Annotated in this window: 212 protein-coding genes, 1 other RNA gene and 15 pseudogenes (2 of these 228 only partly in view); 70 read left to right on the top strand and 158 right to left on the bottom strand. The window is 44.4% G+C overall.

Features of this window, described 5'->3' with window-relative positions; all coding sequences use genetic code 11:
- From ACUN2T_RS17835 to ACUN2T_RS17900, 14 genes are all read right to left on the bottom strand, one after another.
- A protein-coding gene (locus tag ACUN2T_RS17835; protein WP_041380252.1) for a gp436 family protein crosses the window boundary here: on the bottom strand, nt 1–101 show its 5' portion. 337 nt of this gene lie to the left of the window's left edge; the window shows 101 of its 438 coding nt (coding positions 1–101); its start codon is at nt 99–101; its stop codon lies beyond the left edge, outside the window.
- Nucleotide 102: 1 nt separating this feature from the next.
- On the bottom strand, nt 103–453 hold the full coding sequence (locus tag ACUN2T_RS17840) for a DUF2190 family protein (protein WP_040152995.1): 351 nt from the start codon (nt 451–453) through the stop codon (nt 103–105).
- Nucleotides 454–466: 13 nt separating this feature from the next.
- The gene (locus ACUN2T_RS17845; protein ID WP_214085401.1) at nt 467–1,402 is read right to left on the bottom strand and encodes a hypothetical protein; all 936 of its coding nucleotides are present in this window, start codon (nt 1,400–1,402) and stop codon (nt 467–469) included.
- 31 nt (nt 1,403–1,433) lie between these two features.
- Nucleotides 1,434–2,528 (bottom strand): peptidase, encoded by a 1,095-nt coding sequence (locus ACUN2T_RS17850; RefSeq protein WP_445494332.1) that lies wholly within the window; start codon nt 2,526–2,528, stop codon nt 1,434–1,436.
- 203 nt (nt 2,529–2,731) lie between these two features.
- Nucleotides 2,732–3,181: a phage virion morphogenesis protein gene (locus tag ACUN2T_RS17855; protein WP_445494333.1), complete on the bottom strand. Its 450-nt coding sequence runs from the start codon at nt 3,179–3,181 to the stop codon at nt 2,732–2,734.
- Nucleotides 3,174–4,004, bottom strand: a complete 831-nt coding sequence (locus ACUN2T_RS17860; protein WP_445494334.1) for a phage head morphogenesis protein — start codon at nt 4,002–4,004, stop codon at nt 3,174–3,176. The genes ACUN2T_RS17855 and ACUN2T_RS17860 overlap by 8 nt, the downstream gene beginning before the upstream one ends.
- Nucleotides 3,985–5,478, bottom strand: coding sequence for a DUF935 domain-containing protein (locus ACUN2T_RS17865; RefSeq protein WP_445494335.1), 1,494 nt, complete (start codon nt 5,476–5,478; stop codon nt 3,985–3,987). Before ACUN2T_RS17865 ends, ACUN2T_RS17860 begins: the two co-directional genes overlap by 20 nt.
- Nucleotides 5,478–6,794 (bottom strand): phage terminase large subunit family protein, encoded by a 1,317-nt coding sequence (locus ACUN2T_RS17870; RefSeq protein WP_445494336.1) that lies wholly within the window; start codon nt 6,792–6,794, stop codon nt 5,478–5,480. The genes ACUN2T_RS17865 and ACUN2T_RS17870 overlap by 1 nt, the downstream gene beginning before the upstream one ends.
- The gene (locus tag ACUN2T_RS17875; RefSeq protein WP_445494338.1) at nt 6,791–7,345 is read right to left on the bottom strand and encodes a DUF3486 family protein; all 555 of its coding nucleotides are present in this window, start codon (nt 7,343–7,345) and stop codon (nt 6,791–6,793) included. Before ACUN2T_RS17875 ends, ACUN2T_RS17870 begins: the two co-directional genes overlap by 4 nt.
- Nucleotides 7,345–7,656, bottom strand: a complete 312-nt coding sequence (locus tag ACUN2T_RS17880) for a hypothetical protein (RefSeq protein WP_445494340.1) — start codon at nt 7,654–7,656, stop codon at nt 7,345–7,347. The genes ACUN2T_RS17875 and ACUN2T_RS17880 overlap by 1 nt, the downstream gene beginning before the upstream one ends.
- Nucleotides 7,649–7,981 carry a hypothetical protein gene (locus tag ACUN2T_RS17885; RefSeq protein WP_011147627.1) on the bottom strand — a complete coding sequence of 111 codons (333 nt, stop codon included), beginning with the start codon at nt 7,979–7,981 and terminating at the stop codon, nt 7,649–7,651. The genes ACUN2T_RS17880 and ACUN2T_RS17885 overlap by 8 nt, the downstream gene beginning before the upstream one ends.
- Nucleotides 7,978–8,601, bottom strand: a complete 624-nt coding sequence (locus ACUN2T_RS17890; RefSeq protein WP_445494342.1) for a hypothetical protein — start codon at nt 8,599–8,601, stop codon at nt 7,978–7,980. The genes ACUN2T_RS17885 and ACUN2T_RS17890 overlap by 4 nt, the downstream gene beginning before the upstream one ends.
- Nucleotides 8,591–9,208, bottom strand: a complete 618-nt coding sequence (locus ACUN2T_RS17895) for a transglycosylase SLT domain-containing protein (protein ID WP_445494344.1) — start codon at nt 9,206–9,208, stop codon at nt 8,591–8,593. Before ACUN2T_RS17895 ends, ACUN2T_RS17890 begins: the two co-directional genes overlap by 11 nt.
- A 2-nt stretch (nt 9,209–9,210) precedes the next feature.
- On the bottom strand, nt 9,211–9,561 hold the full coding sequence (locus ACUN2T_RS17900) for a putative holin (RefSeq protein ID WP_445494346.1): 351 nt from the start codon (nt 9,559–9,561) through the stop codon (nt 9,211–9,213).
- Between the two features lie 250 nt (nt 9,562–9,811).
- Here ACUN2T_RS17900 and ACUN2T_RS17905 point away from each other — a divergent pair, with 250 nt between their 5' ends.
- Complete coding sequence (locus ACUN2T_RS17905; RefSeq protein ID WP_445494348.1) at nt 9,812–10,582, top strand: DNA adenine methylase; 771 nt, start codon at nt 9,812–9,814, stop codon at nt 10,580–10,582.
- A gap of 47 nt (nt 10,583–10,629) precedes the next feature.
- Here ACUN2T_RS17905 and ACUN2T_RS17910 read toward each other — a convergent pair whose 3' ends face one another.
- The 3 genes from ACUN2T_RS17910 to ACUN2T_RS17920 form a co-directional block, all read right to left on the bottom strand.
- Complete coding sequence (locus tag ACUN2T_RS17910; protein ID WP_445494350.1) at nt 10,630–11,067, bottom strand: hypothetical protein; 438 nt, start codon at nt 11,065–11,067, stop codon at nt 10,630–10,632.
- Nucleotides 11,068–11,306: 239 nt separating this feature from the next.
- Complete coding sequence (locus ACUN2T_RS17915) at nt 11,307–11,843, bottom strand: hypothetical protein (protein ID WP_445494352.1); 537 nt, start codon at nt 11,841–11,843, stop codon at nt 11,307–11,309.
- A 16-nt stretch (nt 11,844–11,859) separates the two neighbouring features.
- Entirely contained in the window at nt 11,860–12,276 is a 417-nt protein-coding gene (locus ACUN2T_RS17920; RefSeq protein WP_082303644.1) for a helix-turn-helix domain-containing protein, read from the bottom strand.
- Nucleotides 12,277–12,366: 90 nt separating this feature from the next.
- On the opposite strand from ACUN2T_RS17920, the gene ACUN2T_RS17925 reads away from it, so the two are divergent.
- The 9 genes and pseudogenes from ACUN2T_RS17925 to ACUN2T_RS17965 all read left to right on the top strand — a co-directional run.
- The gene (locus ACUN2T_RS17925; protein WP_036777229.1) at nt 12,367–12,555 is read left to right on the top strand and encodes a DNA-binding protein; all 189 of its coding nucleotides are present in this window, start codon (nt 12,367–12,369) and stop codon (nt 12,553–12,555) included.
- Nucleotides 12,556–12,621: 66 nt separating this feature from the next.
- A complete protein-coding gene (locus ACUN2T_RS17930; RefSeq protein ID WP_040153029.1) occupies nt 12,622–12,930 on the top strand; it encodes a helix-turn-helix domain-containing protein in 309 nt (102 codons plus the stop codon).
- A gap of 19 nt (nt 12,931–12,949) precedes the next feature.
- Entirely contained in the window at nt 12,950–13,906 is a 957-nt protein-coding gene (locus ACUN2T_RS17935; RefSeq protein WP_445494355.1) for a DUF3102 domain-containing protein, read from the top strand.
- 53 nt (nt 13,907–13,959) lie between these two features.
- A complete protein-coding gene (locus tag ACUN2T_RS17940) occupies nt 13,960–15,744 on the top strand; it encodes an integrase (RefSeq protein WP_445494357.1) in 1,785 nt (594 codons plus the stop codon).
- A gap of 238 nt (nt 15,745–15,982) precedes the next feature.
- Nucleotides 15,983–17,155: an ExeA family protein gene (locus ACUN2T_RS17945; protein ID WP_445494359.1), complete on the top strand. Its 1,173-nt coding sequence runs from the start codon at nt 15,983–15,985 to the stop codon at nt 17,153–17,155.
- A 459-nt stretch (nt 17,156–17,614) separates the two neighbouring features.
- A complete protein-coding gene (locus ACUN2T_RS17950; RefSeq protein ID WP_011147641.1) occupies nt 17,615–17,806 on the top strand; it encodes a hypothetical protein in 192 nt (63 codons plus the stop codon).
- Between the two features lie 86 nt (nt 17,807–17,892).
- Nucleotides 17,893–18,323: pseudogene (locus ACUN2T_RS17955) on the top strand (gp16 family protein).
- Nucleotides 18,316–18,684: a Mor transcription activator family protein gene (locus tag ACUN2T_RS17960; RefSeq protein WP_036843675.1), complete on the top strand. Its 369-nt coding sequence runs from the start codon at nt 18,316–18,318 to the stop codon at nt 18,682–18,684. The pseudogene ACUN2T_RS17955 and the gene ACUN2T_RS17960 overlap by 8 nt, the downstream one beginning before the upstream one ends.
- A gap of 180 nt (nt 18,685–18,864) precedes the next feature.
- Nucleotides 18,865–19,281 (top strand): annotated as a pseudogene (locus tag ACUN2T_RS17965) (Tn3 family transposase); the annotation flags it as partial.
- A 91-nt stretch (nt 19,282–19,372) separates the two neighbouring features.
- On the opposite strand, the gene ACUN2T_RS17970 reads toward ACUN2T_RS17965, so the two are convergent.
- A complete protein-coding gene (locus tag ACUN2T_RS17970) occupies nt 19,373–20,131 on the bottom strand; it encodes a hypothetical protein (protein WP_445494362.1) in 759 nt (252 codons plus the stop codon).
- Between the two features lie 806 nt (nt 20,132–20,937).
- Here ACUN2T_RS17970 and ACUN2T_RS17975 point away from each other — a divergent pair.
- Nucleotides 20,938–22,221, top strand: coding sequence for a phosphatidylinositol-specific phospholipase C domain-containing protein (locus ACUN2T_RS17975; RefSeq protein ID WP_445494364.1), 1,284 nt, complete (start codon nt 20,938–20,940; stop codon nt 22,219–22,221).
- A 99-nt stretch (nt 22,222–22,320) separates the two neighbouring features.
- Here ACUN2T_RS17975 and ACUN2T_RS17980 read toward each other — a convergent pair whose 3' ends face one another.
- Nucleotides 22,321–22,641 carry a DNA methyltransferase gene (locus ACUN2T_RS17980; RefSeq protein WP_445494366.1) on the bottom strand — a complete coding sequence of 107 codons (321 nt, stop codon included), beginning with the start codon at nt 22,639–22,641 and terminating at the stop codon, nt 22,321–22,323.
- Nucleotides 22,642–23,527: 886 nt separating this feature from the next.
- Between ACUN2T_RS17980 and ACUN2T_RS17985 the strand changes: the two genes are divergently transcribed.
- Together ACUN2T_RS17985 and ACUN2T_RS17990 are read left to right on the top strand one after the other, a co-directional pair.
- Nucleotides 23,528–24,625, top strand: a complete 1,098-nt coding sequence (locus ACUN2T_RS17985) for an ISAs1 family transposase (protein WP_445494368.1) — start codon at nt 23,528–23,530, stop codon at nt 24,623–24,625.
- Nucleotides 24,626–24,653: 28 nt separating this feature from the next.
- Nucleotides 24,654–24,794, top strand: a pseudogene (locus ACUN2T_RS17990) (ISKra4 family transposase); the annotation flags it as partial.
- Between the two features lie 764 nt (nt 24,795–25,558).
- Here the strand turns inward: ACUN2T_RS17990 and ACUN2T_RS17995 are convergent.
- Complete coding sequence (locus tag ACUN2T_RS17995; RefSeq protein WP_445497915.1) at nt 25,559–26,824, bottom strand: IS4 family transposase; 1,266 nt, start codon at nt 26,822–26,824, stop codon at nt 25,559–25,561.
- Nucleotides 26,825–27,017: 193 nt separating this feature from the next.
- On the opposite strand from ACUN2T_RS17995, the gene ACUN2T_RS18000 reads away from it, so the two are divergent.
- From ACUN2T_RS18000 to ACUN2T_RS18010, 3 genes are all read left to right on the top strand, one after another.
- The gene (locus ACUN2T_RS18000) at nt 27,018–28,472 is read left to right on the top strand and encodes a hypothetical protein (RefSeq protein WP_445494370.1); all 1,455 of its coding nucleotides are present in this window, start codon (nt 27,018–27,020) and stop codon (nt 28,470–28,472) included.
- Nucleotides 28,473–28,550: 78 nt separating this feature from the next.
- Complete coding sequence (locus tag ACUN2T_RS18005; RefSeq protein ID WP_445494372.1) at nt 28,551–29,312, top strand: IS5 family transposase; 762 nt, start codon at nt 28,551–28,553, stop codon at nt 29,310–29,312.
- Nucleotides 29,313–29,441: 129 nt separating this feature from the next.
- Nucleotides 29,442–30,572 (top strand): ISAs1 family transposase, encoded by a 1,131-nt coding sequence (locus ACUN2T_RS18010; RefSeq protein ID WP_445497916.1) that lies wholly within the window; start codon nt 29,442–29,444, stop codon nt 30,570–30,572.
- Nucleotides 30,573–30,617: 45 nt separating this feature from the next.
- Here the strand turns inward: ACUN2T_RS18010 and ACUN2T_RS18015 are convergent, their stop codons facing one another.
- Nucleotides 30,618–31,883, bottom strand: coding sequence for an IS4 family transposase (locus tag ACUN2T_RS18015; protein WP_323840803.1), 1,266 nt, complete (start codon nt 31,881–31,883; stop codon nt 30,618–30,620).
- 339 nt (nt 31,884–32,222) lie between these two features.
- On the opposite strand from ACUN2T_RS18015, the gene ACUN2T_RS18020 reads away from it, so the two are divergent.
- From ACUN2T_RS18020 to ACUN2T_RS18055, 8 genes and pseudogenes are all read left to right on the top strand, one after another.
- Nucleotides 32,223–32,549 (top strand): hypothetical protein, encoded by a 327-nt coding sequence (locus ACUN2T_RS18020; RefSeq protein ID WP_445494374.1) that lies wholly within the window; start codon nt 32,223–32,225, stop codon nt 32,547–32,549.
- Between the two features lie 323 nt (nt 32,550–32,872).
- Complete coding sequence (locus tag ACUN2T_RS18025; protein WP_445494376.1) at nt 32,873–34,039, top strand: ISAs1 family transposase; 1,167 nt, start codon at nt 32,873–32,875, stop codon at nt 34,037–34,039.
- Between the two features lie 815 nt (nt 34,040–34,854).
- Nucleotides 34,855–35,895: pseudogene (locus tag ACUN2T_RS18030) on the top strand (IS630-like element ISPlu16 family transposase).
- A 69-nt stretch (nt 35,896–35,964) separates the two neighbouring features.
- Nucleotides 35,965–36,354, top strand: a pseudogene (locus ACUN2T_RS18035) (helix-turn-helix domain-containing protein); the annotation flags it as partial.
- A gap of 383 nt (nt 36,355–36,737) precedes the next feature.
- Nucleotides 36,738–37,471 (top strand): annotated as a pseudogene (locus tag ACUN2T_RS18040) (IS982 family transposase); the annotation flags it as partial.
- Between the two features lie 475 nt (nt 37,472–37,946).
- Nucleotides 37,947–39,296, top strand: coding sequence for a group II intron reverse transcriptase/maturase (ltrA, locus tag ACUN2T_RS18045; RefSeq protein WP_445494378.1), 1,350 nt, complete (start codon nt 37,947–37,949; stop codon nt 39,294–39,296).
- Between the two features lie 25 nt (nt 39,297–39,321).
- On the top strand, nt 39,322–39,897 hold the full coding sequence (locus tag ACUN2T_RS18050) for a group II intron maturase-specific domain-containing protein (protein ID WP_323840595.1): 576 nt from the start codon (nt 39,322–39,324) through the stop codon (nt 39,895–39,897).
- Between the two features lie 79 nt (nt 39,898–39,976).
- Nucleotides 39,977–40,144: pseudogene (locus ACUN2T_RS18055) on the top strand (IS982 family transposase); the annotation flags it as partial.
- 104 nt (nt 40,145–40,248) lie between these two features.
- On the opposite strand, the gene ACUN2T_RS18060 reads toward ACUN2T_RS18055, so the two are convergent.
- The 29 genes and pseudogenes from ACUN2T_RS18060 to ACUN2T_RS18200 all read right to left on the bottom strand — a co-directional run bounded on the left by ACUN2T_RS18060 (nt 40,249) and on the right by ACUN2T_RS18200 (nt 62,802).
- Complete coding sequence (locus ACUN2T_RS18060; RefSeq protein ID WP_445494380.1) at nt 40,249–41,241, bottom strand: nucleotidyl transferase AbiEii/AbiGii toxin family protein; 993 nt, start codon at nt 41,239–41,241, stop codon at nt 40,249–40,251.
- Nucleotides 41,204–41,632, bottom strand: coding sequence for a DUF6088 family protein (locus ACUN2T_RS18065; protein ID WP_445494382.1), 429 nt, complete (start codon nt 41,630–41,632; stop codon nt 41,204–41,206). The genes ACUN2T_RS18060 and ACUN2T_RS18065 overlap by 38 nt, the downstream gene beginning before the upstream one ends.
- A 261-nt stretch (nt 41,633–41,893) precedes the next feature.
- Nucleotides 41,894–43,382: pseudogene (gene ltrA / locus ACUN2T_RS18070) on the bottom strand (group II intron reverse transcriptase/maturase).
- A 395-nt stretch (nt 43,383–43,777) separates the two neighbouring features.
- Nucleotides 43,778–44,071, bottom strand: coding sequence for a helix-turn-helix domain-containing protein (locus tag ACUN2T_RS18075; RefSeq protein ID WP_445494384.1), 294 nt, complete (start codon nt 44,069–44,071; stop codon nt 43,778–43,780).
- A 251-nt stretch (nt 44,072–44,322) separates the two neighbouring features.
- Nucleotides 44,323–45,105: pseudogene (locus tag ACUN2T_RS18080) on the bottom strand (DUF4158 domain-containing protein); the annotation flags it as partial.
- Between the two features lie 290 nt (nt 45,106–45,395).
- Nucleotides 45,396–45,581 carry a hypothetical protein gene (locus ACUN2T_RS18085; protein WP_149616212.1) on the bottom strand — a complete coding sequence of 62 codons (186 nt, stop codon included), beginning with the start codon at nt 45,579–45,581 and terminating at the stop codon, nt 45,396–45,398.
- A 61-nt stretch (nt 45,582–45,642) separates the two neighbouring features.
- Nucleotides 45,643–46,062, bottom strand: coding sequence for a type II toxin-antitoxin system YafO family toxin (locus tag ACUN2T_RS18090; protein WP_445494386.1), 420 nt, complete (start codon nt 46,060–46,062; stop codon nt 45,643–45,645).
- A 2-nt stretch (nt 46,063–46,064) separates the two neighbouring features.
- The gene (locus ACUN2T_RS18095; RefSeq protein WP_445494388.1) at nt 46,065–46,649 is read right to left on the bottom strand and encodes a hypothetical protein; all 585 of its coding nucleotides are present in this window, start codon (nt 46,647–46,649) and stop codon (nt 46,065–46,067) included.
- An 82-nt stretch (nt 46,650–46,731) separates the two neighbouring features.
- The gene (locus ACUN2T_RS18100; RefSeq protein ID WP_420849742.1) at nt 46,732–47,082 is read right to left on the bottom strand and encodes a hypothetical protein; all 351 of its coding nucleotides are present in this window, start codon (nt 47,080–47,082) and stop codon (nt 46,732–46,734) included.
- Between the two features lie 13 nt (nt 47,083–47,095).
- Entirely contained in the window at nt 47,096–48,199 is a 1,104-nt protein-coding gene (locus tag ACUN2T_RS18105) for a baseplate hub protein (protein ID WP_445494389.1), read from the bottom strand.
- Nucleotides 48,200–48,208: 9 nt separating this feature from the next.
- Nucleotides 48,209–48,514, bottom strand: coding sequence for a phage baseplate plug family protein (locus ACUN2T_RS18110; RefSeq protein WP_445494391.1), 306 nt, complete (start codon nt 48,512–48,514; stop codon nt 48,209–48,211).
- Nucleotides 48,514–49,128 carry a phage baseplate protein gene (locus ACUN2T_RS18115; protein WP_445494393.1) on the bottom strand — a complete coding sequence of 205 codons (615 nt, stop codon included), beginning with the start codon at nt 49,126–49,128 and terminating at the stop codon, nt 48,514–48,516. Before ACUN2T_RS18115 ends, ACUN2T_RS18110 begins: the two co-directional genes overlap by 1 nt.
- Entirely contained in the window at nt 49,128–51,128 is a 2,001-nt protein-coding gene (locus ACUN2T_RS18120) for a lytic transglycosylase catalytic (RefSeq protein WP_445494395.1), read from the bottom strand. Before ACUN2T_RS18120 ends, ACUN2T_RS18115 begins: the two co-directional genes overlap by 1 nt.
- Nucleotides 51,118–51,270 (bottom strand): DUF6889 family protein, encoded by a 153-nt coding sequence (locus tag ACUN2T_RS18125; RefSeq protein WP_149616278.1) that lies wholly within the window; start codon nt 51,268–51,270, stop codon nt 51,118–51,120. The genes ACUN2T_RS18120 and ACUN2T_RS18125 overlap by 11 nt, the downstream gene beginning before the upstream one ends.
- A 35-nt stretch (nt 51,271–51,305) precedes the next feature.
- Nucleotides 51,306–51,731 carry a phage tail assembly chaperone gene (locus tag ACUN2T_RS18130; protein WP_445494397.1) on the bottom strand — a complete coding sequence of 142 codons (426 nt, stop codon included), beginning with the start codon at nt 51,729–51,731 and terminating at the stop codon, nt 51,306–51,308.
- 2 nt (nt 51,732–51,733) lie between these two features.
- Nucleotides 51,734–52,174: a phage structural protein gene (locus ACUN2T_RS18135; protein ID WP_445494399.1), complete on the bottom strand. Its 441-nt coding sequence runs from the start codon at nt 52,172–52,174 to the stop codon at nt 51,734–51,736.
- 9 nt (nt 52,175–52,183) lie between these two features.
- Nucleotides 52,184–53,647 carry a DUF3383 domain-containing protein gene (locus ACUN2T_RS18140; protein ID WP_445494401.1) on the bottom strand — a complete coding sequence of 488 codons (1,464 nt, stop codon included), beginning with the start codon at nt 53,645–53,647 and terminating at the stop codon, nt 52,184–52,186.
- Nucleotides 53,648–53,650: 3 nt separating this feature from the next.
- The gene (locus tag ACUN2T_RS18145; RefSeq protein WP_445494403.1) at nt 53,651–54,196 is read right to left on the bottom strand and encodes a phage neck terminator protein; all 546 of its coding nucleotides are present in this window, start codon (nt 54,194–54,196) and stop codon (nt 53,651–53,653) included.
- Nucleotides 54,186–54,575: a head-tail adaptor gene (locus tag ACUN2T_RS18150; protein ID WP_445494405.1), complete on the bottom strand. Its 390-nt coding sequence runs from the start codon at nt 54,573–54,575 to the stop codon at nt 54,186–54,188. The genes ACUN2T_RS18145 and ACUN2T_RS18150 overlap by 11 nt, the downstream gene beginning before the upstream one ends.
- Nucleotides 54,562–55,080, bottom strand: a complete 519-nt coding sequence (locus ACUN2T_RS18155) for a hypothetical protein (protein ID WP_445494407.1) — start codon at nt 55,078–55,080, stop codon at nt 54,562–54,564. The genes ACUN2T_RS18150 and ACUN2T_RS18155 overlap by 14 nt, the downstream gene beginning before the upstream one ends.
- The gene (locus ACUN2T_RS18160; protein ID WP_445494409.1) at nt 55,077–55,487 is read right to left on the bottom strand and encodes a DUF4054 domain-containing protein; all 411 of its coding nucleotides are present in this window, start codon (nt 55,485–55,487) and stop codon (nt 55,077–55,079) included. Before ACUN2T_RS18160 ends, ACUN2T_RS18155 begins: the two co-directional genes overlap by 4 nt.
- A complete protein-coding gene (locus ACUN2T_RS18165; protein WP_445494411.1) occupies nt 55,456–55,851 on the bottom strand; it encodes an STY1053 family phage-associated protein in 396 nt (131 codons plus the stop codon). The genes ACUN2T_RS18160 and ACUN2T_RS18165 overlap by 32 nt, the downstream gene beginning before the upstream one ends.
- Before the next feature lie 38 nt (nt 55,852–55,889).
- Nucleotides 55,890–56,837 (bottom strand): DUF2184 domain-containing protein, encoded by a 948-nt coding sequence (locus ACUN2T_RS18170; protein ID WP_445494413.1) that lies wholly within the window; start codon nt 56,835–56,837, stop codon nt 55,890–55,892.
- Nucleotides 56,838–56,848: 11 nt separating this feature from the next.
- Nucleotides 56,849–57,355, bottom strand: a complete 507-nt coding sequence (locus tag ACUN2T_RS18175; protein ID WP_445494414.1) for a structural cement protein Gp24 — start codon at nt 57,353–57,355, stop codon at nt 56,849–56,851.
- Between the two features lie 10 nt (nt 57,356–57,365).
- A complete protein-coding gene (locus ACUN2T_RS18180) occupies nt 57,366–58,622 on the bottom strand; it encodes a DUF2213 domain-containing protein (RefSeq protein WP_445494416.1) in 1,257 nt (418 codons plus the stop codon).
- A 15-nt stretch (nt 58,623–58,637) separates the two neighbouring features.
- The gene (locus ACUN2T_RS18185) at nt 58,638–59,171 is read right to left on the bottom strand and encodes a phage head morphogenesis protein (RefSeq protein WP_445494418.1); all 534 of its coding nucleotides are present in this window, start codon (nt 59,169–59,171) and stop codon (nt 58,638–58,640) included.
- Nucleotides 59,172–59,241: 70 nt separating this feature from the next.
- Complete coding sequence (locus ACUN2T_RS18190) at nt 59,242–60,717, bottom strand: DUF1073 domain-containing protein (protein ID WP_445494420.1); 1,476 nt, start codon at nt 60,715–60,717, stop codon at nt 59,242–59,244.
- A 2-nt stretch (nt 60,718–60,719) separates the two neighbouring features.
- Nucleotides 60,720–62,243, bottom strand: coding sequence for a phage terminase large subunit (terL, locus tag ACUN2T_RS18195; protein ID WP_445494421.1), 1,524 nt, complete (start codon nt 62,241–62,243; stop codon nt 60,720–60,722).
- Nucleotides 62,197–62,802 (bottom strand): terminase small subunit, encoded by a 606-nt coding sequence (locus ACUN2T_RS18200; RefSeq protein WP_445494422.1) that lies wholly within the window; start codon nt 62,800–62,802, stop codon nt 62,197–62,199. The genes terL and ACUN2T_RS18200 overlap by 47 nt, the downstream gene beginning before the upstream one ends.
- A 254-nt stretch (nt 62,803–63,056) precedes the next feature.
- Between ACUN2T_RS18200 and ACUN2T_RS18205 the strand changes: the two are divergent.
- Both ACUN2T_RS18205 and ACUN2T_RS18210 read left to right on the top strand, forming a co-directional pair.
- A pseudogene (locus ACUN2T_RS18205) lies at nt 63,057–63,158 on the top strand (hypothetical protein); the annotation flags it as partial.
- Nucleotides 63,142–63,210: a KTSC domain-containing protein gene (locus ACUN2T_RS18210; protein ID WP_445497815.1), complete on the top strand. Its 69-nt coding sequence runs from the start codon at nt 63,142–63,144 to the stop codon at nt 63,208–63,210. The pseudogene ACUN2T_RS18205 and the gene ACUN2T_RS18210, both read left to right, overlap by 17 nt.
- A 50-nt stretch (nt 63,211–63,260) precedes the next feature.
- On the opposite strand, the gene ACUN2T_RS18215 is transcribed toward ACUN2T_RS18210, so the two are convergent.
- Genes ACUN2T_RS18215 through ACUN2T_RS18225 form a run of 3 tightly spaced genes read right to left on the bottom strand, consistent with a single transcriptional unit; the run spans nt 63,261 to nt 64,446 of the window.
- Nucleotides 63,261–63,713 carry a lysis protein gene (locus ACUN2T_RS18215; protein WP_445494423.1) on the bottom strand — a complete coding sequence of 151 codons (453 nt, stop codon included), beginning with the start codon at nt 63,711–63,713 and terminating at the stop codon, nt 63,261–63,263.
- 6 nt (nt 63,714–63,719) lie between these two features.
- On the bottom strand, nt 63,720–64,124 hold the full coding sequence (locus ACUN2T_RS18220; protein ID WP_445494424.1) for a structural protein: 405 nt from the start codon (nt 64,122–64,124) through the stop codon (nt 63,720–63,722).
- Nucleotides 64,114–64,446 carry a phage holin, lambda family gene (locus ACUN2T_RS18225; protein ID WP_445494425.1) on the bottom strand — a complete coding sequence of 111 codons (333 nt, stop codon included), beginning with the start codon at nt 64,444–64,446 and terminating at the stop codon, nt 64,114–64,116. Before ACUN2T_RS18225 ends, ACUN2T_RS18220 begins: the two co-directional genes overlap by 11 nt.
- A 149-nt stretch (nt 64,447–64,595) precedes the next feature.
- On the opposite strand from ACUN2T_RS18225, the gene ACUN2T_RS18230 reads away from it, so the two are divergent.
- On the top strand, nt 64,596–64,781 hold the full coding sequence (locus tag ACUN2T_RS18230; protein WP_445494426.1) for a YdiH family protein: 186 nt from the start codon (nt 64,596–64,598) through the stop codon (nt 64,779–64,781).
- Here the strand turns inward: ACUN2T_RS18230 and ACUN2T_RS18235 are convergent.
- From ACUN2T_RS18235 to ACUN2T_RS18255, 5 genes are all read right to left on the bottom strand, one after another.
- Nucleotides 64,771–64,980 (bottom strand): hypothetical protein, encoded by a 210-nt coding sequence (locus ACUN2T_RS18235; protein ID WP_445494427.1) that lies wholly within the window; start codon nt 64,978–64,980, stop codon nt 64,771–64,773. The two genes, ACUN2T_RS18230 and ACUN2T_RS18235, sit on opposite strands and share 11 nt — an antisense overlap.
- Before the next feature lie 25 nt (nt 64,981–65,005).
- Complete coding sequence (locus tag ACUN2T_RS18240) at nt 65,006–65,470, bottom strand: hypothetical protein (protein ID WP_445494428.1); 465 nt, start codon at nt 65,468–65,470, stop codon at nt 65,006–65,008.
- Nucleotides 65,471–65,867: 397 nt separating this feature from the next.
- Entirely contained in the window at nt 65,868–66,287 is a 420-nt protein-coding gene (locus ACUN2T_RS18245) for an antiterminator Q family protein (RefSeq protein ID WP_445494429.1), read from the bottom strand.
- A 373-nt stretch (nt 66,288–66,660) separates the two neighbouring features.
- Nucleotides 66,661–68,922 (bottom strand): VapE domain-containing protein, encoded by a 2,262-nt coding sequence (locus tag ACUN2T_RS18250; RefSeq protein WP_445494430.1) that lies wholly within the window; start codon nt 68,920–68,922, stop codon nt 66,661–66,663.
- Between the two features lie 2 nt (nt 68,923–68,924).
- Entirely contained in the window at nt 68,925–69,137 is a 213-nt protein-coding gene (locus ACUN2T_RS18255; protein WP_445494431.1) for a helix-turn-helix domain-containing protein, read from the bottom strand.
- A gap of 128 nt (nt 69,138–69,265) precedes the next feature.
- Here ACUN2T_RS18255 and ACUN2T_RS18260 point away from each other — a divergent pair, with 128 nt between their 5' ends.
- The 15 genes from ACUN2T_RS18260 (at nt 69,266) to ACUN2T_RS18330 (ending at nt 81,048) form a co-directional block, all read left to right on the top strand.
- Entirely contained in the window at nt 69,266–69,889 is a 624-nt protein-coding gene (locus ACUN2T_RS18260) for a LexA family protein (protein WP_445497917.1), read from the top strand.
- Between the two features lie 495 nt (nt 69,890–70,384).
- Complete coding sequence (locus tag ACUN2T_RS18265) at nt 70,385–71,008, top strand: Nmad5 family putative nucleotide modification protein (RefSeq protein WP_445494432.1); 624 nt, start codon at nt 70,385–70,387, stop codon at nt 71,006–71,008.
- Between the two features lie 3 nt (nt 71,009–71,011).
- Nucleotides 71,012–71,422, top strand: a complete 411-nt coding sequence (locus tag ACUN2T_RS18270; RefSeq protein WP_445494433.1) for a hypothetical protein — start codon at nt 71,012–71,014, stop codon at nt 71,420–71,422.
- A 160-nt stretch (nt 71,423–71,582) separates the two neighbouring features.
- Entirely contained in the window at nt 71,583–71,717 is a 135-nt protein-coding gene (locus ACUN2T_RS18275; protein ID WP_445494434.1) for a hypothetical protein, read from the top strand.
- Nucleotides 71,718–71,731: 14 nt separating this feature from the next.
- On the top strand, nt 71,732–72,457 hold the full coding sequence (locus tag ACUN2T_RS18280) for a hypothetical protein (protein WP_445494435.1): 726 nt from the start codon (nt 71,732–71,734) through the stop codon (nt 72,455–72,457).
- 2 nt (nt 72,458–72,459) lie between these two features.
- A complete protein-coding gene (locus tag ACUN2T_RS18285; protein ID WP_445494436.1) occupies nt 72,460–73,734 on the top strand; it encodes a DUF2800 domain-containing protein in 1,275 nt (424 codons plus the stop codon).
- A gap of 19 nt (nt 73,735–73,753) precedes the next feature.
- On the top strand, nt 73,754–74,305 hold the full coding sequence (locus tag ACUN2T_RS18290) for a DUF2815 family protein (RefSeq protein ID WP_445494437.1): 552 nt from the start codon (nt 73,754–73,756) through the stop codon (nt 74,303–74,305).
- 49 nt (nt 74,306–74,354) lie between these two features.
- Nucleotides 74,355–76,412, top strand: a complete 2,058-nt coding sequence (locus ACUN2T_RS18295; protein ID WP_445494438.1) for a DNA polymerase — start codon at nt 74,355–74,357, stop codon at nt 76,410–76,412.
- Nucleotides 76,413–76,527: 115 nt separating this feature from the next.
- Nucleotides 76,528–77,370 (top strand): phosphoadenosine phosphosulfate reductase domain-containing protein, encoded by an 843-nt coding sequence (locus tag ACUN2T_RS18300; protein WP_445494439.1) that lies wholly within the window; start codon nt 76,528–76,530, stop codon nt 77,368–77,370.
- 28 nt (nt 77,371–77,398) lie between these two features.
- Nucleotides 77,399–77,614: an ANR family transcriptional regulator gene (locus ACUN2T_RS18305; RefSeq protein ID WP_445494440.1), complete on the top strand. Its 216-nt coding sequence runs from the start codon at nt 77,399–77,401 to the stop codon at nt 77,612–77,614.
- 4 nt (nt 77,615–77,618) lie between these two features.
- Nucleotides 77,619–77,888, top strand: a complete 270-nt coding sequence (locus ACUN2T_RS18310; protein WP_445494441.1) for a VRR-NUC domain-containing protein — start codon at nt 77,619–77,621, stop codon at nt 77,886–77,888.
- Nucleotides 77,888–78,286 carry a dATP/dGTP diphosphohydrolase domain-containing protein gene (locus ACUN2T_RS18315; protein WP_445494442.1) on the top strand — a complete coding sequence of 133 codons (399 nt, stop codon included), beginning with the start codon at nt 77,888–77,890 and terminating at the stop codon, nt 78,284–78,286. Before ACUN2T_RS18310 ends, ACUN2T_RS18315 begins: the two co-directional genes overlap by 1 nt.
- Before the next feature lie 168 nt (nt 78,287–78,454).
- Nucleotides 78,455–79,825, top strand: a complete 1,371-nt coding sequence (locus ACUN2T_RS18320) for an SNF2-related protein (protein WP_445494443.1) — start codon at nt 78,455–78,457, stop codon at nt 79,823–79,825.
- Between the two features lie 86 nt (nt 79,826–79,911).
- Nucleotides 79,912–80,796 (top strand): IS982 family transposase, encoded by an 885-nt coding sequence (locus ACUN2T_RS18325; RefSeq protein WP_445494444.1) that lies wholly within the window; start codon nt 79,912–79,914, stop codon nt 80,794–80,796.
- A 42-nt stretch (nt 80,797–80,838) separates the two neighbouring features.
- Nucleotides 80,839–81,048: a hypothetical protein gene (locus ACUN2T_RS18330; protein ID WP_445494445.1), complete on the top strand. Its 210-nt coding sequence runs from the start codon at nt 80,839–80,841 to the stop codon at nt 81,046–81,048.
- On the opposite strand, the gene ACUN2T_RS18335 is transcribed toward ACUN2T_RS18330, so the two are convergent.
- The 12 genes from ACUN2T_RS18335 to ACUN2T_RS18390 all read right to left on the bottom strand — a co-directional run bounded on the left by ACUN2T_RS18335 (nt 81,045) and on the right by ACUN2T_RS18390 (nt 90,365).
- On the bottom strand, nt 81,045–82,442 hold the full coding sequence (locus ACUN2T_RS18335; protein WP_445494446.1) for a recombinase: 1,398 nt from the start codon (nt 82,440–82,442) through the stop codon (nt 81,045–81,047). The genes ACUN2T_RS18330 and ACUN2T_RS18335 overlap by 4 nt on opposite strands.
- Before the next feature lie 448 nt (nt 82,443–82,890).
- The gene (locus tag ACUN2T_RS18340) at nt 82,891–83,517 is read right to left on the bottom strand and encodes a tail fiber assembly protein (protein WP_445494447.1); all 627 of its coding nucleotides are present in this window, start codon (nt 83,515–83,517) and stop codon (nt 82,891–82,893) included.
- The gene (locus ACUN2T_RS18345; protein WP_445494448.1) at nt 83,517–84,824 is read right to left on the bottom strand and encodes a tail fiber protein; all 1,308 of its coding nucleotides are present in this window, start codon (nt 84,822–84,824) and stop codon (nt 83,517–83,519) included. Before ACUN2T_RS18345 ends, ACUN2T_RS18340 begins: the two co-directional genes overlap by 1 nt.
- Before the next feature lie 10 nt (nt 84,825–84,834).
- Nucleotides 84,835–85,491: a DUF2612 domain-containing protein gene (locus tag ACUN2T_RS18350; protein WP_445494449.1), complete on the bottom strand. Its 657-nt coding sequence runs from the start codon at nt 85,489–85,491 to the stop codon at nt 84,835–84,837.
- Between the two features lie 2 nt (nt 85,492–85,493).
- Nucleotides 85,494–86,522, bottom strand: a complete 1,029-nt coding sequence (locus ACUN2T_RS18355; RefSeq protein ID WP_445494450.1) for a baseplate J/gp47 family protein — start codon at nt 86,520–86,522, stop codon at nt 85,494–85,496.
- Nucleotides 86,523–86,658: 136 nt separating this feature from the next.
- Entirely contained in the window at nt 86,659–87,012 is a 354-nt protein-coding gene (locus tag ACUN2T_RS18360) for a hypothetical protein (protein WP_445494451.1), read from the bottom strand.
- Nucleotides 87,009–87,767: a phage baseplate assembly protein V gene (locus ACUN2T_RS18365; protein ID WP_445494452.1), complete on the bottom strand. Its 759-nt coding sequence runs from the start codon at nt 87,765–87,767 to the stop codon at nt 87,009–87,011. The genes ACUN2T_RS18360 and ACUN2T_RS18365 overlap by 4 nt, the downstream gene beginning before the upstream one ends.
- Before the next feature lie 60 nt (nt 87,768–87,827).
- Nucleotides 87,828–88,190, bottom strand: a complete 363-nt coding sequence (locus tag ACUN2T_RS18370; RefSeq protein ID WP_445494453.1) for a hypothetical protein — start codon at nt 88,188–88,190, stop codon at nt 87,828–87,830.
- Entirely contained in the window at nt 88,183–88,614 is a 432-nt protein-coding gene (locus tag ACUN2T_RS18375; protein ID WP_445494454.1) for a hypothetical protein, read from the bottom strand. The genes ACUN2T_RS18370 and ACUN2T_RS18375 overlap by 8 nt, the downstream gene beginning before the upstream one ends.
- Nucleotides 88,611–88,871, bottom strand: a complete 261-nt coding sequence (locus tag ACUN2T_RS18380) for a hypothetical protein (protein WP_445494455.1) — start codon at nt 88,869–88,871, stop codon at nt 88,611–88,613. Before ACUN2T_RS18380 ends, ACUN2T_RS18375 begins: the two co-directional genes overlap by 4 nt.
- 902 nt (nt 88,872–89,773) lie before the next feature.
- A complete protein-coding gene (locus ACUN2T_RS18385) occupies nt 89,774–90,022 on the bottom strand; it encodes a helix-turn-helix domain-containing protein (protein ID WP_445494456.1) in 249 nt (82 codons plus the stop codon).
- A gap of 88 nt (nt 90,023–90,110) precedes the next feature.
- Complete coding sequence (locus ACUN2T_RS18390) at nt 90,111–90,365, bottom strand: helix-turn-helix domain-containing protein (protein WP_041380249.1); 255 nt, start codon at nt 90,363–90,365, stop codon at nt 90,111–90,113.
- 104 nt (nt 90,366–90,469) lie between these two features.
- Between ACUN2T_RS18390 and ACUN2T_RS18395 the strand changes: the two genes are divergently transcribed.
- Nucleotides 90,470–90,721 carry a helix-turn-helix domain-containing protein gene (locus ACUN2T_RS18395; protein ID WP_445494457.1) on the top strand — a complete coding sequence of 84 codons (252 nt, stop codon included), beginning with the start codon at nt 90,470–90,472 and terminating at the stop codon, nt 90,719–90,721.
- 106 nt (nt 90,722–90,827) lie between these two features.
- Here the strand turns inward: ACUN2T_RS18395 and ACUN2T_RS18400 are convergent, their stop codons facing one another.
- The 11 genes and pseudogenes from ACUN2T_RS18400 to ACUN2T_RS18450 all read right to left on the bottom strand — a co-directional run bounded on the left by ACUN2T_RS18400 (nt 90,828) and on the right by ACUN2T_RS18450 (nt 101,207).
- A complete protein-coding gene (locus ACUN2T_RS18400) occupies nt 90,828–91,280 on the bottom strand; it encodes a tail fiber assembly protein (RefSeq protein ID WP_445494458.1) in 453 nt (150 codons plus the stop codon).
- Nucleotides 91,281–92,324 carry a gp53-like domain-containing protein gene (locus ACUN2T_RS18405; RefSeq protein ID WP_445494460.1) on the bottom strand — a complete coding sequence of 348 codons (1,044 nt, stop codon included), beginning with the start codon at nt 92,322–92,324 and terminating at the stop codon, nt 91,281–91,283.
- Nucleotides 92,260–92,835: a phage tail protein I gene (locus tag ACUN2T_RS18410; RefSeq protein ID WP_445494321.1), complete on the bottom strand. Its 576-nt coding sequence runs from the start codon at nt 92,833–92,835 to the stop codon at nt 92,260–92,262. Before ACUN2T_RS18410 ends, ACUN2T_RS18405 begins: the two co-directional genes overlap by 65 nt.
- Nucleotides 92,828–93,313 (bottom strand): annotated as a pseudogene (locus ACUN2T_RS18415) (baseplate J/gp47 family protein); the annotation flags it as partial. The pseudogene ACUN2T_RS18415 and the gene ACUN2T_RS18410, both read right to left, overlap by 8 nt.
- 263 nt (nt 93,314–93,576) lie before the next feature.
- On the bottom strand, nt 93,577–93,999 hold the full coding sequence (locus ACUN2T_RS18420) for a hypothetical protein (protein WP_445494461.1): 423 nt from the start codon (nt 93,997–93,999) through the stop codon (nt 93,577–93,579).
- A pseudogene (locus tag ACUN2T_RS18425) lies at nt 94,000–94,581 on the bottom strand (RHS repeat-associated core domain-containing protein); the annotation flags it as partial.
- Nucleotides 94,582–94,707: 126 nt separating this feature from the next.
- A complete protein-coding gene (locus ACUN2T_RS18430) occupies nt 94,708–94,989 on the bottom strand; it encodes a DUF6966 domain-containing protein (RefSeq protein ID WP_445494463.1) in 282 nt (93 codons plus the stop codon).
- Nucleotides 94,986–95,372, bottom strand: a complete 387-nt coding sequence (locus ACUN2T_RS18435) for a hypothetical protein (protein ID WP_445494464.1) — start codon at nt 95,370–95,372, stop codon at nt 94,986–94,988. Before ACUN2T_RS18435 ends, ACUN2T_RS18430 begins: the two co-directional genes overlap by 4 nt.
- A 70-nt stretch (nt 95,373–95,442) precedes the next feature.
- Nucleotides 95,443–95,622 carry a hypothetical protein gene (locus tag ACUN2T_RS18440; RefSeq protein WP_445494465.1) on the bottom strand — a complete coding sequence of 60 codons (180 nt, stop codon included), beginning with the start codon at nt 95,620–95,622 and terminating at the stop codon, nt 95,443–95,445.
- A gap of 927 nt (nt 95,623–96,549) precedes the next feature.
- Nucleotides 96,550–97,584 carry a site-specific tyrosine recombinase XerC gene (gene xerC / locus ACUN2T_RS18445; RefSeq protein ID WP_445497781.1) on the bottom strand — a complete coding sequence of 345 codons (1,035 nt, stop codon included), beginning with the start codon at nt 97,582–97,584 and terminating at the stop codon, nt 96,550–96,552.
- Nucleotides 97,585–98,429: 845 nt separating this feature from the next.
- On the bottom strand, nt 98,430–101,207 hold the full coding sequence (locus ACUN2T_RS18450) for a CHC2 zinc finger domain-containing protein (RefSeq protein ID WP_445494466.1): 2,778 nt from the start codon (nt 101,205–101,207) through the stop codon (nt 98,430–98,432).
- Nucleotides 101,208–101,328: 121 nt separating this feature from the next.
- Here ACUN2T_RS18450 and ACUN2T_RS18455 point away from each other — a divergent pair, with 121 nt between their 5' ends.
- The 3 genes from ACUN2T_RS18455 (at nt 101,329) to ACUN2T_RS18465 (ending at nt 102,339) form a co-directional block, all read left to right on the top strand.
- The gene (locus tag ACUN2T_RS18455) at nt 101,329–101,733 is read left to right on the top strand and encodes a helix-turn-helix domain-containing protein (protein ID WP_242685670.1); all 405 of its coding nucleotides are present in this window, start codon (nt 101,329–101,331) and stop codon (nt 101,731–101,733) included.
- A 73-nt stretch (nt 101,734–101,806) separates the two neighbouring features.
- A complete protein-coding gene (locus ACUN2T_RS18460) occupies nt 101,807–102,127 on the top strand; it encodes a SymE family type I addiction module toxin (RefSeq protein WP_445497782.1) in 321 nt (106 codons plus the stop codon).
- 14 nt (nt 102,128–102,141) lie between these two features.
- Nucleotides 102,142–102,339: a DUF7706 family protein gene (locus ACUN2T_RS18465; protein ID WP_166291727.1), complete on the top strand. Its 198-nt coding sequence runs from the start codon at nt 102,142–102,144 to the stop codon at nt 102,337–102,339.
- 54 nt (nt 102,340–102,393) lie between these two features.
- Here the strand turns inward: ACUN2T_RS18465 and ACUN2T_RS18470 are convergent, their stop codons facing one another.
- The 9 genes and pseudogenes from ACUN2T_RS18470 to ACUN2T_RS18510 all read right to left on the bottom strand — a co-directional run bounded on the left by ACUN2T_RS18470 (nt 102,394) and on the right by ACUN2T_RS18510 (nt 112,407).
- The gene (locus ACUN2T_RS18470; RefSeq protein ID WP_214086574.1) at nt 102,394–102,714 is read right to left on the bottom strand and encodes a DUF7716 domain-containing protein; all 321 of its coding nucleotides are present in this window, start codon (nt 102,712–102,714) and stop codon (nt 102,394–102,396) included.
- A gap of 15 nt (nt 102,715–102,729) precedes the next feature.
- On the bottom strand, nt 102,730–103,149 hold the full coding sequence (locus ACUN2T_RS18475; protein WP_214086575.1) for an HNH endonuclease: 420 nt from the start codon (nt 103,147–103,149) through the stop codon (nt 102,730–102,732).
- A pseudogene (locus ACUN2T_RS18480) lies at nt 103,123–103,893 on the bottom strand (RHS repeat domain-containing protein); the annotation flags it as partial. The gene ACUN2T_RS18475 and the pseudogene ACUN2T_RS18480, both read right to left, overlap by 27 nt.
- Nucleotides 103,894–104,003: 110 nt before the next feature.
- Entirely contained in the window at nt 104,004–104,321 is a 318-nt protein-coding gene (locus ACUN2T_RS18485; protein ID WP_445493707.1) for a hypothetical protein, read from the bottom strand.
- 5 nt (nt 104,322–104,326) lie between these two features.
- Nucleotides 104,327–106,774, bottom strand: a complete 2,448-nt coding sequence (locus tag ACUN2T_RS18490; protein WP_445494467.1) for an RHS repeat-associated core domain-containing protein — start codon at nt 106,772–106,774, stop codon at nt 104,327–104,329.
- Between the two features lie 1,926 nt (nt 106,775–108,700).
- Nucleotides 108,701–108,940, bottom strand: a complete 240-nt coding sequence (locus ACUN2T_RS18495; RefSeq protein WP_445494468.1) for a hypothetical protein — start codon at nt 108,938–108,940, stop codon at nt 108,701–108,703.
- Between the two features lie 13 nt (nt 108,941–108,953).
- Nucleotides 108,954–109,595 (bottom strand): annotated as a pseudogene (locus ACUN2T_RS18500) (IS630 family transposase); the annotation flags it as partial.
- Between the two features lie 13 nt (nt 109,596–109,608).
- Nucleotides 109,609–109,929 carry a hypothetical protein gene (locus ACUN2T_RS18505; RefSeq protein WP_445494469.1) on the bottom strand — a complete coding sequence of 107 codons (321 nt, stop codon included), beginning with the start codon at nt 109,927–109,929 and terminating at the stop codon, nt 109,609–109,611.
- Nucleotides 109,930–109,932: 3 nt separating this feature from the next.
- Nucleotides 109,933–112,407, bottom strand: a complete 2,475-nt coding sequence (locus ACUN2T_RS18510; protein WP_445494470.1) for an RHS repeat-associated core domain-containing protein — start codon at nt 112,405–112,407, stop codon at nt 109,933–109,935.
- Between the two features lie 2,281 nt (nt 112,408–114,688).
- On the opposite strand from ACUN2T_RS18510, the gene ACUN2T_RS18515 reads away from it, so the two are divergent.
- The gene (locus tag ACUN2T_RS18515; RefSeq protein WP_445494471.1) at nt 114,689–114,874 is read left to right on the top strand and encodes a DUF7706 family protein; all 186 of its coding nucleotides are present in this window, start codon (nt 114,689–114,691) and stop codon (nt 114,872–114,874) included.
- Between the two features lie 57 nt (nt 114,875–114,931).
- Here the strand turns inward: ACUN2T_RS18515 and ACUN2T_RS18520 are convergent, their stop codons facing one another.
- The gene (locus ACUN2T_RS18520) at nt 114,932–115,216 is read right to left on the bottom strand and encodes a hypothetical protein (RefSeq protein ID WP_445494472.1); all 285 of its coding nucleotides are present in this window, start codon (nt 115,214–115,216) and stop codon (nt 114,932–114,934) included.
- A 132-nt stretch (nt 115,217–115,348) separates the two neighbouring features.
- Here ACUN2T_RS18520 and ACUN2T_RS18525 point away from each other — a divergent pair, with 132 nt between their 5' ends.
- A complete protein-coding gene (locus ACUN2T_RS18525) occupies nt 115,349–116,614 on the top strand; it encodes an IS4 family transposase (protein WP_323840803.1) in 1,266 nt (421 codons plus the stop codon).
- Here the strand turns inward: ACUN2T_RS18525 and ACUN2T_RS18530 are convergent.
- The 15 genes from ACUN2T_RS18530 to ACUN2T_RS18600 all read right to left on the bottom strand — a co-directional run bounded on the left by ACUN2T_RS18530 (nt 116,611) and on the right by ACUN2T_RS18600 (nt 143,986).
- Nucleotides 116,611–121,206 carry an RHS repeat-associated core domain-containing protein gene (locus ACUN2T_RS18530; protein WP_445494473.1) on the bottom strand — a complete coding sequence of 1,532 codons (4,596 nt, stop codon included), beginning with the start codon at nt 121,204–121,206 and terminating at the stop codon, nt 116,611–116,613. The genes ACUN2T_RS18525 and ACUN2T_RS18530 overlap by 4 nt on opposite strands.
- A gap of 22 nt (nt 121,207–121,228) precedes the next feature.
- Nucleotides 121,229–121,675, bottom strand: a complete 447-nt coding sequence (locus ACUN2T_RS18535; RefSeq protein WP_445493691.1) for a DcrB-related protein — start codon at nt 121,673–121,675, stop codon at nt 121,229–121,231.
- A gap of 44 nt (nt 121,676–121,719) precedes the next feature.
- Nucleotides 121,720–123,642, bottom strand: coding sequence for a type VI secretion system Vgr family protein (locus ACUN2T_RS18540; protein ID WP_445494474.1), 1,923 nt, complete (start codon nt 123,640–123,642; stop codon nt 121,720–121,722).
- Between the two features lie 578 nt (nt 123,643–124,220).
- Nucleotides 124,221–126,692 (bottom strand): pentapeptide repeat-containing protein, encoded by a 2,472-nt coding sequence (locus ACUN2T_RS18545; protein WP_445494476.1) that lies wholly within the window; start codon nt 126,690–126,692, stop codon nt 124,221–124,223.
- Between the two features lie 4 nt (nt 126,693–126,696).
- Complete coding sequence (locus ACUN2T_RS18550) at nt 126,697–127,350, bottom strand: hypothetical protein (RefSeq protein ID WP_445494477.1); 654 nt, start codon at nt 127,348–127,350, stop codon at nt 126,697–126,699.
- A 15-nt stretch (nt 127,351–127,365) separates the two neighbouring features.
- On the bottom strand, nt 127,366–128,625 hold the full coding sequence (locus ACUN2T_RS18555; protein ID WP_445494478.1) for a hypothetical protein: 1,260 nt from the start codon (nt 128,623–128,625) through the stop codon (nt 127,366–127,368).
- Nucleotides 128,618–133,066, bottom strand: a complete 4,449-nt coding sequence (locus ACUN2T_RS18560; protein WP_445494479.1) for a hypothetical protein — start codon at nt 133,064–133,066, stop codon at nt 128,618–128,620. The genes ACUN2T_RS18555 and ACUN2T_RS18560 overlap by 8 nt, the downstream gene beginning before the upstream one ends.
- 671 nt (nt 133,067–133,737) lie before the next feature.
- On the bottom strand, nt 133,738–134,994 hold the full coding sequence (locus ACUN2T_RS18565; protein WP_445494480.1) for a hypothetical protein: 1,257 nt from the start codon (nt 134,992–134,994) through the stop codon (nt 133,738–133,740).
- A gap of 538 nt (nt 134,995–135,532) precedes the next feature.
- Entirely contained in the window at nt 135,533–137,065 is a 1,533-nt protein-coding gene (locus ACUN2T_RS18570) for an MFS transporter (protein WP_445494481.1), read from the bottom strand.
- Between the two features lie 22 nt (nt 137,066–137,087).
- Nucleotides 137,088–137,960: a prephenate dehydrogenase dimerization domain-containing protein gene (locus ACUN2T_RS18575; RefSeq protein ID WP_445494482.1), complete on the bottom strand. Its 873-nt coding sequence runs from the start codon at nt 137,958–137,960 to the stop codon at nt 137,088–137,090.
- Nucleotides 137,957–140,026 (bottom strand): aminodeoxychorismate synthase component I, encoded by a 2,070-nt coding sequence (pabB, locus tag ACUN2T_RS18580; protein WP_445494483.1) that lies wholly within the window; start codon nt 140,024–140,026, stop codon nt 137,957–137,959. The genes ACUN2T_RS18575 and pabB overlap by 4 nt, the downstream gene beginning before the upstream one ends.
- Nucleotides 140,026–140,349, bottom strand: coding sequence for a chorismate mutase (locus tag ACUN2T_RS18585; RefSeq protein ID WP_445494484.1), 324 nt, complete (start codon nt 140,347–140,349; stop codon nt 140,026–140,028). Before ACUN2T_RS18585 ends, pabB begins: the two co-directional genes overlap by 1 nt.
- A 56-nt stretch (nt 140,350–140,405) precedes the next feature.
- On the bottom strand, nt 140,406–141,680 hold the full coding sequence (locus ACUN2T_RS18590) for an aminotransferase class I/II-fold pyridoxal phosphate-dependent enzyme (protein ID WP_445494485.1): 1,275 nt from the start codon (nt 141,678–141,680) through the stop codon (nt 140,406–140,408).
- Nucleotides 141,681–141,704: 24 nt separating this feature from the next.
- Nucleotides 141,705–142,556, bottom strand: coding sequence for a HemK/PrmC family methyltransferase (locus tag ACUN2T_RS18595; RefSeq protein ID WP_445494486.1), 852 nt, complete (start codon nt 142,554–142,556; stop codon nt 141,705–141,707).
- On the bottom strand, nt 142,553–143,986 hold the full coding sequence (locus ACUN2T_RS18600; protein ID WP_445494487.1) for an NAD(P)/FAD-dependent oxidoreductase: 1,434 nt from the start codon (nt 143,984–143,986) through the stop codon (nt 142,553–142,555). Before ACUN2T_RS18600 ends, ACUN2T_RS18595 begins: the two co-directional genes overlap by 4 nt.
- Nucleotides 143,987–144,836: 850 nt before the next feature.
- Between ACUN2T_RS18600 and ACUN2T_RS18605 the strand changes: the two are divergent.
- Both ACUN2T_RS18605 and ACUN2T_RS18610 read left to right on the top strand, forming a co-directional pair.
- Nucleotides 144,837–144,938, top strand: a pseudogene (locus ACUN2T_RS18605) (IS30 family transposase); the annotation flags it as partial.
- A gap of 286 nt (nt 144,939–145,224) precedes the next feature.
- Nucleotides 145,225–146,160, top strand: coding sequence for a hypothetical protein (locus tag ACUN2T_RS18610; protein ID WP_445494488.1), 936 nt, complete (start codon nt 145,225–145,227; stop codon nt 146,158–146,160).
- A 368-nt stretch (nt 146,161–146,528) separates the two neighbouring features.
- Here the strand turns inward: ACUN2T_RS18610 and ACUN2T_RS18615 are convergent, their stop codons facing one another.
- The 8 genes from ACUN2T_RS18615 to ACUN2T_RS18650 form a co-directional block, all read right to left on the bottom strand.
- On the bottom strand, nt 146,529–147,467 hold the full coding sequence (locus ACUN2T_RS18615; protein ID WP_445494490.1) for an Rpn family recombination-promoting nuclease/putative transposase: 939 nt from the start codon (nt 147,465–147,467) through the stop codon (nt 146,529–146,531).
- A gap of 206 nt (nt 147,468–147,673) precedes the next feature.
- On the bottom strand, nt 147,674–150,550 hold the full coding sequence (gene gcvP, locus ACUN2T_RS18620; protein ID WP_445494491.1) for an aminomethyl-transferring glycine dehydrogenase: 2,877 nt from the start codon (nt 150,548–150,550) through the stop codon (nt 147,674–147,676).
- Nucleotides 150,551–150,637: 87 nt separating this feature from the next.
- Nucleotides 150,638–151,030: a glycine cleavage system protein GcvH gene (gcvH, locus tag ACUN2T_RS18625; protein ID WP_445494492.1), complete on the bottom strand. Its 393-nt coding sequence runs from the start codon at nt 151,028–151,030 to the stop codon at nt 150,638–150,640.
- A 108-nt stretch (nt 151,031–151,138) separates the two neighbouring features.
- Entirely contained in the window at nt 151,139–152,233 is a 1,095-nt protein-coding gene (gene gcvT / locus ACUN2T_RS18630; protein WP_445494493.1) for a glycine cleavage system aminomethyltransferase GcvT, read from the bottom strand.
- Between the two features lie 358 nt (nt 152,234–152,591).
- Nucleotides 152,592–153,824 carry an FAD-dependent 2-octaprenylphenol hydroxylase gene (gene ubiI / locus ACUN2T_RS18635; protein WP_445494494.1) on the bottom strand — a complete coding sequence of 411 codons (1,233 nt, stop codon included), beginning with the start codon at nt 153,822–153,824 and terminating at the stop codon, nt 152,592–152,594.
- Between the two features lie 38 nt (nt 153,825–153,862).
- Complete coding sequence (ubiH, locus tag ACUN2T_RS18640; protein WP_445494495.1) at nt 153,863–155,041, bottom strand: 2-octaprenyl-6-methoxyphenyl hydroxylase; 1,179 nt, start codon at nt 155,039–155,041, stop codon at nt 153,863–153,865.
- A gap of 8 nt (nt 155,042–155,049) precedes the next feature.
- Nucleotides 155,050–156,366 carry a Xaa-Pro aminopeptidase gene (pepP, locus tag ACUN2T_RS18645; RefSeq protein WP_445494497.1) on the bottom strand — a complete coding sequence of 439 codons (1,317 nt, stop codon included), beginning with the start codon at nt 156,364–156,366 and terminating at the stop codon, nt 155,050–155,052.
- A 48-nt stretch (nt 156,367–156,414) separates the two neighbouring features.
- The gene (locus ACUN2T_RS18650; RefSeq protein ID WP_445494498.1) at nt 156,415–156,990 is read right to left on the bottom strand and encodes a YecA/YgfB family protein; all 576 of its coding nucleotides are present in this window, start codon (nt 156,988–156,990) and stop codon (nt 156,415–156,417) included.
- A gap of 186 nt (nt 156,991–157,176) precedes the next feature.
- Here ACUN2T_RS18650 and zapA point away from each other — a divergent pair, with 186 nt between their 5' ends.
- The 3 genes from zapA to ACUN2T_RS18665 all read left to right on the top strand — a co-directional run bounded on the left by zapA (nt 157,177) and on the right by ACUN2T_RS18665 (nt 158,443).
- Nucleotides 157,177–157,506 carry a cell division protein ZapA gene (zapA, locus tag ACUN2T_RS18655; protein ID WP_445494499.1) on the top strand — a complete coding sequence of 110 codons (330 nt, stop codon included), beginning with the start codon at nt 157,177–157,179 and terminating at the stop codon, nt 157,504–157,506.
- Between the two features lie 116 nt (nt 157,507–157,622).
- A non-coding RNA gene (gene ssrS / locus ACUN2T_RS18660) (6S RNA) lies at nt 157,623–157,808 on the top strand.
- 38 nt (nt 157,809–157,846) lie between these two features.
- Nucleotides 157,847–158,443 carry a 5-formyltetrahydrofolate cyclo-ligase gene (locus ACUN2T_RS18665; RefSeq protein WP_445494500.1) on the top strand — a complete coding sequence of 199 codons (597 nt, stop codon included), beginning with the start codon at nt 157,847–157,849 and terminating at the stop codon, nt 158,441–158,443.
- Nucleotides 158,444–158,491: 48 nt separating this feature from the next.
- Here the strand turns inward: ACUN2T_RS18665 and serA are convergent, their stop codons facing one another.
- Together serA and rpiA are read right to left on the bottom strand one after the other, a co-directional pair.
- Nucleotides 158,492–159,733, bottom strand: coding sequence for a phosphoglycerate dehydrogenase (serA, locus tag ACUN2T_RS18670; protein ID WP_445494501.1), 1,242 nt, complete (start codon nt 159,731–159,733; stop codon nt 158,492–158,494).
- A gap of 277 nt (nt 159,734–160,010) precedes the next feature.
- Nucleotides 160,011–160,670 (bottom strand): ribose-5-phosphate isomerase RpiA, encoded by a 660-nt coding sequence (gene rpiA, locus ACUN2T_RS18675; protein ID WP_445494502.1) that lies wholly within the window; start codon nt 160,668–160,670, stop codon nt 160,011–160,013.
- A gap of 125 nt (nt 160,671–160,795) precedes the next feature.
- On the opposite strand from rpiA, the gene ACUN2T_RS18680 reads away from it, so the two are divergent.
- Entirely contained in the window at nt 160,796–161,698 is a 903-nt protein-coding gene (locus ACUN2T_RS18680; RefSeq protein ID WP_445494503.1) for a LysR family transcriptional regulator ArgP, read from the top strand.
- On the opposite strand, the gene ACUN2T_RS18685 is transcribed toward ACUN2T_RS18680, so the two are convergent.
- A complete protein-coding gene (locus tag ACUN2T_RS18685; protein ID WP_445494504.1) occupies nt 161,695–162,414 on the bottom strand; it encodes an oxidative stress defense protein in 720 nt (239 codons plus the stop codon). The two genes, ACUN2T_RS18680 and ACUN2T_RS18685, sit on opposite strands and share 4 nt — an antisense overlap.
- A gap of 114 nt (nt 162,415–162,528) precedes the next feature.
- On the bottom strand, nt 162,529–163,152 hold the full coding sequence (gene argO / locus ACUN2T_RS18690) for an arginine exporter ArgO (RefSeq protein ID WP_445494505.1): 624 nt from the start codon (nt 163,150–163,152) through the stop codon (nt 162,529–162,531).
- Between the two features lie 235 nt (nt 163,153–163,387).
- Between argO and ACUN2T_RS18695 the strand changes: the two genes are divergently transcribed.
- Nucleotides 163,388–163,768, top strand: a complete 381-nt coding sequence (locus ACUN2T_RS18695; RefSeq protein WP_445494506.1) for a hypothetical protein — start codon at nt 163,388–163,390, stop codon at nt 163,766–163,768.
- Between the two features lie 121 nt (nt 163,769–163,889).
- Here ACUN2T_RS18695 and mscS read toward each other — a convergent pair whose 3' ends face one another.
- The 12 genes from mscS to ampE form a co-directional block, all read right to left on the bottom strand.
- The gene (gene mscS, locus ACUN2T_RS18700; protein WP_445494507.1) at nt 163,890–164,762 is read right to left on the bottom strand and encodes a small-conductance mechanosensitive channel MscS; all 873 of its coding nucleotides are present in this window, start codon (nt 164,760–164,762) and stop codon (nt 163,890–163,892) included.
- A gap of 125 nt (nt 164,763–164,887) precedes the next feature.
- Nucleotides 164,888–165,259: a YacL family protein gene (locus tag ACUN2T_RS18705; RefSeq protein ID WP_445497918.1), complete on the bottom strand. Its 372-nt coding sequence runs from the start codon at nt 165,257–165,259 to the stop codon at nt 164,888–164,890.
- A gap of 1,671 nt (nt 165,260–166,930) precedes the next feature.
- Nucleotides 166,931–169,528, bottom strand: a complete 2,598-nt coding sequence (acnB, locus tag ACUN2T_RS18710; RefSeq protein WP_445494508.1) for a bifunctional aconitate hydratase 2/2-methylisocitrate dehydratase — start codon at nt 169,526–169,528, stop codon at nt 166,931–166,933.
- A gap of 451 nt (nt 169,529–169,979) precedes the next feature.
- Nucleotides 169,980–171,407 carry a dihydrolipoyl dehydrogenase gene (lpdA, locus tag ACUN2T_RS18715; RefSeq protein WP_445497919.1) on the bottom strand — a complete coding sequence of 476 codons (1,428 nt, stop codon included), beginning with the start codon at nt 171,405–171,407 and terminating at the stop codon, nt 169,980–169,982.
- Nucleotides 171,408–171,613: 206 nt separating this feature from the next.
- Complete coding sequence (gene aceF, locus ACUN2T_RS18720) at nt 171,614–173,206, bottom strand: pyruvate dehydrogenase complex dihydrolipoyllysine-residue acetyltransferase (protein WP_445494509.1); 1,593 nt, start codon at nt 173,204–173,206, stop codon at nt 171,614–171,616.
- Between the two features lie 13 nt (nt 173,207–173,219).
- A complete protein-coding gene (gene aceE / locus ACUN2T_RS18725; RefSeq protein WP_445494510.1) occupies nt 173,220–175,883 on the bottom strand; it encodes a pyruvate dehydrogenase (acetyl-transferring), homodimeric type in 2,664 nt (887 codons plus the stop codon).
- A gap of 188 nt (nt 175,884–176,071) precedes the next feature.
- Nucleotides 176,072–176,836 carry a pyruvate dehydrogenase complex transcriptional repressor PdhR gene (gene pdhR / locus ACUN2T_RS18730; protein WP_445494511.1) on the bottom strand — a complete coding sequence of 255 codons (765 nt, stop codon included), beginning with the start codon at nt 176,834–176,836 and terminating at the stop codon, nt 176,072–176,074.
- A gap of 490 nt (nt 176,837–177,326) precedes the next feature.
- A complete protein-coding gene (locus ACUN2T_RS18735) occupies nt 177,327–177,695 on the bottom strand; it encodes a hypothetical protein (RefSeq protein WP_445494512.1) in 369 nt (122 codons plus the stop codon).
- Nucleotides 177,696–177,742: 47 nt separating this feature from the next.
- Nucleotides 177,743–178,015: a hypothetical protein gene (locus tag ACUN2T_RS18740; protein ID WP_445494513.1), complete on the bottom strand. Its 273-nt coding sequence runs from the start codon at nt 178,013–178,015 to the stop codon at nt 177,743–177,745.
- Between the two features lie 330 nt (nt 178,016–178,345).
- Nucleotides 178,346–178,567 carry a helix-turn-helix domain-containing protein gene (locus ACUN2T_RS18745; protein ID WP_021323977.1) on the bottom strand — a complete coding sequence of 74 codons (222 nt, stop codon included), beginning with the start codon at nt 178,565–178,567 and terminating at the stop codon, nt 178,346–178,348.
- Nucleotides 178,568–178,575: 8 nt separating this feature from the next.
- A complete protein-coding gene (locus tag ACUN2T_RS18750) occupies nt 178,576–179,076 on the bottom strand; it encodes a hypothetical protein (RefSeq protein WP_445497920.1) in 501 nt (166 codons plus the stop codon).
- Between the two features lie 308 nt (nt 179,077–179,384).
- Nucleotides 179,385–180,239, bottom strand: a complete 855-nt coding sequence (gene ampE, locus ACUN2T_RS18755) for a beta-lactamase regulator AmpE (RefSeq protein WP_445494514.1) — start codon at nt 180,237–180,239, stop codon at nt 179,385–179,387.
- A 377-nt stretch (nt 180,240–180,616) separates the two neighbouring features.
- On the opposite strand from ampE, the gene nadC reads away from it, so the two are divergent.
- From nadC to yacG, 7 genes are all read left to right on the top strand, one after another.
- Nucleotides 180,617–181,507, top strand: a complete 891-nt coding sequence (nadC, locus tag ACUN2T_RS18760; RefSeq protein WP_445494515.1) for a carboxylating nicotinate-nucleotide diphosphorylase — start codon at nt 180,617–180,619, stop codon at nt 181,505–181,507.
- 200 nt (nt 181,508–181,707) lie between these two features.
- A complete protein-coding gene (gene ppdD, locus ACUN2T_RS18765; protein WP_445494516.1) occupies nt 181,708–182,133 on the top strand; it encodes a prepilin peptidase-dependent pilin in 426 nt (141 codons plus the stop codon).
- 41 nt (nt 182,134–182,174) lie between these two features.
- A complete protein-coding gene (gspE, locus tag ACUN2T_RS18770) occupies nt 182,175–183,620 on the top strand; it encodes a type II secretion system protein GspE (protein ID WP_445497921.1) in 1,446 nt (481 codons plus the stop codon).
- Nucleotides 183,620–184,819 (top strand): protein transport protein HofC, encoded by a 1,200-nt coding sequence (gene hofC, locus ACUN2T_RS18775; RefSeq protein WP_445494517.1) that lies wholly within the window; start codon nt 183,620–183,622, stop codon nt 184,817–184,819. Before gspE ends, hofC begins: the two co-directional genes overlap by 1 nt.
- Nucleotides 184,820–184,910: 91 nt before the next feature.
- A complete protein-coding gene (coaE, locus tag ACUN2T_RS18780; protein ID WP_445494518.1) occupies nt 184,911–185,534 on the top strand; it encodes a dephospho-CoA kinase in 624 nt (207 codons plus the stop codon).
- On the top strand, nt 185,527–186,279 hold the full coding sequence (zapD, locus tag ACUN2T_RS18785) for a cell division protein ZapD (RefSeq protein WP_445497922.1): 753 nt from the start codon (nt 185,527–185,529) through the stop codon (nt 186,277–186,279). The genes coaE and zapD overlap by 8 nt, the downstream gene beginning before the upstream one ends.
- Nucleotides 186,280–186,309: 30 nt before the next feature.
- Nucleotides 186,310–186,507, top strand: a complete 198-nt coding sequence (gene yacG, locus ACUN2T_RS18790) for a DNA gyrase inhibitor YacG (protein ID WP_445494519.1) — start codon at nt 186,310–186,312, stop codon at nt 186,505–186,507.
- 38 nt (nt 186,508–186,545) lie between these two features.
- Here yacG and mutT read toward each other — a convergent pair whose 3' ends face one another.
- The 3 genes from mutT to secM all read right to left on the bottom strand — a co-directional run bounded on the left by mutT (nt 186,546) and on the right by secM (nt 190,376).
- Nucleotides 186,546–186,938: an 8-oxo-dGTP diphosphatase MutT gene (gene mutT / locus ACUN2T_RS18795; RefSeq protein ID WP_445494520.1), complete on the bottom strand. Its 393-nt coding sequence runs from the start codon at nt 186,936–186,938 to the stop codon at nt 186,546–186,548.
- Between the two features lie 117 nt (nt 186,939–187,055).
- Nucleotides 187,056–189,767 (bottom strand): preprotein translocase subunit SecA, encoded by a 2,712-nt coding sequence (gene secA / locus ACUN2T_RS18800; protein WP_445494521.1) that lies wholly within the window; start codon nt 189,765–189,767, stop codon nt 187,056–187,058.
- A gap of 81 nt (nt 189,768–189,848) precedes the next feature.
- A complete protein-coding gene (secM, locus tag ACUN2T_RS18805) occupies nt 189,849–190,376 on the bottom strand; it encodes a secA translation cis-regulator SecM (protein WP_445494522.1) in 528 nt (175 codons plus the stop codon).
- A gap of 32 nt (nt 190,377–190,408) precedes the next feature.
- On the opposite strand from secM, the gene ACUN2T_RS18810 reads away from it, so the two are divergent.
- Complete coding sequence (locus ACUN2T_RS18810) at nt 190,409–190,933, top strand: DUF721 domain-containing protein (RefSeq protein ID WP_445494523.1); 525 nt, start codon at nt 190,409–190,411, stop codon at nt 190,931–190,933.
- A 94-nt stretch (nt 190,934–191,027) separates the two neighbouring features.
- On the opposite strand, the gene lpxC is transcribed toward ACUN2T_RS18810, so the two are convergent.
- From lpxC to leuO, 25 genes are all read right to left on the bottom strand, one after another.
- A complete protein-coding gene (gene lpxC, locus ACUN2T_RS18815; RefSeq protein WP_445497923.1) occupies nt 191,028–191,945 on the bottom strand; it encodes a UDP-3-O-acyl-N-acetylglucosamine deacetylase in 918 nt (305 codons plus the stop codon).
- A 98-nt stretch (nt 191,946–192,043) separates the two neighbouring features.
- Nucleotides 192,044–193,204 (bottom strand): cell division protein FtsZ, encoded by a 1,161-nt coding sequence (ftsZ, locus tag ACUN2T_RS18820; RefSeq protein ID WP_445494524.1) that lies wholly within the window; start codon nt 193,202–193,204, stop codon nt 192,044–192,046.
- 63 nt (nt 193,205–193,267) lie between these two features.
- Complete coding sequence (gene ftsA, locus ACUN2T_RS18825; RefSeq protein WP_012777290.1) at nt 193,268–194,524, bottom strand: cell division protein FtsA; 1,257 nt, start codon at nt 194,522–194,524, stop codon at nt 193,268–193,270.
- Between the two features lie 39 nt (nt 194,525–194,563).
- Nucleotides 194,564–195,370 carry a cell division protein FtsQ gene (ftsQ, locus tag ACUN2T_RS18830; protein WP_445494526.1) on the bottom strand — a complete coding sequence of 269 codons (807 nt, stop codon included), beginning with the start codon at nt 195,368–195,370 and terminating at the stop codon, nt 194,564–194,566.
- Nucleotide 195,371: 1 nt separating this feature from the next.
- The gene (locus ACUN2T_RS18835; protein ID WP_445494527.1) at nt 195,372–196,292 is read right to left on the bottom strand and encodes a D-alanine--D-alanine ligase; all 921 of its coding nucleotides are present in this window, start codon (nt 196,290–196,292) and stop codon (nt 195,372–195,374) included.
- The gene (murC, locus tag ACUN2T_RS18840) at nt 196,285–197,760 is read right to left on the bottom strand and encodes a UDP-N-acetylmuramate--L-alanine ligase (protein ID WP_445497924.1); all 1,476 of its coding nucleotides are present in this window, start codon (nt 197,758–197,760) and stop codon (nt 196,285–196,287) included. The genes ACUN2T_RS18835 and murC overlap by 8 nt, the downstream gene beginning before the upstream one ends.
- Before the next feature lie 55 nt (nt 197,761–197,815).
- Nucleotides 197,816–198,883 carry an undecaprenyldiphospho-muramoylpentapeptide beta-N-acetylglucosaminyltransferase gene (gene murG / locus ACUN2T_RS18845; RefSeq protein ID WP_445494528.1) on the bottom strand — a complete coding sequence of 356 codons (1,068 nt, stop codon included), beginning with the start codon at nt 198,881–198,883 and terminating at the stop codon, nt 197,816–197,818.
- Entirely contained in the window at nt 198,880–200,073 is a 1,194-nt protein-coding gene (gene ftsW, locus ACUN2T_RS18850) for a cell division protein FtsW (protein ID WP_445494529.1), read from the bottom strand. Before ftsW ends, murG begins: the two co-directional genes overlap by 4 nt.
- Entirely contained in the window at nt 200,073–201,383 is a 1,311-nt protein-coding gene (gene murD, locus ACUN2T_RS18855; protein WP_445494530.1) for a UDP-N-acetylmuramoyl-L-alanine--D-glutamate ligase, read from the bottom strand. The genes ftsW and murD overlap by 1 nt, the downstream gene beginning before the upstream one ends.
- A gap of 2 nt (nt 201,384–201,385) precedes the next feature.
- Nucleotides 201,386–202,468 (bottom strand): phospho-N-acetylmuramoyl-pentapeptide-transferase, encoded by a 1,083-nt coding sequence (gene mraY, locus ACUN2T_RS18860; RefSeq protein ID WP_445494531.1) that lies wholly within the window; start codon nt 202,466–202,468, stop codon nt 201,386–201,388.
- Nucleotides 202,462–203,841 carry a UDP-N-acetylmuramoyl-tripeptide--D-alanyl-D-alanine ligase gene (gene murF / locus ACUN2T_RS18865; protein ID WP_445494532.1) on the bottom strand — a complete coding sequence of 460 codons (1,380 nt, stop codon included), beginning with the start codon at nt 203,839–203,841 and terminating at the stop codon, nt 202,462–202,464. Before murF ends, mraY begins: the two co-directional genes overlap by 7 nt.
- The gene (gene murE / locus ACUN2T_RS18870) at nt 203,838–205,325 is read right to left on the bottom strand and encodes a UDP-N-acetylmuramoyl-L-alanyl-D-glutamate--2,6-diaminopimelate ligase (protein WP_445494533.1); all 1,488 of its coding nucleotides are present in this window, start codon (nt 205,323–205,325) and stop codon (nt 203,838–203,840) included. The genes murF and murE overlap by 4 nt, the downstream gene beginning before the upstream one ends.
- Nucleotides 205,312–207,078, bottom strand: coding sequence for a peptidoglycan glycosyltransferase FtsI (locus ACUN2T_RS18875; protein ID WP_445494534.1), 1,767 nt, complete (start codon nt 207,076–207,078; stop codon nt 205,312–205,314). Before ACUN2T_RS18875 ends, murE begins: the two co-directional genes overlap by 14 nt.
- Before the next feature lie 27 nt (nt 207,079–207,105).
- Nucleotides 207,106–207,426 (bottom strand): cell division protein FtsL, encoded by a 321-nt coding sequence (ftsL, locus tag ACUN2T_RS18880; RefSeq protein WP_445497925.1) that lies wholly within the window; start codon nt 207,424–207,426, stop codon nt 207,106–207,108.
- The gene (gene rsmH / locus ACUN2T_RS18885) at nt 207,423–208,367 is read right to left on the bottom strand and encodes a 16S rRNA (cytosine(1402)-N(4))-methyltransferase RsmH (protein WP_445494535.1); all 945 of its coding nucleotides are present in this window, start codon (nt 208,365–208,367) and stop codon (nt 207,423–207,425) included. The genes ftsL and rsmH overlap by 4 nt, the downstream gene beginning before the upstream one ends.
- A gap of 2 nt (nt 208,368–208,369) precedes the next feature.
- Nucleotides 208,370–208,828 (bottom strand): division/cell wall cluster transcriptional repressor MraZ, encoded by a 459-nt coding sequence (mraZ, locus tag ACUN2T_RS18890; protein ID WP_021323947.1) that lies wholly within the window; start codon nt 208,826–208,828, stop codon nt 208,370–208,372.
- Between the two features lie 486 nt (nt 208,829–209,314).
- Nucleotides 209,315–210,319, bottom strand: a complete 1,005-nt coding sequence (cra, locus tag ACUN2T_RS18895) for a catabolite repressor/activator (protein ID WP_445494536.1) — start codon at nt 210,317–210,319, stop codon at nt 209,315–209,317.
- Nucleotides 210,320–210,407: 88 nt separating this feature from the next.
- The gene (gene ilvN, locus ACUN2T_RS18900) at nt 210,408–210,899 is read right to left on the bottom strand and encodes an acetolactate synthase small subunit (RefSeq protein WP_445497926.1); all 492 of its coding nucleotides are present in this window, start codon (nt 210,897–210,899) and stop codon (nt 210,408–210,410) included.
- 2 nt (nt 210,900–210,901) lie between these two features.
- Nucleotides 210,902–212,629 (bottom strand): acetolactate synthase 3 large subunit, encoded by a 1,728-nt coding sequence (gene ilvI, locus ACUN2T_RS18905; RefSeq protein WP_445494537.1) that lies wholly within the window; start codon nt 212,627–212,629, stop codon nt 210,902–210,904.
- Between the two features lie 930 nt (nt 212,630–213,559).
- The gene (locus ACUN2T_RS18910) at nt 213,560–214,732 is read right to left on the bottom strand and encodes an MFS transporter (protein ID WP_445494538.1); all 1,173 of its coding nucleotides are present in this window, start codon (nt 214,730–214,732) and stop codon (nt 213,560–213,562) included.
- Between the two features lie 49 nt (nt 214,733–214,781).
- Nucleotides 214,782–215,453: a dTMP kinase gene (locus ACUN2T_RS18915; RefSeq protein WP_445494539.1), complete on the bottom strand. Its 672-nt coding sequence runs from the start codon at nt 215,451–215,453 to the stop codon at nt 214,782–214,784.
- Entirely contained in the window at nt 215,446–215,673 is a 228-nt protein-coding gene (locus ACUN2T_RS18920; protein WP_445494540.1) for a hypothetical protein, read from the bottom strand. Before ACUN2T_RS18920 ends, ACUN2T_RS18915 begins: the two co-directional genes overlap by 8 nt.
- Nucleotides 215,674–216,922: 1,249 nt before the next feature.
- Nucleotides 216,923–217,489 carry an RBBP9/YdeN family alpha/beta hydrolase gene (locus ACUN2T_RS18925; RefSeq protein ID WP_445494541.1) on the bottom strand — a complete coding sequence of 189 codons (567 nt, stop codon included), beginning with the start codon at nt 217,487–217,489 and terminating at the stop codon, nt 216,923–216,925.
- 301 nt (nt 217,490–217,790) lie between these two features.
- On the bottom strand, nt 217,791–219,590 hold the full coding sequence (locus tag ACUN2T_RS18930) for an AMP-dependent synthetase/ligase (protein WP_445497927.1): 1,800 nt from the start codon (nt 219,588–219,590) through the stop codon (nt 217,791–217,793).
- Nucleotides 219,591–219,828: 238 nt separating this feature from the next.
- Entirely contained in the window at nt 219,829–220,773 is a 945-nt protein-coding gene (gene leuO / locus ACUN2T_RS18935) for a transcriptional regulator LeuO (RefSeq protein WP_445494542.1), read from the bottom strand.
- Between the two features lie 961 nt (nt 220,774–221,734).
- Here leuO and leuA point away from each other — a divergent pair.
- The 7 genes from leuA to ACUN2T_RS18970 all read left to right on the top strand — a co-directional run.
- A complete protein-coding gene (leuA, locus tag ACUN2T_RS18940; protein ID WP_445494543.1) occupies nt 221,735–223,297 on the top strand; it encodes a 2-isopropylmalate synthase in 1,563 nt (520 codons plus the stop codon).
- A gap of 2 nt (nt 223,298–223,299) precedes the next feature.
- Nucleotides 223,300–224,391, top strand: coding sequence for a 3-isopropylmalate dehydrogenase (gene leuB, locus ACUN2T_RS18945; protein ID WP_445494544.1), 1,092 nt, complete (start codon nt 223,300–223,302; stop codon nt 224,389–224,391).
- Nucleotide 224,392: 1 nt separating this feature from the next.
- On the top strand, nt 224,393–225,802 hold the full coding sequence (gene leuC / locus ACUN2T_RS18950; RefSeq protein WP_445494545.1) for a 3-isopropylmalate dehydratase large subunit: 1,410 nt from the start codon (nt 224,393–224,395) through the stop codon (nt 225,800–225,802).
- Between the two features lie 7 nt (nt 225,803–225,809).
- A complete protein-coding gene (gene leuD, locus ACUN2T_RS18955; protein WP_445497928.1) occupies nt 225,810–226,415 on the top strand; it encodes a 3-isopropylmalate dehydratase small subunit in 606 nt (201 codons plus the stop codon).
- A 501-nt stretch (nt 226,416–226,916) separates the two neighbouring features.
- Nucleotides 226,917–228,587, top strand: coding sequence for an HTH-type transcriptional regulator SgrR (sgrR, locus tag ACUN2T_RS18960; RefSeq protein ID WP_445494546.1), 1,671 nt, complete (start codon nt 226,917–226,919; stop codon nt 228,585–228,587).
- A gap of 751 nt (nt 228,588–229,338) precedes the next feature.
- Nucleotides 229,339–230,025, top strand: a complete 687-nt coding sequence (gene mutH, locus ACUN2T_RS18965; RefSeq protein ID WP_445494547.1) for a DNA mismatch repair endonuclease MutH — start codon at nt 229,339–229,341, stop codon at nt 230,023–230,025.
- 92 nt (nt 230,026–230,117) lie between these two features.
- Nucleotides 230,118–230,686, top strand: the 5' portion of a protein-coding gene (locus ACUN2T_RS18970) for a TerC family protein (protein WP_445494548.1). It continues 154 nt past the right edge of the window; 569 of the gene's 723 nt are visible here — the first part of the coding sequence; it begins with the start codon at nt 230,118–230,120; the stop codon falls past the right edge of the window.

A 230,686-nucleotide genomic window follows, 5' to 3' on the forward strand; every position in this document is an offset into this window, starting at 1 on the left:
ACAGGCTCATTGATCGTTTGAGCATTAGGCTCTTCGTTAGACAGCCATATCAATGATTGCGTTGGTATCTGCTCTTGCAAGTCTTTCAATGAGCAATACATGTCATATGCCACGTAAGATACGAATGATATTACCTGCCGCTGTGGCATCATCCAGCGCAAACCCGACAGATGTGCCGGCAGCATTTTCAGCCGAACTCAGTGGTACTGCACAGGCATCCTTATCCGACTGTACGACTTGCCCACGGGTTATTGGCCCACCAGCTTCAACAGCAATAATGCCCAAAACATTAACTGGAACGACATCACCAGCCTTCGCATCCACCTCTGCTATACCAAGTGCAACGGCTCCAGCCTGACACGGTGCATTATCAGTACTAACTAAACGATGCTGGATGATGTTCGCACTGGCGATAATTGTTGTCGTCAATACGGATTGTTGTGTTACTGCCATGATGATGTCTCCCTTACTTCACAATATTGGTAATCAGATAGCCGGCATCACCGCCAACAACCGCAACTTTATAAATATCGGTATAACGACAGTAATTGACCTTACCGCCCACACCTTCATATTTATCCGCTACAGGCATCCCTTTGCGGCGAAATGTATAGCCAAAGGAGGGTTCATATTCATCAGCGCTTTCTGCTCCTGCCTGCGGAGGTGATACGTAATGCAACATCAAATTATCAGCCCAGATATCAACGGGATTTTCTTTAATACTTGGGGTAGAAACAGGTTCACCAACGACAACGTTTTGGATTTGGAAAAGGTCTTTGAGTATTTCTATTGTGATACGTTTACGTTCGTTGGCTCCAATAGCTGCCTGAATTTCAGGATGAAATTTTAACAGTGACATCACGCTAGCCCCCATTGTCATGAGGTTTGGACGTACACCAATGGCAGTACGAACGGCATCAATTCCAGCTTCAATGACTTTGATTGGATTACCTTTGCCACCAGCCCAACGTTCATTAGCTGTCAGACTCTTCACCGAGTCACTAAGATAAACTTCAGGGTCTTGTGCCAATCGAGCTGCATACAGTTCACGCTTGAGATTCACGCCATTGGTGGAACGACGGATTGCCTTTGCTTCTTCATTAAATAAAGATTCTGATTTCTCACGATAATCAACAGGTGCAGCTAGATCATGTTCGTTGAGCACGATATCTAACGAAGAGCCTTTCTCACGGATCAAAACGTTACTGTTGGCACCAACGGCACGCGTGGTGTCATATTCCACAAAAGCACTTTTGCCAAATGTCGGCACACTAGCACCTTCTTTCTCCATTTCGACAATGGGAAAAATATGTTCACCAATAAACACCGCATTTTTATAGCCACGCGCCACGCTGGTTAGCACAGGGTCAACAATACGTTTGCCTTTCAAATAATCAGACATTTATTTCTCCTCAATAGCTACGTCCGTAGTGTTACAGGCAGCGGGTAACGGCTACGTCGTAACTGATACCTTCTTTCTTCGCCAGAGAGATGGCTTTTTGATGCAACGCCAGACGTTCAGGATCTGCATCAGAAAACTCAGCAATATCTGATGATGTGTTTTGGTCAACCCGGTCTTTTGTTGCATGTTCACCAAAATCAATAATAGGCTGGGTAGAACTCAGCAGATCTTTAAACGCAGTAGCCAATGGTTTTTTCACATCACCTTCAGCAAACTCGACAGGGGAATCTCCTTGGGTTACAGCGTCCAGCAAGGCGACCACGACAGATTGAGCAGCTGGTGCCAATTTGCCGTCTGCGATCAGCTTTTCGGCAAATGCCATGTTTCCGGCATGTTGCTCAGTTTGTTTGCGCTTTGCGTCGGCAGCATCACGGGCAACAAGCTGTTCTTTCAGGCGAGTGTTTTCATCTTTGAGCGCCTTTTTTTCTTCATTTGTCACGATGTTTTCCTCATGTTGATGTGTGTTATTGGGTTCATGAAAGGCAGGAGCAGGCTGAGTCGTGCTATAAGCTTCTCCACGTAATGAATCTACCTGCCAAGAAGGAAGCGCTTTGTCTGCTTCGTCCATACCGAATTTACTAATCAAAAATTCTCGCAAACGCCCCCAAAGTGAAGCGTTGGTGATATCACTCCAATCAGAGAACTCGACGACACCATATTCTTGTTCACTGAATTCAACCTGTCTCAATCCTTTAATGGCGGGTGGCTTCGCCCCCAAAAAGCCGACATGACGCAAATAGAGCACGCCGGGTTTAGGGTTGTTTGGGGAATCAGGTAAATAGAAAGAAGCAGAAATTTTTTTATAGCGGCCTGCATCGACCAATTCAGCGAACTGAACATCAACCTGTTGAGGCTCCGCAATCAAGTCATCACCGGAAGATGTCAGCGATTTAACCCAACCATAGGCGGGCAAATTGTCTTTTGGATGCCCAATCACAATCGGTGCTTCATGCAATGATGAGTCATAAGCCTTTGCACAAGCTTGCAAATCTGCGGGGCTGAACGGCAATTGTTTGCCATTCATATCGGTATGTGTACCGGATTTGAAAATGTGAAGTGATTTCATTTCACTGCCTCTATTACGTTAATAGAGGCAGTTTCTCCATAATCAGAAAAAACTACTTTTAATCTGCTTTAGAAAAGACTTCGGAAGGAAATAAAAAAGTGGAGAACTGCATGCAATTAGATACCGAAAATTTGAGTCTGTAAACGCTTTATAAAGTTTTTTGCGGATGACAATGATAAATCACCCGCATAGCGAGGCAACGTTTAACGGTGTGCCGCTGATTCAAGATGTCGTTGAATGGTACTTAATACGGCTCTTTCTGCTTCTGGTGATAATTCGCCTTGTTCTGTTACGGGCAGATAAGGCCGGGCTGGTAACAATACAGATTGATCGCGGCCAGCTTTACCTCCCAATTGATGAATACGCCCGTAGACTAAGTTTGTACCGACAACTGCCGTGTGAGCATCATATCGGGTACTGACTGAACGCATCAAACGAGCAGTTTTTTGCAGTGTCTGACCACCACGTTCCTTTGCCGCCACAGAGGGTATCCATGCCGGGCGTCCTCCAGTTTCAAAGTTAAAAGCGGTTTCTGCTGACAATGTTCCAGCAATTTTACGCATGGCAAGTGTCAGATCATTAGTAGCCAATTCTAATGCCCGCAGTCCACGTCTTAGGTCTCCATCATTAATGGTGATAGTGATATTACTCATTCTGTCCTCTCAGTTCGCGGCGGGCCAGTCCAGATAGCTCCCCCTGATATCTGGCCAAATCGGGACGATATGCTGCCCCCGGCGAATATGACCAACCTACATCAGTCGCTACTTTTGTTATGCCGGTGTTGAATGTAGCAACAGGCTGCATCTCACCTGTTTTTTGTGAAACCAATTTCAACTCCCAGCCCATTGCTTTACCTGAATGCATAACTTTCACCCCTCTGGCACGAACATCATCATGACTGAGGGCAATCACACTGCAACGGCAACGCCAACCATTGGGAGGATAGAAGGCTTGCCAAAAAGGGTCGTCAGAGCGAAATACCAAACCATGCAATGCGAGATGGCTCTTGCGTGTATGGTTATCGTTGATCCCTGTATACATCCAGTACGGTCGGTCATCAATATTTTCCATTTGTTCGGCCCAACGGCCTGCACTGTACAGCACCGACATGTTGGTACGAAAGATAGTCTCAAGGCGCCACGGGCTACCTTGCTGAACAGTGATACGTTCCCCTGTAACGGGGTCATCGGTTTCTTTCGTTCCCCACCACCCCTTACGTTTTAATGTTGGCTCCAGCTCCTGACGAAACCAACGATCAGTCTTGCCTTCATCCAGTGCCTGTTGTAGCGCCTGGCGAATATCTTCCAGAATATCCAGACGCGTGACTTTCGCCACCGTGAATGCACGGGCATGAGTCTCTTGCCAAAGTTCTTCCCAATCCCACGTTATCTTGTAGCCCTTAGATTGCAGATAACCAATGGCTCGCTTGGGAGGTAATGTCATGCAATACGCCAGTTCAGGCGTGGTTATGCTCATGCAAGCGCCCCCAGATGTTAGACACAAACAAAACCCGTGCTAGTCGCTCTTGCAAACCCTCTGCGTCCATTTGTGGATAAAGCTCGGCTAACTCTCCTATTAGATCGCTGGGATTAACACCGTTTTGAACACGATGGAACAAAGGAAGCAGCAGAGACTCCAATGATTCATTCAATGATCCTTCAATTATCAAAATATCCAGTGCTTCATCTAAGGTGTCTTGTGCTGCTAAATCTGCGTGAACAGCTTCAGAGAACGCCAGTGGGAGGGATGGAATAGTCGTGGTTGACAAGGTTGTTTCATCAATATCCCCATCCTGCAATTGATATTCTCGTTTCCAGTATTGCGGAGTAAATCTGACACCAGCCTGACTCAACTTAACATCACGATTAGCCTGTGTTTCATCAACCGATTGCTGCTCCCAAAGACGATAGACCGGACATTCAACGTTACCGAAATTCAGTTCTACAACCCAGCGTATAGCCTGATTGATGGCACTGGTGATAACGTCAGCATCAGCATCACGAATATCATCCGTTACCTCTAATCCCGCTTGTGCAGAGGCTTTATTGCTGTTTGCTTCGGTTGTTTGGTTTTGTCCCAGTAACGCAATAGAGATCTCACTGCGAGCAACGGTAATTAAGTTCTGGTAAATATCACTGCTGTCTGATTTACCCGCTGCCTCTTTAATCTCAACGGAGGAATCGTCAGGAATGGCGGCAACTGCATCATCAATCATCGCTTCCATCGAATCCAATAACAGATCAATTTCACTTTGTGGCGTACCTCGTGGATGCTTTCCAATCACCCACGGTGAACCATACTTCTCAGCAAAGCGTACCCAAAACTTCATGCCGCCTTTCTTAAAGGTGACGGGCCAGAAGCACATTGATAAATCTGGAAATCCGTAAGGGTTGTCATAAGTGGCGTCTTGACGTGGCGTTACAAATTTATAGAGAGGAACCCGTTCTCCTTCAACGCCGACATCACGAGCACGAAAACGCAGTTGGTTATCACGGTCATAGTGGAACCAGTCAGACGGCTTGCTAACGATATCTGTCACTGACCATGATTGATGCTGACTCCACATCAATTCACAAGGCTGATAGCCGTACAGAACAGCGTCATGCATTTCGCCAATGATACGTGACATATCCAAGTCCGCGAGCATGTCGCGGATAAAGTTAAAGACTTGCACAGGGGCATTGCTGCGTTCTACACCACGCTCCAGTGCTTTCACTCCGGCTTTGCGGCGGCGAATACATCCACCAACTAAAGGATCAGTACGTAATTCACGATAGATACGAATATCCCGCCCTTGGGCTTTGAGAATAGGATCAGGATTAGGTAGATATGTGCCCAGACCGTAGAAGTCAATGGAACGGCTACGCGATGCAATTTGTTCAGTGAACGACTGCTTTGATTCGGAAAAGTTAATAAATTCTGTTGGTGAAACCCAGATACCACGAGCCATTAGTATCCTCCCAACAATTGAGCACTCAGACGTTGACGACGGGATGAAATGGTGACAGGGCCTGATGGGCCATCTGACGCATTCACAGCCAAAAATCCTGCCCATGCTCGGTCAGCATGACCTGCTGTATCACTGTCAGCGACAAAACGAGGTGCGCCTGTCGGCCCTAAAATTTTCTGTAATTTATGCAAGTCTGCCCGCAAGGGTTGATCGCCACGAGGAATGCGAATTTGTTTGTCTTCAAACACCTCTTTACCCCTAGTTGCCAGTGTCAGTTTGTTGTTACTGGTAAAAATAACGCCTTCTACACGGCTGTTACCATGCCGCCGTTTGGCATCTTCAACGGGCTTTTCGCCCATCCCAGTCTGATCCATACAGCAACGCAAGACGCGATAACGGAAGAAAACATCATCTAGCAGGGCATCCTGTTCAGCGAATGTTGCCCGTTTGCGAGTCATAATTTCACGAGTCCAGTAGACATCGCCAACTTGTTCCAATACCCAAATAACGAATAAGTCATTGCGGATACCAATATCAACGCCAACAAAACAGGGGCCTCCCAGATAATGTTCTGGCAGCCCAGCCAAGTCATTCTCTACACCATCAATCAGCTCATAAGAAAGCCATGCACTGGCTTCATCCAACCATTTCAGTTCAAATTCTTGTGCCCAGGCATCTTCATCATTAAGGGCTGTCCGCATTTCCTGAATGTTCCGTGGCAAACCGTCTTGTACAGCCTTATGTATATCGACAATGTGCCGTGACCAAATCTGTTCCAATGACTTGTCAGTCATTAGTTCATAGAATTTATTGCCTTTACCATTGGGGGTTGATGTCACTCGTAAATTGTAGCCGTTGGAAATGACAGGAAACAAAGCCGTCCAAATCTTGCGGCTGTCGAGATGAAAGGCGAACTCATCCAAAAAGACATTGGATGCGAATCCGCGAGCCGTGTCTGGATTGGCAGGCAAGGCCGTGATTCTGGAGCCGCCCGGCAATTCAGCTTCCAACATGGTATAGCGTTCTCCTGAAGCCCCTTTGAAATAGCCTTCAATCTCACGGGCCACCATGTTGTAGGCTTGGCAGTGTTTTTTCACGCCTGCTTCCATCGCTTCTCTGGCCTGACGCTCCCCTCTGGAGAGGATCACCCAACGTGTACGGCCACCTGTTGCCTCAACTTCGAAACAATCATCAGTCAGTTCCAGTGTTGTGGTAAATGTTTTCCCCGTCTGACGAGCAAACTTACCTATCTTGAAACGGGAACGATCTAGAAACCATGTGCGCTGGTACTTGTAAAGTTGAATGGCTGCACTCATTTGACAATCCCATAAATCTCTTCCCGGACACGGCGCAAAGTTTCAATACTCATGCGACCACCATTATTGGTATTGGCTTCTTTCTCCAGTGCTTCCATTTTGTCAGCGATTTTCTGGCGCAGGTCAGACTGATACTTCTTCAGGTTGATGCTGGCCCTACTTAAAGTAGCAACATTTTTGGCGACCTTAGATAGCAGGGTAACTCGTTCTGCTGGGTCTACTTCCTTCTCATCAGCTTCCTGCAATTTAACGATGTGCTCAAAGATTTCGGTTTGAATCAGAGCGATCACAGCTTCAGAACGTGTATCTTGATCATCAGAAGCACCTTCTGTCAGAAGACGGGCTGCCTCAGTCGCAGCGCGAATAGCAGCAAACCGGCGCTCAATCTTTTGTCCATAACGGTGGATGGCTGATTTACTTATCGTGTAGCCTTTATCTTTCAGTAGGTTTTCCAGTTCCTGATAACCACTAAACCCCGATTCAGTCAAAGCCCGTTCCAACCAGCGCCGGACATCTTCAGGGAGTTTATCGATTGTGCTTCGACGCGCCATTATTCACTCCAGTACTTTTCAGGGCGAGCAATACCAAGGCCGCATTCGACCGTATATTCAACAACATCAACACCAATACGAGTTAAGTCAGCAAACCAGCTACCCGATGGCTGTTTATTGAGGTCAATTAATTTACGGTCTGCCAGATAATCTAATTCCTTCCGTAATTCCAATGCAGTGACGTCAGGATAAATCGCGCGAGATATATCCAATAACAGCATTTCACTGGCGGTATATGGGCGGGTTTTATTCAGTGCGACCAACAGACTCCAGCGCAATGATTCACGACGAACACGAGCAACATCAATCATTTTTACCTCCGGCAATTCGGTGCTGCTGCACCATCTCTAATTTGCTGTAAAGCGCATCCAGCTTGGCTTCAATTACTGTTTGACCACGAATATAATCTTCACGGCGCACGTAATTCAGCGGCAAGTCAGCCTTAAACTGCATAAACTCACGTTCGAGCTGAGACCAATTGTCTACGGAATTTTTAAGCGCCTGCTCTAACGAGGCGTGTCTTTCCTCCTGTCGCTCTTCGGCTTTGCTGAATAACCACTTTGCGATACCAAAAACGAAACCAAGGAAAGAGAGCAGAAAACCTACGGCAGCCCAAAATTCAATCTGTAGTGTCATTGTTGTAATCCTTCGATGTAATCCAGCAGGCCATTGACCTGCGCTTTCAATGCAAGACACTGTTCTCCGTTATCGATGATATTGGCAAGGATATCTCGTTGTGTGATACCGGATGGCCGTAGTTGGGCATCAGAGCTTTCATTTCCACGGGACGCTTCATCAGCGCCGGAGGTAACGGAGGCAGAGCGAGTTTGTTCACCGGATAGGCCGAGGGCGGCGTTGTATTGCTGCATGAAGCCACGAGTAAACACACAATTAACAGGATGAAACTGTTGTTTTTCATCCATCCAACGCTGGGTAACATGGTCAATTTTCCTCTTCAGTTGTTGGTTCTGAGTGCGAAGTTGTTCAATATCGTTGAGATAATTGGCTTCTGCCTGATGCGCTGAGTTGACCTGCATTTGGTAACGTTGCTGCAAGGCATTGAGTGCTGCCAGTTCCTGTTCTGTCCGTCGCTTTTCCAGCAGAAGAAATTCGGTTTTCTGCTGTGCTAATGCGGTGTTTCCTGTCTCCGTTGCTTTCTGAAAGCCTATGGTATGGCCTCTCCAGTGAGCCAAAGCGAACATACCAATTAGCAACAAAATCAATACAACAGGTTTAGCCCATAATTTAATTGGCACAACCGGTACCTCCCCAAGCCAAATAACGGGGCGCGAGTTCCAGTAATATGCGTTTGGAATAATGTCGATTTTCTTTCCATGCTGACGCTCTACGTCCAGCATTCTGAGATTCAACATGGCCGAACCAGACCCACGGATTGAGACCAACTGCCTCGGTTTTCTTCTTATCCCGTAGTAACCAGCCTAAGCCCCCGTTATAGGAAGACAGCACCATCGCCATTCTTTGGCACTTATCGACAGCTTTAATGCGTTGCCATAGCCAATGATCATAGTGAACCATCGCCCGTATAGACCAGACTGGGTTGAAGGGATCTTTATTGGATAATTCAGGAATGCGTTGACTAATCCAATCCGCTGTTGCGGGCATAAACTGGGCCATACCCTGAGCACCAATAGGCGAAATAGCTCGTGATTTCCAGTCACTCTCTTGATGCAACTGAGCGGCAAAATCAGCTACAGGCGCATTCAATCCCCAGATCACACGAGAAGCACGTATTAAGTCATTGCGGTATTGCCGCGAACGGTGTGGCAGTTCGTCAGCCAATGCTGGGCTGACCATACCGCTACACCACAACAGAACAATTCCGATAATCTGCCGCCAATTCATAATCACAACCCTGTAGCTACGCTCAGACAGGTGGCGGCAACAATCAGTGCACGGCGTATCAGAACGGCTGCAAACACCATATGGTAGCCAGTCTGAACGGGATATTTTCCTTTTTTCATGAGTATTTCATCATATTTCAGATACTGACCGGGCCTTGCTTTCGGGAATAAACTGCGGTCTAGCCAGTACCCCAAGACAACAGCCAGAGCAATAAGCGACAATTTGTAGATCACGACAGGGATTTGTTGAGGGGAAACTAAACCGATAGTGATCAGCAATAGAACAGCTGTTAACAACCAGCCACTGAGGCGTAATTTTTTGATAAGTGATACAAACGATTTGAAAGTTTTCACTGAACTGTCTCCGTAGTTGTTGATGGAAACAGTTTTGCCAATTTATCGGGAAAAGGATTTTAAAGGGCGTTAAGAGCGCATCAGAAAAGTAAAAGACAGGATAAGAGCAACCTGCCTAACACTCGAATACTGGGTAGGCTATCAACTCACAGGTATGTACTGTGAGTCAACCGAGGCTCTTTCAGTTATTGATTATTGATGACCGGGAAAGCCGAACTCATTTTCAACTAATGGAAAAGGCTTACGGATAATGAAAGAACAATCTTTACCTATCGTTCCGTGGATTGGTGGTAAACGCCGATTAGCAAAACATATTTTACCGTTATTTCCTGAGCATACCTGTTATGTCGAACCGTTCTGTGGTGCTGCCGCGCTGTATTTCCTAAAAGTACCGAGCAAATGTGAAGTGATTAATGATCTTAATGGTGAGTTGGTGAATCTTTATCGCGTGATAAAGCATCACTTAGAAGAGTTTGTCCGGCAATTTAAATGGGCATTGGTCAGCCGCCAAATATATAAATGGTTGCAGATTACCCCCGAAGAAACGCTAACCGATATTCAGAGAGCAGCACGTTTCTACTATCTCCAAAAGCAGGCGTTTAGCGGTAAGGTTGCTGAACATACTTTCGGTACTTCCACCACCAGCCCACCACGATTTAATTTACTTAGAATAGAAGAAGAGCTATCAATGGCTCACCTGCGACTGGCAAGAACGATCATTGAAAATATGAATTGGGTACAATGTGTCCAACGGTACGACAGGCCACATACGCTGTTTTACTGTGATCCGCCGTATTGGGGTACCGAAGGATATGGCATAGATTTCGGACTTGAGAACTATGATCTATTAGCAGAACTAGCACATACCATCCGAGGGGAAATGGTAATTTCGGTGAACGATATTCCAGAAATGCGTAAGGCATTCAAAGGATTGAAAATGCAAGTAGTCAATATCGGTTACAACTTGAAAGTTACGGGGAAAGCTAAACAAAGTAAAGAGCTGATTATTTGTAATTTCTAATAACCGAGAATGGCAAGGCAATATATTTGCTTTGCCATTTTTTACCTTTAACCTAAGCCAATAGAACGGGATACAAACTGTAAACCTATTCCGAGAGTTTGGCTAATTAAAGACCTTAATGCTTCTTTACTTTCAGTCTTCAGTGTTTCCTTAATACGATCACCTAATGGGGTTTCTAAGCTGTCAGGGATTACTTTAAGAATTTCTAAACCTTCAGCCGTTAATACGGCTCTATGACAACCTTCGGAGCTCATAGTCCCTGCCAAATAACCATTCGTTATGAGCCAATCCACTGTATCCAGAAAAAATCTATGATCTTCTACTGTAGTACAAAGTTCGTTAGAGTATATTCCATCAGAATATTGAAGGGGTTCACCGATTATCTCTGTGGATAAAAGATCTATCTTTAAAGGAAATGACTCATATAATTTCCCAAATATAATACCTACAATTTCATTAAACTTTTCTATGTTTGTAGTAGACATAAATATCCTATTTGTTTCTAAAGTTTCAATTTCAATGTTCCACCAGGTACATTCTGTTGATCTAAACAAACAGATTGGCAAACTGATTTAGATATGGATAAAATTGTTTCGTTATCCCCTATATCAAGAAAACAATTATTCCCATTGGCTATATAATCATTGGGAAGTTTGGCATTTGTGGAAATTAATAAGTTACGCACAGTCTATACCCTTATATGAAATAGAAAATAACTATATTTTTAAGAATTTCTACGTTGTAAGATGACATCTATGGTATCAATAACATCCTGATTTTCATCTATTATCCTATTTTCTATCTTTCTGTGCTTGTCCATTTTTTTTCCACAAAGCGTTATCAACACGGCCCAAGAAATAAAGATTATCAATGTCTTATCATTAAGTACCAATACATTAGTAAATCCTTCACCGAAAAATATCATATAAGCGTTCCATAGGGCAAACGTGAATGCTATAAGCACGAGGCTAAGTAATAGCAGGCAAGGTGTATTGATGTAATAACGCCATTTAGCATCTTTATTTTTTATAAGTAATTCTCGTTTTATAGCAAGTAATTCCCGACTATTCCTTTCATGAAGCTCACGCGGGCGAGATGGCATGGGGTTAATATTGACGACTGAACCTACATGAATAGAGCCATGATTATTGCCACCAACGCTGATGGTTATTTGTCGTTCCTGCCCATCTTGGGGAAGTTGTTTAAGGCTATCAAAAACTTGCCCTGCTAATGTTTGTAATTCTTCATCTCTTCTGTCCATGCAAATCCTTTATTTTTTAATGATTAACAACCAGTTTTAATACTCTGTCAATTCTACTGTCATCGACAACCGACTCTTTAATTAAAAAGTTATATATTTTTGATGATTGCAGGACGAGTTCATCGGGCGTCCAGCGGCGATTAGCCTGTTGTGCCATCGAATCTAGTTTATGAACAATTTTTCCCAGTAATTCTGTATCTATCTCACTGTTTTTGTAAGCGGTAGAGGCTGACTGTTGAACTTGCCCTGTTATTAGGTACAACACATCAAGACCCGCTTTTGCCCAAAGGCTTATAGCGTCAGCCCCTGGTGCAGATTCGTCTTTTTCCCACCTTATCTGTGATTTTCTTGATGCGCCAACCATCTCCGCGAAATCAGACTGACTAAACCCCAATCGCTCACGCTCTTTTTTTAATCTCTCACCAAGAGACATTTTTGTCACCAAAACCCTTTACAAGTCCCATTAATGGGACAATAATGTCATGTATTGTACAAACATCATTGCATTACCGGAGGCCATAGCATGACACCCGAGAAAATTAAAAGCCGCTTTCATCAACACGGCATCACTATTACCCAATGGGCACAGGAGAACGGGTATTCCCGTGAAGCTGTATACCGAGTTCTTAATGGACAATCCAAAGCTAATTACGGAAAGGCCCATGAAATAGCTGTAAAGCTAGGTCTGAAAACGCCAAGTTTAGGCATTTAAATTTGGCCTAAGTATTTTATCACTTTATGTAACAGATTATCACATATTGAAAAGGGAGAATGTGACATGCGCAAAATTAACGTTTCCAGTTCTGGTACGCGCATATTACGGGTTCTTAAGGCTCTACGTGGTCATTCCTTGTCTGGGCTGAGTAATGGTGAATTAGCGGAATTACTGGGGGAATCTCCCGCAAATATTAATCGTGCACTAAATACATTAATAGAAGAAGGTCTGGCGCAAAAACTGAGTAGCGGCAGATATGCACCAGGTATGCAATTACTGCAAATAGCACAATCGTTTTCTAATGAAATGGCTAACACACAAGCCAGAATTACAGAAATGAATCAGCGCGTTCTAGCTGGTAGCAGAAATTAATTAACAGGGGATTTATATAATGGCACGCTCAAAAAATACAACATCAGTAGAACTGGCCGAAGATGTTCAACTTGCCGACGATCTACAGGTCAATCTCAATGCTATGACAACACACCGTCTACAAATCATGGAACAGTTTGGTGATGGTTTGCCATATGAACGTGATCGCATCGTCCACGAAGCCCGTTTCTACATGGCTCAGAGTGCTGAAGCGATGTTAGAAGCTGGGAAGCGTCTCATTATTCTTAAAGAGAATGAACCTCATGGCGAATTTGTTAACATCGTTAAGGATCAACTCGGTCTGGAACCCCGTATTGCCCAAAAAATGGCACAAGCTGCACTCAAATTTCTTTCACCTGGATTAGAAACAAAAGCGAAAACGTTTTCGCTTTTGGGACGTTCCAAACTGTATGAATTGATGCTTGAAGACGATGATGAACTGTCTGAATTGGCTGAAGGTGGCACTGTAGCTGGTCTGACATTAGATGATATTGATCGCATGTCTGTCCGCGAACTGCGTAAGGCCCTGCGTGATACACGCGCTGATCTGGATATTTCACGCCAGACGGTACAGGAAAAAAAGGAACTTGTTAGTAGTTTGATTGAGGAGAAATCTGAAATCCAGCACAAACTTCAGCGCCGAATCAATCATGAAAAACCTGAAGAAGAAGGTGCAGCTTTGACACAAGAGGTTAATTCATTGTCTTTTGCTATTGATGCCGCTATCACCAATCTTTTCAATGGATTTGAAACGCTTAATGACCATACCACACGCACCGATATTAGTCATGTTGGGTTTATGGCAGGCGTACTCGATGACCTTGAAGTCAAAATTCGTAACCTACGTAATCACTTTAATCTGCCTGAGTACAGAGAACACAGCATTGTTCCTGATTGGGCTAAAGAAGGTGCGGAAGTAGAAGAGGAAAGATTCGAACGACCAGAATGGATGGATAAGGAAGAGGCACATGAATAAATCTGAATTGAAAAAAATGCTTGAAAAGAAACTGAAGAAATAAGGGCAATAACATGAATACCACAATGACCGAACGATTAGTTTCTATTGCACAGGCAGCACATAAAGCCGGACATGGCAGTAAAGAAGCAATATATCGGGCGGCTTGTGAAGAGCTGTGTATGTCACGTTCAACATTGATTAAAAAACTTGGTGAAGTTTCTGGCAAAAAGCCACGCAAGAAACGTTCTGATGCAGGTAATAGCGCGCTGACACGTGAAGAAGCAACTTTGATCTCAGGGGTATTGATGGAGGCCACTCGTAATACAGGGAAACGGTTATATAGCCTCGAACAGGCCGTTAATGATCTGCGTTCAAATAGCCTGATTAATGCAGGCCATATTGATACCGAAACAGGCGAATTTTCTCCGTTATCCATTGACGCGATTAGTCGTGCATTGCGCCAGTACAAACTTCATCCTGAACAGTTGAAAGTGCCTGCGCCTAGCCTACAATTGGCTAGCCTGCATCCCAATCATGTCTGGGAATTAGACGCCTCAATTTGTGTGCTATATTACCTAAAAAACCCTAGTAAAAACAATGGGGTTGACAGTGGATTACGCATGATGCCTGTGGCTGAATTTAATAAAAATAAGCCGAAAAATCTGGCTCGTATCATTAATGATCGCGTCTGGTCGTTTGAATTAACAGATCACACAAGTGGCTGGATATATGTTGAATACTTATTTGGCGGTGAAACCAGTCAGAATTTTACTTCTGTGTTGATTAACGCAATGCAAGATCGTGGTGACGCAGATGTATTACACGGTGTACCCCAAATTTTATTTACTGACCCCGGTTCTGCTTTGACAGCACCTACACTACGTAACTTGTGTAAGGTCCTAGGCATTCAAATGATACAACACAAGGCCCGTAACGCCCGTGCTACGGGCTCTGTTGAAAAAGCACGTGACATCATCGAACGCAATTTCGAATCCGGTTTACGCTTTCGACAGGTTGATAATATTGATGAACTTAACCGTCTGGCACGGCTATGGCGTATGAAGTTTAACCGCAGTGCAATACATAGCCGACATGGACAAACCCGTACAGATTGCTGGCTAAAAATCACAGCAGAACAGTTAGTAAAAGCACCTGCCATTAACATTTGTCGTGAATTGGCAATTAGCACCCCAGAAAGCCGTAAAGTACAGGCAACCTTGCGAGTATCTTTCAGGGGACGTGAGTATGACGTCAGTACTGTTCCTAGCGTGAGTGTTGGTGATTCTATCATGATCACCCGCAATCCGTGGCGTGACGAAGAGGCACAGGTAGTCATTACTGGTGAAGATGGCTTTGAGGCTTTCCATCTTGTTAATGAAGTTACTAAAGATGAGTACGGCTTTGCCATCGGCGCACCTGTAATTGGTAGTGAATTCCAAGCCATTCCTCAAACAATTGCACAACGTAATTTAGCCGAAGTTGAACAGAAAATCATGGGGACAAACAACACGGCTGAAACTGAAATAGCACGTAAATTGAAAACACTTCCCCTCAATGGTCGGTTTGATCCATATTTGGATATTGAACGTAATGATGCACCAACGTATATGCCAAAACGTGGACAAGCCTCTACGGTACATAGTCCACGAATTGAACAGCTTATGAACCCCGTTGATGTTGTCAAAATTTTACGTGAACGGTTTCAATTACATGGTAAGACATGGCGTGGTGAATTTTATCAGCAAATAGTTAAACGCTTTCCTAATGGTGTTCCAACAGATCAAATTGATGAGTTGGTTGATGAATTCATGGGGAAATCAACAACTGTTGTATGCAATATTGTTAACGGTAATTAATTTTTCATGGTGTATATTAAGGAAAAGAAAAATGGCAATTAAAATTCATGATCCACTGCTTTCACTGACAACTCAAAATACAACTGAGGTTTATTTATAAAAGTGTTCCAATTTGTTTTCGTGGAACTCATTATAACGTAAGAAGTATACAGGATATTTTTCCAGGGAATGATGTTGCTATCTCTTATTATCAATAGCATATGCAGAAATAAAGATAGCCGCTTAACGGGGGATTATTATGCTGGTGTTTAAACAGCAGTTACAGGCACATCAGTTAACGCAAAGTGCAGCAGCAAGTGCGGCAGGAATTTCAGCGGCGGCGTTGGCTCAAATTGTTAATCACAATATATGGCCACGACAGAACGCAGATGCAATTCGTCAGCGTATTATTGATTTCTTGGCAAAAAGAGGTATCGATACCGCAAAAAGTTTTGAGGTGGTACAAACAACCAATAAATCAGATATCTATACCGATAATAAAAATACAACCCTCATTTCTGAGGAGGAAAACATGTTACTAAAAAAACAAGTGTTATTTCCAGCTACGAAAAAGCACTTTAGTTTATTTCGTGATCCATTTGAAGATAGTGCAATTCAAAGTGCTGAAGATGTTTTTGTGACTCCAGATAGCCGTTATGTACGGGAAACCATGTATCAAACAGCCCGCTATGGTGGTTTTCTGGCAGTATCAGGGGAATCAGGTTCAGGTAAAACGACACTGCGTCGTGATCTTATTGACCGTATTAACAGGGAAAATACCCCCGTTATTGTTATTGAACCCTATGTATTAGCAATGGAAGACAATGATATAAAAGGTAAAACCTTGAAAGCATCAAACATTGTTGAAGCTATTGTGAATACCTTAGCGCCATTGGAAAACTTGAAACGATCGCCTGAAGCACGCTTCCGCCAGTTGCACAAGATATTGAAAGACAGTTCACGGGCTGGCTATCAACATGTGTTAATAATAGAAGAAGCACACTCGTTGCCTTTACCAACATTAAAACACCTTAAACGATTCTTTGAACTGGAAGATGGATTTAAAAAACTGTTATCGATCATTTTGATTGGTCAGTCTGAGCTGGAATTGAAGCTATCTGAACGTAATCAAGAGGTTCGTGAAGTAGTGCAACGTTGTGAAGTTGTTAATTTGTTTCCTCTTAATGATTATCTGGAAACATTTCTGGATTTTAAATTTAGTCGCGTAGGCATGAAGACTAACAAGATTTTAGATAATAGCGTTATTGGTGCTATCCGTGACCGTTTATGTCTTAGTCGGCATAGTGGTAAAGAAACTGTTAGTTTATTATATCCATTAGCTATCGGAAACTTGATTATTGCAGCTATGAACATGGCTGCAATTAATGAGATACCTATGGTTGATGCCAATATTATTCGCAGTGTTAGCTAAAGATATCATTATGATAAAAAGTTCTATTTAGCAATTAATATTGAAAATATTCATATTAAAACTGACTTATTACAAGTTAAATATTCAAGGCGGATTAGATTAATTTCTGATTTTATTAATTTCAAGTTGGTTACAACAAGGCCGGAACATACCATAACCAAAGAAATGGAAGTCTTGTAAATATTAAGTTCGTAATTTCATTGTCGATCTACTTGAAAAAAATTTCTTTGTTGAGGAAAAGAAGAAAATATATTGGCATTAATAAAAACATTCATTAAGTAACAGGTAATTAAATATGGTAGAAAGAAAAGTTATGTTTAAAGCTACTGCGACTTCTTACACTCCGTAATTATTTAAATAAAGCTGTTATAAAAGATATTAATTAAATATCAATTAATTCATGTAAAGAAAATTTTTCAATTATCCATTTGAACAAAAAATTAAGTAAGGAACAAATTTATGAAAATAACATGTAATCACTGCAAACAACCTGTTGAAAAAATGAATCTAAAACAAGCCAATGTTATCCAAACTCCTGAATTTGGTGAGTGGGTTGTCGATTTAATCTTAGTTTGTCCACATTGTAGTCAGCAATACGGTGTATCTGTGGCAACATGGGATTTACAGCCACTGGAGACCACTCATGGATAAAACGGCAGCCAAGCTCAGTAGTATCAAGTTAATGCTGGCTATTCTAGTTTACTTAATTCAAGAGTACATAGCAGAGGATGAATAAGATGGCAAAACAGAAACTTATTCAGCTTACTTTCATATTGCACGTAGTGATCTAAAACTAGACGAGGATACGTATCGCCAGATGTTACTTGCAGAAACCGGAAAAGCCTCTACGCGGGAAATGGATATCCCGCAGTTAACTCGCGTTTTGGAAGCTATGAAAAAGCGCGGTTTTAAAATTCAATCCTTTAGGAAATCCAAAAAATCACGTCCATTAGATAGACATCCCCAATCAAAGAAGATACGTGCATTGTGGCTGGAAATGGCATCTATAGGTATTGTTCGTAATAGTTCTGAACAAGCCTTAGCTCACTGGGTTAAGCGTGAAACGAATATTGATGGTTTACAGTGGTTAGATTCAGACCAAGCCAGCAGCATTATTGAAAAACTGAAGAAGTGGCAGAACCGCGTCACGAGGAAAAAGTATGAATGATGTGAATAACTTTCGTAGCAAAGGTCCTGAGTTGCTAGTCGAACTGGCACAGCATACAGCTTGCACGGTCAGTGAAATAATCCATGTTGAGCCTGCGTTAGCCGAACAAATTGGTGAAGCTGTTGCGAACCATATGATGCAGGTTTGGGGCGGTCAGAATGTCTATTTTCCTATGGGCATGGTTTGGAAAGTCAGCCTCCGTGATCGTGAGATTTTCAACGAATTTAACGGTAAAAATCATCATGACCTGGCTCGCAAGTTTGGTGTTTCTATTCAATGGATTTACAGCGTAGTGAAACGTATTCGAAAGGAGGAACTGGATCGCCTGCAAGGTAAGTTATTCGATAACGAGTCTGAATAGGCAGGTCAAACTAATTGAGCTTAGTAAAATCAGATGGCAGACTAAACATGATTCTCGTTCGGTCTGCCTTTCAAATACTGAAAAGGATTTACAATTGAATCTCCATAACTTCCCATTTAGTCCAAGTTTTTCCCATAATTATCTTTCAATTCCCTGTCAAATATCTTACTTATGATCACGATATTTGAATATGACCGGTTGGTTCGCAGCATTTACACGCTGAAGTATCTGCGCAATCAACAACAGGAACGCAATATCCGTCGTTCCCAGAACCGGATTGAATCTTATCATCAACTGCGTGCCGCAGTGGCTAAAGTCGGAGGGAAGAAGGAATTAACCGGAAAAAATGATATTGAGACAGAAATCAGCAATCAGTGCGGGCGGTTGATTTCCAATGCGATCATTTATTACAACTCAGCGATCCTGTCACGGCTGCTGGAGCGGCTGGAGACAGAAGGTAACGCCAGAAGCATTGAGTCTCTGACCCGGATCTCGCCGGTGGCTTGGCAGCACATCTTGCTGAATGGGCATTATACTTTCCAAAACTGGAAACAGTTTATTATTGAGTTCGGTGGTCGTTTAAACGACCACCTTTAATTAAAGGGCAAATACACAGAAAATTATTTACAGGGTCTGTTTCATTGTCTAGATGCCACTTAATGAACCAACATAAAAAAGCTCATGTATATCACCCAAATTGATTATGAGCTTTGTTGTAATCATTTAGTAGATCATCAAGCTCCGTATAGGTGTTAGACCACGTCTTCAAAGCGATTAGTGTTTCATGATTTTTGGTCTTTCCTTTGTAGTCCTTAATAATTATTCTCCATTTCAATCCAATGAATCCAATTCCGCCAGCATTATGAGTGTCAGTATTGTAGTCCAATGCGATAAGAATAGCGTCTTCTTGCCAGTCACTATCCCAATTATCCCCATCACCCCCTGCATTCGCTAAAGTATTCGTTAGCTTTGACTCGGTTGATTTTGGATCTAAACCATTTACCAATTGCTGGCTAATTTGGTCCCCCGTCTTATAGAAAGCTTCTTTAACTCCCTCAACGGTCTTATAGCTTTTTTTTGAACTCGTCGAATAGATGTCTGACCCCTCAAAATCTGGGTCATTGGATTTTAGCCAATTATAATGTGTGGAGTTGCAGAGATATAACAATTTATTACGTTCCGGAGGGTCGTCCAATGGTTTCCAAACCCCAGTGGATGTTTCCTTATACTCTTGCAAATCCTGGTCAAGATTACCGAGAAAAAAAGCTTGTGCAGTGCCATTTCTAAACCGATACCGAACATCATTAATATAACCTTGCAATTTATCTCTACTAGCATCATTGCAAGTCAGTCCAAGCTCGGTTAATTGCGCGCTCAGCAAGTCTACAGTCATCTGGGTAGCATTTGCAGGAGCAAGCTTGATGTTTATTCCACCTTGAAAACTCATACTTTGCTTTTCCTTTGAGATTATTACTTGAGATGATAATTTAAAAATCTTAACTATGTTAATTCAAATAATTTTCATTAAACGCTCATTTTTTACTTAGATCTACTATGGAAATGAATTCATTTTCATGCTTATCCTTACACCTAAAGTGTTTTTAGTCATACCGCTTATGCTTTTTAAAGACTAGTTAATGAATTAAAGTTTGGCAAGGGGCTTTAATCGTTTTTTCCTCTACAACTTCACACTTATTTATGTTCTCCTATTTGCAGTGTCGCCGCGCTATTTGCAGTATGATGATACTGGAGAAGTGACGATTCTTAAATGGATTCGCTCTAGTCCAACTGACGATACTATCAGCTATCGGATATTTTTATAATGCCTTTATTTTTAGCTAATTATTAACTTTATAATGATTAGCGGCAACATAAATAAGCCGGTGAGGTTTTACTTGAACTTAGTGTTTTTATGGTGAAATTTTCATTAGCGGAGTTTGACTTAAATTATACCTGATTCTATCTTTTTAATTCCTCCTGCGATTCGCCCTTAACCGAACGCAGACGTTGAAAATGTATGGGCTGATTGCAAGTGATTAGAGTGATTGGTTGAGTCATGTTTCGCTCATGTTTAACTTTAAACTTAGTTTTAAGGCTTAAGCATGTTGAAGCGTCTGAATACTCAATGGGACGCAGCCATTCCCAAAGTTAAATTTTTGAGGTTTAAAATGGTGTATAGCAAGTAACGAGGAAACATCCGTTCATAGTGCTTTCGCAGTTTTTTGAAACAGCAATAAAAAGTAAGGAGTGATTATGTCGTCAAGAGAGGTACACGTTACATTCTATAATTCTACCCAAGCCATATTGACGTTGGACAGCTGCTCGTTGGCCCATGGAGAATGGATTGACAAACCGCCGAGCACGATAGGTCCGTGGGAAACAGTTCACTGGAGAAGCGATTCTGATGGGATTGCGACGGGAACGGAAGGCAAGGCAGTATACACGGCACTCAGCACAAAAGTTGAACTAGACTGGGATAATCCATACTTTGGCACGGACAAGAACCAAATAATGATCAATGGACAAACGTGGTTCAATGCGCCGGACTACACGTTCTATGGTGGTTACCAAACCGGAGAGGGTGAAAAAGAGTACATAACATTTACTTTGTGCAGGGCGGCTCCCGATTGGATGGGCCAATTCTGGAAGGATAATTCCAAATATAACAAAACCCCTTTACGGAACTTGATGATTCCCGGAACTCACGATTCTGGTACTTCTGATATATCATACGGTAACGTAAGATCGCCGGATATGGCGGGGGCGTTGAAGTGGCTAGACGAATTCTATCCCGATTTGGTAGCCCGCTGGGCAAAAACGCAGAATTTTGATATAACGCAGCAATTGTACGCGGGCATCAGATATTTCGATCTACGGGTCGCAATAAATAATGGTCCATGCATTTGCCATAGTTTGTTTTCAACCTCTGTTGCTGACGTACTGGATCAGGTTAAAAACTTTATTGATAAACATCAATCTGAAATCATCATTTTGGATTTTAACCATTTTTATGAGCTATCGGCTAACGATCACAATGACCTGGCCAATCTGATTGAAAATATATTAGGCAGCAAGTTAGCCCCCCCAAGTTTGGGGCCTGACGCGACGCCAGAAGGCATATGGGGACGCGGGGCGCAGATAATTGTGAATTACGATTATAATGGCGGTGATTTTTCCCAAAACCACCCGGCTTTTTGGTGTGGCAGCATACAATCAAATTGGCCAAACACTGACGACATCGACGTGCTAAAAGACTACCTTGGCAAGGAGCTGTCCCAAAAACCCGCTAACAAATTCTGGGTGATGCAGTGTATTCTCACCATACAAAGCGGAGACTATTTGTCGACATGGTGGGAAAACCTGATAGATGGACATCCATATTCAGTAATAGAATGGGAACAGACAACCAATGCTTCGATGCTCCCGGTTATTTTTTCTGATACTTGGAAGGACGGAAAAGTCAATATCGTAATGTTGGATTCTTTCGCAGACTCCCTGGGTTTTGTTCCAGCCATCATAAAAAGATACTGGAGTTAGAATGAAAGGTGGATTTGCCCCTATAAATCCAGATACCTAGACTATCGTCTACCGGGGTAGGGGCAGTTCACTTTTCAATAGGCGCTGCGTGCTGTTTCATCATTGAATCTCGCTATCGAATACTCGGATTTTTTCCCAGTTCGGATTGCTCATCGGAATGAATTTGTCCACATGCGCTTTGGATATCTGGTACTCATTATGCTTCTCGGCATTCGTGAACACGATGTGAAAGGCTACCGTGAAATCCGTATCGTTGAATAGATAGGAAACTTGCTTGTGGCGGGTAATGCCATGTGCGAGTACAGTAGCTGAAAATGACAGCTCTCCCGGATGTGGGTTGACATCACATCCTATAATACTTGCTCCAAGCTTCGCCGCTTCCCCCAATGTAGTTCCCGAACCAATAAAAGGATCAAGCACAACCTTTCCGGTATATTTTTGGTATTCGTAAAAGTCCTTCCATTAGCCTTCAGTAAGAGCACCGGAAACAATAGAACAGAATACGCTTCCTAAACGCTTCGCCCACCATTTATGAATGTGGTAGATAGGACGGTTAATTTCCTTTCTGTAACTTTCGATTTCCGCAATTAGAGCAATTTGCTCGAAAGGAAAATCATTTTCAATTATATACTTCATATTACTTTATTAACACTGGCATAGATATAGACGTACGTATTTTTGCTATACGTGCTTTGCAGTCAGCAAAAATATCTTCAATCAGACAGATTGAACAGGCTTTCCATTATCAATGATTTTATACAAAAAATTGTTTTCGTAAATGTTGTACCTTAATACTTTTTCTGTAACCAAGTGCGATATCTGAAGATTTTCACAATCAAAACTTTTCGCTACAAAACATTGGCTTTTTATATTCATTATGAATATCCGTAAGTACCATTATTATCTTCGTAAAACATAAATATATCATAGTCATTGATAGAATAACAGTTTTACATCCTTTGCAATTAAATATGGCTGTATTTGAATCTACATTTATTTTCCAATTATAATAATTGGTAGATTTACATAATGTGACTCAGCAATGAAGAATTCCTTCTATGTCCATTGCCAGGATAAATCGAGAAAAGCCTTTCTGTGTAAAAAATTCACCCGAGTCAAATCATTTTACTACAAGTGTTCTACGGTTTTTATGCTCCCAGTGCAGGCTAATCAGCAAGCAGGGTGAGATCTCATATTATTAGTAAGGTTATTAAGATTAAATAAAAACCCGTGATCACTTCTTATGGCCATCTCCCTCATTAAAACGCTAAGATCACTCTATTCTATTAAAATAGTGATTATAACAATGAGTATTTTCAGCTTTATCAGCAAGATAGACGACCCCCGTTCTGACATCAATAAAAAACATGAATTAATGGATGTGATTTTTTTGGCTTTTGCTGCCGTGTTATGTGGGGCTTCTGGCTGGAAATCCATTCAGGAATTTGGGGAGATACAAATTGAGTGGCTTAAACAATATACGCGCTTTACTCATGGCATTCCTCGTCGTCACTGTATTGCTAATATTATCAAAATGATAGAACAAGATGCACTGGTTGAAGCCTTTTATGGCTGGATCAACCAGCGCCGGACCAAGGCAGGAAAAAGTCTTATCGCTATTGATGGAAAAACAATGAGAGGGACTTGCAAAGGAACCCTATTTGAAGCTCTGCATGGGGTCAGTGCTTATGACGTGGAATCCGGTGTTGCCCTATATCACCGGGCAGCTGAAAGTAAAGGCAAAGAAGGTCCGATTGCAAGACAACTGATTGAATTATTGGCACTTGATGGAGCGATAGTCACAATGGATGCCCTGCATTGCCAGAAAGAAACCCTTGAGTTAATTACCCAACGGGGCGGCGATTTTATTGTGGGTGTCAAAAGTAATCAAAAAAAACTTTCTGAGTTTGTTAAATCACATTTTGCGGCGCATTATGAAAGTAATGAACTTTTTGAATTTACAGAGAAAACCAAAGGTCATGGGCGAGAAGAGTACCGCCACGTTATGCAAATTCGTGCCGGGTTGCCGGAAGAACTTCAGACAAAATGGCCTTCAATACAATCGATTATCGAAATAGTCAGTGAACGAAAATTGAAAGGTCAGCCCCCCCACCGTGATTCACGCTGGTATGTCAGTTCACTCCCTTTAGATGCAGAACTGGCAGCTACGGCAATAAGAAAACACGGGTCGGTGGAAAATGAGCTGCCCTGGGTTTTGGACGTGACTTTTAGGGAAGATGCTATCTCGCTTAAAGATCCTGATGGAGCAGCACAAATGGCTCTTTTTAATCGAATTGCATTAAATGTAATTAAACAAAATACCAGTATAAAGGATAGTCAGGCGGCTAAACGTCGAAGAGCAATATGGTCAGCGGAATTTCGTAGTCAACTTATCTTTGATTAAATTAAATACAAAGTGAAATCCCGCCCTGAATCAGCAAGTTACATGTCTATCTGATGGTGCAGGTAATCTTAGAGAGCTTCAATTTAACTTATAGCATGTGTTTGATTGGTTTCACATCACGATGCGTCTGATTGTACTCAAACAATACGCTAAAGGGTTATCAAAATCCCTAACTTTGTTGTTGAATTATATACAAGTTATCCAAATACATAAATTTATTTTCTATCATATTTGTATTTTGAAAATTGTAAGTTAATCTTAATAATTAAGTATCAATCTTAATTCTTCGTGGTCAACCGCTGATTTCTGGATTGATGAGAATGTTCCATTAATCAGTTTCTTAGATTCTATAAGTACTGGGTAACTGTCTAGGGGCGGTAGCGTGTCTAAATAATCTTTAGGGTTGATTGGATAGATACAAAGAGCATAAAAAAACCGGAGGGCAATATTGGAAGTATGTTATAGTCTAGGATACTAAATAACTTTCCAAAATAGTACTCCACTTTGTACAACTCCTTGTGTAGCAAGGGTAGTACGCTATGCATATACCCTATGGATTTCAAGATGCATCGCGACGGCAAGGGAGTGAATCCCCGGGAGCATAGATAACTATGTGACCGGGGTGAACGAGTGCAGCCAACAAAGAGGCAACTTGAAGGATAACGGGTATAGCAGAGCAATGAGTTAATGCGGTCTATCAGACATCAGATTTGTACTGCCCGGATATTAATTAAATAGACAAACTATATAGGAATTATGAAAATCTATTTAATCATGGAAAATCTAGATTAAGTTAAATGAGGATAAAAAATGATTACTCAATATATCCATAATTACGAATATCAAACTAAAGACATTAATGAATGAAGAGGAAGATATTAAGTATAATCCTCAAATATAGAAAACATTAATCATGCCTTCATATACAGGATCTTAAGAATTAAGTCGTTCAAAACACGCATCCAATGTTTTGTTTTTAGACGACTTTCTTTGCGGTGTTTTGAATGCATTCTGGGATAAATAGACTTTGGCTTTTTCCAGCCAAAAACACGTTTCCGACCATGCCCTTTGGAGGAGATTTTCTATTATGGGTTTTAACCAGATCTCCGTATTTTGGGCCGCTTTAAGCAGTGAAACCGCTGGGAATAATCGCCTTGCCAGCGAGCGTCTGAGCAACAACGCTAATAAGCTCAGCCAGATAAGCCCCGTGACCAACGTTTCTTTTCGTGTCGTAAACCGGTGCCAGTTCGTGTGTGATTTGAGTTCTTTAAACAACAGTTCTATTTGCCAGCGGCAACGATAAATATCCATGATGTCATTGGCTGTAAATTCCTCGACTGATAAGTTAGTCAGCCAGAGACAGAAACGTTTTTCTTCAGCAAACCAACGGCGGATCAGGCGAAACTCATAGCCATTACGCCGACAAATCAGCTCCAACACCTCAGAACGATTCGTTCTGCGTGTCACGGATTTCAGGGGCTTATCGGACAGCTTCGATAAGATTTTTCCCTGACCATTGCGTGCCCTGATTATTTGGGGATTAAGCGATTTACCGCCCCGCACAATAAACGAACCGCCTGAGCGTGAGAGTTGTTCAAAATACTCAAAATCGACATAACCGGCATCCGCTAATAATAATTGGTCATGCAATGTTGCCGGAATAGGCAGGTGAGTCCGCTCAGAGGCGGTATCTGCAGTAACAGCCATTTTCACGGGAGACTGGGTTAATAATGACAAGGTCATGTGACATTCCACTGCCGCTGCGGTTGCCTGAAATCGACAAGGAAAAACATCAGCCAGTGCCGAATGGACTTTAAATGAACTGCCATCCTGTAAAATAACATTTTGAAATTTGGCGAGTTTTTTGGGCAGGACGAGGTGCTTTTCAGCCCATTGTGCCATGGCAAACCTGACCAATATTTTGACAAATTCAACAAAAGCCGCTTTCCGTAGCTGATTATAAAAAGGACGGTAGCTAACGTGTTGTTTTTCATCGGGGCACAGGCCATTAAATTTTTGGTGTAGCTGAGCTATAGACGTCACTTTCCCCGAACTGAGCGCTGTGATAAGACTGAGAATAAGCGTATGAGGCTCGATATTTCTCACGCGCTGAATAAACCCGCAGCGAAGCGCCATTTTTTGCAAAGAAACGTCACTGAAGAATTGCATTAATTGGTGTTTTATAGCGATAATCGTCACAGGCTTCATCCGTGGTTTTGGTATTAGTTTGGCGACGATTATCAGATCATAAATGAAGCCTTTTTTCTATCTAAAATATACAGTTACTGCTTAAGAGCCTGTATATGATCATGCCTTAGCGTATTTTTATCTTCCCGATAAAGAAATTTTGTCTTGTCCAAAGTTTGGGCATCAAGGATCATAAGGAGGGTGCATGTACATCTACGCCGGAAAATTGAAATCAATCTGGTCTTCAGCAGACGGTGACTTGGTTGTAATCTTTCCATCTGAAATTGAAGTCAACCAGCCAGTAATTGTTTCGTGGGAGTCGTCGGTTATCATCAACGATAATCTCGATGAATCCAGAAGTTCAAGTGGTGTAATTAGTGAGCTTGAACCACAGGAATTTGGTTTTAACATTTCCATTGATTGGGGGCAGAATTTCCGATTGATTGGATTAATTGCTACAGACAAAGAGTCTCTAATTATCGCAATGAAGGATGAGAATGGTGGCACGTTGTTTACATCGACGTTAACTAACCTTCAGGAGCAGGAAGTGTCGCCGGTTGTTAGCCGACTTATAAAAAATACCCTTCAGGATGTCCCGAATGGGATTAAGTCTCTATGGGGGGAGATCAGTACAATACTTAACGATACCGACTCAATATGGTTTTGTGAGTTAGCCGATTCAGGCGATGATACTGTAATGAAAACCGTTGTCTACGGTGCGCTTAGTCTCGGAGTGACCGTTCTCGGTCTGGCGCTTCCAGGAGGAACGGCGGCGGCCATATCCTTTGCCATCACAAGTACAGCTATTACACTCATTTCGGGGGCTGATACGTTTTGGAGTGGCAAAGAGCCGGATAACGGAAAGTTGGCCCCTGGTCGCACTACTACCAGATCAAGTGGTTTTGGGAAAAATAACTGCGTTTATTTGACGCGTTTAACGGTTTTGCCAGAAAGCAATAATCATCTTGTTCTTCAGATGTATAAGAAAGACGGATTGGAAACCAGTAAATATGGCATAAAGGACATCATTAAGGAAGTTGAGCCCCAAAATATGCTTAACCTAGTGCTGGATTCGGCGAAGGAGGTTGTCAGTCGTTCGTATATTGAGATCGACTCGTTTAAAATAATTAACAAAGCCTACTCTCAATTTGATATGCGAAGCAATTTGATTAACGAGGATGCTGATGTGGGGTTTAGTTATAAGCCCTCTGGAAATCTTGAAGATCTTATTCAAGGTTCAAGGTTTGAATTTGATTCGTGGATGCCCGACATTGAATTCTCGTATGACCCCAAGTATGTTAGCGTCGTTACCGCTGTTCGGAAATATCACTGCGTGGACGAATCCCACAGCGCGATTCTCGAACTTCCGAAGAATCCATCGATGCAAGTATTAAGATTAAAGTCGCGTAGGGTTGAGGTTATAGACACCAATAATAAGAAGGTATTGGGATACGCGAATAGGGGGGATCAGGACAAAGTGTTGAACGTAATCAATGGTAATAAAAATTACGTTGCCTGGAGCTGGGAAGAGGAAGGTTATATATATGGATACGAGACACTGGATAAAATTGTTGCTCAAAGTGGTAATTCGTACACATCGTATGTATATCTCAGAGTGAGTTTTGAAAAACCGTTTACAAAAGTTAAACGGGGTTGTTGATGTTTTTCGGGGGATTATTAGACAGCATGATGATTTGATATAATTACTTTCGCCAAAAAACAACCAGACCTCACCATCATGCCGAGAACAATGTTAACAGATCTCTACTGGAATAAGCTATCCGCATTCATGCAACACACCGGTTGGATTTATGATAAACCTGAACACCGTTTGACCTTGGAAGGCATTATTTATCGGATGAGAACAAGCATCCCCTGGCGCGATTTACCCACAGAATTCGGCAAATGGAATACGGTCTTTTCGCGTTTCAACGCTTGGTCAAAGAGAGGTATTTTACAGATTATTTTCAAAGGGTTATCTGCGATTGCAGATACAGAGTGGTTGTTCATTGATGGGACTATCGTTCGGGCTCATCAACATAGTGCTGGAGCTGCTTCAGATAACGACGAGGCGATAGGCAAAAGTCGTGGTGGACGTTCAACCAAGATCCATTTAGCGGTAGACAGCGGAGGCTTGCCCGTTCATTTTGAACTTTCGGGGGGGCAGGTTCATGACAGTGTTCACGCAGAAAGCCTTATTTCCAAGTCTCCCACTTCCGAAGCAGTTATTGCTGATAAAGGATATGACAGTCAGCGTTTCAGGATGTTTATTAAACAACGGGATGCGACTCCAGTGCTCCCTTATCGTAAAAATAGTCGAAAAACAGACCAGGGTATTGATAAGTGCTTATACCGTTATCGCCATTTAGTCGAGAATGCTATTGCTCGAATTAAGCATTTTCGAGCAATAGCAACGAGATACGATAAACTTGAACGGAATTATACCAGTATGGTGGCACTCGCATTCATCATTGTCTGGTTGCCGATGTGGGTTGATTGAATAATGACTTTAAAACATCAACAGCCCCTAACAAACGCAGGGCAAGATCGTGAATATTTTGTTAAAAAAATCAGATTTGACCGACAGTAATAGTTATGATCTCATACTCTCTTTTTGAGAGCAAAAACCCTGTGCTTTGATATTTTTACTGAACATTTCTCAGACATTCAAGATCCCCGTCAAAGCGCCAAAGTCGCCTACCCTTTATTCGATATTTTATTTGCCTCATTGTGCGCTGTTCTGGGCGGCGCAGATGGTTGGAGTGAGATCCAAGAGTATATTGAAGGCCACCATGAATGGTTTCTTGAACATAATATGTTCAAGGAGGGGATCCCTGTTGATGACACGATTGCCCGACTTCTCTCACGGATTAATCCGGAACAATTTAATCTTTGTTTTATCAACTGGATGCGTTCGGTTCATCAGGTCACTCAGGGGGAATTGGTGGCGATTGATGGTAAAGTCTTACGGGGTGCCTATGCCCCGGGAGAACGCAGTTCGGCGCTCCACCTTGTGAGTGCTTATGCGACAGCCAATAAAATGGTCATCGGCCAGGTTAAAACTCAGAAAAAATCCAATGAAATTACCGCAATCCCGGAACTCATTAAGTTATTGGAACTGAAAGGCGCGCTGATTTCCATTGATGCGATGGGATGCCAAACGCAGATTGCTCAGGAGATTATTGATGCCGGCGCGGATTATTTATTAAGTGTGAAAGACAACCAAAAACGTCTCCATCGTGCCATTCAAAAAGCCCTGGAAGCCCAGCGCGTTTTGCCCTTAACAACCGAAAAAACGCGGATAGAACGGGGTCATGGGCGTCTGGAAATCAGAGAAAGCCATGTGCTGAATGCCGAGACATTCAAAACCGATTTTCCGGAATGGGCGGGATTAAAAACACTGGGCGTCACAGTCGGATGCAGGCAAGAAAACGGCAAATTGCCCAGTCTGGAGTACCGTTACTACATCAGTTCAGCCAGACTGACGGAAGAACAATTTTCTCAGGCAGTACGCAGCCATTGGCAAATAGAGAATAACCTTCACTGGGTGCTTGATGCGACGTTTAAGGAAGATAATTGTCAAATTTACCGTGAAAATGCGGCGGAAAATATCGCGATATTACGACGTATTTCGTTAAACATGCTGAAAAAAGAAACGAGTCAATTAAGCATCAAAGCGAAACGTAGACGAATATGGATGAAAACCCAATTTTTGGAGCGAGTATTACAGGCGGGTTTTGCTAATGTGAGTGATATTTAATCATTCATGCGGTTGCCCTGTTAACAAACGTTCATATACAGGATCTTAAGAATTAAGTCGTTCAAAACACGCATCCAATGTTTTGTTTTTAGACGACTTTCTTTGCGGTGTTTTGAATGCATTCTGGGATAAATAGGCTTTGGCTTTTTCCAGCCAAAAACACGTTTCCGACCATGCCCTTTGGAGGAGATTTTCTATTATGGGTTTTAACCAGATCTCCGTATTTTGGGCCGCTTTAAGCAGTGAAACCGCTGGGAATAATCGCCTTGCCAGCGAGCGTCTGAGCAACAACGCTAATAAGCTCAGCCAGATAAGCCCCGTGACCAACGTTTCTTTTCGTGTCGTAAACCGGTGCCAGTTCGTGTGTGATTTGAGTTCTTTAAACAACAGTTCTATTTGCCAGCGGCAACGATAAATATCCATGATGTCATTGGCTGTAAATTCCTCGACTGATAAGTTAGTCAGCCAGAGACAGAAACGTTTTTCTTCAGCAAACCAACGGCGGATCAGGCGAAACTCATAGCCATTACGCCGACAAATCAGATCCAACACCTCAGAACGATTCGTTCTGCGTGTCACGGATTTCAGGGGCTTATCGGACAGCTTCGATAAGATTTTTCCCTGACCATTGCGTGCCCTGATTATTTGGGGATTAAGCGATTTACCGCCCCGCACAATAAACGAACCGCCTGAGCGTGAGAGTTGTTCAAAATACTCAAAATCGACATAACCGGCATCCGCTAATAATAATTGGTCATGCAATGTTGCCGGAATAGGCAGGTGAGTCCGCTCAGAGGCGGTATCTGCAGTAACAGCCATTTTCACGGGAGACTGGGTTAATAATGACAAGGTCATGTGACATTCCACTGCCGCTGCGGTTGCCTGAAATCGACAAGGAAAAACATCAGCCAGTGCCGAATGGACTTTAAATGAACTGCCATCCTGTAAAATAACATTTTGAAATTTGGCGAGTTTTTTGGGCAGGACGAGGTGCTTTTCAGCCCATTGTGCCATGGCAAACCTGACCAATATTTTGACAAATTCAACAAAAGCCGCTTTCCGTAGCTGATTATAAAAAGGACGGTAGCTAACGTGTTGTTTTTCATCGGGGCACAGGCCATTAAATTTTTGGTGTAGCTGAGCTATAGACGTCACTTTCCCCGAACTGAGCGCTGTGATAAGACTGAGAATAAGCGTATGAGGCTCGATATTTCTCACGCGCTGAATAAACCCGCAGCGAAGCGCCATTTTTTGCAAAGAAACGTCACTGAAGAATTGCATTAATTGGTGTTTTATAGCGATAATCGTCACAGGCTTCATCCGTGGTTTTGGTATTAGTTTGGCGACGATTATCAGATCATAAATGAAGCCTTTTTTCTATCTAAAATATACAGTTACTGCTTAAGAGCCTGTATATGAACAAACGTTATTCAAACCGGTGGTAGATTGAGCATATAGGGATATACGTCCACGTTTGGATGATGGTGGGTTGGATAAACATAGCGCATACATCAGGAAATCTAGGTTTTCTTAAGAAGTTTGATGGTGATTTACAGTATGTTGTACTTCGATAAAGTCCATTGATTGCAATGTTGATATACAAGGGTGCAGTTTTCATAGGGGTCCAAACTTTTTTAAGAGGTGATATATATGGCGATTATTTTAGCGGTTTCGGTCAATGCAAATGGAACAATATACGAAAATCCAACTGGAGGAATAACTGTTAAAAAACTTGACACGGGGGGATATGAACTGGACTATTCGGGACAATTTACTCAACCTCCGGTGGTGGTGACAACGCTAAACTACCCTCGGTGGGATTGTGATTGGTCAGATCACGGTGGTATGAAAGACAATTCTGTGATTGTTTCTGTCACCGTGAATCGCGCCATTATCCTCACTGGACGCTCGGGATTGATTAGCCCGTTAGATCGCAACTTCACAGCAATCCTTGTGGGAAATGTTTCTAGCAATTAATCGTGTCACAGGATGTACAAAACCGGGGTTTGGGAAGTAAACGCTATAAGTGGTCAATTGCGTTAACCATCTTTATTGAATGGCCCTAGCTCCCCACTGCTGACAGCTTCCGGAACTGTGAAAGAGTAATGTCCCTTCTCCGCTATGGAGAGCGTAAAAAAATGTGGGGCATGGATTCAATGAAAGCTGGATAAAATAGTTTAACCACTCAGGTTACGGGGAATTGTGGCGATTGAGTGGTTCTCACCGCTATCTGATAAGCACGCAGGGGTTACGCATGAAAATATTTAGTGGATAATTCCTTCGTTTTTAGAGGAACGCTGATGAAAGAATTAGTGGATAATTCCTTCGTTTTTAGAGGAACGCTGATGAAAGAATTAGTGGATGTCTTTTCTGATTTTCCAGATCCACGTTGTCAGGGAAAGGTCAAACACCGTTTTATTGATATCTTAGTGATCGCGGTATGCGCTGTCATTGCTGGGGCTAACGCCTGGACCGATATTGAACAGTACGGCCAGCTAAAAAAGGATTGGCTGAGTTCATTTCTTCCGCTCAAAGGTGGTATTCCCTCACATGATACTTTCCGACGCTGTTTCAGTTTATTAAATCCCGACCTCTTTGAACGTTATTTTTATCAGTGGGTTTCTTGTGACATCTCTTCAGAAAAGCGGACGATCATTACGATTGATGGTAAAAGTTTACGCCATTCGTTTGATAAGAAAATTGAACAAAGCCCACTACATGTGGTGAGTGCATTCTCGGTTGAGAAAGGACTCAGCTTATGTCAGTGTGCAGTAGACGGAAAATCAAACGAAATTAAGGCCATCCCCACATTATTATCGATGCTTTCATTGAAAGGACATCTCGTGACGATGGATGCGATGGGTTGCCAACGCATGATTGCTCAGCAATTACGCGAGAGTGAAGCTGATTATATTTTGTCGCTTAAAGGCAATCAGGGGAAAACTTTTTCGGAAGCTGTTAACTATTTTCAACAACAACAGATAACCCAAAAACCTTATCTTAAACCTGACTATGATGAATTCGATGATAGTCACGGACGTACCGTCAGACGACGCGGGTGGGTTCTGCCGCTGACATCAGAAACAAAATACTTAAGTTCTTGGCCAGATATTCAGGCCCTTCTGGTAACGGAAACGATACGACAAGAACGCTATTCTGACACAGTGACCTCTTATTTTCGTTATTATTTAAGTAGTTGTCATGATTCTCCCGCCTTTCAACTCGGTGCCATAAGAAAACATTGGGCTATAGAAAATAGTTTACACTGGGTACTGGATGTCACTTTTCGAGAAGATGATTCACGGATGAGAGAGCGGATCGCCACAAGAATATTTGCCCAATTACGTAAAATGGCGCTCAATATCGTTAAACGAGATACCAACAGTAAACTGAGTTTAAGTGCCCGTAGGAAATCAGCCGGGTGGGATAATGGCTATATGGAAGCGCTGCTATTTAATCAATTTTAGCCTACCAAAATTTCATGCGTAACCCCTGATTTTCAGGTGCTAAAAACTGCATCTTGAAGTCTTTGCTCCTGGAACAGGCTTCTCGTCAATTTCTTATCCAGAATTCGGGTTAATTAGATAAAGTAATTATTCCTGATCAAATATTGCACTTAATTTTCCTATAAAAAACATATAAAATATTAGGATTTCATTATGAACTACGCCAGAAAAAATTCATAAATTACAAAAGGATTTTAAAAAAACATGAAGATCCGTCCTGGCCGTGATTCAGTTCCTTGAAAACCGTCTGTTCGCGGATATTGAACAATATCAGTTTATTGGCTCAATTCATGAAATTCTTGACGGATTTATTTGTATTCATCTATGGAAAACTAAATAAAACCGTCAAGATAGACTGATGACTAAATAACTCTTCATAATTCTGCTACACATGGACTTTCTCAACCCATTGTTATACATAGAATTATAAGTGGTATAAGATGTAGCACTATTTTGGAAACTTATTTAGACATGATCGGGCGTATATCCATGACTGTTCAAGTAAGACAAAATACCCTTATATAGTCCAAGAAATATATTTAATGTGCGGTGACATAAACATTCATCATCACTTTCTTTTAATATCCAGATATGAAAGATCTTTTCTTTAATTTCACTCCGAAGTGTTAAGCCGTCTGCATAATAATCAAATGTCCCATTTTCAATTTTATCTCTAAATAACTTTTCAAAATAATAGATCACTTGGAGGGAACTCAGTCCGATTTTTGCGATCTGATCAATTGCGAAAAATCCCAAACCCCAACACGGACTGAGTGATGCCTATCATAGCACCTATACCTCAAGATGAATGCCAGAAAATGAGAAAACTTATCCATAAAACCCGTGATAAGAACTATTCCCGTCGATTAACGGCGTTATTGATGCTCAATGAAGGATTGACAGTGACTTATGTCGCCAAGACCCTTCATGCCGCACGCTCTTCCGTCAATCGTTGGGTTCAGTGGTTTACATTATATGGGCTGGAAGGACTCGAAAGTTTACCCGTTGGCCGACCTGTTGTCTGGGATCTCTCCCCGCTCTATAACCTCTTACTTTTCTTATTACAGCAATCCCCCCAAAAGTTAGGCTATCTCCGCTCTCGCTGGAGCCTTGAACTCATGACTCATACCCTCAATGAATTACTCAACCTCTCTCTGACGCAAAATGTCCTTTATCGTTACTTTGCTCAGGTGGGGATTGTCTGGCGTAGAGCGGCACCCACAGTGAAACAACCTGATCCCGAATACGATGAGAAAATGGCAAAGATCGCGGAAGCCAAAGCGAACATTTCAGAAAAACATCCCGTTTTTTATGAAGATGAGGTGGATATTGATTTAAACCCGAAAATCGGCGCGGACTGGTGCTTCAAAGGACAACAAAAACGGGTTATCACCCCGGGAAAAAACGAAAAACATTACCTTGCGGGCTGCCTTAATGCCCAAACAGAGCAAATCACCTATGTTAAAGGAGTAAAAAAGAATTCTGATTTATTTATCAAAATGTTAGATGAACTGAATCATCAATATCCCCATGCGGAAACCCTCACATTAATCTTAGATAACTACTGTATTCATAAAAGTCAGAAGGTAAAGGACTGGCTGGCATGACATCCAAAATTTACCCTGTTGTTTTTACCGGTCTATTCACCGTGGCTAAATAAAATAGAACGGTTATGGCAATCGCTCCATGAGACAATAACGCGAAATCATTGTTGTCAATTTATGTGGCAGTTACTGAATTATGTTGATGCCTTTTTGGCATCGTTTTCATCACAGCAAAAGCCAGGAAGACAAAAAATGGGTGTAGCACAATTATGAAATCTTATTTATACCCGTAATCATTGAAGATGCTTGATTTTATCCGAAATGGAGATCATTATCCTCGCTATGAAAATATTCATTACCGATGAACAAAAAGCTGAATTTGAACATCTCCATCACACCTGCCGTGATAAGAGGGAGTGTGATCGCATCAAAGCGGTTCTGCTGGCCTCTGAGGGCTGGAGTTCAGTGATGATCGCTCAGGCCCTGCGTCTTCATGAAACGACCGTTAACCGTCATATCAGCGATTACCTTAATCACCGCAAACTGAAACCCGAAAATGGCGGCTCTCAAAGCCATCTCAGCGAAACACAGACTCAGGCACTTATCGCTTATCTGATCGCGAATCTTCTGCCCACCACACAGGCTGTTATCCGCCTTGTCAAAGAAGAGTGGGATATCCGTTACACCGTTCCCGGCATGAATAAATGGCTGCACCACAATGGCTTCAGCTATTATCAAATCATTAATTCAATGAAGCAAAATAGCGAATTTTGGTGAATAAAATATAAAAACTCATGATGGATTTTTGATAATTCAGCATTAAGTTCCACCCAAAATTCCTCACAATCATTTTATTATATTTGGCTTTATGATCACGCCTCCCTTTGGAACAGAGCTGAATTTTCTAAGGAATATACTCATCATGAGCAAAAAACATGTTCACTTGAAACACATGTATTTAGTGAAGAATAAATTCTATCATCTTATTTCTATGAAAAAATTCCTTCTTATCCTTTTACTATTCTAACCTGAGGTTTGCTTAAGAAGGGAACTAAGTGCCTGAGGCACGATCAAAGTTTTTGTCAAAGAAAACAAAATCGTGGAGATCCTCAGGCATGTTTAATTTAGAAGAACTTTACTGCTGCGTCGATGACTTTTGCCAAAAATTTATTCCTCTCTGGCATCAACAGTTAATTGAACATGGTTTGCTCAAACGTCGCCGCGAAGCTTCCCTTTCTCTCAGTGAAGTCATGACGATACTCATTTTATTCCACATAAGCCATTATCGTGATTTAAAACGTTTTATATTCAGCATGTTAAACACTATCTTCAGGCCGATTTTCCCCGGTTGGTCAGCTACACCCGGATGTTAACCTTGAAGCAAAGGGCGCTCATTCCCCTTTGTGCTTTTCTTTCGTCACGCAAGGCTGAAACCCAGGGGATCGCTTTTATTGATTCAACTAAAATTGCCGTGTGCCACAATCTCCGTATTCCCCGTCATCGCGTATTTCAGGGCGTCGCACAGCGAGGGAAAACGAGTACTGGCTGGTTTTATGGCTTTAAACTTCATCGGGTTATCAATGATTGTGGTGAACTTTTGGCGGTTAAGTTGACCTCAGGAAATAAAGATGATCGTCATCCCGTCAAAGCACTGGTACAAGGGTTAACAGGGTGTTTGTATGGCGATAAAGGGTATTTGTCACAGGCTTTGTGCGATGAACTGGAAGCAGAAGGAATAACGTTAATCACTCATGTCCGTAGTAACATGAAGGCAAAAGCGTTATCTCTCTGGGATAAACTGATGTTAAGAAGGCGATTTTTGATAGAAAGTGTGCCGCAGGCATACAAACTAGCAGCATAGGGAATGCAGCCAGTATGTAGCATAAGCTCAGGAGGAGATGGAGGTCGGCCCACCGAAGTCTGCTGTCGGAAGCTGGCTTCAAACCCCCTCAAGCGGCTGTCGTAAAGAGCGGTGGTTGTGAGCGTTGAGGTCAGTTCGGCAGGTAGGGTACAAAGAGACGCGTAAAACCGAACCTATGTGGACGCGTTGTAAAGAAGAGAAGTGACATCAAAACCGGGGGCGTTTCTATCTTCCGGGATAAATCTGTGAGTGGACTCCGAATGCTGCGCAGGTGGTGTCCGGCGTAGAGTAGGCGTGACTTTGTATCGGGCTCTTTCTGGGAACTGCGGGAACCTGTCATCACGATGTAAAGGAAGAAATACAAGTCACTGAATTGACAAGTATGAGAGTACCGAAGCGTGATACAGGGGCGGAGCAAGCCATAGTAGCGATGAAGGACCGTAATGGGTCCAGCGCAAAGGGCTTGCCCCATTGCGCTGATAGCGGGGCAGCAACCACCGGCGACGAAGCCGGTGGGAGGACTGCTGCAAAGTCGGCAAAGCCATTTCCTGTCAGTAAGCGGCAGGTATGGGAAGCGTATAAGCGAGTGAAAGCCAACCGCGGGGCAGCAGGCATTGACGGACAAACACTGACCGGGTTTGATGAGAATGTGACAGACAATCTCTACAAGCTGTGGAACAGACTGGCTTCCGGCAGTTATATGCCCCCGGCGGTCCGGCGTGTGGAAATTCCTAAAGTTGATGGTGGAGTGCGTCCGCTCGGTATTCCTGCCGTGTCGGACCGGATCGCCCAGACGGTTGTTAAGCAGGTTCTCGAACCTGTGCTGGAACCGCTGTTCCATACGGACTCGTATGGTTACCGACCGGGAAAATCTGCCCACCAGGCGATTGCGCAGGCGAGAAAACGTTGCTGGCAGTTTGACTGGGTGGTGGAAGTGGATATTAAAGGCTTCTTTGATAATATCGACCACGCACTATTACTGAAGGCGGTGCGGCATCATACTCAGGAGCGCTGGGTGGTGATGTACATCGAACGTTGGCTGAAAGCACCGGTGCAAATGCCGGATGGAACAATACTGTCACGGGAGCGTGGGACGCCGCAGGGCGGTGTGATTTCCCCCCTGATCTCGAATTTGTTCCTGCACTATGCCTTTGACATGTGGATGCAACGTCAGTTTCCCGGCGTCCTCTTCGAAAGATACGCGGATGATGTGGTATGCCACTGTCAAAGTCAGTTGCAGGCCGAAGCAGTAATAAGTGAACTAGGCCAGCGGTTTGCGCAATGTGGACTGGAGTTGCATCCTCAGAAGACCCGGGTAGTTTATTACAGGGATGCCGATAGACGGGGGAATTACGCAGAGACGCGCTTTGACTTTCTGGGCTATACATTTCGGCCCCGTTTGTCGAAGAATCGTTGGGGTAAGACCTTCGTTAACTTCAGTCCGGCGATAAGTGCCAGGGTAGGGAAAGCAATCCGTCAGGAGATAAGGAGCTGGAAGCTGCAAAATCGCAGTGACAAGTCACTTTACGATCTGGCGCATATGTTTAACGCCAAAATCAGAGGCTGGATAAATTATTACGGTGCATTTTATAAGTCGGCGCTGTACCCAACGCTGAGGCATATCGATCGCAAACTCGTGTTATGGCTGACCCGCAAACATAAGCGTCTCCGTGGCCATAGACGACGAGCCAGCCACTGGCTGGCGAGGGTGGCGCGGAAGGAAACGAAGTTGTTTGCCCACTGGCCGCTACTATGGGGGCGGCTTCAATGGGAAGAGCTGGATGAGCTGAGAGGTTCACGTCCGGTTCCGTGAGCACCTGAGGGGGAGGTTCCCTCGGGTGACTCGACGACTGGTTCACTGCCAGAGTGAAGCGCAGGCCAGAGAAATCTGGCAAATGCTGGAACACCGTTTCAGGGAATGTGGACTGTTACTGCATCCGGACAAAACCCGGATTGCTTACTGTAAGGACGTTGAACGAAAGGGAAAATATGAACAGACCAGTTTTGATTTTCTGGGATATACCTTCAGACCAAGGTTGGTCAAGAATCGTAAAAGAAACAGTTTGTTTGTGAGTTTTACACCGGCAGTCAGCAAAGCGGCCCAAAAAGCCATGAGATTCAAAATCCGTAAGTTGAAGATCCGAATGCGGACAGAACTGAACCTGATACAGATGGCAAACTGGCTAAACCCCATGATAAATGGCTGGTTGAACTATTATGGTCAATTTTGTCGATCGGAACTGTATAAGGTTTTCAGGCAACTCAACAAAGCGCTGGTGCGCTGGGTTAGACGAAAGTTCAAGGCATTGAGCAGACACAAAACCCAAGCCTCAAAACTTCTTCAAAGGATTGCAAAGGAGCATAAGGGGTTGTTTGCCCATTGGCGAGCAGGAATGACAGGCGTGTTTGCTTGATGGGAGCGGTATGAGTCGAGAGGCTCACGTACCGTTCTGCGAGAGGCTGCGGGGGCAGTTCCCGCGGCCTACTCACCCGATTAATGGGCAATTAAAATTAATTTCTCAGATAGAGCATTCGCGCCACCGAAGTATAAGAGGATTTATGTTGACCGTTTTAGGTGGACTGATTGCTTACTGCCTTAAATTGAAAAAACCATCACTGAAAGTTTTCTACTCAGAAGAAGATTTCTCAATGACGGCTTAAGCAGAATTCGGGTTAATTAAAAAACAAAATAACTGCCAGCTATTGTATTATACAATACAATAGCTAATATCAATCTTTTAAATATAATGTTGGTAATTCATTAATTAACGAAGATGGTCTCTATTTTTATCCATCAAACTGACTTTATCTAATATTTCAGTTGAAACTTTCTCAAAAGTAGTAAAACAGGTTTCGAAGTCGTGGGGCTGTTCATTGTAAACCATAGGATCTACATATGTTTCGAAACGTTGAGCATACTTTTCATGATTTTTTATCAATGACAACGCATATTTCATTTCATCAAATGGATTGTCAGTAAATTTCGGTTGTTTATTACCATATCTTGCAACATCCTCAGATATAACTCGATTAAAGATTGAATACACAATCTCTAAATCTAGCTCGTAATTGGATTTAATTAGATGTACATCGTAAATATGCCTTACCAACGTTTCATCATCCTGTTCTTCGGGGTTACGCTCAGCTAATGCTGTACGTCTAAGCATAGATACAATTTTTTCAACAAAGGTGGATTCAATATTAACGCATAAGAATTTTTTTACTTCTGAATCACGTCTATATTGCTCAGCAACCAGAGAAGCAATCGGGCGAGGTTCTGGTTTTTCAAACAGAGTCGTTTCCATTAACTCAAGCTTAATGATAGGTCTTAAACATGGTGCTATCTGATATTGTTGAGGGTATTTAATTTCAACCTCTATATATCTGTATTCATCACGTTTAATAATTTCACTAGCAATACTAAAAGCTCCGTCAGCAACAATAAGAGTAAGAAGCTGTTCATGAAAACGTTTTCGTATTCTTTTACGTTCAGAACGGCTAATAGACTGCCAGTCAATATCATTATAGGGTATGATTTTAAGATCAACATCTTCGGACATTCGCATGATTTCAATGTGCGATTTAGCTAGTGCTGAGCCTCCACTAAACACCATTACAAACACGTCAGATTCAGCATTTGCAATCAAATTTAATAGATGGACTACCCAGTAATCTTTTTCAATAATTGCCGGGTTATTTATTCCTAATGCAAATGCAACTTCAGTAAACTCTTTTTTCAGTTGATCTAACTTTTCCATTTATTATTTTTCTGCCTATTTGCAAGCGAGTGCTAAATCTCCGAGGATCAAATTTAAATCTAATTGATGCCGGGATTTGTGTAATTTCACCTTTCATAAATTTGAGAGTTAAATCATCAAAAGTAAAATCAACTTTTTTAAGTTTTAATACTTCTGAAACAATTGAATCTACACCGCCAGGTTTTGCTGGAATAGGCTCACCTGTTAATGTACTCACCCTAGCTTTTGTGTATAAACCATGACCAATTTTTATAAGTAAGCCGTTCTTTATCAACCGATTAAACCCTCGACCAACTTGATCATAGCTAGCTATATCGGAAAAATCTTTACGTTCAAAAACATAACGCCTTGATTTAAATAATCTCTGCTTCATCTTTTCATAAGAAGTCATAACCCCTCCTTTCTAGATACAGAATTGCTGCATCTAGAAATAGCATAATACGACATAAACTGACATTCAAGCAAAATAAAAATTGTTATAAATCATTTAATTAATAAATGTATCTAGCTAAGGAAACCATGCTGACCATAGAGCCAACATCTGGTAATGTGCAAGATGAAATGGAAAGCCATAAACTGGTCGCGGTAGGAATAGCCGTTACCGGCTACCCCCCGCACAGATCCGGACGTGCGCTACTAACGCATCCGGCTCCTACCTCGGGTGTTTGGCGTAAAAGCGCTGCAAAGGATAAGGATGCACAATTCGGGGGGGCGGTATCCATTTATTCACCCGCTGACTGTAACGGGCCCACGTCATTTTGTGCCGCTGGCTTCGCCGTCTCAGTGACTTCAGCCACATCCGCTTCACTTCTTCCACAAATTGACACAATGCTCTACTGTTGAAGGGGACGCCATAGTAATTGATGTGCCCTTCTACCACTCGTTTCAGCCACCGGCCCGTTTCTTCCGGGCGGTTGTGCAGCCGTTGCCGCAGCCCCTGTTTTATTCGCTTCAGTTGTGTTTGACGCCGTTTTCGTTGAGTTTTGCGCATCACCGCATCCTTGCCCGTGTGTAATCGTCCTATATAATGCGTAAATCCCAGAAAATCAAACTTCCCCGGCTTGCCCCTCTCTGGTCGCTCCTCATATTGCTTTAACGCAAAGCGGCCAAATCGTACCAGCCGGGTCTGGGTGTACCTTCAGCCCAAACTGCATCAGACGTCGTTGTAGCAGGGATTGGCACGCCCGAGCATCCTGATGTTTCTGGAAGCCCAGAACCGCATCATCGGCATATCGGATCATCACTACCTCTCCTTGCGCCTGCTTTCGCCATGCGTTGAGCCAGAGATCAAGGCTGTAGTGCAGATAGATATTCGCCAGCAGTGGCGATATGACAGCACCTTGCGGCGTGCCACAATGCGACTTCTGTCGGTGACCGATCCCCACCGTAACCCACTGCCTGATTAATCGCACCATCCGACCGTCCCTTATCCTGTGCTGAATAAACCGGATGAGCCAGTCATGTTCCACGGTATCGAAGAACCGACTGATGTCCAGATCCAGCACCCAGTTGACTTTCCTCTCCATAACGGCCACATTCAGCGCGTCCAGAGCATCGTGCTGCCCTCTGCCCGGTCTGAACCCATACGAGAAGCCGAGAAAATCGGTCTCGTAGATTTGATTTAAGACCGTGACAGCCGCTTGCTGCACGATTTTGTCTTCCAGACACAGGATACTCAATGGCCTTTCTGTCCCGTCTTCTTTCAGGATCATCACCCGCCTTGCCGGCTGGGGCCTGTATTGCCCCCGATGAAGTTTGCCGTGGAGCGCATGGAGGTTATTTTGCAGATTTTCTGCCTAGTTTTCCCATGTGATACCATCGCGGCCCGGAGCAGACTGACGTTTAAGTTGCTGAAAACTCTGACATAAAAGTTCTTCACTGATGTGATGAAAAAGGTGAGTAAACTGTTGTTTTCTATCCCTCTTTGCTGCTTTTCGCACAGCCAGCAGGCGTAACGTCGTATTTCCCCGGCTCTGTGTCCGGATACGGGCGCACTGTTGGCTGTTCCCCTTGGTCGGGAGCCTTCCCTCCATCAATTCCGCCACATTGTTCTCTGTTTTGTTCACTGATTTCTCCGGTACTATACTCCCGTCCAACTTCCTGAACTCCCTAAGGCTTCTGCTTTGACACTTAGACCTTATCGTCCCAACTGCTCACGATGGGAAACCGTTCAGGATCTCCCAGGTTCCGCGCGACGAACTTCCTCACATGCACAGGGTCTCCGACCCCGGGAGGTATGATCAGGTTTCGCCAATACAACCTGACCATTATAGGTTTCCGCCTCGCTTAACTGCGTCACCACCTCCGATTTACCGATTTCGTGGCTCAATACCTGGCCTGTGAGTGCCTTCGCTAACACTTCACGACAGGAGTTACCCACAGTCGCGCATAGCTAAAGGACCGGGCGAGTGGCTAGCTCTTACCCGGAAGGGACTTTCACCCTCTGTTCTATCGCCAACTTGCCTGGCGTACTAAGCATAGGTTTTCGCCCCACTGGCCCTCAAACCCGTAAGCCGTGGTTAAACTATTTGAGACATTAGAGGGTTTTTAGAGAATTAATAGTGCGTTTTATATCCTTTAATGCTTGTTCATATTCCTGATTTTTTTTTCTTAATGTAATAATTAGGTTATTTTCAAACCCATCAGAAAAGTTATTTTTGTATAAAATTAAAATTTGTTCGGCGAAAAAGTCATCGTCAGTGTAAAAATAACATTCCGGTACATCTAATATTTTAGCTATCTGACACGCTATTTCATACGGAGGAAATACAGTTCCTTTTTCATATCTGCTGATTTTTTTTCGTGCTTGTTCTGAATCAATGATTCCCAATGCCTCTCCGACTTCTCGTTGAGATAGGCTTCGCGCTTTCCTGGCCGCTATCAATCGCTGTGGCTTCATATGTAAAAATATAAGTAGTTTCCATTACTTCACCTTAATTGTTTTTTACCATTGTTCCAGAATGTGCGTAAGACCCACTAAATGACCCTTACAACCACATAATGAACCCATTCGGATTTATAGGTGACGCCGTAACATAAAACCAAGAGAATTTCTTACACAGGAACAGTGCAAATTCATTCATCTTTTACGGCAAAGGTGGTGCCTTCTCGCGCGAGTTTCAGCAACCGGTTCTGGTGAACGGTTCTCTCCACACCTTCCGGTAGCGCCAGAGCTTCAATGGCGTTAAGGCGATCTATATGTTGCAGTACATTCTTTCCATTGATCTTTCCCGGAGGCTGAAGCAACCACGTTAAACGGGAGATTTGTTTTTCAGTTGTCACCAGTAGCGCATCAAACGCTGATTTATGCGTGATACCAAGATGCGCATTCAACGTGGTATAAACCGCTTTATCACCCAGTGTCATTGCTTCAGCACAGGTACGTTCCACAACATCAATACCTGGAATAATAATTCGCTGTTGATGCAGATGCTTCAGTAATTCCTCGGCGATAAGTATGCCCCGATCGGTCCTGGTAGACAGAGGGAGCAGATGCTGGATGCATTCTTTCTGAAGTGCCCCATTAAAGGCCTTCAGTTCCAGATACCGATACAGTTCCCCCAAGTGCTCGCGCCGGGTTGTATCACGGCCGGAAATATATTCCTGCCAGAGTCCTGCTGAAAGTTTAAGTCGGGAACCGATAATTTTGAGCAATTCTGCGGATGGGGACGATTTTTTATCCGGGGCAAAGCCTACATTTTTCAGATAGCAAAGAAGGACGGCAAAACCAAACCGGCTGGCAGGTTTACGGTGAGCATTAATAAATGCCAGATCCTGCTCACTGAAATACGCCATTCGGGTCAGCGTTAACTCATCCTCTGGTAATGCCAGTATATTCGAAAGGAGGAACTGGATCGCCTGCAAGGTAAGTTATTCGATAACGAGTCTGAATAGGCAGGTCAAACTAATTGAGCTTAGTAAAATCAGATGGCAGACTAAACATGATTCTCGTTCGGTCTGCCTTTCAAATACTGAAAAGGATTTACAATTGAATCTCCATAACTTCCCATTTAGTCCAAGTTTTTCCCATAATTATCTTTCAATTCCCTGTCAAATATCTTACTTATGATCATGATGTATCAAAATGTTTCAGATTTGCCACCCTTGACCTGTGTGACCTCGCAATAAAAAACCGCACATAGCAGCATAGCTGATCAAATATCAGGATTTTCAAAAGAATTGACTGACGTATATTCATTATGCTTTACCAAAGTCCCTTCGATAGTCAGCGTAGCTTTTTCATTGAAAATAAGAATGCTGATAACTCTCAGCAAAGAAACAATCACTCTTAATTTACTGGCATAGGAGCCATTAAACGTTATGTCTAAACCGGTATTCACAATAAAACCCCATAAAAAAACCTGCCGAAGCAGGTCTATATTTTTTTTCTTGGTAAAAGGATTATGCGCTGACATGATTAAGCAATTTCAATTCTTGCTCACTTAGGCACTGGAAAGAATCTTCTACCATGCGAATAAGTCTACTCATGAGCTTATCAATACGTGCGTGAGCATCAGGTATCACCACGGCGATAACTTGATAATGATTTTCGTAATACCAATGTTGGGCATAAACCAGATAATTGTCACTTTTCCTGTTGTGTAACATAACTTTCGCCGGCCACGGTTTTTCATTTAAGGGGCGAATATGTAATTTCCATATCCCTGATTCCATAGCCTTCATGTTGAACTCAAAACGTCCCTGACACCCAAGCCAACCCGAAACCTCTTCTGCATCGCTCAGATATTTAGCTAACATGGACGCGTAATCATAAGCGGCTGCGTTGAAAAGCAGATCTTCTGCCACACTGACATAGACCATGCTTAACCCCATGTAGGTAATGTGATACCAAGCTTTTTATGCGAGAGATTCACCAATTCTCTATAGCTTTCCGCGTCAGCTTTCGGTGTGTACTCACTTGCATTAACTGGCAGGTACTGTTTTAACGTTACTGCAATACGCAATAAAACGTTTCTGTTGTTTGCAAAAACCCGCAACATTTCCTGAGAATGTGTTTGGAATAGCTTGACGTGCGGCCCCCATGCGGGTGAAGATTCCGCAAGAATACAGCTTAATTTCAAGAGATGAAGTTGACTCGTAACGATTTTTGCAGCAGATTCGTAACGCTCAACGACATCACGAATATTTATACCGGACTCGATCCCGTCACGGTCAATAGTATCAAGTAACTCAAGGCTAATTTGGGCATTCTCTTTCAGGTAGGCAAGCGCCATTTTAGACTCAGATAAATATGACATAACTTCTTGAGCTGTCAGTGTCTTTTGCCCTGATCTATCCTGTACCAGTTGCGTAATCGGCGCAGAAAGATATTCTGGCAATTTTGCTAACTGATTAGTATCAGGGAGCGGCGTTAGCAACATTACTAACGTTGTCATTCCTACGGCCATGTGAACCCCCTTATGAAACAAAATAGTACTAAAGAAGTACAGTATACTCACTTCCCGTATCACCGATAAGCTTATCTTTTATTTAATCCGCCACTTTCTTACAAGGAAACGAGCCGATGATCTTCGGTGCGTCCATCGCGTTTTGCAGTAACTGGACGTTCAGCCACGCTTTACCATTGCGCTTGATAAACTGAAAGCCGTACATGTTGCCGTCGCGTGCGGGCATGAGGCCCATGTCCATTTTTATCTGATCCCAATCATCTTTTTCTTTTAAAAACTTTACTTTCTGAGATGTTACCTTTTCACCATTGATATTGGACATGCCATCATCACCTACCGTAATTTTATAGCCACCACAAAGAGCGGCGGCATTAACGCCAGTGACAAACCCCATAACCAAAAAAGGTAGCATAATTAGTTTAAACAACTTCATTAATGACCTTCCCTTAAAATCCTCTATTGACTGCCGCTGGACTGGCAATATCAGCCGCCCCACGCGCTTCACACATCATTTCCTGGTACCACGCATTGCCGCGAGTGTCGCCAGTATACATAATGCCCCGGACGATATATACACCATCAGTAGCTATGCTTGCTGGAGGATTAGGCACGCCGCTGACGTAAAGGTTCCCGTTATCGTTTTTTTCTACGAGTTTACTTTCCCGTTGCTGTTTATGATCTTGTTGCTCTTGTTGCTCATCACCCGATTTATTTACAACATCATTAGGCAACGCCGTTCTATACACCGAACCCTCATCTAACTGAATTAAGCCATTTACCCGGATATTCGGATTGATCAAACATTTCACGTTAACACCTGCACCAATGGTCTGTTGCGGCATACCAATTAACCCGGTCCGGCTATTTAATACCACAACATTGTGTACGGCCATTTCATCATTGATCATCTCAACTTTACCATCCACAAATTGCCATTTGGCCTTACATTGCTGCGCGATATTGTCTAATACATATCGCGCCTTTTCGAAAAACATTTTTCCTCGCGGAAAGACGGTATCCGGCATTTTGGGTTTGGCCCCCGCGGTAATACCGTAAGGTTCAAGGCTGCGTAAAGCGAGGTTATAGACATCATTCAGGGTATACCCCGCCGCTAATGTTTGATTGACGAAAGCATTAATAAAAGCTTCGTTACCGTCACACGCCTGAATGAGCGTATACGTATCAGCGGGGTTATCCCTCCCGGTCATCGTATAGCGAATATCCCCGCTAAAGATCTCCCCGTAATTTTGGCCGTCACGCTGTCCCGTTGTACCCGGCTCAACCGGTCGGGCTTTGCCGACTTCACTCTCAGGAACGGTAGGCGTGATGCCGTCATAGCCCACGATAATTTTTATCTTCGAGAACTCACTACCTAATATGCGATTGCTGGTATTTTTGGAAAGATTGTAAATCTTTAACGTCGCAACACGTGGATTGCTAATATTGAACCACTCAATATTAAAGGTCACTCTAAAATCCGATAAAACGATCCCTTTACCCTGATCATCCAATAGCATTAATTCAAAGTGACGTAACCAATTCTGACTCATATTTTTACCTTATTGTTGTACAAAATAAAGATGGCTGGATAACCCAAGATTTGTGCTTGTTGGGTATTCAGCGCTGTCGGCATCACTGGCAATAACTAGCATTCCCTCTATGCCAAGATAAGGATATTGTTCCAACAGATTAATACCGGGTATGAGCGGTGCGCCCACCAGCAAGGGCACACCCGCATTATTTTGAATATCCATTACCCAACCCGCTATGTCCCGGTAAATCAGACGCATTTTCACATTCTGATCACCGAGTTTAATTGCAAACATTTGATTGCTTGCAGTTAGTGGAATTTCGGAGACTTGCATCAGCCGCCTCCTTTTACATAACTTTTAAACGCATTAACGGCACTCTCTTTTATTTCTGACAAAACAGATTCGTTAACAGGTTTCGGTGCTTTGGTACCTGAATTCTCAACAGCCGATGTGCTCACCCCGGTCTTCATTGATTCTTTTTCTGCCACTTGTACAACCTGTGTAGACGAAATAATCACTTCACGTAATGTCAACGTGCATAACAGCACATTCTCACTATGCCGGTCCGTCGTGACTTCAATCGCTTTGATTAGCATGTTTTCGTAAGTGCGTTTGCCAGTAATAACATTGAAGGGTTCTCGCAGCTCTTGAAGATCAAGGATTTTCTGATAGGTCTCTTTCGGGCTTAAGCCCATACTCAGGCCAATCTTTGACGTATCAACAAAATCGAGAAGCGAACCGCCACCTGCAAAACCTAACTCCATTGTAATTTCTGATGGCTTTTTGTAGGCATGGTCACTCACCGCAGCACCGATTTCGACCGGGTGCTCAGTGATTTCCAGTGCGTCTGTGTGCTTTTCAGCGATAACGACACTCGGCACAAGCAACATACTTTCAGTGCCAAACGACCGGGTTTGTTGCTGAAAAATCGCTGATAAGATATCCATTAGCTCACCTGTTGTATCAGACGGGAATTTACGGTGACTTGACGATCCGCGATTTCATCCGCCGTGGCTTTTGCATCGGTTGCCCCGTGCACGGTAATGTTGGTCGTTTGCTGAACGCCGCCACTGCCTGCTATCGCGGCTTTACCCATCAGTTCGCTGTTGTACGGGTTACGACCGTTTTCGCGCTGAATGATGCCGTTCATCATCGCTGTCAGGGTTTGCGGGTCCTGTAAATTTAACTGGGCGTTCGGATCAACGCCGAGCCGTTTTGCAAGGAAAGCAATATAGTCTTCGGTATCATTTTCCTCCGGTGGCGCATATTTCGTGATAATGTCGCGGACTGTGGTGAGACCACGACTTGCGTACAGCGTTAACTGCCGTGAGAGCGCCCGCAAACCGTCAAACGCGGTTTCAAATCGGGCAAATCGCCCCTCTCCATTTTCCCTTGTCGCCCCGCGTTGCCCCACAAAGTTCAGGTTGCCGGGATTATTGTTACGCAATCCTCTTTCGCTGTATTCGGGAGCGGGGGATGTAGGGGCACCGGGCATGCCGGGGATATCAGCCGTGACAGGGTTCGGCAAACCACCCTGGTGCTTATTGGCCCAATCGTTATCGATACCCAGCCATTGACCAAAGTCCCCGATCCCGCGTTTTATTTGCCGGGTATTGTAGTCCCATGACGTCGCGGCACTTTGTTTGATATTGTCCCAGTCACTGTATAAGTATCCACCATAGGCTACTAAACCCAAGAGTGGGGCGAGGCGAGCCAGTAAGGGGGTTAATGCCGCAGACACTTTCGCGAATCCCGCGAGCATTTTTCCCGCCCACGTAGTTGCAACAATCCCGCCGAGAATTAAGAACGCATTTTTCCAGCCGCCAATCGTTTTAACGCCTTTTTTAATCCACCTCCCGATTTCCTTAAACGCACTAATCGCGAGATCGATTTCTTTTTCCCATTGACCCCAGTCAATCAGACTTTTGCCACCCTCTTTCCATGTCTTGTAGTCGTCGTAGAGGAGGAGAAGGGCACCAATTAACACGGTGATCATGCCAATAGGCGACATCAGGAACGCACTATTGAGTAAACGCCACGCGACAACAATAGCCCCAAACATAGCAATGAGCATCTTGCTGCTTTCATCCAGTCGCTTCCACCAGTCTATAACATCTCCAATGCATTGAACTACACGGTAAACCATCCTGCTAAAGACCTCAGCAAACCCTAGAATGCCTTTGATAATCTTGGTGAGGGTGGCTTCAATTTTTGGGAAGTTATCCAGTATCTTCTGACGTAACGAGTCGAAGGAACTCGCTAAACCACCCGCAAGATTGGCGCCAATCTTATCCCGAAGAATACCCAGTAGTGCGTTAAAGCCGTGTAATGCGGTAGTGAATTTATTCGCCTGTTGCGCGGCTTTATCCGCATTGAACCCGGTTTTCTGCAACATCATTTGATAGTCAGCAGTAAACCCAGCCAACCCGCGCCGCATCGCCATCAGCGTATTTTCATCAATACCCAGCATCTGCGCATACTGATTGGCCCGATAGTAGGGCATGTTGCTAAGTTTCTCGCCAACCCCTGTTAATACACTTGCGGCATCTCGCATCTGGCCGGAGGAGTCACGAGTCTGAACACCGAGCCGATTAAGCCAGCCCTCCGCGCCGGGATTGTTACGCATAAACCGCGCCATGTTTTCAAGCGCACCCTGCGCAGCTTCTGCGCTGCCCCCCATTTGTGCAACGGCATAGCTCAACGCTTTGATGCCCTCAACCGTAGCGCCGGTACGCTGTGACTGCCAATAGAGCTTATCGAGGCCATTTGCAATTTTAGTAGTAAAACCGACGATGGTAAGTGCTGCCCCTTCAACGGCTGCCCCCACTTTCAGCACGTTGGCGGTAACGCCTTTTAATACGGCATCAAATTTACCCCGGCCTTTTTCGTCTACATCAAACCCCAGACTGATAAGGAAGTCTTTAATTGTGTCAACATTACCGCTCATGGGCATCTCTCCAGCGTGCTATACGGGCCTCGTTATCGGCTTTTAAATCTAACCAGTCGTTCATGCGGGCGATATCCGCCAGGTCAACAACGCCGCTTAAGAGATCGGGATATTGGATATAGCCGGCGTCAACGGGGCGCATCAGATAATCTTCCCCGTCAGGCAGGCAATCGAGCACTAAGCCGCTGGCGGGAGTGGCGTCTCGTTGTCGGGGAGTGCGTGCAAAAAATTTCCTAATGAATCCCCGATCACTCTCGCGACTAGCTGCAACAATGTTGGCAGGTCAATGTCATCGAAGTGCAATACCCCCTGCGAGAATACAGCAGTCCACCCTTTGCCATGTTGCCGCGATACAACTGATAAGCAGGGGTAGAGGATCGCATTACAATCTTCGTCGCTTAAGTCAGAAACGGCTTGTGCGATTTTAGGCAGCGCCTTCTCTAAAGCGCCCTCCATGTTTTTGTCTTGCGCCATTGTCTGTACGGCGCGAATATCAGACACTAACCCGGCCAGAACAGGCAGCAACTTACGGGATACTTTGAGTTGATCGAACACGCTCAGCTTTGCCGTACGATACTGAATACTGTTAATTTCAAATTCCATTATTAAAACTCCCCTAACACTTGATCGATTTTGATGCAGTCAAACGCCCACGCGACGGTACCGCCGTCTTTTGCGTTTGTATAATCGGGTTGTTTCTGGAAAGCACCGCCCCGCGCTGTCGTGATTTCCCCTGATACGTGGTTTCGAATAACAATCACGTTATTACCCCATGTACTTGAAGACAGTGATTGCGCGTTATACGCCAGTGACAACTTTTTATTGGTCGGTGAGGTTTTCAATAAAGTCACTGTGATGGTGCCGGATTTGCCCGCATGTAACGAGTGCATCCCTTCCCCGTCTGCGCCAATCGTCATGGTGTTCTTGGCTTCGGTCATCGTGATTGTGATCCCCTCTTCCGAAGTGGCTGAACCATACCCCATATCGATAACCCCGGTTGGGCCGGTCAAAGATGCCGAAACATCCATAAATGAATAGGTTGACATGTTTACCCCTTATCGAACGACATTAATCAGTACATCTGCATAGTGGACAGCACCCGCTAACTTGATAGCGCACTGGATAACCGGTGCTTTTCGGGCTTCCCTGTCTGCCTGCGCTTGTGTCGCAATTGCTGGTGCGTAGACGTAATACCCTTTAGTTAAGGTATCACCCGACTGGATTTGTCCAATGCTCCCGCCGTTCCAGATACCCGGTGCCACCAGCCCGTTGGTGACGGCCTGATCAAGGGATTGCTCAACGTTGGTCAGTAAACGCGTGACACCCGCATCCGTCTGGGGGATCTTGCCAGTACTGGTGTAAAGCAGGTTATAAAGATTGTTCTGCACGTAGTTCTGTAACCAGTCCAGCCCGTGGCGCTCATCAATGAAATCCCCGTTCGCCATGACGCCTTCCTGAATAATGGCCGTGTCGTTGTTGTATTTAACGAAAACATTGCCGTTTTTCGTCTTCAAGGCGTTAGCTTGGGTTGCTGTCAGGCTTTCCGCCGTCACAGCCGGTTCTTGTTTGAATTTCAGGGTAATGGTGGTGTTATTGCCATTGAAATTGACGGTAAACATCCGTCCCATCAGAGAAGCGGCGGTATACGGTTTACCCGATGAATATTGCCAGAGCGTGCGCTGATAGTTTCCGCCTTTCAGTTGTGTTCCGATATCAGTAGCAACGTCAGCATCCAATACCTCTGTTTTCTGTACTGTATGCCCATAGATACGAGAAACCGATGCAGATTCGATGTAGTCGGCAACAGACAAAACATCTTCATCCGTCAATGTACCCTCAGCAACCACCAGCCCATACCAGCCACTTGACGTAGCACCCAGTGTTGCCACCGCCTCAGCAAGGGTTTCTGCTTTGGCCGGTTCGATAGCGGTAGCGCCCGATCCCTGATTCAGCTTTAACAGGTCACCAATATAAGTCCCGGTAGTTGCCAGTGAGACATAACCCACCGTCCCTGATGCTTGCAACGAAATCACAAAACGGGAGGTATCCCACGTCACCGCGCAATCTTTCAGCTTTTCCGCAATTCGTTGGGCCACACCGTTCAGATTGGTCTCTTTGCTGAAATCAATGCCGCTGCATACCGCTTCTTTACCGTTAATCACTAACTTAAAAGAGCCATCCGTAATGGTAGTAAAAATGCTAATGGCTTGCTGTTGCTTCGTCAGTATTGCCCCTCTTAAGACAGCAAACGACTGATCTTTTACCCATCGGCCGATATATAAATCAACCGGGCGGGGTGACTGGGAATAATAAAGTGCCGCCGCCTGATACTCTGGGGTATCCAGACCAAAATCAGCTCCGACGCCATCAATATCGGAATACAGACGTAAACGTTCTTGAGTATCAATCACATTGCTTGCACCCACAATGAGTAGTGAGCCAAAGTTTCGGGATTGCGCGGCACGCGGGGCCATGTTTATCGTGACATTGACGATATTTGAAACAGGTAATCCCTGCATAATTTAATCTCCAAAGAATTTAACCGGCGCGTCCACCAGCGATTTAACACCGTATTCACGCTCGACTTTTCGCCGTAAGGTGACCGTCATGTCATAGCGACGCACCCACTGGTTATTGATAAGTTCGGGCGCTGAAAAAATACGGCTGTAGTTGCTGAGTGACAGACCGATTCGATTTAATTCTGCGTTGTTGGGGCTGAGCGTGATCCCATCCCGAAATTGCGTGCAATGATGTTGACCTGACGGACCATAAAACGAGATAAGGCATTCGATTTTCTCATGTCGCCACAATTCGGTACTTTCATCCGTTTGATTAACGAAAGCGGGCGTATCATCGGAAACTATCGATGAAATCCCGAACGCACACCAGTTAGTATCGTGACTGGGAAAAACTCGCGTTTCATCATTAGGTTGCCATTTTGGGAACATCATCTTCCCCATCAAGCCACTTACTGAACTTATCCAGCGTGACAGCTTTCGCTCTATCTCGCGGTCATAGTCTGGGCCTGACAAGGGTGTGAGCCAGCCCGGTTGGGTGCTATTGCTCAATGGGTACCCCTCCATCAAATGGCAATAGCTCACAATGCGCCTGCACGAACCCGGCCCCGTAAGCTGTATACGGATCAACGGATTTGACTAAGTAATCCCGGTTTTGATACGTGACCACATCGCCCGTTTTATCGGTTTCGCCTGCTATCAACCGTGTTGCTGTAATAATCAGAATATTACCGCTGACGACTTGCCCGGCTATTCTCATCTGAGCCTCGAGAGAGCAGTCAACGGTCACTACCCCGGCAAAACTTTTTGTAGTTTTTTCCGAAGTGGCAAACCCATCATCATCGACAATGACTTTGCGGCGTGTATATTTCAGCGACGTATCGCAGAAATCGGGATCAAATAAAACCTCAGTGACATCAAGAAGTGGCATTTTTATTCCTCACAACATAGTTGATAGAACGCAGCAAGTAACCGTGAGCGTATAGCGGTTTGTCGCCGGGTATCCCCTGCCTGCGCCGAGCCTCTTTCGTTGCGTCAGCAATTGGGGTCAGTCGATCACCATCACTGATGACTTTTTTTGCCCCGTCACGCGCAATCTGTCCCGCACGCTCAAGCTCACGAATAGCAGCATCTTGCTTTCCTTCCAATGCAAACTCTGCCGCCGCTTTTAAGTACAAGGCGGTGCGGTCCTTTGTGTCATCGATACCAAGCTCAAGGAAAGGTCGGGGATGGAGCGTGACAGTTTCGCCATCAAGCTCCACTGTTGCCCCCGTAGATTGCAGATAGCCAATTTCTGCGTTGTTCAGCGCTTCCCCTTCTTCACGCGTAGCATTTTCGGCCGGGATACCCACCAGCACGTCCATATCTGATAGCTTTTTGAGGGATTCCAGTATTGCCGCCGCATTGTCCGCCTTGATAGTCAGACCACTTTTCATAACAGTTGTCTCCCACCCGCGCCGAACATGGACCACCACCAAAAAAACTCTCTTCCGTATGCCGTGTTGTTCCAGAATCCCGCATCGGGATTGATAATGCCTGACACGTCATAGCTGACACTGACTTTATCGACCGATTTTGATGTTGCCACTCCACCCGCGGCCGTATTCACGCTGCCGCTGATAGAGGCACCCGCAATAGTTTTCCCTCTCAGCTCAACGTAATGCGCGGTGAACAACTCACAGAGATAGACGAACTGGTCACCGTGTACGTTTTGGTCAAGTAGCTTATCCGCCTGGCTGAGATAGAAATTGATTGCAGTGTCGGGATAGTGGGTGCTGTCGGAAAATTCAGGGAAGTCGGTGCGGAATTGATCAACTGTCGGCAGAAGACTGTTTTTTGCCATTGCCAGCCCCCGGTTTCTTTTCAGTATTGTTTTCTGTCAGGGTTTTGTCAGATTTAACGTCGACCTGAGCCTTCATTTCCTCTAAGACTTTATGCATTTCGGAAATGGTCACGTCTTTAACGGCTATCTGAGACTTAAGATCTTCATTCTCAGTAACCAATTTCTCAATCACCTCTTCCAGAAAGGCCGAAGAGTCATTTAAGTCCTTTTGTTTCAGCTCGTTTTCATCAATTGGCTGGGCATGAGCTGAGAATGCCCAATGGTTGATAACTTCATCGGGAAAGCTGCTAATGCCCGGTTGCAGTTCTATTTGAGTACCGTCTGCAAAACTCAGGATCGCTTTCTTTGATACGAGGTATTTCATGTCAGTCTCCATGAAGGCGGAGGCGTCCCCGCCATTAATTAAGATACCGGAACATCCAAATAGGCAATGGTATTCGCATACGGCGTTTCAACCTGCCCCAGTCGGCCATAATAGGTTGTCAGTTGCCATAGTCCGCGATATTCCAGCGGGGTATTCAACAGGGGTACCAACGGAAAACGGATATATCGCTCTTCTTGTGTATAAGCGACCATTCTGTGCGCACCCCGTGCGCCACGCTTAGAGGCCCATTTCATGGAAACGATTTCCAGCGGTTCGCCGTTCTCCTGGAATGCAATGCAGTTTATTTTCACGTATTCCAGTACGGAAATATTTCCGGCGTTAGATACTTTCTTGCTTGAAAGCAACCCAAACAATTCAGGCGCTAAGCCAACTTTGCCGGGACAAATCGCGTAGCCGGACGATACCCACGCGTCAGTGAGGAGAATATTAAAGTCCTGAACGATAACGTCCGGATCTGTCGTCGCCGTCCATGGAGCCGCTGCTGCACGCGGGATAACTTGCGGGATATTCAATAACCCGCACATCCCCTTTTCTGCATCACCGATGTATACCTGCTCGTCAACATCCATGTTGTATTTTAGCTTCATCGCGTCATGCTTCTGGCTGTCAATGGGACGCCCCACTTGCATAGCCGAAGCCAATTCGGTGACGGTATAACCCACTTCCATCCCCCACAGTTCGAGCGCTTGAGCCGTACGTTCAATATTTAGGATTGGCCCGGAATTCGCTGTTGATGTTGTGCTGATCCAGTTCTTACCGTTAGGGTTTGATCCCCCCGCCGCCGCAAGTGAGGTGTTTGTATAGGAAGACACTTCATCGGCGATAGAAACGTCAGTACGAAGTGGCATATCACGTGACCACTTGGTCGACACAAGCGGCATGTTCAGTGTCTGGTCCCTGCGCTCCAGCTCACCAATAAGAAACACGCCGGTTGAATCTCTTGTGGCTTTATCGATAGTAAACATAGCGTTCCTTATTAAATGTTGTATGCGATTTCAATGTTGCCGTTAGCATCACTCGGCCCCATCACTTCGGCGCCCGGCAACGCCGGTGTATTTTCCCCTGTAACATCCTGTATCAGCACAAATGACCCAACCGGGCTATCGGCTGTCGCCCCGGCGACGCGCACATAAACCGGATTGCCTTTGCTGGCGCTAACACTAGCAGCGGATACACCCACCGCCACGCAGATATAACCCCGTTTCAGATTGTCGGCGGCGGATCCTGCTTTAACCCCAAGATAAGCCAGATCTGTCTGTGACTGGGTAGGGTAGGGACGAACGAGAATACCTTTCACTTCGTCTACCGTATCACCCTCCTCAAGCGGGACAAATTTCCCGTTCGAATATTTCCCCACCAGCCCATATGCGCTGAACAGTTTCTTAGGATCGACGGTTTCGGGCTGAATAGTCAGGTCACGGGGACGAGTTACAGAACCCGGAATGCCCAGCGGCATCCGGTCAAGATAAGAAATTCCACCCATTGTATTTACCTTATTTGTTACGTTTCCAGAGGTTAGCGTACAACTCATTCAGTTGCGCCGGCGTAGCGTGCTTTGATCCCACTGCCGAACCAGCAGCATCAACAGTTTGAAAAGTGATAGGATTGAGTCGGTTCTTTTGCCGGTTAATTTCTACCGCAGCGTTAAATACCGCATCAACGGTTGCCTTTGGTGTTTTGGAAAAATCACTGATGCCAAAGGATTTCAGGCTATCACCGGTACGCATTGCATGACTGAGCACTTGCCGCTTGAGGGACTTATCCCCTGTGGGTTTAAAGCCGGGACAAATGATTTCCGCGTCAGCGATAATATTGCGGCGATAGGCAGCATCACCCGTCACTTTAGCGTCGTCCTCTTCATCTTCGGGGTTACCGTCCGCCGTTTTCCCCTCCAGCGTATCTAAACGCGTTGATATGGAATCCATAAACTTTTGAGCCCATTCCGGTACCGCGTTATCCTCTGTTTTGTTTTCAGTGTTGTTTGGCTTGTCATCAACCGTCGTGCGCTCCGCCGTCGGTAATGCTGTTGCTTGTGCTGGCGTATTCATGTTGATTGTCACTCCAGGAATGGAGGCCATCCCATCAGATGGAAGGTCCGGCGCTTCATCAATGAGTTTCGCTAGCGCGTCGTCGTCTCTTGTTTTAACGGCTTTCGCCAAATTTTTAAGCCATGACATAACCGGCTTCTCCTTCTTGAATTTTGGGGCTGAGTCCCCGATTGCACAACGGGAACCCGCCCGGCCATTTTTGACAATGGCAAGGTGATTTCCTGTGATTTGGTATTGCCTGCCCTTGCCGGGCGCTATCTGCTTGTATTGCGTGTCATAGCCGCAACTGACATCGGTTATTCCTGCGTTTATTGCATCAATGGCCTCTTGTCGCTTAACCAGCACGTCAGCCACCAGCAAATCCGACTTATCGCCAGTGCCGCGTCGGACGTTCTGGATATGTCCGTGAGCCAGTTCGGAGAAATTGGAAGGATTAACAAAAACGACATTCCCTTCTTCGTCCTCGGGGTGATCTAGTGTGACGGCCACCCCCTCGAATGACGCCATTGTCTCCGGTGAGAAAACCTCATCTTCGGTGCGATAGACTGTGACCAATCCACTGGCATCAGGTTGTAAGTCAATTTCTTCGGGCAGATAAGTTTGTGTGCCTGTACGAGCAATGGGTACGTCTTTACACAGCAATGAGCTATCGGCTTGCAGATAGCGAGTCTCCCCAAGCCTTGTAGTAAAAAAATATTTCATTTCCTAAGCTGCCTGTCATTCTCTCGGCGGGGGAATATGCACTTCCGGCCAGCACTTACAGTTCGGCAGACACCCCGCATGGCCTGTCATTCCGTCCAAAGTGGGCGGATCTTCCCAGCGCACAAATTTATCTTTCATCTTTCCGTGTGAGGGTCGCGTGCCAGCCCCTTCGATACGCCACCAATAGCCCTCTGAGCCGACTGATAACGCGCGAGCCTGTGTAAGCGCCGTTGTCGCTCTGCCAATCTCCGTACGGGCTATCATCCTCGCCCGGTTCGCCGCGACATTCCCAGACTCCATTATCATTTGATAAAGTTCATCTGGCCGTTCGCCATTGATAACGGCCTGTATTGCCCTATCCTGAATCTCTTTAACACGTTCGGCAGCTTCGAGCGGCAGTGATTTCATCAGTTGAATCTGACGATAAACGATATCTTGAGTGACTTGCCCAATCGGAGTATTTCCCACTACATCGCGCAAGCCCGCCGAAATCTCTTGCGACACAGAACGCCACTGGCGCCATTCTTCACCCTCCACTTGCATGAACATTTTATGCGCGACGGAAGTAATCCAATCGTCAAGAACCTGCGAGTAGTCGATAAGATGACCCGCGGCGGTATCAGCGCTGGCTTGAGAACCATCGTAAGAGCCCGTGATGATTTGATTTATTTGGCTGACTATCGCCTGTAGGCTTTTGTTGTATTGAATTTCCGAACGTCGGCGGAGGGCGGGTTTCAGATTCAGACTCCGCCCAGATCGCTTTTGCGCTTTCAATGTCTTCATCTGTAATTGAACCTCCAATACCGATGATGTCAGCCATGTTACGTAAATCCGTCATTGCCGCATGAATAGGCAGGATCTGCCTGTCCACCAGCGTCCCTATTGCAGAAGCCACATTGTTCGCCATTGTTGATCTATCCGTGTCTGACATTTCCCAAAGTTTGTTGAACTCGAAAGTGAAATCATTAGGAAGCGGCTCGCCGAATAGTGACCGATGCGAGATATCCAGCAACCATCTCAATGGGTGACGGAGACGTCTTTCTTGCAACGTGTTAACCCGACTGTAGTAGTTCTCTAAGTCACCGTCGCCGGTGCTAAACCCGGATGGCGATTGACCAAACAGACGCACTAGCGGGATACCGGTAGCCCCAGAGACTTGTTCAGCAAAGCGCAAGATGACATCAGCAATACCGGCGAACGAATAGCTATGAGTTTGGAATGCGTCCAACGCATCCATTAACGTCATGCCTTCAATTGTCTGGAATTCGCGGATCATGTCCATATGCTTCATCAGTGCGGCATATGCAGGACTTCCTTCGCCTGTCGCTAATATTTTCCTTAAGCCATCAATGCTATACGTCCGCAAGTGCGCTTTGTGAATGAGTTGCGTTGTCCCAACAGTGGCTGTATCAAACGCTTGGACACGCTCGAAAATGCGCTCTACCACCGACATCCCCCAGCCATTTTCTGTCTGTGCTTGCTGAAATGGCAATGTATCACCTTCCATCCTGATAACGCGCGAGTGATGAATCTTCCAGGGTGGAATTCCCTGCTGATTGATCACCACGTTATAGAATTGGGGTTTTCCGAAGTGCGGGCCGTACTCTTTGACTACGTCGCTGTCCGTCGGTTTGACCATCCACCGGTCAAGACACAAAGTGCCCTTGAACTGCCCCTCACCAATCGTTTCAAGGTTAAGAGGCGTTGACGGGTCTTGTCCGTCAATCAGTACCACCAGCAATGCCCCGCCATACAAACGAGACCATTTCAGGGTATTATTGAGTTCGTCCCAAATCCCGATATCTTCCCAAAACGTTTCCAGTCTTCCTTTAGCATCTGGCTTCATTCGTGAGCTGATCGATATGCCCTTGCGAGTCATATCATCAGCCATGGCGTCCACGCCCGCGCCAATTAAAAATGAACTGCGATAGCCAAACTCAATCTGTACTCTGTTACGTGAAATGTAGCCAGGTATGTACGTACCATTCGATTGAATGTTTGATGTATACCCGCCGAGTTTTGCAGTAAAGTTATTGTACCCGTCAGCAGTCCTAACGGGCTTTTTTGCGTCGTTACGACGATTTTTACGGGCCATTACTATTGTCTCCCTAATGCTTCCCATATACCTAGGTCGCCAGATTTCATGTCAGAAATAGCATCCATTAACGGATCGAGCTGGTCATCGTGCGTATTAAACTCTGGAGTGATAGCTTCCATTTCAGTGAGAAAATCATTTATCCATTCAGCCTCGGCGGGTAGATAAACGTAACCCGACTCAATATAGCCTTGAACATCCATCAGCCGCGTGAACTTATCCTTATCTCTCTGAATGGGTATCACCGGGCATAGGGCCTCTGTCTGGATTTCTTGGATTAGCCCGGTACCGGAAGCTTTATCTTCAATCTTCATCGAAATCAAAGAACCGCAATCTTTTCTGGCCTTACATTTCGTCCAAAAAGCGACTGCGCGACGTTTGAGTTCCTTGGATTCCCACTTTCCCCGGATCATGTCAATCAGGTACATCTTGCCGTCTTCACCCAGGCCCCACAGCTCAAAAACAGAGAAGTCATTGGCTTCTTTGATTTTTTGTGCTGTATCGCCATAGACCGTACTCCAGCGGATGGGCGGTAAGACCGTATACTCTTTGAACCACTCTGATTTGATTAAGCCGCCGCCTTTTGCCGTGGGTCTCTGTTGGTACAAAGCATTCCAGACCAGCGAGCCACGTTGCTTGCATTTATCAACAAAATCCTGTGGCATGCGTTCGGGGAACAGGATTTCACCCGGCTTTCTCAAGCGGTATGTTTTGCCGTTCAGAACGTGAATTTCTTCCTTTTCGGCTTCCATCGGAAAACTGACTACTCGCCATTGCTCTCCGCCTTCCTCTGCCAGCTTGAGTAGCTGGCCCGCTAAGTCATTCTGATGCCAGCGAGTGAGAATAATCACAATGCCATTCAGCTTCGGATCTGCGCGGGTGAAGAACGTGGTGTCATACCAGTCCATAACAGATTCTTGATAGACCGGGGATGAGGCTGTTTTGTAGTCCTTTGCCGGATCATCGATGATACCGATATTCATCCCCTGCCCAGTAATGCCCCCATTAACGCCCGCCGCACGATAAGAACCGCCGTGCAATTGACCTTTAGCGTCCAGTACTTCCCATAATTCCGCTGTACGAATTGCCCCACCCGCAAGCGTCCTAATGTTCGTTCCATTGAGCCGAGTGTTCGGAAACGCATCTTGATATTTTTTGGTATCAATAATGCGCTGCGTGTCGCGTGACATGCGATTAGCAAGATCAGACGAATATGAACAAGATATGATGTGCCAGTTTTGATGCTTGCCCAGCACGTAAGCGGGAAGCCGACGAGATGCCAATTCGCTCTTCCCTGAACGTGGAGGGGCAAATATCATTAGCCGGGGCATCTTGCCATTCTCAATATCACTCAGAAACTGATCGAGCTCTAAACAAAGTAACTCATTGAACCAACCCGTTTCATACCGTGAGTTTGTATAGAGCGTGAAATCCATCAGAGATGATCGGGCTTGTTCTATTGCTCTACACCGATAGGCTTCAAGAGTCTGTAAGTTTCTCATTGAGCTGACTTGAGCGACGGCCATAGCCAACCTCCTTTAGTCTCTCTTCAAGTTGCTCATCGGTTAAGTCAATTTGTACCGGCCCTCCATCTTTACCCGTTAATTCAGTCTTAACATTCTCACGGAACGCCTGCACGCCAACATGCTTACCCAGTAATTCAAGATTTTTAACCTTATCAGGCCATTTGATTTTTTTAAGAATGCCGACAATTTCTCTATCCTCGCCTCGCCCCTCGAACATCTCTGCCAAGTCAAAGCCGCTAAGATAACGTCGCCAGGTTGTCGGCCACTCCTGTACAGATTTTAGGCTCATATCTGCGTGAAGAATATCGGCTATGTCCATCCTGTCGATCTCAACGAGTCTCATCAGTACATAGCCTGCGTCCACACCCAGTTGCTGAACGCGTTCTTGTTTGAGCTGTCCAATGTATTGATTAACGAGTGGATTCTTCAACAAGCTGTAGCCCATTTCAGAGGCCCGCTTTGGACTGTACCCGGCGCGGATAGCGGCTTGTGTAGCATTAAGATCGACAATGTACTCATGGCTAAACATCCGCTGCTTAGTGGTGAGTTTTTTTGTCATATATTTACCTGTATATAAACGTAAAAAGCCCCGGATTAAACGAGGCTCATTGATTAGGTATTCTTATTTTGCGGATAGTTTCACAAGATCTATAAAATCTTGACATAGTTCTAACTTATGTCCGTGATCGTCAACAAAGTTATATCTGTTAAAATATTCTAATATTTCCTCGGGACTTTTCCCATATAGAGGAGATTTAGAAAGTGAATTGAGTTCCTGTTTCATCTTCAAACCTTCATTCTGTTGGTTATAACCAAGCGACAAAAACATTGGAAATAGCTTTCCGTGATGGTGCGTTCATCAATCCTTGGTGTTCCTCCACAGATACACCAAGGATTGATGAACGCACCTTCTAAGGGGCGATATTTCAATAAGCATATCAAGGATGTCTATTCCTATCGTAAGTAAGATAGGTTGATTAATTCAGCGGGGCTATGCCTCGCTTTTCTGGCTTTCTGTTACTGACACTGAGTTTTGATGTAGTCCTGCAAGCCTAATACCTGCTGATTGATTACTGCTATTCGCTCTCTGAGGGTCCAATAATGCCGGATAGCGGTGTCATCAGGTCGGGCGGCTGTTGCATCATCCAAGCGGGAGGAGGAACTGGCTTCACTCTTTGGACATGTGGCTTTGACGAGCAGCCGACGACGGCCAGCGGCAACATCACCACGAAGAGCATCAATTTCAGATTTGGCATGAGCAAGTTCCTTTGTATATTGATTATCCAGTTCAGACAGGCGTTTTATCCTCTCCTGCTGACTGGCGATTTCATTCTGTTGCTCCAGCAACTCGCTCTGTAGCTGGACTGTCGTATCAAGCTGTTTAGTGTACTTACCGTAATAGTGATGAGCCACCAACGAGACAAGAACCAGGGCAACGAAGGTGTAACCGTGTAAGTTAAACTTCATCATATCGCCCTACAAAAGTGAAAAGGCTTTATCAATGACCTCGTTGTCATAGGGCTGACTACCATTCTCTACGGTAATAATGGCCTTAATCAGTTTTGTCATAAGTGCCTGATTAAACACATCAACAACCTGATCACGAGTAACATCGGTGTCTTTACACACACGATTAACATAACCCTCGGTATTATTCTCATTGGGCGGGGCCCAGCGTGAAATGATCCCCTTCACTGTTTTGAGACCATATTTTCTATTGTAATTATGTAAAATTTTAATCATGGCCCGAATACCATATTCAGGGCTGACAAACTGACAGAACGATTTATCGGTACGCTGTGATTCAGACGCCAAACCCTGCCAGTCATCACCCCAACGGATATTGCCGGGGTTATTGTTTCGTATGCCTCTACTTTGCATCTGATACCCCCGCCTTATTACGTAAAGTCCCACGCATCAACTGGCCGAAAAAGTCAGTCCCCAGATAACCAATAATGACGCTGCCGATGTACGCTAAATCCGTGCTCAAATTTAAGAAGACGAGTAAGTCACGAATGAACCACGCGATCAAAGCGCACATCATTGCGTCAATCATTGTCTTCCAGAACTTACCGCCGTTATATCGGCCTCTGAGATAAGCCATTGTTGCAGCCAGCGCCGCACCTAAACCTTGTTCTTTGACTGATAACAGCCATAACCATAGCTGCATCCAGATGTCTGGTTGCTTGTCCATTATTTTCATGTTCCACCCCCGCTGGGGATTAAGTCCCCGCGATTACGGGCGTGAAAACAAAAAGGCCGCGCATTGCGCAGCCCTTGAAGTGTTGCCGGGTATTTCACGCCCGGCGCGTGGTATCATCTTTAGTCCCTACAACCAAAGAGGAATCTGTTATGACAGATGCGCAAACTCTTGCATTTGAATATTTACGCCGTTCTGACAAAAAACTTTCACCCGCTCAATATTTGCTTGAACTCAGAAAACTTGAAGCGGAATTTACCGAGCTATTACAGATTGATGATCTTGAGCAAAAATTGAAAGACGACTCCATGAAGACATGGAAAGCTCTTAGCTCTTAGTAAAAGTCAATGCGGAAACAATAGCTTCGGCTGTTGCTTTCGCATGTTTAGTCACTATCTCGATGTCTTCACCATTTTTTGAATGGTGAATGGCGACTTCACAGACTGCGGGTGCGATAACTTCGAGCAAATGGTATAGATGCTCTCGTTCTACCTCTTTTCCTGCAAAGATTACTGTTGAATTTTCTTTGTTTTCCATCCTGGTTTCTCCAGTTGTTTAAACGTTAGCGCACAGGCACGGAACCAGCCAGAAAAGCCATCAGCTTTTCATACCCTGTTAATTGAATGTCCGTTGGCCTGCCTAAAACCTGACTGGCCTGTAACATTGCCGGATACACTAGTGAGGCCCACGGTCTATTGTCATCCTCCTGAATGTCCACAAGCCTGTTTAGCAATTCTTCATCGGAGATGATCAGATGTGAAGTGTTGTAGAGCATCAAATAGCGTGCTGATTGCTTATTGGCGCGTTCTGATGTCACTTCGAATGAAAACATGATTTTCATTGTCGCAATGGCAGTGATTAACAACCCTGCAAATACCGTATAGTAATCCCCGATAATAGCGATTGTTGAACCGAGTAGTATCAGCAGGAAAGAAGATGTCCAATTAATCTTATCAGTAATGACACTCAACATATTCTCTAAGCAATATGAATAGTAAATCTGGTATAGCTGGTCTTCTCTGCTCATACATCCTCACTCAGTTAACATGAAAAAGTCCTACATCTTGGAGGTAATAGCTTAAGGCGATAATCACCCTATTCTCCTGAATAAAAGTGACATTTCTATTTTGGGGAATTAGGTGACATTTTAAACTTGCAATAACAGGGGTTCGGGTAAAAATCCGTGCCCGCTGAAATAGAACAGTTGAAACAACGTATTGCTGAACTAAGTTACAGGCTTGACCGGACGGAACCTGATCCTATGTTCGCAGATTTAGGCGTTCAAAGGGATGTGTACCCGTGTGCTAAATGCGGTTATGAAACTTTTAAGCAACACTCACTCAGCTAAGCGTTTTGTAAGGCGCAAAATGCAAAAAGCCTCGCGGAAAGAGCGAGGCTTTATTCAGGGTGCAAGAAACCATTTTTTACATAATAACACAGTTTTTGCGGGCCGCACAAGGCTTTTCCGTATTAACTTCATCGTCCATGTCAAGTTTAATATCGAGCATCTCAAGGCACCCGGCAATAAAGCTTTCAGCGACTTGCACCATGCGTCTGACTTCACGCTCGTGGCATTCCAAATGACGCGCAATGGAACGCTTTGACCAGCCATACATGTAGTACTGTTCGATACAATCCAGCTCGTCTGCGCAGTCAATCACGCGCAGTCGGGCGACGCACATGTCGATGATTAAACCGTCTGCGTCAGAGCACTGAGGCTCTCGTTGTGAATGCACAACACGTGGCAGACAGCTAAAGCCGGCAGCAACCGGCGACCAGTCTACGCCGGTGAAGTTATTCGCCCAGCATCCCCATCTTTCAAGTACTTGTTGAATATCTCGCATCGCCTTTCACCTGTAGTTTTATGTAGTTTTTCTCGATTTGCTGCGGTTTACATCGTCTCATATTCGTGCCTACAGAATCGGAATCACCTCTTTAATAATCTGGAACCACCTTAATTTATTGATTTTAAATGTAATTATCTCTTTGGAACCACCGGACCCGCTATTTTCATATTGTTATCCTTTAAGCTACCTATATATATAATGGGGTTCTTTACTAAAAGGTGGTTCCAGTAGTTCCGGTGGTTCCAAGCCTTACCGTAAGCGCCTTGTCGCGGAACCACCTCAAAAAAGCAGGTGGTTCCAGGTGGTTCCAGGTGGTTCCGCAAACGCCAACATTCTGCTCAAAAAATCGTCTCCATAACAAAAATCTTTATTAAAAGGTGGTTCCGGTGGTTCCAGCGGGTTCCACATTTTCCCAAACCTTACATTTTTTCCCATCAACCCGACGCTGAACGCGTTTGTAACTGCAATTTTGTAAAACGCTACTTATTCGCATCTCTTCGCGTTTACCGATTCGCGAAGTGTCAAAGTTCAGTGCTTCTCGCAAAACGTCACTTGCGCGTAAAAAATCCCGGTCACGAGGCTTTTCCCCTGTCATTGCATCGGGTTCATCTAGCCAGCGCACGACCGTTTCTAACCACACATCCTTGATCATGTGTTGCTCGTGGACTTCGGTAGCGAGGCATTCCGCGGTTTGAAAAGCAACGCCCGACTGGTTGAATAGTTCTCGTGCTTCAGCCCAAAGTTGCAATCGGTCTTCGCGTATGGCACCGACATTGACTTTCTTTACTCTAACGGGAAGCCAACGCCTGTTACCGGTGTCATCTGCTAAAAACTCATCCTGATTGGTTGTACCGATGAACACAATGCGGCGAGGGAACTGGGTGGCAAATTCCCGGTACTTAGGTATCCAGTTCTCATGCGTGCGAGAGATAAACGCTTTGATGGCTTCCAATTCCTTTGTATGAAGTCCGCGTAATTCACCGATTTCACCGACGAGCCGGCCGCGCATTTTCCGCGCCAGGTCATCTTCTTTTTCACCTAAAGCTATTTCGGTGAAAAATTCAGGATCTGGCGATAACGCTGCAACGCCGGTTGACTTACCGCAACCCTGAGCACCCACGAGAATCGGTACCATATCGGCTTTGCAACCGGGAGCCATCACACGCCCGGCTAATGCTGTCCACATATACATTGAAACTGCTCTGGTATACTTCGAATCTTCAGCGCCGAAATGTGTATGGTAAAACTGCTCCACGCGGGGCACGCCGTCCCACTCAAGCGTATTCAGCCATGTAACAGCGGAATCAAAAGGATGTTCATCTGCGGTTAACAGCACGACATCCCGGATCAACTCCCGGCCAACCGGCTTAAAACTTCGTTGTTCTAAGGTAATGCGTAACCGTGAATAATCGGCATCACTAAAAGTCTGCCATTGCTCAACCCCTCTTGGCGTAAACATGATCTCATCCCGGAACTGGTCAAAACGAATTTGTAAGCCGCAAAAATCGGGCCGTGCTACGGCTTTTGCGACGTTATCAATCGTTGATTCGATTTGGCCGTACTTATCACGCTTTAGCGCAGGCAAGGGTGCGGGTTCATCGTCGTCCGCTTCAATGACGTCGAAATCCTGATCACCAACGGCAACAGGCATCCCGCGTTCTGACGCCGGGTTTTTCCAGCCTGCTTTTTGAGCCAGTGCAAAGATGGAGGTGAATTCGGTACGCTCCGCGCGTAGTGCGTCTGAATCCCATTTAGTGGCGGCGGAATCCGGATCTGAATTAGCTGCCGTAGCGGACCATTCAAGCCACAAATCACGCGCATGGTCTTCGTATTCCGTAAATTTGAACCATGCCAGCCGGTTACCCATGTCTACCCAACTGGGATAAGTTTCGGCATGGGTAAGTACAGAGGGGTGCCACAGCGCACTACGCAAATCGTCAAAGACATGATCATTAAGCTGATGTAATTTGACCTCCCTGTCAAAACTATCCAGCTCAGTAGGTTGCATAACGCGATTTTCGTCATGCGGTACAGATGCCAGTAAAACATCGACATCAACGGGCGCGCCCCGAAACGTCACACTTTCAGCGCGTTCATCGGGCAGAAACAAAATTTGAGAGGGCTGGTAAACGCGGCTATCCCATTTAACAGGTGCATCACAAATCAAATCGTAGCTGTCCATTAGTAACGCTTCAAAAGCACTTCCAACGCGCAACAGCTCATCGGGTAAAACGGCGCGAGATGTAGCTAACACAATCCGCCAGCGCTGTTTACCCTCAGCCATGTGATGTAAATGACTGGCCGTCGTGTAAGCAAAGCCCCGGAAGTCTGTAAGAAAAGCTTTTACTACCTCCCATCCCTCTTCAGTAGTCCCGTCTAAGTCGAGAGAAAGGTAGCAACATTCAGCAACGTTGGTTGCCACTCTGCCAACCGCGCTATCAATGGGATAACGCCAGATATACGGCAAGCGTTTCTTTTTCTTAATCAGTATGGCTTTGTCGTCGCTATCGTTGATACCAATGACTGTTTTATCCGTCAAAATGGTACGTTCAAACGTATCAAAATCGGGTACAGATAGCGGAATGGGCTGTACATCAATCGCATTCAGGCCCCGTGAGTAGCGTATCTGCATGCCTAAGCCTCGTCTTTGATAGAAAGACCCTTTAATAACCACTCAGGTTCACACTTCAGTACTTGTGCTATTTCCAACAAAAATCTGGGACGAGACACAAAGCCTTTCTCAATTCTGTTGACAGCTTGTTGGGTCATTCCCGTACGTTCAGCAAGCTGTACTTGTGTTATTCCTAACTCTTTACGTCGCTGTTTTAATCGTATAGACAAACACATAAAAATCCCTCCTAGACATCCATTTTACAATTTTAGTGGTATTTAAATACACAAATATGTGTTTGTCAATTACAACAAAAATTGTATTTAATATATTAAATAAACATTCACCATTAAGAGACTTTATAATGTCGTTAGCTTGTAGATTTAAATCGCGTCGTATAGCACTAGATATGACACAAACAGAAGTAGCTGTAATCGCTGGTGTAAGTCAGCAATCAATAGAATCAATAGAAAGTGGTAGAACACGTAAACCGCGTAACTTGCTAGACCTTGCCAGAGCTTTAAAATGCAGCCCAGATTGGTTGCTGAATGGTGAAAATGTCATGCCATTAACGGAGATCAGCACGCGTCGAGTACCTATACTAAGTTATGTGCAAGCCGGAGCCTTAAAAGAATATGAAGACTTCATGAACGAAGCCGGAAACTTTGAATATGTATTGGCAGATGCCGATACCCCAGAGCGAGCGTTTGCATTACGCATCGATGGCGATAGCATGACACCTGAATTTAAGGCGGGAGATCTTGTCATCATCGATCCCGATGCATGCGCGGCACCGGGTGAGTTTGTTGTTGCAAAAAACTCTGGGCACGAAGCTACGTTCAAAAAGTACCGCCCATTAGGTATTGGCATAGACGCTTTTGAACTTGTTCCTCTTAACCCCGATTACCCAACATTACGGAGTGCAGACTTGGACTTAACTATTGTGGGTGTCATGATTGAGCACCGAATTTACCGTCGCAAACGTTAGCCCTTCTTACTTCACGCCCCATTCAAAAACTGGGCGCGTGACCTCCAATACTACGTAATATGTTATACATAACAAATTAAATTCACTTCAAAAGCAACATCTTAGTTTAATTATATGAAAAAATACCACATTAATTGTTTACAAAATACCACATTAATTGTAAATTCAATTTCAAGCAATACCGCTCTTTAACAATTTGGACCGCACGACAGGCAAGTCGGATAGTTTCATAGCTGAAAAGCGCCGGAATAGGAACGAAGGCAAACGGGTTCGCGTGGCGATCAAAGCTCGTATAGATGAAGCCCCGGTATAGCTGATAAGTCGTGCAAAAAAATTCAACCACAGGAGGAACATATCATGTAATCACAAAGCGAAGTGCATTTATAAAGCGCCTTATTTGAGACGCTTTATTAAGTTTATTTTGCCACACAGGGAAAACAACAGGGAATTACTGGCAGGGAAGCCCCCTATTAAATTAAATGAGAGGACTAAACAATGTCAAAGAAATTAACAAAAGATTTAAAGAAAGAAATAGTCAATAATGCGTTGTCATTAGCCGGGATTTCTGAATCCTATGTACAATTGGGGCAAGAAAAGTACCAACTCGCAAAAGACGTCCGAATTGCCGCGTTGGGCGGAGAAGAAAAATCCAAACATTACAATCTCATATATGATAAGGCACTTGAAGCTATTAAAGAGTTTCAAGTTAATATTGACAGCGATATTCATATTTATAAGGCAACAGATTACGGGATATGTGCGGCGTTTGGTGGGTTACAGTCGGAAAGATTACCTTACGGCAAAGATGAACTGGGAAAAGACATTAAGTTAATAACACCTGAGCGGAAACATTGTCGTTTTCCAGCGGACAATGAACTCTCTGTTCGATTTACGAAGATAGAAAAAAAAGTCAGTGAGCTAAACAATAAGAAAGAGGAAATAAAAAATAACGTTTACGCTATTTTAAATTCAGTCACTACAACAAAGCGACTTATTGAAGTCTGGCAGGAAGCGAAAGATTTAATTCCATCTGAGGAAATCAGAAGTATAAACACTTCACTGTCAGTAAAAGTTGAAGACTTAAACAAAATGATTGGTATATCTAAACATGAGGATTAAACAATGTCAGACAATAAAAGACACGTGCACGCTGATGCAATGCTTGAATATGCACTTGATGCTTCTAAGACTGATGAGCCGTGGAAATTGTGGGAGCAATTATGCGCTGATGAAAAATGGAGAACTTTGACTTCTAATCCGGCGTGGTACCCTGATTATGTATATCGCCGCAAGCCCGAGATGATAACAGTCGGTTCTGTGAGTTTTCCAAAGCCAATTAGCGAAGCCCCTGCCCTCGATACTTTATGTTATGTTGTTGCTATACGCACCGATACTGATATTCATAGTATCTTCTGGCATAACAGTTCACTGATGTTTAGAAGTTTCTTAAAGCAAGGGCTTCTTCATTTAACGGAAGATGCCGCTCAGCAGCATTTAGAAGCAATTGTTAAAATCAACAAGGGTGAGTTTTAAATCCCAATTTTACACTACTCAATTTCATTATTTTTCGTTCTGTGCGTTACTCCTTATTTGCCCCAATATTGGGGCACCTTTTTTCTTATTTTAAAGTACATCCAACTAACCGAATATACTGGCGAGTGCGCTTTAAAATACGAAAAGGAGGCATAAGCAAATGCAAAAAGTAAAACCTGTCCCACTAGAAAAAATGCCAACAAATAACGCCGTTCGTCGTTTACGTTGGTTACGTAAGCGTTATTTGTTGGAAAAAAACCCGAACGTTACTTTTCCACTTAATTTATATGTGTAGCGAGGTACCTTTCTATGAGTCTTGAATCAAACTTAGCGTTGAATAATGAACTGTTATCGCAACAGAACGTGTTGTTAACGCAATTATTAGCCGCACTCAGCAACAATAATACCCCCACCCCGAATACTCAACCAACACCAGCGAAATTTAAAAATACCAAAAACAAATCGGAACAACCGATTACTGATACGGAAATTACAATTAAAGATGTCAATATTGACACCTTGGATTTAGAGACGGTAGTCGCTCTTGCAGTGTTGTTTAAAGACGATGCGCATACCCTGACTAACGATAAATACCAAGCCGCCCGGAAAATCATAGACGCGGTGGGTGATACTCGGAACGGGCGGGCAGATGCACTGCATTCAGCATTAGCGGGTTTATCAGAACTCAAAGGGAAAAATAACTCGGTCATTCTCGACCTGTGTTTAGAAATACTTGCTAACTGGGCGGATATCCCCGGCATTACAGAACGCCGAGAGTTCGCTCTCGAACTGTTAAGTGAGGGAAAAATTCACACGGAAGCTGACGACGACGAAGCGCAGGAACCCGAACCTGTAATTGACACAAAAGCGCTTCTTAAAGAGGCTGAAACATTAATTTTACAGCTCGTTAAAAATGGGTATCGTAGTGAAGCCGTTGATATTTTAGCAAAATTTGACGCTAAAAAATTAGGCCAGGTTGCAGAAAAACATCTCCCGGAAGTCGTAGCCTTAGCTAAAGCTGCAATGGAGGGGTAACCATGCCTGAACTTCATGCGAAACTCTCTCCGTCCAGCGCACACCGCTGGCTTAATTGCTCCGCTGCATTGGCGATAGAACAGTTTGAACCTGATACAACAACGTCTAACGCACAAGAAGGTTCTGCGGCACACGCATTAGCGGAATGTGTACTTAGAAACCGTCTTCAAGCTGCAACTCACGGTCTGAGCACTGCCGACTACTTAGGTACCTATCCATTACTGAAAGCCGGAACGCCACAAGTCGATCAAACAATGGTTGAGTATGTTGGTGAGTATGTCGAAACTATCTGGAACTTAGCACAAGATGGCGATCTTTTCATCGAAGAGCGCGTTGATTTTTCAAACGTAACGGATGTTGAAAATTCATTCGGTACCGCCGACGCCATCATTATTAAGAATGACGAGCTGCAAATTCACGATCTTAAGTACGGCTATGAAAAAGTCGATGCATTTGAGAATCCGCAGTTGATGCTGTACGTGCTGGGGGCTATTAACCAATTCGGTTTATTGTACGATTTTAATAGCGTTCGAATGTTTATTCATCAGCCGCGAATTAATCACGTCAGTGAGTATGCATGCAGTATCGACAATCTGAATGAATTCGGGCAAAACGTGAAAAGCATTGCGGCGAATGTCCTTGCCATTGCAGAACAAGCTGCGGTATTTGGTCAAGACAGTATACCAACTACCGCGTTCCAACCCGGTGAAAAAACCTGTCGTTGGTGTAAGCGACGCGGTAAATGCCCGGCTCAAGCTGCATACGTCTCTGCATCACTGTTAAACGATTTCGATGTCATCGATGACCCCGTGCCTGTTGCTGATGCTTTACAAATCGCGCAACAGCAACTTGCAAAAGCCGACAGTCAGTATCTTGGTGAAATGCTGCACGTAGTTGATGAAGTTGAAGCCTGGTGCAAAGGGGTACGTGATGCCGCATTTACTACGCTACAGAACGGCCTGCATATTCCCGGTTTTAAACTTATTGTGGGTAAACCTGGTAACAGGACATGGAGCAATGAAGCGGATGCCGAAGCACTTTTTAAGAAACTGAAAATTAAAAAGGATGAGATGTATCAGCGTAAGCTGCTGACTCCACCTCAAGCCGAAAAACTCCTTAAAAAATCAAACCTTGCAAAGTGGGAAAAACTCGAAGGATTGATTATACGTCCCGATGGCAAACCCACAATAGCACCTGAATCTGACCCTAGAGAGTCTTTTTTCACGAACCTTTTCAACGATTTTGAAGATATCGAAGCCGCTGAATCCCTCATCTAAATAAAAAAGGTATTTCAACATGAAAGTGAAATTAACTAACGTTCGTTTAGCATTCCCCGATTTATTTGAAGCAACTCAGGTAAACGGCCAGGGCAACTTTAAGTTCCGCGCCACATTTTTAATCCCTAAAGCCGATAAAGCGCTAATCGCGAACATCGAAACCGCGATCAAAAAAGTTGCCGAAAATAAATGGGGCGCTAAAGCCGATACCGTTCTCAAAAGTATTCGCGGAAACTCAATGCGGTTTAACTTCCGCGACGGCGATGAAAAATCCGACTATGACGGGTATGAGGGCAGTATGTACATCAGCGCCAACAACAACGCACGCCCGCTCGTCATAGACAGAGACCGCACCCCGCTGACCGCACAAGATGGACGTCCTTATTCCGGCTGTTATGTAGACGCTTCGATTGAAATTTTTGCTTATGACAACCAGGGTAAAGGCATTTCGGCGTCGCTGGGCGGCATTCAGTTCAGAAAGGATGGGGACGCATTCGCTGGCGGTGGCGTTGCCTCAGTCGAGGATTTTGATGATATCAGCGCCGGAGCGGATGCCGAAGCCCTGATTTAAACCAACTGACCCCGGCCCCGTGCCGGGGGTGTTTTATCAGGGAACCACTATGACAACACTCTGGCTGGATTTGGAAACCTACAGCGAAACCCCCATTAAAAATGGCGTTCATGCCTACGCTGAACACGCAGAAATTATGCTCTTTGCCTGGGCAATTAATGATAGTCAAGTGCAAGTGTGGGATTTAACAAGTGATGTACAAATGCCTGATGCTCTTCGAGCGGCGTTAACAGATGAAAGCGTACTGATTTTTGCTCACAATTCGCACTTCGACAGAACTATCTTACGACATACAATGCCAGATATCGTACCAAAAATTTCGAGATGGCGGGACACAATGGCCCAAGCGCTGGCACACGGTTTACCCGGCGCGTTAGGCGCTTTATGTGAAGTGTTGAACGTTCCGCAGGATAAAGCCAAAGATAAAGAAGGCAAAACGTTTATCCAGCTATTCTGCAAGCCACGTCCGAAGAATTCTAAAGTGCGCCGGGCGACTCGCGAAACCCATCCCGATGAGTGGCAACGTTTTATTGAATACGCGGGCCTTGACATCGAAGCTATGCGCGAAATCCATAAAAAGTTACCCGTCTGGAATTACCAGGGCACTGAGTTAACACTGTGGCATCTTGATCAAATCATCAATGATCGCGGTGTTGAGATGGATGTTACACTTGCCAACGCTGCGATAACGGCCGTCAATCAGGAGCAAAAACAACTCGCAAAACGTACCCAGGCGTTAACAGATGACGCAGTGCACACGGCGACGCAGCGTGATGCCTTGTTGCGGCATATCACTGCGGGATATGGCATTGATCTGCCCGACATGCAGGCCAGTACATTGCAACGTCGGATAAACGACCCGGATTTACCGTTTGAACTTCGTGAGTTACTCTCAATTCGTTTACAAGCAAGTACAACAAGTACGAGTAAGTATAAGACCTTGATAAATGGGGTGAACTTGGATGGACGTTTGCGCGGTACGTTACAGTTTTGTGGAGCGTCACGTACAGGTCGCTGGGCCGGGCGCTTATTCCAGCCTCAAAACCTCCCACGGCCCGTACTAAAACAAGATGTCATCGATTTTGGTATCGACGCGCTAAAAGCCGGTGCCGCAGATTTGTTATTCGATAACGTTATGGAGCTGACAAGTTCCGCGTTGCGCGGTTGTATTATCACACCGAAGTATAAAAAACTGGTTGTGAGCGATTTGTCAAATATCGAGGGCCGCGTACTTGCCTGGCTTGCCGGTGAAGACTGGAAAATTCAGGCGTTTCGGGATTTCGACGACGGCAGCGGTCACGACCTTTACAAGCTGGCCTACGCACGTGCCTTCAATATCCAGCCGGATGAAGTCACGAAAGACCAGCGGCAAATCGGAAAAGTCATGGAATTGGGTTTGGGCTACGGTGGTGGGGTTGGTGCGTTTCTGACGTTTGCCGCTGCATATAGTTTAGACTTAGAAGCCCTCGCCGATGCTGCTTTAGCTAACATCCCGATTAACATCCAACGAGAGTCGTTGAGTTGGTATAAGAAATCGGTTGAACAAAAAAAGACCTACGGTTTAACTGAGCGTGTTTTTATCACTTGCGATTCGCTTAAGCGGATGTGGCGCAACGCGCACCCGGCTATTGCGTCCTTTTGGTATGAACTGGAAGAAACTGTAAAGCGTGCTATCGCAAATCCCAGCTTCACACTACTGTGTCGTAAGTTAAAAATCAGGCGGGACGGTAATTGGCTACGTATTCAGCTACCGTCTGGCCGGGCAGTTTGCTATCCCTCCCCCAACGATGACGGCAAGATCAGTTATATGGGGGTAAATGCCTATTCTCGTAAATGGCAACGACTCCACACTTACGGCGGGAAATTAGTAGAAAACGTGACGCAGGCTACGGCTCGTGATGTCCTTGCATCTAACATGCCGCGCATTGAAGACGCAGGGTACAATATAGTGTTGACTGTACATGATGAAGTATTAACAGAAGCACAAGATACCCCAGATTTTACACATAAGCATTTAAGTAGCCTGCTTTCAGCTAACCCAGATTGGGCTTTGGATTTACCATTTAATGCGGGGGGATTCGAAGCTTATCACTATCGTAAGGATTAATATAAATGAACGTCAAAGAAAGAACAAAATGATGTGATTTCCAAGTATACTTCTAACAATCAATTTCATCATTATTTCATTAAAGCCAAATAAAGCCAACATATAGGATAATATCATGTTTAATGTCGTCAGTCTGTCAGGCGGCAGAACGTCAGCTTATCTTGTTTATTTAATTGAGCAACACAGGAAAACCGGTGAGATTAAAAATGTCATCTATGTGTTTATGGACACTGGGTGCGAACACCCGCTGACCTATCGTTTTATCAGAGATATCGTAAAATTCTGGGATATTCCGCTAGTAATATTGCAAGCTGAAATGAACCCCGAACTTGGCACATCGAACAGTTATACTGTGTGGGAACCGAAAGATATTCAAACGCGAATGCCGATATTAAAACCATTTCAAGACATGGTGAAAAAATATGGAACTCCGTATATTGGCGGTGCGTTTTGTACTGACAGACTTAAATTGAGGCCGTTCAGAGATTATTGTAATGATAATTTCGGAAAAGGAAACTATCACACGTGGATCGGAATACGCGCTGATGAACCCCGACGATTAACTCGCAAGGATGGAGTTAGTTATTTGGCTGATATTAGTGATTTTGATAAACATGATGTTTTAGATTGGTGGAAGAAACAGTCATTTGACTTATTAATACCCGAACATTTGGGGAACTGTGTTTTTTGTATAAAAAAGAGCAGTAAGAAAATTGGCTTGGCATGTCAAGATGAACCGGGTTTGAAAATAATATTTGAGGAATGTTGCATTAATGATAAGCAAGTTCGCGATGGTCACAGGAAGACTTCTAAAGAAATAATGTATCGCGGCAATATGTCGTTAGATGGAATAGCTAAGATGTACTCAAATGCAGATTATGAAAATCTATATCAAGAGATGATAGCGGCTAAACGATTTGATACCGGTTCTTGCTCTGAATCATGTGAAATATTCTAGTTAGACTTACACAGCGGAGGATATAATTATGGCATTTAAACATCGTGACAGCCCGCTTTATTTACGGGCTGCGCATGAAGCTGCACAGCTTGAGCGAGGGGGTGAGTATAGACAGGCTGTTCAAGCCTGGTCTAAAGCTAATCGCTTTTCTCGCAACCCTATGAATCAAACATGGAGCGAACACCGCACCGACTTTTGTCTGATGCAAATTGAAAGGGAAAAACTCAAAAAGAAAAAGAGGTGATGTTATGGCATATATCCGTGAGGACCGTATTGAAAAGCATCTCATCAAAGCCGTTCAGCAAGCCGGGGGTATTGCTTATAAATTTGCGTCCCCCGGTCGGCGTTCCGTACCTGACCGACTTATTATACTTCCTGGTGGCCGCATCATATTTGTTGAATGCAAAGCCCCTGGTCAACAACCACGACCAGACCAGCTACGCGTACATGAAAAACTACGTGCGCTGGGTTGTGAGGTCTTTGTACTCGATTCTAAAAACTTAGAAGGAATTTGCTGATGATTAATGCAATATGCCCGATTTGTAAAAAGCGGGAACATAGTCAAATTCAACCAACCTCTCATGTTAAAGTTTGTAGCTTTTGCAGCACTCGAATTTTTAAGGCATACGATAAAAATGACGCAGGTAAATATCGGTTTAGTCTATTACCTTTACAACCGATAATAGAAACCCTACGCGTTTTGGAATTTGGAGCCAATAAATATTCACCTAACGGCTGGAAATATGTTCCCGATGGAATAACCCGATATTTCGACGCGTTAATGCGGCATCTTTTCGCGTATCGTTCAGGTGAAAAATTCGATCCCGAAAGCAATCTTTCCCATCTTGCACACGCGGCGTGTTGCATCCTATTTTTGATGGAATTAGACGACCTTATAACTGAGAAACAAAAATGAGTAAACCACTCACTGTTGACACGCTTATTTCTCAATTACAACAACTGAGTAAAAAAGGTAAAGATAATTAATCGAGCATTACGATCCCATTCTTAAAGTAATAAAAGCCTTATCCTTCCCCTTAGTACCTTTATTTAACTGCCACATGTATTTGTGAGACTTACATATATGCGAAAAGCATTTCACGCTCGACGGTACCAAGACCTCATAATGAATCATGAGATCGACATCCCGCGTTCAAATGTCTGGGCCGGGATGGGTATGGGGAAAACCGTAGCGACGTTAACGGCACTAGAAAATCTGTATATGGCGGGTTCAGAAACCCGCCCATCGTTAGTCTTAGCGCCACTTCGCGTGGCGCAATCAACATGGCCCGATGAAGTCGATAAGTGGGACCATTTTAGGAATATCGAAGTGCAAACAATTACAGGCATGGCTAAAACACGCGCTCTTGCTTTACAAAACACAAATGCCAGTGTCTTCACGACCAATTACGACAACCTAGTTTGGCTTGTACAGACCCTGGGAAACAAATGGCCGTTTGGTACCGTCATTGCTGATGAGAGTACAAGACTTAAGTCATTCCGCTTGCGGAATGGGGGTAAACGTGCGGCAGCGTTGGCAAGGGTCGCTCACAAATTTGTAAGCCGTTGGGTGAATCTGACAGGCACCCCATCCCCTAACGGCCTCGTAGACTTGTGGGGGCAAGCCTGGTTTTTAGACCAAGGGGAACGCTTAGGGCGTACGTTCGGTGCGTTTACTTCACGTTGGTTTAACAGTATTCCAATCGGTAGTACGGGTATTAACCGAATTGAAGCCCGGCCCTATGCGCAAGAACAAATGCAAGACGCATTGCGCGACCTGACTATCTCATTAAACGCGGCTGATTGGTTCGATATCAAAGAACCGATACATAACGTAATCCGTGTAGACATGCCTGATAAAGCCTTCAAGCAATACAAAGCAATGGAAAAGGAAATGTTTTTAGAAATCGGCGATACGGACATAGAAGCGCCGAACGTAGCGGCTAAGACCATGAAATGTTTACAAATCGCCAGCGGAGCAATATATACAGACGATACAGGTAATTGGTCCGAACTGCATGACGCTAAATTACAGGCGCTTGACAGTGTTATCAATGAATCTTGTGGAACGCCGGTATTAGTCGCATATCACTGGAAGCACGATTTAGCCCGGCTGCTCAAAGCATTTCCGCGTGGACGCCATCTTGATGACGATCCCAGAACTTTAAGAGACTGGAACGCCGGAAAGATCCCAGTTTTGTTTGCTCACCCGGCGAGCGCAGGGCATGGCTTAAATTTGCAAGATGGCGGCAACATTCTAGTGTTTTTTTCCCACTGGTGGGACCTTGAGCAATATCAGCAAATCATTGAACGCATCGGTCCCACAAGACAGGCACAAGCCGGATATAACCGGCCAGTATGGATACATCACATTATTGCAATCGGCACAACTGATGAAATGGTCATGGAACGGCGCAATTCAAAACGGGCAGTGCAGGATATCTTATTAACCTGAGCTTCGCTTAAGGGAAGGGAACTAAAGTGCCTGAGGCACGATCAAAGTTTTTGCTAAAGAAAACAAAATCGTGGAGACCCTCAGGCATGGTTAATTTAGAAGAACTTTACTGCTGCGTCGATGACTTTTGCCAAAAATTTATTCCTCTCTGGCATCAACAACTCATTGAACATGGATTACGTAAACGACACCGGGAGGCATCTCTTTCTCTCAGTGAAGTCATGATGATCCTCATTTTATTTCATATGAGTCATTATCGTGATTTTAAAACATTTTATATTGAACATGTAAAACAATATCTTACAGCCGATTTCCCCGGATTAGTCAGCTATACGCGTATCCTCACCCTGAAAAAAAGGGCGCTTATTCCTTTATGCGCTTTTCTTTCATCACGTAAGGCACAAACTCAAGGAATTGCTTTTATTGATTCCACCAAAATTGCTGTTTGTCACAATCGTCGTATTCCTCGTCATCGCGTATTTGAAGGGATGGCACAACGAGGTAAAACGAGCACAGGCTGGTTTTATGGCTTTAAACTTCATTTGGTTATCAATGATTGCGGTGAATTGTTAGCCGTGAAACTCACCGCAGGAAACCAGGATGATCGTCAGCCAGTCAGCGCGTTGACAAAAGGACTCACAGGCTGTTTGTATGGGGATAAAGGGTATTTGTCCCAGGCTTTATGCGATGAGTTAGAAGCGGAAGGTGTCACGTTAATCACCAATGTCCGGAGTAACATGAAAGCCAAAGCATTATCTCTCTGGGATAGGTTGATGTTAAGACGGCGATTTTTGATAGAAACGGTCGTCGACCAGCTCAAAAATATTTCTCAGATAGAACATTCAAGGCATCGCAGTCAGCTCGGTTTTTTGTTAGAAGTTGCTGCCGGTCTTATTGCTTATACATTCCAGCCTAAAAAACCGAGCTTGAATCTACGGGATAATGAGATCGCTATCTTTAAACGAAGCTGAGGTTTATTAGAAGCAATGAAGAAAAAGAGGTGAAAAATGGATATGGAAAAACAATATAAAGATGATGATTTATTAACCCCCGAACAAGTTTGTATCTTATTAGGGGGAATTGCTCAAAAAACGTTAGCAGATTGGAATAACCACCACAGGCATAAAAAGTTGTTAGCACCTATTAGGTTCACAAACAAAGTAGTTCGTTACGAATACAAGAATGTCGTTGCATTCAAAGAGAAATGCCGCAGCGTCTACTAACTTTTTCGCCTTAACAGTGTAACTTGAGTCATTATACTGTTTTCGTGCGCCTCAAATGCTTGTCGTTTTAATGATATTTCTTCTTGTAATATTTCATCAGAAAAATCATAGTGTTCACCCATAGGATCGGAATTTTTGTCAGAATGATGCAGGCATAAAATACTAATCTCTTTAGTGTCTGAACGGGAGTATCCCTTTGCTCTCATCTGAGCAATAATATTACTTTTCAAAAACTTTCTACACATTGTATTGAACGCCTTAGACTTTCCCTTTATAGTTCCGCCGTGGACAACTCCTTTCAGCGCATTATCAGGACTGTGGGTTTTTATCAGCTTATCTAAAGAACGTTTAGCGAAAGGTTTTTTTATGTTTCGCGGCTGTAAAAATACATAGTCCTTGTTGCATCTTTCTACAGAATCACACCACGCTTTTTGCTCATCAATTATAATTTTCAGCATTGGTGTGATTGGCAATCGAAACTCTTTTTGCGTTTTCATTGCACCACGCATCCCCGTTAACCCAGCCGGGTAGATAATTTCTCTGGCATCTTCGTTAATATATTCCCATCGCAAATTAGCGACATTGATTGGCCTGACACCAGTTAGAATCATATAACGAATCGCATTTTTTTGATGCACGAAGGTACATGCAGCGACATTAACCCATAGTTGCGCGATAGATTCTATATCTGTAAATCGACGGGTAGGAGTGGGACGTTGTACGCGGGAAGAAATATAGTCATCTGGAATACTAGCAGCAATATTTTTACCACCACAATGTAAAGGGGCCGCAAATTTCCAGAATCTCCGTAGTTCCGCGAATAATTCATAAGCTTGATTGTTAGATTTTGTCTCAATCCATAAATCAAGAGCTTCAATTAAACGCTGGTAAGTAACATCACTAAAGACCTCACGCGAACTGAATGATTCCTTTAATTGTTTTATCCGGCAGTTATATGTATAAAAACTGTTTTCACTAAGTTTCATTCTAGCGACTTTTGCTTGCAAGTCACTTTCATATGAAGCGAGGATCTGATGTACTGATTCCGCCGTTAGTCCTTCCATCGCAAGTTCCTGTGACTTTTCTCTTGCGATGGATAAAGTTAACTCAGGCCATTCCCCCAATTTCCGGCCTTTTAATCCCATATTTTTTGGGTATTCAGCGTCAATTGTGACCTTCCCCGCCTTGCTAAAATCTATCCTCAAATAGTTTTCTTTTTCATACTTAGATCGACGTGGCTTACCTAAATGCTTTAATATGGTTTTTGCAGCCGTAACACAGATTTTCATGTGTGAGCTCGCGTAGGGAGGCTTGCACGATTCCCAATTCGATAAGGCGCTTAGATATTCATCATTTTTAGGGGTTTTTGAGGTTTGTGTTGCTGCATTTTCCATTAAGAACTCCGTTATATCGCTACGTGGATATAATAGCTCACACATTGCCATGTTTTAGACAATCAAAACAGGTATGTGTTGCGGTTTTGTGTTACGGAACATCGTTTATCAATGTAAAACATACTGTACAAAAACACAATAACCGGACAAACGTAACGGATGCGGAATTAACTTAATTCACTGATTTAAAATGAAAAATAAACTAAGTTATTAAAATGTCGTTATTAATCAAAAAAAACTGTATCAATTGTGATATGTGTGAACCATGCAAATAAAATATTAAAAATCAATTTCTTATTTTTATGTGTTACTTTTTGTGTTGCTGAATTTTAGGCTACCAACTCTGAAGAATTGAGCTGCGTAACACAAAAATAGCCATGAGCGGATTAAGAAGCCGAGTGAAAAAAAAAGGGACAATAAAGTCTCAAAAATTCACCCGGCTTTCGCTTTACTTCGGCATCTCCGGCCACTCCACATCAGGCGCTTGATTCACATCTACACGAGTGAGTAACACACGATACTTTTTCCATTCGAGTAGAGCTTCTTTATCTGCATCGGTAGCAACCTCTAAGTCAACAGAGTCTTGTAGCAATGAGAGTGTGTTATTTGCTTGTTGTAACAGTGCTGCCTGCTGTTGTTTTGCTTCGTTGATTTGATGAGACTTGAGCAAGTCTTTATCAACTACCCACTCTTTGCCGTTCCATGTGTCAAAATCGGTGGGAGGTTTCTTGAAGGTCAGCGTGTCGGGCAGCTCACCGATTTCGGTTATCTCAGTCGATGCTCGTGTTAACGTGTCGTAAGCAATTTTTCCGCGATAGTCCGGGAGGATTTCCCAGCACTTACTGTCTATACTGCGGCAAACAGCTTCATCATGAGATTTAGGTAGCTCAGGAGCATCTGGATAAGCACCGGCTGATAAGCTGACACCGAGCATCACATATTCAATATCCGATGCTATGAATTCTCTCGTTATCTGATTCGAGTGATAAACCTTTATCCACCCTGCTTGAGTGGCTAATCCATCTTTACCCAATACGGCTGTTTCATGTTCTAAAGAGTATTTTTGTTCTGTCATTATGCTGCTCTCACTATATAGTTAAATGCGACGCTGCGGGGACGGGTTTCGTTGCCAACAGCACCGTTGTTTGTAAGCCCTTGATAATCACCGCCGTTATTCGTAAACGGTAAAGTTTGCTGGCTGTCATCATTATACGAGCCGGGATGGCCGGCTTGATTTGTTACACCGAATGCTCCTTGTGCTCGACCACCGTGACCACCAATGTGCTGGTGCCACTGAACTTGTTGTGGCTGCCAACTCAAAATCCCACGACCACTATCCACACCACGGCCATCATCCCACCCCCGAATAAACTCGCCCCTTAAATCAGGTACTCTGCCGGCAGGATAAGCTTCTGCTAACTTCGGATATAGAGATTTATCAAATGTCTGACCGTTGCACGTTAAGTAGCCGGGTGGCGTGTAACGATGGGGGTACGGAAGCGGGACGCCGACTGGGACAATATTATCAAGTGTTGCAAGTTCCGACCAATCTTCCTTAAAACCATAATGATTAAGGGCAGAGCGATAAAACAATCCGCTATTATCGTACTGAACTTTCAGTTGAAAAGCTGGGCAACTTCCAGTGTCATTATTGAAATGAGCAATGTGTGAAGAATACTTGATCCCTTGCACTGCATATAATCCCGTATTTGCGTTCCACGGGACATCATCACTATTGGGTACACTGCCTGTTAATCCAAGCTTAAAAGCCCCCACGTCCCCGGCACTCAAACTAATATCCCCAGTCAACACCTTGCCATTAATTCTCCTGCTATTAGGCACCGCATTATTGGCCTTACTCACCGTTTCCGCTAAACCGAGGTTTTTCACAAACGCGTTTTTGTCGGGGATGTCTGCGCCGTTTTGACTCTTTGAGAGCTTAGTGTTGGCGTTGTTGTTTGCGTTTGTGGCACTAGTGTTTGCAGTGCTCGCTAAGTCATAAGCATATTTTACGGCCCGTGGAGTAGCGGCAAGTCTCTCACTTGTGCTATCTGTAGCGTTACTTAACTGTATTATACCTTTTTCTGTGAGTGTAGCGTCCCGTACTTCCGGCAATGCATTTTTAATTGCTAATGCCATGTTACTTTTCAGTGCGTCGATATTCCCATCATCCAGAACATCATTACCCGATTCTTTTGCGATAAAATCAGCAAGAATATGGGTAATAATAGATGACTGACGCCACGCTTTATTTAATTCACGTGACTTGGCAACACCCGCACTAAAACCATTAACCCTTGCCGCCAATGCCGCATACTCTTCATTTGATAATACGTTAGCACCCTCGGCAATACCGAAAGTTAAAAATTCATTCTTCGCCATTATTTTACTCTTAATTTAATAGAATGGGCCAACCGCCTACATCGAATCCGGCGATATATTTACTGTCTGAATCGAAACCAAAAATAACTCCCTGATTTTCCGAATTAGTATAATTATTAACTCTGACTGCGCCGGGCTTAATATTTAAATACCCTTGTTGAATTACAGCTTTGACGACTTCGGGCACGACTCCCCCGGTGACATAAACGTCCATCGACATATCTTGATTATCGACGAAAAATATTAATACTGACTCGTCAGGAATAACGCCCTGATAAATTTCAGCCAACATTTCATTTGTACCGTCCCAGTGATTTGCACGAATTTTTGAACGTAATATTGTTCTGTAAGTTTCGTCGTCAAGTTCAGTAAAGCCAGAATCAGAGTCATGTTGTCGTTTCCAGCTGCCTTCATCTAATCCTACTCCTTCCATATCAAACGCAAAATACACACCGACAATCGGCGTTTTAACATAACGAGATATGCCAATCCATTCACCCACAGCATCTAATTGAACCCCTACAGCTTCATCAATTGAAAACTGACTGTTCAGGCGCTGTGCGGCGTTAATAATGTCAGATAGTGGACGGGTAATTAAATCGATGTGAGTAACAAATTTATTTGCGGTTCTGTGCTGAGAGGTAATCAGTGATAAATAATCTCTCATCTTCACCTCGCTATTAATTTAATATGCTCTGGTTTACAGGTAACCGCTTCATCAAATGTCACAATTAAATTACTTGGTGATATATCATCTTCGGACCTGCCTATTTGAATTTCGAAAATGTCATAAGTTAAGCCTTCTTCATCACGCAAGTTTGCGGGGGAAAATAAACGACTCAAATAAACATTATCACCAATTAATTGCGCATCGATATAACTCGCTATTGCTGACCGAATTCTGTCGCCCACCAGTGTTGTATATCCCTCGAATGCAGTCAAAGTTATTTCAACGAAGACAGGAACATCTTTCGGGCGTGAGAAATGAATCGGGTGAAGAATGCCATAGCTATCCGCAACTTTTATCTCAGTATCGCCAAACGTGCCTGCTCCCGGTCCTTTTTTCGTTTCGATAGTTTGAGCGATTAACTTAGCATCACCCCCATCGACTATCATTGCTATAGAATGAGGCGGAATGCCGTTGTTGTCCGTCACGTTTGTGTCGTTCTCAAACCCACGCCGACGAACAACACCGGGTATCAGGCTAATGGCGCCTTGGATCCCGTCCAGCACGGTTCTTGATGGCAGCGCTACAGATTTCCGTTGCCGTTCTCGCAGGACCACATCCGACTCAATCGGCTGACCTGATGTTGCAACTGACGGATTTGTTACGCTCTGCCAGCCCTGTGTTGGGGTGCCGATAATCGAAACATCCCCAACTAATGCCGTAACATTTCCCTTTGTTTGACACGTCGCAGTAGTGATAACAAAGCCGTGTATCCCAATAGCTACACTTGCGGGAAGGCTCCAGCTATAGCCGTTGATATCCCGCACTATGCCATTTTTTACAACCGTTCCAACAGTGCCAATGAGCTTAACATCAACTGTCGAATACGTGGATTTGTGCCGGGTTATCCCGTTAATTCTTACGTTGTTAGATAACGCTGCGCCGGTTGCTGATGCCGGGCTAAACGAATTGTAAGCAGCAATCACAGCATTGTTCGCGTCATGTATCGCTAGCGCATAAATTGCCAGCATCTGGCCGTCTTTACTGTCTGGCTCAAGGTATGCATCAGCACCGTATATCTGACGGGCAAACTCAGTGATTTTACTCAGGATTGCTTGGTAATCAGGCGCACTGAGGCCGCAAGCCCTAAAGTGTCAAGATTTAACATTATGCCTCGCTTGTTACCGTAATTTGTCCGTAAAGCGTGTCAATAGTGGCGGTGAAGGTGAGGCGGCGCGTCGTACCATCGTTGCGTGTATCAAATGAAAGGATCGACTTAACACCTTTAGTTTTCAGGATACGGTCACGAACGGCAAGGATATAAACGTCAGATCGCTGCTTTCCCAAAACTGACTGTACGTAAGGGGTGCCTTCTTTCATATCTAAGAACCAATCCCCACGCCATAGCGCCAGCCGGGTTTTGACTGCCAGCGCAACAGCTTCGGGCGAATTCGTCAGAAACGTATTATCCCCCTGGCCGAAACTGTAATCGCCATCGGGATCATCACGTCGGTATCTCACTGGGGACCTCCCGTTTTACTACCGCCCGATTGCACGCCACTATGCACATGATTTTTAAGGCTTATACCTGCTGCTGTCACATCGTTACTCACGGTGACCGGACCTTGCATCATTGCGGTTCCTCCACCCGCACCCATGCCCTGTGATAAGTTGCCGTTAATGGTGACGTTGCCGTTCAGGGTGATTTCAGGTGAAGTGATTTCAGTACCGCCATGTGCAGTTGCAATAAGTTTTGCAGGTGTGATAACCGTGACGTTATGGCTACCGGGATCGAGTTCGATATAAGCCGCGCCATCATCACTTCTCAGTTGCGCGGTGCTTGTGCTGATATTAGATATTTTTCGCTGTTGAGACTGAGGACCAACAATCGCAAAAGCATCAGACAAACTGTGCTGGCGGTCGTCTGCTGGTTCTTGTACGCCGCCAGATTGCCACCAGAAATCAATACAGCGATCAGCAAAGACGACTAAGCATTCATCACCGGCTCTTATCGGAAAGGTTAACGTCACGCCACCGCCCCTTGGGAAGATAACCGGCACGTCCACCAGCAGGGGCAAGGATACCGAGGTAGTTTTCCCCTCAGCATCAGCAACACTGCTCTTAATCGCGGGCTGAACAACACACGTTACCGCATCAGCGTTAAAGGACTGAATAATGCCGGGTACCGCTACTCTGAGCTGAGAAGAAAGAGAATGGTTTATGGCTTTCAATGTTTCGGATAAATCGCCGGTTCTTGATTCGGTTGATACGGGCATGGGGAAACTCCATAAAAAAAACCGCAGTTAAGCGGCTTAGTAAATAATAGGGTTGTTAAATTAAATCCAGTGAAATCCTTTAGCCATTAAACCCGCTAATCCAAGCGCCACGGCAATTATCGCACCAAATAACAAGCGGAAATCTGAACGTGCGTCTTTTCTCATTTCCTTAAAATCTGTGCGTGTATCTTTTTTCATTTCCCGTACGTCAGCTTTCACCTCGTCTATAGATTTTTTGATATGCTCAACGTCTGATTCGAGACGAGCTACACGGGCCTCCATATCTTCACCTCCACCGTTTCCGCCACCCTGTTTGAATGATGAACCATTATCATGTGAATGTCTACTTGGTGGCGTATCGGTAGACGACCACCGTCCATCAGAAAATCGCATACCATCAATGACAGAATCGTCACTACCCATTACGCGCCTCCGATAAAATCATTCTAAAGTGGGCTTCTGATTTATGAATAATCTCGTCAGGCGTATCAGCACGGGCTATAGAACATTTTATTACATAAATCCCAGCATTTATTACCTTAATCGAAAGCGAAGCACTCAAAAAACCCGGCACGTCTGTTGGTTCTGCTTCAAGATCATCAGCGGTTACTGATACCTTTGCGGGTATATCTTCTGTCCGACCGTGTAGAATTGTTGTGCCATTGCTGTCAGTAATATCGATAGAAATTAGATAGTCTTTAGATTGGTGAAGCCCAACAAAAGCGGCAGCAATAAGAATTTTCGTCTCAACAGGCCATGCTGGACATCGAAAACTGAGGATCGGTTCTTCCCTATCTCTGGCGTCTTTTGTAGCGGGAAAAATGAAAGCTATTTTCTCTGAACTCATTCAGACCTCTTGTGTGTTCTTGCTGCTGTTTCACAGCCGATACATCGGATTAATCCGCCACTTATCACTTTTACGTTTGCAAGAAAGGCTTCTTGAGCTTCTTTATTATTTGGATTTAACGATAAGTTTCCGTTCTCATCAACGATTATCTTTCCATTACCTGCCGTGGTTCCGTGAGCGGAGGTTTTTGTGATCCGCATTAGAATTTCATCAGGAGGCGCATTAAAGTAACGCAGCACTCTTGCTAATCTAGTCATAACTCCCTCCTAACTCGCTATGGTGATAATAGTTCGGTTGAACTGCTAGTTCAACGCATTTAACAATCAAAGTTGTATTCTTATTGTTCTGTGATGTTGACGCCGCGCGCGATAAATTTCGCTTATCCGCTCGATAAATAAAGCGACAATTGCGTTTCATCTATTGAAAATTTTTTACACAACTAGCGTCGTAAATATGACTGTAATTTATTCAATTTACCCATTTTTCCTTTAAATCTGTAGCACGGTAACCAATTCCGAACAGTTAGGCGGTATATTCTGCACTCATTAAAATGGGGTTAACACCCCTATCATAATGCACAGTACAGAATGAAATGCCTAACCAAATGAAAATGATTGGAATGCATTCAGCTATGATTTCAGCTGAACTTGAACCTACCTCTAATGTAAAGCTATCTTAGCCTTATAAACCTCTATCTTGAGACTAAGAAGTTATTAAGAAGCGCCTGACAAATTTACCTAACCGAACGAGAAGAATGAGCGTATAGACAGGAAAAACGTGAAGTCATTTTCGGAATTCAGCATATAAGTTAGCAATACGCAATGCGTAAAAATCGTTGGTCAAATTAAGGGAACCGAAGCTCCGAAAATTGGGGAAATCGCTATAGCTGAAAAGGCCGACCTCATGATCTCATAAACCAGCCCCCTCCAACCTGGAGCGGAACCGGTTTAGTTACATCTATCTGCGCAAAAAGAGCGCAGATAGCTCCAATTAAGTGTTAGCCGAGTAAAATGTGTATAGATACTGCATAACACGGAGTATAAAAAACAACTTTAGGGATATTAAACCCTAATTGTTCTACCACATAGTTAATATAGTTAACTATGTGAATCCCTCTTTAGCTACGCTATCTGATGAAACTAGCGTAGATAGAAAGTTATCAGCATATCGAGGAATATTTTCTTGGGATTCTTTTTATGAGAACACTTGGTTCTAATGATAACAAATGTGCTATATGAACAAATTCCACAACATCCAATCTTCTTTCACCATTCTCAACTTTCGCAATAAACGATTGAGGGCGATCTAGCGCTTGAGCTAAATTCTCTTGCGTGACCCCCTTTGCTATACGAACCTCACGGAGTGCTTTGATAACTATTTGATATTCATCAGAGTAAATTGAAACCATATATTTAATCCTACTAAGCATTTAGGATTAAATATCAATCGATTGTTGATTTATACCAAAATGGGATTTTTTATTTTATAAGCTCCGATCATTTTAACTTTTTAGGTTGTTTTTTGAACAAAATTTTTTCTAAAATTAGCACATAATCGACAGATAGCAAGTGTGCTATATGCACAAATTCAACCACATCCAACCTTCTTTCACCATTTTCAATTTTAGCAATAAATGATTGAGGTCGATCTAAGGCTTGAGCCAAGCTTTTTTGAGTAATACCTTTTTCTATCCTAGCTTTACGAAGAGTGTTTATAACCAATTGATATTCATATGAATAAATCGATGCCATTTCTTTAACCTTGATTAATATCCCAAAATCGAATATCAACCATTTACTTAAATATCCCAAAATAGGATAATTTATTGCGTTTGTTATATTGAGATATAAAGGAAATGAATAAAAAAGATTGGCATACCGCCGACATTATCGCTGCCTTACGTAAGCTCGGCACTACCTTAGCAGCGGTATCACGTAAGGAGGGACTTAGCTCATCTACATTAGCTAATGCTCTATCACGACCTTGGCCTAAAGGAGAGTGGATTATTGCGAACAATCTCGGAGTACATCCCTCAGAAATTTGGCCAAGCCGATATTTTGACGAGAATGGACAACCTATTGAACGAGTTATCCGAAGTAATTCCTAAAGGTGACTAATTCTCAACTAAATGGTCTAAGTTCGGTATAATATCGAACCTAGACCATATTAGCTGCTTAGACTGTCTAACTATTGGGGCCAGTTTATTGCAGCCCTTATTCTATTACTCTGGGTTTTTCGGGCCAATAAATATCTGTCGCTAAGCTAGCATCAACACGGTTCAGCAATACTCTATATTTTTTCAAAGCGGTCAACCGAGAATGTTCCTCATCACTCGCCATCCCCAAATCTACTGCATCTTGTAACGGAGCTATCTGTTTACTTACAGTGAACATAAGTTGCTGTTTCTTATGTTCTGCTTGTTGCTGCTGTTCCTGCCTGAGTTTTATCACACTGCTTTCTGATATTATCCATTTTTCACCATCGTATTTATGATAAATGGACGGAGCACGTTCAGTAAGCACTGGATAACCCTCTTTATTACTGACAATTGACAAACCGTGTGACTGCCCTGTAAGTAATTCATTGTGTTTCTCTGCGGTTATTTCAACGCATTCTTCATGAGCTGCACTATAAAAAGCGCCTTCTTTTCTGGAGAAATAAACCATTTATACCCCCCAAAATAATATATGAACAACTTTGCTTGGATTCTCATTGTTGTTGGGAGTGCCAGCTTGATATTCAAACGTCGATAATGTTGCATTACGTACTAATGTGTGACCTGTTGATGTATTTATACTCGACATGCTTGCGACATAGCCAATAAACTGATTTTTAAAAGAAATTGGATAATTGATTTTTACCCATGACTGTTGGCTTGATGCAACTTTAACCCATTGAATAATTATTCCCGTATCCCCGCATTGCCACCAGCCATTTTCAGATTTTATAGCTGCGTTTTGCAATGCGAGCGTACCGCTTCGCTCAGGTATTAATATATTATAACGTCGTTGATTGTTCGGATCGTTAGAATAAATATGTAACAATTTTCCTTCCGAACCATTAATTCCTACCATATACCCATCTTTCGATTTGAAACGTAGCTCAGGAAAAGAAGTTTTACTATCAATCAATAAACTACCAACGGTTGCAGTTTTATCGCTAGAAATACGCAAGAAAGTATTATCGCTCTCAGATTTAGCATAACTTCCCACATCCCCGGCATTCAATGAAATATCAGATGACAACGCTTTTCCATTCACTTTACGAATGGATGGTACTCGGCTATTAGCGTTGTTATTTGCAGCTACAGCACTTTGATTCGCCGTATTCGTCAGTGATTGCACAAATGCTGTTGTTGCAATCTGAGTATTATTAGCGTTTTTAGCCGGTGTGGGGGCGGTTGGCGTTCCTGTGAAAATGGGACTGGCTTTCGGTGCATACTGAGTATGCGGGTCTTTCGCTTCGGTGTCCTCTTTCAGCTCATTTCCATTTTGTTCTAGCTTCTGTTTAAGATAGCTTGTGCGGTTGGCCAACTGTTTAGCCTGCCGATTGGAAATACCATCAGGCCCGCCTAACACTGGGTCTGAGGTTTCTATCTGATACACTCCCTCTGACCACTGTGGGGTTTCCGGCAAATTAGCCATTTTAACTGCTCCCATAATTGTAACTACCGTCATAACTGACAGTATTGTTGTAACGAATTGATACAAACTGATATTCCAAGCTGGTAAGGTGGCAGCGTGCAGGCGCAAACGCTGCCAGTGTGGTACGCAGTAACGAGGCTTGATCATTAGTGACAGGTTGCTGAAGTATGACGCGATAAACTGCCCAGGATGTTGAATCTCCATGAACATAATTACCGTTATGGTTGGCATGTCCGTCATAATTGATTTGACCAGTGCCTTCAATTAAATCAACTTCACCAAACCCAAAGCGCCGAATAATTTCACGAATTGACCAAGGTGTACCTTTATACCGATGCAATTCTATGGCTGATTTGATTAACGTGCGGCGAGCATTGTCTGATTCGACAAGCTCCCAGCCATCACCAAATAGGGAGAATTGATTTGCAAGCCAATGCAGCGTGCTGCTATCGACAGTATCAATGAGATAAACCATTAATTGGGTTAAATCGATATCATCAAAACGGGAGGCTAACTGACCTAATGCACGCATACTGATATCAGCTTCCAGTGGAGGTGGTAGATGTAACTTAACCATCAGCGACTCCAGTGACCACAACAGTGATACCGATACAGTTCGCCCATTCATTTTCATCTACAATCTGAAACGTGGGAGACTCCAGAACGACTTGATAGACGCCAGAAACAGACAATGTTGAGATGATTTGACTGGGAACAATATCTTTTCCTAACGTTGTTGCTCGTTCAGCTACCCATGTTTGTATGGCTTGTTCTGCTGCCGATTGAATACCAGGTGTATTAACGCCACTGTACAAGGTCAGTTTCGCCTTGATGGTATAATCAACCTTCACGGGAGGTTTTGCATATACAGTGTCAGTCAACGGGCGGATTTTTTCATCAGAGCAAAAGCTTTTCACCAGCGTTAAAATGCTTTCATCAGGCAATCCCGTAGCTAATAGTGGAAACAGTTCAACAACGCCCGGAATGGGAGACATGACTGCGACATCAACACTAAATGGCAGTGTTGTATGTGCGGGCTGGGCGGGTAGCCGATATACTCCGACCAATTCCCCTAAGTAGTCCAAAATGTGTCCAGTATTTCTTGACCGCTACACTGTTGCCCTGGCCTGAGAATCCCTTCCGTTAACATCCCATTTTGTTGTTATCTGACAACGCAAGGTGAGTTCACCGGAACATTACGGTTAAATCCGCCACTAAGATTTAAAGGGTCAGGATGCTTGGTTCATACAGCCAGTGCATTCACCACGGTAGATCATCAGTAAGGCCGGAAGATCGTTAGAAGCTTCCGGTTTATTCATTAATACGATTGAATTAATTCTCCTAGAGAGCCTGATTCAATATCGAATGAAAATCTGAAATCTATTCCATTAATATGGATAAAAAAATACAATTCATTTTTTATATAATAAACATCTGAAAAAATCACATCTTTAGTATTTAAAATTTCCTTAATATCCCATTTAAGTGAGTTATCTGGATTTAGAATATATGCTTGATTCTTAGATTTATTAAAAGGAGCTACAATCAAAGCTATTCCAATAGAATCTTTCAAAATAAGAGGTATCAGTTTATTGTCATCGTATATTTCTTGTCTTTTTCCTGCATATACCCATGTAATGCTAGTAGGAAGTAATTCGAAAACACTTAATCCTTGAGGATTCCGTTTCTTATCATAGTCACCCAGAGTATCTATTACCTTAAAATCACTAATGATGTTCATTTAGCCTCCACATTTTTTAGAGTAAATTATTCTTGGTTCACCAATGGGTTTTAATTTTGCTCTATCTTCATAATTTAGGATTTGTATCTGGGTACCTCCGCCTGAATAAATTTTCCCTCCAGAAATCTGTGGACCAACCGGCCCTGTTTGTATACGAATTCTTTCTGGAATATGGAACTTCTGCACATGAGATATTTCAGGCTTGAATTCAGGAATTACCGCCAATTGATTTCTTACATACTCAACATTCGGAATATGATCTAAGGTTGCCCATCCTCCAGGTTTAATTTGCCCTGGAGACATAGCCATTTCAACAGTAATCCCACCTTTAGGGACTATTGTAGATTCTAATTTTGCACCGCTCCCCCAAGGATCTAGAGATGTTGGTGCTGGTAATCTCAATGGATTCAATCCTAAAGGATCAACAAAACTCACCGGATTATGCACGTAACTATAAGGATTTACTCCTCCGGCTAACCCCAAAGGGTCAGGCGAGAGGTACTGTCCCGTCTCTGGCGAATAATACCGGAACCGATTATAAAATAAACCGCTTTCTTCATCTTCATATTGCCCGCAGAACCGAAAGTAGATGCAAGCGTTAATTATCGGATGCTTACATTCCTGTGCTTCTTGATCAACTGTGGGTATACACCACGATAAAGTGTAAAAAAACCGGAAGATTTCGCTATCTTCCGGATTAATAATTATTTAATTTTTATATTTATATGATGAACATAAGATATATAATTCTTTTCTTAGCTCATCTAATTGATTGGTCTCATCTCGTAATGGAACTCCGTTTTTACTGAATACCAGATCACTCAGAGATCCCATACCACCATAAAGCCGTTTTATATTAGCAACAGCCTCGTCAGGGTCAGTATTTATTTGAGAACATAACTCATCAATACAATCAGCCCAATCACTTGCTGCATTTTGATACAGCAAAGCTGATATTTCTTTTAATATTTCTTTTATTTTGTTTATCATAGTAGTGGCCATTGTCCTATAATTTTGATACCGGGTACATCCCAAGCTTTAGGGATAACAATCTGCTTAGTACCACCTAGATAAAAACCATTTTGTGTACCGACTTCTCCAACATATACTTTTGTTCCTGTAGGGACTCTGATTTTGAATACAGAATCTAACGGTGATTCTCCCCCTTTCGGCCATTTTGGTAATACAGCTTTATCAATCCTTGTTTGAATAACACTGTGTGGTCTGTCTAAACTAAAGAATTGTCCGTATTCCTTATTAGAGACGCCTGCACGATAAAAATCAGTATCACGGCCAAGAATTACTTCCTTATATCTTCCTCCAGAGAAAGTCTCAGCTAAATCGTAACTCAGTGGCCCTAAATAACGCTTCATAATTCTGCTACACATGGACTTTCTCAACCCATTGTTATACATAGAATTATAAGTGGTGTAAGATGTAGCACTATTTTGGAAACTTATTTAGTTTGACAGCAGAATAATTACTTGTTATTACACCAAGCTCATTCCCCGATTTACTAATATTCGGATTAGTCCCCGGACACCCCACCAACCCCAGCGGATCAATCCACGACACCGGATTATGCACGTAACTGTAAAGATTTACTCCTCCGGCTAACCCCAATGGGTCTTAGGCACTATCCCGACGCCATCATACGGCTGAGCGGACCTTTCCCCCTGATTTAGCCGCCTTTTTCTTCGCCGGCTTTTCCCACCCTGTTAAAGAACATATCAACTCGCCCCGACGGGCACTTTCCCGATGTTAGCGCATTTTTCCCCCAACGTCAGCGCCGGGTTTCGGCCCGCTTTGCCTGCCAGAACCGGGTTTTATCAGGAACCCGTGGCGGCGGTGCAGCTTGTCTGCGCCGCTGACGCGGGTTGGCCGGGTGCGGGCTGGCGAAGCCCGCTTATCGACGGGGTTCAGCGGGGAGCCCCCGCCCGCGGGGGCGGACGGGGCGGAGATGGCGAGTACGGGAACGAGCAAGGAGCTTGCGACTGCGAGCCGGACGCAGCCAGTGCAGCAGGGTTGGGTGGGGGCAATAAACCGCGGCCAGCTTGCTGGCCTGCCTTCAGGGCCGTTGACCTTGACGGCCTGACCGGCAACGGCTTAAGGCAGATGTTAACACCGGAGCCGCCAGGGAGGGCGGCGACTGCGGCGGTGGGATTTTGCACTGCGGCTGACAGCGGAAGGCGTCCGCCTTGCGCGCCTTTGGGGCTGAGAGGCCCCACCCGGCGGCCAGCCGCGCACCGGGGCTGAGGTAACCGCGCAGCGCCCTTCGGTGGGCGGCGCCGACATAATGTACCATTAAGCGTTGTGGGCCGTTCAGGCCCATTTCGCTTAATGCCACATTATGTTGAATGGGGGTTGACCGGCAACTGTGTTGACAGAGAACACTTGAGTTGAGGGCCGGGCGGCCACCATTTACCGCCGGCACTCCGAAGGTGGGCAGGCAGTCTGTGCGCAGGGAGGCGCGCAGTCTGCCTTTCACTGCACCCCACGCGCTCACCGGGAACCGGCTAACCTTAAAGACGGTCCGGCAACGCAGCGCGTTCAGACCGGCTTCGGGCTGTCCGGCTGGTCGCTATTCGCCTGCTTGTCGTCTGGCAGCGTGGCCTGCTTTGACTGCCGTTCTGCCGGGTGGGTCTGCTCATGCACTTCCTTTAAGTGACCGATAGCCACCCGGGTATAGATTTGGGTGGTTTCCAGCTTCTCATGCCCCAGTATCGCCTGGATATGCCGGGTGTCCGCGCCGTTCTCCAGCATCTGGGTTGCCATTGAGTGGCGGAACAGATGACAGGCCCCCGGTTTAGCCAGTTGCGCCTGTTTACGGATGCTGTCGGCGGCTATCCAGGTTAACGTGCCTCTGGCCAGTCCCCGGCCTTTCCTGGTGATAAACAGGTGACCGCTGTCCTCCCGCCGCGTTAACTCGGGCCGGACGCTGAGCCAGCGACTTAACCAGTGCAGCGCCTGTTCGCCGATGGGCACCACCCGGTCTTTACCGCCTTTACCCTGTCTGACCAGCACCACCCCGCGCCCGAAGTCCACCTCGCTTAACAGCAGGTTGGCTACTTCCATCCGCCGGATACCGGTACTCCACAGTACTTCAAGGATAGCCCGGTTTCTCAGCCCGGTTGGGGTGTTGATATCCGTTGCGGCTAATACCGTGTGGGTTTCGTCTTCATTCATTACCTGTGCCGGCAGCCGTTTTTCTTCCTTCGGCAACACCAGACTGTCCACCGGGTTATACAGGATATGGTGACGTTGCAGCAGCCAGCGGAACCACTGGCGTAAGACACTCAGGCGGTCCCGCTGACTGCCCGGGGTGTAGGGCTGGCCGTCCGCTTTACGGTGGCTCCTCAGCCAGCGCTGGTAACTTTCCAGCAATGGCAGGCTGACCTGCGGTGCGGTCATCACCCCACGCGCTTCGCACCAGTTGATGAACGGCAACAGCCGTTCTTCATAGGACTCCTGAGTCCGTTCGCTTAACCCCTGTCCCTGCACGGCGTCCAGCCAGGCGGCCAGATGCTGGCGTAAGGTGGCGAAGCGGGCCGGTATGGCGTCGGGTTGACCGTGGGTCTCCGTCACCGAGGGACGTTTTTTTCTGTCTGGCGAGGCCAGTGTTGCCGCCGGGCTGGTTGGGATAGCGTGCTGTTGCTGCAACCAGTCGAACCACAGGCGTAAGGCGCGCAGGCGTCGGCGCTGACTGTCCGGCGGGTAGGGCTGACCGTTGGCTTTGCGGTACCGGGCCAGATGCTGCTGCCAGTTTTCCAGTAACGGTTCGGTGACCTGAGCCGCAGATATTACGCCCTGTTCCTCACACCAGTTGACGAACGGTGACAGCCGTTCATGACGGGCGGACTGGCTCTTTTGACTCGCCCCCTGCAACAGCAGGTTATCCAGATACGCGTCCAGATGCTGGCGCAGGGTCAGCGGGCGGGGGTTGGATTGATGTTTAACGGGTGATGACATGATGGGATTTCCTGTAGGGAACAGCGGTTAATGGTTATCGGTGTGTGATGCATCACTACGGTACGATGGCTTGATTGTTAAGTGGCCGGAACAGTCCTTTTCTGCCTGCCCCAACTTGCGGACCGTTCCACCCAGTATTGCTGCGGTCTGGCGTCCATTTCCCGGCCTCCAGCTTGGGCCCCACTTGACCCCAACTTGAGGGCAACTTGCGGTTCAGTCAGTCCAACTTACGTCGGTCGTATTCCGGGTTTTCGGGTTCGATGATGAGCTGGCAGTACGATACGACGACTTTTTCTTATTATTGCCGGAACAGTGTTTTTCAACCTTCTCCAACTTGCGAGCCATTCCGCCCAGTATTGTTGCGGCCTGAAGTCGGTTTTCCGACCTCCAACTTGGACCCAACTTGACCCCAACTTAGGGGCAACTTGCGGTTCAGTCAGTCCAACTTGCGTGAGTCATATTCAGGGTTTTACCGGTTTTTCCGGCGCTGTCAGGTCAATCAGGCCGCACAGGTGGGCTTCTTCTGCGTTGTCGCCGTTCCACAGCAGTTCATACTGCAACAGATGGCCGCGGCTGCCGCCGTGGACTAACAGGTATTCCATGTCGGCCAGTCGCTGACAATGGACTTTTAACTGGTTATCGCTCCATTGGGTGTAACTGCGGATATCCCGGCGGGTAAAGCGGACCGCGTTCATCGGGCGTTGCTGCGCTGTCGCCGTCTCTTTCACCATCGCTTGTATCAACAGTAACAGTTTTCGGGTCTGGGGTGACATTTCATCCAGCGTGCGGCCTAATATCTCGTGGGCCAGCCGGTTCGCCAGGCGGATATCTTCTTTGGTGACTTCGATATATTCAAGCCGTTTGCCCCGGTGTTCCGCGGTCTTCACCTCGCGCTGGTGCTGATGCAGCAGGGCGATACTTTGTATCAGGGTGAGATATTTCATGTGGTCGCGTCGGGTGCGGGTTTTATCGCTCATGAACGTTAACTGTGAGGCATAAGGGTTAACCACATTGAGCGGGCGTAGCAGCCGCTGGGCGTTCTGATGCAGCTCGGTGATATACGCCTTTTCATTCTCTGCCAGTAAGCCTTCGAGGGTCTGCTTATGGCGCTGCAAGGCGTGGATAGCTTCGGTCTGTTCCCGCGATTCGTTCACCGTCAGCACCAGACAGCGGTTTAACAGCTCTTCATCGACATCTATTGCGGTGGTGGTGAGCATCAGCATCACCGGCCCTTTCACCGTGTACTGTTTGGTGACCAGATTCCCGCTGGCATCGTCTTTACCGGTGCTGGCAATGGTCAGTTCGCCGTCGCTTTGCAACAGCTTAAGCGCATAGGCGGCCTGCCGCACCCCTTCTTCTTCGGCTATCGCCAGTATCTTGTGTTGCAGGTTGGTTTCCCCCAGATAGAACAGACTCTGGCCGGTCATGGCGCTGTATTGCAGCCGTTCTTCTTCCGGTATCAGATTGAGGACCGCATCCATCAGTGAGCTTTTCCCGGCAGCGCTGCTGCTCTGTATCAGCACGGCCAGCGGACGGTCCAGCTTGCGACTGACGGCGGCTAAGTAACCGGCCAGCAGGTTAGTGGATTCGCCCACCACGCCACAGGCGGCTAAATCAGCGGTGATGCGCTCACTCAGTTTCGGGTCTTGCAGCAGGGCCAGCGCCGCGGCCCGCTGGTCCCCGCTCAGTTCGGGAACCGGTGGGGTTTCGGTTTGCTCACCGACGCCGGCCTGTTGACACTGTTCCAGTACCAGCAACACCTGCCCCAGCGCCCGGCGCAGGTCACCTTCGGCCAGCCCGAGTTCGGTGGCGGCCAGTCGCGCATACCCGCCCCGGCTGCGGGCGCTCATCATGTCCACGCTGTCGGCGAACATCACGCCGCTGTCAGTATCAACGACCTGAACATTCACTTTCATCACCGCCGCCCCGGCTTTCACCTGTGACAGGCCCCGGATACCCCACTGTTGTGTGCCCAGCGTCAGGGATATCTCGCCGTTAGCGCCGGTTTCCCAGACCACATTCGGCATCGACGGCAACGCGGCTATACCGGCGGCTAATGCGCTGACCATTTCCGGCACCGGAACCGGCTGATGTTTAGCCAGTGCGGCCCGCTCTGTTGCGGTGGTGGCCTGTATCTCTGCCGCCTCCTGCATCGGCACGGCACTGTCCAGCAACAACCCGAAGGCCCGTTCTGGTTCGGCGACCTGACACAGATAGCCGTTGGCATCCATGCCCTCGGGGAACACCACCCGGAACACGGTGATACCGGTGGCAGTCAGTTCGGCGGCCAGTTTCACCGCGGCATCATTCCCGGCGGGGTCATTATCGAAGGCAATCAGCACCTGCCTGACCTGATGCTGTTTCAGGGCCTGCCAGTGGTCGGGAGTAAACCCGTTCACCCCGTAGGCGGCGGTGACATTACGGTAACCGGCTACCCAGAATGACATCGCATCGATTAATGATTCACACAGGATAAGCGAGGCTGACGCGGCTATGGCCGGTTCATTCCAGACCCCGCTATGCGCCCCGGGCAGATACAGATGCCACGGGGTGTTTTTGCGCAGGTCGTCACCGATTTTACGGCCATAGATTTCGCGTATCTGGCCGTGCATATCGATAACCGGTATCACTAATGACCCTCTGAAGTGTTCATGCCCGTTGTCCCGCAGGATACCCGCCGCCATTAACCGGACCCGGATAGCGGACCCGGCCTTGTATTTACTGGCGGGCAGCCGGTAACCCAGGGTGCGGTTGGCAAAGCCCGGTTTAAAACAGGCGACTAATTCCGGGTGATTTAACCGGCGTTTTGCCAGATAAGCCAGGGCTTCGGGGGCGTTCAGCAACGTGTGGTGGTAGAACTCAACCACCCGGTTGAGCAGCGCCTGCCGTCCGGCTTCGTTTTCGGCCAGCACGGCGGGTTCATCCGGCTGGACCAGCGGGGCCATTGCCGGATTTTCGCCCAGTTCCCCGCGCAGGCATTCCACGGCATGGCGCAGGCTTAAGCCTTCGGTTTTCATCACCCAGTCCAGTACTGAGCCGCCGGCATCACAGCCAAAACAGTGATAGAGATTTTTTGCCGGAGAGATAACCATTGACGGGGTTTTCTCCTGATGGAACGGGCACAGCAGTACGTAATCTTTGCCGCGTTTAAAGAGCTGTCGCCCCTGTTGCTCCACCACGGCGACTAAGGAGACGGCGGCTTTCAGGTGCTGTAATTCTGCGTCGGGTATCCGTGCCATGTTGTTGACTCCTAAATCCTGTCAAGATTTAAATTGACTCTTAATTGGATTTATTTATAATCCTTTTAGGAGTTACTTGCAACCCCTAATTCAGACAAGCCCTTACACTAACGGAGTCACTATGCAAACAGAGTTTTTGATTATGCAAAATGCTGAACTCCGCAAAGAGTTTGGGGTACGTCTCAAGGCGCTACGTAAGCAGAAGGGATGGCCTCAGAAAGAACTGGCTGGGAAAGTTGAGATCCGTTTTCAACAACTGAACAAGTACGAAAGCGGACTTAACATACCTCCCGCTGAGATGATGGTTAAGCTGGCTGATGTGTTAGGGGTCACGGTGGATTATCTGCTGACAGGCAATCCTGTTGAAGATTCACCGCTGGCTAACTCCCGGTTATTTCGACGCTTTCAGGTTCTGGAACGACTGGCACAGGAAGATCAGGAAACGGTTATCAAGATCATTGATGCCATGATCGCCAAGCAGCGCATGGAGTCTGCGTTACTGTCTGTTGATGAACCGGAGGGATAAAAATAGCGCGGCGCTGATGTGTTGAGACCACACCAACGCCGCTCACCACAAGCAACTAAGAAGGAGTTGAATGATGGCTAAGGCGCATTCTAAAGCAGAAGCGGCGATAAATAAAGCTGTGAAAACAGAACGTTATTACACGGTGGGCTATGTGCCGAACGGGAACAGGGTTAGCAACGCCACCCCGGCGATACATCTTAAGGGGCAGTGGCTGAGACAGGCGGGATTTAATACTGGCGGCCAGATTACGGTGAAGGTGATGGACGGTTGTCTGGTGCTGATCCCTGACAGTGAAGCCACGCAACAGCAGCATCAACAGTACCAGCGGCAGCAGAGCCAGCTCAATGAGATTAAGCAACAGATGCGGGCGCTGATAACTGGTTTTGTGGGTTAAGGGGAGAGCATGAGATGACGATAGCCATTGAACATTTACAGGACATTCAGTTAACCCACATTGAAGCGCTGGCCCTGGCCCAACTGGTTAAGCGGCTGTGCTGGGCGGAGATACGGGCCTGTGCGGTGAATGACGAGGAAGCGTATCAGATCAAAGATGCGATTTCTAAGCTTCAATCTGCGTTGGCTTACCGTGGGTATTCACCAAGATAGATCATCAGAAGGCCGGAAGATCTCAAGGATCTTTCCGGCTCATATCTCATATAATTAAAACTCCATAAAAGCATCATTTTCAAAATAAAAAATAAATGCCTTCAATAGATCATTAAGAGATGGATTGTCTAACTGGGCCTTAGTATTAGCTACTACTTCTTCAATTGTTCCTCCATCTAAAACTTCAATCCACCCGTTTTCTTTTACCTGTTTAGGTAAATAATCATCAGAATCAGGTGGAAAATCAGCACTACTCAGAGAAAAAATTCCTTCTGTTTCTAACGTCCAACTATTTTGATCTGGAGGTAAGCAAAACCACTCGCTGGAATTATTTTCTGGGGTCGATAATACATCAGCAATAGAAACTAACTTCATAAACTACCTCATTATTTATAGTCCACCACATTTTCCACTACCCAACTTTTTAAATCCTCCTTCCTGATTTGGATGAAGGCTTTTCTGTACAGCGCCAGGCGCTTGATGTTGAGATCTTGGAATAAGTTCTATCTTAGTTGGATTTTGAGCATTATGGTGCCATGAATGATTAGGCGGGCTAGTACGTTCAAATCCACCTTTTGGACCTGGCTGTACATGCGCTACAACTTCAGGCGGTAACGCTTTAGCTAAACGTGGATCTTTTTGTATTACTTCATACAGTTGTTTATTTGCATTATTAAAATGCTTAGGTCTGCTACTTGAATGTAAATCTGTGGGGATATCTGTTTGATACCACACACTATAATTTGGACTGGATAAAGGTCTACCAGAAGCATCAAAGCCAGTTAAGCCTAATGGGTCGATCCACGACACCGGGTTATGCACGTACGCATACAGGTTCAGACCCCCTGCTAATCCAATCGGATCAGGCGAGAGGTACTGCCCGGTCTCTGGCGAATAATACCGGAACCGATTATAAAATAAACCGCTTTCTTCATCTTCATATTGCCCACAAAACCGAAGATTGCAGCTGACCGTTTCCTCTTTCCGCACTGAAACAGTCCAGAACTCCGGTTCGCCCCAGGTGAACAGCCGCCCGGCCCAGGCCAGTTTTCCTGCTTCCGTTAATATTTCCCGCGGGGTTCCCTGATGGTCACTGACCACATAGTGCAGTTGCCCCTGTTCATAACGCGCCGAGGGGGTCAGTTTTCCCGGTTCATATAACCAGTGAATGCTGTGCTCATATCCCACGGTGCCGTCTGCATACACCGGCGTCTCTTCTATCAGCTGGTCACCACTCCACAGGTAATCGTATCCGATAATCGCCGTCGGTTTCAGTGTCAGGTCCGGCAGTCCGTCCAGCCACCGTTTCAGGTTGGCGGCCTCCAGTGCACTGTCCACTTCTTTGCGTCGGCCAAAGGCATCATAGCGATAACGCCAGCGGGTCCCTTCCGGCGTGATAAACCCGGTCAGCTGGTTATGGGCATCCCAGTGGTAACAGAATGTCCTTGACCGGTACTGATATTTATGGACGGTTTTTTCCACCATTCTGCCGTTTTCATCGTAGCGAAAGGCGTTATCTCCCCGGCAGGCCATCCGGGCCTCCTGATATTCCTGAAGGACCGGTTCACTTGTAGTTACTTGACAAACAGATAACATCTATGTGTAGGAAAATGGCAGATTGAATTCTGCCTTTTCCCTGCGTCATTCTTGCGAATAAGGAATTATTAATATTCGCTTATTTCAAATTCATTTGGATTTTTCCAAGAAATCACTTTATACCTAAAGTCTATCTTTCCCTGTCCTTTTAAGTATGCCATGACCTCAGATGGATACCATCCGTACCCAAAAGAAAAAAAAGCTCCCATGTCATTCAATTCTTTTAGAATTTTTATTTTTTCTTCTTCATTATTGAATTTAATTTCATAATATCCGTTTTCTTTCTTAAACCCAATGGACTCAAGAGATTTTATACACTCATTATGGGTAACTTTTGCCAATATACGATTGGCATCTATTACAGTAATTAATATCGTAAAAGACATATCATTTACCTAACATTTACAGTAAGAATGGTATTGATAATATTATTATCAACTGTTGGAATTGAATTGATAACCATTTCAGGAGCACCACTAGGAAGATGTTGCCCAGGGCCTTTAAAATAATCATTACCTGATAATGGGCTTCTTGGCATTAGTTCTCGAATATTAGACACTTTTCTTACCTTAAATCCTTCTAACAATGAGCCCTCATTTAACCCCATGTTTTTTTCAATAGCTATCGCCTTAGCTTTGGTTATGGTTATTTCATTTTTCCCTTTTGCATTGTAAAAATACTTCATGACTCCATGTTTATCACTAATAAATGTTCCATCACGTCCAATCGCAGGGTAAGCATCCCATGATTTAGGGCTAATATTATATCCTTCATTAATTTTTAACATTTCCAGCTGGCGTTTTTGTGGTGGAGTCAAACTGCTTGCTGCTAACCCCAGTGGATCAACAAAACTCACCGGATTATGCACGTAACTGTAAGGATTTACTCCTCCGGCTAACCCCAGAGGATCAGGCGAGAGGTACTGCCCGGTCTCTGGCGAATAATACCGGAACCGATTATAAAATAAACCGCTTTCTTCATCTTCATATTGTCCACAGAACCGAAGATTGCAGCTGACCGTTTCCTCTTTCCGCACTGAGACGGTCCAGAACTCCGGTTCGCCCCAGGTGAACAGCCGCCCGGCCCAGGCCAGTTTTCCTGCTTCCGTTAATATTTCCCGCGGGGTTCCCTGATGGTCACTGACCACATAGTGCAGTTGCCCCTGTTCATAACGCGCCGAGGGGGTCAGTTTTCCCGGTTCATATAACCAGTGAATGCTGTGCTCATATCCCACGGTGCCGTCTGCATACACCGGCGTCTCTTCTATCAGCTGGTCACCACTCCACAGGTAATCGTATCCGATAATCGCCGTCGGTTTCAGTGTCAGGTCCGGCAGTCCGTCCAGCCACCGTTTCAGGTTGGTGGCTTCCAGCGTGCTGTCCACTTCCTTGCGTTTACTGATACGCCGGCCAAAGGCATCATAGCGATAGCGCCAGCGGGTCCCTTCCGGCGTGATAAACCCGGTCAGCTGGTTATGCGCATCCCAGTGGTAACAGAATGTCCTTGACCGGTACTGATATTTATGGACGGTTTTTTCCACCATTCGGCCATTTTCATCATAGCGGAAGGCGTTATCTCCACGGCGTTCCATCCGGGCCGCCTGATACTCCTGATATTCCTGACGCACCGGTTCGTTCATATATTCCGGTATTCGCTGGTAGTGACCGATATTCTGGTTAGCGTCATAAATGAACTGCTCTTCACGCGCCCAGGGGGTGCCGCTAAAGATAGCCGCCACTATCTGGTCGTTGGCGTTGTACCCGTAACGGGTTTCCTGCCAGCGGTCGTCTTTTATGCACTCGACATGGTGCGCCTGCGTGTAATACCAGTGACGGTTCACTTCACTGCCAAACGGCGGATGATGCGGGTCGGCTTCCTGCAATGCCTGCCTGAATCGTGCGGAATTGCGGCCGGCCGCCTGATGCGCCAGCAACCCGGCAGGCGTGTGATATTGCGCCTGAATAAAGCCGGCGTCACTGCGGCGCACGGTTTCCTGTCCCAGGCCGTCATATTGAATATCCAGCGGCGCGTGGCCTTCCAACCCAAAACGGGTGACCTGACCTGGCGGGCCATAGTCCCAGTGCAGGGCCGGCAGGTTGTTCCCCTGCCGGCTGACCGGTAAACCGCTCAGGGTATCCCACTCATGGGTCACCGTCCGCCCGTTAATCGTCTCTGCCGTCAGGTTGCCCGATTTGTCATATTCAAATGCCACCACCGCATCCGGGTTGGTGGCGCGGATAAGCTGGCCGGTGTCGTTATAGTCGTATGTTGTGACCGAAACCCGCTGACACTGTTCATCTTCTTCCTGCCAGACTTCCTGCCGGGTAATGCGGTTTTCCGGGGTGTAGCACCAGCGTAAGAGTTGATTATTCGGGTAACGGGCGGTGATGCGGCGTCCGGCGTTATCGTACTGATATTGAATCGTGCGCCCGGTAAAATCAGTTTCACCGATAATCCGCCCGGCCCGGTCACGGGTGTAACGGTAGGTCTCGCCAGTGGCGTTAGTCACCGCGGTCAGGCGGGTCAGTCTGTCGTAGGCAAAGGTGAGGGCCGTCCCATCCGGGCGGGTGACGCGGCTCAACAGGTCAAAGGCGTCATAGGTATACCGGGTGGTGCGCCCGGCACCGTCGGTCACCGCTGATACGCGCCGCTCACTGTCGTAGTCAATCGTCTGGCGAACCCCGTCCGGTAAGTGGATTTCACTGACACTGCCCGCCGGGCTGGCATGAAAGGCACTGTGGTGATAGCGGGTCTGCTGGTTATGGGCATCGGTGACGCTCAGGAGCCGGCCCAGTCCGTCAGAGGCCAGTTGCGTGGCACAACCGTTCGGGGCAATCACTTCACTTAATTGCTGCTGTTCATAACTGTAATGCCAGTGGCGACCATCGGGCAGGATTTAAATGGTTATTAACAGTTATTTTTTTAACTGATGGTTTTAAGCAGTATAAATTTTTAATCGTTGTTTTTACCCTTTTTAATACTGATTTTTTGTTAAGTTTAATCATCATTGGATTATGTTTAATGAACGGGGATCATATTCGCTTTATCTTTACTGATGCTGTTAAATAATCGGTGAGAAAGTACTTTAATGCCTACCTATTCGGATAATATCTTTTTACGTGCGATTTCTTTTCAACTTGCGATTAATGGTTAATGATTTCCGATTGAATGCCATTAACTGTCCTTTTAGAAAGGTGCATTTATTGAGTTAAATCTGCCCTTGATATGAAACTTTAATACTTTGTTATTCACGTTTTTAAATGATTAGGCAGGTCAGGAGAATGTAAAATAAGTGGAATGTAGAATCGCGGATAAATGAATTAAACAGGGAAGGGTAAATGAAGTGAATCCCGCTATGAGTTTTATGATGGGCAGGGTTTAACCTGTTATTAAAATTCATTTCTTTAACTTGTGGTTTTAATTGGTATAAAGTTTTAATCGTTGTTTTTACCTTTTACCACCGGTTTTTATCAAGTTTAATCATCATTGGATTACGTTTAATGAACACGGATCATATTCACTTTATCTTTACTGACGCTGTTAAATAATCGGCTAGAAAGAGCTTTAATATCCACCTATTTGGATAATATCCTTTTACGTGTGTTTTCTTTTCAACTCACTATTAACGGTTAATGATTTTCGATTAAATACCATTAACTGGCCTTTTAAAAAGGTGTATTTATTAAGTTAAATCCGTCCTTGATATAAAAGCTTTAATACTTTGGCATTCGTTTTTTTAAATGATTAGGCAGGTCAGGAAAATATAAAATAAGTGGAGTATAGAATCGTGGATAAATGAATTAAACAGGACAGGGTAAAAAAGTGGGAACCAGTTCAGAGTTTTATAATGTGCAGGATTTAAACTTTTATTAAACGTTGTTTTTTAACGGATGGCTTTAATTGGTATAACTTTTTAACTGTTGTTTTTACCCCTTTTACCACCGGTTTTTTATTAAGTTTACTCATCATCGGATTATGTTTAATGGACGCGGATCATATTCATTTTATCTTTACTGACGCTGTTAAGTAGCTGGTGAGAAAGCACTTTAATACCTACCTATTCGGATAATATCCTTTTACATGTATTTTCTTTCCAACTCACTATTAACGGTTAATGATTTTCGATTAAATACCATTAACTGGCCTTTTAAAAAGGTGTATTTATTAAGTTAAATCCGTCCTTGATATAAAATATTTAATACTTTGGCATTCGTTTTTTTAAATGATTAGTCAGGTCAGGAAAATGTAAAATAAGTGGAATGTAGAATCGCGGATAAATGAATTAAACAGGACAGGGTAAAAAAGTGGGAACCAGTTCAGAGTTTTATAATGTGCAGGATTTAAACTGTTATTAAACGTTATTTTTTAACGGATGGCTTTAATTGGTATAGCTTTTTAACCGTTGTTTTTACTCCTTTTACCACCGGTTTTTTATTAAATTTACTCATCATAGGATTACGTTTAATGAACGCGGATCATATTCGCTTTATCTTTACTGATGCTGTTAAATAATCGGTGAGAAAGTACTTTAATGCCTACCTATTCGGATAATATCTTTTTACGTGCGATTTCTTTTCAACTTGCGATTAATGGTTAATGATTTTCGATTAAATGCCATTAACTATTCTTTTATAAAATAAATCACTTTCTTCATCCTCATACTGCCCACAGAATCGCAAATTGTAGGCCAGATTCCGCTTTTTATTGAGAGTCAAGCAGAACAAGGCCGGAAGAGCACAGGGGATCTTTCCGGCTATTTTATTCATTAACTTTCTTTAATTAAAAAAGATAAGCGGATTTCTTTCCAAAAATAATCACATGCATCTTCTTCTGTTTGAAATCTCATCAATCCAGAACGTATTCCTCTCTGTGAGTAAAAAACACACCATTCACTGTCAGAATAATCAAGACAAAGCCTTTCATCTGGCATTCCTCCATCCAGCCAGTATGCTAATTTTGGCACGTTATGTTTTTTTAAAAGATTTTTTAGTTCTTCTTTATTCATTTGATATACCCGCTTAACTTGAAGATGCAGGATTCATAACCTGGAAATTGTCATTAATACGGCACGACAGGTTCCCGGCAAGTTCCGGTAATATTTCCGTAAAAAAGCGATGTATTGCCTGCCTGAACAAGGTTGTCGAGGCGAAGTAATGGTTATTTCTGACCTGTTCATTCATCACCTTCCACAGCCTTTCTATCGGGTTCAGATTCGGGCTGTATGGCGGTAAATAATGAAGGTCGATATTCATCACGTAAGCCCAGTCTTTCACCAACTTACTCCGGTGGTAACCGGTTCCGTCAAGGATAATATGAACCTTCTGACTGACCGGATAGGTTTCACGCAGGGCAATGAAGAACTCGGCGATGTGATAACTGTCGATACGGTCATATTCGCGTACCCCTGTTTTACTGATATCGGCCAGATTCAGGGCACCCATCAGGTTCAGACGGGTACGGCTTCCCGTGGTTTTTACCGCGGTTTTCTGGCCTTTGCACATCCAGCCATAAGCGAGTTTCGTCCCCTGCGTGGGATGGACGCCATCAATGAACAGGATGGGCTCATGGTCTCCGGCTTCCTGCTTCAGTTTCCCGCAGGTTTCCATAAAGGCCCGTTGCTGTTCCGCATTGAACTTGTGTGGCACGCCGGTCGGTTTTTTAATAACAGAAAGGTTAGAGATTATCTAATATATGCCAAATTTCTTTTTTCACATCATCAAATTTTTCGTTGGCTTTCATCCTTTCTTCAAAATCCTCCCTCCAAATAAAATAATCTGAGAAACTACCATTGCCACGTCCCATCGTTTTATACGAATCACTAACTCTCTTAAGGGATACATTAGCATCTTCTATTCCTCCATAATATGGAGGGGTTAACATGGTGATAAAATCGTTAATGTTTATCAACCATTCATTATCTCTCTCATTTTTAATGACATCTTTTAATAAAAAAAATAGCTCTAATAATCTTTTACATTTTTCAGTCGAATTCATATCTCACCTCAAAGGCCAACTATCTAATACTGAAACACCTGTTATTTTCCAAGGCTCTTGTATAAATATCTGGTTTTTACTTTGCCCACCCAAATACACTCCACCTTGATATCCTACAGGGCCTTCAAAAATTGTAGTACCTTTAGGGACCTTAATTTTGTATACAGTATTCACAGGTGATGTGGCTCTTAATACACCTTGAGAATCAAGCCATTGAGGTTTAACAGCCAAATCGATTCTCACATGGGCAACAGAATTTACTGGTGACTCGGTAAACCATTGACCAAAAGCATTCCGTCCTCCACCACCGTTTCCTGCTCTATATAAAATGAGATCTTCATTTAAAACTCTAAAGTTATATTTTCCACTAGCAAAATTAGCGGCAGGTGTATTAGGTAAATTGGCTAGTAGTCCAGGATTATTGATCATATCATATTCATATTTAGGTGCAGTCCCCGAACACCCCACCAACCCCAAGGGATCAACAAAACTCACCGGATTATGCACGTAACTGTAAAGATTTACTCCTCCGGCTAACCCCAGAGGGTCAGGCGAGAGGTACTGCCCGGTCTCTGGCGAATAATACCGGAACCGATTATAAAATAAACCGCTTTCTTCATCTTCATATTGTCCACAGAACCGAAGATTGCAGCTGACCGTTTCCTCTTTCCGCACTGAGACGGTCCAGAACTCCGGTTCGCCCCAGGTGAACAGCCGCCCGGCCCAGGCCAGTTTTCCTGCTTCCGTTAATATTTCCCGCGGGGTTCCCTGATGGTCACTGACCACATAGTGCAGTTGCCCCTGTTCATAACGCGCCGAGGGGGTCAGTTTTCCCGGTTCATATAACCAGTGAATGCTGTGCTCATATCCCACGGTGCCGTCTGCATACACCGGCGTCTCTTCTATCAGCTGGTCACCACTCCACAGGTAATCGTATCCGATAATCGCCGTCGGTTTCAGTGTCAGGTCCGGCAGTCCGTCCAGCCACCGTTTCAGGTTGGTGGCTTCCAGCGTGCTGTCCACTTCCTTGCGTTTACTGATACGCCGGCCAAAGGCATCATAGCGATAGCGCCAGCGGGTCCCTTCCGGCGTGATAAACCCGGTCAGCTGGTTATGCGCATCCCAGTGGTAACAGAATGTCCTTGACCGGTACTGATATTTATGGACGGTTTTTTCCACCATTCGGCCATTTTCATCATAGCGGAAGGCGTTATCTCCACGGCGTTCCATCCGGGCCGCCTGATACTCCTGATATTCCTGACGCACCGGTTCGTTCATATATTCCGGTATTCGCTGGTAGTGACCGATATTCTGGTTAGCGTCATAAATGAACTGCTCTTCACGCGCCCAGGGGGTGCCGCTAAAGATAGCCGCCACTATCTGGTCGTTGGCGTTGTACCCGTAACGGGTTTCCTGCCAGCGGTCGTCTTTTATGCACTCGACATGGTGCGCCTGCGTGTAATACCAGTGACGGTTCACTTCACTGCCAAACGGCGGATGATGCGGGTCGGCTTCCTGCAATGCCTGCCTGAATCGTGCGGAATTGCGGCCGGCCGCCTGATGCGCCAGCAACCCGGCAGGCGTGTGATATTGCGCCTGAATAAAGCCGGCGTCACTGCGGCGCACGGTTTCCTGTCCCAGGCCGTCATATTGAATATCCAGCGGCGCGTGGCCTTCCAACCCAAAACGGGTGACCTGACCTGGCGGGCCATAGTCCCAGTGCAGGGCCGGCAGGTTGTTCCCCTGCCGGCTGACCGGTAAGCCGCTCAGGGTATCCCACTCGTGGGTCACCGTCCGCCCGTTAATCGTCTCTGCCGTCAGGTTGCCCGATTTGTCATATTCAAATGCCACCACCGCATCCGGGTTGGTGGCGCGGATAAGCTGGCCGGTGTCGTTATAGTCGTATGTTGTGACCGAAACCCGCTGACACTGTTCATCTTCTTCCTGCCAGACTTCCTGCCGGGTAATGCGGTTTTCCGGGGTGTAGCACCAGCGTAAGAGTTGATTATTCGGGTAACGGGCGGTGATGCGGCGTCCGGCGTTATCGTACTGATATTGAATCGTGCGCCCGGTAAAATCAGTTTCACCGATAATCCGCCCGGCCCGGTCACGGGTGTAACGGTAGGTCTCGCCAGTGGCGTTAGTCACCGCGGTCAGGCGGGTCAGTCTGTCGTAGGCAAAGGTGAGGGCCGTCCCATCCGGGCGGGTGACGCGGCTCAACAGGTCAAAGGCGTCATAGGTATACCGGGTGGTGCGCCCGGCACCGTCGGTCACCGCTGATACGCGCCGCTCACTGTCGTAGTCAATCGTCTGGCGAACCCCGTCCGGTAAGTGGATTTCACTGACACTGCCCGCCGGGCTGGCATGAAAGGCACTGTGGTGATAGCGGGTCTGCTGGTTATGGGCATCGGTGACGCTCAGGAGCCGGCCCAGTCCGTCAGAGGCCAGTTGCGTGGCACAACCGTTCGGGGCAATCACTTCACTTAATTGCTGCTGTTCATAACTGTAATGCCAGTGGCGACCATCGGGCAGGATTTAAATGGTTATTAACAGTTATTTTTTTAACTGATGGTTTTAAGCAGTATAAATTTTTAATCGTTGTTTTTACCCTTTTTAATACTGATTTTTTGTTAAGTTTAATCATCATTGGATTATGTTTAATGAACGGGGATCATATTCGCTTTATCTTTACTGATGCTGTTAAATAATCGGTGAGAAAGTACTTTAATGCCTACCTATTCGGATAATATCTTTTTACGTGCGATTTCTTTTCAACTTGCGATTAATGGTTAATGATTTCCGATTGAATGCCATTAACTGTCCTTTTAGAAAGGTGCATTTATTGAGTTAAATCTGCCCTTGATATGAAACTTTAATACTTTGTTATTCACGTTTTTAAATGATTAGGCAGGTCAGGAAAATGTAAAATAAGTGGAGTATAGAATCGCGGATAAATGAATTAAACAGGACAGGGTAAAAAAGTATGAACCAGTTCAGAGGCTTATAATGGGCAGGATTCAACCTGTTATTACACGTTGTTTTTTAACGGATGGCTTTAATCGGTATAACTTTTTAACTGTTGTTTTTGCCCCTTTTACTACCGGCTTTTTATTAAGTTTACTCATCATTGGATTATGTTTAATGAACGCAGATTATATTTATTTTATCTTTACTGACGCTGTTAAATAATCGGCGAGAAAGCGTTTTACTACCCATCTGTTTGGATAATATCCTTTTACATGCGATTTCTTTTTAACTTGCGATTAATGGATAATGATTTTCGATTGAATGTAATTAATTGTCCTTTTGATAAGTGGTATTTATTGAGTTAAATCCGTCCTTGATATAAAAGCTTTAATGCGTTGGCATTCGCATTTTTAAATGATTAGGTAGTTCAGGAAAATGTAAAATAAGTGGGGTATAGAATCGCGTATAAATGAACTAAACATAAAGTGAATCCCCCCTGAGTTTTATGATGGGCAGGGTTTAAGCTACTATTAAAAGTCATTTTTTTAACTTTTGGTTTTAATCGGTATAAAGTTTTAACTGTTGTTTCTACCCTTTTTAATACTGGTTTTTTGTTAAGTTTAATCATCATTGGATTATGTTTAATGAACGCAGATCATATTTATTTTATCTTTACTGACGCTGTTAAATAATCGGCGAGAAAGTACTTTAATATCCACCTATTTAGATAATATCTTTTTATGTATGACTTCTTTTCAACTTACGATTAATGGTTAATGATTTCCGATTGAATGCCATTAACTGTCCTTTTAGAAAGGTGCATTTATTGAGTTAAATCTGCCCTTGATATGAAACTTTAATACTTTGTTATTCACGTTTTTAAATGATTAGGCAGGTCAGGAAAATGTAAAATAAGTGGAGTATAGAATCGCGGATAAATGAATTAAACAGGACAGGGTAAAAAAGTGTGAACCAGTTCAGAGGCTTATAATGGGCAGGATTCAACCTGTTATTAAACGTTGTTTTTTAACGGATGGATTTAATCGGTATAACTTTTTAACTGTTGTTTTTGCCCCTTTTACTACCGGCTTTTTATTAAGTTTACTCATCATTGGATTATGTTTAATGAACGCAGATTATATTTATTTTATCTTTACTGACGCTGTTAAATAATCGGCGAGAAAGCGTTTTACTACCCATCTGTTTGGATAATATCCTTTTACATGCGATTTCTTTTTAACTTGCGATTAATGGATAATGATTTTCGATTGAATGTAATTAATTGTCCTTTTGATAAGTGGTATTTATTGAGTTAAATCCGTCCTTGATATAAAAGCTTTAATGCGTTGGCATTCGCATTTTTAAATGATTAGGTAGTTCAGGAAAATGTAAAATAAGTGGGGTATAGAATCGCGTATAAATGAACTAAACATAAAGTGAATCCCCCCTGAGTTTTATGATGGGCAGGGTTTAAGCTACTATTAAAAGTCATTTTTTTAACTTTTGGTTTTAATCGGCATAAAGTTTTAACTGTTGTTTCTACCCTTTTTAATACTGGTTTTTTGTTAAGTTTAATCATCATTGGATTATGTTTAATGAACGCAGATCATATTTATTTTATCTTTACTGACGCTGTTAAATAATCGGCGAGAAAGCGCTTTACTACCCATCTATTTGGATAATATCTTTTTACGTGTGTTTCCTTTTCAACTTGCGATTAATGGTTAATGATTTTCTATTAAATGCCATTAACTGTCCTTTTATAAAATAAACCACTTTCTTCATCTTCATATTGTCCACAAAAAAGGAAGTACATTTAACCCACATTGAAGCGCTGGCCTTGGCCCAACTGGTTAAGCGGCTGAACTGGGCGAAGATACGCGCCTGTACAGCGAATGACGAGGAAGCGTATCAGATCAAAGATGCGATTTCTAAGCTTCAATCCGCTCTGGCTTACCATGGGTATTCGCCAAGATAAATCACAAGAAGGCCGGAAGATCACAGGGATCTTTCCGGCTATTTTTAAATTAAAAATTTACATCTGGGAAAGCAGTTCTTTAGCTCTTTCAAACTCATATGCTAATAAATCATCATCTCTATTATAAGTCAGTGCTCTCTCCAATAATATTCTAGCTTCTGCTTTTGAATTAGACTCGTAAAGCAAATCGCCAAGACATATTAAAGATTGAATTAAAGTAATAATATCATTATCAATTTCAGACAAATTTATAGCTTCTCTAAGGACTTCAGCCCCACGTTCAAGCTGTCCTCTGTCCAATAATATTAGTGCCTTCTGGAAGATTTGTTGAGATCTCATCATATTCCTTATTTTACTAGCCACACTTCATATACAGGCTCTTAAGCAGTAACTGTATATTTTAGATAGAAAAAAGGCTTCATTTATGATCTGATAATCGTCGCCAAACTAATACCAAAACCACGGATGAAGCCTGTGACGATTATCGCTATAAAACACCAATTAATGCAATTCTTCAGTGACGTTTCTTTGCAAAAAATGGCGCTTCGCTGCGGGTTTATTCAGCGCGTGAGAAATATCGAGCCTCATACGCTTATTCTCAGTCTTATCACAGCGCTCAGTTCGGGGAAAGTGACGTCTATAGCTCAGCTACACCAAAAATTTAATGGCCTGTGCCCCGATGAAAAACAACACGTTAGCTACCGTCCTTTTTATAATCAGCTACGGAAAGCGGCTTTTGTTGAATTTGTCAAAATATTGGTCAGGTTTGCCATGGCACAATGGGCTGAAAAGCACCTCGTCCTGCCCAAAAAACTCGCCAAATTTCAAAATGTTATTTTACAGGATGGCAGTTCATTTAAAGTCCATTCGGCACTGGCTGATGTTTTTCCTTGTCGATTTCAGGCAACCGCAGCGGCAGTGGAATGTCACATGACCTTGTCATTATTAACCCAGTCTCCCGTGAAAATGGCTGTTACTGCAGATACCGCCTCTGAGCGGACTCACCTGCCTATTCCGGCAACATTGCATGACCAATTATTATTAGCGGATGCCGGTTATGTCGATTTTGAGTATTTTGAACAACTCTCACGCTCAGGCGGTTCGTTTATTGTGCGGGGCGGTAAATCGCTTAATCCCCAAATAATCAGGGCACGCAATGGTCAGGGAAAAATCTTATCGAAGCTGTCCGATAAGCCCCTGAAATCCGTGACACGCAGAACGAATCGTTCTGAGGTGTTGGATCTGATTTGTCGGCGTAATGGCTATGAGTTTCGCCTGATCCGCCGTTGGTTTGCTGAAGAAAAACGTTTCTGTCTCTGGCTGACTAACTTATCAGTCGAGGAATTTACAGCCAATGACATCATGGATATTTATCGTTGCCGCTGGCAAATAGAACTGTTGTTTAAAGAACTCAAATCACACACGAACTGGCACCGGTTTACGACACGAAAAGAAACGTTGGTCACGGGGCTTATCTGGCTGAGCTTATTAGCGTTGTTGCTCAGACGCTCGCTGGCAAGGCGATTATTCCCAGCGGTTTCACTGCTTAAAGCGGCCCAAAATACGGAGATCTGGTTAAAACCCATAATAGAAAATCTCCTCCAAAGGGCATGGTCGGAAACGTGTTTTTGGCTGGAAAAAGCCAAAGCCTATTTATCCCAGAATGCATTCAAAACACCGCAAAGAAAGTCGTCTAAAAACAAAACATTGGATGCGTGTTTTGAACGACTTAATTCTTAAGATCCTGTATATGAGCCACACTTACGCCCGTATCTTCTTGCATAATTTCTTGATGAGCCTGGGATTTTATGTTCTTTCATCATGTCTTTTATATTGCTCTGAAGATCCTTTTGGCTGAAGTTTGGATTTTGATCAAGCCATGATTTCCACTGATTATTCCATCCTGCATCATGAACATTAATATGTTGAGCATTTGGAATTCGTGAAATTTGACGATGAATGTAATCTGTTGGGTTTGAAATTCCGGCTACTTTCATTTGGAACATAAAAGCATCGTTTTTCATCATTGCTTGGGGTATTAGATGATGCTCTCTCATTGAAGCAGGGCCATAACGATTTCTCCAAGCAGAAGTCGTTCTGAACATTCCTCCCGCTGTAGAACCTGTTATTGTTGGGGTTAGCCCCAGAGGGTCAATCCACGACACCGGATTCGGCACGTACGCATACAGGTTCAGACCCCCTGCTAATCCAATCGGATCAGGCGAGAGGTACTGTCCCGTCTCTGGCGAATAATACCGGAACCGATTATAAAATAAACCGCTTTCTTCATCTTCATATTGTCCACAGAACCGAAGATTGCAGCTGACCGTTTCCTCTTTCCGCACTGAGACGGTCCAGAACTCCGGTTCGCCCCAGGTGAACAGCCGCCCGGCCCAGGCCAGTTTTCCTGCTTCCGTTAATATTTCCCGCGGGGTTCCCTGATGGTCACTGACCACATAGTGCAGTTGCCCCTGTTCATAACGCGCCGAGGGGGTCAGTTTTCCCGGTTCATATAACCAGTGAATGCTGTGCTCATATCCCACGGTGCCGTCTGCATACACCGGCGTCTCTTCTATCAGCTGGTCACCACTCCACAGGTAATCGTATCCGATAATCGCCGTCGGTTTCAGTGTCAGGTCCGGCAGTCCGTCCAGCCACCGTTTCAGGTTGGTGGCTTCCAGCGTGCTGTCCACTTCCTTGCGTTTACTGATACGCCGGCCAAAGGCATCATAGCGATAGCGCCAGCGGGTCCCTTCCGGCGTGATAAACCCGGTCAGCTGGTTATGCGCATCCCAGTGGTAACAGAATGTCCTTGACCGGTACTGATATTTATGGACGGTTTTTTCCACCATTCGGCCATTTTCATCATAGCGGAAGGCGTTATCTCCACGGCGTTCCATCCGGGCCGCCTGATACTCCTGATATTCCTGACGCACCGGTTCGTTCATATATTCCGGTATTCGCTGGTAGTGACCGATATTCTGGTTAGCGTCATAAATGAACTGCTCTTCACGCGCCCAGGGGGTGCCGCTAAAGATAGCCGCCACTATCTGGTCGTTGGCGTTGTACCCGTAACGGGTTTCCTGCCAGCGGTCGTCTTTTATGCACTCGACATGGTGCGCCTGCGTGTAATACCAGTGACGGTTCACTTCACTGCCAAACGGCGGATGATGCGGGTCGGCTTCCTGCAATGCCTGCCTGAATCGTGCGGAATTGCGGCCGGCCGCCTGATGCGCCAGCAACCCGGCAGGCGTGTGATATTGCGCCTGAATAAAGCCGGCGTCACTGCGGCGCACGGTTTCCTGTCCCAGGCCGTCATATTGAATATCCAGCGGCGCGTGGCCTTCCAACCCAAAACGGGTGACCTGACCTGGCGGGCCATAGTCCCAGTGCAGGGCCGGCAGGTTGTTCCCCTGCCGGCTGACCGGTAAACCGCTCAGGGTATCCCACTCATGGGTCACCGTCCGCCCGTTAATCGTTTCTGCCGTCAGGTTGCCCGATTCATCGTATTCAAATGCCACCACCGCATCCGGGTTGGTGGCGCGGATAAGCTGGCCGGCGTCGTTATAGTCGTATGTTGTGACCGAAACCCGCTGACACTGTTCATCTTCTTCCTGCCAGACTTCCTGCCGGGTAATGCGGTTTTCCGGGGTGTAGCACCAGCGTAAGAGTTGATTATTCGGGTAACGGGCGGTGATGCGGCGTCCGGCGTTATCGTACTGATATTGAATCGTGCGCCCGGTAAAATCAGTTTCACCGATAATCCGCCCGGCCCGGTCACGGGTGTAACGGTAGGTCTCGCCAGTGGCGTTAGTCACCGCGGTCAGGCGGGTCAGTCTGTCGTAGGCAAAGGTGAGGGCCGTCCCATCCGGGCGGGTGACGCGGCTCAACAGGTCAAAGGCGTCATAGGTATACCGGGTGGTGCGCCCGGCACCGTCGGTCACCGCTGATACGCGCCGCTCACTGTCGTAGTCAATCGTCTGGCGAACCCCGTCCGGTAAGTGGATTTCACTGACACTGCCCGCCGGGCTGGCATGAAAGGCACTGTGGTGATAGCGGGTCTGCTGGTTATGGGCATCGGTGACGCTCAGGAGCCGGCCCAGTCCGTCAGAGGCCAGTTGCGTGGCGCAACCGTTCGGGGCAATCACTTCACTTAATTGCTGCTGTTCATAACTGTAATGCCAGTGGCGACCATCGGGCAGGACATGGCGCAGGATTTCACCGTGCTCCCCGTGCCGGAACTCTTCCCGCCGGCCCTGCGGGTCGGTGACCGCGTCCAGATTACCCCGGTCGCTGTAGTGAAATCGCCAGCTTTCCCCGTCCGGTGGTGTGAGCCGGGTTAGCTGTCCGTATTCGTCGTAGTGGTAAGCGGTGCTGTCTCCCGCCGGCGTAGTGAACAGCATCAGTTCCCCGTACGGGCTGTATTCAAATGTGGCAGTCCGGCCCAGCGGGTCGGTTTCCGCGACTTTGTGACCAAAGTCCCACCGGGTCAGGGTTTCATGACCAAGCGGGTTTATTGCCCGGGTGACCAGCCCGTCCGCGTTATATTCGTACCGGGTACATCCGCCTTCGGCATCAAAATAGGTGGTCACCCGATGTTCGTCATCATAGTCAAAACGGTCCTGCCAGTAGCCTTGCGGGGTGGTAAGCGCGGTTATCCGGCCCCGGGTGTCATAATGCAGGGTCACGTCGGTTTTATCGGTGTCATGCCAGCGGGTCATGTAGCCGGGCGGGCTGTATTCATGCCACAAATGATTAAACTGAAACGACTCACATTCTGCCAGGTAACCCTGGCTGTCATAGCGACAGGTGACCAGTCGCTGGCGCTGCCCCTGATGCAGCCAGTCAATGGCGGTCAGTTGCCGGTGTTCATAGTGCAACACCAGTTCCGCGCTGTCGGCATGGACGATATCCGCCAGGCGGCCGGTCTCATCGTAACGAAACACGGTCCGGTTGCCGTTGCGGTCTTCTGTCGTTGACAGGCAACGTTTATCGCCCTGTCTCTGAGTAAAACTCAGGGTGTGCTGAGTGCGGCGGTTAAACAGGTGCAGTTCACCGCTCAGTTGCCCGTACAGCAGATAATGACCGGCATACAGGTTGACCGAGAAAACGTGTTCTGTCGGGGTGTGGAAGGTGTAAATCACGCCTTCCGCGTCGGTGAAATGGGTCTCCTCGCCGTCCCGTCTCAGGTGTTGTGACCAGTCATCCGCCCATTTGGGGCCGAACAGCCCGGAAAAGTTCGCCGTCGAGCGATACACCCGGTTCAGCGCCAGCGGCAACAGCCCCGGCAGGGCGAGCACCGGCCAGACCTGTAAGAAGTCGCCGGTCGCCACATCCACCGGGTCACTGGCACTGGGCGTTGTCTCGGTTGCTTTGCCGGTTTTTTTCACCGAGGGGGTGGGTTCTGCCCCCGATTTCGCTTTCTCGGCGTGGCCTTTTCGGCCAGGCGGTAGCGGCAGGGCGCCGGCAATGGCAACCAGCCAGCGCAGGTCTTTGTTGCTTTCGGTCAGGATAGTCAGGGCATTACCGGTTTCGCTGGTCACGGCAAGGGAGGCGGCACCACTGTTGATATTGGCGTCACAGGTGGTGCGGTGGCCTGAGCGGGCAATCGGTTTGCCGTTGGCAAATACGGTTTTTGCCCCTTCCGCAATCACTATCGGGCCGGGGTGGTCGCTGCACACAATTTCGTCACCCTGACGGGCCACCGGCTGGCCTTCAAAAAAGACATTCGGGGAGCCCCCGATAATCGTGCCCTTATTGGCACCATACTGTCCGAGTGCCGCCCCCGCACTGCTTATCACCCCGCCAACGTAGCCCCCGGCGAGTCCCGCAGCCGCACCGGCGACCACCGCTAACGCCAGTCCACCGGTTGCCACCGTTAATGTGGCAATCGTCACGGCGGCCAGGGCCCCCAGTAACACCCCACCCAGCGCCCCCCATAATGCGGCGCTTTTGTTCTGATGGGCAATCGCATCCCCTGTCCGGGCCGGCACCTGGCCTTCGGTGGCAATGGTGTGATGGCCGAATAAGGACATGACTCCGTGGGTCACCGTTGTGCCGACTTCATGGCCAATTTGAGCGCCCAGTTTTCCGGCGGCCACCCCCGCTGCCAGCGGGAGTAAGGCGGGCGGCCCCCCGACACCGGCGGTATACATGCCCGCTACCGCCAGCGAATGGTATTGAAAATCCTCACTTTCCAGATAGTTGAGCACCGTATCGGCGGGCGAAGTGCCTTCTGTTGGTGGCGGGGTATTGTCCTGCCGGTCGGTCCCGGTGGGGCGGGCGCGTTGCGCGGCCCCGGCCCCCAGCCAGGCCATCATCAATAAACTCATGGTAATTTACTCCCGGCGGTGATTAGCTGTCATGGCGACGGGGCTGAAATGAGGTCATCATGGCCTTCATCTGTTCATGCTGGGCCGGCGTCATGGTCCCGGCGCAGGTGCCGGTCAGGATGATTATCTGTTCCGGCAGATGAAGCAGCATCATCAGTTGATGAAGCGGGCCCTGTGGCGAGGTCCAGCTGAACTCGGCGGTGACGGTGGTCATGCCGTTCAGCTCCCCGGTTTCCTGAGCGATAACCTGATAGTTTTTCAGTTTCTGGCCGAGTGAGTGGATTTCCCGTTCAGCAAACTGGGTAAAATCAAGCCCCCAGGGCAGGGTATCGCGGGACAGGGTGAAACTGCTGCCGTGGGGGTCATCGGCGCTGCTGAGGACGAGCATGCTGACATCCTGCCAGTCGTGGGGCACGTTTACCGTGCCGGCATTGAAGTGGAACGGGATGAAGCGGGTTTCCTGAGTCATGATGGGGTCCTGATAATTATTTTAAGGTGTTGGGGGTATCCGGGTTACTTGTTCATATTGATGTTGCCGCCCAGCACCATGACGCCGCTTGCGTTGATTTCAATACTGTTGGCATCCCCGCCAAAGACGAGTTTGAGGCTCTCTTTGGTCATCACGATTTTTCCCGCGCCGACCGTCAGCGTAATATTGTCGCTGGCTTCATACAGCTGAGTGCCGTCTCCCGCTTTACCGGCGCTGGCCTTGACCTGTACCTGATTGGCTTCGGTGCTGCGCAGCTGGCAGATGGTTTCCATCAGGTTACCTTGTTGAATGGCTGTTTTTTCATCCCCGGCCTGAACCGTAATCTCCCGGTCGGCGGTTTCTACGGTCAGTATCTGGCGATGTTTCACCCGGGTATGCATATCCCGTTGCGCGTGCAGCGACAGCGCTTCACTGCCTTTGGCATCCTCAAAACGCAGTTCGTTATAGCCTTCGCCCTTGTGGGTTTTTGAGCGGAAGGCCATCTGGGTTTTGCTGCCCGGCAGGGTGCCCGGCGGGAGGTTGCTGGCATGATACGTTCGCCCGATGACAATCGGCTGGTCCGGGTCACCGTTGAGAAAGTCCACCACCACCTCCTGACCGATACGCGGGATGGCCAGCATGCCCCAGCCCTGACCGGCCCACGGTTGCGTCACCCGTATCCAGCAGGAGCTGTGGTCATCACTCTGGCCGTCACGGTCCCACAGGAATTGCAGCCGGATACGGCCGTATTTATCACAGAAGATTTCTTCGCCGGCCGGGCCAACGACTTTGGCTATCTGCGGGCCGTCCATTACCGGTTTGCGCGCCGGCATCGGACGCCAGTGCTGATGCGCCGGGATAAAGGTGAACTGGTTGCTCATGATGGTGCCTGACTCTCCGCCAGCCTGTTCCAGCGCCTGCGGCTGGCTGCCGTTGTGGGAGACGCTGACCAGCTGCCAGAGCTGGTTGAGGTCATCGCGGGGATGGTCAGTGAGGGTGAACAGCACGCCCGGCTGCATCGCGGCGTGGTTACTGTCCCCGTGGCCGGTCAGGGCGTCATTGCGCAGGGCTTCGAGCCGGTAGCGGGTGAAATCGGCACCGTGCTGCTCGTCTTTGAAGCGGCCGGGGAAATCGAAGTGTTCATAGCCGGTGTGCTGGAGGTTTTGTTCCCGCATATGGTGGCGAAACTCGGCGGCCCAGACCGGGTTTTTAAAGGTGTAGTCTTTGAGCTCGACAGAGGCCGGGCGGACCTGCGCCTGCCGGGTCAGGGTGGTGACGCACAGCTGCGACGCGTCGGTCGCTTCACCGGGGTGATAGGGCAGGACCGGGCCTGTGGCGAGGGCACCTGCCACGTCGGCGAACACCAGGGTGTTTTTATTCTCGTTGAATTCAAAGAAGTAAAACAGGCCTTCTTCGGCGGTCAGCCGGTGCAGAAAGTCAAAGTCGGTTTCCCGGTACTGGACGCAGAATTCCCGCTCCGGGTGCGGATGGCGCAGGCGGAACACCACATCGCGGACGCCGCTCTCTTTGAGCAGGGTGGTGAGGATGGTTTTGATATCCTGCCGCTGAAAAATCCGGGAATTCTGGCGCAGGGTGGTGCGCCACATATCGGGGCGGAGGGTCATCTCATAGCGGGTCTGATGTTTGCCGGTGTTGCCCTGAACAAAGCGGGCGACCATGCCGGTGACGGTGCGTTCGATGTTGCCGGCGCGCAGGATGGAGAGGGTGGCGCTGTTATCGAGGACCGCAGAGAAATCAATGGCCGGGTCGGCGCTGGCTAAACTGACGTTCAGGCTGAAAGGGGTGGAGAAGGCTTCATTGAGTGAAAAGCCGGCGACGACAAAGGTTTCAGGCGGTAATTCACCGGCCGTGAGGGTAAAGAGTAAGCCGCCGGCGCTTTGCGTCTTTAGCCGGTCGGCAAGGTGTTTAGCGCCCGATGGTCTGGGTGGATTTTTCTGGAATGACATCACGTCCCCTTAATTTTTCATGAGGATATTCAACGCACGGACCCTCGGTCCGGCGGTTTTTTGCGTGTAGTCATTAATAATCAAGGGGGTAAACAGACCGCCTTGGGAAAGCATATGAAGCCAATGAGGTGGCTAGCAGTCTGTTGCTGATAGTCTTGGTGATCACCTTCATTGAGTACATCAAGCAGGTAACCTGGGCTGTTATGCATTGGTTACCGAAGAGACAGTAACAATAAATAATACGCCAGTTTTATCTGTTTAATATCTGATCGGTAAAATATAACAAAAAATTTACGGTGTCTCGTTTGTTTGGCTGGCTAATATCCGATCAGTTTTAAAAGTGTGACGTAAATCACGAAATATCTTCCAATAATTTACCTAAATAACCGGAGCTTTACATAGCATCATTTGAACCACACAACAGATGTCAACATTCTTCTGGGGAGCTAACGCCCCCCGGAAAACGGCACCCCATACCGATAATAACAATCGACATATTCTCGCTTTTCATCATATTGATATCCATTGTGATATTCTTTACTCCGATCAGTCGATTACCAAATTATTGTGCTTATTTATCAACACCAAATCGTCGGACTGGGAATACATTTCGGCGGATGCGGAGGTAATCCCGGTGTCATCAATGATTGATAGCTGATACCACTATTCAGTAACTGATAACGCAAACCACTTGGGCAGGTGGTGGCACCATCCATCGCCTGAGTGATATCCATTGTCACCCCAAAAGCGATATTAACCGGTTGTAATGTATTGTCAGCCGCAGTGCGGATGATACGTAATGGCGATCCACCACAAACTTGCAGATGGTTATTGCCGACCTCACTAACCTGAATCACAATGAAGTTACAATATCCTCGGTAACTTAGATCAGTATCCGGCGGCTGGTTGGAGATAATCCAATATTGATCATTTTGTTTTTCGATGATTTTGGCATTAGACAACAGGCTATAGCCGTTATCGGTAAATACCTGACGCAATTCCTTTGATATCACGCCACTATCTAATGAACTCATCAGCTCAAGCGCCGCACTGAACAAGGGAACACCTGCCAACTTATTACCCGCTTCTTCAAACGGCAAAGCCACTGCACCATTAGTCAAATTAGCACCGGTTAGTTTAGCTTCAGTAAAGATAGTGCCCTGAATTGAAGCAAAGGCCAGAGATGCCGGTTTAAGACCTTGGGTGGGTTCCAGCATTGCCTTGCTAAAGTTAGTTCCCACCAGATTGGCATAGGATAAATTCGCCCCATATAACCGCGCCTGAGTGAAATTCATGGTGGCTAAGTTCGCATTCGACAAGTTGACCTGTTCCAGATTGGCGTTGTCGGCTCTGGCGTTGCTGCCGTACCAATGAACGCCGGACATATCAACCGCATAGAGATTAGCGCCAGTCAGGATAGCATTAGGCATAAACGTGTTGGCAAGAATCGCAGCATTGCCACCATTGTCTTGTGCAACATCTAATTGCCCATTCTGACGGTGGATAAATAGCGGTTTACCCTCATGTTCGACCAACCAGTTTTGGCCTGGCTGACGAACCAACACCTCCGTCCGGCCGTTAATCAGCGCCTTACCCTGATACAACCGCTGACGTAATTGTTTGGGTAGTTGCTGGTTATCCAGCGACTGAGTATCGGCTTCATCCAGATATGTCACTGTGGATAAGGCCCCAAATTGAGCACCGGTCAGATTAACATTCTCCAAACTCGCATTGGACAAATTCGCACCCACTAAAGAAACATTACCCAAGATAGTGGCACCAGCTAGATTAGCGCCTACCAAAACAGCTCCATTGAGTGATGTATTATCCAAATTCGCCTTCTTCATCGATGCCATCAGGAATATGACCTGATCCAACCTCTGCTTACTCAGATTGACCCCATCCATCTGTGCTTGAGTAAAATCAGTCTTAGCGGTAATCGTGGCATCAACCAGATCCATCTCTGTCAGTACCGCCGCTAATAAGGTACTGTCGCTGAGGTTTAGTTGGTTATAACCAGTGGTTAACGATAGACGGGCATTGGTCAAATTAGCGCCACTGAAATTAACATTATTGATATTCGCCCCGGTAAAATCAGTCCCCACTAACGTGGCTTGATTAAAATCCGAGGCCTGCAAGGTGGTATTTTGCAAATTCACCAACGTCATGATTGCCTTGGTAAAGTTGCAGGAAGCCAGACTGGATCCGCTGAGATCAACATTAACCAGATTTGCCTGAGATAAATCGGCATTCTCCATTATCACTGAAGGTAACACTGCACCAGAGAAATCCGCACCGGGCGCTTTTAGACGATTCAATACCGGTTGACCACCACTGCTCTTACAACCACGGAAAATGGCGTTCGGTAGCTCAGCGTCAGGCATATTGGTATTACCACCCACGATACACTTTTCAAAAAGCGTATTTTTACCATGAATACTCGTTAGATCAGTTTTGCTCAAATCACAACCACTAAAATTGCAACCATCAGCTTTGACATTAGTTAAATCAGTGTCAAGCAATGTCGAACCACGCAGGTCAGCATTGGACAAATCGACGGCCATCATCACCATATCATTCAAATTTTCTTCGGCAAGATAAGCTAAGCGCAGATCTGAGCCCATCGCTCCCCAATCTTTTAGAAATTCCAAGTCTTTTGTCACGATAGTACGAGTAAATTGGGCTGTCTGGGGCGGATTGTCACTGACCGCCTGCCAGACCAACCCAGATTGTTGCGCCACCAAATAGCTGTTGCCACTGCTACTGATACGACACAGGCGAAATCCAGATCCCATCTTTTCCAACCGGATCTCGGCAACCGCGCCATTGCGCGATTGATTAGCTTGAGGTGTATTACCGCTCGCGGCCAAGTATTGACCATTGCCCGCCTGTAACCAAAAGTGAGTAATGCCATAAGCATTAATCATTTGGTTTATCGCCCCTGATTGCTTGGCTGAAAGGCTGAGCGTACCATCCGCCTGAACAGTAATCAGTTGGCCAGAAGCCGCTGCAAATTGCCATTTACCGGCAAAAGATCTGGATTCACTCATGTCATTATCCTCTTGATTGAACTATAGAAACCTTTCCAGCTCTCCCGGCCTGACCACCACTGGCGCTAATACCGCCACTGCCATATCCCCCATCGGGTGCATGTGAACCATCACCATTTACACCACCGCGCCCAGCAATCCCCCCAGCGCCACCTGGCTGTCCGACGCCGCCATCCCCGCCATCAGAAGTGGCAGCTACCGGTTTCGGTAAGCTAGTCTGGACATATCTGACCCAAACATTACCGCCATCGCTGCCATCACCGCCATTGCCTCCATTTCCACCATTGCTACCGTTACCACCAGTACCCCCCGGCATCCCTGACGATGATGAACTACCACGGCCACCATTACCGCCATCACCACCATTGCCGCCATAACCCGCCGTACCACCATTACCGCCACTACCGCCACTATTGCTAATACGCACCACACTCTGTACGTCAAAAAGATGACAACGCAGGGCAAACCACCAGCCAGAACCAGATTGACCATCCAGGCCATTCTGACCGGGTTGACCATCACCACCTCGGCCACCGGCAGTGGGTGGCTTGTGGCGAGAACCATTCTGACCATCAACACCCCGTTGACCATCAGCGCCATTGGCTCCATCAGCACCATTCACGCCATTAGTACCCAAAATTTGAATATCTGCGTCCATAACTCCTCCTTGCCGTTATTGTTTTTTGCCGTTGACATAAACCGAGCCTACGGTACCTGCTTTTCCGGCAGTGCCTGTGCTCCCCGATGTACCATTTTTACCTGAGCTACCACTGGAATAACCACTACCGCCGCCGCCGCCGACACCACCAGAACCACCATTGCCACCATTACCGCCATTGCCGGCAATTGCCCTAGCTTTAAAGGATGCGCTCCCCCCTTCGTCGTAAGTAAAATAGATGTTACCGCCGTTACCCGCGTTACCACCATTACCGCTGGCACCACCATTGCCACCATTGCCGCCATTACCGCCATTTCCAGCCCTACATTCGCTGGTATAGCCACCGCCATTCCCTCCTTTCCCGCCATGACCACCATTACCACCACTACCGCCATGACCACCATTACCGCCTTGTGTCAGCATATTCACAAAGCCTGTAATGGTACCGGTTTTAAAATTGACATCCTCTGCATCCCCTCCTTTCTCACCGTCACTTCCTCTGGCTCCATCAGTACCACCGCCACCCGCAGTACCTGACGTAGCCTGCATTGCACAGGAGTTTTTATTATCTTTACCAGGATTACCATCACTACCGTCTCTCCCATTGGAGCCATTGTTTCCGCTCCCGCCATTGCCTCCATTCCCTCCAATATTTTCAATGTTCGGGCCATCATTATCTGTACCTAAGGTACTAACGATGATCACTTCGTTCGCCTGAACCGTGCCATTGGTGAGATAAATAATTTTACCGCCAGGTTGAATCGTTATCTTATTAAAATTCAAGTTAACAGGTTCTCCGTGACTCTCTTTACTGCCAACAATCAATGGATTACTGGCAGTGACAACAATATCTTCACCACTGTATAACGCGACTTTCATCGGGAAACGTTTAGCGTTCAGAATATCTTCATAATCTTTGACCAAAGGCGAATAACCATAGATATAAGCGCGGAAAGCTTTACATATATCAGCATGATTACCGGTGACATTCGCCAACCGTTCAGCAGAATAGGGTTCAGGTAATGGATGGTGTGGTTCCATTCCGCCTGGTCCATACTCACTGTCAGGCACTCCCCCAAGCTCCTTCAGTTCTTGTATGGTTTGTACGATAAAAAACGCGGGTGGCACAGTGGCTATTTTCGGATCGTTAGAAAATATGACTGGCCCGTCAAAGTCCGAAGTGTTCAATTGCTTTGGCTGCCGCTCGGTACCGGTCAAATAATAATGCTCACGCAATTCAGCCAAAGTTTCGTTAACCGTTTTCATTTTATTCATGGGTATTCTCCTGAGTTTGGGTATAAGTTTGTACGTTTAGGATCACATTTGCGTCACATATCAGTTGCCCACCCCGTTCAATCACCAAAATGTCTACCGCTACCACAATCGGCTGTGAATTGGGGCTGCTAATTTCCAAAATCTCGCCATTAGCAATGACCAGTTCTCCAATCGCAAAAACATCAACGGTTGCCGGAAATGCTATCGGCGCTTCAACCGGGGGGATACCAGAAAGGATCAACAGCTCCTCTGCCGACGATACGTTTGACTGATGAGCTGGAGCCAGTGACTGTGGATCGTCAGGTCGTAAAGCGCCTTGCAACGAAGATGGAATAACGACTTTCTCCGTTACATCGCTCTCCGAGAGATCTAATAATTGCAAAACCGCTTTGAATTCCGAACTGTAACTTTTTGATAACATATTTTTCTCCGAGAAACTGTAGACAGAAATAATCTGCAAATTATCGCTATCTACTGTGCATATGACCGGGTAACGGGTATTACCATCTGTAATGATGAAATAACCATTGTTATTGATAGTTTCGATAGTTGCTTGATGACTAAGAGGGTGTTTGTTCTCAGCAAAAACTTCATGGATTTTGTCCATATCGTGTTGCTGGAATATCGGTAATTGATCGATACCCAAATCAAATATCGGTGTGGTTGGTGTCCATTGGCTGATTTGTGGCTGGGTACGTTGATTTTCCCCCAGGAACTTGCCGTAATTCATCGCCACCAAGGTACGGAATGAATCTATCGCCAAATGCGCAGCAACAATATGCTGACGTTTAGTCGGATCAGGCGTTAATGTCGGATCAGGAACAGTCACCAGGAATTTACCGTTAGGCTCATAGATATCGAGAATATAATCCGTTGGATCACGCCCTTCATTACGGTATGACAGAATATAAATATATCCCTTAGATTCAACCGCAACATCCAGATAAGTTATTCCCTCTGGCTTATTTAGTGGCATGTAGGACAGATAATCAGCCACTATAATTTCAGCCGGATTCGTTGCATCAAGGGTTAACAGCCAAGAGCGGGCACCAGCAAGATCATCAATTTGCCATTTGACACCTTGACCGATAGCGATGACCCGTACATTACTTAAGTCGTTATATACAGATACCGTTTGTCCCTGAGCGGTCAACGTGTAAGTCGCAGGTTTTTGCGGGTCATGTATCAACCAGCTCTGTCCTTGCTGTATCACGTCAACCGTTGTGCTGCCAACTGGGTCAATATTACCGTCTGCGGTCTGGTTATAACTTAGATAGATCCCATCTTGCGCAAAGGTGGCAATAATCTGCTCATCCAGTACGCCAGTATTGAGTGAATGTATAAAGCTCGGATCACTGTTACTAAACAGGAGTGTCTGCCCTTGTTCACGGAATGCTTGTTGTAATGCTGGAGAGAACACCTGAGCATCCAGTGTTGTCTGATACTCAGCAGTAGCCAGTTTAAACAGTGTTGCCCCTGGAAAACTCGGAAATGGGTTCCCTTTAGTATCGAACGCCTGAATACGGGTATTGATTGTTTCCAGCAATAAGATGCGACCATCTGGCGTGACAGTCAGGGCAATTGGCCCATGCATTAGCCCTTGTCGAATACCTTCGCCAGAGACAATCTGGGCCGCTGGTGCCTGAGCATCCGGGTAACCCTGATCACCCAACGGCAGAATCTGCATCTTGCTGTATTGCCAACTGACCGCAATGACATATCCACTCGGATGAACCACCATTGCATCCAGATGAGGAATAGTGAAAGTTCCCCAAGACAGCAGGTTATCTGTCAAACTAAAATCATGTCTGCCGTCACGCAGATCCACTCGACGTAAGTGATATTCACCGAATCGAGAATCAATAATAAAGTTATAAGGCGTGATGGTTTTATCGTCCGGTCCTTCACCAAAACTGTTATAACTGATCAGTGGTTGTACTTTGAAACCCACCTCGGATAATTTCAGACGCTCATTCAGCGTGTCGTTGCTCAAAATGGAAATGTTTTGCAGCACATACAGTTGACCGCTATTGGGTGGACTAGATGGATCTTCCAATGGAATATTCTGACCAGAAGCTTGATAGCAATAACCAACCTGATAATCTGAATCCAGTATTGTCATATTGACCAGCTTGCAGATGTTATTGCCGACATTGCTACAATTGGCCGAAGACTGAGTTTCCAACGGTACGCTGCCTTCAATCCACTGATATTCTTTTTTATCGCTATCGTAAGACAACTGTTCCCAATATTCGTATTGAGTCACCTGAGTCAGAGGCACTAACATCTCTTTTATACTGCCAGTGACGCGCATAACGCCTTCATTGGGGTCGTTTGGTTGCGCATTTAACAGCTCACTGGTGTAGCTCCCCGCTAACCAACCAGTAGCCGAATAAACATTCGCCTTAATTTTCAGGGTTCCCCCCCAGCCAACCGAATAGAAATTAAAGGATAGCGGGGTATTGGAACCGGTTGTGGGTAATGGAATAGTCTGGGTGTAATAGGTACCGTTGGTATATTCGACCGTTACCTGACACTGTACTCCCACCGGCGGCCAAATCGCGGTTTCCGGGCGCCCCACTTCACCATGAGCAGGATCGGGATGCAGGGTAAAAGCCAAAGTCATCTGACGCTTGATATCCACTTCCAAGGTAGCTGGTGTGGAAAGCAATTCCCCCGTAGTCACTGCAATCTGCGCAACATCCAACGCAATTGAAGCGAGCCGGAATGCCCAACCCACCACTGGAACTGCCTGAACGGCTGCGCTGGCGGCTATCCTGGCCGTAACATAAGCGGCTAATGCCTCCATCCCTTTTTTGGCTAGAATACCAATAGCAATGTTAGCTAAACTGGTGAGCACTTTTTTGGTATTGAATAGCGCGGCTCCGACAACTGTTCCACCACCAATCAATGGGAAGGCAACAGCGGCTAATGCTGCAACGCTATCCTTATCGGAAATAAAATCTTTATACCACTGAGTATTGGTCACTGCGGCGCCAGCCAACATCATCAGAGAGGGAATACCGTACTGGAACATGCCAGTTAAAATCACACCCGGCCAGACAATCGGATCTTCCCAGCGGGAAGTTCCCAAGCCACCAAATAAGAATTTAGCCGCCTGAGCTTCTGCCGGCCAAGGCAAGCCAAATTTGGTAGGATCAGTAGGCATCGGAATCCCCATGATCGTATTGACATTAGCCAACACACCAAGGGCTTTTTGTGATGGCGTTTCAAATAATGCCGCCAGCTCTGGAGGGAAATAAAATGGCCAATTACCGTCAACCTCTGGATTATCGATCGGCTGTTTCATCTCAGTGTCTTTAAAGAATTGAATAAAAACACCAAGCTGACGTAAATATTTATTCTTAAAGTCAATGGAAAAATAATTTTGCCTGGGATCGTAACGGATGCTGTCGGCATATACATCCATTCCGTGATTGGGAGTACGGTTAGTGGCAGTCCAAATTTGGTTAGTATCGCGCTTACCCGCTAATGCTGCCGCCTGATCTTTGAATTCAGTAACATCCAGAGACTGACTTTGGCTGATACTCCAGTTATGATTTTGCAATCGATCATCATTATGCGAAGTTTTCAGTGCATTAGATGCCGGCGAGCCTGAATAATTCCCCGTATCATCCGATAGATTATATTGCATCACCGGCTCACCTTCGGCGAAAATCACCTGTCCGTCTTGATCCACCCAGTCAAACTCATAGAACATTTCGCTACCATCAGGGGCAACTAATTGACCATAAGTTGCAAAGCCATCGATTTCCGTTGCTGGCCCTTGACTTGATATTGATATAGCCAGTTCATAAACTCGGTTATATTGCTGTGGGTCTATTGCCTCCGGTGGGGCAATATGTGCATTCATGACAATTGATGCCGAATAAGCCTGACTGTTAGACAATTCCGGATGGGAAAACACAATAGAGCAGGCAACATCCCACGGTGTTTTCATTTCATTAGTCGCAACCCACAAATCGCCGCAATGAATAGAATTTCGCGCTAAATGTTGGCTTTTAACACCGAGAGCACTAAGTTTACTCGGTAAAGCCATCTCTATATTATTTACGGCCAGTTTTTCTATGTTACGTTTGGCATAACGATGTAAATGAGCATTAGGGACATGGTAAGAAAGGTGGTAAAGAACCGGTAATGAAGAACGATAAGGCCCAGATTTATCACCAACCACTTTAATTAGAGTAACGTGATGAGGTAAAAAATAGTGTTCAGGTACTTCTGCGAAATGACTAATACCGTGCGAGCCATAGCGTAGAACCATATCTATCGCAGGGTTATCAGCCGCCGCTCTGGCTAAACTTGATTCATCATGTTCTTGCAACGGTATATTATGTTCACCAACCCAAAGGCTTAATTGACTGGATTGAGTACGTAAATGGCCTTGAGCTAGGTCAAAATGTAGAATTTGCGTTTTCATTTAGATTTTATCTCTCTTAATGCTTATTTTTGTTATCACAATAAATACTCAACAACCGTATAATTAATTCGGCAGAAAACTCTGAAAAAATAATTATCATGAGAATTCCCCCTACAAACTTATTTTTCAAATGAGAAACACCTAGAATTAAGTAGGAAAATATTTATCTACTTTACGGAAAGCAATTGAATATGGCATTTAAATTTCACAATTAATAATATTAATGTGATTTCCAGTTTTTTCCATTAACTAATGGTGGGTATTTGTGTGGTACATAGCTAATTTTTAATGTTATCCAATGAGAACTTTTAATTTCAGAACTCTATTATTAGCAAATAAAAACAAAAGAACAGCAATAAGACATGATGACATTTTACAATAATTACAATAAGATAAAAAACACAGATGTTGTTTAATAATGAAATTATAAACATGAGTTAAATCAATGTTGCAAAATAATTACACAGAGTTATAAAAACTGAATTTCAACAATAAAACCCAACTCTCAAATAAATTAATCTCATAAATGAACTTTTAAATGACATACCAGAATATCATTCTATTACTAACCATAAGCCACTCTGTTTACAATATTTTCTAATTGATCATTACCCGCCTGCAACTACAGGCGAGCAATATCCCTAACTCTTCTATAAAAGTATCTCGTGTTATTACTGCTTTTTACCGTTAATATAGACAGAGCCCACGACTCCGGTTGCTCCGACCATTCCATCTTTACCTGATACACCATTTGGACCAGTGCTCCCACTGGGAGAACCACTACCACCATAACCGCCAATCCCTCTAGAACCCGCATAACCTCTAGCGCCACCAGAACCGCCTACGGACTTAGCGCTAATGGTTGGAGTGCCACTAGTATATTTAAAATAGATATTACCCCCATTTCCTCCTTTACCACCATTTCCCCCCTCTCCTCCATTGCCTCCACGCCCCCCGTTTCCTCCCCTTCCTGCACTACAATAATTGGTAGAATGCCCCCCATTACCGCCACTTCCACCTATTCCGCCATTACCCCCATTACCGCCATCACCACCATTACCCCCTATCGTTTCTAAGTTCACTGAGCCGGTAATGTGATTAACGTTAAGATTAATATCGTATGCATTGCTACCATTTTCACCATTGCTTCCGATACCACCATCTATACCGTTAGAGCCGTTAGTACCTGCTGTAGCTCCCGTTGCACAGGTGTTTTTATTATCCTGCCCAGCGTTACCATTACTGCCACTCTTCCCATCATATCCATTATTCCCATTACCGCCATTACTTCCATTACCTCCCTGATTAATGATATTGCTCTGTTCGTCATCTGAATCTGAAATGCTAACCTTTGTTATTATATTCGTTTGAACAGCACCATTAGTGCGATAAATAATTTGTCCGCCAGGCTCAATAGTTATCTGCTCATAAACCAATACAACAGGCTCACCGTGACCATCTTGACTTTGAACGATCAATGGATTATTTGCAGCAACAGTAATACTATCACCCCTGTATAGCGCCACTTTCATCGGAAAACGTTTAGCATTTATAATGTCTTCATAATCTTTGACCAAAGCAGAATTACCGTAAATATAGGCACGAAAGGCTTTGCACAAATCAATATGATTACCCATGACATTTGCCAGCCGTTCAGCAGAAAACGGTTCAGGTAATGGATGATGGGGTTCCATTTTTCCAGGACCATAATCGCTGTCAGGTACCCCGCCTAATTTCTTCAGTTCTTGTATAGTCTGTACGGTAAAAAACGCAGGTGGAATAGTGGCTATTTTCGGATCGTCGGAAAATATGACCGCTCCGTCAAAATCTGCGGTCTTCAATTTTTTTGGTTGCTGCTCTATCCCCATCAGACAATAATGTTCACGCAATTCAGCCAAAGTTTCAGCAACAATCTTTACTTTATTCATAAGAAATCTCCTGAGTATAAATGTGTAGTTTTAGAATCATCTTTCCGTTATATAACTCCCCACGATATTTTACTCTCACAGAATCCCTTTAAATCTAGAACATTAATCATTCAATGATATATTTATCTCCGTTTAGAGAAAAGGTTTATAGACAAAGATAATTTATTTTCTATCGTCGTTCACAATGTGTATGTTCACTCTTATCTTATTTTATTGCGTAATTATTTTATTGATTATTTCAATTTAAATCCTATAAATTAAATATTACCAGCACATAAAAATAAGATAATAAATTATTTTAAATTAAATTATAACCAAATAAAAAAATAATAAAGCAAATAAACCTTTGCATTGAATGAACAATAAATAATAGAGATAAAGCTCCTAAATTTAGGCTTATTATCACTTTATAATTATTAAAAATAGTATAAGGTGGGAAGGTTATTTTCAGAATACTTTATATTTAGTCTAGGAAGTAATACCAAATATAATCAGCATAACGCGGTGCAGCCATTACCAACGGCTGCACATAAGATTATCAATACCCAAGCACTTGTTGTTTCTGTGGCGCTTTCAGTAAACGCCAGGCGATCAATACCACGACGCCAGTCAATGCCGCTGTCATCCAGCTCATCATATGAATAGCGCTGGTGAAGGATCCCGCTGCCGCAGTCATCAGTTGTTGCCCTTCTGCCTCGGCTAATGAGTTCGCGACAACGTAAGCACCCGCCAGAGTTTCTAATGCCAACCCAGTTTGTTCGTGAGAGATCCCATCCGGCAATTGCAGAGTGACACGATAAAAAGCGGTCACCAATCCCCCGATAATGGTCGTGCCAAGTACCACACCCACTTCATAAGCAGTTTCGCTTATTGCCGATGCTGCCCCGGCTTTAGATGATGGCACTGACGAAAGCACCAGATCGTTAGACACCGACGCAATTGCACCTACACCAACATTTAATAATGCGAAAGCAACCACCAGCGTGGTCAAATCGCTGCCAAAACTGGCTACCAGAAGAAATGCAATACCTGCAAAAGCAAGCAGCATTGGCACAAGGTAATAAGCCGGCACCCGTTGAGCAACAGGCACTATCGCCATGCCAATCACAATCGCCATTATTTGCCCGGGAACCAGCGCTAAACTGGCCGAAATCGGCTTCATACCCAATACGATTTGCAAGACCTGAGTGGCAAAAAAGACAAAGCCAACCAGCAAGGCCAGACTCAATAAGTTGACCATTATCGAACCGGTGAACATACCATTACGGAACAATGAGAGATCCATTAACGGTACGGGCAAACGACGCTGCCGACGAACAAACAACACACCAGCAACCAAACCAACAGATAATTCCAGGATCACACTTATTTCAAACCCATCACTGGCAAGATGTTTAATCGCGTAAACAATACCAACCATGGCGATGATCGATAACACAACGCTATATCCATCAATAATACCCGTCTGTTTTTTATCGGACTCTGGCAATAACATCGGTCCGAAGATCAACAATGGCACCAATACCGGTACTGCCAATAGAAAAATGGAATTCCAGTCAAAGAATTGCAACAGAACACCACCAACGACAGGCCCCAACGCCGAACCGACAGTTAATGTTGTCGCCCAGATAGCAACAGCTAACCGACGCTGTTCACGATCCTCAAAAAGAGTGCTGATTAAAGCCAAAGTTGAAGGCATCAGCATCGCACCAAAAAACCCAAGTACAGCTCGCCCTCCAATCAATTGTTCGGGTGAAGTTGACAGCGCGGTTAACACCGAAATAACGGTGAATCCCAAAGATCCAAATAACAGCAATGAACGATGGCCGACACGATCACCAATACTCCCCATTGATACCAGCAAACCCGCCAACACCAGTGAATAAGCATCAATTACCCATAATTGCTGACTTGCACTGGGCCCCAGCGCTTCAGCAATTTTCGGTAAAGCAAAGCTTAAGATCGTATTGTCCACTGTCACCAACAATACTGGCAGCATCAATATCAGTAATCCCAGCCAATTTCTGAGTCCTGCCCGCCCGTTAGCCTCAGCAACTCTATTTAATGACATCCCCTCAACTCCTTTCCTATTATTATTCAAGCGTTGAAAAAATATGCTGGCAATCAGCAGCACTAATATTGAGCTGTTCCCCCAGTTGTTGTGCAATGTGGCTGAGGTTATTGCCAAATTCAGTTTGATCGCCAGCCTGTACTATTGAATCTAACTGTTGTATGGCATGCAGTAACTCCTGACGCGGTTCGGCAGCCATAGGGTTTTCATATTGAACATCCCAGTACACTTCTATTGGATTGCGTAGGATCCTTGATAATAACGCCAGCATGGTACGCATTGGCGGCGGTGCAACAGTCGCCAGAGTACCAATATCCAACGGGCTTTTTGCCAGAACCAGGCCAAAAATCAATATCGCGGCATGGGGTAAAGCCTGACAAAACGCCATCACCCGATCATGTTCCTCTGGCATCATTCTACTGATGCGCATACCCGCCTGCGTCAATACCTGCTCAATCCAATGCTCGTTAACATGACAGTTATCAAGAATGACTGCAACTGGCCTTTTTTGCTCCGACAAGGATGGTGAGAACATCGGGTTAACACCAATGAAAGGCTGCCCGGGGGCGGCAGCTCTTAAAGCGGAATGGAAAGGCACCTGAACCGAACAGGTTGATATTATCTGTACATCATCACCAACCGCCGATAGCACCCAAGGTAGAGCCTGTATTGCAACCGCTTCCGGTAAAGCAAAGACGACCGCTTTCGCCTCAGCAAAAATCGCCTCAGAACCAGCCGCAGGATTTAAGATATCAAGCTGGCGGCAGAGAGAGTGCTCTCCCTGCACCCGTTGGTCAACACGGTATACTGTGCAACCACGTTGAGTAAAAAGGCGCCCCAATAAAGAACCAATAGCACCTTGCCCACCAAGAATGACAACTTTATGGTTACTCACACTTCCTCCGAGACATGACTAAAACTGAAATAGGGCACACTGGCCTTCACCAATGTTTCTTCAAATTCACTATAAGGATCGGAGTGAGCGACAATGGCACCACCAATGCCGAACTCGGCACATTCTTGATGTAACACCGCCGTACGGATAACAATGCTCAATTCGACTTCACCACTGAAAGATAACCATCCAAGCGCACCAGAGTAGACACCGCGTGCCGATGACTCCAAAGCGTCAATGATCTCCATTGTGCGTTTCTTCGGCGCGCCAGTCATGGATCCGCCCGGGAAACATGCCCGGATGGCTTCCATTGATGAAGTACCTTCACGTAATTCACCCCGTATTGTCGAAACCAATTGATGTACAGAAGAGAAGCTCTCAACTTTAAATAATTCAGGCACATGAACACTGCCAGGACGACACACCTGATTAAGATCGTGGCGCACTAAATCCACTATCATCAGGTTTTCAGCTCTATCCTTAGCTGACTGACTCAATTCCACCTGAAAATGCTGATCATCAGCTTCCGTTCTTCCTCGTGGACGGGTTCCCTTAATCGGTCTGGATTCAATACCTCTGGTCTCATCAATGTGTAAAAACGTCTCCGGCGATGCACTGAGTACAGTAAAATCCCCACATGCCAGATAAGCGCCATAAGGCACGGGGCTGGCATGACGCATTCGTCGGTAAGCGTCCAATGGCAACCCTGAATAAGCCATCTTCGCTCTATTCGTCAGACAGATTTCATAAGACTCGCCATCGGTGATGTATTGAAGTGATTTATGGATCCCATCCATATACTTCTGCGCCCCATATTCCAGATGAATTTTGTTCTGATCGACAGCGCCAGGAATAAAGTCAGGTATCACCCCACCGGTATTTTTTATCATGGTCACGACAGGTTCCGACGGCCAATTTTGTGGCTGGCCTACTGGCGTGATAAGACACTCATAAAGCTTATGCTGCTGGTGATCGAAAACAAAAAAGTGCGGAGTAAAGATTAAACTGGCATCAGGATATTTTGAATGATATTTGCTGCTGCCAATTGTTAACGCCTTTAATTCATATCCCAAATAACCAACAAAACCACCTTTGAAGACAAATGGCATCTGTTTTGGTGTGGAAATTTTCACCAAGTTAAGCAGTTCAGACATCAATGAGAAAAAATCACCCTGAACAATCTTTTCACCATCAGGGCCGGTCAAACGCAAACTCTCCGTCTGTACACAATATTCAAGCCTGACAGCATCCGGTTCATTACCACTTCCCATGATTGAAAAGCGGGCATTGGGCCTATCCGATTTTTCGCTGTCCAGCCAGAAAGAGTGGGTATCATTGCCATAATATTGAATGAACAGAGATTCAGGATCGATGATGCCCTGACATTCACGGTAATTCAGATTGAGATACGACTTTCCACCCACCGCCAGATAAGCTTCATGGGCAGAATTACACTTATTCTGAGCGGTAAGATCCTGCCCGTTATTCTCTTTATACGTCTTTGCTATACGGACAAAATTACTCAGTAATTCACGCCCATATTCAGAATCAATCGACTCAGGATGAAACTGAACACCCCAAATCGGTTTTTGGGTGTGCTCAATTGCCATAATTAAGCCATCATCAGTCCAGGCAGTACATTTAAGATTGTCAGGCAGCCGGGTACAGACCAGCGAGTGATACCTGACCACTTCAAATTGCTCAGGCAAACCGAGAAATAACCCTTCCCCGGTATTCCTGATGCGACTGCGATAACCATGTACCGGACTAGGTGCATGTTCTACAAGACCACCAAATGCCAGGCTAATCCCCTGATGACCGAGACAAATACCCAATAATGGCATTTTGGCGCGTGCAATGACTTCAGCGCAGACACCAAAATCGCTGTATTCAGCCGGATGCCCTGGCCCTGGAGAAAGCACAACAGCATCATAATTGTCTATCACTAACTCTTCATAAGTCAGAGTGTTGGTTACAACGACCGGCACATTGCCAGTCACTTCAAACAGATATTGAGCAATGTTTTGCGTAAAAGAATCGTAATTATCAATGAGCAGTATTTTCATTATTCTTTAACTTTCTCATGTAGCAACTGATCAATCAGCTCTTCTTCTCGACGGCAAGTTTCTTCGATAACCAGCCGAAATATTGATTCAGTATATTCAGGCCGTAACCCAAAATCCGTTGATTTATCCCTCAACATATCCAATAACGAAGTAATACGTTGTGGCTGCATCATTGGAATATCCTGTTCCGCTTTTATCTCAGCGATTTTCATGCAGATTTTCATACGTTCTGAAAGCAGCGTCAAAATCTGCATATTAATAACATCCAGAGATTCCCTGTGAGGTTGCAATATATCCTGTTTATCTATTATTGATTGAGTCATATATTTGGTCTTCGTCACTGGTTTATTTCGATCCTTTATCAATAAATGGGTGTTACTTATACCTGTGGCGCGACAGCTTGTGGCTCAGTCCAATTCAACCCTTTTTCTCGTATTTCAAATAAGGTATTCACTAAATGCCTGATTTCACTCTCCTTATGCTCACTGGAGAAAGCAAAACGCAACATGGCATTGCCATCCGGAACCAGTGGATAAAATACCGGGAACAATAAGATGCCGTTGTCACGCAGCAGACGTGCAGCGTCAAGCCCTTCAGCTTCATTTTCGAATAAAGCACCACGAACAGGAGATTGCACACCGGCATTCATCAAGCTGTTACCCATCAAGGAATCAAACAGATTAACGTTCTTCCATAGCTGTTCCTGCCGTATTTCTATTTCAAGGCTAAGATGGAGTTTTGCTGCGGCGACGTTAGCGGCCAACATCGGCACCATAATTGAATGACCAAAAACCAAAGGATTCGCCAGGGTACTAATCACTTCAATATCATCGGCACCTGCAACCACCACAAAGCCCCCCGCGCCACCAAACGCTTTGGATAGCGAACCTGCCAGTATGAGGTTGGATGGTAAAATATGGTCAAGTGCCGCAAAGGCATAACCCGCACCATGACGCCCCACAATGGAAATACCATGAGCATCATCAACATAGACATAGCCTCTGGCAGCCGCCAATTTTCGGGTCAATTCTGCAACCGGAATCAAACCATTCATTGAACCAATACCATCAATCAGCAGGATAGGGGTACGCTGATTCTCTGTACAGTTCTGCAAAGCTTGCTGTACCGAATGTTCATCAGCACTATCGACCCGCGATACTGGCCCGAACTGTTCGAGAATACCGCGTAATACCTGCATAGACGCATGAGCAGTTTTATCCATCAACCAATGTACTGGCCGGGTAAGTGGATAGTTGGGTAAAGAACCACTGCCCAATAACGGCAATACCCCCAAGTGAACGTTACTGGTGGAAGTGAAAACAGCAACGGAGCCCCCTTGATAAATTTCTTCCAGCAACTCTTCCAGTTGCCCCAAATATTGCGGGCGCATCGCACCACGGGACGATGACAAATGTATTCCTGTCCGGGCCATTGCTTGATTTGCTGCCTCAATTAACACAGGATGATGTTCTAATCCCAAATAAGAGCAGGAAACAAATTCAGTAAAGACCTTACCTTCTTCTGTTGTAATTTGCTTACCATGACGTTCTACTACCGTGAAACTGGTCAGCCCTTCATCAATTGCTTGCGCTAAAGCGTCGGTTGTCCGTGACTTGCGAATCGTCATCCAATCCTGCTTCTGTTTTACATTCATTATCTAGACTCCTGCTGTCTGAGTTCAAATGAGCTGACAACCTACAGTGATTACCGAACTGCCTGTTGTGTCAGAAATATCTTCATCGATAATTGTTCGGACCAAAGAAAAACCAGCGGCTGAAAATAATGTTCTGACGTTCTCCTCCTGACTTTCACCATGTTCGATAACCAACCAGCCATTTGATTGTAGTAGATGTTTGGCTTGTTTGATAATCAACCGCGTTAAGTCGAGTCCATCATCCCCGGAATATACCGAAACATAAGGATGATGTTCCTCCCACTCCGGTAATATTGTCTGCTGCTCTGGAACGTAAGGTGGATTAGCGACAATTAACGCTACCGACCCGTTAAATTGAGAAAATGCCTGCCAATCCCGTAAATCGGCTTTTAATGCATCCGCTTTAACCGCCCAGCTAGCCAACCGGGAGATATTGCGCGTCAGATATTGAAAAGCGATGTCGTCATATTCAACACAAGTGACCTTTAAATCCGGGCGACGTTTAGCAATAGCTAAACCGATAGCACCACTCCCCGAACATAAATCCAGAACTACTGATCCCTGAGGTACTTCATGTTCATTCTCCAGCCATTTAGGGATAATCCGACTATGAGGACGCGGAATAAATACCCCCGTACCGACCACCAAAGGCAGTTCATCAAAATCCGCAATGCCAACAATATGCCCAAGTGGGATCCGGTTACAGCGCTCATGAACCGCAAGCATAAATTCATCACGGGCGCGATCCTGACAGCGCCTTTCCAGATAACGGTCAATCAGGCAATCAAGATCGGTTTCCACATCCCAAACGCCAGCTTCTGACAGTAATTCCCTGGCCTTATCAATAGCAGCCTGATCTTTCAGCGAAGCATTCATGACCATGCCTCGTAATAACGACGTAACCGTTCACGCATAGATTCATAAATATAAGAGAAAGCAACCAGTTCTGGCGGTGGTGTGAACTGAGGATGAAGCGATTCAATTAAATCCTGATAATTGCGTGTCATGCCTTCATTCAGCAGTGGCAACCAATAAGGTTTGATATCCCAGCGATATTCATAACCAGTGGCAAGCATTTGCTGGACGGTTTCTTTAGCCATCACTTCACGGGAGAAACCCACTAGCGGAGGACGAACCGGATTGAAGGAGTCCAGGTTAATTTGCGTATTTTCTATTCCAGTCAATGCATTAGCAACATAATCTGCCAGTAACGGTGACTGATGTAAGCCATCACGGTAAGTCCCGGTAGCCAGCCAAAGGCCATTCACGCCACATTCACCAATTAACGGGAACCCATCAGCAGGAATTGGTCTGTTACCGACCTGAATTGAAAGAATATCAGCATCATGTAAGTTAATATCCAACTGATCTAACGCACAACCCAGCAGGAACTGCACATCAGAAATCAGCGCCTGACTGCGTGGTTTTTCAGCCAGAATATTCGTCGCACCCAGATACAGAACACCATCACCACGTGGTACACAATGCAGCCCACAAGCAAACGCCCGGTTAGGAGTACGAATCACCGATGTCGGTAATTCTCTGCCTTTTGGCATCTTGACCAGCATGGATACCCCATAACCGGCAAATATCGGCGGGATCTGCTGAACAACAGAAGGGATATTGGATAACAGATCCAACGAGTGCACACCGGCAGCAACCACCACCTTATCTGCCATTAAACGCTCACCACTCAGCAATTCGACACCAATGGCTAAACCGTCTTCAATCAATACACGCTTGACATTCTCATCTTTGAGAACACCACCTTCTGCAACCAATGCCGCATCCAGTTTTTCCAGCAGTAAATGCGAATCTAGGGCATGTTCATCAGGAATATATAAAGCACGAAGCGGACGTACCAGATCGTTAGGCTTTAACCACTCAATTTCACGCGGATCAACGGTTTCATAAGGGGCCGCATATTCGTTCAGGGTTTGTTCAATAGCGTCATAATTGACACTGTCAATCTCTTCCATCCCGGCAGTATTCAGTATCACATGAGTTCCTTTAGCGGTGAACAGAGATCGCGTATCACCAGAAGAGTCAGCTAACCGCTGCGCCCAGGCAGGCCAAAGCGCTTTGGAAATACAATCCATATTCAATTTCAACTTACCGTGTTCACTTGCTAATAAGCCACTGGTAATTTCACCAAAACAACCATTCATCGCACCTGCTGCTTTGGAAGCGGCATGCGTTCGATCAGTACTTCCAACCCTACAAACCGAAAGATTTCTGCTTGCCAGCTCATAGGCGATTGAACCTGCAATTGCCCCTGAACCAACGACAATAAAGTCGTACTTCATTTATTTACTCCTGTATGGCCTATGACCAATTTATTTTAAATATTTTGAACAACAACAGACAAATAATTATTACCTTATTATGGACAAGGTATTTTTACTGCATTATATCAATTGCAAAAAAAGTAACCGCGTGGTCATCAATAATTAAAATCACGAATCACACCAAGACATCGGCCAAATTTAAAAATAAATATCCGATAATAAATTATCACATAAGAAATAATTTCAACTTATCATAAAATTAACATAATAACCTATGGGAATTAATTTAATTAAAGTCACACCTATAAAATAAATCAAATAAAAACAACAAATTAAATAGTTTCACATAAGTATCATTTCTGTCTAAAATAAATAGTGACAAAGGATATTATTAGATTAGCAATAACATTTTCTAACCAAGAGAGAACAATAATCATCAAACACAAAACTGTCAAATAAATTTAGTCTTATATTATAAATAAAAAAATTATATAAATGCTTTCAGTATGAAATAAAAATAATTTAGATTTAAATTGTTACGGGGAACAATATTCTAAATGTCTTTTATTCTTCAATAAAAAAACAAAAATTCTCAATAAAGGTGTTTTTTTAAATTTATATTTTCCATCAATTTTCACAAAAATATATAAGATAGAGACAAATGTTATTATACCGAAATTGACTATTATGGTTAGTGACCGAATAGCAGCGATAACCGCTAGATTTTCAAATTACTCTGTGACTGATTTTTCTTTTATTTTTCCACATTGAAGATATCGTTCTCTAGTCTCAAAAACGGCTGTTAATCATACTCGCTTTTTATCTTCACTGACGCTGTTTTACTGGCAATTCTGAGCAGTTTTTATCGCTCATAATTGCCAGTAAACTGTGTCGTAAACGCTATGGCTGTTATGAAAGAAGAGAAAAAATTAAAAATAGGGACAGTGTTAATGAGCACAAAAAAATCATTTATATTCAATAAATTTTACTTAATTTACTTGGGTTTATTATATCAATAAATTATTCAGATAATAATTAAAGCATATGGAAATAATATAATTACAGGTAATTAATCATAGTAAACTTGATAAGAAATACATTATTAAAAGCTTAGTGACACATTAAATAAATCCCATGAAATATATTTAAAACCTCATAATTTTAATTTATTTACAACCTCAATTTTACGTATAATATTTGTTTTACCGATGAGTAAAAAAATTATAGTCATTTAATTTCCAAATCGAGAGGTATATATGTCTACAGAAAATATGAATATAACTGATCAAACAGTTGGTAAAGATGCAGTTGTCGTTGGCAATGCAGAAGCACCAGCAATACATTCTATAGCAATTGGTGCTTCACCACTAAATTCTAAATCAATTAGTGAATCAGCTATTGCTATTGGGCAAAATCAACAGGCGGGTAGGAAAGAGGAAACTGGCGATTATAAAGTTATCTGGCCAATTGCGATTGGTGCTGATTCGGTATCCTCTGGCTTGGCTTCTATTGCTATTGGGCAAAAAGTTGTCGCCAGTGCGATTCAGGCAGTAGCAATTAGTCAAAACTCCTCTGCTACAGGCAATGCGAGCATTGCATTAGGTGCAAATTCTATATCCAGCGGTTCGGCTTCTATTGCTCTGGGGCAAAAGGTTAATGCCAGTGGGTACCAAGGCGTTGCCATTGGTCAAAACTCCTCATCCAGCGGTTCGTCTTCTATTGCTATTGGGCAAAATGTTATTGTCAGTGGGTCTCAGGGAATTACGATTGGTCAAAACTCCTCATCCAGAAGTTCGTCTTCTATTGCTATTGGGCAAAAGGTTAATATCAATGCGTCTCAGGGAATTGCGATTGGTCAAAACGCCTCTGTAACAGGAAGTGGGAGCATTGCATTAGGTGCAAATTCTGTTGCCAACAAACCAAATATTGTTTCTGTCGGAAAACCGAATAATCAACGTAAGATCGTGAATGTTGCTGCTGGGGATATTTCAAATAACAGTGCCGAGGCGGTGAATGGTCAGCAATTATATTCTGAATCAGTAAAAATTAGTGCATTGGATAAAAAAAATAAACAACTGGAAACGGATATTAAAACGTTGAAAAGCACGATAGACAATCTTATTCATTCTATTACTAATCTTACTCTGTTGAGTCAAAAAAATGCGGATGAAATCGCCTTGTTGAAGAAATAAATTCTTGATGTGTTGAATTATTAACAACCAGTTAATTCAATTAATGAGGTGAATTTTTCAGGGGAGGCGGTTAGCAAAAACCACCGTAAATCCTTGTCCAATGCGAATCGGGATAACGGCTGACTTCATAGTCAGCCTCCTCCCACACCACCGGAAATACGGTGAAGTAGTCACTTGCTATATTTTAGCCTTTTTCCCGCCAGAAAAAATGCACTAATGGCCTATAATCAACTGATTGAAACAGAAACAGTGATTTTCATCACCGTTTCACGGTCGATACTCAGACTTCGGTGACTGTTCTGACCGTCACCGTAAAATCCTCTTTTAACACGCATCGTTGAATTCTGATTAAAAACTCTTAGCACGAGTTAGTGGCGTATTTGCTCAAGTTCGTTCTGACTCAACCCGGTGGTTTTCATCACCGTTTCACGATCGATTCCGCTGTTCAGCAATGCATGAGCAATCTTTAAAGTTGCCTCTTGGCGTCCTTCCTGACGCCCTTCTTGTCGCCCTTCTTGTCGCCCTTCCTGACGCCCTCTTTGGCGTCCTTTCTGCTCCAGTTTCTGCGCTATTGTCATCAGTACCTCCTCATACTTCGGGGACTGTTCTGCCAGTCGCCGGATAAAACCCTCTGGATCGGCGGTATCTCCCGCCTGTAATAAGTAGTTTAGCACGCTTTTTAACTGCTCATCCGTATAGTAATCATACGTCAGCAGCATAACCAGTTCTTGCAGTAACTCCGCCATATCACGCTGCCGGATATGCTTTTGCACCATTTCCAGTAGCGCGATCCGTTTGTGCGTCAGGATTTCATCATCCGGGATGACCGTCACATCCACCAGCGGGAAGGGACCGGAATAGATCCCCTTCGCCAGGGCTGGATCATCAAAGCAGTCGAGCCAATTAGTACTCCAGGGATACGGCTGTATTTTTCCGTGATAGAACAACACCGGAATGACCAGCGGCAATTTTTCATGTCCCTGCGCCAGATGCCGTTGCATTGCGGAAATACCGTAACGCATCAGCCGGAATGCCATCATTTTGTCCGGGGAACTTTGGTGCTCGATCACGCAATACACATAACCGTCACCCCGCGCCGTTTTCAATGAATACAAAATGTCGGAATAATGTGCACGCAGATTGTCTTCAATAAACGACCCTGATTCCAACCGCAATGTATCCAGATCACAAACGGCCCGTAATTTAGCAGGCAAATGTATCTCCAGGAAGTCTCTGGCAGTATCAATATGACTTAAAAACTGTTTAAAAACAGCGTCATGGGGCGTTGGTGTTTTTTTTCTCTTCATCGGCGAATGGTAGCATAGTTTCTTTTATATTGAAGATATATTAAGCAAGAAACCGAGCAGACTGCGATGTCTTGACTTTTCTTTGACAAAAACGTTGATCGTACCTCAGTACTGCAAAACAATAGCAAAAACGTTGATCGTACCTCAGTACTGCAAAACAATAGCAACACCGGTAATTATACCGATGTTGCCACATTATTTAGTGATTATTGATAATCGCTGACAGGTGCGCAGGAACAATGCAGATTACGATCACCGTAAACATCATCCAGGCGTTTAACAGCAGGCCAATATTTATTGGCTTTGGTTTCTGCGGTTGGGAAAACGGCAATTTCACGACTGTAACTATGATCCCAGTCAGAAGCCAGCTCAGTTTGTACATGAGGCGCATTGACCAATGGGTTATCTTCCAATGACCATTCACCTTGTGCAACTTTGTTAATTTCAGCACGGATTGACAGCATTGCATCGATAAAGCGATCAATTTCCACTTTGCTTTCTGATTCTGTTGGTTCCACCATCAGTGTGCCAGCAACCGGGAATGACATCGTGGGCGCATGGAAACCATAGTCAACCAAACGCTTGGCAATATCCATTTCACTGATACCAAACTCTTCTTTCAGTGGCCGAATATCCAGAATACATTCATGCGCTACATGGCCGTTATGACCGGTATACAGCACGTCATAATCATTTTTCAGGCGGGCAGCAATATAGTTGGCATTCAAAATCGCCACCTGACTTGCCTGTTTCAGTCCTTGCGAACCCATCATACGGATATACATCCAGCTAATAGGCAGAATGGATGCGCTGCCAAACGGCGCAGCAGAGACCGCTCTCTGTTCAGTAAGACCCTCCATTTGAACCACAGAGTGCCCCGGTAAGAACGGTGCCAAATGTGCTTTTACACCAATCGGCCCCATACCCGGACCACCACCGCCATGTGGGATACAAAATGTTTTGTGCAGGTTGAGGTGCGAAACATCAGCGCCGATAAAGCCTGGTGCAGTGATTCCAACCTGTGCGTTCATATTCGCGCCATCAAGGTAAACCTGACCACCATACTGATGAATGATTTCACACACCTGACGGATAGTTTCTTCATATACGCCATGGGTTGATGGGTAGGTCACCATGATGCAGGAAAGCTCATTACCGTATTTTTCCGCTTTTTCGCGCAGGTCTGCCAGATCAATGTTGCCTTCTTTATCACAACTCACCACCACAACGGTCATACCCGCCATATGAGCAGAAGCCGGGTTGGTGCCATGAGCAGAACTTGGGATCAAACAGATATGACGATGCCCTTCTCCACGGCTTTCGTGGTAACGACGAATAGCAAGCAGACCCGCATATTCGCCCTGTGCACCAGAGTTTGGCTGCATACAAACGGCATCATAACCTGTCAATTGAACCAACCAGTGAGATAACTGGCTTATCATCTGCTGATAACCCTGCGCCTGCTCTGGCGGACAGAATGGATGCAGCTGATTAAATTCAGGCCAGGAGATCGGTAACATTTCTGCCGCAGCATTGAGTTTCATGGTGCAAGAACCCAGTGGGATCATGGCCTGATTCAGTGCCAGATCTTTGCGCTCAAGGCGATGCATATAGCGCATCATATCTGTTTCACTGTGATAGCGGTTGAAATTCGGATGCTGGAGGATGTCATCATTGCGCAACATTGATGCAGGTATGGATTGGTTTTTCGCTATTACACCCTCATCCAATGCCTCAACATCCAGCTTGCTATCTGTGCCTGTCAGTACAGAGAACAATTTGACCAAATCATCCCGGCTGGTGGTTTCACTCAATGTGATACCCACTGCGCCGTGAATATCGCTACGCAAGTTGATTTCTGCTTTGTCTGCCCGTGCCAGTACCGCGGCTTTATCAGCAACTTCAACCGTCAAGGTGTCAAACCAGGTTTTGTAGCGCAGAGTAAATCCGGCTTGCTGTAACCCAGCAGCCAGAATGTCAGTCAAACGATGAATACGGCCAGCAATGCGTTTCAGTCCTTTCGAGCCATGATATACCGCATACATACCCGCGATGTTTGCCAACAACACCTGCGAGGTACAGATGTTGGAGTTCGCTTTCTCACGGCGAATATGCTGCTCACGGGTCTGCATTGCCATACGCAGTGCGGTATTGCCCGCTGCATCACGGGAAACGCCGATAATACGTCCCGGCATAGAACGTTTGAATTCATCACGGCAGGCAAAAAATGCCGCATGGGGGCCGCCATAACCCATCGGTACACCAAAGCGTTGAGCAGAACCAAACACCACATCCGCCCCTTGTTTGCCCGGTGCAGTCAACAGCAGCAGCGCCATCAAATCAGCAGCAACGCTGATAATGATTTTGCGTTGTTTTAGTTGCGCGATCAGGTCGGTGTAATCATGAATTTCACCTTTTGTCCCCACCTGTTGCAACAACACACCAAATACACCTTCCAGCTCCAGGACTTTTTCTGCTTTATCCACAATCACATCAAAACCAAAGGTTTCAGCGCGGGTACGAACAACATCCAATGTTTGAGGGTGTATATCATCAGCAACAAAGAAACGATCAGCGTTTTTCAGTTTGCTGGCACGTTTTGCCATTGCCATTGCTTCAGCCGCCGCAGTAGCTTCATCCAGCAAAGAAGCAGAGGCAAGATCCAAACCTGTCAGGTCGATCGTCACTTGCTGGAAATTCAGCAGTGATTCAAGACGCCCTTGAGAAACCTCCGGTTGATAAGGTGTATAAGCGGTATACCAGCCAGGATTTTCTAATAAATTGCGTAAAATAACCGGTGGCAGAACCGAAGGCACATACCCCATACCAATATAGGATTGGTAACGCTTATTCTGGCTGGCAATGGCTTTCAGTTCAGCCAGTGCCTGCTGTTCAGTTGCACCACCACCCACATCGGGTGGCGCGGGTAACGCGATATCGCAGGGAACAATTTTCTGTGTTAATTCATTGAGGGAACTTGCCCCCACTGTCGCCAGCATCTCTTTCTGCTGTTCGGTGGAAGAGCCAATATGACGGCGGATAAACTCGCCCTGGTTCTCGAGTTGGCTTAATGTTTGGGTCATTTGTTACTGATTCCTGAAGCTGGCCAGAAATGGCATACAAATAAAAACGCCCTGCTCACGATGTGAAACAGGGCGGCAGTGGGCATATTATTCTTCTTCGTCCAGAAGTGCCTGATATCCTGCGGCATCCAGCAGATTAGCAAATTCACTCTCATCAGAGGCTTTAATGCGGAACAGCCAACCTTCGCTATAAGGCTCGCTGTTAACCAACTCAGGCGCTTCACCCAGCGCTTCATTAACAGCAATCACTTCACCACTCAGTGGCGCGTAAATATCAGAAGCGGCTTTTACCGATTCAACAACGGCACATTCATCACCAAAATTGATTTCATCACCGACTTCTGGCAAATCAACAAAAACCATATCGCCTAATAGTTCCTGCGCATGTTCGGTAATACCTACCGTGTATTCACCATTGCCTTCTGCGCGAACCCACTCATGTGATTCAACATATTTTAACTCTGCGGGTACATTACTCATCACCATTGTCTCCTTCAATCTCAGAACTTATCTCATTAGGCTATTTTGTTTTCCTGCACCAATCATGCCTAATGAGATAGGGTACTATTTAATCATCAAGTTATTAGACTATACGAGAGGTTTACCCGCCCGCACAAAATTGGGTTTGACTACCTGAACCGGCATCTCACGATTGCGGATTTGTACAATTGCCTGCTCACCAATCCCTTGTGGCACACGGGCAAGGGCAATACTGAATCCTAATGTTGGGGAGAATGTACCGCTGGTAATAACGCCAGAGTGTAAAGTGCCCGCTTCATCGGTAAAACTGACCGTTAAACCACCACGTAATACACCTTTTTCTCTCATCACCAAGCCAACCAACTGTTCAGTGCCATCTTCACGCTGTTTTTCCAGCGCATCACGGCCTATAAACTGGCGATCTTCTGGTTCCCAGGCGATTGTCCAGCCCATATTGGCTGCCAGTGGAGAAAGGGTTTCATCCATTTCCTGTCCATAGAGGTTCATACCCGCTTCAAGCCGCAAAGTATCACGGGCACCTAACCCTGCGGGCTTAACGCCGACATTAAGCAATTTTTGCCAGAAATCTGCTGATTGCTCTTTTGGCATCGCCACTTCATAGCCCGCTTCGCCGGTATAACCCGTTGTTGCGATAAACAGATCACCCGCCTGAACACCAAAGAAGGGTTTCATTCCAGCAATAGCCTGTTTTTGTTGATCATCCAGCAGAGACTGTACTTTTACCTGAGCTTCCGGCCCCTGAACAGCAATCAATGCCAGATCATCACGTACTTGAATATCAACCGGGTAATTGGCAGCATGTTCATTGATCCAAGCCAGATCTTTCTCTCGGGTCGCAGAATTGACCACCATCCGATAAAAATCATTGCTAAAGTAATAAACAATCAGGTCATCAATGACACCGCCAGAGGCATTAAGCATCCCGGTGTATAAGGCTTTACCCTTTACTGTCAGTTTAGCAATGTCATTCGCCAGCAAATAACGCAGGAAATCACGGCAGTCAGTACCATGCAGATCCACGATCGTCATGTGGGAAACATCAAACATACCCGCATCAGTGCGGACAGTGTGGTGCTCATCCATTTGTGAACCATAATGCAAAGGCATCATCCAACCATGAAAATCTACCATGCGTGCACCGCAAGCCAGATGCTGGTCATACAATGGAGTGTGTTTTGCCATTATTTCCCTCTTTTCATTTCCTACATGAAAACATACCGCGTATTAACCGACAGTTACTGTGAATCATGAACAAAAAGCGGCTAAAAAACGCGACGCAAACGATGTCTTAACATAAAAGTTATCACTGAAAACAAAAATGAACCATAAGTAAAAATAGGGTCCAATTCAGTAACAACAAAAAAACAGGCTATGAGTATGCAGAATTTTTAACTATTAAAATGAGCCATAATACTCAAAATTAACAATTAACTTTAGAAAACACACATTTTCCATTAAGAGAGCACTGAAATATGAATAAAATCACCTATCCATATTTCAGCGATACATGAGAAAAAATAATCGATAAGAAGAAGCTAAATTAGATTTTTTCAGCTGAAGAGGAAGACAAAGAGAGCCAGCCCGGTAAGTCATTCAATCCCATTGCCTGACGAAGCAATGGAGGTTTAATTCCGGGTAAATTGTCTGCTAATGATAACCCGACATCCCGCAAAAACTTTTTCACTGGATTATTGCCGTCGAACAACTGACGAAACCCTTGCATTCCAGCCAACATGACAGCAGCACTGTGTTTACGCCGGCGTTCATAACAACGTAAATAGAAGTGCTGACCAATATCTTTCCCTTGGCAATGCAGACGACGCAATTCACCGATGAGTTCAGCCACATCCATAAAGCCCAGATTCACGCCCTGTCCTGCCAATGGATGAATGGTATGAGCCGCGTCTCCCACTAAGGCCAGACGATGAGCGGCAAAATTACGGGCATAACGACCAGTCAGTGGAATTGTCTGGCGTTCACTGATCAGCTCACACTGACCAAGACACATATCAAAATCCACCGCCAGTTGCTGGTTGAAAAGCGTGTTATCAAGCTGCTTGTACTGATCTGCGGCGTCACCCGGCAGTGACCAGACGATAGAACACAAATGTGGATCAGCAAGAGGCAGAAACGCCAGAATACCATCACCATAAAAGACCTGACGGGCAACGCTGCCATGAGGTTCTTCAGTGCGAATAGTCGCCACCAACGCATGATGTTCATAATCCCAAAATGTCAGGGGGATATCAGCATGCTGACGCAACCATGAATGAGCACCATCAGCACCAACCACTAAACGGGCAGTTAACATGCGACCATCGGATAATGTGATGAAAGCTTCATTTTCTCCCCAAGCAATCTGTTGTAAAGCCGCAGGTGTCAGCATGGTCACATCCGGCAGGCTTTCCGCTTTTTTCCATAACATCTCACGGATAACCCGGTTTTCAATGATATGACCAAGATATTCCAGACCATATTCAGCCGCGTTGAAGCGAATGCGGCCAAAGCTATCCCGGTCCCAGACTTCTATTCCCTGATAAGGGCTGGTACGCACACCCAGAATCTGTTGCCACACGCCAAGATGCTGTAACAAGCGCTCACTGGCAGCATTAATTGCAGAAACCCGCAAAGCATACTCTTCTCCGGCACTAACCGGTTGAGCAGGCGGATAGCTTTCTACCACCGCCACTCGCAAACCACTGCCCTGTAAGCCACAGGCAAGTGCCAGGCCGACCATACCGCCACCAGCGATAACCACATCAAATGATTGCATAATATAACGTCCTCTTATTTTGTCTGCTTTATCTGCAATTATCTTTGGACGACCCAGCCCAGAGTCTGACGGGCCAGCATATCCCGCACAGGAGAGAATTTTTCCATCGCCATCAAGCCAAGATTACGCCCAATTCTTAATGGAAAATAACGATTGGCAAATATCCGTATCAATCCATCAGTAATACCAATGGTATTTTCCTGATCTAAAACCCGTTGCTGCTGATAATTAGCCAAAACCGGGTAAGCACCAATATCCTGACCAGCCGCAAAAGCCTCAGAAACAATCTGAGCCAGTGTCATCACATCGCGCATACCAAGATTAAAACCCTGACCGGCGATCGGATGTAATGTTTGTGCAGCATTACCCACCAGCGCTAATCGGTGGCTGACTTGTTGATTTGCAGTGGATAGTGTGAGTGGATAACTGTGGCGCCAGCCAGTTTCCAACATTTTGCCCAGTCGCCAGCCAAATGCCCGCTGTAACTGCCTCAGAAACTGCTCATTATTCCAGCCAGCTATTTCTTTTCGCCGATCCAAATGATGGCACCATACCAGCGAACTCCGCCCCCCAGACATTGGCAGCAAAGCCAGTGGGCCATATTCTGTGAAACGTTCAAATGCCCTGCCCTGTGGATGCTCTGACGTCAACACATTAGTAATCACGGCACTCTGTTCATAAAGGTGCTGTTGCCACTGAATATTACAAGCTTGACCAATCGCGGAATGACTGCCATCTGCGGCTACCAGCAATTCACCTTGCAGTTGATCGCCACTGTCCAGAGTAACGGTTACTGATGATATCGTTCTTTCAACGGTCAGAACCTTGGATGGACAATACAGTGTCACACCAGGAGCATTTTTCAGTAAGCCGAACAAACACTTGCCTGCATCATACAGTTCGACAACATTGCCTAAAGCCGGAATGTGATATTCTTTTGCATAAAGGTTCACAAACCCTGCATGACCACGATCACTAACATGAACGTGAGTTATTGGTATCACATAATCTTCCAGAGCAGACCAAACCCCGATCTGTTGTAAACGCTGACACGTACCGTAAGCCAGCGCTATCGCTCTGGCATCAAAGCCGGGATGTTTCTGCTCCGGCTCTGCTGCTTCAATCAGGGAAACATGAATCCGCCCCTTACTCAGGGAAGATATCGCCAGCGCTAGTGTCGCGCCGGTCATGCCCCCTCCAACGATAATCACGTTCATATCTTAGCTTAACCCTGTTTTGCTTTCGCCATCAGAGCTTCAATCTCATCAGCTTCTTTAATCACACTGGCTGTCAGGTTTTCGTTACCGGTTTCCGTGATCAAAATGTCATCTTCAATACGGATTCCGATACCACGATACTCCAGCGCCACATCGGCATCCGGTGCAATATAAAGCCCGGGTTCAACCGTTAATACCATTCCCGGTGCCAGAATACGGTCACGTTCTGCGCCATAGTGTCCAACATCATGCACATCCAGTCCCAGCCAATGACTGAGACCATGCATAAAGAACTGGCGATAGGCTTTGGTTTCGATTAAATGTTCAACCTCACCGTGCATAATGCCTAGTTTCACCAGCTCTTCCACCATAATCCGTACAACATGTTCTGTTACTTTGTTGATGCTGGTACCCGGCTTATACAGCTCCAATGAAACTTTCAGCGTTTTCAGTACGATATCGTAAATTTCACGCTGAGCACGGGTAAACTTGCCATTCACCGGGAAAGTACGAGTGATATCTCCGGCATACCCCAGATATTCACAACCTGCATCAATCAACACCAGGTCACCCTCTTTCATCCTGCTTTCGTTCTCGGTGTAGTGCAGAATACAACCGTTTTCACCACTCCCGACAATCGTGTTGTAAGAAGGGTAACGCGCACCCTGATAGGTAAATTCATGATGAATTTCAGCTTCCAGTTGATATTCAAACATGCCTGGACGGCAAATTTTCATCGCACGCATATGCGCCAGTGCGCTAATTTCACCGGCCCGACGCATAATTTCAATTTCTGCCTTGGATTTGAATAACCGCATTTCATGTACCCAAGGACGCCAGTCAGTTATCGTTAAAGGTGCTGAAAGATTACGGCGGCCACCTTTTCTTAGTGTATCCAGCGCATGGAAGACAATGTCATCCGCATAGGCAAATTCACCCTGTGCGTGATAAACCACATTCAGGCCATTTAACAACTGATAAAGCTCTTCCTGGATATCATCAAAAGGCAAAGCCCGGTCAATACCCAGTTTTTCCGGTGCCGCTTCTTGCCCAAGACGGCGGCCAAACCAAATTTCCGCCGTCAAGTCACGCGTTCGATTAAAAAGAACACTATGATTATGCGTATCATCACTTTTGATTAATATCAGCGCAGCTTCTGGTTCATTAAATCCAGTCAAATAAAGAAAATCGCTGTGCTGGCGATAGGGATATTCATTATCCGAATTTCGTGGCGCAGGTGGGGCAGAAAAAATAATCGCTGCGCTGGCCGGAGCCATTTTTGCCAGTAAAGCCTGACGGCGGGATAAATATTCTTGTTTGATCATACCCTCTCCTGCGACTTAGTTAATTATTTTGAGTTCCATAAACAGCAATTAATGCAATGTTGGCTTATCATTTTTTGCAATTGAAACAACTTTAGGCTGAGTAAAAGCGATATAGCAAAGCTGCGCGGCAACCCGTACATACTCAAGAACCTCTTCCAGTGCCTGAGCCAGCTCTTCTTGATCCTCACCTTCTTCATAGCCAAGCAGACCAATATTACGCAAGTCACCCACAATCTCACTGACCTCTTTTTTATCTGTGAATTTTGGTTGCGCAACTCCCAATCCCAGCAAAAAATGGTTTACCCATCCAGCCAGGGCATCTGCTCGTTCAAACACATTACCTTCCTCATCGGGTAACAATAAATGGAATGAAAAATGACTGTCATCCAATGATTCAAATGTAATTTCACGTAATTCACGCAATTGTTGAGCCAATGGATGGGAAAAAGCCAGTCCATCATTGGCTAAATCATGAACTAAAGCTTGCCAACTACTATCACGGTTACCACCGCACAGCAAGCCACTAATCAACCCATGCATCTCAGCCGCTGTCAACGCTACTGACTGCTGATGCAATATTTCGTTAAAAGATTGATAATCTGGTAATGAATTCTGTATAGACATGTGTATTGGTCATCGTTGACGGTGTAAGTTCATGCTATGCTACCACCAAGGGGAGTCGCTATACCAGACAGCAGCCATCGCTAATCGTGAGTTGTCTGTCGGTATCGCACTGTAATGATTGGCGTCTTGCTTTATCCTGTCATCAAGAATGAAAGCCAGGACGCAGTAATAAGTCAGGAAGGGGTCATGTCTGCACAACCAGTAGATATCCAGATTTTTGGGCGGTCATTACGTGTCAATTGTCCATCAGAGCAGAAAGAAGCATTGCTGGCTGCCGCGGTGGAACTTGAACAACGTTTAGAAGATTTAAAAGAACGCACCAGAGTAACCAATACTGAACAACTGGTTTTTATTGTGGCACTGAATATCTGTCATGAGCTGGCACAAGAAAAAGTGAAAACCCGTGACTATGCCTACAATATGGAACAAAAAATAAAGATGCTTCAACAGACTATAGAACAAGCATTAGTGGAGCAAGGTCGTATTACTGAGCGTACTATTGCATCAAATGGATGAATTCTATTGATAAATCATACATTAGTGAGTAGATCACTCTATAATTTAGTTGCTTTCTGTATTTAGTTTCATACAATAGGTTATAAGGTTGCTTAGTAAGCGTAAGCGCTGAATAAATTTCTCTGAGATGTTCGTGAACGGGGAAAGTCCCCTGAGCCGATATTTCATACATGATAGAATGTAGTGCTCCGCAGTCGGTGTGCATGCTCGGTCCGTCCGAGAAGCCTTATGGATGCGACGCTGCGTTCACCTTGAACCAAGGGTTCAAGGGTTACTACCTGTAACGGCATCTTGGAGAACCCCAATTTTAATCACTGCTCGCATTAACCGGCCAGGTTCCATGCCATCAGATCACTTGTTATCACTCAGACAAAACATCAGAAAGAAAATACGCCAGCAACGTCGTGAGCTCACTCCTGAACAACAAGCCCTTTTTGCAAACCAAGCCGCAGAGAAAGTTGTCAACCACCCCAGAATTTACCAAGCCAATAAAATCGCACTGTTTCTTTCATTTGATGGTGAACTTGATACCCGTCCACTTATTAACCAGCTCTGGCAACAAAACAAACAGATCTATTTACCTGTATTGCACCCTTTCAGTCGCCACCATCTGCTGTTTTTAAACTATCAGCTAAATACACAACTGGTCAGAAATCGTTTCAATATAGAAGAGCCCCCACTGGATGTTCAGCAGCTCTTACCCTTATCTGAGCTGGATATCATGATGATCCCGCTGGTTGCTTTCGACCACACAGGACAGCGACTTGGAATGGGAGGTGGCTTTTACGATCGTACATTGAGCCAATGGCAACAAAAAAATTTCTATCCAATTGGCTTGGCTCATAACTGCCAATTAGTCGATACATTACCTTCAGACAAGTGGGATATCCCATTACCGGAAATCATCACTCCCGAAAAAATCTGGCAATGGCAGTAAAAAATGGGCACCTTACACAATGCGCCCATTTACGGCATAGCAAAATAATCAGTAAAGCAGGCGAGAACGAATAGTACCCGGCAAAGCTTTCAGTTCCTGCAATACCATTTCAGCCTGAGCAGGGTTCTCAGTCACAATATCAATCACCACATATCCCATATCCCCGCTGGTACGCAGGTACTGAGCAGCGATATTAATATCCTGTTCAGCAAACACCTGGTTAATACTATTCAATATACCCGGACGATTTTCATGAATATGTAAAAACCGGTTGGTATCATCAGCATGAGCAGGAAGAGAAACTTCCGGGAAGTTGACGGCTGATAAGGTAGAACCATTATCAGAATATTTCGCTAGCTTTCCTGCCACTTCATAACCAATGTTTTCCTGCGCTTCCTGTGTAGAACCACCGATATGTGGAGTCAGCAATACGTTATCAAATTTAAGCAAAGGCGACTCAAACGGATCATTATTGGTCGCGGGTTCAACCGGGAATACATCTATAGCCGCCCCTGACAGGTGTTCACTTTCCAGAGCATCACACAATGCCGGAATATCCACCACCGTTCCGCGTGAAGCATTGATCAGGATAGAACCCGGTTTCATCAATGCCAGTTCCTGCGTACCCATCATATTCTTCGTTGATGGCGTTTCTGGTACGTGTAAACTGACCACATCACTCATATTCAGTAATTCGGACAAATGACGAATCTGATGAGTGTTACCTAATGGCAGTTTGTTCTCAATATCGTAGAAGTAGACATCCATACCGATACTTTCAGCCAAAATACCAAGCTGAGTACCAATATGACCGTAACCGATAATACCCAGTTTTTTACCACGCACTTCATAACAGCCCTTAGCCTGTTTATCCCATACGCCACGATGCGCTTTAGCATTCGCTAAAGGAATACGGCGCAGTAGTAACAACAGCTCACCAAGTACCATTTCTGCAACAGAGCGGGTATTAGAAAATGGCGCGTTAAAGACGGGGATACCCCGTTTGGCCGCTGCTTTCAGATCAACCTGGTTGGTGCCGATACAGAAGCAACCCACAGCAACCAATTTTTCGGCTGCCTGGAAAATGTCTTCTGTCAATTGTGTGCGAGAACGGATCCCAACAAAATGGGCATCACGAATTGCCTCTTTTAATACCTGGGAATCTAACGCCCCTTTATGATATTCGATATTGCTATAGCCCGCTCCCCGCAGGTTTTCCACCGTGCTCTGATGCACGCCTTCCAATAGCAAAAATTTAATCTTATCTTTTTCCAGAGATACCTTAACCATTTACCCTGCCTATTGTTACGTCAATTTTCATTACATTTAAGATTCATTCTCTCAACATAACAAAAAAAACAGACACGGCAATACAAACGATTGCTATTCCTGCCAAATCAGTCTTAATAAAATAGTTATTGTGCGGAATAAAATGATATGGAGAAGAATAAAGTCAGAATTTAGATTATCTAATAATCAGATAAATGAGATATATCACTAAATTTCCACTGATTATTAAAAGTAAAAAATTTTTAAGGGCGAAAGATTCCGCCCTCTGTGAGCAATATTATTGGGTGATGGTTTTCACACCATCTAATGTTCCCATCAATACAACATCCGCACCACGGTTAGCAAACAGACCGACAGTGACGACACCGGCGATACGATTAATTTTATTCTCTAACTCAACAGGATCGAGAATTGCTAAATTATGCACATCCAAGATCACATTACCGTTATCAGTCACAACATTCTGGCGATATTCTGGTAAGCCACCCAATTTAACCAATTCACGGGCAACATATGAACGAGCCATCGGGATCACTTCAACCGGTAGAGGGAATTTACCCAAGACATCAACTTTCTTCGAAGAATCAACAATACAAACGAATTTCTTCGCGATTGCAGAAATAATTTTTTCGCGAGTCAATGCGGCACCACCGCCTTTAATCATCTGCATATTGCCATTGATTTCATCCGCGCCATCAACATAAATATCAAGAGAATCCACTTCATTACAATCGAATACAGGAATTCCCAAGCTTTTTAACTTTTCGGTAGAAGCCTCAGAGCTGGATACCGCCCCTTTAATCTGGTCTTTAATTGAGCCAAGAGCATCAATAAAATGCGAAGCCGTTGAACCCGTTCCCACACCGACAACCGTTCCGGGAGTGACAAATTCGAGCGCTGCCCAACCTACTGCTTTTTTCAGTTCGTCCTGAGTCATATCAATTCACAACCTATATCAGTTACAAGGAAAGCCTGTCAGCTAGTATAAACAATAATTTACCTCATCCACCGGAAAAATATGGCATAGTGCTATGCAAACAATCAATGGAGAATCTTTCTGTAATGAAACGCCCTGATTACCGAACACTGCAAGCCTTGGACGCTGTGATCCGTGAGCGTGGTTTCGAACGTGCAGCCCAGAAACTCTGTATCACTCAGTCCGCAGTTTCTCAACGTATCAAGCAGTTGGAAAATCTGTTCGGTCAGCCTCTGTTAGTGCGCACCGTTCCTCCACGCCCCACCGAACAAGGGCAAAAGCTGCTGGCGCTACTGCATCAAGTAGAATTACTGGAAGAACAATGGCTAGGTGATGAATCGGGTACAGATACTCCGCTGCTGCTTTCACTGGCAGTTAACGCCGATAGCCTGGCAACCTGGCTGTTACCGGCATTGCACCCTGTGCTCGATGATTTACCGATTCGGCTGAATATTCAGGTTGAAGATGAAACCCGTACTCAAGAGCAATTAAGAAGAGGTGAAGTCGTTGGTGCAGTCAGTATTCAACCGCAACCATTACCTGGTTGTCTGGTGGATAAACTAGGAGCACTGGATTACCTGTTTGTTGCGTCACCAGAATTTGCTACCCGATATTTTCCAAATGGGGTTACCCGTTCAGCATTACTGAAAGCACCCGCAGTAGCATTCGACCATCTGGATGATATGCATCAAGCATTTTTACAACAGAACTTCGATTTATCGCCGGGCAGTGTTCCATGCCATATCGTCAACTCATCTGAAGCTTTTGTGCAACTGGCAAAACAGGGTTCTACTTGTTGTATGATCCCTCATTTACAAATTGATCAGGAACTGAAAAAGGGCAAACTGCTCGACCTGACACCAGGTTTATATCAGCGCCGGATGCTCTATTGGCATCGCTTCGCACCGGAAAGCAGAACAATGAAAAAAGTGACTGACGCCCTGTTGAAAATTGGGCGTCAGATGTTAAGACAAGATGACACGGATTAAGGTTTTAGCTCAAACACAACATCAACCTGATCACTAAAACTGATGGTGTCCTGTTGGTAAGTTTCATTCACACCAGCAGCACTTCCCGCCAGCACGACATCATTATTGTGGTATTTCATATAGGAAATATCTGGTGCTCGATAATTGATGCTGTATATCGGGCCCAATTTACTGTTAAAGCCTTTCGCTAATACATCAGCCTGCTCAATCGCATTCTGAATGGCTTTCTGTCGGGCTTCCTCACGATATTTTTGTGGATCGTCCACACCAAACTGAACGGATGAGATCTCATTCAAGCCAGCTTTTAATGCACCATCAAGCAGAATATTAAGATGATCCAACTGATGGACCTTCACTTCCACCGAACGGATTGCACGATAACCTTTCAGCACAGACTTGTCAGATTCTCTATCATAGTCATAGTCAGGTTGAGTACGCAGATTTGCCGCATTAATATCTTTCTTTTCAATACCATTCTCTTTTAGAAAATCAAAATACTTAGCAACAAGCTCATCAACCTGTTTTTTAGCACCAGAAGCATCTTTGGCAGAAATATTGACGTTAATCATCAACGTTGCCATATCCGGTTCTGCTTTAATTACCGCATTACCAGAAGTCACAATATGAGGGACCACGGGTAAATCAGCTGCCTGCGCAGAGAGAGGTACACCTCCTGCACTTAACATTGCAGCCAGCCCTAAAGATTTTAATTTCACCACAACCTCCGTAGAAAATCTGTTACAAAAAGAGTTTATCCCCGGAAAAACCGAAATATTCATGGGATAAATAAAACACTAACACACACACTGTATGCAAAAGAAGTGTCCAGGTTAACCAGAAATTATCAATCCCTGTTTAGCAAGTTGCCAGGCGATATACCACATGACAATACAGATAAATCCATTAATAATTCGTTGAGAACGTGGCTTACTCAGTATGGGTGAAAACCAGGCAGCGAGGAATGCCAGAGCAAAAAACCAGCTAATGGAAGCGCTTGCCGCACCAAAAGTAAACCAGGGCCTGAGTTCTGAAGATAATTGACCACCAATACTGCCCAATATAACCAGGGTATCCAGATAAACATGTGGATTTAACCAAGTGACAGCAAAGATAATTGCAATTACCCGCCAGCGACCCCTCACGATATTGTCAGTCTGTGTGAGTGCCGCATTCGCAAGCAGGGCCACACGAAAAGCTCTCCAGCCATACCACAATAAAAAAGCAACCCCTCCCCAAGTGACAAATTGCAGTAGTAAAGTTGACTGCCCAAGCAATGCACTCCCGCCAAATACGCCGGCACCAATCAGAAAACCATCGCTGATAGCACACAAAGTTGCACTCATCAGATGGAATTGTCTTCGGCTCCCTTGCTGCATAACAAAGGCATTTTGTGGACCAAGAGGCAAAATCATTGCAGCACTGAGAAAAAAACCCTGCACAAATGTCGATAACATAAAAAAACTCCTCAATAATTATTCACTTTGCCCTTCCAATGTTCAGAATATTAAGAAGAATAGCGCATTAGAGGAAATAAATGCTTCTAATCGATCATAAGAAATTTTAATAGTCAGCTAAAAAACCGGCTGTGACAGGAAAAATATTTAGTTAACTCAAAGGAAATTAGGCAAATACACACTTAAGACATTAATTAATCGATTAATTCTGTAAGAATAAGAGGAAGAGGTTATTTTGAAAAAAATTACTGGTTTCATGTTGTTCGCGGTCATTATTATTACTGCACTCACTATCAGAAGCTACTATTTACTTCGGAATGATGTTGAAAAAATATTAAACCAATCTGAAATAATTGAATACTATATTGGTACAGCAAATATTACCGATGTAGAGCTCAGTAATTATCAACCTTTCTTATGTAAAAAAGGCTGTGAACGCTTTATCCTTAAAATACAAGGTGAAAAAGGCTATGGGTCCGTTGCTGCCGATATTAATTTACACGATTCAAGTGTTTTAGCTGCTGTACTTTGTTTACCCGACAACAAGAAAATAACGCTGACAGAAGATATCAACGATGATTTTGTTAAAAACAATTTTGATACCTTATGTCAATAAAATAAATCTGGTGGAATAGGCTTGGATCGTCCGCGCCATTCACGGCGCGGTACGAATTTACAGGCAAAAGCTTATAACTTCTTCACACAATCGGGTGATTATCACCAAATCTATCATTTGACTAACCACTCATTTTATTTTGAGCCGCAGCCTGATTCTGATGCAAATAAACATCCATTTGCGGATAAGGAATACCGATATTGTGTTTATCCAATGTACGTTTAAAGTTTTCCATCAAGTCCCAATAAACATCCCAAGCATCACCATTGATCGTCCATACACGCACAACAAAATTCAGCGAAGAAGGTGCCATTTCATGCAAACGGATTGTTACACCGCGATCATGCTGAATACGGCTGTCTGCCGCAATAACATCACCCAGTACTTTTTTGACTTCATCAATATCCGCATTATAGGCAACACCGACCATTATTTGCGTCCGGCGGTTCGGTTCACGGCTGGTATTAATAACATTATCTGCAATAATTTTCCCATTCGGGATAACAACAATTTTGTCATCGGCTGTACGCAATGTTGTAGAGAAAATCTGCACCTGAACCACAGTGCCCTCAACTGCGCCCAAGATAACATATTCACCGGCCCGGATTGGCCGGAAAGCAACCAACAATACACCAGCAGCAAAGTTGGACAAAGAGCCCTGTAAAGCCAAACCAACGGCTAAACCCGCAGCACCGATAACCGCAATCACCGACGCTGTCTGAACCCCTAATTTGCCCAAAACAGCGATAATCGTAAACGCAATTACCGAATAACGGACAATCGCAGCCAGGAAATCTGACACAGTGACATCAATGCCACGCAACGACATAACTCTTTTCACACCCTTGCTGATTAATTTCGCTGCCATCAACCCCAAAACAAGGATCAGAACAGCAGCAACCATATTGACCAGATACTGAATGATTAAATCCTGATGATTAATAAACCAGCTTGTAGCCTCATTAATACCACCAGACAGACTGATATCTTCCATTAAAACCACCTTGATTATTTAGCTATAATTAACAAAATTACCTAATTGCTATTCTTCATAGCAAGTATCGATAGTAAGAAAAAAACCTATCGCGCCAGAAAATTATTCTGTCTATATACAAATGCTTACCAGTAGTTTTTTCGCAAAATAAAATCCCGATAATCGGACAACATATCAATAAAATCCTTCGTACCACAAAAAGCCAGACTCTCATTATCGTAATAACTCATGCCTTCTTCCATCTCATCAGTTTCAAACTCAAGCTGATTAGCACGAACCATAACTTCTTCGTCATCCATTAGCAGCGTATATTCATGACCCACAAGTTGCCATTGACGTTCACTGCCCTTAATTTCAGCCAGTGCTGTGGTGATCTTATCCAGCACAGTCAAGTCACCTTTAACTTCTTCATTCAACCACTGACCAATAGCTTCGTGATCCATTGAGAACCGGCTAGTCACCTGCCCAGTGACGCCCAGCAAAAATTCGTAGTCCATCATTATCTCCGGTGCGTTCTTCTTCATTTTAATATTTCCCCAGCAATTCCGCCCCAAATCAGCCTACAAACTGGCTAGAATAGGAGATTTCCATACTGACACAACAGTGTGGCTCTGCACTTGGATGACCGAAATGTGTATCCCCGATATGATGTCCTCTATAACTTTCATTCATTAGAAGAGAATTCAGCCTCAAAGCCTTGTATGTTTATGGCAGTTTGTGCAAAGCAGGAAAATGGTACTATCATTAATAATATCTCAGGGAAACAAAAACAGCAAAATCGAACGTTTTGCCTCTGATTGATGAGATACATTCAAGAATATTGCAATACAGCGACTTATTTTCTATTTTGTCTGGGAAAAGAAGATGCTTTCAGGTGCCATTATGATACGACATACCTTTTCGTTGAAGAAAGTGTTTGTATTGCAGAAACAACTCTCTGCTAATCAGTCACCAACATAACGAGTATTATCGGCATGCCTCAAAACACTTAGGCGTGCCGATTATCGGTTATAAACTCTGAATAGCAGGTCAATAAAGTGATAACAGTTAGGCGGGTTAAAGCCGTGTAAAGCAAGTTTAATCTGGCGTATTTAAGGTATTGTGGTTTTTTATCATCGATTATTTAATTAGTTTATAAAAAACTTTATTTCCGGTTGAAAACGTTATTAAAACCGATTCCTTTTGAAAAGTATATCTTCTGATTAACCGATTGATATTGATATTCATATTTATCCTTCCCCAGAGACATAAACATTAACCGAGTTAATTTTTTTCTCATTTTTCACTGATAGTTTTATCATAAAACAGGCTTTAAACTGCTATTAAAAATCACTGTTTTAACTTATGGCTTTAATCGGTATAAAGTTTTAACGATTTTTTACCACTTTTAGCATCGATTTTTTATTAAGTTTAATCATCATGGTATATCGTGTTTTAAGTTCAACGGATGTTAATCATACACGCTTCTTATCTTTACTGACGCTGTTTTACTGGCAATCCTGAGAGGTTTCATAAATCACGCCCCTTTATTTTGTCTTCATAAATCAACCAGTAAATAGCCTGATGATATAAAGATGTCCCTTTATGTCTTTTCGAATAACCCCCCCCCCCCTTTTTTCAGCGTTTAAACTCTGTCAAATTAACCATTTTATCTTTTTTTTATTATGCTATTTTTATGGCTTTCTCGTTTTTCCATTTACTGTATTCTATTTTTTTAGATTTAAGACCAGAAACAGTAATAGACATGTTAATGGCATTAAGATTAGCGCCTATTTATTTAATAATTTTTAATTCCGATAAACGCTTTATTCTTTTTTCTACTAATTTTCTTAATACAGTTAATCTTGATAAACGTTCCAATATCATATTCTTGTTATTGGATTAACACTGTTATTTTGTCATCTTTTTATCAATTTAAAACCCATTTTCTCTGCTGTTTTCTCTTCCAACACCAGTATAGTATCGAATTTTTCACTCGACTTTAAAAACCCCTAATCACTTATTTTTACCTTTAATGATTAAAGTTTTTACCTGTTTTTTCATGATACGCTTGCCATTTTTTCCAGACTTTAAAACCACACTGACAGACAAAAAAATTTTTTCTTAAAAGCTGTATTTGAAATGGGAGGTTTTTACCTCCCATTTATTCGTATTACAATATATCAAAATTACACAGCAGTTTGGAAAATCACATCATTCGCTTTTTCAGTGTATTGATTCAGTTGGTCAAAGTTGAGATAACGGTAGGTATCTTCTGCTGTCTCATCAACTTTATCCATAAATTGCTGATATTCTTCCGGTGTAGGCAGACGTCCCAACAGAGAAGCCACCGCAGCCAGTTCAGCCGATGCCAGATAGACGTTCGCCCCCGTTCCTAAACGGTTTGGGAAGTTACGGGTTGAAGTAGAAACCACCGTTACACCATCAGCAACACGTGCCTGGTTGCCCATACACAGGGAACAACCCGGTATTTCAATCCGCGCCCCACTCTTACCAAAGATACTGTAATAACCCTCTTCAGTGAGCTGAGCCGCATCCATCTTGGTTGGTGGAGCAACCCACAAGCGAGTTGGCAATTGGCCTTTATGCTGATCCAATAATTTACCGGCAGCACGAAAATGACCAATGTTAGTCATGCAAGAACCGATAAAGACCTCATCGATTTTGCTGTTAGCTACGTCAGACAGCAAACGCGCATCATCCGGATCATTCGGCGCACACAGAATTGGCTCTTTGATTTCAGCCAGATCAATCTCGATAATTGCGGCGTATTCCGCATCAGCATCGGCTTCCAGCAGTTGAGGATCTTTCAGCCAGCTTTCCATACCGGCTACACGACGCTCCAGTGTACGGCGGTCACCATAACCTTCCGCCATCATCCATTTCAGCAATACAATATTGGATTGCAGGTATTCGATAATCGGCGCTTTATCCAGTTTAATCGTACAACCTGCCGCAGAGCGTTCCGCAGAAGCATCCGCCAGTTCAAATGCCTGCTCAACTTTCAGCTCTGGCAAACCTTCGATTTCAAGAATACGACCAGAGAAAATATTTTTCTTACCTTTCTTCTCAACGGTCAGAAGACCTTGCTGAATCGCATAGTAAGGAATTGCATGTACCAAATCACGTAAAGTGATACCGGGCTGCATCTGCCCTTTAAAACGAATCAACACAGATTCAGGCATATCCAGAGGCATCACGCCAGTCGCAGCCGCAAACGCCACCAAACCAGAACCTGCCGGGAAGGAAATACCTATCGGGAAACGGGTATGAGAATCCCCCCCCGTACCGACGGTATCAGGCAACAACATACGGTTTAGCCATGAGTGAATGATACCGTCACCCGGACGCAGGGAAACACCACCACGGTTCATGATGAAATCCGGCAGAGTATGGTGGGTAGTGACGTCAACCGGCTTAGGATAAGCAGCCGTATGGCAGAATGACTGCATCACCAAATCCGCAGAGAAGCCCAGACATGCCAGGTCTTTCAGCTCATCACGGGTCATTGGACCCGTAGTATCCTGAGAACCAACGGAGGTCATTTTAGGTTCACAATATTCACCCGGACGAATACCCACAGTGCCACATGCCCGGCCAACCATTTTCTGAGCTAAGGAGAAACCACGGTTACTTTTCTCAACCGCTTTCGCCTGACGGAATACATCACTTTGCGGTAAGCCAAGCGACTCCCGCGCCTTACTGGTTAAACCACGACCAATAATCAGTGGAATACGACCACCCGCGCGAACTTCATCCAGCAACACATCGGTTTTCAGTTCAAATTCAGCCAGCAGCTCATTGGTCTCGTGATTGCGTACTTCGCCTTTATACGGGTAAATATCAATCACATCACCCATATTCAGCTTGGTAACCTCTATTTCGATTGGCAATGCACCGGCATCTTCCATCGTATTGAAGAAGATTGGCGCAATTTTACCGCCCAAAACAACGCCACCACCGCGCTTGTTTGGCACAAATGGGATATCTTCGCCCATAAACCACAGCACTGAATTAGTGGCTGATTTACGGGAAGAACCTGTACCAACCACATCGCCGACATAAGCCAACGGGTGGCCTTTCTTATTCAGCTTTTCAATCTGTTTGATTGGGCCAACCATGCCAGCTTGATCAGGTTCTATACCTTCACGGGCGTTTTTCAGCATAGCCAGAGCATGCAATGGAATATCAGGACGTGACCATGCATCCTGTGCAGGCGATAAGTCGTCAGTGTTTGTTTCACCAGTCACTTTAAATACAGTAACTGTGATTTTTTCTGCCAATTCAGGGCGTTCCAGATACCACTGTGCATCCGCCCAAGAGTGCATAATTTGTTTGGCTTGTGGATTACCGGCTTTCGCTTTTTCTTCTACATCATAGAAGTTATCAAACATCAACAAAGTATGAGAGAGCGCTTCAGCGGCAATAGGAGCCAGCTTTTCATTATCCAGAGCATCAATCAAGGGATGAATATTATAACCACCCTGCATAGTTCCAAGCAGTTCAATCGCTTTTTCTGGCGCGATTAGCGGTGAAATAGTTTCACCTTTTACAACGGCGGCAAGAAAACCGGCTTTTACATATGCTGCTTCATCAACACCAGGGGGAATACGGTTAATCAATAGATCTAATAGGAAATCTTCTTCACCTTTGGGTGGGCTCTTCAGTAACTCAACCAGCGCCGCCGCTTGCGCCGCGTCCAGTGGCTTAGGGACGACGCCGTGGACTGCACGCTCGGCCACGTGCTTGCGGTATTCTTCTAGCACGACTTTCTCCTCGCTCTCATTGTCATTTATCTACCCGGCTGTCTGCACCCGCCTTAGAACCTGTATCATCAGGCTATTGTGTTTTCGCAACAATAACGCAACGCCCACTGGGACAGGCTGTTAGTTATGGTTCCGGGTGCCAGGTCAGAGGATTGCCAGCATAACCTAATCAGTTCAAGTTAAGTTACGCCGAGCTTCGGGCACCCAGCATACCAAAATTTGAATGCGATGTTAATTCGTTCACATAAAAGTAACATTAACTGATAGTAAAATTCTGAATACATAGTAGATAAAGCGGTTAAAACAGATTATTCCGCTGATTTTCACCAGCCGCATCCACAAGAACCATACTTTTTATGGATAAATTTTTTGAACAGGTAATACCAGATATAAAAAACGGCTTCCATAAATGAAAGCCGCTTCGTCAAATTACATCAGGCGATTTAAGAAATTATTTCTTTTTCTTTGCCTTAGCATTTGGCAAGTCAGTAATGCTACCTTCAAAGATTTCAGCCGCCAGACCGACAGATTCATGCAGCGTTGGGTGTGCATGGATAGTCAATGCGATATCCTCTGCATCACAACCCATTTCAATTGCCAGACCGATTTCACCCAGCAGTTCACCACCGTTAGTACCTACAATGGCGCCACCGATAATACGGTTACTTTCTTTATCAAAAATCAGTTTGGTCATACCGTCAGCACAATCAGAAGCGATCGCGCGGCCAGAAGCTGCCCATGGGAAGGTTGCCGTTTCATAGCTGATACCTTGCTCTTTCGCTTCTTTCTCAGTCAGGCCAACCCATGCAACTTCTGGTTCAGTATAAGCAATGGATGGAATCACTTTTGGATCGAAGTAGTGTTTCTTACCGGAGATAACTTCGGCAGCAACATGACCTTCGTGAACACCTTTATGCGCCAACATTGGTTGACCAACGATGTCACCGATAGCAAAAATGTGCGGTACATTGGTACGCATTTGCTTATCAACATGGATAAAACCACGGTCATCAACTTCAACTCCCGCTTTACCCGCATCCATCATTTTACCGTTAGGTACACGACCGATAGCAACCAGAACGGCGTCATAACGCTGTGGTTCTGCCGGTGCGTTTTTACCTTCCATCGTGACGTAGATACCATCTTCTTTGGCTTCGACTACGGTCACTTTCGTTTCCAGCATCAGGTTAAATTGCTTACTAATGCGCTTGGTGAATACTTTCACGACATCTTTGTCAGCCGCAGGAATCACCTGATCCAACATTTCAACGACATCAATCTGAGAACCCAGAGCGTGGTAAACCGTTCCCATTTCCAGACCGATAATACCGCCGCCCATCACCAGCAGACGCCCTGGAACCGTTGTCAGCGCCAGTGCATCTGTAGAATCCCATACACGAGGGTCATCATGAGGGATGAATGGTAATTGGATAGGACGGGAACCCGCGGCAATAATAGCATTATCAAAATTAATCGTTGTTGCGCCACCTTCACCTTCAACAACTAGCGTATTAGCACCGGTAAATTTACCAACACCATTAACAACTTTAACTTTGCGGCCTTTAGCCATACCAGCCAGACCACCGGTCAGCTGATTGATAACTTTTTCTTTCCAGACACGGACTTTTTCGATGTCAGTTTTTGGTTCACCAAAAACGATGCCGTGAGCGGCCAGAGCTTTAGCTTCTTCAATAACTTTTGCTACATGAAGTAATGCTTTAGAAGGGATACAACCAACGTTAAGACAAACACCACCTAAGGTAGAGTAACGTTCCACCAGGACAGTTTCCAAGCCTAAATCCGCGCAACGAAAAGCAGCAGAATACCCTGCTGGACCTGCCCCAAGTACCACAACCTGGGTTTTAATTTCAGTACTCATCATGACCTCTTAATTGTTTGTCCGGCGGGTCAGACGCCAAAAACGATATATTCCACCGGGACTTACACACCGCGAGCAGTTTACAGAATTGTTAATAACCTGAAAAGTGCGTTAACGTGACAGAACTCGCAACAAACCAACCAGATGCAAGCGGTTTCCCTGCCACAGCAATAACAATCAGGCTGGCACATGGCCAGCCTTTGAGATTACATCACCAGACGGCGGATATCGCTCATTGCATGATTAATAAATGTAATGAAACGTGCACCATCAGCACCATCGATCACACGGTGATCGAAGGAGAGTGACATAGGCAACATCAGGCGTGGTACAAACTCTTTACCATTCCAGACCGGCTTCATGGATGAACGGGATACGCCCAAAATAGCCACTTCCGGTGCGTTAACGATTGGCGTAAATGCTGTGCCACCGATACCGCCCAGGCTTGAAATAGTAAAGCATCCACCCTGCATATCAGATGCAGTCAGTTTACCAGCGCGGGCTTTCTTAGACATCGCTGTCAGCTCGCGGGATAAGTCGATGATACCTTTCTTATTGACGTCACGGAACACCGGAACCACCAAACCATTAGGAGTGTCAACTGCCACACCAATGTTGATGTATTTTTTCAGCGTCAGTTTCTGACCATCTGCCGAGATAGAGCTGTTAAAACGCGGCATCTCTTCCATCGCTTTTGCAACCGCTTTCATGATGAACACCAGTGGGGTGATCTTCACGCCAAGCTGTTTCTTCTCAGCTTCCTGATTCTGCTGTTTACGGAAGTTTTCAACTTCAGTGATATCCGTTTCATCGAACTGTGTAACATGCGGGATCATCATCCAGTTACGGCTCAGGTTAGCACCCGAAATTTTCTGGATACGACCCAGTTCAACTTCTTCAATTTCACCAAATTTACTGAAATCCACTTTCGGCCAAGGCAACATCCCCGGCAGACCGCCACCTGCTGACGCAGGTGCAGATTCAGCACGTTTAATCGCGTCTTTCACGTAAGACTGAATATCTTCACGCAGAATACGGCTTTTACGACCAGAACCTTTCACTTTAGCCAGGTTAACACCGAATTCACGTGCCAGACGACGGATCACCGGTGTTGCATGAACATAAGCACTATTTTCAATGAAATCGTTTTTATCTTCTTCTACGAAGCTTCTGCTCTCCAGAACAGGAACCGCTTTCTCAGATTCAACCGCTGGAGCTGGAGCAGAGGCCGCAGGAGTAGGCACAGCCCCCACGACTTCGAATACCATGATCATAGAGCCGGTTTTCACTTTATCACCGGCTTTAATTTTAATCTCTTTAACCGTACCGGCAAACGGTGCCGGTACTTCCATAGAGGCTTTATCGCCTTCTACGGTGATCAGTGACTGTTCTGCTGTAACCGCATCGCCTTCTTTGACCATCACTTCGGTAACTTCAACTTCATCACCGCCGATATCGGGTACATGAACATCTTTGGCTACGGAAACCACCGGTTCTGGTTCTGCCATACGAGAAGATAATGGTATCGCCGCTGATCCTTCAGCAGGTGCGGCTTCTACAGCACCCTCTGCGGAAGCAAAAATCATCATCAACTTGCCGGTTTCAACTTTATCGCCAACCGCAACGATGATTTCTTTAACAACACCCGCCTGAGGGGATGGAACTTCCATCGAAGCCTTATCACCTTCTACCGTGATCAGCGATTGTTCAGCTTCCACTGTATCGCCAACTTTCACCATGATTTCGGTGACTTCAACTTCATCTGCACCGATATCTGGTACGTTGATTTTGATAGTCATTGATCTTTACCTCTTATGCCAAACGCGGGTTAACTTTCGCTGGATTAATGTTGTATTTCTTGATTGCTTCTTCCACAACATTCACATCAATTTCACCACGTTTAGCCAGCTCACCCAGAGCAGCAATGACCACGTAGGAAGCATCAACTTCAAAATGATGACGTAGGTTTTCACGGCTATCGGAACGACCAAAACCGTCAGTACCCAATACACGGAATTCGCTTGCAGGGATGAAGTTACGAATTTGTTCTGCGAACAGTTTCATGTAATCAGTAGAAGCCACTGCTGGTGCTTCATGCATAATCTGAGCAACATAAGGTACGCGTGGCGTTTCTGTTGGATGCAACATATTCCAACGTTCACAATCCTGACCATCACGCGCCAGTTCAGTGAATGAAGTGACGCTATATACGTCAGAACCCACACCATAATCGTTAGCCAGAATCTGCGCCGCTTCACGAACATGACGCAGGATAGAACCAGAACCTAACAACTGAACTCTACCTTTGCTACCTTCCAGGCTTTCCAGTTTATAGATACCTTTACGGATACCCTCTTCTGCACCTTGTGGCATTGCCGGCATGTGGTAGTTTTCGTTCAGCGTGGTGATGTAGTAGTAAATGTTCTCTTGTTTCTCACCATACATACGCTCCAAACCATCATGCATAATCACAGCAACTTCATAAGCAAATGCCGGATCGTAAGAGATACAGTTAGGGATAGTCAGAGACTGAATGTGGCTGTGGCCATCTTCATGTTGCAGACCTTCACCGTTCAAGGTTGTACGGCCTGAAGTACCGCCGATCAGGAAGCCACGAGCCTGTTGGTCACCTGCTGCCCAGCATAGGTCGCCAATACGCTGGAACCCGAACATAGAGTAGTAGATGTAGAACGGAATCATTGGCAGGTTGTTGGTGCTGTAAGAAGTCGCCGCCGCCAACCATGATGAACCGGCACCCAGCTCATTAATCCCTTCTTGCAGGATCTGACCTTTCGCGTCTTCTTTATAGTAAGCAACCTGCTCACGGTCCTGAGGAGTATACTGCTGACCATTAGCGCTGTAGATACCAATCTGACGGAACAGACCTTCCATACCGAAAGTACGCGCTTCGTCGGCAATGATTGGAACCAGACGATCTTTGATTGACTTATTCTTCAACATCACATTCAGTGCACGAACAAAAGCGATAGTGGTAGAAATCTCTTTGTTTTGTTCTTCCAGCAATGCACCAAAATCTGCCAGCGTTGGCAGTTCCAGCTTTTCTTCAAAATGAGTACGACGGCTTGGCAAATAACCACCAAGCGCTGCACGACGTTCATGCAGGTATTTGTACTCTTCAGAGTCTTTATCGAAAGTCACATATGGCAGATTTTCGATTTGCTCATCAGCAACAGGAACATTGAAACGATCACGGAAATGGCGAACGCCTTCCATATTCATCTTCTTAACCTGATGAGCAATGTTTTTGCCTTCAGCCGTATCACCCATACCGTAACCTTTGATGGTCTGAGACAGGATAACGGTTGGTTTTCCAGTGGTTTCCTGCGCTTTTTTCAAGGCAGCAAATACTTTCTTAGGATCATGACCACCACGGTTCAGCGCCCAAATCTGATCATCAGTCATGTCTTTGACTAATTCTGTCGTTTCTGGGTAACGGCCGAAGAAATGCTCACGGACATAAGCGCCATCTTTGGATTTGAACGTCTGGTAATCGCCGTCCAGAGTTTCGTTCATCAGTTGGATCAGTTTGCCGCTGGTATCTTTACGCAGCAATTCGTCCCAACGTTCACCCCAAAGAACTTTAAGAACCTGCCAGCCCGCGCCGTTGAAGATACCTTCCAGCTCGTTAACAATTTTGCCATTACCCGTAACCGGGCCATCCAAGCGTTGCAGGTTACAGTTGATAACAAATACCAAGTTATCCAGTTTCTCGCGGGTTGCGATAGTAATCGCACCTTTGGATTCCGGCTCATCCATTTCACCGTCACCCAGAAATGCGTAAACGGTTTGCTTGGAGGTGTCTTTCAAACCACGGTGTTCCAGATATTTCAGGAACTTAGCCTGATAGATAGCGCCAATTGGCCCCAATCCCATTGAAACCGTTGGGAATTGCCAGAATTCAGGCATCAATTTCGGATGCGGATAAGAAGACAAACCGTTACCATGAATTTCCTGACGGAAATTATTCATCTGCTCTTCAGTCAGACGGCCTTCAAGGAAAGCACGCGCGTAGACGCCAGGAGAGATGTGGCCTTGGAAATAAACCAAATCACCGCCGTCATTTTCATTGCGGGCACGGAAGAAGTGGTTGAAACAAACTTCGTACATGGTTGCCGAAGACTGGAATGAAGCCATATGGCCACCTAATTCCAGATCTTTTTTAGATGCCCGCAAAACAGCCATCACAGCATTCCAGCGAATAGCAGAGCGAATACGGCGCTCCAGCTCCAGGTTGCCAGGGTAAGCAGGCTCATCCTCAACAGCAATGGTGTTGATATAATCGCGATTAGCAGCACTTGCTGCAACATTCACGCCACCTTTACGTGCTTCGTTTAATACCTGATCAATCAGGAACTGGGCACGCTCAACACCCTCTTCACGGATGACCGATTCGATCGCCTGTAACCAGTCGCGAGTTTCGATCGGATCCACGTCATTTTTCAAAATGTCTGACATGGTGTATTCCTTATCTGTTATCTGTTTCTAATGATTGTCTTGGAGCCTATCTTCCCGTCATACCTTTTGACGTTCAGCCGGTCATGACTGGAAGATAGGCCCTCACTGTTGTTGCCGCTAGCGCCCTCAGTAAAGGGACTCGACTAGCTATGCAGACGCAGCAAATTTCAGGATCTGCACAGCTAATTTTATTCTGGATGTTGTTGGAGATGCCGCAATGATCGCTCTCGGCGGGTATGCTCACGGCTGAGATCCAATAAAACATCTTCAATAAAGGCTAAATGGCGGTGGGAAGCCTCACGGGCTTTCTCTGGTTGCCTTGCCATAATAGCTTCAAAAATTTTCGCTCGATGATCGCTGACGGCTGTCAGCGTTTCCCGACGGGTATACAGAAACTCAAAATTCTGCCGGATATTGTGTTCCAGCATAGGTGCCATGCAGCGCAATAAGTGAAGGAGAACCATATTATGTGCCGCTTCGGTAACAACGAGCTGATATTGCAGAACCGCATCGGACTCAGCATTAACATCACCACTTTGCTGTGCTTGTTGAATAATCAGGTGATGTTCCCGAATGCGTTCAAAATCTTCGTCAGTTCCACGCAATGCCGCGTAATAGGCTGCGATGCCTTCCAAAGCATGGCGGGTTTCAAGGAGATCAAACTGAGATTCAGGATGACCAGCCAGCAGTTGTGCCAAGGGATCACTGAAACTTTGCCATAGGTTACTCTGGACAAATGTTCCCCCACCCTGACGGCGAAAGAGAAAACCTTTGGATTCTAACCGTTGAATAGCTTCGCGCAGTGAAGGGCGTGACACATCAAACTGTTTCGCCAACTCACGTTCAGGCAGCAATTTCTCCCCCGGACGTAAAGATCCTTCAAGGATGAGATGCTCGAGACGCTGCTCAATAACATCTGATAATTTTGATTGGCGGATTTTGCTATAAGCCATATTTACTGTAAGCCAGTTAATGGATAAACATTGCTTCGGTCTCTACCAGAGTCAATTGGTAATACCAATTTAAACTACAGGGCCATAAAAGTAACAAAGTATTCACCAGCTGTCCATAAAGACCTTGAGCTAAATCATAAAAACTTGCAAATTTTAACAATTTTTTTTAAAAATTAGCAAAAATTGATAACTAATAGGCTAATAAATCTTCTACAATGATATTTTAACCTAACCTTTTGAAACGTATAAATAGATATAATGAATCGTTACAGCCAGGAGATAATTGAATATTTATTTAAAAAATATAGATACAAAATCATCACTTGTTGATTTTAAACACAACGACTATTCCATTAGACTATAAATGTAGCTCAAATCAGCAAAACAGAATGGTTAAAAGCTGTGATTAGAAAGGAATATTTGCAAAATATGTGAGGAACCACCAGCAATAGTCCTAGATAACTCCTGCTGATGGGAAAAGCGTACAATATTAAAACCAGTAACGTGTTTCTTCATGCCACCCTTTTTTATGCATACAGGAAGAAATTACCCAACGCCTTGCAGATTCATTCTTATCCCAACGCTCAACTTCAGCTTTTGGCACAGTAATGTAATGCCCACAGGATTTGTCTTTTTTCTTGTCACTGTCTTCGCAGGGAAAATATTTTGTCTCATAAGAATGAACAACTTTACTGGTCCAATCCGGTGCAAAACGAGCATAACCCAGTTCCTTACATTCTGCGTAGTCCCTGTCCCTCTCAAACTGAGTTGCTCCTGGTTTTTCCCAAGATGTACAACCGGTTAATAAAGTAAATAATATAATTAAAGGAATAATGGTTATTTTTTTTATAGAATTCATAAAAAACGCCTTAAATAAAACTAAAGAAAATAATCAGAGAAATTAAATTAGAAGTTAAAAGTTCCCCCAATACTGTAACTCTCTTTTTCAAAAGATGGCTTTCCACCAGACTGTATAATTTGCCTATCTTGGATTGATGTGTTTTTATCAAAATTAGGCGTAGAATGCCTAGTATTTACTTTGACTTCAGTACCCGAAGTTATATCTTTAACATTACATTCAAAATAACCACAGGTTGAAATATAGCCGCCATTAAACTGTGGAGTGGAACATCCCGTAGTCACAAATATTGATAATAAAGTAATGAGAAATTTATTCACTCTTAACACCCTTAAATTGCCATATATATTATAAGAATTTAACTCAAATAAAACCATATAAAAAGAGAGATCATTTCTTACGATCGAGTAAGTAATATCTACATATGCATTTTATCTTTCTAGCATTCCAAGGGATATCAGAACAATATTTTTCCATAGAGTAAAATATCCCTTCATTATTGGAAGAAATTATCTTTATTGGTGTTCCATGAACACTTAGGAATAACAATCCAGATAATAAACATGAAATAAGTGATATTTTCATGCATTTAAAATTAATTAATGTTAAGTTCCATCTTACAAGATACAAAAAGACCCACAGTGAGTTAATTAGCTGTTATCCTCTTCATCTTCCACATACTCCAATATATCCCCAGGCTGGCATTGTAAATATTTACAAATTTTTTCCAGCGTATCAATACGGATACCTTTTATCTTCCCATTTTTCAGCAATGATAAATTTTGCTCAGTAATACCGATAATTGCCGCCAGCTCTTTAGACTTCACTTTCCTTTTAGCTAAGAGCACATCCAATCTTATTATAATACTCATGGAGATTCTCAGATAAAATAACGCTGTTCATCGCTTATTTTCTTTGATTCACGCATAATTAAGCTAAATATCAGAAGGAATACACCAAACATAATAATAAACAAAGACTCTGAATTAACGCCAAGCGAGAAACTAAATACGCGTTGCCCTTTTCCTAAATCCACAGATAAAGCCATTCCTTGTAATGTATTAATCACTGGATAAAGAAACTGCTCCAGAATCATCAAGAAACCAATAATAAATGAACCGGAAATATTACGGTCACTCCATATTTCACCTTTAGCAAATCGAAAAAACAAAATTCCGATTAAGACATAGGAAGCAGTTGATATGACACGAGGTATTGTATCCAACGATATGTAAAGCACCTGACTTAACAAAGATTGCTTAAATCCCTTTTCAGTCAATGCGGGCATAAGATCACTGTACGCCTGAAGAACAGCCTGACGAGTGGTATCACCCCATAATGACCAGGAAACAATATGGAAGCCTATATCAGCAACCGCCATCACAGAAGCAATAATAATAGCCAGAAAGCTAAGAAGCCTGATTCTGGGGTTAGTCACAAACTCCTGTTTACCGCACATAATGTGTCATTCCATTTACATGTTTAACTAAACTTTTGGTAAAGTACTTGAAAACTTATCGTATTACAATAAGTTTTTATCATTAAATAAACAGAACGGGGCCTGTAATGATGTATAAATCACCGTAGTTATAGTTGCCAGGTATAATTAATTTATTGATAGAAAAGAAAAAAGGAGCTATTTACACCGCTCCTTTTATAGATAATTCAGCGATTAAGACTACAAACAAATCAAACCAATGCGCCATAAATTGTCAGAAAGGCAACAACGACAATGATAGAAAAAGTCACCTTTTTCGCCAGTGTTACCGCTGCAACAGGCGTTAAAATTGAGTCAAGATGGGGTTCGCGGCTTAATGAAAACTGAGCAAGTTGGCATACCACCTTATATTGTGACGTTCTCAAATCGCTAAGAGAGGCAACCCACGCCGGTAAAGCCCGCTCACCATGCCCTAATAAGGCATAAGCAATTCCAGCCAGACGAGCAGGGATCCAGTCCAGCCAGTTCAACAGACTATCAACACCAGATTGCGCACGCTGAAGTGGCGTACCATATTGCGCCAACCACCCCTGATAAGATCTTAAGAAACAATATCCCATCAAAGCAACCAGCCCTAATTGACCCGCCACAATCAACCAAAAAATCGGGGCCAGGTAATAACGAAAATTTATCCATAAAAGCGCATTTTGCATCTCCCGTAACTCATTTTCTTTACTGGCATCAGAGGGTAAACCATGAACGATGGCGAGACGAGCGAGATGTTCTCTTAACTGCTCCCTGTCCCCCTGATGAACAATACGAAAATATTCACGATAATCATGCCGTAAGCGCCCCGCACCTATGCACAGCAAACAAATCAACACCCATAAAATCAGCTCAAAGATCCCAAAGATAAAATCATCAAGCATTTCAACCAGTAGCCAGGTAATTAGCATGACTATTAACGTCATCAATAGGCTTTTGCGTAGTGAAAAAGACTGCATATTGATAAAAAATGGCTCAAGGCGATGATCCAATTGCCAATGTTCACCCATTTTAAACACTCGTTCCCACGCCAACACTAACAACAGTATAAAGAGGGTCATTCTTTACTACTCCTGCAACAATTGCTGATAATGTGTCCAATCGAAATAAGGCCCCGGATCTGTTTTTCTCCCTAGAACAATATCATTATGACCCGTGATGTGCCCTTTTATATCCGGATATTTCTGCATAAACCATTATGTCAATACACCAAGGTTTTCATATTGCTTATCAGTAAATGGTTGACTATCTGCCCCTCCAGTTTTATCCCAATGGAGAAGTCATTGCATTTTTCCGTACCCCATACAGAACACGCCAGTATGCCACCACGTTTTTTACTCCTTCAATCTGATGACAAAACCAAGATAGTAGTTGTTCACTGCACAACAGGGTAGCATGTTAATGCTACCAATATTGTTATCACTTCCGGAGCTTTTTAATGACAAAACAAAATTACAGTGCAGATCAGCGTCGTGCTGTTTTGATGGAACGCTTACAGAACGACATTCCCGCCAGTGTAACCCTCGCACTAAAAGAAGATCTGGGTGGCAGCACAGATTTCACTTCTGATATTACCGGTCAGTTAATTCCGGCAGATAAACAAGCTACAGCAATAATTATTACCCGGGAAGAGGGTATTTTCTGTGGGCAACAATGGCTGAATGAAGTTTTCACGCAATTAGGTGACCAAACTTCCATTGAATGGTTGGTAAAAGACAGTGATGCAATGACAGCCAACCAAAAACTCTGTGTATTACGAGGCCCTGCACCTGTATTGCTGACCGGTGAACGCACCGCCCTTAACTTTATTCAAACTCTCTCTGGTGTTGCAACAGAAGTCAGTCATTATGTCCGCCTTCTTGCCGGTTTAAAAACCCAGTTACTTGATACCCGCAAGACACTGCCTGGATTACGCACAGCCCTAAAGTATGCGGTACTTTGCGGCGGAGGCAATAATCACCGTCTTGGGTTATTTGATGCTTTCCTTATTAAAGAGAACCACATTATTGCCAACGGTTCGATTAAACAGGCAGTAGATAAAGCCCGTTATTCTCACCCTAATGTCCTTGTTGAAGTCGAAGTCGAAACCTTAGATGAGCTGATTCTGGCACTGAAAGCCAATGTTGATATTATTATGTTAGATAATTTTACTATTCCAATGATGAAAGAAGCCGTCGCCATCACATCAGGTAAAGCCGCTTTAGAAGTATCAGGTAATATAACCTTGGATACCCTGCGCAGCTATGCCGAAACAGGCATTAACTTCATTTCCGTTGGAGCATTAACCAAACATATCAAAGCATTAGATCTATCCATGCGCTTTCAGTAAACATCAACAATAATATTGATGGTGGTGTAAATCAGCAATTCATAGCTAACAAATTTGCGAACACCACCGTAAATATTTCTGAAAACATTGCAATCTAAAAATCTTCTTTCGAGCCAATTCCATAACCTCTACATATCCTATTTTATTTTTTTCCTTTTCCTTCATTATTTATGTCGTAATACAACAACATGGAGAAAAATATGAGCCAACAACAAGGATTCACATTAATGGAAATTATGGTTGCTATTGCCATTATTTCCATATTAAGTGCTATTGGTATTCCCAGTTATCAGGGATATATTCAGAAAGCCGCCTTAACAGATATGTTACAAGCCATTGTACCTTACAAATCAGGTATAGAACTTTGCAGTTTTGAAACTGAAGATTTTAAAGGCTGCAATTCAGGATCAGTATCAATTCCCAGTAACCATAATAGCAGATATATCGGAAGCATTTCAGTTAAAGATGGAGAAATCACCATTAATGGTCAGCAAAGCCTAAAAGACCTCAGGGTTATTTTGAGTCCGACACAAAATATACAAATAGGTACGATCAAATGGATTAATAAATGTGAGTCAGCAAGTGTATCATTAAAGAATAGGTGTCAGGAAGTATTCAAGTTTTAATTCATCATCCTTATGAACATATATTTACGCAGGAAACAATAATGAACTCACCTTCGGAAACAGAAAATACATTGATGGAAAGAGAAATTCATGATATTTGTCAACGTCATCAAACTGTTGTGATAAAAAAAGATGATAATACGATAACAATTGCCAGCAGCGAATTACCTAATGATGATTTATTATCAGCATTACGCTTTATTTCCGGACGTATCGTCAATGTAGAAATTTGGCCGCTGGCAAGGATCGAATCAGTATTACATCAAAATATTTCACTCAGTCATTTACCCAAGGAAGAAGCATCTTTATTGCCCCTCACAACTGATATCAATGCAGATGAGAATGATGCACCCGTCATTCAACTTATTAATCAAACCTTATTAACCGCAATTCAGCGGCGTGCATCTGATATTCATTTTGAACCATTCCAGCAAGGTTATCGGATTCGTATCCGGGTTGATGGCGCATTACATCCCTTGTCCTCTCCATCCCCTCAAATGAATGCAAGTATTGCCGCACGTCTTAAAATAATGGCAAAATTGAATATTGCTGAAAAACGACTACCTCAGGATGGACAATTTGATTGGTATGACGCACGGCACAACTACGCTATCCGTATGGCTACTCTGCCAACAATACACGGAGAAAAAGTTGTGCTCAGGATATTAAATACCATGCAGCAACTGTCACTGGATCAATTAGATATTCCTGATCAATTATTAAATCAGCTCCGACAAAAATTAGCATTACCACAAGGAATGATTTTAGTTACCGGCCCAACAGGCAGTGGAAAAACAGTGACTTTATATAGCTGCTTACAATATCTGAATCAGAATAAAAAGAATATTTGCAGTGTAGAGGACCCAGTTGAAATCCCACTTAACGGCATTAATCAGACACAAACGAACAGTAAAATTGAACTCGATTTTGCCAAAGTATTACGGGCATTATTACGACAAGATCCAGATATCATTATGGTAGGAGAAATACGTGACAGCGAAACAGCCGAAATTTCAGTAAAAGCAGCACAAACAGGCCATTTAGTGCTTTCTACACTACATACTAATTCTACTGTAGATACATTATCCCGCCTACAAAATCTGGGTATTTCAGGTTATATGGCAGCGTCTTGTATCAAATTAATTATTGCCCAACGGCTTGTCAGAAAATTATGTCTTCATTGCCGCAATCAACAAAGAGAAGAAACGATCATTAACATCGGAAATAATTCTTTATTTATCAAGCAATGGCTAGCCGTCGGTTGCGAATATTGTTTTTCTGGCTACTATGGCCGAACGGCTATTTATGAATTTTTGGAAATAACACATGAAATTCAACAAGCATTATCAGAAAACAATCCAAAAAATATACAAAAGATTATTATGGCTCAAAGAAAAGACACCTTACTTTCATCCGGTATTTTATTAGTAGAACAAGGGATTACTACACTGGAAGAAATTTATCAGGTCACAGGGCAGGAAGCGTAATGAAAATTCATTATCTTTATAATTGGCAAGCAGTTAACAACAAAGGCGAAATATCAAAAGGTAAATCACTATGTGATAACCGGAAAGTTTTATATCAGCAACTTATCCATGCTGGATTGCAACCTTATAATATAAAATGTGATAAATGGATATTTTATCACCAACAACAGATTGCCTACCGTCTGAACTTTATTCGTCAATTGTCAACACTATTATCATCAGGAATGCCATTGCTGAATTGCCTGAATATTCTTATTCGTGAATGTGACAATCCATTATGGCATTGTGTATTGTCAGATATTAGTAAGAAAATTACCCGCGGAGAATCGCTCTCCGCCTCATTAAAAAATTACCCATTTCTCTTTCCACCTTTATTTTGCCAACTCATTGCTGTTGGAGAATTAACAGGGCAATTAGAAATCTGCTGTCAATTATTGGTTAAACAACAGGAACAACAAGACACATTACAGAAAAAAATAACAAAAGCACTACGCTATCCTCTGATTATTACTGTTGTTGCCATCAACATTATTTTATTAATGCTGATTTTTGTCTTACCTGAATTTGAACATATTTATCATTCATTTGACGCACAGCTTCCTCTGTTAACCCGCACTTTACTAATGGTTTCCAATTGGCTGATCCAATATGGTGTCTATAGCGCTATTGGGTTAATATCACTATTCCTATTTTATCTGCAATTACGCCAACGCTATACAATATGGATTGTCCGTGAGAAAAATCTGATATTACATTTACCCGTTATTGCAAAATTAATTAGTTGTCAGCAACTAGGGCAACTTTTTCATATTTTATTTATGACACAAAAAGCCGGCCTGACACTCACCGCAGGGTTAGACAGTGCTATTGCATCAATAAATCACCCGGTCTTTTTAAAAGCAACTAAATTCTTGCGAGTCCAAATTAATCAAGGGATACCAATGAGCGAAACACTGAAGCAACAATCTTGTTTTCCTGCACTGTGTCAACAATTTGTCAGTGTTGGCGAAGAGTCTGGTAATCTGGAACTGTTATTGGGAAATCTCGCCAACTGGTACCAACAACAAGCATTGGAAATTTCTGATAATATGACTCAGTTACTAGAACCAATACTTATAGTCATAATAGCCGCTATTGTCGGCATACTATTGCTCGCAATGTATTTACCTATTTTTCAGCTGGGTACGGTACTCACTTGAAATAAAAACGATTCTCTGGTTTTGCCTCTAGGTCATCTGCCCCCTTTCGGTTACAATCCTGAAATACTATCAAGTAATATGAAGGGATAGGATGACTTATATTATTGCACTCACAGGTGGGATTGGCAGCGGTAAGACTACTATCGCCAACGCTTTCGCCGCTCTCGGTGTTCCTCTTGTTGATGCAGATATTATTGCCAGAGAAGTCGTTGCTCCTGGAACACCTGCTTTACAAGCCATTACAGAACACTTTGGTCATGACATATTGATGCCAGATGGTAGCCTTAACCGGGCACTGTTGCGCCAGAAAGTTTTCGCGAATGAACAAGAAAAACAGTGGGTTAATCAACTTCTCCATCCTCTGATACATCAAGAAACCAGACATCAATTAGAACAGATAATTGCACCTTATGTTATTTGGGTTATTCCATTATTAGTCGAAAATAATGCAGGGCATCTGGCAGATCGGATCCTGGTCGTTGACGTTTCACCTGAAGTACAAATCAGCCGGGTAGCTACTCGTGATGGTATTAGCTACCAACAAGTCGAAAATATTTTGGCCGCACAAGTATCCCGTAGTGAAAGACTGGCTTATGCCGATGACGTTATCCAAAATCATGATAACGTACAGGTAATTGCTCCTCGTGTTGCCGAACTACATCAACAATATTTAAGATTAGCTGAATCAGCCAGACAGGATAATCATGATGAGTGACACAACTTCTACAATCATTTTTGAACACCCACTAAATGAAAAAATGCGATCATGGTTGCGAATTGAATCTTCCCTACACCAACTCACCAGCCAACGCCACTTAAACTCACTGGCAAGCAGCCTCGCCTTTTTCCGCACAGTTGCTGAACTACTTGAAGTTCTGGAACGAGGGGAAGTCCGTTCAGAATTGCTAAAAGAATTAGAACGCCAACAGGCAAAATTAAAACAATGGGCTGAAATACCTGATGTTGATGTTAATATCGTCAATAGTTTCAGATTAAAATTGAAAGATCGGGCTGCTGCATTAAGTAAAGCGCCACGGCTAGGACAATCCCTTAAAGAAGATAAAATTATCAGTATGGTGCGCCAGCGCCTCAGCATTCCAAGTGGCTGTTGTGGTTTTGATCTACCCACTTTGCATTTATGGCTCCACTTACCACAATCAGAAAGAGATAAAATGGTTTCCTTCTGGATTGATAGCTTGCTACCACTCCAACAAGCACTGGAAAGTATTTTAGAACTTATTCGCCAATCTGCTATTTTCCGTTCTGAGGTCAGTAAAAACGGTTTTCATCAGGATACGGCAGAAGGTACAGATTTACTGAGATTACGTTTACCATTAAAACCTTTATTATTTCCTCAAATTTCCGGTCACAAAACCCGCTTTGCTATCCGCTTTTTACCATTGGATAGTGAACAAGGATCCGTGCCCATTCATTTACCATTTGAACTAGCATGCTGCTAACATAACAAACGAGTTATCAGGAGAGTGATTATGTCTGAATTATTGACGATTGAGTGCCCAACATGCGGTAAAAGTGTGGTTTGGGGAGAAGTAAATCCATACCGCCCATTTTGTAGTAAACGCTGCCAATTAATTGATTTAGGCGAGTGGGCAAATGAAGATAAACGGATACCGAACCAAAGTGAAGACTCCGATAGTGACGATTGGAGTGAACAACCGGAACAATAATAAATAGCCGCGTTAATCATAATGCGGCTATTTGCAATTTAAGCAGTAAGTAATGCCACAATGCTGCGATTAGCGGGTGGGAATTCGTCAGCAATTAAATCTGTCTGTAATACCCACCGAGAACGTTGTCCTTCTTTGCCGAAAGGTTCATTGTCCCATCCATCCACCAAGAAGAAATACAAGGTAATCAGCCTGTCAGGAAAATCATGTTCAACCGTTTTTACCAATTCATAATGAGTAGCGGTAATACCAACTTCTTCCTGTAACTCACGCACTAAAGCCTGTTCAGATGTTTCCTCTTTTTCGACTTTCCCACCAGGAAATTCCCAAAAACCGCCCATATGAGTATCGGCATGACGCTGAGTAATAAAAATTTCATGTCGTGAGTTTCTAATAATCCCAGCGGCTATATACAGGTGTTTCTTTTCCATATTACTACCATCTTCATTTATTCGTTTCAGTTATTAAGCAACTAACAATCAAAGTTCATATCCAAAGTCACCCGCTTAAAGCTAACAGTAAAAAGGCGGTTTCCCGCCTTTTCATCATTACTGCAAACGCCCGTGACAATGTTTATACTTTTTACCCGACTCACAAGGACAAGGATCATTACGACCCACTTTACGGATACCACTGGCAATCAGAGCTTCTGTTTCAGACATCAAAGCACCTTTTTCCACTTCGTGGCTTAATTGCTGTTGTCTTGCCAAACGTTCAGCTTCCGCACGACGTTGCTGCTCCAGAACCTCAACTTCTTCCGGTAATCTCACCTGAACTTTACTCAATGTGCTAATCACTTCATATTTCAGCGACTCCAGCATGTTTGCAAACATGGCGAAAGATTCTCGTTTATATTCCTGTTTTGGATCTTTCTGAGCATAGCCACGCAGGTGGATACCTTGACGCAAGTAATCCATTGCTGCCAGATGCTCTTTCCACAACATATCCAGCGTCTGCAACATAATACCTTTTTCGAAGTTACGCATCATTTCAGTGCTGACAATCTCTTCTTTACGTTTATAGATTTCAACAGCCTGTTCAAGGATACGCTCACGTAAAGTTTCTTCGTGTAGATCAGGCTCTTTATCCAGCCACTCTTTGATCGGTAGCTCCAAATCAAAATCAGCTATTAAACGCTGCTGCAAACCTTCTACGTCCCACATCTCTTCCAAAGATTGAGGCGGAATATAAGCATCAATAGTTGCTTTAAATACATCTTCACGAATACTGCTAATAGTTTCACTAACATCACTGACATCCAGCAAATCGTTGCGTTGAGCATAAATAGCACGACGCTGATCGTTAGCAACATCATCGTATTCCAGCAATTGCTTGCGTATATCGAAGTTACGGCTTTCTACTTTACGTTGAGCATTGGCGATAGCTTTGGTTACCCACGGATGCTCAATCGCCTCGCCGGGTTTCATACCAAGTTTACGCATCATGCCAGTGACACGATCAGATGCAAAAATACGCATCAGTGAATCTTCCATTGACAAATAGAAACGGGATGAGCCAGCATCTCCCTGACGGCCAGAACGCCCACGTAACTGATTATCGATACGACGGGATTCATGACGCTCGGTACCAATGATGTGCAAACCACCCGCCGCCAGCACGATATCATGGCGCTCCTGCCATGCAGCTTTAATCTCTTCAATCTGAACTTCTGTTGGTTCCGGCAATTTAGCAATTTCTGCCTGCCAACTCCCACCCAGCACAATATCTGTACCACGACCAGCCATGTTAGTCGCAATAGTTACCGCACTCGCCTGACCTGCCTGAGCAATGATATCTGCTTCCATTGCGTGGAATTTAGCATTAAGCACGTTGTGCTCAATACCGGCTTTAGTCAACTCACGGGAAACCAGCTCAGATTTTTCAATAGAAATCGTTCCCACCAATACTGGCTGTCCCTTACTGGTACATTCGCGAATATCTTCAATGATAGCTTCAATTTTTTCTGCTTCAGTCATATAAACCAGATCCGGCAAATCACTGCGGATCATTGGGCGGTTTGTCGGCACCACAATGGTATCGAGCTTATAAATGGAGCTGAATTCAAATGCTTCTGTATCTGCCGTACCAGTCATACCGGCCAGTTTTTCATACAGGCGGAAATAGTTTTGAAAAGTAATTGAAGCCAAGGTTTGGTTTTCATTCTGAATTTCTACACCTTCTTTAGCTTCAACAGCCTGATGCAACCCATCAGACCAGCGACGCCCCTGCATAGTACGGCCAGTATGCTCATCGACAATAATAACCTCACCCTCTTTCACAATGTAGTCAACATCACGGGTAAACAGAACATGGGCACGCAGGGCAGCAGTAACATGGTGCATCAACATGATGTTAGTTGGGGAATACAGAGATTCACCTTCCTCCATCAATTTCGCTTCCACCAACAATTGCTCAACCAGAACCAGACCGCGTTCCGTTAAGTTAACCTGACGGGACTTCTCATCAACAGAAAAGTGACCTTCTCCCTGGAAAGTCTCTGAATCTTCTTTTTCCTGGCGAATCAGTTTAGGGATCAGCTTATTGACCTTGATATAAAGCTCAGAACTGTCTTCAGCCGGGCCGGAAATAATCAATGGAGTACGCGCTTCGTCAATCAGAATGGAGTCAACCTCATCCACCAGCGCATAATGCAGTTTACGCTGAACACGCTCTTCCGGGCTAAATGCCATATTGTCACGAAGATAGTCAAAGCCATATTCGTTGTTTGTGCCGTAGGTAATATCCGCTGCATATGCTTCGCGTTTAGCCGGTGCGGGCATACCTGGCAGGTTGATACCCACGCTCAACCCCAGAAATTCAAACAATGGACGGTTATTTTCAGCGTCACGCTGTGCCAGATAATCATTCACAGTGACTACGTGAACACCACGTCCAGTAAGTGCATTCAAATAAGCAGGCAAAGTCGCTGTGAGTGTTTTACCTTCACCGGTACGCATTTCAGCAATACAACGCTCATTCAGAACCATACCACCCAGTAGCTGAACATCAAAATGACGCATAGCAAACACACGCTTACTCGCTTCACGTACTGTTGCAAATGCTTCAGGCAACAAATTTTCCAGCGATTCACCTTTTTCCAAACGAGCACGGAATTCGACTGTTTTACCCTTCAATTCTTCATCAGACAATTTTTCAAGTTCGGGTTCCATGCGATTGATGACATCAACAATTTTACGCATGCGACGCAGTGTACGATCATTACGACTACCAAAAACCTTAGTTAATAATTTAATCAGCATAGTTAATTACATCTCAGATAAGGCCGTTATCTCGCAGCCAGCAAATAGTTATTTATTTAGGAATTTGTAAAAAAAGAAGATTCAGAGGTCAGCAGCAGGGCCTGCACGAATACCTTGAGCTTTGGCAATCCAAAACACTTGGGTATGAGAAGATTGTGGTGCAACAGTCAGAAACTGTATATCTGAAACTGGCTCAGGTGGCTCAGGTTCCCTAATTAACAATGAATTCAGCGTTTCCAGCACAAGCTGCTGAATACTGGAAGAACTTAACCGGGTACTTTGTTTTGCTGTTTCATTGCTCATCATAGGTTGGGAAACAGAAAAAGCAAAAGAAAGCTGCCGGATAACATTGCGCACAGCATGTTGTTGCCAGTAATTAACACCATTAGCAGGCTGACGTTGAACATTTTGCAATGAAAACAGGTTATCAAAAGCCGATAGAGCCTGATTTTGCCAACTCTGGCTGGATGACGTATTAGCTTGTGGAATATTATCCGTCACACCCGCAAAAACGGTGGGAACGCCAATACTTGCCGCAACCACTCCTAATAATAGATGTGACCAGAAATAACGTCTGCCAAATTGTCGCCAAAGATTTAGAATACCCATTAATCCTTCATCATATCGGAGCTATTTTTATTATGCGCGATAGCCGCCCACAATCACTAGATGTTCTTTTCGAAGACGCCGCTGCCGTTGAGAAAAACCCGCTACATGTTATCCAGCAACGTGCCGTCGCTTTGTTAAAACTTAACCGTGCCGTTACCAGCCTGCTTCCCGCACAGTTGCATCCGTGGTGCCGGGTCGCCAATTATCGCAAACAAATTCTAGTACTGGAAGCAGGAAACGCCAGTTGGATGACCAGATTACGTTACGAGCTGCCAACGTTACTCTCTGCGTTAAGAAGCGAAATTCTACCATCATTGTCTTCCATCGACATCAGGATTAATCCATCACTAATGGTTAAGCATAACAATAGTGCGCAGAGCTTCGCAAAAACAACGAGTGATAATCACAAAACCTTACCGGTACGTCAGTTAAGTCAGGAAAGCGCTAATGAACTAATTATATTAGCGAATCGTAGTCCTAAGAAGCTGAAGGAAAGATTAGAACGATTAGCTGCACTGGCCGGAGAGAGTGCCAGCACAGCTAAGAAGAAATGCTAACGCTGAGTAAAAGAGATATCCGCGAGAACCAAATCTACCGATAGCATAACCCACTGAGATGCATCATTGAGTTATTCTCTGGCACACTAAAGCGTTATGCCATTACAGTCGATGGAGCACGAAAAGCCAGCGGCATTTCAGCTTCATCTTCGAAAGTGATCAGTTCCCATGCACTTTCTTGAACCAAAACTGCTTGCAGCAGTTTATTGTTCATCGCGTGACCAGATTTAAACGCAGTAAATGCGCCAATGATGTTATAGCCACACATAAACAGATCACCGATTGCATCCAGCATTTTATGACGGACAAATTCGTCTTCAAAACGCAAGCCATCTTCATTAAGTACCCGATAGTCATCAACAACAATCGCACAATCAAAGCTGCCGCCTAAACATAAGCCTTTAGATTGTAAGTACTCAATATCACGCATAAAGCCGAAAGTACGCGCACGACTGATTTGGCGAACAAACGCTTCCGCTGAAAAATCCAGACAGTAACGTTGAGAACTTGAATCAATCGCAGGGTGATTAAAGTCAATAGTGAAATCCAGACTGAAACCATTATAAGGTGTCATCTCTGCCCACTTATCACCCTCTTGCACACGTACAGCTTCTTTAATACGCAGGAATTTTTTAGATGTGTTCAGCTCTTCAATACCCGCATCCAACAGCAGGAAGACAAACGGGCTGGCACTGCCATCCATAATAGGAATTTCTGGCGCGTCAACTTCGATAATAATATTATCAATACCCAGCCCTGCCAGCGCTGCATTCAGGTGCTCGACCGTTGAGATTCGCACGTCATGCTCATTTACCAGACAAGTACAGAGCATAGTATCACGCACGGATTTTGCATCTGCCGGAAAATCAACCGGTGGATTCAAGTCAGTGCGACGATAGATGACCCCGGTGTTAGCCGGTGCTGGGCGCATTGTCAGCGTGACTTTCTTACCGGTGTGCAAACCGACGCCAATCGCCTGAACAATACGTTTAAGTGTCCTTTGTTTGATCATCATTTTATCTCGCAATGTTATCCATCCTGCCAACCACTATACACTATGGCTGGCGGGGAAGTTTAGCACAAAAAGCGGAGAATCCAATTTTTTAGCTACTAATCGGCCTGTTTACGCAAAAATGCAGGAATATCCAAATAATCGGGTTCCTTGCTAGTTTGTGCGCTTTGGTCATTCACCACTTTTGCTGCGGGTTTATTTTCTTCTAACAGCGAAGACATACCGCCAGATATTTGCTGATGACGGTGTTCCATGACGCTTGACTGAGATGCTTTATTGGTAACCAGCGTAATTTCAGGACGCTTATCCATACCAATACCAGTGGCAACCACAGTCACACGCAACTCATCATTCATGTCTGGATCCAAAGAGGTACCGATAACGACAGTTGCATTATCAGATGCAAATGCCCGAATAGTGTTACCCACCGTTTCGAACTCATCCAAACGCAGATCAAAGCCAGCCGTAATGTTAACCAAAACACCACGAGCACCTGACAAGTCGATATCTTCCAGCAGTGGGCTGGAAATCGCCATTTCAGCCGCTTCTTCCGCACGGTCTTCACCCTGCGCAATACCAGAACCCATCATCGCGTAGCCCATTTCAGACATCACCGTACGCACGTCAGCAAAGTCAACGTTCATCAGACCTGGACGCGTGATCAGTTCAGCGATACCCTGAACCGCCCCTTTCAAGACATCATTAGCTGCCCCGAAAGCATCCAGTAGTGAAATGCCGCGGCCAAGAACTTTCAGCAGTTTGTCATTAGGAATGGTAATCAATGAATCCACATGTTTGGACAGTTCAGTGATCCCTTGTTCAGCAAAGGCCATACGTTTCTTACCTTCAAAATTGAAAGGTTTGGTAACGACGGCAACAGTCAAAATCCCAAGTTCTTTTGCGATTTCAGCTACCACAGGTGCTGCACCAGTGCCAGTACCACCGCCCATGCCCGCAGCGATAAATACCATATCCGCACCATCAAGAGCAGTGCGCAATGCCTCACGATCCTCTTGCGCAGCAGTACGACCAACTTCCGGGTTTGCACCAGCCCCCAGACCTTTAGTAATACCATTACCAATCTGGATAGTCTGGCCGACAGCAGTTTTACGCAATGCCTGAGCATCCGTATTTACTGCAAAGAATTCAACACCTTCGATGCGCTCACGCACCATGTGCTCAACAGCGTTACCGCCGCCACCGCCGACGCCGATGACCTTAATCACCGCGTCATTGGTTAATTCTATTGGTTCAAACATAGTTTCTCTCCGCTTTGTGCCTTTATATTGAGACCAAAAAACAGATGCAGTCTCTGTATAAAATTAAAACTCTTTTTTCAGCCAGCTACTGACTTTTTTAAACCAGCGACTCACTGAAGCATGTTTTTCAATATCCGCATCACCATTAAGGTGAGAGGCTTTTCCGTAATGCAGCAACCCTACCGCTGTTGAATAATAGGGTTCCTGCGCATAGTCCGTCAGACCAGTAATATTAAGAGGTTGACCAATACGCACCTGAGCGTGGAATACACGCTGGGCACATTCAGCCAAACCATCAATCTGAGCACCACCACCGGTCAGGACAATACCCGCCGCCAGATGGTGTTTAACACCCTGCTGGCGTAACTGTTCCTGCAATCGCAGGATTTCATCATTCACTAAATTCAGTAATTCGATGTAACGCGGTTCAATGACCTCAGCTAGCGTCTGGCGCTGTAAGCTACGCGGTGGGCGCCCACCGACACTGGGTACCTCCACACTTTCATCTTTGCTGACCAACGAACCTAGCGCACAACCGTGGCGTACTTTTATCGTTTCTGCATCGCTTGGTGGAGTACCAAAGGCATAAGCAATATCACTGGTGACGACGTTACCTGCATAAGGGATGACTTTGGTATGACGCAGTGCTCCGCCGGTATACACGGCAATATCCATCGTCCCGCCGCCAATATCTACCACACAAACGCCCAGTTCACGCTCGTCTTCAGTCAAAACAGCATAGCTGGCAGCCAGCCCGGAAAAAATAAGCTGGTCAACTTTCAAACCACAGCGTTCAACGGCTTTTGCAATATTTTTCGCCATATCGTTATGGCAGGTAATTAAGTGAACTTTCGCCTGCATACGCACGCCGGAAAGTCCCACCGGATTTTTAATGCCTTCCTGATAATCGATAGCATATTCTTGAGGAATAACATGCAGTATCCGGTATTCATCACGTACACGAACGGATTTGGCAGTGTGAACAACATTGTCTACATCTTCCTGGGTGACTTCCTCTTCAGAAATAGGAACCATCCCGATTTCATTCTGACAACTGATATGTTTTCCAGATAACGCCAGATAAACAGAAGAAATTTGACAATCTGCCATTAATTCAGCCTGATCGATAGCCCTCTGTACACATTTGACAACCGATTCCAGGTCGTTTACACCGCCTTTATCCATACCACGGGATGGACAGCTTCCCACCCCGATAATATTAACCATACCATCGGGCAGAATTTCACCAACAAGGGCAGATACCTTTGCTGTGCCAATCTCAAGGCCAACTACTAATTTTCTGTCCGTCGATTTGATCATTGTTGTTCTGCCTGCCTCTATATTATTGCCAGTAACTGTTTATTGCCCATTGACCCGGGCATTAGGAGCATCAATTAGTAACGGTGCCCAACCTACCGCCGCACCACTGTTATAACGCAAATCCACATAATCTACTCTTTTCTCTGTGTTCTGCTGTAGCAGCGGATAAAGCTCGATAAAACGTTTAATACGGCCTGTTGTATCCATTCTTCCCAGCTTCAGCCGGATATCATTATCCAGTGTCAGTTGCCAAGAGCGACGCGCAGTCATTACCGCCACTTTCAATTTCAATTTATTGGCAGCAAGAAGTTTAGCCATAGCCCGATAGCCATCCAGTACCTCTTTCTCGCTGCCTTGTGGACCATAAAGCATCGGAAAACTACCTTTAGCTTTCCATTCAACCGGTATACTGAATACCAGCCCTTCTGCATCCAGCATCTGTGAGTCATTCCAACGCGCATAAGGAACATATTCTACCAGATGAATTCTCAGTTCATCAGGCCACTGTTTACGAACAGTGACTTGTCTGATCCACGGCATCCGTTCAATATGTTGCTGAATAATATTCACATCCTGCGTCATGAAAGTTCCCGGTTGCCCTAATGACAAAATTGCCTGCCGGATAGCATCATTGGTAGTGTAGTGACGCTCACCCGTTACCACCAGTTTTGAAATAGGCAATCTATTAGCATCTTTCATCCAGTTCAGGACGGCCCAGCCCCCCCAAACAATAGTCCCAAGCACCATCAGGAAGAAAATAAGCCCTGCCAAATAAGAGCCGTTACTGGGGCGGGAACTGTTATTTTCGTTATCCCGTTCCCTTACTTTCAGGGCCGCTTGAGACATATCAATCAGCCAACTCCAGAATCTTTGCCACCAACTGTGAAAAACTTAACCCGGCCTGACGTGCCGCTATCGGCACCAGACTATGGCTGGTCATGCCTGGAGAAGTATTCACTTCCAGCAGATAGAAACCGCCATCAGTATCCATCATGACATCCACCCGGCCCCAGCCGCTACATCCAACTGATTTATAAGCTTTAAGTGCCAGTTCTGTCAGTTGTTGCTCTTTTTCATCACTTAAGCCACTTGGACAAAAATACTTTGTTTCCTCAGACAGATATTTTGCATCATAGTCATAAAAAACAGCAGCGGGTTGAATACGAATGGAAGGCAAAGCCGTATCATCGAGGATAGCTACCGTGTATTCCGGGCCGTACAGCCATTTTTCTACCAGCAAGTCAGTGTCATAATGAAATGCCGTTTCCAGCGCACCACGCAACTCTGAAATTTCATTCACCTTAGTCATTCCAACACTAGAACCCTCCAGGCTTGGCTTAACAATTAATGGCAAACCTAGATCGGCTACATACTCTTTGAGTTGCAAATCAGTAAATTGTTCAAATTGCTTAGAATTAATTGGAACATAAGGTGAAACAGTTAGCCCGATCCCCTGCCATAACTGTTTTGTCCGTAATTTATCCATCGACAATGCAGAAGCCATCACGCCACTACCAGTATAAGGCAGTTGCAAAAATTCTAAGACACCTTGCAAGGTACCATCTTCCCCACCACGCCCATGAAGCACGATAAAGACTTTCTCAAATCCCGCTTCTTTCAACTGAGTGACCGGAAAATCCTTTGTATCAACCGGATGTGCATTAATACCTGCTTCTTTCAATCCAGCTAGCACGGCTTGCCCCGATAACAGTGAAACTTCACGTTCAGCGGAAGTTCCTCCCAGCAGTACCGCGACTTTCTCAGCCATTGTGTTTTTCCTCATTCAACGATGGCTGTAATTTTGTTTCAGCCAGATTACGCGCTATTTTGCCTATACTTCCGGCACCTTGAACCAGAACTAAATCATTACCGTCCAGTACCTGTGCCAACACCGCAGCGACCTTTTCCGGATCAGATACCAGAATTGGATCCAACTTACCGCGGCTACGGATTGTACGGCACAACGAGCGGCTATCCGCCCCTGGAATAACGGCTTCGCCAGCAGAGTAAACATCCAGCATCAGTAATACATCTACCTGATTTAATACATTGGCAAAGTCATCGTACAGATCACGGGTCCGGGTATAACGATGAGGCTGAAATACCATCACAATACGTTTATCCGGCCAGCCAGCACGGGCAGCTTTAACGGTTGCATCCACTTCCGTTGGATGATGACCATAATCATCAACCAACATTGCACTGCCCTCTTTGCCGTTAACATGTTCCAGAGAAAAATTCCCCAGAAAATCAAAACGACGCCCGGTTCCTTGAAAACCCGCCAACGCAGCCAGAATATGACTGCCAGAAATGCCTTCCTCCGTCGCAACAGCAACTGCTGCCGCTGCATTCAGCGCATTATGGCGGCCCGGTGCATTCAATACGACCTTCAGATCAGCCATATCTTGACGACTGACAGTAAAATACCCCTGTGCACCTTTTTGCTCATAATGAGTGATACGTACGTCTGCTTCCTCACTAAAGCCATAAGTCGTGATATAGCGTCCCACACGGGGGATTAACGCTTTGACAACGGGATCATCAATGCACATTACCGCACGCCCGTAGAAAGGTAAGTTGTGCAGGAAGTTGATAAATGTCTGTTTCAGGTTTTCAAAATCACCATGATAAGTATCCATATGGTCCGCTTCAATATTTGTAATTACCGCCACCATTGGCTGTAAATGCAGAAAAGAAGCATCACTTTCATCAGCTTCCGCGATTAAATAACGGCTGCTGCCAAGACGGGCATGTGTTCCTGCGGCTTTAACTAAACCACCATTAACAAAAGTGGGATCTAAACCAGCCTGTGCATAAATGCTAGAAATCATCGCTGTTGTTGTTGTTTTACCGTGAGTACCAGCAATAGCAATACCATGACGGTAACGCATCAGTTCTGCCAGCATCTCTGCTCTGCGAATGACCGGGATTCGGGCTTCACGCGCAGCGATAATTTCTGGGTTATCTGCCTGTATTGCGGTTGAAGCCACAACAACACTGGCATCCAGTACATTTTCAGGGCGATGGTTAAAATAAATCTGAGCACCCAGTTTAGTGAGTTGTCGAGTTACCGGATTTGGCGCTAAATCAGATCCACTAATCTGATAACCTTCATTAGCCAACACTTCGGCGATCCCCCCCATGCCAGCACCACCAATGCCGACAAAGTGGATATGCCTGACTTTTCTCATCTCAGGCACGAAAGCTCTTAATTTCGCCAATTGCTGTGTATTCACGTTTTTTTCTTCACTATATAGGTTTACTTCACCGTCCTGTTTAAGACGATCTGAATCACTTATTCGCTGCATTGATCAATGCAGCCGATACTCGCTCAGTAGCATCAACAATTGCCGCTGAACGGGCTTTCTCTGCCATTTTCAACAATTGTGGACGTTGCCACTGAATTAATAATTCGATTACTGCATCAACCGTAAATTGGGGTTGCTCCAGTATTTTTGCCGCGCCAACCCTTTCCAGTGGTAACGCATTCCAGTATTGCTGGCGATCTTTATGCTGAAATGGGACAAAAATCCCAGGTAATCCAGCCGCTGCCATTTCGCTGACCGTCAACGCGCCAGAACGGCAAATCACCAGATCAGCCCAAGCATAAGCTTGCGCCATATCATCAATAAATTCAGTAATCTTATGTTCGCATTGAACTGAATTGTTATAAGCATTCCGGACACTTTCTTTAGCCCCTTTACCTGTCTGATGCCAAACAGTAATTTTATCTCCCATACGGGCAGCAACTTCAGGCATTATTTGGTTCAGAATTCTCGCCCCTTGACTGCCACCAACAACCAAAATCCGAATTGGGCCTTCACGCCCTGTCAAACGTTGCTCAGGTGTGGGTAATGCCAGCACATCTTCGCGAACAGGGTTCCCAACAATAGACGCTTTTGGAAATGCGCCGGGAAATGCCTGTAAAACCGTTGTGGCAATTTTTGCCAACCACCGGTTTGTCAGCCCGGCAATGCCATTCTGTTCATGCAGGACAACCGGAACACCACTCATCCACGCAGCAATACCACCCGGACCAGAAACATACCCCCCCATTCCGAGCACAACATCTGGCTGATAACGACGTATAATCGCCTTTGCCTGACGAATTGCTTTGAAAATTCGTGCCGGAGCGACTAACAGTGCCTTGAACCCTTTACCACGCAGGCCAGAAATCTGAATAAATTCAATCTCAATACCATGTTTTGGCACTAAATTAGCTTCCATACGATCTGCCGTTCCCAGCCAGCGAACTTCCCAGCCCTGATCTTTTAAATGATGAGCCACAGCCAGGCCCGGAAAGACATGCCCGCCGGTTCCACCTGCCATCACCATCAAACGTCGGGTTTTGCCACTCATCGTGGACTCCTTACAAATGCCTGCGCTTTTGCCAAGCGTGTTTCAAAATCAATTCTTAATAGCAATACGATAGCTGTCGACATAATCAGCAAACTTGAACCACCGTAACTAATCAGAGGTAAAGTCAGCCCTTTAGTCGGCAGCATACCTGCGGCGGCCCCAACGTTAACCAGAGCCTGAAAACTGAACCAGATACCGATCGAACAAGCCAGAAAACCGGAAAAACGCTGATCCATCTGTAATGCGCGACGACCAATAGTCATTGCGCGAAAAGCGACGAAGAATATCATTAACAACACAAAAACCACACCTACGTAACCTAATTCTTCTGCCAAAACAGAGAAAATAAAGTCAGTATGTGCTTCCGGCAGGTAGGCCAGCTTCTGTACTGAATTTCCTAACCCTTGCCCTAAAAACTCCCCTCGACCAAAAGCCATCAAAGATTGCGTTAACTGATAACCTTTGCCATACGGATCTTCCCAGGGATCCAGAAAGGAAGTGACACGACGTATACGGTAAGGTTCAGCAATAATTAACAAAACTACCGCGAATACCCCTGAACCAATAATCGCCAGAAACTGCCATAGTTTTGCTCCCGCCAGAAATAACATGGCTAATGTTGTTACAAACAGCACGACCACCGTTCCCAGGTCAGGCTGGGCCAAAAGTAATACAGCCAACACAACCATCACGCCCATTGGCTTACAGAATCCCCAGAAGTTATTCCGTACTTCTTCTACTTTGCGTACCAAATAACTGGCGAGATAGCAAAACAAAGAAAGTTTCGATAATTCAGCAGGCTGAATTCTCAAAGGCCCAAGGGCAATCCAACGCGATGCACCGTTTACTGAGCTTCCTACCACCAGCACAACCAGTAGCAGAATAACGGAAATAAGCAGCATCAGGTTGCTATAGCGCTGCCAGAAATCCATTGGAATACGCAGTGTGATTAATGACAACCCGAAAGCCAGCAACAGATAAATCGCATCACGTTTGGCAAACAAAAAAGGATCTTCTGCAAGACGCTGTCCAACCGGCATTGATGCCGAAGTCACCATGACAAAGCCGATAATCCCCAACCCGAGTGTCAGCCAAACCAGTGTGCGGTCATACAACACCATATTAGTAGCATCGTTTTCACGGCCACCAATAATCCAGTCTTTTAATCTACTGAACCCGGAAATAGACATCAGCCCAACTCCTCAGCCAGACGAGCAAATTCATGACCACGCTGTTCAAAATTACGAAACTGATCAAGGCTGGCACAAGCAGGAGATAACAGCACCATGTCGCCAGCAACCAATCGCGGTACAATATCACGTATCGCCTGTTCCATCGTTTCAGTCAATGTCGCTATTTCTGGACGGAGTTGCGCCAATCGTTTCCCATCACGGCCAAAACAGTAAAGCCGAACTTTATTTCCACTAAGGAAAGGCTTGAGCGGAGAAAAGTCTGCCGATTTACCATCACCGCCCAACAACAAATAAAGAGTGCCATCCAGCTTCAGACCATTAAGCGCCGCTTCTGTACTGCCAACATTGGTCGCTTTAGAATCGTTAATCCAGTGCACCCCTTTATTCAGATGGACAAGTTGGAAACGATGGTCAAGCCCCGGATAAACTTTCAATGCCGCCAAACTGGCTTTACGGGGAATCCCAACCGCATCGGCTAACGCCAGTGCAGCCAATCCATTGATGTAGTTATGCCGCCCAGTCAGTTTGATTGCATCTGTCGCCAGCAATGATTGGTTGTGGACTTTCAAAAGTACACTTTCACTATCAAGCTGGTAGTCACCACAATCGACACCAACGCTAACGCAACGGCTGTCCATGCCCGTTTCAGGCAATGTCAGAGCATCCTGAGCATTCACTACGCATCTCTTCGCCTGATGATAAACTCTCAATTTAGCTGCCCGGTACTGAGATACCCCCTGCGGATAACGGTCCATATGGTCTTCTGTCACATTAAGCACAGTGGCTGCCGCGGCTTTCAGGCTATATGTCGTTTCCAACTGGAAGCTGGAAAGTTCTAAGACATAGAGCTGACAGGATTTCTTCAATAATTCTAATGCAGGAAGACCAATATTACCGCCCACCCCCACCTGCCAATTAGCCGCTTTCGCCATTTCACCAACCAAGCTGGTGACAGTACTTTTGCCATTAGAACCTGTAATTGCGACTATCGGTGCTGTTGCTTCACGACAAAACAACTCGATATCGCCAACAATTTCAATGCCTGCATTAGCCGCAGCCTGCAACTCGACTGTTGTCAGAGCAACCCCTGGGCTTGCAACAATCAAATCAGCATCCACCAACCAGCCAGCATTCAGGCTTCCACTATGACACTCAACATCATCAGGCAATTTATCTCCGCCTGGCGGTGCTGAACGGGTATCCATCACACGGGGGATCACACCTCGCGCCATAAAAAAGTCAACACAGGAGAGGCCGGTCAGCCCCAACCCGATAATGACGACTTTTTTACCCAAATAATCTGCCATAATTAACGTACCTTCAATGTTGCCAGGCCAATCAGTACTAACATCAGAGAAATAATCCAAAAACGCACGATAACGCGCGGTTCCGGCCAGCCTTTCAATTCATAATGATGGTGAATAGGTGCCATACGGAATATACGCTGTCCACGCAGTTTAAAAGAGCCCACCTGCAAGATAACTGACAGGGTTTCTACCACGAATACCCCCCCCATAATTACCAGCAAGAATTCCTGACGCAGCAACACAGCAATGGTCCCAAGAGCACCACCTAATGCCAAAGAACCCACATCACCCATGAAAACTTGAGCCGGATAAGTGTTGAACCACAGGAAACCTAATCCAGCGCCAACAATCGCAGTACAGACGATAACCAGTTCACCAGCATAGTTCAGGTAAGGAATATGCAGATAGTTGGCAAAATTGACGTTACCTGTTGCCCATGCCACTAAGGCAAAACCAGCCGCAACAAAAACGGTTGGCATAATTGCCAAACCATCCAACCCATCAGTCAGATTCACCGCGTTGCTGGTTCCGACAATCACAAAGTAGGTCAACAGAATGTAAAGCACACCCAGTTGTGGCATCACATCTTTAAAGAATGGCACAACTAATTGTGTTGCCGGGGTATCTTTCCCGACGCTGTACATCGCAAATGCCACACCCAATGCCAGAGCGGACTGCCAAAAATACTTCCAACGGGCAATCAACCCCTTAGTATCTTTGCGCACAACTTTGCGGTAATCATCTACGAAACCAACAATGCCGTAACCAATCAGAACAATCAGCACACACCAAACATAGGGGTTATCCAAGCGTGCCCACAACAGTACAGAAATCGTGATTGAAAACAGGATCAGCAAACCACCCATGGTCGGTGTACCACGTTTGCTAAAATGAGATTCCGGCCCATCATTGCGAACAACCTGCCCAATTTGTAATTTTTGCAGGAAAGCGATTAAGCGCGGCCCCATCCACAATGCGATAGCCAGTGCAGTCAGCAGGCTGACGATAGCCCTAAACGTCAGGTAAGAAAAGACGTTAAAGCCGGTATGATACTTGATCAGATATTCGGCCAGCCAAACTAACATGTGAAGCTCTCCTGTAATGCGCTGACGACATCTTCCATTGCGGTACTGCGCGAACCTTTAACTAAAACTGAAATCACTTTGGATTGTTGTAATAGTGGAGCCAATGCTGCAACCAACGTGGCTTTATCCGCAAAATGCTGACCACAACCACTCGCTTCACTAATGTAAGCACTTGATGTACCCACACTAAATACTCTGTCGATACCACCAGAAGCTACAACTTCACCAACCTGGCGATGGTAATCTTCTGATTGTTCACCCAACGCGCCCATATCGCCAACGACCATCACCCGGTAACCCGGCATCTGTGATAACACGTGAACCGCAACGGTCATCGAACCGACATTGGCGTTATAAGTGTCATCAAGCAGCAATTTTCCCTCTGCCAGATTGATTGGAAACAACCGACCTGGTACAGGTTTCAGCCCGGACAAGCCAAGACGGATATCTTTTAGCGTTGCGCCAACAGAAATTGCCAACGCACTGGCAGCTAATGCATTGGCAACATTGTGTTTTCCAGGTAATGGTAAAGTGATTTCTGTGTTGCCAGCGGGGGTATGCAGACAAAAATCAGTCGTCAGCTGTTTGACCTGAATATCTGTAGCGTAAAAATCAGTGTCTGATGCCTGTTGTATGGAAAAACGCTGTACTGTTTTGTCACCGATAACCTGTTGCCAGTGCACCCAGTCATTACTTTCCATATTGATGATGGCAGTACCATTTTCTGGAAGACCGACAAAAATTTCGCCTTTCGCTTTTGCAATACCAGACAGAGAACCAAAATCTTCCAGGTGTGCAGTAGACAGGTTATTTACCAATGCCGTTTCTGGTCGGGTCATCTCCGTGGTATAGGCAATCTCACCAATATGGCTTGCGCCTAATTCAATCACCGCAAACTCATGTTGTTCTGTCAGTCTGAACAATGTCAGCGGCACACCGATATCATTATTCAAATTACCTTCTGTATAGAGCGTATTACCACACTGATGCAGAATTGCTGCTGTCATCTCTTTCACCGATGTTTTACCCGATGACCCCGTCAGCGCAACGATACGAGCGTTACTCTGTTGGCGAACCCAGCCAGCTAATTTACCCATAGCCAAACGAGTATCTTTGACCACAACTTGCGGACAATTAACATCCAGCACACGACTGACCAGCAAAGCACTGGCACCCGCGTTTACTGCATCAACAGAAAAATCATGGGCATCAAAACGTTCACCTTTCAATGCAATAAACAGACTATCATTTCCAACTTTACGGCTGTCAGTAGTCACATCACTGATACAGATATCTGCGGCCTGCTGCTCCGTAACCTGTTTCAGTGTGCCATCAGTGATTTGCGCCAGTTGTTGCAGTGTGAGGGAAATCATGCGATCACCCCCAGTAACCGGGCAGCAGTCAATCGATCTGAGTAATCAAGGCGACGATGACCTACCAATTGATAATCTTCGTGGCCTTTACCCGCAATCAATACAACATCATCTGCTCTTGCCTGCATAATGGCACTGGTTACCGCTTCAACACGGCCATGAATTGCTATCGCGCGGCCCGGATCAATAAAACCCGTCAGAATGTCAGCAACAATTGTCTGAGGTTCTTCACTGCGCGGGTTATCATCAGTAACAATCACATAATCAGCCCACTGTTCTGCCACGCCGCCCATCAGAGGACGTTTGCCTTTATCGCGATCGCCACCACAACCAAAAACGCACCAAAGCTTACCTTTACAATGCAAGCGTACAGCCACCAAAGCTTTCTCTAGCGCATCAGGTGTATGAGCATAATCAACAACAACAACCGGTTTACCCGGTGCAGTGAATACTTCCATCCGCCCACAGACCGGCGACAAGCAGGAAGCAGTTTCAAGCAGCTTTTCCAGTGGATAGTCCAAAGCTAATAAGGTGGAAAGTGCCAACAACAAGTTGCTGACGTTAAATGCTCCCATCAAGGCGCTATCAATTGTACCGCCCCCCCAACTAGACTCGAAAGTAATAGAAACACCTTTATCGTAATATTTTATTTCACGAGCCGCCAACCAACGCCCCTGCCAGTTTTCCGGCAGACGGTTTTCCATCGTCACAGCAACTGCTTGTGGTAAACGGGATAACCACTTCAGGCCAATATCATCATCAGCATTAATGATTTGCTGCTTCACATTGTGAGTAGAAAATAACAACCATTTAGCTGCTTCGTAGTGCTCCATATCACCGTGGTAATCAAGATGATCACGGCTCAAATTGGTAAATACCGCCGCCTCAAATGGCAACGCGGCCACCCGCCTCTGAATCAGCCCGTGAGAAGAAACCTCCATTGCCGCAAAGGTCGCCCCTTGCCGAACAAGTTGTTGCAGATCCAGTTGAATATCAACGGCTGAACCGGTGGTATTTTCACTCGGTGCCACTCGCCCCAGTAATCCATTACCAACAGTTCCCATTACTGCACTGGTTTCACCCAATCCGTGACTCCACTGAGCAAGCAATTGAGTAGTGGTTGTTTTTCCATTGGTTCCAGTGACACCCAGCAGGCGCAATTTATTACCAGGATGGCGATAAAACTCACCGGCTAATTGTGATAGCTTATTATTCAAATCATTCACATAAACAACCGGAACACCGTGCATAACCTGCACAGTCCCGTTATCAGCCTCGCCTTGGGCTTCTGCAATAACCGCCGCAACACCTTGTGCGATGGCCTGAGGAATGTAGTGTCGACCATCTGCCTGATGCCCTTTAATGGCAACAAACAGATCGCCGGCAGCCGATTTACGGCTATCCAATGTCATTTCGCGTAACGCGCACTCTGGGGCATCAATACCCAATGGCGCGAGTAAATCGCGTAGATTACGATCTGCCACCTGTATCCTCTTTCTTATTAACCACAAATTCATTTTTATCACCTGCTGCCAAAGCATCCGGTTCCACATTCATAATGCGTAGAACACCGCCCATAATGGCACCAAATACCGGCGCAGAAATCGCACCACCGTAATACTTACCTGCTTGTGGATCATTAATGATCACAACCAATGCAAATCTTGGATTACTTGCTGGAGCAACGCCTGCGGTGTAAGCAATATACCGATTAACATATTTGCCATCCGGCCCAATTTTCTTGGCTGTACCGGTTTTGATGGCAATTCGATAACCTTTTATCGCAGCTCGTGTTCCGCCACCGCCGGGCAGAGCCACACTTTCCATCATATGAACGACAGTACGCATAACTGGTTCTGGAAATACTCTTGTACCTGGCACAGGTGGATCAACTTTAGTAATTGACAGGGGGCGATAAATGCCCAAGCTACCAATCGTTGCATAAACCCGCGCTAACTGTAACGGTGTTACCATCAGCCCGTAGCCGTAAGAAAAGGTGGCTCTATCAAGATCTGACCACCGTTGTCTCTTTGTTGGATATAAGCCACTGCTTTCTCCGACCAATCCCAGATTGGTCGCTTTTCCCAATCCAAAGCGTGAATAGACATCCACTAATTCTGTCGCGGGCATTGCTAACGCCAGCTTAGAAACACCAACGTTACTTGATTTCTGTAAGATACCGGTGATGGATAATTCAGAATAACGGGCCACATCTTTAATTTCCTTGCCGCTGATTCTATAAGGTACTGTATTAATAACTGTATTTTCTTTGATAATACCATCATTCAGCGCAGCCATTACCACCATCGGTTTCACTGTGGAACCCGGTTCGAAAATATCGGTGATAGCACGGTTACGCATTGCTTCTTTTGGCGTATTAATGCGATTATTCGGGTTATAAGATGGACTATTTGCCATTGCCAGCACTTCACCAGTATTAACATCTATCAGTACGGCTGTACCGGATTCTGCTTTATTAAAAGCCACCGCATTGGTCAGTTCGCGGTAAACCAGTGCCTGCAAACGTTCATCAATGCTCAATACCAGATTGTGTGCTGCCAGACTATCAACAGAGGAAATATCTTCGATGACACGACCAAAGCGGTCTTTGCGTACCGTCCGCTCACCTGGCTGACCAGTCAGCCAGTGATCAAAACTTTTTTCGACACCTTCAATACCCTGACCATCAACGTTAGTCACACCAATAATATGAGCAGTGACCTGACCTGACGGGTAATAACGCCGGGATTCCTGACGCAAATAAATTCCCGGCAATTTCAGTTTATGAATATAATCACCAACCGATGGGTTAACCTGACGCGCCAGATATACAAAGCGACCTTTAGGATTAGCATTAACTTTGCTGATAAGTTGTTCAACCGGCAGATTAATCGCATCCGACAAGGCTTTCCATCGGGTATCCTCAGTAATTCCCCCTTTGTCAAATACCTCTTTCGGATCTGCCCAAACAGCATTTACCGGAACGCTGACAGCCAGAGGTCGCCCCATACGATCGCTAATCATTCCGCGTGCAGTTGGAATTGACTGCACACGCAGGGAACGCAAATCCCCTTCTTTAACCAATTGCTCCGGATTGATCACTTGCAGGTAAGCCACTCTCAGCAGCAAGCAAATTAAAGCAAGGGCAATACCTCCACACAGCAAGGCAAAACGCCAGCTAATAAAGCTGGCTTTATCTTCTTGCTGTTTCAACTTCGCGAAGCGTGCTGCTTTCATTGCTTACCTTATAATCATCAAATTGACTCACTGTGAAACAACAATGTTTTCCTGTGCAGGATTAACATGCTGCATATGCATTTTTTCAACGGCTATCCGCTCAACTCGGCTGTGATCACCAAGGGCGTTTTCTTCAAGGATCAGATTACGCCACTCGATATCCAACGCATCACATTCCAATACCAGATGTTCTCTTTCAGCCGTCAACAAACGGGTTTCATGTGTCGTAGTGACAACACTTATGGCTGAAACCATAACAGCCACTAGAAGGATCAACGGTATTTTGGCATTTCTAAGCAAATCACTGCCGATAATACCGGTTAACCCGTGACGTTCACCTGCCATTATTCACTAACTTTCTCAGCAAAACGCAGAACAGAGCTACGAGCCCGTGGGTTATCAACGACCTCTTCCTCTGAGGGTTTCATCTTGCCAACAGATTTCAGACTACGTCCACCTTGCGCTTTCAGTTGCTCTTCTGTCAGTGGCAATCCTGCCGGCACCTGTGGCCCACGACTGTTATGACGAATGAATCGCTTAACAATGCGATCTTCCAGTGAATGAAAACTGATAACTGAAAGCCGCCCTTGTGGTGCAAGCGCCAACAATGCACCATCCAGCGCCTGTTCAATCTCTTCGAGTTCACTGTTGATATAAATTCTGATAGCCTGAAAGCTCCTTGTCGCAGGATGCTTATGCTTCTCTTTCACCGGACTGGCCTGAGCAATCAAATCGGCCAGCGCTTTTGTCCGGGTAATGGGCTCTTCCTGATTACGTGTAACAATTGCTCTGGCAATACGTTTAGCGAAACGTTCTTCGCCAAACGTTTTTAACACCCATGCAATATCATCCGCTTCGGCTTTCATTAGCCATTCTGCCGCTGACTGCCCGCGAGTCGGATCCATCCGCATATCCAGTGGCCCATCACGCATAAAAGAAAAACCACGCTCCGGGTCATCCAACTGAGGTGAAGAAACACCTAAATCCAGTAATACACCATCGATTTTGCCAGTCAGCCCGGCGTCTTCTACATGGTGAGCCAATGCAGAAAACGGCCCATGTATTATTGAAAAACGCGGATCCGTGATCGCTTTTGCCGCTTCAATTGCCTGCGGATCACGATCAATTGCAATTAAACGACCTGCTGTTCCCAGTTGCGACAAAATCAGACGCGAATGCCCACCCCGGCCAAATGTGCCATCAATATAGATTCCATCTTCACGAATATTCAGTCCATTGACTGCTTCATCCAGCAATACACTGGTATGTTTAAAATGACTGTTTGCCATGTTTATAGTGATAAGTCCTGTAGCCGTACTGATAAAGGTTCCTGAGTAGATCGCTCAGCCGCAATGTCATCCTTAACCTGTTGATACCAAGTCTGCTCATTCCACAGTTCAAATTTGTTGAACTGACCAACCAGCATGACCTCTTTGGCTAGCCCTGCGTGCTGGCGCAGTGTATTCGCTAACAAAAGACGTCCTGCGCTATCCATTTGGCATTCACTGGCATGACCTAAGAGCAAACGTTGTACCCGGCGCTCCGCCGGATTCATGCTGGATAAGCGGGAGAGCTTTTCTTCAATAATTTCCCATTCAGGTAGTGTATAAAGCAACAGACATGGCTGATGGAGGTCAATGGTACAAACCATTTGCCCTTGTGATTCCTCGTTTAGCATAACCCGATATCGGGTAGGTACGGCGAGCCGCCCCTTGCTATCGAGATTAACCAGCGTTGCTCCACGAAACATCTTCAGGTTGCCTTAGGCGATCAAAAATTACCACTTTATCCCACTAATCCCCACAGTAAGGAGTTTACGGATGGGACGAAAACCTTGTCAAGCCAGAGCCGATGCGCTTTAGCTATATTTGGTAGAAGAATTTTGGCCGTTAAGGAACATAATTATTAAATTTAGCAATATCAATAATAATTAAGGCCATGATAATTTTGAATAATTTCACAAGCAAAGGAGAATAAATGTTTACGCTAAAAATAATGAAAAAATAACTGTGTTATTAATTTATTTACATAATTTACATTTCATTACCATTCAAAAAATGTAATGCTGTTCCCGGTTCTTTTTACCTACTGAACGATTTAGGTTAATGAATGAAGTCGGATTTGATCGTTCCAAAACACTCAGATAAAAATTGTCTCAAAGTTGCCTTTGCATACTTCTTTTACAAATCTGGTAGCAAAAGCACCCCATCAAAGAATTAATGAGGAGCTTTTATCATCATTTCCGACTCAAGCTTCCTCGCCGACATAAGTCACGATGTATCCGTGTGATACCGGGTCCTGGCTTCTGTTTTTCATCCAAACTCGCCAATACCAGTTCCAATACCCGTTCCGCCACTTCACGATGACGCTGCGCGACAGAAAGCACCGGACACTCAAGGAAATCCAATAACTCATGATCACCAAAAGTCGCAATGACCAATTGATTGGGTAACCGGCCACTGTGTTTAAGCGTAACATCCATGACTCCCTGTAACAGAGCAAAAGAAGTAGTGAACAGCGCCTGTGGCATTGGGTGAGTTTCCAGCCACTTGGCAAACACTTCAGCCGCTGCATCACGCTCATAGCTGTTTGAGTAAAGGTACATAACCTTACGAGGGTCATCTTTCCATGCTTCACGAAATCCCTGTTCACGCAGAAAACTGACTGACAGTTCAGGTAATGCGCCGAGATACAGCACAGATTCAGCAGGGAATTGACGAAACTCTTGTGCCAACATCTTTGCATCTTCCAAGTCATCGCCCACTACGCTGATAAAATGTTCATTTTCTAATGCACGATCGAGCGCAACAATAGGTAAAGAGCGGCTTGCCCAGCGCTGATAAAAAGGATGCTCCGGCGGTAATGCGGTAGAAACAATAATTGCGTCCACCTGCCGTTGTAACAAGTGCTCAACGCAACGCATTTCATTATCAGGCTGATCTTCAGAACAGGCTATCAATAATTGATAACCACGCTGACGAGCCTGGCGCTCAAGATAATTCGCAATGCGGGTATAGCTGGTATTTTCTAAATCTGGGATAACCAGACCAATAGAACGAGTGCGTCCTGCGCGGAGACCAGCTGCCACAGCATTAGGATGGTAATTATGCTCTTTGACCACTGCCATCACTTTTTCTACCGTTTTATCACTGACACGGTATTGTTTGGCTTTACCATTAATCACATAACTGGCCGTTGTGCGTGAAACACCTGCAAGGCGGGCGATTTCATCCAGTTTCACATTAACTCCTTCATAGACACCAAAAAAGGCCCTACTTTATCGCAGAGCCTCATAAATGTATGTATATTGCCCCGCAGTTTGCGATTTTTCATCGCATAATTTTATCCCCACGAGATACACCGACAATACCGGAACGAGCAACTTCAACAATTTCAGAAACATCACGAACGGCATCCAGAAATGCATCCAATTTATCGCTGGTTCCTACCAGTTGCACAGTATACAAGGTAGAAGTCACATCAATGATCTGCCCACGGAAAATATCGGTACTGCGCTTGATCTCTTCACGTCCATACCCACTGGCCTGCAATTTCACCAGCATAATCTCACGTTCTACATGAGAACCCGCTGCCAACTCGCTGACTCGTAGTACATCCACCAGCTTGTGCAATTGCTTTTCAATCTGTTCAAGTACCCTGGCATCGCCTTTAGTCTGAATTGTCATTCGCGATAATGTTGGATCGTCCGTCGGTGCCACAGTTAAACTTTCAATGTTGTAGCCACGCTGGGAAAACAGACCAACAACACGGGACAAAGCCCCTGATTCGTTTTCAAGTAATACAGATAAAATCCGGCGCATAATCAGGTTCTCTCCGTTTTGCTTAACCACATCTCATCCATTGCTCCTCCACGGATCTGCATAGGATATACGTGTTCAGTTTCATCCACAGTGACATCAACAAATACCAGCCGCTGATTTTCAGTCACCTCTCTCAAGGCTTCTGCCAATTTACCTTCCAGCTCGTCATAACTCTGGATAGAAATGCCAACATGACCATAAGCTTCAGCCAGTTTGACAAAATCAGGCAGAGATTCCATATAGGACTGAGAGTGACGGCCTGCATAAATCATGTCTTGCCACTGTTTTATCATCCCCAGAAAACGGTTATTCAAGTTCAGAACCAGTACCGGCAGCCCATACTGCAACGCCGTGGACAATTCCTGAATATTCATCTGAATACTGCCATCCCCTGTAACACAGACGACTGTTGCTTCCGGTTTCACCAGTTTGACCCCCAACGCAGCCGGTAAGCCAAATCCCATCGTCCCTAAACCACCGGAACTGATCCAACGTCTTGGCCGATCAAATGGGTAATGCAATGCAACAAACATCTGATGCTGCCCAACATCTGAAGTGACATAAGCTTCACCTTTAGTCAGACGATAGAGAACCTCGATAGCTGCTTGCGGTTTAATCTTTTCACCACTGCGATCAAAATTGAGGCATTTGCGGCTACGCCATTGCTGAATAGATAACCACCAATCTTTCAGCGCATCCGGATCCTGTGTGTCTTCCACCGTCGCCAACAGTTCCAACATTTGCCGCAGCACCTGTTTAGCATCACCAACAATAGGTATATCTGCGGCAACAGTTTTCGAAATTGATGTTGGATCGATATCAATATGCAAAACAGTTGCTTCCGGACAATATTTTGCCAAATTATTGGTTGTACGATCATCAAAACGTACACCAACAGCAAAAATCACATCGGAATTATGCATTGCTTTGTTAGCTTCAAATGTACCATGCATACCGAGCATTCCCAGGCTTTGCTGGTGAGTTGCCGGAAAACTACCTAACCCCATCAGGGAGCTTACAACCGGAATATTGAATTTTTCTGCCAATACCAGCAATTCTGCTGAACAATCTGCATTAATTGCCCCACCGCCCACATATATGATTGGTTTCTTCGCATTCAACAGTGTTCTTAATGCCCGTTTAATTTGCCCTTTATGCCCTTGCACCGTCGGATTATAAGAACGCATGCTTATCTGATCAGGATAAATATAGGAGAGTTTGACTGCCGGATTTACCGTGTCTTTTGGTAAATCAATGACTACCGGCCCCGGACGACCACTGGCGGCCAAATAGAAGGCTTTTTTCAGTACCTTCGGAATATCTTCCGCTTTTTTTACTAAAAAGCTGTGTTTCACGATCGGGCGGGAGATCCCCACCATGTCACATTCCTGGAATGCATCATTACCAATCAAGGAACTGGCTACCTGACCGGACAATACAACCATTGGAATTGAATCCATATAAGCTGTCGCAATGCCCGTGATGGCATTAGTCGCACCGGGCCCGGAAGTGACCAATACCACACCAACCTTTCCCGTGGAACGGGCATAGCCGTCAGCCATATGAACCGCACCCTGCTCATGGCGTACCAGGATATGTTCAATTCCCCCAACCGTATGCAGGGCATCGTAAATATCCAGTACTGCGCCGCCCGGATAACCGAATACATGTTCAACGCCCTGATCAATTAACGATCGGACGACTATTTCAGCTCCTGATAACATCTCCATAGGTTTTCCTCCAGGCTCTGTTTGCAAGTTAATAAATCAGAAGTTACTTCCACTTTTATTTTAGTAAGACAGACAGCTCATCAGCTATTGTTGTTGCTGAGCTAATTAACATAACGCTAGAAACGGGTGTTAGCAATGTAAGTACAAGGCAGAATAGCAACTTTCTGACCATTCAAAATGTCTCTTGCAAGCGTTATCTGACTATCAAGAAGCTAAAGATAAGTAGAATATGAGTGGCAATGCCTAAAAAGAACGACAACGTATAGGTATTATCCAGTATATATACGATAAAAAACTAAAAAGCAGTTTTCAAAATCGTTTACGTCACCACAGCATAAATCTGATAAAGGAAACGCGGACTAATGCCTAAGATAATTCAATCATAATTTCATCGTTTCTGAATAGCTATTATGAATAATTCATTCAGGTAAAATCCATTTACCTCACTTTAATTATAGAATACAATAGAAACCACTATTTTTCCTGGAAGGCTAACTCCACACATTCAATACTTACCTGGACACATAAATATTCATTTTCATCATTAAATAACCCGACATAATAATCAGCCAAATAATGCTTTAAAATAGGTAAAATTATTTATACAACTCATGAAAAGTATATTTCTATATTAAAGCAAAACATATGCGATACATTATTAAAAAATCACACCAAAAACCCTCAATGAAAATTCATTATCCATGGTGCCGAATATATATTTTGGCATTAACCATTTAAGTTAAATTTTAATTCATTCCATCATAAATTTATTTTTTATTAGTCATAAGCCATATTGATTTAAATAGCTAAGTTATGAATATAAATAAACTTGGCATATTGACAAAAACAACAAGACATTTATTTACAACATTAAATTATCTTTTAATACATTCTCTAATATGCCCTCCACTGGCCCTCAGTAAAACTGTGTCATGACGTGGATTTACGATTTATTAAAACAACCATAATTATGGTTAAAAAAATACCTATAAATGTTGTAAAAAAAACGATGCTTATGGAAAAAAAATAAGATATTGTGGAACCTATCAAAGGGCCAATAAACATGGAAAAACCAACAGAAATTGACGTCAAGCCAAATATTTTAGCCGAGTTATCATTAGTTGCGAATTTCTGCATATAAATGGTAACAATAATATTATTCATAGCCGATCCTACTCCTATTATTACCATTGCTAAAAACATAAAAAATAAATTGATTTTCTCAGGAAATAAATCGTTAAATTGATTTTTTATTCCTATTAAAAGATACCCCGAACCCCACAAAAAAAATGAAGATAACATAATATTTAAAGATATATTAATCTTATATTTTCCAAATACTAAACCAATTAAAACACCTGAAAGACACATAGCAAAACTATAATGACTTCCATTTAATCCCTGCTTCATAAAACTAAGCGCTATTAGACTATCTGATAGATAGCCAAAACAAGTTAAAATAGAAATAACAACAAATGAAAACAATATTCTATTATCTTCCATTATATTAAAGTAATTAATTAGTGATATCTTGTTTTTTTTGCGGTTAACATTAATCAATGGTTCTGAAACAGAAATATATAAGACTGCTGAAATAAAATAAAGCACTGATATTAAAATAAAAATTTGTTTTACTGAGTAATAGATAAGAGTAAAACCTAAAAATAACGGGGCCGACATTTTGTATATTTGAAATAAAACCTGCCAATAACTAAAGTTTTTTTCAAATTGGTTGATTGATATGTTTTTTAATATTAAAAAATTAGAAGGTCCTAAAAATAAACGAAGGATGTTTTTAATAAAAGCATAAAGAATATATATATTAATATCATCAATGTTGTATTGAAAAATGGTAATAACACCACAAAGTAACGAAATAATAATGATGTACTTTTTTGGTTTTATATTTTCATCTACAAATGACGAAACATAGGGCGTTAGAAATAGTAACGATGCAGCATATGAAATTGTATATAAAGATGAGTATATCGCTCCACCGTTCCAGTGATATGTGATTAGCGTGAATGATATTATCATCTCCAAATACAAGGTGAAAGAATTTCCTGAGGAGGCTAATATTAATTTTCTAAATTCTTTATCCATTATTTCCCTCCAGCTAAAATACCTTCAATAAATATAGAACTTACAGTGATTACATTTTTCTCAGTATTTCCACTTGAATAATATCCACTATTAATTTAATTACTGCATCTTTAGTTAATGTGTCAGTGTCAATAACTTTCCAAGTGTCATCATAAAACGTCTGATATTGATTAAGAACGTGTTTTTGATATTCTATAAAATCATACTTTTCATTTATCTCTAATTTTCCAGATTCACTAGGTTTTAATATTTTTTTCCTTTTTTCAGCAATATTTGGAGGAACATCAAGATATATAACCATGTCTGGTTTTGTGTTTATAGATAGAACCGACTTACTTAATTTTGCTAATTCCGTGGATTTAAGTAAGAATCTTGCTAGATATTTATAATACCAACTATCACATATAATAATTTTACCTTGCAATAAACAAGGTTGAATAATTAAACTATCTAAAACAGAAAACCATGATGCTATCAATAAAATCCAATGCCGATTACCCAGTTCACCCAATGGAGCTGAAATGTCATAATCCCAAAGGATATCTCGTATTTTTCCCATGTGATACATACTATACCCAGTTGGTAGTAAAGGATAATTCTTATCTAAAAAAACAATATTATTATAATCTAGAGATAAAATATCATAAACTTCACGTGAAATCGTTGATTTACCTGCACCATCATTTCCTTCAAAAGCGATAAATAAACCGCGTTTAATCATTTCTTTTTTCTCCGTAGTACGCTTCAGTATCAAGTGAATTTCTACCACTACCGATAATAAATGGTTTGAATCCATATTTTTGATATAATTTATGCATCTCAGCATATGTTTTATAAATATCTTTAAAAATAGGTCTAGGGTGATTTTGATATTCAGAACCATGATCGGGATGAAAGACTGCTACTGCTGGAACTATGCCATTTTTTGAAAAAAATTCCATTCCTTGTACTAAATCATTTAAAGGTTCTAATCCTGCTACAAACCCAACATAAACATTGCCGTCACCTAACTCTGAAACAGCAGCTAAATATGCTTCTAATAGATTATTTCTCCCGTAGTCCTGTGATTTACCAGGACATATCTGATCAAATAATTTAGGATTAAATATTTCTAAACTAATAACCCAGCTATCAATAAATTCAGAAATTCCCTTTATTTTATTTATATTTTTCTACGAATCTCTTCTCTGAGTTTGTAAAGATGTATTTCTAAATAATTGCTAACTTCATTATTGAATACATACCTCATTTAATGTTTCATCATGAGTTAGTAGTCTAAATGCTTGTACAGTTATCACATTCATTTTATACCCCTCTGGGATGTTTGTTTTGACAAATACACCGGATTAAAATTTAATTCAGCATTGGTAATATTAACAGTTTTTATTATTTCAACTATATAATAGTTAATTATTTGTGGGTACCATCACAACTAAAAATATAACCCATTGAAAAAACTTGTAAATTATTTGTTTCTTTTTGTGATGGAAATTGTATCAAGCTTGATATACCTTTCAATAGGTTATTTTAGCGTAATCATTTGAATTTATTGTTATTATTTTTTCAATCATGTATTCAATGCAGTGATCATCATGTAAAACTCTGTCATTTATTAAAAATTTTTGATAGCCAAAGTTGACGTGAAGTGCCCGTTTTGTCAGCAGATCTCACCCTTCGTCAGACGATAGAGAACTTCGATAGCAGCTTGTGGTTTAATTTTTTTCTGGAAGACTAATTCCATATATTCAATACTTACTTGGATACATAAATATTCATTTTCATCATTAAACAACCCGACATAATAATCAGCCAAATGATGTTTTAAAATAGGAAAAATTATTTATACGGCTCATAAAATAATATTAATAACTCATAAAAATCATATTCCTACATTAAATAAAATCATATTTAATACATTCTTAAAAAATTAACTTCTTAAGAATAAATTAATTTATGAAATAAATCATTAACTCTTTCAGAATATAAAATCACACCAAAAACCCTCAATATAAATTCATTACCCATAATACCGAATATATATTTTATCACTAACTACTCCACTTAACTCATTTAAGTTAAATTTTAATTCATTCCATCATAAATTTATTTTTTATTAGTCATATTGAGTTAACTAGCCAAGTTATGAATATAAATAAACTTGGCATATCTACAAAACAACAAGACATTTATTTACAACATTGAATTGTCTTTTAATACCTTTCCTAAGTTAGGAAAAACCGTAAAACCGTCGCGATCTAAAAAATGCCCACCATCAGGGAAACCATACAATTCAGCCCGGAGCTGCTGACTTAAATTTAATGTAAACTGTGGAGGTACAAGCTCATCATTAAGCGATAATATTACTATTCGTTGGTTTATTCTGTGTATAAGAGGATGAAAATCCAAGCTCTCCTCAGTAAATATACTTAATTCAGGTAAAGTCGATAATTTTTCGTAAAATCCGGCAATTAATACAATCCCCCCAATATTTACATTACCAGGTAAAGATGAAATATAACGGAGTGTGGCAATACAACCCAAGCTATGCCCAATAAAAAGCGTTTTTTCATTAGGATTAGGTACACTCTCCTGCAACTTTTCTTGCCATAAATGAGGTGAAGGAGCATGAGATTCAGGCATCTCCGGCACAATTACATGGGTATTTAACCGTTCATATTGACCTTTAAGCCAAGGAAACCAATGATGATCAGGAGTCGCCATAAGGCCATGAACAATAACTACATTATCAAAATTCATCAATTCACCTCATTATACAATAACGTGTCTTATTTATTATGCGCACAAGTATAGAATACTATTATTTCATTTTTATAACCATCTGTTTCATCATGTCGTTTAAAGTCATATAATTATACCTTGCCCTAACCTATTAAATAACAAGTGCTCTATTCTAGGCATAGAATGATACCAGTTAATATAATTTGTTTATAATTTTTAAAACCGGATACTCCTGAGATAAATTTAAAGTAGAATATTATTGCAATACCACCTTAAATTTCCCTTGAATAGCCGGTTACACTATATAAATCTCCAGAAATTAATCTCGATACATGGATTCAATTTCTTTATAATAACGCTGCATAATAATTTTCCGCCTCAATTTCAACGTTGGCGTTAACTCACCCGTTTCCATTGAAAATGGCTGTGGCAGTAATGTAAAACGCTTTACCTGATCGAAGTGAGCAAGGTTTTTCTGAATCTCTTTCAGACGTTGTTCAAACATAGCTATAATGTGGCTATTACACAGTAATTCAACCCGATCATGATATTTGAGATTGATTGATCTTGCGTATTCTTCCAATACATCATAACTAGGCACGATAAGGGCGGAGACAAATTTACGTGCATCAGCAATAACAGCAACATGCTCAATAAAACGATCTTGCCCCAAAGTACCTTCAATCATTTGTGGGGCAATATATTTACCATTCGATGTTTTCATCAAATCTTTCAGACGCTCAGTAATAAACAAATTACCATTTTCATCTAACTTACCGGCATCACCTGTACGCAACCAACCGCCTTGAGCAAATGCCCTGTCAGTTTCTTCTTGATTATTGAAATAGCCTTTCATCACAATTGGGCCACGCACCTGTATCTCATCTTCTTCACCGATACGGACATCAATCCCAGGCAATGGTGTACCAATAGAGCCAAGCACATAACCTTGCTCTTGCCAACAAGAAACCGTGGCGCAAGTTTCTGTCATGCCATAGCCATATTTGATATTTATCCCAACAGCAAGGAAAAACAGGATAACCGTTTCATCCAGACGTGCGCCGGCCGCAGGTAAAAAACGAACTCGGCCCCCCAAAATATTACGCAGTTTGCTCAATACCAATTTATCGGCCAGTCGATACATCGTCGTTGACCAGAGACAGCTTTTTTTACCTTGCAACTTACGTAAAAACTGACGCTCACCACACTTAATCGCCCAGTTAAATAATTTTCTCCGATGACAGGGTGCCTGAGAAACCTTTTCAAAAATCGCACTGTAAATTTTTTCGTAAAATCTCGGCACGGCACACATCACTGTCGGGCGAATATCCGCCATAGCCTGACGAACAAAATTAGTATCAGTCAGATAAACATTTTGTGCGCCTGTATGCATCACATAAAAGCTCCATGCGCGTTCGAAAACATGGGATAGGGGCAGGAAACTCAAAGAAACATCCTGATCAGTTAACGTCAGGCGATGGTCATGCGAATACAACTGATAAGCTAAATTACGGTAATCAAGCATGACACCTTTAGGTTCACCGGTTGTACCGGATGTATATATAAGCGTAAAAAGATCGTCCAGATTATGGTTAGCAATACGGGTTTCCAACTCAGACTGATGGTGTAATTTATTATCAGTCATAAAGTCAGATAAATGCTGTGCTAATGAACAATCACGCAAATCGACTGATTCATCTAATACTATGATGTGACTTAGCTGAGGACACTGTTCTGGCAAAGTGATCGCGACATCATACTGCACCTGCCCACCAACAAACAGGATACGCACACCGGCATCATTAAGAATGAAGCCAGCCTGTTCCTGGCTGCTGGTTGCATACAAAGGAACAGTGACAGCCCTGAGTTGTAATACTGCGATATCTGTCAGAGACCACGCCATGCTGTTATGCGCAAAAAGGCCAATTTTTTCCTGTACATCAACCCCCATCTCCAGCAATGCTCGGCTAATGGTTTTTGTCTTTTTGTCAATATCATTCCAGCTTAATTCGAGTTGTTCATCTGGAGACCATTGACGAAAAGCAATTCTCTCTGGGTTTTGTTTGATTTGTTGCTGCAACCGGTTTATCACGTGATAAGGATGTAAATTTTCAGTTATCACAATTCTTTTCCTGTTCGAAAAATTTTCCTCTTATCAGAGAAAAAACAATGGCTTTATTCTCTGATAATGCTTTTTTGCATCACTGATTCGCTTTTCAGCTTACAGGTGTTAGCTATTTTCCTTGCAGTCTACCTATTCCTGAACAACAGGAAAAGAATATTTATCAAAAGTTGATAAGTTTGTGATAAAATCAAAAACTCACTACCTGTTTATCCAGTAGTGAGTTTCAAGTTAATTAACCGCCGCTAAGTTGGCTCAACAGCGATTTCATCCACTGATGCCCTTTATCTTTTGTTGTAGATTCGTGCCAAATCAAATAGCACGGACGGCTTACTTTATCCCATGGTAATGAAACAGCTCTTATTGCTAATTGTTCGCTGTAGTGTTCAACCAACCATCTTGGAGTGACCGCAACCAAATAGGTTTGAGAGACAATATGCAGCACACTATTCAAGTCAGTTCCCTGATAAACCACAGAATGCAGACGTTCTCCACAATCATAATAGGGGGCACTGAATGAACCGGCATTATCCAATGATACAACTGCATGATGTTCTTCATACAATTGCTGTTCACTAATACTATTTTCAATTCTTGGATGATTATTGGAAACGGCCAGGACCAACTCATCATTGAATAACGGGTAATGATGAAAATCCATACGTTCCAGCTGTGTATAGCTAATGACAAACTCAGTTTCCTGATACCTGAGCTGATGCTCAATATTATCATGCAGATATGATCGAATCGTAACACCCAGATTTGGTGTATTTTGTTTTACTTGTTCAACTATTTTTGCTGCCAGTCTAATATCTAAAGGGCTGCAAATTGAGAGATTAAAAACCCTGTCGCTATTATCAGGCTCAAAACCAACCCCAGGTAACTCATTATATACCAGCTGTAATGCCTGACGGACAGGACCAAATAATTGATGAGCCCTTGCCGTCGGTTGTATTCCACGCCCATAACGCACAAATAATTCGTCATTGAACATTAACTTCAAGCGAGAAACTGCATTACTGACAGCAGGTTGTGACATTCCCAATATCTGTGCCGCACGTGTTACATTCTGCATTTGCATCACTGCATCAAAAACAGTCAGCAGATTTAGATCCACATTGCGTAAATGAATTTCACTTGGATCTTTTTTGGTTGCAGTTACTGAGGTGTATTCAGCCATTGTTTAACTCCACTAAACTCATTCAGATGACCCCGGCTAATAACAAAACATCGGAAATACCTTCATTCATTACTCAGATATCACGATGACTTTTACTATTAACGAGATCAATTCTCTTAATCATTTTGATGATAAATAATTAAGACTCGTCCTTGTACAAATCTGAATACGCATAGCTAACCAGCGCATCCCCTTATTAATGTTAAAAATATATAATCTCAATTAGTAGAAAATGTAGATGCTCATTATTCATTCACAAAAAAGTACAATCATGTTAACAATTTATTCACCCTAGTATTCCGTATATGATGATAAAACAAAGAATGACCCAATTCATAATAAAATTACTGATTTATTATTATTAAACAATTTTACCAGAGTCATTATATTACAAAATTATTTTTTCAAAGATATATAACATAACTTCCTATTTATATCTATTTGTCAATGATAAACGGTGTTTTTTAGTAAAATACAAACCCACTTCCAGCTTCCAACACGAAAATACTTAATTTTAATTAATCAGTATAATGCGCTATTTTTATATAAATCTGAGTTTATCACTAAAGTCCAATCCGAACAAAAAAGGATAAAATAAAATCTTTTTAAATATAAACAGATCAACACTTCAATTTTCAACGATAGAAAAAGTAAAACCAAGAATCATATGCCTCAATGAATTCTTGACATCACTTTTAAGATAACGTATCAATAAAAGCATCCGAGTCCCAAACACTCATTAATACTTAATACTATTGAAAGGTTGGATCAGTATGATTCGCTCAATTTGTCTACTAAACCTACTACTAATCGTATCTGATATGCGCGGTATGCTGGTGGACAGAAGACAGAGTTGATTCAAAACGGAGTTGGTCCAAACCAGACATAAACAAGAACCCGCGCCATGCGCGGGTTTTTTTTACCTGCTGGGCGCAAAAAATAACCACGAGAGGAACATGATATGAGCCAGCAAGTTATTATCTTCGATACCACGTTACGTGATGGAGAGCAAGCATTACAAGCCAGTTTAAGTGTGAAAGAAAAACTTCAGATTGCATTGGCTTTGGAGAGAATGGGGGTGGATGTCATGGAAGTTGGTTTTCCGGTTTCCTCTCCCGGTGACTTTGAATCGGTACAGACGATCGCCAGGCAGATAAAAACCAGCCGTGTTTGCGCCTTAGCCCGTTGTGTAGAAAAAGACATTGATGTTGCCGCTGAAGCATTAAAAGTTGCGGAGGCTTTTCGAATTCACGTTTTCCTGGCTACCTCCAACTTACATATTGAATCCAAACTGAAAAAAACATTCGAAAATGTTATGGAGATGGCCGCTCAATCAATCAAACGGGCACGTCGTTACACTGATGATGTTGAATTCTCCTGCGAAGATGCCGGCCGCACACCAATTGATAATCTGTGCCGGATTGTTGAAAACGCCATCAAAGCAGGCGCAACGACGATTAACATTCCAGATACTGTCGGTTACACCACGCCCTATCAATTTGGTGGCATCATCACTAACTTGATCGAACGTGTTCCTAATATTGACAAGGCGATATTATCCGTACATTGCCACGATGATTTGGGGATGTCTGCCGCCAACTCTATCACTGCGGTACAATCTGGTGCCCGTCAGATAGAAGGAACGATGAATGGTCTGGGTGAGCGTGCCGGCAACTGCTCGCTGGAAGAAGTGATCATGACAATTAAAGTCCGCCAGCAAATGTTAGGCGTTTATACTAATATCAATCATCAAGAAATTTACCGTACCAGTCAGTTAGTCAGCCAATTATGTAATATGCCGATCCCCGCGAATAAAGCGATTGTTGGTAGCAATGCATTTTCTCACTCATCCGGTATTCATCAGGATGGCGTGCTGAAAAATCGCGAAACTTACGAAATTATGACGCCGGAATCCATCGGCCTGAAAGAAATTCAATTGAATCTGACTTCCCGTTCCGGTCGCGCCGCCGTGAAACACCGTATGGAAGAGATGGGGTATCAGGACAAAGATTACGATCTGGATAGCTTATACGAAGCCTTTTTACGTCTGGCAGATAAGAAAGGCCAGGTATTTGACTATGATTTGGAGGCGTTGGCTTTCATCAATCTGCAACATCAAGAACCAGAATTTTTCCATCTGGATAACTTTAATATCCAATCTGGCTCCAACGTGATAGCAACAGCAGCGGTACGTTTAGCATGTGGTAAAGAGATAAAATCAGAAGCAGCCACTGGTAACGGCCCGGTAGATGCTATCTATCAAGCAATCAACCGAATAACTGAATACCCGATTGAACTGGTTTCTTATCAATTATCGGGGAAAGGGCAAGGAAAAAAAGCGCTAGGTCAAGTCAATATCGTCGTCGAATGCTTTGAACGTCGCTTCCACGGCATGGGGCTCGAAACAGATATCGTTGAGTCTTCAGCCAAGGCAATGATTCATGTGATCAATAGTATCTGGCGCACAGAGCAAGTAAAGAAAGAGAAACAACGCATACAGAAAAATACAAAGGAAATGGTGTAAACATGTCGAACAGTTATCATATTGCAATTTTACCCGGTGATGGTATTGGCCCTGAAGTTATGGCGCAAGCTCATAAGATACTGGACGCAATCCGTAAGCGTTTCAATATCCGTATCACCACCAGCGAATATGATGTGGGTGGGATTGCTATCGATCGTCACGGCTGTCCACTGCCGGCAACAACCATAGCCGGTTGTGAACAGGCTGATGCCATATTGTTCGGTTCCGTGGGGGGGCCTAAATGGGAACATTTACCGCCAGCAGAACAACCTGAGCGCGGTGCGCTGTTGCCATTACGCAAACATTTCAAGCTGTTCAGCAACTTGCGCCCTGCCCGCTTATATGCCGGATTAGAAGTATTTTGTCCTTTACGCAGTGATATTGCAGCCAAAGGCTTTGATATTTTATGTGTCCGTGAATTAACCGGCGGTATCTATTTTGGTCAACCCAAAGGGCGTGAAGGCCAGGGTAAATATGAACGTGCGTTTGATACTGAGATTTATCACCGCTTTGAAATTGAGCGTATTGCCCGTATCGCCTTTGAATCAGCCCGCAAACGCCGTAATAAAGTGACATCTGTTGATAAAGCAAACGTGTTGCAAAGTTCCGTGTTGTGGCGGGAAGTGGTTACTGAGATTGCAAAAGAGTATTCAGATGTAGAAATCAACCACATGTATATTGATAATGCCACCATGCAGTTGATTAAAGATCCGTCGCAGTTTGATGTGCTGCTGTGCTCCAATATTTTCGGTGATATTTTATCCGATGAGTGCGCCATGATTACTGGCTCCATGGGCATGCTCCCTTCCGCTAGCCTAAACGAAAAAAGTTTTGGGCTGTATGAACCGGCTGGTGGCTCTGCACCGGACATTGCCGGAAAAGGCATTGCTAATCCGATAGCCCAGATCCTGTCTGCCGCTTTACTGTTGCGTTACAGCTTGGGTCATCATGATGCGGCGAATGCGATTGAACAGGCGGTTAACCATGTGCTGGAACAGGGCTATCGCACAACAGATTTAGCCGGAAATGGCAAAGCAATCAACACTGATGAAATGGGCAGCGTTATCGCCCGTTATGTAGCCGAGGGTATTTAACATGGCTAAGACTTTATATCAGAAATTATATGACGCTCATATTGTCCGGGAAGTCCCGAATGAAACCCCGTTACTCTATATTGATCGCCATTTGGTTCATGAAGTGACCTCCCCGCAGGCATTTGATGGTTTGCGCACAAAAGGCCGACCAGTGCACCAACCCGGTAAAACATTCGCAACAATGGATCATAACGTATCCACGCAGACAAAAGATATTAACGCCTGTGGTGACATGGCGCGTATTCAAATGCAGGAGTTGATGAAAAACTGTGCCGAATTTGGTATTACATTATATGACCTGAACCATCCCTATCAGGGAATTGTTCATGTCATCGGACCTGAACAAGGCATGACCCTGCCGGGAATGACGATCGTTTGTGGTGATTCCCATACTGCAACTCATGGCGCATTCGGCTCACTGGCTTTCGGTATTGGTACTTCTGAAGTTGAACACGTACTGGCCACCCAAACTCTGAAACAAGCCCGTGCTAAGACGATGAAAATCGAAGTGGTTGGTCATGTCGGTAATGCGATTACCGCCAAAGATATCGTTCTGGCAATCATCGGCAAAACAGGCAGCGCGGGGGGTACAGGTTATGTGGTTGAATTCTGTGGTAAAGCAATTGAAGCGCTGAGTATGGAAGGCCGTATGACCTTATGTAATATGGCAATTGAAATGGGCGCTAAAGCGGGTTTAGTCGCGCCAGATGAAACCACATTTACTTATATAAAAGGCCGTCAGTTCTCACCAAAAGGAGAACCGTGGGAACAAGCTGTTGCTTACTGGAAGACACTGAAATCCGATCCTGCTGCACAATATGACACAGTTGTTACTATTAATGCGGAAGAGATCTCGCCGCAGGTCACATGGGGAACAAACCCAGGGCAAGTCATCGCGATTGATCAAGCCATTCCCACACCGGAATCTTTCAGTGATCCTGTTGAACGTGCATCTGCTGAGAAAGCACTGGCTTATATGGATTTGAAACCGGGGATTAAGTTGACAGATGTGAAGATCGACAAAGTTTTCATCGGCTCCTGCACCAACTCCCGCATTGAAGATTTACGGGCTGCCGCAGCCATCGCACAAGGCCATAAAGTTGCACCAGGAGTTCAAGCGATCGTCGTTCCAGGATCGGGCCCCGTTCAGGCACAAGCAGAAGCAGAAGGTTTGGATAAGATTTTCATCAGTGCTGGTTTTGAATGGCGCTTACCGGGGTGTTCAATGTGCCTGGCAATGAATAATGACCGTCTGCAACCAGGTGAACGTTGTGCTTCTACCAGTAACCGCAACTTCGAAGGGCGTCAAGGGCGTGGTGGACGTACGCATTTGGTCAGCCCGGCAATGGCAGCAGCAGCAGCGATTAATGGTCATTTTATCGACATACGTCATCCGGCACAGAAGTCATAAAGGAGGAATTATGGAAATATTTATTCAACATACTGGGTTGGTCGCTCCTTTAGATACTGCAAACGTTGATACCGACGCCATTATTCCAAAACAATTTTTGCAGAAAGTTACTCGTACCGGGTTTGGTCAGCACCTGTTTCACGACTGGCGTTTCCTTGATGATGCAGGGCAGAAACCTAATCCTGAGTTCATATTAAACCAGCCCAGTTATCAGGGTGCCAGTATCCTTCTGGCGCGTGAAAACTTTGGTTGTGGTTCCTCCCGTGAACATGCCCCCTGGGCCTTGACGGATTACGGTTTTAAAGTGATTATCGCACCAAGTTTTGCGGATATTTTCTATAGTAACGCTTTCAACAACCCGTTACTGCCAGTGAAATTAGATGATAAAGATGTCGATGAACTATTTGAATTGGTTCAGCAAAACACAATTTGCCATTTTACCGTCGATCTGGAACAACAGAAAGTCCACGCTGGCAATAAAAGCTACGATTTTGAAATCGACAGCTTCCGACGTCACTGTATGATGAATGGTCTGGACAGCATCGGCCTGACATTACAACACCTGGATAGCATAATAGCCTACGAGCAGGAACAACCGGTTTTCCTGCGTTAACCTTTCCCTTTATTTATTCATCCCGTAGTTTTGTACTGCGGGATTTTTATATTATTGAAGTAGAAGATAAAAGGTAACCCTGCCCTACCTAACACGGACTCAGACCGCTACATTTTCCCGTTTTGAGCAATCTTTTAGTTGATCCGAAGGTCAGCCCCTGAGTCTTTGCTTTCCAAAAATAGAGGCTAGCCTAGCATATTAAAGAAATTACTAGGCAGAAACTGCAACTGTAGCTGGACAAATCTCTATCAATACCAGATTATGACTCATTTTAAGCTGATACGTAAAAAAGAGACTGTATAGAATAACAGTACGCATAATATACAATAAGAAAAAAAGCCAGTAAGCTTTCTTACTGGCTGGCAAATCACCATTACTCAAGAAAATTGGGGGAGAAGCCAGATTTCGTTCTGGCCTATTGAGCTACTTTCAATATGGATAATTATCGGCTAAATATAAGGAAATAAAAATTGATGAATAATACTCCGGAGTTCCTCTTTTATGCCCAGCCCACGTTTACAACAACAATTCATCCGATTATGGCAACACCACCAAGGAAAAGAAGCTGAAACAACGTTACAAGAGCTGGCAAATGTATTGCACTGTTCAAAGCGCCATATCCGCTCACTGCTCAACAATATGCAGAAAGCTGGCTGGTTACAGTGGCAGGCAGAGTCCGGTCGGGGAAAACGTTCTCAACTGAATTTCCTGCAAGATGGGAGAAAACTCCAGCAGCAACGGGCTGAAGAGCTGCTTGAACAACAGAACATTGAGAAACTGGTTCAGCTGGTTGGCGATAAAAATACCGTCCGTCAGATGGTGCTATCCCAGATTGAACGCCGTTTCCGTCAAGGAAAAAACTTACTGCGGATACTCTACTACCGCCCTTTCCCTAACTTGTTACCTGGATCACCTTTACGCCGTTCTGAAATTCATCTGGTCAGGCAGATATTTAATAGCCTGACACGTATAAATGAGGAAAATGGGGAACCAGAAGCTGATTTAGCTCATCATTGGCAACAGTTATCGTCAAATCATTGGCGCTTTTATCTGCGACCGGCCATCCATTTTCACCACGGCCGAGAATTACAGATGGAGGATGTCATTACTTCGATACAAAGGTTACGCCATCTGCCTCTTTTCTCTCATATTGATAAAGTCACCACCCCCACACCACACGTGATTGATATTTTTCTTTCAGAACCCGATCATTGGCTCCCTTCATTGATTGGCAGCCCACACGCCATGATTTTGCCTCAAGAGTGGCAGCAACTACCGAACTTCTCTCGTACGCCAGTAGGAACCGGTCCTTACCAGGTAATAAAAAACAGCTCACAGAAACTCCAAATTCGTGCCTTTGATAATTACTTTGGCTTTCGGGCGCTGATTGATGAGGTGAATATATGGATTCTGCCAGAATTAGCTGAGAAACTGGTTTGTACAACCCTGCATCTGGAAAGTGACAGCGCGGGTAATAACTCGTTAGAAAGCAGGATGGAAGAAGGCTGTTATTTCCTGCTGCATGACCACCGTTCGGCTCAATGCAGGCGAGAAGATGTTCGCCAATGGCTATGCAGCCTGTTAACACCAATAAATCTGTTAGCGCATTGTGACCCTTTTTATCAACGCCACTGGTCACCCGCATATGGTCTGTTACTGCGCTGGCATCACAGTAAGCTTATACCCGAGTTAAACAAACCAGAGGACATTACCCATCTGACCGTCACTCTTTATCATCAACATCACGAATACCACACAATCAGTCAGATCCTTCAGACCATACTGACCAAGTGTGGTGTCGAATTGAAAATCAATATTGTGGATTATGACACATGGTTCAATGGCAACGCCGAAAGTGACCTTTGGCTTTCTACCGCCAATTTTTATAATCCTCTGGAATTTTCGCTGTTCGCTACACTGTATGAGATACCATTATTGAAAAAATGTCTTGGTGATAACTTGAATAAAGAAGTATCACAATGGCGACAACAAGAATTGTCGCTTGAAGAGTGGTGCGAAAAAATAGTTGATGAACATTGGCTGTATCCGCTGTTCCACCACTGGCTTGAGTTACAAGGACAGCGAAGTATGCGAGGCGTCAAAATGAACACCTTTGGCTGGTTTGATTTCAAATCTGCCTGGTTTAACCCATTTGATTGTTCCTCTTCCTAAAGGAAGAGGAACCTTACTTCACAGAGACGTGCCTGACACGCAATGATGTGGCCCAGGACTTACCTTACTCTCTGGCGATCATGGTTTGTCTGTTAGCAACAAAACCACCTCTTTTCCTCTATGCCCAGAAAAACGAAATTTCCCAGAAGCTGATTGATGAAGGGTAATTCACAGAAAAAGCCAGAGTTATGAACATGCACAGGTGTACAAACCCGCTTTTATTCACTTTTTCTGTGGATATCTATGTGAAAAAGGCAGGGGTAATTCAGGTATAGCTTTATGTTATAAATTATCAATCTATAGACAGAAAATGAAATAGTATTTATTTTTCATTGAAATAGCAGCCATTTACCTCGCTATTTCAAACACCCATCACGGGCATAATGGATAACCTCAGTCGAAGAGAGCAAAAAACAACCAACAGCAATGTTATACACAGGTTATGCTTTTTAGTTAAGCAAAAAACAGGTTTTTTGTAGAAAAAATTGTTAGTCAAACCTGTAAATCAAACCAGTGATCTCATTTTTGTCTACTTATCCCATAAAACTGTGGATAACATGGTGTAAGATCCTGTTCATTATTACCAGCAATAGGTGAACAACAGGACCACTCAATCTTACAATACTTGAAACAGCAATAAAAAATGTTTGTATATCATGCTATTATCACTTTATTAGTTATTGCATAAAACCCAGATTTATTACTCACAGAGACCAAGGCTATTTTTTGACCTAAAGAATGGATATCCCAAATGAACACACTTTTTTCCCCTCCTCTTCCACCGGATAATGAGCAGCAGTTGCTTGAATGCGCCCACCATCTAGCGGGTTTATCAATGGGAGAATTGGCGGCAAAAGCAAATTTACCGATCCCCCCCAATCTGAAACGGGATAAAGGCTGGGTAGGCATGTTGTTAGAATATTATCTCGGTGCCAGTGCCGGCAGTAAACCAGAGCAGGATTTCGAACATATCGGTGTTGAACTTAAAACTATCCCTGTAAACGGAAGAGGTTATCCATTAGAAACAACATTTGTCTGCGTTGCACCATTGACAGGAAACAGTGGTATTACCTGGGAAAGCTGTCACGTCAGGCGCAAATTATCGCGGGTGCTATGGATACCCGTTGAAGGTGAACGGGAAATTCCTTTAGCTAAACGCCGGGTTGGTTCCCCCTTGTTATGGAGTCCCAATAAAGAAGAAGAAGAGTTACTGCGTCATGACTGGGAGGAATTGATGGATCTTATCGTACTTGGCAAAGTAGAGAGCGTGACGGCCCGTCATGGTGAAGTATTACAGTTACGCCCTAAGGCAGCTAACAGCAAGGCATTAACCGAGGCAATCGGAGCACACGGCCAGCCTATTATGACGCTGCCCCGGGGGTTCTATCTGAGGAAAAATTTTACGGCCCCACTACTGGCCCGTCATTTCCTGATTTAACGTTGATCTCCGACTGGTTTTTTCATTGATATACTTACCTTGCACTCAATCATGCGTATAATTGAGTCTTTATCTTAAGGTTTTAATAAGCAATGTTAGAATGGATTGCTGATCCCCATGCTTGGATGGCACTTGCCACCCTGACAATTCTGGAAATCGTTTTAGGGATTGATAACATTATCTTTTTGTCACTTGTTGTGGCAAAACTCCCTACCCATCAACAAAATAAAGCACGCAAAATCGGGCTGATGGGCGCGATGCTAATGCGCCTGGGGCTGCTGGCATCTATTGCCTGGGTTATCCGGCTGACCTACCCGATATTAACGGTTTTTGAACATGATGTTTCTGCCCGGGACCTAATCTTATTCTTTGGCGGCCTGTTCCTGATATGGAAAGCCAGTAAAGAGATTCACGAAGCCATTGAAGGGGGCAATGAAGAAGGCTTAAAACGCCCTGTTCACTCTTTCTTCAGTGCTATTATCCAGATCATGCTGCTGGACATTATTTTCAGCCTGGATTCCGTCATCACCGCTGTTGGTCTGTCCGATCATCTGTTTATTATGATGGCGGCAGTTATCATAGCAGTCGGGGTTATGATGTTGGCAGCTCGTCCTATCGGCGAATTCGTTGACCGTCACCCCTCAGTAAAAATGCTGGCGCT

This window comes from Photorhabdus machadonis, assembly GCF_052657765.1.

Coding starts and splice junctions, on each gene's coding strand:
- ACUN2T_RS17840 (WP_040152995.1), bottom strand. CDS start 453: ATGGCAGTAACACAACAATCCGTATTGACGACAACAATTATCGCCAGT.
- ACUN2T_RS17845 (WP_214085401.1), bottom strand. CDS start 1,402: ATGTCTGATTATTTGAAAGGCAAACGTATTGTTGACCCTGTGCTAACC.
- ACUN2T_RS17850 (WP_445494332.1), bottom strand. CDS start 2,528: ATGAAATCACTTCACATTTTCAAATCCGGTACACATACCGATATGAAT.
- ACUN2T_RS17855 (WP_445494333.1), bottom strand. CDS start 3,181: ATGAGTAATATCACTATCACCATTAATGATGGAGACCTAAGACGTGGA.
- ACUN2T_RS17860 (WP_445494334.1), bottom strand. CDS start 4,004: ATGAGCATAACCACGCCTGAACTGGCGTATTGCATGACATTACCTCCC.
- ACUN2T_RS17865 (WP_445494335.1), bottom strand. CDS start 5,478: ATGGCTCGTGGTATCTGGGTTTCACCAACAGAATTTATTAACTTTTCC.
- ACUN2T_RS17870 (WP_445494336.1), bottom strand. CDS start 6,794: ATGAGTGCAGCCATTCAACTTTACAAGTACCAGCGCACATGGTTTCTA.
- ACUN2T_RS17875 (WP_445494338.1), bottom strand. CDS start 7,345: ATGGCGCGTCGAAGCACAATCGATAAACTCCCTGAAGATGTCCGGCGC.
- ACUN2T_RS17880 (WP_445494340.1), bottom strand. CDS start 7,656: ATGATTGATGTTGCTCGTGTTCGTCGTGAATCATTGCGCTGGAGTCTG.
- ACUN2T_RS17885 (WP_011147627.1), bottom strand. CDS start 7,981: ATGACACTACAGATTGAATTTTGGGCTGCCGTAGGTTTTCTGCTCTCT.
- ACUN2T_RS17895 (WP_445494344.1), bottom strand. CDS start 9,208: ATGAATTGGCGGCAGATTATCGGAATTGTTCTGTTGTGGTGTAGCGGT.
- ACUN2T_RS17905 (WP_445494348.1), top strand. CDS start 9,812: ATGAAAGAACAATCTTTACCTATCGTTCCGTGGATTGGTGGTAAACGC.
- ACUN2T_RS17910 (WP_445494350.1), bottom strand. CDS start 11,067: ATGTCTACTACAAACATAGAAAAGTTTAATGAAATTGTAGGTATTATA.
- ACUN2T_RS17915 (WP_445494352.1), bottom strand. CDS start 11,843: ATGGACAGAAGAGATGAAGAATTACAAACATTAGCAGGGCAAGTTTTT.
- ACUN2T_RS17920 (WP_082303644.1), bottom strand. CDS start 12,276: ATGTCTCTTGGTGAGAGATTAAAAAAAGAGCGTGAGCGATTGGGGTTT.
- ACUN2T_RS17925 (WP_036777229.1), top strand. CDS start 12,367: ATGACACCCGAGAAAATTAAAAGCCGCTTTCATCAACACGGCATCACT.
- ACUN2T_RS17930 (WP_040153029.1), top strand. CDS start 12,622: ATGCGCAAAATTAACGTTTCCAGTTCTGGTACGCGCATATTACGGGTT.
- ACUN2T_RS17935 (WP_445494355.1), top strand. CDS start 12,950: ATGGCACGCTCAAAAAATACAACATCAGTAGAACTGGCCGAAGATGTT.
- ACUN2T_RS17940 (WP_445494357.1), top strand. CDS start 13,960: ATGAATACCACAATGACCGAACGATTAGTTTCTATTGCACAGGCAGCA.
- ACUN2T_RS17945 (WP_445494359.1), top strand. CDS start 15,983: ATGCTGGTGTTTAAACAGCAGTTACAGGCACATCAGTTAACGCAAAGT.
- ACUN2T_RS17950 (WP_011147641.1), top strand. CDS start 17,615: ATGAAAATAACATGTAATCACTGCAAACAACCTGTTGAAAAAATGAAT.
- ACUN2T_RS17960 (WP_036843675.1), top strand. CDS start 18,316: ATGAATGATGTGAATAACTTTCGTAGCAAAGGTCCTGAGTTGCTAGTC.
- ACUN2T_RS17970 (WP_445494362.1), bottom strand. CDS start 20,131: ATGAGTTTTCAAGGTGGAATAAACATCAAGCTTGCTCCTGCAAATGCT.
- ACUN2T_RS17975 (WP_445494364.1), top strand. CDS start 20,938: ATGTCGTCAAGAGAGGTACACGTTACATTCTATAATTCTACCCAAGCC.
- ACUN2T_RS17985 (WP_445494368.1), top strand. CDS start 23,528: ATGAGTATTTTCAGCTTTATCAGCAAGATAGACGACCCCCGTTCTGAC.
- ACUN2T_RS18000 (WP_445494370.1), top strand. CDS start 27,018: ATGTACATCTACGCCGGAAAATTGAAATCAATCTGGTCTTCAGCAGAC.
- ACUN2T_RS18005 (WP_445494372.1), top strand. CDS start 28,551: ATGCCGAGAACAATGTTAACAGATCTCTACTGGAATAAGCTATCCGCA.
- ACUN2T_RS18020 (WP_445494374.1), top strand. CDS start 32,223: ATGGCGATTATTTTAGCGGTTTCGGTCAATGCAAATGGAACAATATAC.
- ACUN2T_RS18025 (WP_445494376.1), top strand. CDS start 32,873: ATGAAAGAATTAGTGGATAATTCCTTCGTTTTTAGAGGAACGCTGATG.
- ACUN2T_RS18060 (WP_445494380.1), bottom strand. CDS start 41,241: ATGGAAAAGTTAGATCAACTGAAAAAAGAGTTTACTGAAGTTGCATTT.
- ACUN2T_RS18065 (WP_445494382.1), bottom strand. CDS start 41,632: ATGACTTCTTATGAAAAGATGAAGCAGAGATTATTTAAATCAAGGCGT.
- ACUN2T_RS18090 (WP_445494386.1), bottom strand. CDS start 46,062: ATGGTCTATGTCAGTGTGGCAGAAGATCTGCTTTTCAACGCAGCCGCT.
- ACUN2T_RS18095 (WP_445494388.1), bottom strand. CDS start 46,649: ATGGCCGTAGGAATGACAACGTTAGTAATGTTGCTAACGCCGCTCCCT.
- ACUN2T_RS18100 (WP_420849742.1), bottom strand. CDS start 47,082: ATGAAGTTGTTTAAACTAATTATGCTACCTTTTTTGGTTATGGGGTTT.
- ACUN2T_RS18105 (WP_445494389.1), bottom strand. CDS start 48,199: ATGAGTCAGAATTGGTTACGTCACTTTGAATTAATGCTATTGGATGAT.
- ACUN2T_RS18110 (WP_445494391.1), bottom strand. CDS start 48,514: ATGCAAGTCTCCGAAATTCCACTAACTGCAAGCAATCAAATGTTTGCA.
- ACUN2T_RS18115 (WP_445494393.1), bottom strand. CDS start 49,128: ATGGATATCTTATCAGCGATTTTTCAGCAACAAACCCGGTCGTTTGGC.
- ACUN2T_RS18120 (WP_445494395.1), bottom strand. CDS start 51,128: ATGAGCGGTAATGTTGACACAATTAAAGACTTCCTTATCAGTCTGGGG.
- ACUN2T_RS18125 (WP_149616278.1), bottom strand. CDS start 51,270: ATGCGCCCCGTTGACGCCGGCTATATCCAATATCCCGATCTCTTAAGC.
- ACUN2T_RS18130 (WP_445494397.1), bottom strand. CDS start 51,731: ATGGAATTTGAAATTAACAGTATTCAGTATCGTACGGCAAAGCTGAGC.
- ACUN2T_RS18135 (WP_445494399.1), bottom strand. CDS start 52,174: ATGTCAACCTATTCATTTATGGATGTTTCGGCATCTTTGACCGGCCCA.
- ACUN2T_RS18140 (WP_445494401.1), bottom strand. CDS start 53,647: ATGCAGGGATTACCTGTTTCAAATATCGTCAATGTCACGATAAACATG.
- ACUN2T_RS18150 (WP_445494405.1), bottom strand. CDS start 54,575: ATGCCACTTCTTGATGTCACTGAGGTTTTATTTGATCCCGATTTCTGC.
- ACUN2T_RS18155 (WP_445494407.1), bottom strand. CDS start 55,080: ATGAAAAGTGGTCTGACTATCAAGGCGGACAATGCGGCGGCAATACTG.
- ACUN2T_RS18160 (WP_445494409.1), bottom strand. CDS start 55,487: ATGGCAAAAAACAGTCTTCTGCCGACAGTTGATCAATTCCGCACCGAC.
- ACUN2T_RS18165 (WP_445494411.1), bottom strand. CDS start 55,851: ATGAAATACCTCGTATCAAAGAAAGCGATCCTGAGTTTTGCAGACGGT.
- ACUN2T_RS18170 (WP_445494413.1), bottom strand. CDS start 56,837: ATGTTTACTATCGATAAAGCCACAAGAGATTCAACCGGCGTGTTTCTT.
- ACUN2T_RS18175 (WP_445494414.1), bottom strand. CDS start 57,355: ATGGGTGGAATTTCTTATCTTGACCGGATGCCGCTGGGCATTCCGGGT.
- ACUN2T_RS18180 (WP_445494416.1), bottom strand. CDS start 58,622: ATGAAATATTTTTTTACTACAAGGCTTGGGGAGACTCGCTATCTGCAA.
- ACUN2T_RS18185 (WP_445494418.1), bottom strand. CDS start 59,171: ATGTTCATGCAAGTGGAGGGTGAAGAATGGCGCCAGTGGCGTTCTGTG.
- ACUN2T_RS18190 (WP_445494420.1), bottom strand. CDS start 60,717: ATGGCCCGTAAAAATCGTCGTAACGACGCAAAAAAGCCCGTTAGGACT.
- terL (WP_445494421.1), bottom strand. CDS start 62,243: ATGGCCGTCGCTCAAGTCAGCTCAATGAGAAACTTACAGACTCTTGAA.
- ACUN2T_RS18200 (WP_445494422.1), bottom strand. CDS start 62,802: ATGACAAAAAAACTCACCACTAAGCAGCGGATGTTTAGCCATGAGTAC.
- ACUN2T_RS18215 (WP_445494423.1), bottom strand. CDS start 63,713: ATGATGAAGTTTAACTTACACGGTTACACCTTCGTTGCCCTGGTTCTT.
- ACUN2T_RS18220 (WP_445494424.1), bottom strand. CDS start 64,124: ATGCAAAGTAGAGGCATACGAAACAATAACCCCGGCAATATCCGTTGG.
- ACUN2T_RS18225 (WP_445494425.1), bottom strand. CDS start 64,446: ATGAAAATAATGGACAAGCAACCAGACATCTGGATGCAGCTATGGTTA.
- ACUN2T_RS18230 (WP_445494426.1), top strand. CDS start 64,596: ATGACAGATGCGCAAACTCTTGCATTTGAATATTTACGCCGTTCTGAC.
- ACUN2T_RS18235 (WP_445494427.1), bottom strand. CDS start 64,980: ATGGAAAACAAAGAAAATTCAACAGTAATCTTTGCAGGAAAAGAGGTA.
- ACUN2T_RS18240 (WP_445494428.1), bottom strand. CDS start 65,470: ATGAGCAGAGAAGACCAGCTATACCAGATTTACTATTCATATTGCTTA.
- ACUN2T_RS18245 (WP_445494429.1), bottom strand. CDS start 66,287: ATGCGAGATATTCAACAAGTACTTGAAAGATGGGGATGCTGGGCGAAT.
- ACUN2T_RS18250 (WP_445494430.1), bottom strand. CDS start 68,922: ATGCAGATACGCTACTCACGGGGCCTGAATGCGATTGATGTACAGCCC.
- ACUN2T_RS18255 (WP_445494431.1), bottom strand. CDS start 69,137: ATGTGTTTGTCTATACGATTAAAACAGCGACGTAAAGAGTTAGGAATA.
- ACUN2T_RS18260 (WP_445497917.1), top strand. CDS start 69,266: ATGTCGTTAGCTTGTAGATTTAAATCGCGTCGTATAGCACTAGATATG.
- ACUN2T_RS18265 (WP_445494432.1), top strand. CDS start 70,385: ATGTCAAAGAAATTAACAAAAGATTTAAAGAAAGAAATAGTCAATAAT.
- ACUN2T_RS18270 (WP_445494433.1), top strand. CDS start 71,012: ATGTCAGACAATAAAAGACACGTGCACGCTGATGCAATGCTTGAATAT.
- ACUN2T_RS18275 (WP_445494434.1), top strand. CDS start 71,583: ATGCAAAAAGTAAAACCTGTCCCACTAGAAAAAATGCCAACAAATAAC.
- ACUN2T_RS18280 (WP_445494435.1), top strand. CDS start 71,732: ATGAGTCTTGAATCAAACTTAGCGTTGAATAATGAACTGTTATCGCAA.
- ACUN2T_RS18285 (WP_445494436.1), top strand. CDS start 72,460: ATGCCTGAACTTCATGCGAAACTCTCTCCGTCCAGCGCACACCGCTGG.
- ACUN2T_RS18290 (WP_445494437.1), top strand. CDS start 73,754: ATGAAAGTGAAATTAACTAACGTTCGTTTAGCATTCCCCGATTTATTT.
- ACUN2T_RS18295 (WP_445494438.1), top strand. CDS start 74,355: ATGACAACACTCTGGCTGGATTTGGAAACCTACAGCGAAACCCCCATT.
- ACUN2T_RS18300 (WP_445494439.1), top strand. CDS start 76,528: ATGTTTAATGTCGTCAGTCTGTCAGGCGGCAGAACGTCAGCTTATCTT.
- ACUN2T_RS18305 (WP_445494440.1), top strand. CDS start 77,399: ATGGCATTTAAACATCGTGACAGCCCGCTTTATTTACGGGCTGCGCAT.
- ACUN2T_RS18310 (WP_445494441.1), top strand. CDS start 77,619: ATGGCATATATCCGTGAGGACCGTATTGAAAAGCATCTCATCAAAGCC.
- ACUN2T_RS18315 (WP_445494442.1), top strand. CDS start 77,888: ATGATTAATGCAATATGCCCGATTTGTAAAAAGCGGGAACATAGTCAA.
- ACUN2T_RS18320 (WP_445494443.1), top strand. CDS start 78,455: ATGCGAAAAGCATTTCACGCTCGACGGTACCAAGACCTCATAATGAAT.
- ACUN2T_RS18325 (WP_445494444.1), top strand. CDS start 79,912: ATGGTTAATTTAGAAGAACTTTACTGCTGCGTCGATGACTTTTGCCAA.
- ACUN2T_RS18330 (WP_445494445.1), top strand. CDS start 80,839: ATGGAAAAACAATATAAAGATGATGATTTATTAACCCCCGAACAAGTT.
- ACUN2T_RS18335 (WP_445494446.1), bottom strand. CDS start 82,442: ATGGAAAATGCAGCAACACAAACCTCAAAAACCCCTAAAAATGATGAA.
- ACUN2T_RS18340 (WP_445494447.1), bottom strand. CDS start 83,517: ATGACAGAACAAAAATACTCTTTAGAACATGAAACAGCCGTATTGGGT.
- ACUN2T_RS18345 (WP_445494448.1), bottom strand. CDS start 84,824: ATGGCGAAGAATGAATTTTTAACTTTCGGTATTGCCGAGGGTGCTAAC.
- ACUN2T_RS18350 (WP_445494449.1), bottom strand. CDS start 85,491: ATGAGAGATTATTTATCACTGATTACCTCTCAGCACAGAACCGCAAAT.
- ACUN2T_RS18355 (WP_445494450.1), bottom strand. CDS start 86,522: ATGCTGGCAATTTATGCGCTAGCGATACATGACGCGAACAATGCTGTG.
- ACUN2T_RS18365 (WP_445494452.1), bottom strand. CDS start 87,767: ATGCCCGTATCAACCGAATCAAGAACCGGCGATTTATCCGAAACATTG.
- ACUN2T_RS18370 (WP_445494453.1), bottom strand. CDS start 88,190: ATGGGTAGTGACGATTCTGTCATTGATGGTATGCGATTTTCTGATGGA.
- ACUN2T_RS18375 (WP_445494454.1), bottom strand. CDS start 88,614: ATGAGTTCAGAGAAAATAGCTTTCATTTTTCCCGCTACAAAAGACGCC.
- ACUN2T_RS18380 (WP_445494455.1), bottom strand. CDS start 88,871: ATGACTAGATTAGCAAGAGTGCTGCGTTACTTTAATGCGCCTCCTGAT.
- ACUN2T_RS18385 (WP_445494456.1), bottom strand. CDS start 90,022: ATGGTTTCAATTTACTCTGATGAATATCAAATAGTTATCAAAGCACTC.
- ACUN2T_RS18390 (WP_041380249.1), bottom strand. CDS start 90,365: ATGGCATCGATTTATTCATATGAATATCAATTGGTTATAAACACTCTT.
- ACUN2T_RS18395 (WP_445494457.1), top strand. CDS start 90,470: ATGAATAAAAAAGATTGGCATACCGCCGACATTATCGCTGCCTTACGT.
- ACUN2T_RS18400 (WP_445494458.1), bottom strand. CDS start 91,280: ATGGTTTATTTCTCCAGAAAAGAAGGCGCTTTTTATAGTGCAGCTCAT.
- ACUN2T_RS18410 (WP_445494321.1), bottom strand. CDS start 92,835: ATGGTTAAGTTACATCTACCACCTCCACTGGAAGCTGATATCAGTATG.
- ACUN2T_RS18420 (WP_445494461.1), bottom strand. CDS start 93,999: ATGAACATCATTAGTGATTTTAAGGTAATAGATACTCTGGGTGACTAT.
- ACUN2T_RS18430 (WP_445494463.1), bottom strand. CDS start 94,989: ATGATAAACAAAATAAAAGAAATATTAAAAGAAATATCAGCTTTGCTG.
- ACUN2T_RS18435 (WP_445494464.1), bottom strand. CDS start 95,372: ATGAAGCGTTATTTAGGGCCACTGAGTTACGATTTAGCTGAGACTTTC.
- ACUN2T_RS18450 (WP_445494466.1), bottom strand. CDS start 101,207: ATGGCACGGATACCCGACGCAGAATTACAGCACCTGAAAGCCGCCGTC.
- ACUN2T_RS18455 (WP_242685670.1), top strand. CDS start 101,329: ATGCAAACAGAGTTTTTGATTATGCAAAATGCTGAACTCCGCAAAGAG.
- ACUN2T_RS18460 (WP_445497782.1), top strand. CDS start 101,807: ATGGCTAAGGCGCATTCTAAAGCAGAAGCGGCGATAAATAAAGCTGTG.
- ACUN2T_RS18465 (WP_166291727.1), top strand. CDS start 102,142: ATGACGATAGCCATTGAACATTTACAGGACATTCAGTTAACCCACATT.
- ACUN2T_RS18470 (WP_214086574.1), bottom strand. CDS start 102,714: ATGAAGTTAGTTTCTATTGCTGATGTATTATCGACCCCAGAAAATAAT.
- ACUN2T_RS18485 (WP_445493707.1), bottom strand. CDS start 104,321: ATGTCTTTTACGATATTAATTACTGTAATAGATGCCAATCGTATATTG.
- ACUN2T_RS18495 (WP_445494468.1), bottom strand. CDS start 108,940: ATGAATAAAGAAGAACTAAAAAATCTTTTAAAAAAACATAACGTGCCA.
- ACUN2T_RS18505 (WP_445494469.1), bottom strand. CDS start 109,929: ATGAATTCGACTGAAAAATGTAAAAGATTATTAGAGCTATTTTTTTTA.
- ACUN2T_RS18520 (WP_445494472.1), bottom strand. CDS start 115,216: ATGATGAGATCTCAACAAATCTTCCAGAAGGCACTAATATTATTGGAC.
- ACUN2T_RS18530 (WP_445494473.1), bottom strand. CDS start 121,206: ATGAGTTTATTGATGATGGCCTGGCTGGGGGCCGGGGCCGCGCAACGC.
- ACUN2T_RS18535 (WP_445493691.1), bottom strand. CDS start 121,675: ATGACTCAGGAAACCCGCTTCATCCCGTTCCACTTCAATGCCGGCACG.
- ACUN2T_RS18540 (WP_445494474.1), bottom strand. CDS start 123,642: ATGTCATTCCAGAAAAATCCACCCAGACCATCGGGCGCTAAACACCTT.
- ACUN2T_RS18545 (WP_445494476.1), bottom strand. CDS start 126,692: ATGAGTGAATCCAGATCTTTTGCCGGTAAATGGCAATTTGCAGCGGCT.
- ACUN2T_RS18550 (WP_445494477.1), bottom strand. CDS start 127,350: ATGGACGCAGATATTCAAATTTTGGGTACTAATGGCGTGAATGGTGCT.
- ACUN2T_RS18555 (WP_445494478.1), bottom strand. CDS start 128,625: ATGAATAAAATGAAAACGGTTAACGAAACTTTGGCTGAATTGCGTGAG.
- ACUN2T_RS18560 (WP_445494479.1), bottom strand. CDS start 133,066: ATGAAAACGCAAATTCTACATTTTGACCTAGCTCAAGGCCATTTACGT.
- ACUN2T_RS18565 (WP_445494480.1), bottom strand. CDS start 134,994: ATGAATAAAGTAAAGATTGTTGCTGAAACTTTGGCTGAATTGCGTGAA.
- ACUN2T_RS18570 (WP_445494481.1), bottom strand. CDS start 137,065: ATGTCATTAAATAGAGTTGCTGAGGCTAACGGGCGGGCAGGACTCAGA.
- pabB (WP_445494483.1), bottom strand. CDS start 140,026: ATGAAAATACTGCTCATTGATAATTACGATTCTTTTACGCAAAACATT.
- ACUN2T_RS18585 (WP_445494484.1), bottom strand. CDS start 140,349: ATGACTCAATCAATAATAGATAAACAGGATATATTGCAACCTCACAGG.
- ACUN2T_RS18590 (WP_445494485.1), bottom strand. CDS start 141,680: ATGAATGTAAAACAGAAGCAGGATTGGATGACGATTCGCAAGTCACGG.
- ACUN2T_RS18595 (WP_445494486.1), bottom strand. CDS start 142,556: ATGAATGCTTCGCTGAAAGATCAGGCTGCTATTGATAAGGCCAGGGAA.
- ACUN2T_RS18600 (WP_445494487.1), bottom strand. CDS start 143,986: ATGAAGTACGACTTTATTGTCGTTGGTTCAGGGGCAATTGCAGGTTCA.
- ACUN2T_RS18610 (WP_445494488.1), top strand. CDS start 145,225: ATGTCTACAGAAAATATGAATATAACTGATCAAACAGTTGGTAAAGAT.
- ACUN2T_RS18615 (WP_445494490.1), bottom strand. CDS start 147,467: ATGAAGAGAAAAAAAACACCAACGCCCCATGACGCTGTTTTTAAACAG.
- gcvP (WP_445494491.1), bottom strand. CDS start 150,550: ATGACCCAAACATTAAGCCAACTCGAGAACCAGGGCGAGTTTATCCGC.
- gcvH (WP_445494492.1), bottom strand. CDS start 151,030: ATGAGTAATGTACCCGCAGAGTTAAAATATGTTGAATCACATGAGTGG.
- gcvT (WP_445494493.1), bottom strand. CDS start 152,233: ATGGCAAAACACACTCCATTGTATGACCAGCATCTGGCTTGCGGTGCA.
- ubiI (WP_445494494.1), bottom strand. CDS start 153,824: ATGCAATCATTTGATGTGGTTATCGCTGGTGGCGGTATGGTCGGCCTG.
- ubiH (WP_445494495.1), bottom strand. CDS start 155,041: ATGAACGTGATTATCGTTGGAGGGGGCATGACCGGCGCGACACTAGCG.
- pepP (WP_445494497.1), bottom strand. CDS start 156,366: ATGATCAAACAAGAATATTTATCCCGCCGTCAGGCTTTACTGGCAAAA.
- ACUN2T_RS18650 (WP_445494498.1), bottom strand. CDS start 156,990: ATGTCTATACAGAATTCATTACCAGATTATCAATCTTTTAACGAAATA.
- zapA (WP_445494499.1), top strand. CDS start 157,177: ATGTCTGCACAACCAGTAGATATCCAGATTTTTGGGCGGTCATTACGT.
- ACUN2T_RS18665 (WP_445494500.1), top strand. CDS start 157,847: ATGCCATCAGATCACTTGTTATCACTCAGACAAAACATCAGAAAGAAA.
- serA (WP_445494501.1), bottom strand. CDS start 159,733: ATGGTTAAGGTATCTCTGGAAAAAGATAAGATTAAATTTTTGCTATTG.
- rpiA (WP_445494502.1), bottom strand. CDS start 160,670: ATGACTCAGGACGAACTGAAAAAAGCAGTAGGTTGGGCAGCGCTCGAA.
- ACUN2T_RS18680 (WP_445494503.1), top strand. CDS start 160,796: ATGAAACGCCCTGATTACCGAACACTGCAAGCCTTGGACGCTGTGATC.
- argO (WP_445494505.1), bottom strand. CDS start 163,152: ATGTTATCGACATTTGTGCAGGGTTTTTTTCTCAGTGCTGCAATGATT.
- mscS (WP_445494507.1), bottom strand. CDS start 164,762: ATGGAAGATATCAGTCTGTCTGGTGGTATTAATGAGGCTACAAGCTGG.
- ACUN2T_RS18705 (WP_445497918.1), bottom strand. CDS start 165,259: ATGGACTACGAATTTTTGCTGGGCGTCACTGGGCAGGTGACTAGCCGG.
- lpdA (WP_445497919.1), bottom strand. CDS start 171,407: ATGAGTACTGAAATTAAAACCCAGGTTGTGGTACTTGGGGCAGGTCCA.
- aceF (WP_445494509.1), bottom strand. CDS start 173,206: ATGACTATCAAAATCAACGTACCAGATATCGGTGCAGATGAAGTTGAA.
- aceE (WP_445494510.1), bottom strand. CDS start 175,883: ATGTCAGACATTTTGAAAAATGACGTGGATCCGATCGAAACTCGCGAC.
- pdhR (WP_445494511.1), bottom strand. CDS start 176,836: ATGGCTTATAGCAAAATCCGCCAATCAAAATTATCAGATGTTATTGAG.
- ACUN2T_RS18735 (WP_445494512.1), bottom strand. CDS start 177,695: ATGAATTCTATAAAAAAAATAACCATTATTCCTTTAATTATATTATTT.
- ACUN2T_RS18745 (WP_021323977.1), bottom strand. CDS start 178,567: ATGAGTATTATAATAAGATTGGATGTGCTCTTAGCTAAAAGGAAAGTG.
- ACUN2T_RS18750 (WP_445497920.1), bottom strand. CDS start 179,076: ATGGCGGTTGCTGATATAGGCTTCCATATTGTTTCCTGGTCATTATGG.
- ampE (WP_445494514.1), bottom strand. CDS start 180,239: ATGACCCTCTTTATACTGTTGTTAGTGTTGGCGTGGGAACGAGTGTTT.
- nadC (WP_445494515.1), top strand. CDS start 180,617: ATGACAAAACAAAATTACAGTGCAGATCAGCGTCGTGCTGTTTTGATG.
- ppdD (WP_445494516.1), top strand. CDS start 181,708: ATGAGCCAACAACAAGGATTCACATTAATGGAAATTATGGTTGCTATT.
- gspE (WP_445497921.1), top strand. CDS start 182,175: ATGAACTCACCTTCGGAAACAGAAAATACATTGATGGAAAGAGAAATT.
- hofC (WP_445494517.1), top strand. CDS start 183,620: ATGAAAATTCATTATCTTTATAATTGGCAAGCAGTTAACAACAAAGGC.
- coaE (WP_445494518.1), top strand. CDS start 184,911: ATGACTTATATTATTGCACTCACAGGTGGGATTGGCAGCGGTAAGACT.
- zapD (WP_445497922.1), top strand. CDS start 185,527: ATGAGTGACACAACTTCTACAATCATTTTTGAACACCCACTAAATGAA.
- yacG (WP_445494519.1), top strand. CDS start 186,310: ATGTCTGAATTATTGACGATTGAGTGCCCAACATGCGGTAAAAGTGTG.
- mutT (WP_445494520.1), bottom strand. CDS start 186,938: ATGGAAAAGAAACACCTGTATATAGCCGCTGGGATTATTAGAAACTCA.
- secA (WP_445494521.1), bottom strand. CDS start 189,767: ATGCTGATTAAATTATTAACTAAGGTTTTTGGTAGTCGTAATGATCGT.
- secM (WP_445494522.1), bottom strand. CDS start 190,376: ATGGGTATTCTAAATCTTTGGCGACAATTTGGCAGACGTTATTTCTGG.
- ACUN2T_RS18810 (WP_445494523.1), top strand. CDS start 190,409: ATGCGCGATAGCCGCCCACAATCACTAGATGTTCTTTTCGAAGACGCC.
- lpxC (WP_445497923.1), bottom strand. CDS start 191,945: ATGATCAAACAAAGGACACTTAAACGTATTGTTCAGGCGATTGGCGTC.
- ftsZ (WP_445494524.1), bottom strand. CDS start 193,204: ATGTTTGAACCAATAGAATTAACCAATGACGCGGTGATTAAGGTCATC.
- ftsA (WP_012777290.1), bottom strand. CDS start 194,524: ATGATCAAATCGACGGACAGAAAATTAGTAGTTGGCCTTGAGATTGGC.
- ftsQ (WP_445494526.1), bottom strand. CDS start 195,370: ATGTCTCAAGCGGCCCTGAAAGTAAGGGAACGGGATAACGAAAATAAC.
- ACUN2T_RS18835 (WP_445494527.1), bottom strand. CDS start 196,292: ATGGCTGAGAAAGTCGCGGTACTGCTGGGAGGAACTTCCGCTGAACGT.
- murG (WP_445494528.1), bottom strand. CDS start 198,883: ATGAGTGGCAAAACCCGACGTTTGATGGTGATGGCAGGTGGAACCGGC.
- ftsW (WP_445494529.1), bottom strand. CDS start 200,073: ATGTCTATTTCCGGGTTCAGTAGATTAAAAGACTGGATTATTGGTGGC.
- murD (WP_445494530.1), bottom strand. CDS start 201,383: ATGGCAGATTATTTGGGTAAAAAAGTCGTCATTATCGGGTTGGGGCTG.
- mraY (WP_445494531.1), bottom strand. CDS start 202,468: ATGTTAGTTTGGCTGGCCGAATATCTGATCAAGTATCATACCGGCTTT.
- murF (WP_445494532.1), bottom strand. CDS start 203,841: ATGATTTCCCTCACACTGCAACAACTGGCGCAAATCACTGATGGCACA.
- ACUN2T_RS18875 (WP_445494534.1), bottom strand. CDS start 207,078: ATGAAAGCAGCACGCTTCGCGAAGTTGAAACAGCAAGAAGATAAAGCC.
- rsmH (WP_445494535.1), bottom strand. CDS start 208,367: ATGGCAAACAGTCATTTTAAACATACCAGTGTATTGCTGGATGAAGCA.
- mraZ (WP_021323947.1), bottom strand. CDS start 208,828: ATGTTTCGTGGAGCAACGCTGGTTAATCTCGATAGCAAGGGGCGGCTC.
- ilvN (WP_445497926.1), bottom strand. CDS start 210,899: ATGCGCCGGATTTTATCTGTATTACTTGAAAACGAATCAGGGGCTTTG.
- ilvI (WP_445494537.1), bottom strand. CDS start 212,629: ATGGAGATGTTATCAGGAGCTGAAATAGTCGTCCGATCGTTAATTGAT.
- ACUN2T_RS18910 (WP_445494538.1), bottom strand. CDS start 214,732: ATGGATAAAGAATTTAGAAAATTAATATTAGCCTCCTCAGGAAATTCT.
- ACUN2T_RS18915 (WP_445494539.1), bottom strand. CDS start 215,453: ATGATTAAACGCGGTTTATTTATCGCTTTTGAAGGAAATGATGGTGCA.
- ACUN2T_RS18920 (WP_445494540.1), bottom strand. CDS start 215,673: ATGGAATTTTTTTCAAAAAATGGCATAGTTCCAGCAGTAGCAGTCTTT.
- ACUN2T_RS18925 (WP_445494541.1), bottom strand. CDS start 217,489: ATGAATTTTGATAATGTAGTTATTGTTCATGGCCTTATGGCGACTCCT.
- leuO (WP_445494542.1), bottom strand. CDS start 220,773: ATGGCTGAATACACCTCAGTAACTGCAACCAAAAAAGATCCAAGTGAA.
- leuA (WP_445494543.1), top strand. CDS start 221,735: ATGAGCCAGCAAGTTATTATCTTCGATACCACGTTACGTGATGGAGAG.
- leuB (WP_445494544.1), top strand. CDS start 223,300: ATGTCGAACAGTTATCATATTGCAATTTTACCCGGTGATGGTATTGGC.
- leuC (WP_445494545.1), top strand. CDS start 224,393: ATGGCTAAGACTTTATATCAGAAATTATATGACGCTCATATTGTCCGG.
- sgrR (WP_445494546.1), top strand. CDS start 226,917: ATGCCCAGCCCACGTTTACAACAACAATTCATCCGATTATGGCAACAC.
- mutH (WP_445494547.1), top strand. CDS start 229,339: ATGAACACACTTTTTTCCCCTCCTCTTCCACCGGATAATGAGCAGCAG.